Source organism: Paracoccus sp. S-4012, from assembly GCF_009674885.1.
Taxonomy (GTDB): Bacteria; Pseudomonadota; Alphaproteobacteria; order Rhodobacterales; family Rhodobacteraceae; genus Paracoccus.
Genome location: NZ_WKKA01000002.1, coordinates 1 through 215,725, shown reverse-complemented (window position 1 = coordinate 215,725; position 215,725 = coordinate 1). Strand labels below are relative to the sequence as shown.

General features: G+C 71.1%; 226 protein-coding genes, 3 tRNA genes and 4 pseudogenes (1 of these 233 cut by a window edge). 106 read left to right on the top strand and 127 right to left on the bottom strand.

The genetic code is table 11. The features are described 5' to 3' along the window. Together GI374_RS04460 and GI374_RS04455 are read right to left on the bottom strand one after the other, a co-directional pair. On the bottom strand, positions 1–364 hold the 5' portion of the coding sequence (locus GI374_RS04460; RefSeq protein WP_370515138.1) for an ornithine cyclodeaminase family protein. 545 nt of this gene lie to the left of the window's left edge; 364 of the gene's 909 nt are visible here — the first part of the coding sequence; its start codon is at positions 362–364; its stop codon lies off the left edge, out of view. After that, positions 361–945: a transglycosylase SLT domain-containing protein gene (locus GI374_RS04455; protein WP_154335809.1), complete on the bottom strand. Its 585-nt coding sequence runs from the start codon at positions 943–945 to the stop codon at positions 361–363. Before GI374_RS04455 ends, GI374_RS04460 begins: the two co-directional genes overlap by 4 nt. Positions 946–1,110: 165 nt before the next feature. Between GI374_RS04455 and GI374_RS04450 the strand changes: the two genes are divergently transcribed. Then, positions 1,111–2,295: an acetyl-CoA C-acyltransferase family protein gene (locus tag GI374_RS04450; RefSeq protein ID WP_154335808.1), complete on the top strand. Its 1,185-nt coding sequence runs from the start codon at positions 1,111–1,113 to the stop codon at positions 2,293–2,295. A 68-nt stretch (positions 2,296–2,363) separates the two neighbouring features. Here the strand turns inward: GI374_RS04450 and fliP are convergent, their stop codons facing one another. From fliP to fliF, 4 genes are read right to left on the bottom strand one after another with little or no spacing between them, the layout of a single operon-like run. Beyond that, positions 2,364–3,062 carry a flagellar type III secretion system pore protein FliP gene (gene fliP, locus GI374_RS04445; protein WP_370515162.1) on the bottom strand — a complete coding sequence of 233 codons (699 nt, stop codon included), beginning with the start codon at positions 3,060–3,062 and terminating at the stop codon, positions 2,364–2,366. Between the two features lie 59 nt (positions 3,063–3,121). Continuing rightward, a complete protein-coding gene (locus GI374_RS04440) occupies positions 3,122–3,379 on the bottom strand; it encodes a FliM/FliN family flagellar motor switch protein (protein ID WP_154335807.1) in 258 nt (85 codons plus the stop codon). Beyond that, positions 3,376–3,933 (bottom strand): hypothetical protein, encoded by a 558-nt coding sequence (locus GI374_RS04435; protein ID WP_154335806.1) that lies wholly within the window; start codon positions 3,931–3,933, stop codon positions 3,376–3,378. Before GI374_RS04435 ends, GI374_RS04440 begins: the two co-directional genes overlap by 4 nt. Next, a complete protein-coding gene (gene fliF / locus GI374_RS04430) occupies positions 3,930–5,534 on the bottom strand; it encodes a flagellar basal-body MS-ring/collar protein FliF (protein ID WP_154335805.1) in 1,605 nt (534 codons plus the stop codon). The genes GI374_RS04435 and fliF overlap by 4 nt, the downstream gene beginning before the upstream one ends. A 111-nt stretch (positions 5,535–5,645) precedes the next feature. Here fliF and GI374_RS04425 point away from each other — a divergent pair, with 111 nt between their 5' ends. The 9 genes from GI374_RS04425 to GI374_RS04385 are packed head-to-tail and all read left to right on the top strand — an operon-like array spanning position 5,646 to position 12,429. After that, positions 5,646–6,122 carry a flagellar basal body protein FliL gene (locus tag GI374_RS04425; protein ID WP_154335804.1) on the top strand — a complete coding sequence of 159 codons (477 nt, stop codon included), beginning with the start codon at positions 5,646–5,648 and terminating at the stop codon, positions 6,120–6,122. Beyond that, positions 6,119–6,475 (top strand): hypothetical protein, encoded by a 357-nt coding sequence (locus GI374_RS04420; RefSeq protein WP_154335803.1) that lies wholly within the window; start codon positions 6,119–6,121, stop codon positions 6,473–6,475. The genes GI374_RS04425 and GI374_RS04420 overlap by 4 nt, the downstream gene beginning before the upstream one ends. After that, positions 6,462–7,001 (top strand): MotE family protein, encoded by a 540-nt coding sequence (locus tag GI374_RS04415; RefSeq protein WP_154335802.1) that lies wholly within the window; start codon positions 6,462–6,464, stop codon positions 6,999–7,001. Before GI374_RS04420 ends, GI374_RS04415 begins: the two co-directional genes overlap by 14 nt. Before the next feature lie 12 nt (positions 7,002–7,013). Next, complete coding sequence (gene motA / locus GI374_RS04410) at positions 7,014–7,880, top strand: flagellar motor stator protein MotA (RefSeq protein WP_154335801.1); 867 nt, start codon at positions 7,014–7,016, stop codon at positions 7,878–7,880. Then, on the top strand, positions 7,880–8,155 hold the full coding sequence (locus tag GI374_RS04405) for a hypothetical protein (RefSeq protein ID WP_154335800.1): 276 nt from the start codon (positions 7,880–7,882) through the stop codon (positions 8,153–8,155). The genes motA and GI374_RS04405 overlap by 1 nt, the downstream gene beginning before the upstream one ends. Then, a complete protein-coding gene (locus GI374_RS04400) occupies positions 8,152–10,239 on the top strand; it encodes an FHIPEP family type III secretion protein (RefSeq protein ID WP_154335799.1) in 2,088 nt (695 codons plus the stop codon). Before GI374_RS04405 ends, GI374_RS04400 begins: the two co-directional genes overlap by 4 nt. Beyond that, the gene (locus GI374_RS04395) at positions 10,239–10,988 is read left to right on the top strand and encodes a flagellar biosynthetic protein FliR (RefSeq protein WP_154335798.1); all 750 of its coding nucleotides are present in this window, start codon (positions 10,239–10,241) and stop codon (positions 10,986–10,988) included. The genes GI374_RS04400 and GI374_RS04395 overlap by 1 nt, the downstream gene beginning before the upstream one ends. Further along, positions 10,985–12,049, top strand: coding sequence for an EscU/YscU/HrcU family type III secretion system export apparatus switch protein (locus GI374_RS04390; protein WP_154335797.1), 1,065 nt, complete (start codon positions 10,985–10,987; stop codon positions 12,047–12,049). The genes GI374_RS04395 and GI374_RS04390 overlap by 4 nt, the downstream gene beginning before the upstream one ends. Continuing rightward, positions 12,043–12,429 carry a hypothetical protein gene (locus tag GI374_RS04385; RefSeq protein WP_154335796.1) on the top strand — a complete coding sequence of 129 codons (387 nt, stop codon included), beginning with the start codon at positions 12,043–12,045 and terminating at the stop codon, positions 12,427–12,429. Before GI374_RS04390 ends, GI374_RS04385 begins: the two co-directional genes overlap by 7 nt. Before the next feature lie 30 nt (positions 12,430–12,459). Here GI374_RS04385 and GI374_RS04380 read toward each other — a convergent pair whose 3' ends face one another. Further along, on the bottom strand, positions 12,460–13,905 hold the full coding sequence (locus GI374_RS04380) for a Glu/Leu/Phe/Val dehydrogenase (RefSeq protein ID WP_154335795.1): 1,446 nt from the start codon (positions 13,903–13,905) through the stop codon (positions 12,460–12,462). Between the two features lie 187 nt (positions 13,906–14,092). On the opposite strand from GI374_RS04380, the gene GI374_RS04375 reads away from it, so the two are divergent. From GI374_RS04375 to GI374_RS04360, 4 genes are read left to right on the top strand one after another with little or no spacing between them, the layout of a single operon-like run. Next, entirely contained in the window at positions 14,093–14,428 is a 336-nt protein-coding gene (locus GI374_RS04375; RefSeq protein ID WP_154335794.1) for an I78 family peptidase inhibitor, read from the top strand. A 10-nt stretch (positions 14,429–14,438) separates the two neighbouring features. Next, a complete protein-coding gene (locus GI374_RS04370; RefSeq protein WP_154335793.1) occupies positions 14,439–14,720 on the top strand; it encodes an I78 family peptidase inhibitor in 282 nt (93 codons plus the stop codon). A 10-nt stretch (positions 14,721–14,730) separates the two neighbouring features. Next, complete coding sequence (locus GI374_RS04365) at positions 14,731–15,006, top strand: I78 family peptidase inhibitor (protein WP_229582597.1); 276 nt, start codon at positions 14,731–14,733, stop codon at positions 15,004–15,006. A gap of 15 nt (positions 15,007–15,021) precedes the next feature. Next, positions 15,022–15,816, top strand: coding sequence for a hypothetical protein (locus GI374_RS04360; protein ID WP_229582596.1), 795 nt, complete (start codon positions 15,022–15,024; stop codon positions 15,814–15,816). Here GI374_RS04360 and GI374_RS04355 read toward each other — a convergent pair. The 9 genes from GI374_RS04355 to GI374_RS04315 form a co-directional block, all read right to left on the bottom strand. Continuing rightward, the gene (locus tag GI374_RS04355) at positions 15,813–16,586 is read right to left on the bottom strand and encodes a LamB/YcsF family protein (protein ID WP_154335791.1); all 774 of its coding nucleotides are present in this window, start codon (positions 16,584–16,586) and stop codon (positions 15,813–15,815) included. The genes GI374_RS04360 and GI374_RS04355 overlap by 4 nt on opposite strands. Beyond that, entirely contained in the window at positions 16,583–17,641 is a 1,059-nt protein-coding gene (locus tag GI374_RS04350) for a biotin-dependent carboxyltransferase family protein (protein ID WP_154335790.1), read from the bottom strand. The genes GI374_RS04355 and GI374_RS04350 overlap by 4 nt, the downstream gene beginning before the upstream one ends. Beyond that, complete coding sequence (locus tag GI374_RS04345) at positions 17,638–18,375, bottom strand: allophanate hydrolase subunit 1 (protein ID WP_154335789.1); 738 nt, start codon at positions 18,373–18,375, stop codon at positions 17,638–17,640. Before GI374_RS04345 ends, GI374_RS04350 begins: the two co-directional genes overlap by 4 nt. A gap of 10 nt (positions 18,376–18,385) precedes the next feature. Next, entirely contained in the window at positions 18,386–19,054 is a 669-nt protein-coding gene (locus GI374_RS04340; protein WP_154335788.1) for a DUF2848 domain-containing protein, read from the bottom strand. Between the two features lie 9 nt (positions 19,055–19,063). Then, entirely contained in the window at positions 19,064–20,344 is a 1,281-nt protein-coding gene (locus GI374_RS04335; protein WP_370515137.1) for a TRAP transporter large permease, read from the bottom strand. Further along, entirely contained in the window at positions 20,341–20,949 is a 609-nt protein-coding gene (locus tag GI374_RS04330; protein WP_154335787.1) for a TRAP transporter small permease subunit, read from the bottom strand. Before GI374_RS04330 ends, GI374_RS04335 begins: the two co-directional genes overlap by 4 nt. After that, entirely contained in the window at positions 20,946–21,986 is a 1,041-nt protein-coding gene (locus GI374_RS04325; protein WP_154335786.1) for a TRAP transporter substrate-binding protein, read from the bottom strand. Before GI374_RS04325 ends, GI374_RS04330 begins: the two co-directional genes overlap by 4 nt. Before the next feature lie 54 nt (positions 21,987–22,040). After that, positions 22,041–22,826, bottom strand: coding sequence for a putative hydro-lyase (locus GI374_RS04320; protein WP_154335785.1), 786 nt, complete (start codon positions 22,824–22,826; stop codon positions 22,041–22,043). A 72-nt stretch (positions 22,827–22,898) separates the two neighbouring features. Next, positions 22,899–23,777, bottom strand: a complete 879-nt coding sequence (locus tag GI374_RS04315; RefSeq protein WP_195759830.1) for a LysR family transcriptional regulator — start codon at positions 23,775–23,777, stop codon at positions 22,899–22,901. A 94-nt stretch (positions 23,778–23,871) separates the two neighbouring features. On the opposite strand from GI374_RS04315, the gene GI374_RS04310 reads away from it, so the two are divergent. Then, on the top strand, positions 23,872–24,207 hold the full coding sequence (locus tag GI374_RS04310) for a DUF2794 domain-containing protein (RefSeq protein ID WP_154335783.1): 336 nt from the start codon (positions 23,872–23,874) through the stop codon (positions 24,205–24,207). Positions 24,208–24,273: 66 nt separating this feature from the next. On the opposite strand, the gene GI374_RS04305 is transcribed toward GI374_RS04310, so the two are convergent. From GI374_RS04305 to mbfA, 4 genes are all read right to left on the bottom strand, one after another. Further along, positions 24,274–24,732: a YbjN domain-containing protein gene (locus GI374_RS04305; protein WP_154335782.1), complete on the bottom strand. Its 459-nt coding sequence runs from the start codon at positions 24,730–24,732 to the stop codon at positions 24,274–24,276. Positions 24,733–24,844: 112 nt separating this feature from the next. Further along, complete coding sequence (locus GI374_RS04300; protein WP_154335781.1) at positions 24,845–25,642, bottom strand: crotonase/enoyl-CoA hydratase family protein; 798 nt, start codon at positions 25,640–25,642, stop codon at positions 24,845–24,847. A gap of 66 nt (positions 25,643–25,708) precedes the next feature. Beyond that, on the bottom strand, positions 25,709–26,635 hold the full coding sequence (locus tag GI374_RS04295; RefSeq protein ID WP_154335780.1) for an AEC family transporter: 927 nt from the start codon (positions 26,633–26,635) through the stop codon (positions 25,709–25,711). Between the two features lie 144 nt (positions 26,636–26,779). Beyond that, positions 26,780–27,754 carry an iron exporter MbfA gene (mbfA, locus tag GI374_RS04290; protein ID WP_154335779.1) on the bottom strand — a complete coding sequence of 325 codons (975 nt, stop codon included), beginning with the start codon at positions 27,752–27,754 and terminating at the stop codon, positions 26,780–26,782. A 122-nt stretch (positions 27,755–27,876) separates the two neighbouring features. On the opposite strand from mbfA, the gene pncA reads away from it, so the two are divergent. Then, the gene (gene pncA, locus GI374_RS04285; protein ID WP_154335778.1) at positions 27,877–28,479 is read left to right on the top strand and encodes a bifunctional nicotinamidase/pyrazinamidase; all 603 of its coding nucleotides are present in this window, start codon (positions 27,877–27,879) and stop codon (positions 28,477–28,479) included. Next, positions 28,476–29,795 carry a nicotinate phosphoribosyltransferase gene (gene pncB / locus GI374_RS04280; protein ID WP_154335777.1) on the top strand — a complete coding sequence of 440 codons (1,320 nt, stop codon included), beginning with the start codon at positions 28,476–28,478 and terminating at the stop codon, positions 29,793–29,795. The genes pncA and pncB overlap by 4 nt, the downstream gene beginning before the upstream one ends. Here the strand turns inward: pncB and GI374_RS04275 are convergent. The 3 genes from GI374_RS04275 to GI374_RS04265 all read right to left on the bottom strand — a co-directional run bounded on the left by GI374_RS04275 (position 29,792) and on the right by GI374_RS04265 (position 31,881). Continuing rightward, positions 29,792–30,265 (bottom strand): NUDIX hydrolase, encoded by a 474-nt coding sequence (locus GI374_RS04275; RefSeq protein ID WP_154335776.1) that lies wholly within the window; start codon positions 30,263–30,265, stop codon positions 29,792–29,794. The two genes, pncB and GI374_RS04275, sit on opposite strands and share 4 nt — an antisense overlap. Further along, positions 30,262–30,687 (bottom strand): alternative ribosome rescue aminoacyl-tRNA hydrolase ArfB, encoded by a 426-nt coding sequence (gene arfB, locus GI374_RS04270; protein WP_154335775.1) that lies wholly within the window; start codon positions 30,685–30,687, stop codon positions 30,262–30,264. The genes GI374_RS04275 and arfB overlap by 4 nt, the downstream gene beginning before the upstream one ends. A gap of 99 nt (positions 30,688–30,786) precedes the next feature. Next, positions 30,787–31,881: a TRAP transporter substrate-binding protein gene (locus tag GI374_RS04265; RefSeq protein ID WP_154335774.1), complete on the bottom strand. Its 1,095-nt coding sequence runs from the start codon at positions 31,879–31,881 to the stop codon at positions 30,787–30,789. A 149-nt stretch (positions 31,882–32,030) separates the two neighbouring features. On the opposite strand from GI374_RS04265, the gene GI374_RS04260 reads away from it, so the two are divergent. After that, positions 32,031–33,428, top strand: coding sequence for a phosphomannomutase (locus GI374_RS04260; RefSeq protein ID WP_154335773.1), 1,398 nt, complete (start codon positions 32,031–32,033; stop codon positions 33,426–33,428). 3 nt (positions 33,429–33,431) lie between these two features. On the opposite strand, the gene GI374_RS04255 is transcribed toward GI374_RS04260, so the two are convergent. The 3 genes from GI374_RS04255 to GI374_RS04245 are packed head-to-tail and all read right to left on the bottom strand — an operon-like array spanning position 33,432 to position 36,396. Beyond that, positions 33,432–34,391, bottom strand: coding sequence for a nitronate monooxygenase family protein (locus GI374_RS04255; protein WP_154335772.1), 960 nt, complete (start codon positions 34,389–34,391; stop codon positions 33,432–33,434). 13 nt (positions 34,392–34,404) lie between these two features. After that, a complete protein-coding gene (locus GI374_RS04250; protein WP_154335771.1) occupies positions 34,405–35,154 on the bottom strand; it encodes an ABC transporter ATP-binding protein in 750 nt (249 codons plus the stop codon). Positions 35,155–35,157: 3 nt separating this feature from the next. Further along, positions 35,158–36,396: a capsule biosynthesis protein gene (locus tag GI374_RS04245; RefSeq protein ID WP_154335770.1), complete on the bottom strand. Its 1,239-nt coding sequence runs from the start codon at positions 36,394–36,396 to the stop codon at positions 35,158–35,160. Between the two features lie 553 nt (positions 36,397–36,949). Between GI374_RS04245 and GI374_RS04240 the strand changes: the two genes are divergently transcribed. Beyond that, on the top strand, positions 36,950–37,702 hold the full coding sequence (locus GI374_RS04240) for an ABC transporter permease (RefSeq protein WP_154335769.1): 753 nt from the start codon (positions 36,950–36,952) through the stop codon (positions 37,700–37,702). Between the two features lie 8 nt (positions 37,703–37,710). Here the strand turns inward: GI374_RS04240 and GI374_RS04235 are convergent, their stop codons facing one another. After that, positions 37,711–41,163, bottom strand: coding sequence for a calcium-binding protein (locus tag GI374_RS04235; RefSeq protein ID WP_154335768.1), 3,453 nt, complete (start codon positions 41,161–41,163; stop codon positions 37,711–37,713). Positions 41,164–41,536: 373 nt separating this feature from the next. On the opposite strand from GI374_RS04235, the gene rfbB reads away from it, so the two are divergent. Genes rfbB through rfbA form a run of 3 tightly spaced genes read left to right on the top strand, consistent with a single transcriptional unit; the run spans position 41,537 to position 44,300 of the window. Then, on the top strand, positions 41,537–42,577 hold the full coding sequence (gene rfbB, locus GI374_RS04230; protein WP_154335767.1) for a dTDP-glucose 4,6-dehydratase: 1,041 nt from the start codon (positions 41,537–41,539) through the stop codon (positions 42,575–42,577). After that, a complete protein-coding gene (gene rfbD / locus GI374_RS04225) occupies positions 42,574–43,428 on the top strand; it encodes a dTDP-4-dehydrorhamnose reductase (RefSeq protein WP_154335766.1) in 855 nt (284 codons plus the stop codon). The genes rfbB and rfbD overlap by 4 nt, the downstream gene beginning before the upstream one ends. Beyond that, entirely contained in the window at positions 43,425–44,300 is an 876-nt protein-coding gene (gene rfbA, locus GI374_RS04220; protein WP_154335765.1) for a glucose-1-phosphate thymidylyltransferase RfbA, read from the top strand. The genes rfbD and rfbA overlap by 4 nt, the downstream gene beginning before the upstream one ends. A 37-nt stretch (positions 44,301–44,337) precedes the next feature. On the opposite strand, the gene GI374_RS19620 is transcribed toward rfbA, so the two are convergent. Beyond that, positions 44,338–45,117: a hypothetical protein gene (locus GI374_RS19620; RefSeq protein ID WP_154335764.1), complete on the bottom strand. Its 780-nt coding sequence runs from the start codon at positions 45,115–45,117 to the stop codon at positions 44,338–44,340. Positions 45,118–45,227: 110 nt separating this feature from the next. Then, positions 45,228–45,854, bottom strand: coding sequence for a ribonuclease T2 (locus GI374_RS04210; protein WP_154335763.1), 627 nt, complete (start codon positions 45,852–45,854; stop codon positions 45,228–45,230). Between the two features lie 172 nt (positions 45,855–46,026). On the opposite strand from GI374_RS04210, the gene GI374_RS04205 reads away from it, so the two are divergent. From GI374_RS04205 to GI374_RS04190, 4 genes are read left to right on the top strand one after another with little or no spacing between them, the layout of a single operon-like run. Then, positions 46,027–46,791 (top strand): DUF1013 domain-containing protein, encoded by a 765-nt coding sequence (locus tag GI374_RS04205; protein ID WP_154335762.1) that lies wholly within the window; start codon positions 46,027–46,029, stop codon positions 46,789–46,791. Positions 46,792–46,796: 5 nt separating this feature from the next. Continuing rightward, positions 46,797–47,804, top strand: a complete 1,008-nt coding sequence (gene lpxK, locus GI374_RS04200; protein ID WP_154335761.1) for a tetraacyldisaccharide 4'-kinase — start codon at positions 46,797–46,799, stop codon at positions 47,802–47,804. A 13-nt stretch (positions 47,805–47,817) separates the two neighbouring features. Continuing rightward, positions 47,818–48,558 (top strand): glucose 1-dehydrogenase, encoded by a 741-nt coding sequence (locus tag GI374_RS04195; protein WP_154335760.1) that lies wholly within the window; start codon positions 47,818–47,820, stop codon positions 48,556–48,558. Further along, on the top strand, positions 48,555–49,529 hold the full coding sequence (locus GI374_RS04190; RefSeq protein WP_154335759.1) for a P1 family peptidase: 975 nt from the start codon (positions 48,555–48,557) through the stop codon (positions 49,527–49,529). Before GI374_RS04195 ends, GI374_RS04190 begins: the two co-directional genes overlap by 4 nt. A 51-nt stretch (positions 49,530–49,580) precedes the next feature. Here the strand turns inward: GI374_RS04190 and GI374_RS04185 are convergent, their stop codons facing one another. After that, the gene (locus GI374_RS04185; RefSeq protein ID WP_154335758.1) at positions 49,581–50,252 is read right to left on the bottom strand and encodes a DUF1236 domain-containing protein; all 672 of its coding nucleotides are present in this window, start codon (positions 50,250–50,252) and stop codon (positions 49,581–49,583) included. Between the two features lie 203 nt (positions 50,253–50,455). Here GI374_RS04185 and GI374_RS04180 point away from each other — a divergent pair, with 203 nt between their 5' ends. Further along, positions 50,456–51,928, top strand: a complete 1,473-nt coding sequence (locus GI374_RS04180) for an NAD-dependent succinate-semialdehyde dehydrogenase (RefSeq protein WP_154335757.1) — start codon at positions 50,456–50,458, stop codon at positions 51,926–51,928. Positions 51,929–51,949: 21 nt separating this feature from the next. Here GI374_RS04180 and GI374_RS04175 read toward each other — a convergent pair whose 3' ends face one another. The 7 genes from GI374_RS04175 to tsaD form a co-directional block, all read right to left on the bottom strand. Beyond that, complete coding sequence (locus GI374_RS04175) at positions 51,950–53,092, bottom strand: glycosyltransferase N-terminal domain-containing protein (RefSeq protein WP_154335756.1); 1,143 nt, start codon at positions 53,090–53,092, stop codon at positions 51,950–51,952. Beyond that, positions 53,089–53,340: a DUF4170 domain-containing protein gene (locus GI374_RS04170; RefSeq protein ID WP_154335755.1), complete on the bottom strand. Its 252-nt coding sequence runs from the start codon at positions 53,338–53,340 to the stop codon at positions 53,089–53,091. Before GI374_RS04170 ends, GI374_RS04175 begins: the two co-directional genes overlap by 4 nt. Positions 53,341–53,527: 187 nt before the next feature. Then, a complete protein-coding gene (locus GI374_RS04165) occupies positions 53,528–53,920 on the bottom strand; it encodes a DUF1761 domain-containing protein (RefSeq protein ID WP_154335754.1) in 393 nt (130 codons plus the stop codon). A 31-nt stretch (positions 53,921–53,951) separates the two neighbouring features. Continuing rightward, on the bottom strand, positions 53,952–54,365 hold the full coding sequence (locus GI374_RS04160; RefSeq protein WP_154336005.1) for an EVE domain-containing protein: 414 nt from the start codon (positions 54,363–54,365) through the stop codon (positions 53,952–53,954). Then, a complete protein-coding gene (locus GI374_RS04155; RefSeq protein WP_154335753.1) occupies positions 54,365–54,637 on the bottom strand; it encodes a YciI family protein in 273 nt (90 codons plus the stop codon). The genes GI374_RS04160 and GI374_RS04155 overlap by 1 nt, the downstream gene beginning before the upstream one ends. A gap of 13 nt (positions 54,638–54,650) precedes the next feature. Next, a complete protein-coding gene (locus GI374_RS04150; protein ID WP_370515136.1) occupies positions 54,651–55,583 on the bottom strand; it encodes an NAD(P)H-dependent glycerol-3-phosphate dehydrogenase in 933 nt (310 codons plus the stop codon). After that, the gene (gene tsaD / locus GI374_RS04145; RefSeq protein WP_154335752.1) at positions 55,580–56,644 is read right to left on the bottom strand and encodes a tRNA (adenosine(37)-N6)-threonylcarbamoyltransferase complex transferase subunit TsaD; all 1,065 of its coding nucleotides are present in this window, start codon (positions 56,642–56,644) and stop codon (positions 55,580–55,582) included. Before tsaD ends, GI374_RS04150 begins: the two co-directional genes overlap by 4 nt. A gap of 76 nt (positions 56,645–56,720) precedes the next feature. Here tsaD and GI374_RS04140 point away from each other — a divergent pair, with 76 nt between their 5' ends. The 4 genes from GI374_RS04140 to GI374_RS04125 all read left to right on the top strand — a co-directional run bounded on the left by GI374_RS04140 (position 56,721) and on the right by GI374_RS04125 (position 60,816). Continuing rightward, on the top strand, positions 56,721–57,389 hold the full coding sequence (locus tag GI374_RS04140) for a uroporphyrinogen-III synthase (RefSeq protein ID WP_229582595.1): 669 nt from the start codon (positions 56,721–56,723) through the stop codon (positions 57,387–57,389). A gap of 69 nt (positions 57,390–57,458) precedes the next feature. After that, entirely contained in the window at positions 57,459–58,940 is a 1,482-nt protein-coding gene (locus GI374_RS04135; protein WP_154335750.1) for a hypothetical protein, read from the top strand. A gap of 10 nt (positions 58,941–58,950) precedes the next feature. After that, positions 58,951–60,633 (top strand): heme biosynthesis protein HemY, encoded by a 1,683-nt coding sequence (locus GI374_RS04130; protein ID WP_154335749.1) that lies wholly within the window; start codon positions 58,951–58,953, stop codon positions 60,631–60,633. 107 nt (positions 60,634–60,740) lie between these two features. Continuing rightward, a tRNA-Thr gene (locus tag GI374_RS04125) sits at positions 60,741–60,816 on the top strand. Positions 60,817–60,842: 26 nt separating this feature from the next. Here GI374_RS04125 and GI374_RS04120 read toward each other — a convergent pair. Next, entirely contained in the window at positions 60,843–61,055 is a 213-nt protein-coding gene (locus tag GI374_RS04120) for a DUF1674 domain-containing protein (RefSeq protein WP_154335748.1), read from the bottom strand. Between GI374_RS04120 and GI374_RS04115 the strand changes: the two genes are divergently transcribed. The 6 genes from GI374_RS04115 to GI374_RS04090 all read left to right on the top strand — a co-directional run bounded on the left by GI374_RS04115 (position 61,054) and on the right by GI374_RS04090 (position 67,683). Further along, complete coding sequence (locus tag GI374_RS04115) at positions 61,054–62,523, top strand: RsmB/NOP family class I SAM-dependent RNA methyltransferase (protein WP_229582594.1); 1,470 nt, start codon at positions 61,054–61,056, stop codon at positions 62,521–62,523. The two genes, GI374_RS04120 and GI374_RS04115, sit on opposite strands and share 2 nt — an antisense overlap. Positions 62,524–62,559: 36 nt before the next feature. Then, positions 62,560–64,092: a heparinase II/III family protein gene (locus tag GI374_RS04110; RefSeq protein WP_370515134.1), complete on the top strand. Its 1,533-nt coding sequence runs from the start codon at positions 62,560–62,562 to the stop codon at positions 64,090–64,092. Between the two features lie 68 nt (positions 64,093–64,160). Then, positions 64,161–65,741: a bifunctional phosphoribosylaminoimidazolecarboxamide formyltransferase/IMP cyclohydrolase gene (purH, locus tag GI374_RS04105; RefSeq protein WP_154335746.1), complete on the top strand. Its 1,581-nt coding sequence runs from the start codon at positions 64,161–64,163 to the stop codon at positions 65,739–65,741. Then, positions 65,741–66,400, top strand: a complete 660-nt coding sequence (lspA, locus tag GI374_RS04100; protein ID WP_154335745.1) for a signal peptidase II — start codon at positions 65,741–65,743, stop codon at positions 66,398–66,400. The genes purH and lspA overlap by 1 nt, the downstream gene beginning before the upstream one ends. Before the next feature lie 32 nt (positions 66,401–66,432). Then, entirely contained in the window at positions 66,433–66,954 is a 522-nt protein-coding gene (locus tag GI374_RS04095) for a DUF3035 domain-containing protein (protein ID WP_154335744.1), read from the top strand. Between the two features lie 30 nt (positions 66,955–66,984). After that, complete coding sequence (locus GI374_RS04090) at positions 66,985–67,683, top strand: rhomboid family intramembrane serine protease (protein WP_154335743.1); 699 nt, start codon at positions 66,985–66,987, stop codon at positions 67,681–67,683. Here GI374_RS04090 and murJ read toward each other — a convergent pair. Next, a complete protein-coding gene (murJ, locus tag GI374_RS04085; protein ID WP_154335742.1) occupies positions 67,674–69,218 on the bottom strand; it encodes a murein biosynthesis integral membrane protein MurJ in 1,545 nt (514 codons plus the stop codon). The genes GI374_RS04090 and murJ overlap by 10 nt on opposite strands. A 131-nt stretch (positions 69,219–69,349) precedes the next feature. Between murJ and ispH the strand changes: the two genes are divergently transcribed. From ispH to GI374_RS04050, 7 genes are all read left to right on the top strand, one after another. Then, positions 69,350–70,303: a 4-hydroxy-3-methylbut-2-enyl diphosphate reductase gene (ispH, locus tag GI374_RS04080; protein ID WP_154335741.1), complete on the top strand. Its 954-nt coding sequence runs from the start codon at positions 69,350–69,352 to the stop codon at positions 70,301–70,303. 87 nt (positions 70,304–70,390) lie between these two features. Continuing rightward, the gene (rnhA, locus tag GI374_RS04075; protein ID WP_370515133.1) at positions 70,391–70,888 is read left to right on the top strand and encodes a ribonuclease HI; all 498 of its coding nucleotides are present in this window, start codon (positions 70,391–70,393) and stop codon (positions 70,886–70,888) included. A gap of 141 nt (positions 70,889–71,029) precedes the next feature. Beyond that, positions 71,030–71,707 carry an NnrU family protein gene (locus GI374_RS04070; protein ID WP_154335740.1) on the top strand — a complete coding sequence of 226 codons (678 nt, stop codon included), beginning with the start codon at positions 71,030–71,032 and terminating at the stop codon, positions 71,705–71,707. Then, a complete protein-coding gene (gene prmC, locus GI374_RS04065) occupies positions 71,704–72,546 on the top strand; it encodes a peptide chain release factor N(5)-glutamine methyltransferase (protein WP_154335739.1) in 843 nt (280 codons plus the stop codon). Before GI374_RS04070 ends, prmC begins: the two co-directional genes overlap by 4 nt. Before the next feature lie 108 nt (positions 72,547–72,654). Continuing rightward, positions 72,655–73,311 (top strand): protein-L-isoaspartate O-methyltransferase, encoded by a 657-nt coding sequence (locus tag GI374_RS04060; protein WP_154335738.1) that lies wholly within the window; start codon positions 72,655–72,657, stop codon positions 73,309–73,311. 48 nt (positions 73,312–73,359) lie between these two features. Continuing rightward, the gene (locus GI374_RS04055) at positions 73,360–74,766 is read left to right on the top strand and encodes a TolC family outer membrane protein (RefSeq protein WP_154335737.1); all 1,407 of its coding nucleotides are present in this window, start codon (positions 73,360–73,362) and stop codon (positions 74,764–74,766) included. Positions 74,767–74,793: 27 nt separating this feature from the next. Beyond that, on the top strand, positions 74,794–75,471 hold the full coding sequence (locus GI374_RS04050; RefSeq protein WP_154335736.1) for a hypothetical protein: 678 nt from the start codon (positions 74,794–74,796) through the stop codon (positions 75,469–75,471). Positions 75,472–75,511: 40 nt separating this feature from the next. Here the strand turns inward: GI374_RS04050 and GI374_RS04045 are convergent, their stop codons facing one another. From GI374_RS04045 to GI374_RS03985, 14 genes are all read right to left on the bottom strand, one after another. After that, positions 75,512–76,543, bottom strand: coding sequence for a M23 family metallopeptidase (locus GI374_RS04045; protein WP_154335735.1), 1,032 nt, complete (start codon positions 76,541–76,543; stop codon positions 75,512–75,514). A gap of 45 nt (positions 76,544–76,588) precedes the next feature. Continuing rightward, positions 76,589–77,233, bottom strand: coding sequence for a protein-L-isoaspartate(D-aspartate) O-methyltransferase (locus GI374_RS04040; protein WP_154335734.1), 645 nt, complete (start codon positions 77,231–77,233; stop codon positions 76,589–76,591). Beyond that, a complete protein-coding gene (gene surE / locus GI374_RS04035) occupies positions 77,230–78,027 on the bottom strand; it encodes a 5'/3'-nucleotidase SurE (RefSeq protein WP_154335733.1) in 798 nt (265 codons plus the stop codon). Before surE ends, GI374_RS04040 begins: the two co-directional genes overlap by 4 nt. Positions 78,028–78,094: 67 nt before the next feature. Continuing rightward, positions 78,095–79,267 (bottom strand): alanine--glyoxylate aminotransferase family protein, encoded by a 1,173-nt coding sequence (locus GI374_RS04030; protein ID WP_154336002.1) that lies wholly within the window; start codon positions 79,265–79,267, stop codon positions 78,095–78,097. A gap of 56 nt (positions 79,268–79,323) precedes the next feature. Continuing rightward, positions 79,324–80,679 (bottom strand): cytochrome P450, encoded by a 1,356-nt coding sequence (locus tag GI374_RS04025; protein WP_154335732.1) that lies wholly within the window; start codon positions 80,677–80,679, stop codon positions 79,324–79,326. Beyond that, positions 80,676–81,914 (bottom strand): hypothetical protein, encoded by a 1,239-nt coding sequence (locus tag GI374_RS04020; protein WP_370515132.1) that lies wholly within the window; start codon positions 81,912–81,914, stop codon positions 80,676–80,678. Before GI374_RS04020 ends, GI374_RS04025 begins: the two co-directional genes overlap by 4 nt. Positions 81,915–81,978: 64 nt before the next feature. Next, the gene (locus tag GI374_RS04015) at positions 81,979–82,659 is read right to left on the bottom strand and encodes a M48 family metalloprotease (RefSeq protein WP_154335730.1); all 681 of its coding nucleotides are present in this window, start codon (positions 82,657–82,659) and stop codon (positions 81,979–81,981) included. A 31-nt stretch (positions 82,660–82,690) separates the two neighbouring features. Beyond that, a complete protein-coding gene (locus GI374_RS04010) occupies positions 82,691–83,521 on the bottom strand; it encodes a sulfotransferase family 2 domain-containing protein (RefSeq protein ID WP_195759829.1) in 831 nt (276 codons plus the stop codon). A 93-nt stretch (positions 83,522–83,614) separates the two neighbouring features. Beyond that, complete coding sequence (locus GI374_RS04005) at positions 83,615–84,796, bottom strand: VWA domain-containing protein (RefSeq protein ID WP_154335728.1); 1,182 nt, start codon at positions 84,794–84,796, stop codon at positions 83,615–83,617. Beyond that, a complete protein-coding gene (locus GI374_RS18810) occupies positions 84,796–84,963 on the bottom strand; it encodes a hypothetical protein (protein ID WP_195759828.1) in 168 nt (55 codons plus the stop codon). The genes GI374_RS04005 and GI374_RS18810 overlap by 1 nt, the downstream gene beginning before the upstream one ends. A 113-nt stretch (positions 84,964–85,076) precedes the next feature. Further along, positions 85,077–85,298, bottom strand: coding sequence for an N-(5'-phosphoribosyl)anthranilate isomerase (locus GI374_RS04000; RefSeq protein ID WP_370515130.1), 222 nt, complete (start codon positions 85,296–85,298; stop codon positions 85,077–85,079). Between the two features lie 55 nt (positions 85,299–85,353). Beyond that, the gene (locus GI374_RS03995) at positions 85,354–86,316 is read right to left on the bottom strand and encodes a methyltetrahydrofolate cobalamin methyltransferase (protein WP_154335727.1); all 963 of its coding nucleotides are present in this window, start codon (positions 86,314–86,316) and stop codon (positions 85,354–85,356) included. Between the two features lie 8 nt (positions 86,317–86,324). Continuing rightward, positions 86,325–87,197 (bottom strand): methylenetetrahydrofolate reductase, encoded by an 873-nt coding sequence (locus GI374_RS03990; RefSeq protein WP_154335726.1) that lies wholly within the window; start codon positions 87,195–87,197, stop codon positions 86,325–86,327. A gap of 8 nt (positions 87,198–87,205) precedes the next feature. Next, positions 87,206–87,505, bottom strand: coding sequence for a virulence factor (locus tag GI374_RS03985; RefSeq protein ID WP_154335725.1), 300 nt, complete (start codon positions 87,503–87,505; stop codon positions 87,206–87,208). 235 nt (positions 87,506–87,740) lie between these two features. Between GI374_RS03985 and GI374_RS03980 the strand changes: the two genes are divergently transcribed. Together GI374_RS03980 and GI374_RS03975 are read left to right on the top strand one after the other, a co-directional pair. After that, on the top strand, positions 87,741–88,862 hold the full coding sequence (locus GI374_RS03980; protein ID WP_154335724.1) for a Ppx/GppA phosphatase family protein: 1,122 nt from the start codon (positions 87,741–87,743) through the stop codon (positions 88,860–88,862). A gap of 8 nt (positions 88,863–88,870) precedes the next feature. Continuing rightward, entirely contained in the window at positions 88,871–89,620 is a 750-nt protein-coding gene (locus GI374_RS03975; RefSeq protein ID WP_154336000.1) for an RlmE family RNA methyltransferase, read from the top strand. Here GI374_RS03975 and GI374_RS03970 read toward each other — a convergent pair. Both GI374_RS03970 and miaA read right to left on the bottom strand, forming a co-directional pair. After that, the gene (locus GI374_RS03970) at positions 89,617–90,561 is read right to left on the bottom strand and encodes a helix-turn-helix domain-containing protein (RefSeq protein ID WP_154335723.1); all 945 of its coding nucleotides are present in this window, start codon (positions 90,559–90,561) and stop codon (positions 89,617–89,619) included. The two genes, GI374_RS03975 and GI374_RS03970, sit on opposite strands and share 4 nt — an antisense overlap. Positions 90,562–90,647: 86 nt before the next feature. Beyond that, positions 90,648–91,544 (bottom strand): tRNA (adenosine(37)-N6)-dimethylallyltransferase MiaA, encoded by an 897-nt coding sequence (gene miaA, locus GI374_RS03965; protein WP_229582593.1) that lies wholly within the window; start codon positions 91,542–91,544, stop codon positions 90,648–90,650. 158 nt (positions 91,545–91,702) lie between these two features. On the opposite strand from miaA, the gene pyrH reads away from it, so the two are divergent. The 9 genes from pyrH (at position 91,703) to GI374_RS03920 (ending at position 101,113) form a co-directional block, all read left to right on the top strand. Further along, positions 91,703–92,392, top strand: a complete 690-nt coding sequence (gene pyrH / locus GI374_RS03960; RefSeq protein ID WP_229582638.1) for a UMP kinase — start codon at positions 91,703–91,705, stop codon at positions 92,390–92,392. A gap of 51 nt (positions 92,393–92,443) precedes the next feature. Then, the gene (locus tag GI374_RS03955) at positions 92,444–93,343 is read left to right on the top strand and encodes an MBL fold metallo-hydrolase (RefSeq protein WP_154335720.1); all 900 of its coding nucleotides are present in this window, start codon (positions 92,444–92,446) and stop codon (positions 93,341–93,343) included. A gap of 111 nt (positions 93,344–93,454) precedes the next feature. Next, positions 93,455–94,018: a ribosome recycling factor gene (gene frr, locus GI374_RS03950; RefSeq protein ID WP_154335719.1), complete on the top strand. Its 564-nt coding sequence runs from the start codon at positions 93,455–93,457 to the stop codon at positions 94,016–94,018. 88 nt (positions 94,019–94,106) lie between these two features. Continuing rightward, complete coding sequence (uppS, locus tag GI374_RS03945; protein ID WP_229582636.1) at positions 94,107–94,769, top strand: polyprenyl diphosphate synthase; 663 nt, start codon at positions 94,107–94,109, stop codon at positions 94,767–94,769. Next, entirely contained in the window at positions 94,766–95,614 is an 849-nt protein-coding gene (locus tag GI374_RS03940) for a phosphatidate cytidylyltransferase (protein WP_154335717.1), read from the top strand. The genes uppS and GI374_RS03940 overlap by 4 nt, the downstream gene beginning before the upstream one ends. 1 nt (position 95,615) lies before the next feature. Then, positions 95,616–96,779, top strand: a complete 1,164-nt coding sequence (dxr, locus tag GI374_RS03935; RefSeq protein WP_154335716.1) for a 1-deoxy-D-xylulose-5-phosphate reductoisomerase — start codon at positions 95,616–95,618, stop codon at positions 96,777–96,779. Then, entirely contained in the window at positions 96,776–98,107 is a 1,332-nt protein-coding gene (rseP, locus tag GI374_RS03930; RefSeq protein ID WP_154335715.1) for an RIP metalloprotease RseP, read from the top strand. Before dxr ends, rseP begins: the two co-directional genes overlap by 4 nt. A 91-nt stretch (positions 98,108–98,198) precedes the next feature. After that, a complete protein-coding gene (bamA, locus tag GI374_RS03925; protein WP_154335714.1) occupies positions 98,199–100,370 on the top strand; it encodes an outer membrane protein assembly factor BamA in 2,172 nt (723 codons plus the stop codon). Then, positions 100,370–101,113, top strand: a complete 744-nt coding sequence (locus GI374_RS03920; protein ID WP_154335713.1) for an OmpH family outer membrane protein — start codon at positions 100,370–100,372, stop codon at positions 101,111–101,113. Before bamA ends, GI374_RS03920 begins: the two co-directional genes overlap by 1 nt. A 27-nt stretch (positions 101,114–101,140) precedes the next feature. Here the strand turns inward: GI374_RS03920 and GI374_RS03915 are convergent, their stop codons facing one another. Next, a complete protein-coding gene (locus GI374_RS03915) occupies positions 101,141–102,094 on the bottom strand; it encodes a nucleoside hydrolase (RefSeq protein ID WP_154335712.1) in 954 nt (317 codons plus the stop codon). Between the two features lie 114 nt (positions 102,095–102,208). On the opposite strand from GI374_RS03915, the gene GI374_RS03910 reads away from it, so the two are divergent. The 5 genes and pseudogenes from GI374_RS03910 to GI374_RS03890 all read left to right on the top strand — a co-directional run bounded on the left by GI374_RS03910 (position 102,209) and on the right by GI374_RS03890 (position 106,737). Then, complete coding sequence (locus tag GI374_RS03910; protein ID WP_154335711.1) at positions 102,209–104,017, top strand: ABC-F family ATP-binding cassette domain-containing protein; 1,809 nt, start codon at positions 102,209–102,211, stop codon at positions 104,015–104,017. Then, positions 104,014–105,087 (top strand): CaiB/BaiF CoA-transferase family protein, encoded by a 1,074-nt coding sequence (locus tag GI374_RS03905; RefSeq protein ID WP_154335999.1) that lies wholly within the window; start codon positions 104,014–104,016, stop codon positions 105,085–105,087. The genes GI374_RS03910 and GI374_RS03905 overlap by 4 nt, the downstream gene beginning before the upstream one ends. Positions 105,088–105,256: 169 nt before the next feature. Next, positions 105,257–105,616: pseudogene (rplU, locus tag GI374_RS03900) on the top strand (50S ribosomal protein L21); the annotation flags it as partial. A 178-nt stretch (positions 105,617–105,794) separates the two neighbouring features. Further along, complete coding sequence (rpmA, locus tag GI374_RS03895; protein ID WP_154335709.1) at positions 105,795–106,064, top strand: 50S ribosomal protein L27; 270 nt, start codon at positions 105,795–105,797, stop codon at positions 106,062–106,064. Positions 106,065–106,149: 85 nt separating this feature from the next. After that, complete coding sequence (locus GI374_RS03890; protein ID WP_229582591.1) at positions 106,150–106,737, top strand: GNAT family N-acetyltransferase; 588 nt, start codon at positions 106,150–106,152, stop codon at positions 106,735–106,737. 2 nt (positions 106,738–106,739) lie between these two features. On the opposite strand, the gene GI374_RS03885 is transcribed toward GI374_RS03890, so the two are convergent. The 7 genes from GI374_RS03885 to GI374_RS03855 form a co-directional block, all read right to left on the bottom strand. Further along, on the bottom strand, positions 106,740–107,231 hold the full coding sequence (locus GI374_RS03885; RefSeq protein WP_154335707.1) for a hypothetical protein: 492 nt from the start codon (positions 107,229–107,231) through the stop codon (positions 106,740–106,742). A gap of 67 nt (positions 107,232–107,298) precedes the next feature. Beyond that, on the bottom strand, positions 107,299–108,219 hold the full coding sequence (locus GI374_RS03880; protein WP_154335706.1) for a glyoxylate/hydroxypyruvate reductase A: 921 nt from the start codon (positions 108,217–108,219) through the stop codon (positions 107,299–107,301). A gap of 10 nt (positions 108,220–108,229) precedes the next feature. After that, positions 108,230–109,369 (bottom strand): rod shape-determining protein RodA, encoded by a 1,140-nt coding sequence (gene rodA, locus GI374_RS03875; RefSeq protein ID WP_154335705.1) that lies wholly within the window; start codon positions 109,367–109,369, stop codon positions 108,230–108,232. A gap of 3 nt (positions 109,370–109,372) precedes the next feature. Beyond that, positions 109,373–111,322 carry a penicillin-binding protein 2 gene (gene mrdA / locus GI374_RS03870; protein ID WP_154335704.1) on the bottom strand — a complete coding sequence of 650 codons (1,950 nt, stop codon included), beginning with the start codon at positions 111,320–111,322 and terminating at the stop codon, positions 109,373–109,375. Then, positions 111,322–111,852 (bottom strand): rod shape-determining protein MreD, encoded by a 531-nt coding sequence (locus GI374_RS03865; protein WP_154335703.1) that lies wholly within the window; start codon positions 111,850–111,852, stop codon positions 111,322–111,324. The genes mrdA and GI374_RS03865 overlap by 1 nt, the downstream gene beginning before the upstream one ends. Continuing rightward, positions 111,849–112,751 (bottom strand): rod shape-determining protein MreC, encoded by a 903-nt coding sequence (gene mreC / locus GI374_RS03860; RefSeq protein ID WP_370515129.1) that lies wholly within the window; start codon positions 112,749–112,751, stop codon positions 111,849–111,851. Before mreC ends, GI374_RS03865 begins: the two co-directional genes overlap by 4 nt. A 4-nt stretch (positions 112,752–112,755) precedes the next feature. After that, on the bottom strand, positions 112,756–113,790 hold the full coding sequence (locus GI374_RS03855; RefSeq protein ID WP_154335702.1) for a rod shape-determining protein: 1,035 nt from the start codon (positions 113,788–113,790) through the stop codon (positions 112,756–112,758). 196 nt (positions 113,791–113,986) lie between these two features. Here GI374_RS03855 and GI374_RS03850 point away from each other — a divergent pair, with 196 nt between their 5' ends. Continuing rightward, positions 113,987–114,367 (top strand): rhodanese-like domain-containing protein, encoded by a 381-nt coding sequence (locus GI374_RS03850; protein ID WP_154335701.1) that lies wholly within the window; start codon positions 113,987–113,989, stop codon positions 114,365–114,367. 34 nt (positions 114,368–114,401) lie between these two features. On the opposite strand, the gene GI374_RS03845 is transcribed toward GI374_RS03850, so the two are convergent. From GI374_RS03845 to folK, 5 genes are all read right to left on the bottom strand, one after another. Further along, entirely contained in the window at positions 114,402–115,973 is a 1,572-nt protein-coding gene (locus tag GI374_RS03845) for a 2-isopropylmalate synthase (protein ID WP_154335700.1), read from the bottom strand. A 223-nt stretch (positions 115,974–116,196) separates the two neighbouring features. Next, positions 116,197–116,850 (bottom strand): DUF2062 domain-containing protein, encoded by a 654-nt coding sequence (locus GI374_RS03840; protein ID WP_370515128.1) that lies wholly within the window; start codon positions 116,848–116,850, stop codon positions 116,197–116,199. A 48-nt stretch (positions 116,851–116,898) separates the two neighbouring features. Beyond that, entirely contained in the window at positions 116,899–119,034 is a 2,136-nt protein-coding gene (locus tag GI374_RS03835) for a bifunctional (p)ppGpp synthetase/guanosine-3',5'-bis(diphosphate) 3'-pyrophosphohydrolase (RefSeq protein WP_154335698.1), read from the bottom strand. A gap of 10 nt (positions 119,035–119,044) precedes the next feature. Then, positions 119,045–119,401 carry a DNA-directed RNA polymerase subunit omega gene (rpoZ, locus tag GI374_RS03830; protein WP_154335697.1) on the bottom strand — a complete coding sequence of 119 codons (357 nt, stop codon included), beginning with the start codon at positions 119,399–119,401 and terminating at the stop codon, positions 119,045–119,047. A 71-nt stretch (positions 119,402–119,472) separates the two neighbouring features. Beyond that, positions 119,473–120,042 (bottom strand): 2-amino-4-hydroxy-6-hydroxymethyldihydropteridine diphosphokinase, encoded by a 570-nt coding sequence (folK, locus tag GI374_RS03825; protein WP_370515160.1) that lies wholly within the window; start codon positions 120,040–120,042, stop codon positions 119,473–119,475. Positions 120,043–120,141: 99 nt separating this feature from the next. On the opposite strand from folK, the gene GI374_RS03820 reads away from it, so the two are divergent. Beyond that, positions 120,142–120,714: an NYN domain-containing protein gene (locus GI374_RS03820; RefSeq protein WP_154335695.1), complete on the top strand. Its 573-nt coding sequence runs from the start codon at positions 120,142–120,144 to the stop codon at positions 120,712–120,714. Positions 120,715–120,787: 73 nt separating this feature from the next. On the opposite strand, the gene GI374_RS03815 is transcribed toward GI374_RS03820, so the two are convergent. After that, positions 120,788–123,484 (bottom strand): [protein-PII] uridylyltransferase, encoded by a 2,697-nt coding sequence (locus GI374_RS03815; RefSeq protein WP_154335997.1) that lies wholly within the window; start codon positions 123,482–123,484, stop codon positions 120,788–120,790. Positions 123,485–123,591: 107 nt separating this feature from the next. After that, complete coding sequence (locus GI374_RS03810) at positions 123,592–124,797, bottom strand: penicillin-binding protein activator (protein WP_154335694.1); 1,206 nt, start codon at positions 124,795–124,797, stop codon at positions 123,592–123,594. Positions 124,798–124,895: 98 nt separating this feature from the next. On the opposite strand from GI374_RS03810, the gene rsmI reads away from it, so the two are divergent. The 3 genes from rsmI (at position 124,896) to gshB (ending at position 127,230) form a co-directional block, all read left to right on the top strand. Further along, complete coding sequence (gene rsmI / locus GI374_RS03805) at positions 124,896–125,840, top strand: 16S rRNA (cytidine(1402)-2'-O)-methyltransferase (RefSeq protein WP_154335693.1); 945 nt, start codon at positions 124,896–124,898, stop codon at positions 125,838–125,840. After that, positions 125,827–126,201 carry a YraN family protein gene (locus GI374_RS03800; protein ID WP_154335996.1) on the top strand — a complete coding sequence of 125 codons (375 nt, stop codon included), beginning with the start codon at positions 125,827–125,829 and terminating at the stop codon, positions 126,199–126,201. The genes rsmI and GI374_RS03800 overlap by 14 nt, the downstream gene beginning before the upstream one ends. Positions 126,202–126,264: 63 nt before the next feature. Continuing rightward, positions 126,265–127,230: a glutathione synthase gene (gshB, locus tag GI374_RS03795; protein WP_154335692.1), complete on the top strand. Its 966-nt coding sequence runs from the start codon at positions 126,265–126,267 to the stop codon at positions 127,228–127,230. Positions 127,231–127,320: 90 nt separating this feature from the next. Here gshB and GI374_RS03790 read toward each other — a convergent pair whose 3' ends face one another. After that, positions 127,321–128,838, bottom strand: a complete 1,518-nt coding sequence (locus GI374_RS03790) for a YifB family Mg chelatase-like AAA ATPase (protein ID WP_154335691.1) — start codon at positions 128,836–128,838, stop codon at positions 127,321–127,323. A gap of 174 nt (positions 128,839–129,012) precedes the next feature. Here GI374_RS03790 and coaBC point away from each other — a divergent pair, with 174 nt between their 5' ends. From coaBC to GI374_RS03735, 11 genes are all read left to right on the top strand, one after another. After that, on the top strand, positions 129,013–130,251 hold the full coding sequence (gene coaBC, locus GI374_RS03785) for a bifunctional phosphopantothenoylcysteine decarboxylase/phosphopantothenate--cysteine ligase CoaBC (RefSeq protein WP_154335690.1): 1,239 nt from the start codon (positions 129,013–129,015) through the stop codon (positions 130,249–130,251). Continuing rightward, the gene (locus GI374_RS03780) at positions 130,248–131,315 is read left to right on the top strand and encodes a cysteine desulfurase family protein (protein ID WP_154335689.1); all 1,068 of its coding nucleotides are present in this window, start codon (positions 130,248–130,250) and stop codon (positions 131,313–131,315) included. The genes coaBC and GI374_RS03780 overlap by 4 nt, the downstream gene beginning before the upstream one ends. A gap of 2 nt (positions 131,316–131,317) precedes the next feature. Further along, positions 131,318–132,856: a Fe-S cluster assembly protein SufB gene (sufB, locus tag GI374_RS03775; RefSeq protein WP_370515126.1), complete on the top strand. Its 1,539-nt coding sequence runs from the start codon at positions 131,318–131,320 to the stop codon at positions 132,854–132,856. Further along, positions 132,853–133,179: a hypothetical protein gene (locus GI374_RS03770; RefSeq protein WP_154335688.1), complete on the top strand. Its 327-nt coding sequence runs from the start codon at positions 132,853–132,855 to the stop codon at positions 133,177–133,179. Before sufB ends, GI374_RS03770 begins: the two co-directional genes overlap by 4 nt. Positions 133,180–133,274: 95 nt before the next feature. Further along, complete coding sequence (locus GI374_RS03765; protein WP_229582589.1) at positions 133,275–134,117, top strand: FkbM family methyltransferase; 843 nt, start codon at positions 133,275–133,277, stop codon at positions 134,115–134,117. Between the two features lie 11 nt (positions 134,118–134,128). Next, complete coding sequence (sufC, locus tag GI374_RS03760; RefSeq protein WP_370515125.1) at positions 134,129–134,881, top strand: Fe-S cluster assembly ATPase SufC; 753 nt, start codon at positions 134,129–134,131, stop codon at positions 134,879–134,881. Beyond that, a complete protein-coding gene (locus GI374_RS03755; RefSeq protein WP_154335687.1) occupies positions 134,882–136,162 on the top strand; it encodes a SufD family Fe-S cluster assembly protein in 1,281 nt (426 codons plus the stop codon). It abuts the gene before it with no gap. Further along, positions 136,159–136,659 (top strand): hypothetical protein, encoded by a 501-nt coding sequence (locus GI374_RS03750; protein ID WP_370515124.1) that lies wholly within the window; start codon positions 136,159–136,161, stop codon positions 136,657–136,659. Before GI374_RS03755 ends, GI374_RS03750 begins: the two co-directional genes overlap by 4 nt. Continuing rightward, positions 136,656–137,249 (top strand): YIP1 family protein, encoded by a 594-nt coding sequence (locus GI374_RS03745; RefSeq protein ID WP_154335686.1) that lies wholly within the window; start codon positions 136,656–136,658, stop codon positions 137,247–137,249. Before GI374_RS03750 ends, GI374_RS03745 begins: the two co-directional genes overlap by 4 nt. Beyond that, the gene (locus GI374_RS03740; protein ID WP_154335685.1) at positions 137,246–138,457 is read left to right on the top strand and encodes a cysteine desulfurase; all 1,212 of its coding nucleotides are present in this window, start codon (positions 137,246–137,248) and stop codon (positions 138,455–138,457) included. Before GI374_RS03745 ends, GI374_RS03740 begins: the two co-directional genes overlap by 4 nt. Before the next feature lie 41 nt (positions 138,458–138,498). Then, positions 138,499–138,575: transfer RNA gene (locus GI374_RS03735), tRNA-Arg, on the top strand. Between the two features lie 8 nt (positions 138,576–138,583). Here the strand turns inward: GI374_RS03735 and GI374_RS03730 are convergent. Beyond that, complete coding sequence (locus GI374_RS03730; protein ID WP_154335684.1) at positions 138,584–139,015, bottom strand: DUF1810 domain-containing protein; 432 nt, start codon at positions 139,013–139,015, stop codon at positions 138,584–138,586. A gap of 164 nt (positions 139,016–139,179) precedes the next feature. Between GI374_RS03730 and GI374_RS03725 the strand changes: the two genes are divergently transcribed. The 4 genes from GI374_RS03725 to GI374_RS03710 all read left to right on the top strand — a co-directional run bounded on the left by GI374_RS03725 (position 139,180) and on the right by GI374_RS03710 (position 142,619). Further along, positions 139,180–139,551: a nuclear transport factor 2 family protein gene (locus tag GI374_RS03725; RefSeq protein WP_154335683.1), complete on the top strand. Its 372-nt coding sequence runs from the start codon at positions 139,180–139,182 to the stop codon at positions 139,549–139,551. Positions 139,552–139,872: 321 nt separating this feature from the next. Beyond that, positions 139,873–140,835, top strand: a complete 963-nt coding sequence (locus GI374_RS19005) for a BON domain-containing protein (RefSeq protein ID WP_229582586.1) — start codon at positions 139,873–139,875, stop codon at positions 140,833–140,835. Positions 140,836–140,953: 118 nt separating this feature from the next. Then, positions 140,954–141,811: a hypothetical protein gene (locus GI374_RS03715; RefSeq protein WP_154335682.1), complete on the top strand. Its 858-nt coding sequence runs from the start codon at positions 140,954–140,956 to the stop codon at positions 141,809–141,811. 349 nt (positions 141,812–142,160) lie between these two features. Then, positions 142,161–142,619: an HIT family protein gene (locus tag GI374_RS03710; RefSeq protein WP_154335681.1), complete on the top strand. Its 459-nt coding sequence runs from the start codon at positions 142,161–142,163 to the stop codon at positions 142,617–142,619. Here GI374_RS03710 and GI374_RS03705 read toward each other — a convergent pair. From GI374_RS03705 to GI374_RS03695, 3 genes are all read right to left on the bottom strand, one after another. Continuing rightward, positions 142,585–143,142, bottom strand: a complete 558-nt coding sequence (locus GI374_RS03705) for a DNA-3-methyladenine glycosylase (RefSeq protein WP_154335680.1) — start codon at positions 143,140–143,142, stop codon at positions 142,585–142,587. The genes GI374_RS03710 and GI374_RS03705 overlap by 35 nt on opposite strands. 102 nt (positions 143,143–143,244) lie before the next feature. Beyond that, entirely contained in the window at positions 143,245–144,060 is an 816-nt protein-coding gene (locus GI374_RS03700; RefSeq protein WP_154335679.1) for an HpcH/HpaI aldolase/citrate lyase family protein, read from the bottom strand. Beyond that, positions 144,060–144,761, bottom strand: a complete 702-nt coding sequence (locus tag GI374_RS03695; protein ID WP_154335678.1) for a GntR family transcriptional regulator — start codon at positions 144,759–144,761, stop codon at positions 144,060–144,062. The genes GI374_RS03700 and GI374_RS03695 overlap by 1 nt, the downstream gene beginning before the upstream one ends. A gap of 230 nt (positions 144,762–144,991) precedes the next feature. On the opposite strand from GI374_RS03695, the gene GI374_RS03690 reads away from it, so the two are divergent. Next, the gene (locus GI374_RS03690; RefSeq protein ID WP_229582584.1) at positions 144,992–146,374 is read left to right on the top strand and encodes an FAD-binding oxidoreductase; all 1,383 of its coding nucleotides are present in this window, start codon (positions 144,992–144,994) and stop codon (positions 146,372–146,374) included. Positions 146,375–146,377: 3 nt separating this feature from the next. On the opposite strand, the gene GI374_RS03685 is transcribed toward GI374_RS03690, so the two are convergent. Next, positions 146,378–147,694, bottom strand: a complete 1,317-nt coding sequence (locus GI374_RS03685) for an LLM class flavin-dependent oxidoreductase (RefSeq protein WP_154335676.1) — start codon at positions 147,692–147,694, stop codon at positions 146,378–146,380. Between the two features lie 96 nt (positions 147,695–147,790). Between GI374_RS03685 and GI374_RS03680 the strand changes: the two genes are divergently transcribed. After that, complete coding sequence (locus GI374_RS03680) at positions 147,791–148,510, top strand: GntR family transcriptional regulator (RefSeq protein WP_229582582.1); 720 nt, start codon at positions 147,791–147,793, stop codon at positions 148,508–148,510. On the opposite strand, the gene GI374_RS03675 is transcribed toward GI374_RS03680, so the two are convergent. After that, on the bottom strand, positions 148,494–149,699 hold the full coding sequence (locus GI374_RS03675; RefSeq protein WP_370515123.1) for an alpha-hydroxy acid oxidase: 1,206 nt from the start codon (positions 149,697–149,699) through the stop codon (positions 148,494–148,496). The two genes, GI374_RS03680 and GI374_RS03675, sit on opposite strands and share 17 nt — an antisense overlap. An 89-nt stretch (positions 149,700–149,788) precedes the next feature. Here GI374_RS03675 and GI374_RS03670 point away from each other — a divergent pair, with 89 nt between their 5' ends. From GI374_RS03670 to GI374_RS03655, 4 genes are all read left to right on the top strand, one after another. Next, positions 149,789–150,901: an LLM class flavin-dependent oxidoreductase gene (locus GI374_RS03670; RefSeq protein ID WP_370515122.1), complete on the top strand. Its 1,113-nt coding sequence runs from the start codon at positions 149,789–149,791 to the stop codon at positions 150,899–150,901. Positions 150,902–151,023: 122 nt separating this feature from the next. Further along, complete coding sequence (locus GI374_RS03665; protein WP_154335674.1) at positions 151,024–151,449, top strand: organic hydroperoxide resistance protein; 426 nt, start codon at positions 151,024–151,026, stop codon at positions 151,447–151,449. Between the two features lie 19 nt (positions 151,450–151,468). Next, positions 151,469–152,278 (top strand): aspartate/glutamate racemase family protein, encoded by an 810-nt coding sequence (locus GI374_RS03660; protein ID WP_154335673.1) that lies wholly within the window; start codon positions 151,469–151,471, stop codon positions 152,276–152,278. Further along, positions 152,275–152,973, top strand: coding sequence for a hypothetical protein (locus tag GI374_RS03655; RefSeq protein WP_154335672.1), 699 nt, complete (start codon positions 152,275–152,277; stop codon positions 152,971–152,973). Before GI374_RS03660 ends, GI374_RS03655 begins: the two co-directional genes overlap by 4 nt. Here the strand turns inward: GI374_RS03655 and GI374_RS03650 are convergent. The 9 genes from GI374_RS03650 to GI374_RS03610 form a co-directional block, all read right to left on the bottom strand. Further along, positions 152,964–153,932: an NADP-dependent oxidoreductase gene (locus GI374_RS03650; protein WP_154335671.1), complete on the bottom strand. Its 969-nt coding sequence runs from the start codon at positions 153,930–153,932 to the stop codon at positions 152,964–152,966. The two genes, GI374_RS03655 and GI374_RS03650, sit on opposite strands and share 10 nt — an antisense overlap. Continuing rightward, on the bottom strand, positions 153,929–155,785 hold the full coding sequence (locus tag GI374_RS03645; RefSeq protein ID WP_154335670.1) for an ABC transporter ATP-binding protein: 1,857 nt from the start codon (positions 155,783–155,785) through the stop codon (positions 153,929–153,931). Before GI374_RS03645 ends, GI374_RS03650 begins: the two co-directional genes overlap by 4 nt. A 1-nt stretch (position 155,786) precedes the next feature. Continuing rightward, entirely contained in the window at positions 155,787–156,644 is an 858-nt protein-coding gene (locus tag GI374_RS03640) for an ABC transporter permease (RefSeq protein ID WP_154335669.1), read from the bottom strand. Between the two features lie 3 nt (positions 156,645–156,647). Next, positions 156,648–157,664 carry an ABC transporter permease gene (locus tag GI374_RS03635; RefSeq protein WP_154335668.1) on the bottom strand — a complete coding sequence of 339 codons (1,017 nt, stop codon included), beginning with the start codon at positions 157,662–157,664 and terminating at the stop codon, positions 156,648–156,650. A 98-nt stretch (positions 157,665–157,762) separates the two neighbouring features. Further along, positions 157,763–159,313 carry an ABC transporter substrate-binding protein gene (locus GI374_RS03630; protein WP_154335667.1) on the bottom strand — a complete coding sequence of 517 codons (1,551 nt, stop codon included), beginning with the start codon at positions 159,311–159,313 and terminating at the stop codon, positions 157,763–157,765. 433 nt (positions 159,314–159,746) lie between these two features. After that, positions 159,747–159,959: a hypothetical protein gene (locus GI374_RS03625; RefSeq protein WP_154335666.1), complete on the bottom strand. Its 213-nt coding sequence runs from the start codon at positions 159,957–159,959 to the stop codon at positions 159,747–159,749. A gap of 390 nt (positions 159,960–160,349) precedes the next feature. Then, complete coding sequence (locus tag GI374_RS03620) at positions 160,350–160,778, bottom strand: DUF6481 family protein (RefSeq protein WP_229582580.1); 429 nt, start codon at positions 160,776–160,778, stop codon at positions 160,350–160,352. After that, positions 160,778–161,002 carry a hypothetical protein gene (locus GI374_RS03615; protein ID WP_154335665.1) on the bottom strand — a complete coding sequence of 75 codons (225 nt, stop codon included), beginning with the start codon at positions 161,000–161,002 and terminating at the stop codon, positions 160,778–160,780. Before GI374_RS03615 ends, GI374_RS03620 begins: the two co-directional genes overlap by 1 nt. Positions 161,003–161,124: 122 nt before the next feature. Continuing rightward, positions 161,125–161,334: a cold-shock protein gene (locus tag GI374_RS03610; RefSeq protein ID WP_154335664.1), complete on the bottom strand. Its 210-nt coding sequence runs from the start codon at positions 161,332–161,334 to the stop codon at positions 161,125–161,127. 527 nt (positions 161,335–161,861) lie between these two features. Here GI374_RS03610 and GI374_RS03605 point away from each other — a divergent pair. Next, the gene (locus GI374_RS03605) at positions 161,862–162,899 is read left to right on the top strand and encodes a fatty acid desaturase (protein ID WP_154335663.1); all 1,038 of its coding nucleotides are present in this window, start codon (positions 161,862–161,864) and stop codon (positions 162,897–162,899) included. A gap of 391 nt (positions 162,900–163,290) precedes the next feature. On the opposite strand, the gene dtd is transcribed toward GI374_RS03605, so the two are convergent. The 11 genes from dtd to GI374_RS03550 all read right to left on the bottom strand — a co-directional run bounded on the left by dtd (position 163,291) and on the right by GI374_RS03550 (position 175,667). Further along, positions 163,291–163,731, bottom strand: coding sequence for a D-aminoacyl-tRNA deacylase (dtd, locus tag GI374_RS03600; protein ID WP_154335662.1), 441 nt, complete (start codon positions 163,729–163,731; stop codon positions 163,291–163,293). Positions 163,732–163,744: 13 nt separating this feature from the next. Next, positions 163,745–164,236, bottom strand: coding sequence for a hypothetical protein (locus GI374_RS03595; RefSeq protein WP_154335661.1), 492 nt, complete (start codon positions 164,234–164,236; stop codon positions 163,745–163,747). Between the two features lie 7 nt (positions 164,237–164,243). Beyond that, positions 164,244–165,521 carry a zinc ribbon domain-containing protein gene (locus GI374_RS03590; RefSeq protein WP_229582577.1) on the bottom strand — a complete coding sequence of 426 codons (1,278 nt, stop codon included), beginning with the start codon at positions 165,519–165,521 and terminating at the stop codon, positions 164,244–164,246. A gap of 29 nt (positions 165,522–165,550) precedes the next feature. Further along, positions 165,551–166,732: an SPFH domain-containing protein gene (locus tag GI374_RS03585; RefSeq protein WP_154335660.1), complete on the bottom strand. Its 1,182-nt coding sequence runs from the start codon at positions 166,730–166,732 to the stop codon at positions 165,551–165,553. 24 nt (positions 166,733–166,756) lie between these two features. Then, positions 166,757–167,767, bottom strand: a complete 1,011-nt coding sequence (locus GI374_RS03580; RefSeq protein WP_154335659.1) for a DUF2927 domain-containing protein — start codon at positions 167,765–167,767, stop codon at positions 166,757–166,759. Further along, a complete protein-coding gene (locus GI374_RS03575; protein WP_154335658.1) occupies positions 167,764–168,960 on the bottom strand; it encodes a toxic anion resistance protein in 1,197 nt (398 codons plus the stop codon). The genes GI374_RS03580 and GI374_RS03575 overlap by 4 nt, the downstream gene beginning before the upstream one ends. Before the next feature lie 117 nt (positions 168,961–169,077). Further along, complete coding sequence (locus GI374_RS03570) at positions 169,078–171,258, bottom strand: 3-hydroxyacyl-CoA dehydrogenase NAD-binding domain-containing protein (RefSeq protein WP_154335657.1); 2,181 nt, start codon at positions 171,256–171,258, stop codon at positions 169,078–169,080. After that, positions 171,258–172,469 (bottom strand): acetyl-CoA C-acetyltransferase, encoded by a 1,212-nt coding sequence (locus GI374_RS03565; protein WP_154335656.1) that lies wholly within the window; start codon positions 172,467–172,469, stop codon positions 171,258–171,260. Before GI374_RS03565 ends, GI374_RS03570 begins: the two co-directional genes overlap by 1 nt. Positions 172,470–172,740: 271 nt before the next feature. Continuing rightward, the gene (locus GI374_RS03560) at positions 172,741–173,370 is read right to left on the bottom strand and encodes a glutathione S-transferase family protein (RefSeq protein ID WP_154335655.1); all 630 of its coding nucleotides are present in this window, start codon (positions 173,368–173,370) and stop codon (positions 172,741–172,743) included. Between the two features lie 9 nt (positions 173,371–173,379). After that, positions 173,380–175,152: an acyl-CoA dehydrogenase C-terminal domain-containing protein gene (locus GI374_RS03555; RefSeq protein ID WP_154335654.1), complete on the bottom strand. Its 1,773-nt coding sequence runs from the start codon at positions 175,150–175,152 to the stop codon at positions 173,380–173,382. Between the two features lie 113 nt (positions 175,153–175,265). Continuing rightward, a complete protein-coding gene (locus GI374_RS03550) occupies positions 175,266–175,667 on the bottom strand; it encodes a MerR family DNA-binding transcriptional regulator (RefSeq protein WP_154335653.1) in 402 nt (133 codons plus the stop codon). 136 nt (positions 175,668–175,803) lie between these two features. Here GI374_RS03550 and GI374_RS03545 point away from each other — a divergent pair, with 136 nt between their 5' ends. From GI374_RS03545 to GI374_RS03535, 3 genes are read left to right on the top strand one after another with little or no spacing between them, the layout of a single operon-like run. After that, a complete protein-coding gene (locus tag GI374_RS03545) occupies positions 175,804–176,226 on the top strand; it encodes a PaaI family thioesterase (protein WP_370515121.1) in 423 nt (140 codons plus the stop codon). Between the two features lie 4 nt (positions 176,227–176,230). After that, entirely contained in the window at positions 176,231–176,734 is a 504-nt protein-coding gene (locus tag GI374_RS03540; protein ID WP_154335652.1) for a PaaI family thioesterase, read from the top strand. After that, the gene (locus GI374_RS03535) at positions 176,727–178,061 is read left to right on the top strand and encodes an MATE family efflux transporter (RefSeq protein ID WP_370515120.1); all 1,335 of its coding nucleotides are present in this window, start codon (positions 176,727–176,729) and stop codon (positions 178,059–178,061) included. The genes GI374_RS03540 and GI374_RS03535 overlap by 8 nt, the downstream gene beginning before the upstream one ends. A 4-nt stretch (positions 178,062–178,065) precedes the next feature. On the opposite strand, the gene GI374_RS03530 is transcribed toward GI374_RS03535, so the two are convergent. Then, positions 178,066–178,416, bottom strand: coding sequence for a DUF4177 domain-containing protein (locus GI374_RS03530; protein WP_154335651.1), 351 nt, complete (start codon positions 178,414–178,416; stop codon positions 178,066–178,068). A gap of 146 nt (positions 178,417–178,562) precedes the next feature. Between GI374_RS03530 and GI374_RS03525 the strand changes: the two genes are divergently transcribed. Beyond that, positions 178,563–178,934, top strand: a complete 372-nt coding sequence (locus GI374_RS03525; RefSeq protein WP_370515119.1) for an NADH:ubiquinone oxidoreductase subunit NDUFA12 — start codon at positions 178,563–178,565, stop codon at positions 178,932–178,934. Then, on the top strand, positions 178,912–179,403 hold the full coding sequence (locus GI374_RS03520; RefSeq protein WP_154335650.1) for a DUF2155 domain-containing protein: 492 nt from the start codon (positions 178,912–178,914) through the stop codon (positions 179,401–179,403). Before GI374_RS03525 ends, GI374_RS03520 begins: the two co-directional genes overlap by 23 nt. On the opposite strand, the gene aat is transcribed toward GI374_RS03520, so the two are convergent. From aat to GI374_RS03490, 6 genes are all read right to left on the bottom strand, one after another. Continuing rightward, on the bottom strand, positions 179,301–179,933 hold the full coding sequence (gene aat / locus GI374_RS03515; RefSeq protein WP_370515118.1) for a leucyl/phenylalanyl-tRNA--protein transferase: 633 nt from the start codon (positions 179,931–179,933) through the stop codon (positions 179,301–179,303). The two genes, GI374_RS03520 and aat, sit on opposite strands and share 103 nt — an antisense overlap. 16 nt (positions 179,934–179,949) lie before the next feature. After that, positions 179,950–181,302 (bottom strand): acetyl-CoA carboxylase biotin carboxylase subunit, encoded by a 1,353-nt coding sequence (gene accC, locus GI374_RS03510; RefSeq protein ID WP_154335649.1) that lies wholly within the window; start codon positions 181,300–181,302, stop codon positions 179,950–179,952. Positions 181,303–181,312: 10 nt separating this feature from the next. Then, positions 181,313–181,819: an acetyl-CoA carboxylase biotin carboxyl carrier protein subunit gene (locus GI374_RS03505; protein WP_154335648.1), complete on the bottom strand. Its 507-nt coding sequence runs from the start codon at positions 181,817–181,819 to the stop codon at positions 181,313–181,315. Positions 181,820–181,904: 85 nt separating this feature from the next. Beyond that, a complete protein-coding gene (locus tag GI374_RS03500; RefSeq protein ID WP_370515117.1) occupies positions 181,905–182,219 on the bottom strand; it encodes a phosphoribosyl-ATP diphosphatase in 315 nt (104 codons plus the stop codon). Then, positions 182,216–182,977 carry an imidazole glycerol phosphate synthase subunit HisF gene (gene hisF / locus GI374_RS03495; RefSeq protein WP_154335647.1) on the bottom strand — a complete coding sequence of 254 codons (762 nt, stop codon included), beginning with the start codon at positions 182,975–182,977 and terminating at the stop codon, positions 182,216–182,218. The genes GI374_RS03500 and hisF overlap by 4 nt, the downstream gene beginning before the upstream one ends. 62 nt (positions 182,978–183,039) lie before the next feature. After that, a complete protein-coding gene (locus GI374_RS03490) occupies positions 183,040–184,707 on the bottom strand; it encodes a thiamine pyrophosphate-binding protein (protein ID WP_154335646.1) in 1,668 nt (555 codons plus the stop codon). Positions 184,708–184,769: 62 nt separating this feature from the next. Here GI374_RS03490 and GI374_RS03485 point away from each other — a divergent pair, with 62 nt between their 5' ends. The 3 genes from GI374_RS03485 to GI374_RS03475 all read left to right on the top strand — a co-directional run bounded on the left by GI374_RS03485 (position 184,770) and on the right by GI374_RS03475 (position 186,777). Further along, a complete protein-coding gene (locus GI374_RS03485) occupies positions 184,770–185,534 on the top strand; it encodes a MaoC family dehydratase N-terminal domain-containing protein (RefSeq protein ID WP_154335645.1) in 765 nt (254 codons plus the stop codon). Between the two features lie 44 nt (positions 185,535–185,578). Further along, positions 185,579–186,052, top strand: a complete 474-nt coding sequence (gene smpB, locus GI374_RS03480; protein ID WP_154335644.1) for an SsrA-binding protein SmpB — start codon at positions 185,579–185,581, stop codon at positions 186,050–186,052. A gap of 113 nt (positions 186,053–186,165) precedes the next feature. Beyond that, positions 186,166–186,777, top strand: a complete 612-nt coding sequence (locus tag GI374_RS03475) for a glutathione S-transferase family protein (protein WP_154335643.1) — start codon at positions 186,166–186,168, stop codon at positions 186,775–186,777. Positions 186,778–186,851: 74 nt separating this feature from the next. On the opposite strand, the gene rlmN is transcribed toward GI374_RS03475, so the two are convergent. Next, on the bottom strand, positions 186,852–188,033 hold the full coding sequence (gene rlmN, locus GI374_RS03470) for a 23S rRNA (adenine(2503)-C(2))-methyltransferase RlmN (protein ID WP_154335642.1): 1,182 nt from the start codon (positions 188,031–188,033) through the stop codon (positions 186,852–186,854). Between the two features lie 64 nt (positions 188,034–188,097). Beyond that, complete coding sequence (locus GI374_RS03465) at positions 188,098–188,622, bottom strand: invasion associated locus B family protein (RefSeq protein ID WP_154335641.1); 525 nt, start codon at positions 188,620–188,622, stop codon at positions 188,098–188,100. A gap of 129 nt (positions 188,623–188,751) precedes the next feature. On the opposite strand from GI374_RS03465, the gene GI374_RS03460 reads away from it, so the two are divergent. Beyond that, the gene (locus tag GI374_RS03460; protein ID WP_154335640.1) at positions 188,752–189,738 is read left to right on the top strand and encodes an asparaginase; all 987 of its coding nucleotides are present in this window, start codon (positions 188,752–188,754) and stop codon (positions 189,736–189,738) included. On the opposite strand, the gene GI374_RS03455 is transcribed toward GI374_RS03460, so the two are convergent. The 13 genes from GI374_RS03455 to leuB form a co-directional block, all read right to left on the bottom strand. Beyond that, a complete protein-coding gene (locus tag GI374_RS03455; protein ID WP_154335639.1) occupies positions 189,735–190,490 on the bottom strand; it encodes a TSUP family transporter in 756 nt (251 codons plus the stop codon). The genes GI374_RS03460 and GI374_RS03455 overlap by 4 nt on opposite strands. 1 nt (position 190,491) lies before the next feature. Next, complete coding sequence (serB, locus tag GI374_RS03450; RefSeq protein ID WP_154335638.1) at positions 190,492–191,370, bottom strand: phosphoserine phosphatase SerB; 879 nt, start codon at positions 191,368–191,370, stop codon at positions 190,492–190,494. 64 nt (positions 191,371–191,434) lie between these two features. Beyond that, positions 191,435–192,283, bottom strand: a complete 849-nt coding sequence (locus GI374_RS03445; protein ID WP_154335637.1) for a VOC family protein — start codon at positions 192,281–192,283, stop codon at positions 191,435–191,437. Positions 192,284–192,334: 51 nt separating this feature from the next. Beyond that, positions 192,335–192,775, bottom strand: a complete 441-nt coding sequence (locus GI374_RS03440) for a DoxX family protein (protein ID WP_154335636.1) — start codon at positions 192,773–192,775, stop codon at positions 192,335–192,337. A 118-nt stretch (positions 192,776–192,893) separates the two neighbouring features. Next, positions 192,894–193,850 carry a LysR family transcriptional regulator gene (locus tag GI374_RS03435; RefSeq protein ID WP_229582575.1) on the bottom strand — a complete coding sequence of 319 codons (957 nt, stop codon included), beginning with the start codon at positions 193,848–193,850 and terminating at the stop codon, positions 192,894–192,896. A gap of 27 nt (positions 193,851–193,877) precedes the next feature. Next, positions 193,878–194,483 carry an alpha/beta hydrolase gene (locus tag GI374_RS03430; RefSeq protein ID WP_154335635.1) on the bottom strand — a complete coding sequence of 202 codons (606 nt, stop codon included), beginning with the start codon at positions 194,481–194,483 and terminating at the stop codon, positions 193,878–193,880. Between the two features lie 10 nt (positions 194,484–194,493). After that, positions 194,494–195,411, bottom strand: a complete 918-nt coding sequence (locus GI374_RS03425; RefSeq protein ID WP_154335634.1) for a ring-cleaving dioxygenase — start codon at positions 195,409–195,411, stop codon at positions 194,494–194,496. 103 nt (positions 195,412–195,514) lie between these two features. Beyond that, positions 195,515–195,808, bottom strand: coding sequence for a DUF6522 family protein (locus GI374_RS03420; RefSeq protein WP_154335633.1), 294 nt, complete (start codon positions 195,806–195,808; stop codon positions 195,515–195,517). Beyond that, on the bottom strand, positions 195,805–196,029 hold the full coding sequence (locus GI374_RS03415) for a hexameric tyrosine-coordinated heme protein (RefSeq protein WP_154335632.1): 225 nt from the start codon (positions 196,027–196,029) through the stop codon (positions 195,805–195,807). The genes GI374_RS03420 and GI374_RS03415 overlap by 4 nt, the downstream gene beginning before the upstream one ends. A 92-nt stretch (positions 196,030–196,121) precedes the next feature. After that, on the bottom strand, positions 196,122–196,964 hold the full coding sequence (locus GI374_RS03410; RefSeq protein ID WP_370515116.1) for an oxaloacetate decarboxylase: 843 nt from the start codon (positions 196,962–196,964) through the stop codon (positions 196,122–196,124). 66 nt (positions 196,965–197,030) lie between these two features. Beyond that, positions 197,031–197,107 (bottom strand) — tRNA-Pro (locus GI374_RS03405). Between the two features lie 79 nt (positions 197,108–197,186). After that, on the bottom strand, positions 197,187–197,795 hold the full coding sequence (gene gstA / locus GI374_RS03400; RefSeq protein ID WP_154335630.1) for a glutathione transferase GstA: 609 nt from the start codon (positions 197,793–197,795) through the stop codon (positions 197,187–197,189). Positions 197,796–197,807: 12 nt separating this feature from the next. Next, positions 197,808–198,929, bottom strand: a complete 1,122-nt coding sequence (gene leuB, locus GI374_RS03395) for a 3-isopropylmalate dehydrogenase (protein ID WP_154335981.1) — start codon at positions 198,927–198,929, stop codon at positions 197,808–197,810. Between the two features lie 187 nt (positions 198,930–199,116). Here leuB and GI374_RS03390 point away from each other — a divergent pair, with 187 nt between their 5' ends. Then, positions 199,117–199,452 carry a hypothetical protein gene (locus tag GI374_RS03390; protein ID WP_370515115.1) on the top strand — a complete coding sequence of 112 codons (336 nt, stop codon included), beginning with the start codon at positions 199,117–199,119 and terminating at the stop codon, positions 199,450–199,452. Between the two features lie 226 nt (positions 199,453–199,678). On the opposite strand, the gene GI374_RS03385 is transcribed toward GI374_RS03390, so the two are convergent. Then, positions 199,679–200,143 (bottom strand): YbaK/EbsC family protein, encoded by a 465-nt coding sequence (locus tag GI374_RS03385; protein WP_154335628.1) that lies wholly within the window; start codon positions 200,141–200,143, stop codon positions 199,679–199,681. Beyond that, positions 200,143–201,318, bottom strand: coding sequence for an acetyl-CoA C-acyltransferase (locus GI374_RS03380; protein WP_154335627.1), 1,176 nt, complete (start codon positions 201,316–201,318; stop codon positions 200,143–200,145). Before GI374_RS03380 ends, GI374_RS03385 begins: the two co-directional genes overlap by 1 nt. Positions 201,319–201,399: 81 nt before the next feature. Between GI374_RS03380 and GI374_RS03375 the strand changes: the two genes are divergently transcribed. Further along, complete coding sequence (locus tag GI374_RS03375) at positions 201,400–201,732, top strand: STAS domain-containing protein (RefSeq protein ID WP_154335626.1); 333 nt, start codon at positions 201,400–201,402, stop codon at positions 201,730–201,732. Between the two features lies 1 nt (position 201,733). Then, positions 201,734–202,231 carry an ATP-binding protein gene (locus tag GI374_RS03370; protein ID WP_154335625.1) on the top strand — a complete coding sequence of 166 codons (498 nt, stop codon included), beginning with the start codon at positions 201,734–201,736 and terminating at the stop codon, positions 202,229–202,231. A 14-nt stretch (positions 202,232–202,245) separates the two neighbouring features. Here GI374_RS03370 and hspQ read toward each other — a convergent pair whose 3' ends face one another. From hspQ to GI374_RS03350, 4 genes are all read right to left on the bottom strand, one after another. Beyond that, complete coding sequence (gene hspQ / locus GI374_RS03365; RefSeq protein ID WP_195759825.1) at positions 202,246–202,572, bottom strand: heat shock protein HspQ; 327 nt, start codon at positions 202,570–202,572, stop codon at positions 202,246–202,248. A gap of 74 nt (positions 202,573–202,646) precedes the next feature. Then, positions 202,647–203,381, bottom strand: a complete 735-nt coding sequence (locus tag GI374_RS03360) for a metallophosphoesterase (RefSeq protein ID WP_154335623.1) — start codon at positions 203,379–203,381, stop codon at positions 202,647–202,649. A 56-nt stretch (positions 203,382–203,437) separates the two neighbouring features. Continuing rightward, a complete protein-coding gene (serA, locus tag GI374_RS03355) occupies positions 203,438–205,027 on the bottom strand; it encodes a phosphoglycerate dehydrogenase (protein ID WP_154335622.1) in 1,590 nt (529 codons plus the stop codon). 100 nt (positions 205,028–205,127) lie between these two features. Beyond that, on the bottom strand, positions 205,128–206,279 hold the full coding sequence (locus tag GI374_RS03350; RefSeq protein WP_154335621.1) for a phosphoserine transaminase: 1,152 nt from the start codon (positions 206,277–206,279) through the stop codon (positions 205,128–205,130). Positions 206,280–206,387: 108 nt separating this feature from the next. Here GI374_RS03350 and GI374_RS03345 point away from each other — a divergent pair, with 108 nt between their 5' ends. Further along, on the top strand, positions 206,388–206,765 hold the full coding sequence (locus GI374_RS03345; protein WP_154335620.1) for a hypothetical protein: 378 nt from the start codon (positions 206,388–206,390) through the stop codon (positions 206,763–206,765). A 43-nt stretch (positions 206,766–206,808) separates the two neighbouring features. Here the strand turns inward: GI374_RS03345 and ccrA are convergent, their stop codons facing one another. Continuing rightward, positions 206,809–208,098 (bottom strand): crotonyl-CoA carboxylase/reductase, encoded by a 1,290-nt coding sequence (gene ccrA, locus GI374_RS03340; RefSeq protein ID WP_154335619.1) that lies wholly within the window; start codon positions 208,096–208,098, stop codon positions 206,809–206,811. Positions 208,099–208,227: 129 nt separating this feature from the next. On the opposite strand from ccrA, the gene GI374_RS03335 reads away from it, so the two are divergent. The 3 genes from GI374_RS03335 (at position 208,228) to GI374_RS03325 (ending at position 212,058) form a co-directional block, all read left to right on the top strand. Beyond that, on the top strand, positions 208,228–209,013 hold the full coding sequence (locus tag GI374_RS03335) for a DUF72 domain-containing protein (RefSeq protein ID WP_154335618.1): 786 nt from the start codon (positions 208,228–208,230) through the stop codon (positions 209,011–209,013). 81 nt (positions 209,014–209,094) lie between these two features. After that, a complete protein-coding gene (locus GI374_RS03330; protein ID WP_370515114.1) occupies positions 209,095–211,062 on the top strand; it encodes a methylmalonyl-CoA mutase family protein in 1,968 nt (655 codons plus the stop codon). Positions 211,063–211,137: 75 nt separating this feature from the next. Then, positions 211,138–212,058: a cation diffusion facilitator family transporter gene (locus GI374_RS03325; RefSeq protein ID WP_154335617.1), complete on the top strand. Its 921-nt coding sequence runs from the start codon at positions 211,138–211,140 to the stop codon at positions 212,056–212,058. A 3-nt stretch (positions 212,059–212,061) separates the two neighbouring features. Here the strand turns inward: GI374_RS03325 and GI374_RS03320 are convergent, their stop codons facing one another. Then, entirely contained in the window at positions 212,062–212,358 is a 297-nt protein-coding gene (locus GI374_RS03320; protein WP_154335616.1) for an antibiotic biosynthesis monooxygenase, read from the bottom strand. A gap of 682 nt (positions 212,359–213,040) precedes the next feature. On the opposite strand from GI374_RS03320, the pseudogene istA reads away from it, so the two are divergent. From istA to GI374_RS03300, 3 pseudogenes are all read left to right on the top strand, one after another. Then, positions 213,041–213,652, top strand: a pseudogene (gene istA, locus GI374_RS03310) (IS21 family transposase); the annotation flags it as partial. A gap of 123 nt (positions 213,653–213,775) precedes the next feature. Beyond that, positions 213,776–214,099: pseudogene (locus GI374_RS03305) on the top strand (ATP-binding protein); the annotation flags it as partial. 1,432 nt (positions 214,100–215,531) lie between these two features. Continuing rightward, positions 215,532–215,725: pseudogene (locus GI374_RS03300) on the top strand (transposase); the annotation flags it as partial.

Here is a 215,725-nt window from a genome sequence, read left to right as displayed (position 1 = left end):
CATCCTTCCGCGCCAGCAGCCGCGCCGAGAGCAGGCTGTCGCCGGCCGTCTTCCACCGCGTCACCAGATGGAAATCGACGATCGCCAGCAACCGCCCGGTCGCGTCGTCCAGCAGGTTCACCGCGCCGTTGACCATCGGCAGACCCTGCGCCGGGTTGCCGGGGAACACGCTCGCCGGCTTCACGGCGAGGCCCAGCCCGTCGATCCAGGCGCTGCGCGTCAGCAGCGTGTCCTCGCCGCGATAGAGGAAGCTGTCGGCCACCTCGGCCCGCGGCAGGCGGTGCCCGGCGATCAGCGCATCGGTCAGCGCCAGCCAGTCGAGCCGCGGCTCGACCTCCGGCCCGATGATCCGCGGCCCGCTCACAGCCGCCGGCATCCGGCGAGCTGCGCCGAATAGGTGCCGGCGCGGTCCCCGACCCGCGAGGCGACCGTCATCAGCCACGGCTTGCTGCGGTGCGACCCGCGCGAGAAGCCGCCGCGCCCCTCGTGATAGGCGAGATACTGCCCGGCGGCGTCGTTCTTGGGGATGCCCAGCTGCCGGGTCGTGCCGTTCATGTACCAGCCCATGAAATCCGTGGCGTCGCGGATGTCGTCGCGCCGGGCGCGGCGGTTGCCGGTCTCGCGGAGGTAATCCTCCCAGGTGCCGTCGAGGGCCTGGCTGTAGCCATAGGCCGAACTCTGCCGTCCGATCGGGATGATGCCAAGCGCATACTGGTGCGGCGTCCGGGCGTTGCCGATGAACTTCGATTCCTGGTGGATCGTGGCCATCATGACCGGGACCGGCACCCCCCAGCGGCGTTCGGCCTGCTGCATGGCGCGCATGTAGGCGGGCCGCTCGGCCGCGATCGCGCAGGCGTTGTCGAGGTCGCGCGGCGCGCTGTAGTTGCGATTGCCCCCGCACGAGGCGACCAGCCCGATCAGGGCGAGCTTGAGATAGCGGTTCATCCTGCCCCCACGCCTTGCTGGCGTCCTTTTGACCGGCAGTGTAGGACAGGCGGCCGCGGGGGAAAACTCACAATGCCGCAGGCGGCCGCGCGGGCAGCAAACCGCTTTCCCATGCTGCCGTGCAGCGATAAGGTCGCGCCCGAGCCATATTCTGGAGAGTCCACCATGTCCGATACTGGAGTCGTCATTCTCTCGGGTGCCCGCACGGCGATCGGCGCCTTCGGCGGCAGCCTCGCCTCGGTGCCGCCGATCGATCTCGCCGCGACGGTGACCAAGGCCGCGATGGAGCGCGCGGGCGTCAGCCCCGAACAGATCGGCACCGTGATGTTCGGCCACGTCATCAACACCGAGCCGCGCGACATGTATCTCGCCCGCGTGGCGATGCTGGACGCAGGCATCCCGATCGAGACCTCGGCCATGAACGTGAACCGCCTCTGCGGCTCGGGCGCGCAGGCGATCGTCTCGGCGGCGCAGTCGCTGATGGTGGGCGATGCCGATTTCGCCGTCGCCGGCGGCGCCGAGTCGATGAGCCGCTCGCCCTACATCATGCCGGCGCTGCGGCACGGCGCGCGCATGGGCGACGTGAAGGCGCTCGACATGATGGTGGGCGCGCTCACCGACCCGATGGGCACCGGCCACATGGGCGTCACGGCCGAGAACGTCGCCGCCGAAAGCCAGATCACCCGCGAGCAGCAGGACGCCTTTGCGCTCGAAAGCCAGAACCGCGCCGCCCGCGCGATCGAGGAGGGCCGCTTCAAGGAGCAGATCGTCCCGGTCGAGGTGAAGGGCCGGAAGGGCACCGTGACCTTCGACACCGACGAGCATCCCAAGTCGACGAGCGCCGAGGCGCTGGCAGGCCTGCGTCCCGCCTTCAAGAAGGACGGCGGCACGGTCACGGCGGGCAACGCCAGCGGCATCAACGACGGCGCCGCGGCGATCGTGCTGGCGCGGGCCGAGGCGGCCGAGGCGGCCGGGCTGAAGCCGAAGGCGCGGGTGCTGGGCTTCGCCACCGCCGGGGTGCGGCCCGAGGTCATGGGCTATGGTCCGATTCCCGCGGTGCAGAAGCTGCTGGAAAAGACCGGCCTCACCGTCGCCGATTTTGACGTGATCGAGTCCAACGAGGCTTTCGCCGCGCAGGCGCTGGCGGTCAACAAGGACCTCGGCCTCGACGCCGAGAAGGTGAACCCCAACGGCGGCGCGATCGCGCTCGGCCATCCGGTCGGCGCCACCGGCGCAATCCTCACTGTGAAGGCCCTCTACGAGCTGGAGCGGACCGGCGGCAGCAAGGCGCTGATCACCATGTGCATCGGCGGCGGCCAGGGCATCGCGCTGGCGATCGAGCGGGTCTGATCCTTCTGCAAGGCGAATGACGAGGCCCGGTTCCGCAAGGACCGGGCCTTTCGCATGGCCCGCGCGCCTCACTGATAGCTCCGCACCAGGGCGCCCGCGACCATGCCCCAGCCGTCCACGACCACGAAGAACGCGAGCTTGAAGGGCAGCGAGACGAGGGCCGGCGGCACCATCATCATCCCCATCGACATCAGCACCGCCGAGACCACGAGATCGATGATGAGGAAGGGCAGCGCGACGAGGAAGCCGACCTCGAAGGCGCGCTGGATTTCGGTGAGCATGAAGGCGGGGACCAGGACAGAAAGCGCGGGTTCCGGCAGGGGTGCATCGGCCGCGGCGACGGGAGGGCCGCCCGGCGCGACCTCCTCGAGGGCGGCCAGCGTGTCGGGATCGACGCGCGCCGACATGAAGCCGCGGAACGGCACGACGCCGCGCTCGAAGGCTTCCGAGAGGGTGATCTCGCCCTCGCTCAGCGGCCGCCCGGCGGTGGTCCAGGCCTCGCGCAGGACCGGGTCCATGACGAACCAGGTCAGGAACATCGATAGCGCCACGATCAGCAGGTTCGGCGGCGACTGCGGCAACCCGATCGACTGGCGCAGGATCGAGAGCACCGTGACGATGAAGGGAAAGCAGGTGACGGCGATGGCGATGCCGGGGACGAGCGAGATGACCGTTAGCGCAAGGACGATCAGCGCCGCGTTGCGCCCGAGGCCGCCGGTCAGCGCGGCGAGGGGGTCCGGGGCGGCGAGGTCCTGCGCGAGCGCCATGCCCGGCAGGAGCATCGCCAGCGCCAGCCCCGCCGCGGCCGCGAGGATTGCCGCGAGTCTCACGCGGCGTCGGCCGGATCGGTGATGCGGACCGAGAGCCGGTCGTCGGGCCCGTCGCCGACCAGCACCCCTTGCGCCACGACCCGGTCGCCGACGCAGATCTCGACCCCGTCGCCGATCTCGCGGTCGAGCGTCAGCACGTCGTCGGGCCCGAGCGCCGAGAGCTCGGCCACTGTCAGCGTCGCGCGGCCGAGGCGGATCGTGAGTTCGACCTTGATGTGGTCGGTCGGAACCAGGCGGTCGATGCGGTCGCTCATGCGGGGGTCTCCTTCATGTCGGCAATGATCTGCTCGAGGCCGCGCTGCACGCGGCCGGGGTCGATTCGGATGAGGCCGCCCGCGCTCTCGAAGCTGGCGCCGCTGGGGCTGTCGGTGATCTCGACCCGCTGCAGGCCAGCCGCGTCCAGCGCGGCGCGGAGCGCCCCGCGGGCGGCAGGCTCGCAGCCGATGCGCGCGGGGGCCGGGGCGACCCCGGCCCCCGCAGCCAGCAGCCGCACGACCGATTCGGCCAGCAAGGCGGCCCGAAACGGCGGGGCGAGCGCGCCCGCGACCGCCTCCGTCACCGCGACCAGCTCCGCCTTCCAGCCCGCCGCGAGTTCCCGGCGGCGGGCGTCATCGTCGGCGAGCGCCGCCGTCAGCCGGCTGACGGCGACCGCGAGACCCGCGCGTGCCTCGGCCGCGGCCGCGGCGCGGCCCTCCGCAAAGCCCTCGGCACGGGCCGCGGCGAGGTCCTCGGCCGCATAGACCGGCAGCTTCGGCAGCGGCGGGCCCAGGTCGCGGGCGAAGGATTCGAGGCGCAGGGCGAGGCTCATCGCGCCGCCCTCCCGCCCTCGTCGATCCAGTCGGAGAGGATGCGCACGCTCTCCTCGCGCCGCTCGCGCATCAGCTCGCGCAGGCGCGCCACGGCGCCGTCCTGCGGGGAAGGCGGCGTGAAGGAGATCTCCGGCGTCGCCATCGGCAGCGCGAAGCTTGCTGCGGCCGGGCTGGCCATCGCGAGGGCGGGCAGGCCGGCGTCGTCCATGCGCGGCGCCGCGCCGCCGGCCGGCGCCGGCAGCGCCGCCGAGGTGTCGAGCACCGCCTGCGGCGCCCGCTGCCGCAGCAGGGGCCGCATCAGCACCGCCGCCAGCACCACGGCAAAGAGGCCGATGACCGCCAGCCGCGCCAGCGAATCGAGCGCGAGCCGGTCGAGCCAGCCCGGCCGCTCGGCCAGGGTCCCGTTCTGCGCCATGTCCGCGAAGGGCATCGACTTCACCGTCAGCTGGTCGCCCCGCGCCTCGTCGAAGCCGACCGCCGCCGCCACCAGCTCACGCAGCACCGCCAATTCCGCCTCGCTGCGCGGCGCCACGCTGGTCTCGCCCGCGGCATTCGTCACCGGCGCGCCGTTCACCAGCACCGCAACCGTCAGCCGCCGGACCTCGCCCGGGCCGCGCTGCACCTCGCGCGTGACCTGGCTCACCTCGTAATTCGCCCGCTGCCGCGATTCCTGCCGGTTCGCGCGGCTCTGGCCCTCGCCCCCCGCTTGCGCGTTGTCGGGCAGGTTCGAGGCCGCCGTCACCGGCGCCGGCCCGGCGTCGGTGCTCTGGTCGCTGGTCTCCTGCACCTCCTCCGAGATCAGCGCCCGTTCCTTCGGGTCGAAGCGCTGCTCGATCAGGTTCTCGCGGTCGGTGTTGAGCGACAGCGACAGCTCGACGATGGCGTTGCCGCTGCCCACATGCGCCTCGAGGATGCGCTCGACGTTGCGCTTCATCTCGGCCTCGCGGTCGCGCCCGGCGAGGTCGTCGCCCGGCGAGACGACGCCCTGCCGGCTGTCGATGACCGTCACGGCCGCGGGCGCCATGCCGGGCACGCCCGAGGACACCAGGAACTGCAGCGACTGCGCCTGCTCGCGCGAGACCTCGACCCCGGTCGTGGTGATCGTAACAGAGGCCGTGCCCGCGACCTCGCGCCGGAAGCCGCGGCTCGCCGGGACCGCGAGATGCACCCGCGCCGCCTTGACGTTCGGCAGCGCGAGGATGGTGCGCGCAAGCTCGCCCTCCTTGGCGCGCCAATAGGCGGCGTCAAACATCTGCGAGGTGGTGCCGAAGCCCGACATGCCGTCGAGCAGCTCGTAGCCGGCCTCGCCCGCGGCCGGCAGGCCCTGCGCGGCGAGGTCGAGGCGCAGCCGGTCGCGGTCGGCCGCCGCCACCCAGATCGATTCGCCGCGCACCTCATGGGTGACGCCGCGGCGGTCGATCTCGGCAATCACCGAGCCCGCCTGCGCCGGATCGAGCCCGGAATAGAGCAGCGCCATCGGCGCGCGTGCCGCAGCCCATGCAAACAGCGCCACCGCCAGCAGCGCGCCCGCAAAGCTTGCGGCCATCGCCACCCGCTGCCCGCGGCTGCGCGCCGCCCAGTATTCCTGCAGCTTCTGCATCCCCGCCCCTCGAATCGACAACGCGACATTGCAGAGAGGTTTAGGGGAGCCTCATTAATTATCGGTTAGCCCGCGGCTGTTAGACCGGCGTCATCGAGACGGAGAATCACGATGACGGATCTGGCCCTGACCGACGCGGCCGCCGCCGCAGCCCCAGCCCCGCGCCGCCGCAGGCGGCTGGCGATCCTCACGCTCCCGGTCCTTGCCGCCGGGCTTGGCTTCGGGTCGAGTTACCTCGGCTACTGGTCGCCGGGCGCGCTCCTCCAAGGCGGCGGGTCCGAGGCGGCGCCGCAGGTGGTTTTCGTCGATGTCGCGCCGATCAACGTCACCCTGCCGGATGCCCGCCCGCGGACGCTGCATCTAGTGGTGAAGCTCGAGACCACCGAGGCGGCGAAGAGCCGCATCGAGGCGCTGTCGCCGCGTGTGATCGACAGCTTCAACACCTTCGTCACCGGCATCGCGCCCGCGGCGTTCGAGCGGCGCGGCATCCTCGACGTGGTGCGCGAGGAACTGGGCAGCCGCGCCCGCCTCGCGCTGGGCGAGGATCTGCCGGTCGAGGTCCTCATCATCGAGTTCGGCCTGAAATGAGCGCGTCCTGGTTTTCCGATCTGCCGCAACTGGCGCTTGCCGGCGCGGCGCTGCTGCTTGCCGTCTGGTGCGCGGTGCTGGCCCGCCGGCTGCGGCGGCTGAACGACCTCGAGACCGGCCTCGGCGGCGCCATCGCGGTGATGGCGGCGGAGGTCGCGCGGCTCGAATCGGCGCTGGCGCGGGCGCGTGAGGAGGCCTCGGCCTCCGGCGCGGCGCTGGGCGATGCCGTCGAGCGGGCGCGGGCCGAGCGGCTGCGCTGGGCGGCACAGGGAGGCTTCGCCCCCGACGAGGCCCCGCGGCGGCGCATCCGGCGGCGGCGCGAGCATGCGGAGGCCGGGCATGAGACGGCGTAGGCGGCTCCTGCCGGCCCTTGCGGGCTGCTTCATGGCCCTCGGCGCCATGCAGGGGGTGAGCGCGCTTGGTTCCGGCGATGCGGCGGCGTCGCGGGCCGACCTGCTCGCCGGCTGCCGTGACATCCCCGAGGCGGTCGATCTGGCCGCGCTGCTGGAGCTTCGCTCGCAGCGGATGGAGGCCTACCAGGCCGCGCTCGACCGCAGCCGGGCCGAAATCGCCACGGCGCAGTCCACGCTGACGGCGAAGCTGCGCGAGCTGAAGGCGGTGCGCGACGGCATGGGCGCGACCGGCCAGGCGCAGCGGACCGCCGTGACGGACGACATCGACCGCCTGGTCGGCGTCTATGACGCGATGAAGCCGCGCGACGCCGCCGCGGTCCTGAACGCGCTGCCGCCGGATTTCGCGGCCGAGATCCTGATGCGCATCGACCCCGCCGCCGGGGCGCAGATCCTCGCCGCGGTCGACCCCGTGCAGGCGGCCGTGCTGACCACCCATATGGGCGCGCGCAGCGTCCGCCGGAACTGAAGGAGGCCGCTGATGTTCGGAATGCTTGGCATTGTGCTGACGGTGGCGATGGTGTTCGGCGGCTTCCTGCTGGCCGGCGGCCATCTCGACGTGATCCTGCACGCGCTGCCCTACGAGATGATGATCATCGGCGGCGCCGCGGTCGGCGCCTATGCGCTGTCGAACGACACGGCGACCCTGAAGCACACGCTTCCCGGCCTCATGCGCGCCTTCAAGGGGCCGCGCTGGAGCGATGCCGACCACCAGGACGTGCTGTGCCTCCTCTACCAGCTGCTGCGGCTGGCGCGCTCGAGCCCGGTCGACCTCGAGGAGCATATCGAGCGGCCGGAGGAATCGGCCATTTTCCGCGCCTATCCGCGCATCCTCGCCGACGACGAGGCGGTGACGCTGATCACCGACACGCTGCGCTCGGCCAGCCTCAACTACGACGACCCCTATCAGGTCGAGGAGATGCTCTCGCGCCGCCTCGCCCTTATCCGGCAGGAAGCGATGCATGTGCCCCATGCACTGCAGAGCACGGCTGACGCCCTGCCGGCACTGGGCATCGTCGCCGCCGTGCTGGGGGTCATCAAGACCATGAGCTCGATCGACCAGCCGCCCGAGGTGCTGGGCAAGATGATCGGCGGCGCGCTGGTCGGGACCTTCCTGGGCGTGTTCCTCGCCTATGGCTTCGTGGCGCCGCTGGCGCAGCGGCTGACGGCGGTGCTGAAGCAGGACGAGAGCTTCTACGAGGTCATCAAGTCGGTCCTCGTCGCGGGCCTGCACCAGCACGCCACCAACCTCTGCGTCGAGGTCGGGCGGCAGGCCGCACCCGAGAGCCTGCGGCCGAGCTTCGTGAGCCTCGAGAGCGCGCTGCGCGAGATCAAGCGGGCGTCATGATGGCTGGACGGCTTTTCTCGGTGGCGGCCCTCGCGCTTCTGGCCGTGGCTTCGCCCGCCGGCGCGGACGAAGCCGCCCTCGCCGCCTTCATCGCCGAGGCGGACCGCTGGCTCTACGCCGGCGAGCGCGCGCCCGCCGACCTGCCGATCCGGTTGCGCCGGCTCCCGCCGGCCGAGCGATTGCTGGCCATCGCCTATCTGCGGCGCACCGGCCTCTTCGACGGTCCCGCCTTCGATCCCGCGCTCACCCTCGCACCCGCCGAGGCGCCCCGATGAGCAGCGTCGCGCCGGTCGCCGGTCCTGCCTCCACCGCCGTCCACGCCCGCTCGGTCGTGGTCACCGGCATCCTCGTGCTGGTCGTCATGTCGATGGTCCTGCCGATGCCGCCGGTGCTGCTCGACATCGGCATCGCGGTCTCCATCGCGTGCGCGATCCTGATCCTCGTCATGGCGGCGCTGGTCACGCGGCCGACCGACTTCCAAGCGTTTCCGGTGCTGCTGCTGGTCTCGCTGGTGCTGCGGCTGTCGCTCAACGTGTCCTCGACCCGGCTGATCCTGACCGAGGGCCATACGGGCCCCGAGGCCGCGGGCCATGTCATCAGCGGCTTTTCCAGCTTCGTGGCGGGCGGCTCGCTGCTGATCGGCCTCACGGTCTTTGCGGTGATCTCGGCCGTGAACTTCATGGTCATCACCAAGGGCTCGGGCCGCATGGCCGAGGTCGCCGCGCGCTTGGCCCTCGATTCGCTGCCGGGCAAGCAGCTGGCCATCGACGCCGACCTCAGCTCCGGCGCCATCGACCACGAGGAGGCGAAGCTCCGCCGCGCCCGTGAGGCGGCCGAGATCAGCTTCTTCGGCTCGCTCGACGGCGCGTCGAAATTCGTCAAGGGCGACGCCGTCGCGGGGATCGTCATCATCTTCATCAACCTGCTGGTCGGCCTCGCCGTGGGCGTGTTGTCGCACGGGCTGGCCGTGGGCGAGGCGCTGCGGACCTATGCGTTCCTGACCATCGGCGACGGGCTGGTGACGCAGATCCCGGCGCTCATCACCTCGATGGCAGCGGCGCTGCTGCTCTCGCGCGGAGGCGCGACCGAGCCGACGGCGGAACTCCTCTCCGGCCAGATGCTCGGCAACTGGCGCGCGCCCGCGATCGTGGCCGCGGGCATGGTCGTCATGGCGATGGTGCCGGGGATGCCGAAGCCGGTGTTCCTCGTCCTCGCCGCGATCTTCGCCGGCCTCGCCTGGCGCACGGCTACGGCACCCGCCCCGGCGCCGACCGACGCCCCGGCGGAAGTCACCCCGGCGCCGCAGGCGCGCATCGGCGACGCCCTCGACCTCGACGAGATCGCGGTCGAGATCGGCCCCGACCTCGTCGCCCCGGCGCTGGACGAGGGCCGCGGGCTCGGCCCGCGGATCGCCAACCTGCGGCTGCACCTCGCGCGCAGCTACGGCGTCATCCTGCCCGACATCCGCATCACCGACGCGCCGGAACTGGCCGCGGGCGAATACCTCATCCGCGTGCACAACGTCATCCGCGGCCGCGGCAGCCTGCGTCCGCACGAGGTGCTGGTCCTGGGCGAGCCTGCCACGCTTGACGCCATCGGCGGCACGCCCGTGCGCGAGCCGGTCTATGACGCCCCCGCTCGCTGGATCGCGCGCGAGGCCCAAGCCGAGGCAACGCTGCAGGGCGGCACCGTCGTCGCGCCGATGGAGGTGCTGTCCACGCATCTGCTGGAGGTCGCCCGCCGCTCGCTGCCGCAGCTGATGTCGCTCGGCGCGTTGCAGCGCATGATCGCCGAGCTGAAGGAGCTCTCCGACCCGCGCCGGGCCGAGATCCACCGGCGCTTCTTCGACGGCATGATCCCCGACAAGGTGCCGCCCGAGTTACTGCTCGCGGTCCTGCGGCTGCTGCTGCGCGAGGGCATCTCGGTTCGCAACCTGGCGCAGATCACCGACTGCGTGGCCGAGTGGCGGGGGCTGGAAAACCCCGAGGCGATTGCCGAGCGCGTGCGCCACCGCCTGCGGGGCCAGATCACCGAAGCGCTGCTGACGCCCGGCGGCCGCCTCGAGATGGTGCAGCTGCACCCGCTCTGGGAGGCCGAGTTCACCCGCGCCGAGACCGCCGCCCCGCGCGGCGCCGCGCCGCTGCCCTCGGCGCGTCTGGCGGCACGGCTGGCCGAGGCGGTGAAGGCGGCCCTCGCCGCGGCGGCGACCGGGCGCCCGGTCCTCGCCGTGCCGGATCACCGCCGCCGCGCGGTGAAGGCAATGCTCGACGCGGCCGGGATCGACGTGACGGTGATCGGCCTCGACGAGATCGAGCCGGCCACGCCGCTGGCGGTGCTGGCGACGGCCGAGGCCGGCTGATGGGCGAGTTCGCGGCGCTGGTGGAGGGGCTTCCCCCGGCGCTGCTGGTCTATCTGCGGGTTCAGGCCTGCCTGCTGGCGATGCCGGGCTACGGCGAGCGCGGGTTGCCGGCGCGGGTCAAGGTCGGGCTGGCGCTGGTCCTGACGCCGCTCTTCCTGCCCGGGAGCGTCGGTTTGGGCCTTGCCACCGGACCGGCGCTCGTCTTCGCCGCCATGCTGGAACTCGCGCTGGGGCTGGTGATGGGGCTGCAGCTGCGGCTCATGGCCGTCACCCTCTCGATCGCCGCCTCGACCATCGCGGCCACGGCGTCCCTCTCGCAGCTTTTCGGGGGCGAGACCGAGATGACGCCGCACCCGATCGGCAACCTCCTCCACCTCGCGGGCCTCGCGCTGCTGATGGCGCTGGGCCTGCCGGCACTGCTGGCGGCCTATCTCGCGGCCAGCTTCGAGGTCTGGCCCGCCGCCGGGCTGCCGCCGCCCGGTCGTCTGGTGCCCGCGCTGGTGGAACTGGTCGCGCGGGGCTTCGGGCTGGCGATGGTGCTGGCCTCGCCCTTCATCCTCGGCGGGCTGCTCTATCAGGGGATCACCGCGGTGGTGGGCAAGGTCATGCCGACGCTGCCGGTGGTCTTCGTCGGCGCCCCCGCCGCGATCCTGCTGGCGCTGGCGGGGCTGGCGCTGTTTGCGCCCGCGATCCTCGGGGTCTGGGCCGATGCGGTCCTCGGCATCGACCTGGAGCCGCTGCGGCCATGAGCGAAGAGAATAACGACAAGCCCTTCGACCCGTCCGAGCAGAAGCTGCGCAAGGCGCGCGAGAAGGGCGACGTGCCGCGCTCGCTCGAGGTCAATGCGCTACTGGCCTATGCCGGGCTGGCGCTGGTCCTGCTGGTGCTGGGGCCCCATGCGGCGAGCCGCTGGCTGGCGCTGGCGGCCTCGGCCGACGGGCTGGCCGCGGCGGCGCCGGGCGATGCCTTCGCGGCCGCGCAGCGCCTCGCGGGCGAGGCGGCCTGGCTCACGCTTGCGCTGCTGGTGGTGCCGGGACTGTTGGTGCTGCTCGGCCTCGTCGTGCAGGGGACACTGATCTTCAGCCCGCAGAAGCTCGCTTTCGACCTGAAGCGGCTGAACCCTGTCGGGAACGCGAAGCAGAAGTTTGGACTCAAGGGCCTCGTGACCTTCGGCCTCTCGCTCGTGAAGGTCGCCCTCGCGATGACCGGGGGGTGGCTGCTCTTCGGCGGGCTGATCGACCGCCTCGGCGCTTCGGGGGCGATGCGCGAGACGCAGTGGGTCGGCGGTCTCGTCGTCATGCTGGCGCGGCTGGCGGGGCTGGCGCTGGCCATTACGGCGGCGCTGACGCTGGCCGATGTGTTCTGGAAGCGGCACGAGTTCCGCAAGCGTATGGGCATGACCCGCAAGGAGATGGAGGACGAGCACAAGGACTCCGAGGGCGATCCGCATCTGAAGCAGCGCCGGCGGCAGCGGGCGGTGGACATCGCCATGAGCTCGATGCTGGCGGATGTGGAGCGCGCGGATGTGGTGATCGTGAACCCCACGCATTACGCCGTGGCGCTGCAATGGAAGCGCGGCAGCGGGCGGGCGCCCGTGTGTCTCGCCAAGGGCGTGGACGAGGTCGCGGCGCGGATCCGCGCGCGGGCCGAGGAGCACAGGGTGCCGATCTGGTCCGACCCGCCCTGCGCGCGGGCGCTGCATGCGGGCCTCGACATCGGCGACGAGATCCCGGCCGAGCAGTTCGCCGCCGTCGCCGCCGCGATCCGCTTTGCCGAGGCGATGCGGCTGAAGGTGCGGGCCGGATGGTGACGCGGGCCGGGCTGAAGCCCCTGGAAGCGGTGGCGCGGCTCAAGGCCGAGGCTGAGCTGCGCCGTTTCGCGGCCTTGCGGCGGCAGATGGCGGGGATGGATGCGCGCCTCGATGCGATCGAGGCGGAGCTGGCCGGGACCGCCTCGGGCTGGCAAGCCGCGACGACGCCCGCCGACCTGCGGCTGGTGAACGCGCTGACCCGCGCCGCGGTGCTGGACCGCGAGGAGACCGCTGCCGCCCGCGCGGCCATTCTTCCGGCGCATGAGGCGGCGCGGCAGGCCGCCGCGCGGGCGTTCGGACGGGCCGAGGTGCTGGCGATGCTCGACCGCCGCATGGAGGCCGAGGCCCGCCGGGCGCGGGAAGCACGGGCCAGCCGATGACCCCGCCGCCCCGCCCGTGCCCGCCGCAGCCTACAGCCCAAGTGCCTCGTAGGTCCGCGCGATCCGCCGCACCGCGACCATGTAGCCCGCGGTCCGCAGGTCCGGCACCCGGCTGTCGTCCGCCATCACCGTCATCATCTGCTGGAACGCGCCGCGCATGATGTCGTCGAGGCCCGACCGGACCAGCGTCAGCTCGTCGGCGCCCATCAGATATTGCTGCTTGAACCCCGCCGAAAGGCTCCAGCCGAGGTTCTGGTCGGCCGAGAGGCGCTCCAGCTCCTCGATCAGCAGGCGGTGGCGGGCCTCCTCGCGGCGGCGCTCCATCCGGCCGAAATCCATATGGCCGAGGTTCTTGACCCATTCGAAATAGCTGACCGTGACCCCGCCCGCGTTGGCGTAGAGATCGGGGATGACGAACTTCCCCTGCTCGCGCAGAATCTTGTCGCCGGCGGCGGTGGTGGGTCCGTTTGCGGCCTCGACGATCATCGGGGCCTTGATGCGCGCGGCGTTGCCCTCGTGAATCACGGCCTCCATCGCCGCCGGGATCAGGATGTCGCAGTCCAGTTCCAGCGCCGCGTCCGCGTCCGCGAGGAACTGCGCGCCGGGAAAGTCGCGCACCCCGCCGCTCGCCGACAGATGCGCCTTCAGCGCCGCGATATCGAGGCCGGCCTCGTCCACCACGGCGCCGTCGCGCTCGGCCACCGCCACGATCTTCGCCCCGTCCTCGGTCGAGAGGAACAGCGCCGCGTGGTAGCCCACGTTGCCGAGGCCCTGCACGACGATCCGCTTGCCCTCGAGCCCGCCGGAGAGGCCCGCCCTCGCCACCGCCTCGGGGTGGCGGAAGGCTTCGTGCAGCGCGTACTGCACGCCGCGGCCGGTGGCCTCGGTCCGGCCGTGGATGCCGCCGAAGCCGATCGGCTTGCCGGTCACGCAGGCGCGGCTGTCGATGTCGGCGGGGTGCAGGCGCTTGTAGGCGTCCGCCATCCAGGCCATCTCGCGCTCGCCGGTGCCCATGTCGGGCGCGGGGACGTTCTGGCTGGGCGAGATCAGGTGACGCCGGCTCAACTCGTAGGTGAAGCGGCGGGTGATGCGCTCCAGCTCGTCCTCGTTCCATGCGCGCGGATCGATCCGAAGGCCGCCCTTGGAGCCGCCGAAGGGCAGTTCGACGAGGGCGCATTTGTAGGTCATCAGCGCGGCCAGCGCCTCGACCTCGTCCTGGTTGACCGACATCGCGTAACGGATGCCGCCCTTGACCGGCTCGTGATGCTCGGAATGGACGCTGCGATAGCCGACGAAGGTCTGGATCCGGCCGCGCAGCCGGACGCCGAAGCGCACCGTGTAGGTGGAGTTGCAGACGCGGATCTTCTCCTCCAGCCCCGGCGGCAGGTCGAGAAGCGTGGCGGCATGACCGAACATCTCCTCGACCGACTGCCGGAAGGAGCCATGTGCGGGCGGCGGGGCGGGGATGCTGTCCATCGGTTCACCTGCGAGGTATGGGGCCTGCGCCACCGTCACGTGAAACGCGCCGCGCCGCAAGCGGCCGCCTGCGAACATGTGAACGATGTCGGCGCGGCCGACCCCGCGCCCGGCCTTTGCGCAACCCGCCGTTGCGGTTATGGTCGCAGGCATCGAGCATTCAACGACATAGAAACGACAGGGCCCCATGACCCGCATCTTCCTGACCCTCGCCGCCGTGCCGCTGCTGGCCGCCTGCGCGCCCGCCCCCGCCCCTCAGCCGGCTCCGCCGCCGGTCGCCTTGCCGGCCGTCGCGCCGGTCGCCGGGATCTCCGGCCTCGAGGAGCGTCAGCCTGACCTCTGCCAGGCCGGCCGCTACACCGCCGCCCTCGGCCAGCCGGGGACGGTGATCGCCACGCTGGGCGTGAACCGCGCCTATCGCGTGGTCGAATACCGCGGCATCGAGCCGCAGGAATACGATCCCAACCGGATCGTCTTCCGCCTCGACCAGGCGGGGCGGATCTACAACATCGACTGCGGCTGAGGAGGCCATGATGCGCAGACTGCTGCTTGCCGCCCCGCTCCTTGCCCTCGCCGCCTGCGTCGAGGTTGTGGAGCCGCCTCCGGCCGAGCCGCTGCCCGATATCGATGCCTGCCGGGCGACGCAGTATCAGGGGCTGATCGGCCAGCCGCGCTCGATTCTCGCCGCGATGACCTTCCCGGCCGGCACCCGGATCATCGGTCCCGGCGATGCCGTGACGATGGATTTTCGCGTCGACCGGCTGAACATCGAGGTCGGCACCAATGGCCGCATCGACAAGATCGCCTGCTACTGAGGGGATGACGATGCGCAAGCTTGCCTCCGCCGCCGTCCTGCTGCTGCTCGCTGCTTGCGGCGGAGGCGGCGACGGCATCTCGATCGACTCGGCCTCCGGCTCCTGCGGGGCCGCGCGGTTCGAGCGGCTGCTGGGCCGTCCCGACAGCGCGCTGCGCGGGGTCTCGCTGCCGCAGGGGGCGCGGGTGAACCGGGCCGGGCAGGAGATCCGCGCCGACTACGTGGCCGGGCGACTGAATATCGACGTGGGCAGCGACGGGGTCATCGAGGCGCTGCGCTGCGGCTGACGATGGCCGCGCGCCGTGGATAGCCTCATCGGCGACATCGCGGCGGGGCAGCTGCTGATCCGCATGCTGGCGACGGCGGTGGTGGTGATCGGCGTGGCGGCTGCGGTCGAGCGGCTGGGCCCCGCCGTGGGCGGCGCGCTCGCCGGGTTGCCGATCGTCCTCGGGCCTGGGTTCTTCTTCCTCATGCGCGAGGCCGAGGCGGGCTTCGTGGCGCAGGCGGCGGGTTATTCGATCCTGTCGCTGGCGGCGACGCAGCTGTTCCTGCTGGCCTATATCGTGATGGCCCGGAGAGTCCCACCGCTGATCTGCATGCTGGCCTCGGGCGGCGCATGGGCCGGCGCCGCGCTTGTGCTCAAGGCCCTTCCACCGCTGCCCGCCGTGGGAATGGCCGTGTTTGCCGCCGTGACCTTCGCCGCCTGGCGGACGGGGCGGGGCTTCCTGCGTCCCTCGACCGCCGCACGGCGGTCCGAGAACCGCGCGATGCTGGTTGCGCGTGGATTGCTGGCGGGGGTGCTGGTCGCGGCGGTCACCGCCATGTCCGGGCGTCTCGGGCCGACCGGGTCGGGGCTGCTGATGGCCTTTCCGGTCGGCTACACGGTGCTCTCGATCACCATCCACGAGCGGATGGGGGCCGATACCGCCGCGGCGACGCTGCATTCGGCCATTCTCGGCACGATCAGCCTCGCGGGCTTCTGCGGGGCGCTCGCGCTGACCGCGACAGCACTGCCCGCTCCGGCCGCCTTCCTCGCGGCGCTGCTGGTGTCGCTGGCGATCACGACAACCCTCGCCCGCCGCTCGCGCGGGCGCTAGCGCGCGCCGTCGAAGGCGCGAACCTCGATCCCCGCCGCGTCGAGGGCGGCGCGCACCGCCTGCGCCAGCCGCACCGCACCGGGGTTGTCGCCGTGCAGGCAGATCGTGTCGATCCGGGTCGGGATGCGGCGGCCGGAGGCGGCGATGATCGCGCCGCTCCGCACCATCTCCACGATGCGGGGCGCGGCCTCGTCGGGGTCGTGGACCATTGCGCCGGGCTGACCGCGGGTGATCAGCGTGGCGTCCTCGTTGTAGCCGCGATCCGCAAAGATTTCGCAGGCGATCCGCGCGCTAAGGGCCCGCGCCGCGCGCTCCTGCGCGGTCCCGGCCAGCACCATGAGGATGAGCTCCGGGTCCACCGACAGCGCCCCTTCATAGCAGGCCCGCGCGAGCGCCTCGTCGCGCGAGGCCATGTTGGCGATCGCCCCGTGCAGCTTCAGGTGCCGCACCGCGCCGCCCGCCGCCTTCGCCATCGCCCGCGCCGCGCCCAGCTGGTAGCGCACCAAGTTGGCGGCGCTCTCGAGGCCGATCTGCATCTCGCGCCGCCCGAAGCCTTGCAGGTCAGGCAGACCCGGATGCGCGCCGATGCCAACGCCGCGCTCGACCGCGAGGCGCATGGTCGAGGCCATCACGTCCCAGTCCCCGGCATGGAAGCCGCAGGCGATATTGGCCGATGAGATGATCCCCAGCAGCGCCGCGTCGTCGCCCATCGGCCAGGGCCCGAAGCTCTCGCCCATGTCGGCGTTGAGGTCGATGCGGGCCTGGGTCATGGCGGGTCCTCGTGCAAGGGATGCTCGATGTGGTCGGGGCGCGCCGCGTCCACGACGCCGCCGACGAGATTGTAGGCCAGCAGGTCGGCGATCTGGCCCGCGTCGCGCACGCGCGGGCGGAGGCGGCGGGGCAGGTCAGCGAGTGCGCGGGCGGCGTCGCGCAAGGCTTGCAGAGCCGTCTCACGATCGACCAGGCGGATCGTGAGTTCGGCTCCCGGCGCGGCCTGCGCCACGATCGGCAGGTCGCAGGGCAGGATGGTGGCGATGCGGGGGTAGCCGCCGGTGGTCTGGCATTCGGACATCAGGACGAAGGGCGTCCCGTCGCCGGTGACCTGAATGTCGCCCGGCTGGACGATCTCGGAGACGATGGAGAGGCCGCCCTCGGCCGCGAAGGGCTCGGCGCCGCCGAGGTCGAGGCGGACGCCCATGCGGTTGCCGTGGCTGTCGCGGCGGAAGGGCGTGCGTTGCAGCCGCTCGATCTGCTCGGCGCCGTAGAGGCGGGTCTGCAGGCTCTCGACCGCGCGCAGCCGCCCGCCGCCGAAGCGGGGCAGGGGATCGAGGAGCAGGTCCACCTCGCCGCCCTTGTCCACGCCCAGCGGAAGCCGGTCGCCTGCGCGCAGCGGTCCGCCGACGCCGCCGGCGAGATGGGCCGAGCGCGAGCCCATGACGGGCGGTGTGGCGATGCCGCCGCCGAGGTGGAGGTAGCCGAAGCCGCCCTCCGGGCCGGGCTTCAGCGAAAGCTCCGCGCCGGCGGGCAGGAGGTGGCTGGCATGCCATGCGAGGGGGCGGGTCTCGCCGCCCTCGGTCAGCGTGGCGCGCATCGGGGCGCCGGTCAGCGCGATGCGGGTCGGCTGGCCCACGCCGGCCGTGAGCGCGCCGGACATCAACTCGATCGCCGCGCTGCCGGCCGGCTGGCGCAGCAGCGCCGCTCCCTCGGCAAGCGCGACCGGATCGGCCGCGCCGCCGCGCGAGAGGCCCTGCGCGAGGAAGCCGGGGCGGCCGGCGTCCTGCACGGTGACGGTGCCCGCAACCGAACGGATTTCCAGCACCCTCATGCCGCGCCGATCCCGGCGCCGCCCATCGGATCGTCGGTCAGCGCGGCGAGCCGCGCGGCGCTGACCGGCTCGAACCTGAGCGCATCGCCGGGGCGCAGGACGAAGGGGTCGGGGGCTTCGGGCTGGAACAGGCGGATCGCGGTTTGGCCGACATGGCGCCAGCCGGTCTGGGTCTCGACGGCGAAGAGGACCATCTGCCGGATCGCGAGGCCGAGCGCGCCGACCGGCACCCGCGGCGTCAGACTGCGCTGCCGCGGCAGGTCCCAGGCCTCGGGAAGCTGGCCGATATAGGGCTGGCCGGGGGCGAAGCCGATAGTCAGGACGCGCAACTCGGCGGTGCAGATGCTGTCGATGGCGGCCTGGCGGTCGGGCAGGCCCGCGGCCTCGGCCGCCTCGTCGATCTGAGGCGCGACGTCGGGGTCGAATCCGGCGGGGATCGTCAGCAGCCGCCGCCCCTCGGGCAGCGCGGCGTCGCTCCAGTCGCGGCCCTCGAGGTGGCGGGCCAGACGCTCCTCCACCGCCTCGAGATGCGTCCCCAGCGGATCGAAGCGCAGCACGGTCGAGACGAGCGAGGAGGCCGTCTCGACCAGCTCCGGCCAGCCCTCGGCGTCGATCTCGGCCCGGAGCGCGAGGGCGGCCCGGTTCGCGGCGTCGTCGAAGCGGTCGGCGAAGCTGACCACCAGCCCGTCAACGCCGCTTGGCGCGATGCGGGGGAAGGCGGCCGGATCGGACATTTCTAGCGCCTCACGCGACGACCTCGAGGGCCTCGGCTTCGTATTCGAGGCTGATGCTACGGTCGCGCACCGGATCGCGCATCACCATGCGGATGCGCGCCGCGGGCCGGACGCCGCCCTGCGCCGCGAAGGTGCCGCAGAGCATCGCCGCGCCCCCGTCGCGGGCCAGCGCCTCCAGCCCGACGCCCGCGATCAGCCCTTCCAGCGGGCGGATCGCGCCGATGGTGCCGGACTGGTAGGGGACCCATGCGCCGCCCTCGAAGATCTCGGAGGTGATCTCGATGCGGTCGATGTGCTCCGCCACCTCCTCCCAGTGCCACAGCTGCGCCGCCACGGGCTTGGGGCAGATCTGCTTCGAGGCCGCGACCGACACCGCCTCGAGCTTGCGGTCGGTGTGGTCCGACCCCAGCCCCAGATAGCGCCGCCCGTTCGCGATCAGGACCAGCGGCTCGGCCTCGCCGGAGCTGTCGGTGCCGAGCACCGCCACCCGCGGGCCTTGGGTCAGCAGCCACGGCGCGCAGCGGTAGTAGAGAGGCACGGTTGAGGGCGGGGCCACGCCCAGCTCGGCCAACTCGTCGATATGGTGCCGGACCGCGGCCTCGTCGCGGCCGGTCCAGCCGGCGACGACCAGATGCGCGGGGTCGCAATCGACCGCGGCGCCGTTGCAGGTGAAGCGCATGGGTCCTCCTTACGCCTGACGCGGCAGCCACAGGGCGAGGCCGGGGAAGGCGACCAGCACCGCCACCATCAGCAGCATTACGATGACATAGGGGATCACGCCCACCATCACGTCCGTCAGGCTGCCGCTCTTCCGGGCGCCCTGCACGACGTAGAGGTTAAGGCCCACGGGCGGCGTGATGAGCGCCATCTCGATCAGCACGATCAGCAGGATGCCGAACCAGACCTTGTCGAAGCCCGCGGCGGCGACGATCGGCACCACGATCGGGATCGTCGCGACCATCAGCGACAGCGTCTCGATGAAGAAGCCGAGCACGATATACATGGCGATGATGAGCAGCAGCAGCCCCATCGGCGACAGCCCGGCGCCCTGCAGGAAATTGGTCAGCACCCGCCCGAGGCCGGCCGAGGTCATGGCAAAGTTGAGGAAATAGGCGCCCGCGATGACCAGCATGATCATCGCAGTGATCTTGATCGTGCCGTGCAGCGCCTCGGCCATCGCCCGCCACGAGAGGCCGTCGCCGAAGGCTGCGATCACCATCGCCATGGCCACGCCGATGGCCGCGGATTCGGTCGGCGTCGCCCAGCCGCGATAGATCGAGCCGATGATGACCAGGAAGAGGATCACGATCGGAACCAGTTGCCACAGGCTCGCGAAGCGCTCGCCCCAGCCGTAATGGCGCGAGGGGCCGCCGAGGGCGGGGCGGACGATGCAGATCAGCGCCGAGATGACCATGAAGCCGAACGCCATGACGAGGCCGGGGATCAGCCCGGCGGCGAAGAGCTGCGGGATCGAGGTCTCGGTCAGGAAGCCGTAGACGATCAGGTTGATCGAGGGCGGGATCAGGATGCCGAGGGTGCCCCCGGCCGCGATCGCGCCCGAGAAGAGGCGCGGGTCATAGTTCAGCCGCTCGGCCTGCGGCATGGCGACGGTCGCGACGGTCGCGGCAGTCGCGACGGACGAGCCGGAAGTGGCCGAGAACATGGTCGCGGTGGCGATGTTGGCGTGGATCAGCCCACCCGGCAGCCATGAGAACCACTTGTCGAGCGCGCCATAGGTCCGCGCCGCGACGCCGCCCTTGACCAGCACCTCGCCCAGCAGGACGAACATCGGGATGGCGATGAGCGTGGAGGAGGCCGACGAGGACCACACGATCTGCCCGAGACCGCGCAGCAGCGGGAAGGGCGAGTGGATGGTCGAGACGCCGACGCCCAGCAGGAACAGGACGGCGCCGACCGGGATGGACAGCGCCATCAGCAGAAGAAGCGCGACGAAGACCTGGACGATCACTTGCGGCTCTCCTCCAGCGTCCGCGCCTCGGCGAGCGCGTCCTCGGCCTCGTTGCCCATGCCGATCGCGTCGTCGAGCCGGGCCCAGTCGCGCTGCACGGCGATCAGCACCGCTGCGATCAGCATCAGCACCGCGCAGATCGCGAACCAGACCCAGCCGGTGAACCACAGCCCCTGCGGAATCCACAGCGGCGTTGCGAGGGGCGTGTTGGCGCGCGAGCCGCGCTGCAGCGTCTTGTCGAGGACCGGCCAGGCCTGCCAGGCGACCAGCACCGCGACATAGGTCAGCGCCGTCAGCGCGGTCAGATCGAAGGCCGCCCGGCCGCGCGTCGCAAGCCCCTGCCGCAGCAGGTCGATGCGGACATGCGCGCCCTCCATCAGCGCGACGGCGAGGCCCCAGCTGGCCAGCACCGCCATCGAATAGCCGGAAATCTCGTCCGACCCGCCGAGCGAGTTGCCCATCTGCCGCAGGACCACATCGGCGATGACGAAGATGATCGTCGCCGCCAGCACGAGGCCGAGGATCACCCCCACGCCCCGGTTCGCGGCCCGCAGGCCGGAGAGGATGCGGCCCGCGAGGTCGTCTGTTGCGGCGGTCCCGGTCATTGCGCCACGGTCACGCCCATCTCGGCGCCGACCGTCTCGTTCCAGCGGGTGGCCCATTCGGCACCGGCGCGGCTGGCCCAGTCGGGCAGAACCTCGGTCTGCAGGATCTCCATCGCCCGCGCGGTGTCCTCGGCGCTCGGCTCGACCAGGGTCATCGAGGCGGCCGGCCCCGCCGCGCATTCGCCGTTGCCGGTCAGGCAGGCGATGTCGCTCTCGAGCCCGCCCTGCGCGGCCTCCCAGGCGGGGTTCTCCAGCCCCTCGGTCACGGCGGTCTGCAGCGTCTGCTGCTGCTCGGGGCTGAGGCCGTTCCAGCGGTCGAGGTTGATCGCCGTCACCACCGGGTCCCAGCCGCCCAGCGGCATGGCCAGCAGGCTGTCCGACACCTCCCACCAGCCGGCCGAGTAGCCCGAGCCGGCGCCGGTCACCGCGCAGTCGATCACGCTGCGCTCGAGCGCGCCGGGCACCTCGGAGAAGGCGACGTTGATCCCCTCGGCGCCGAGCGCCTCGAGGAACAGGGTCGTCATCCGGCCCGAGCCGCGGACCTTCTTGCCCTGAAGATCGGCGAGGCTGCCGATGTCGCCCCGGCAGAAGACGATCTGCGGCGGATAGGGCGCGATCGCCAGCACATGGGCGTCGAAGCGGTTCTCCATGATGTCCTGCACCATCGGCCGGGCGGCGTTGACCATGCGGCGCGCGTCCTCGGCCGTGGTCGCCAGCAGCGGCACGTCGAGCCCCTCCAGTTCCGGCGCGTCGGCCACCGTGTAGTCGGCCACGGTCGCGCCGATGTCGAAGACCCCGTCGCCGAGCAACCGGTAGACGTCCGCGCCCGCGATGCCCATCTGGTCGAAGCTGGTCAGGTTGGCGGTGAACGCGCCCCCCGTCGCCTCGGGCAGGACTTCGGTCCAGAACGGCGTCTCGAAGTTCTGGTAGAGGGGCAGGTTCGACCATGAGCCGACGACGCTCAGGCTCTCCTGCGCGGCGGCGGGAAGGGTGAGGGCGGCGGTGGCCAGAAGCGTCGCGGTGAGCGTGCGGGTCATGATCTTCCTCTCTGTTCCGGGGGCGGCAGGTGCATGGCCTGCCTTATAATGCGTTCAGGCGGCCGGAAGGTCCGTCACCAGCATGTGTCCGGGGCTGTGGGTGATGGCGAAGGGCAGCCGCGCATGGCGCAGCGCCTGCTGGCCGGTGACGCCGCAGGCCCAGAAGACCGGCACGTCGCCCGGCTCGAGGATCGGCGGATCGCCCCAGTCGGGCCGGGAGAGGTCGGCGATGCCGATCGCCGCCGGGTCGCCGGCATGGACCGGGGCGCCGTGGGCGAGCGGGAAGCGGGCGCAGATGGCATGCGCGTCGGCCACCCGGTCGGCCGGGATGCCGCGCAGGCTGACGACCAGCGGGCCGCCGAAGGGGCCGGCGGGCCGTGTCTCGATATTGGTGCGATACATGGCGACGTTGCGGCCCGCATGCTGGTGGCGGATCGGGATGCCCGCCTCGGCCAGTGCCGATTCGAACGAGAACGAGCAGCCGAGGACGAAGGTCACGAGATCGTCGCGCCAGACCTCCATCAGGTCGGGCACCGTCGCCACCACATCGCCGTCGCGCAGCACCGCATAGGCTGGCACGTCGCGGCGGATGTCGATCTCCGCGCCGAGCGTGGGCAGCGACGGATCGCCCGGCGACCCTTGCGCCAGCACCGGCAGCGGCTGCGGGTTGAGCGCGCAGAAGCGGGCGAAGTCGTCGGCGTATTCCGCGGGCAGGATCGCGAGATTGCCCTGCAGGGCGTTGTCGCAGAAGCCGGAGGTCGGGCCGCGGTGGCGACCCTCGCGGATCGCGAGGCGCAGCGCGGCGGGGGAATCGGGGGCCAGGGCCGTGGCTGTCGTCATGGCGAGATCGTCCCACCGCCTTGACGCCGGGTCAATATATCGGTCGCCAGCAAAATTGATGCCCAGGCGCGATCAGTCCTGCGCCGCGCGGGCGACGAGCTGCCCGATCCTGCGGTTGCGCGCCGGCATGTAGGCGACCACGAACTCCAGATCCGGCAGCGCCAGCTCGGGCGCCACGTCGAGCGGGTGGATCGCCGCGCCCTCGGGGTCGAGTACCTGCGCCAGCGGTGTCGGGATGGTGCCGACGCCGAAGCCCTGCGTCGTCAGGTGATAGGTCATCGACAGCGAGGCCGAGCAGTGGATCACCGGGATCGGCCCGGAGCGCGAGATCAGCCGCTCGGACACGTCCTGGAAGGGGCGCGTCCCGCGCGAGAAGGTCACGATCGGCAGCGCCGCGAGCCGCGCCGCGTCGACCTCCGCGCCGGGCGCGATCAGCGCGGGCGCCGCATACCAGCGCAGCGGCACCGGCGGCAGCGGATGGGCGAGCGCGCCCAGGGGCAGGCTGTCGCGCATCAGGATCGCAACGTCGAGATGGTCTGCCCTGAGCGCCTCGGCCAGCTGGCGCGAGATGTCCACGGTCATCTCGAAGCGAAGCTGCGGCCAGTCGGCATGCAGCCGGGTCAGCATCGCGGGCAGGGTGGTGTGGATGATCGTCTCGGCTACCCCCAGCCGGACGGTGCCCGCCAGGCCGGCGGCGCCGGTCATCTGCGCCGCGATCCGATCGCGCTGCACCAGCAGCCGCTCGGCCTCGTCGAGGAACAGCCGCCCCGCGGCGGTCAGCCGAACACCGCGCCCCTCACGCGCGAAGAGCGTCTGGCCGAGCCGCCGCTCCAACTCGCGGATGCGGCGCGAGATCGCGGATTGCGCGAGGCCAAGCTCGTCAGCGGCGGCGCGGAAGCCGCCGGCGCGGACCACGCCGCGGATGATGTCGATGTCGCGGAAGCCGAACATGGGCGCAGGATCATCGGGGGGCCGCGCAAGCGCAACCGGCCTCACCGAAATGTCCGTTGCCCGCGGCGCGCCGGGCTGGCAGGCTGACGGGGCCATGCTGACCACCCCTCCGCCGCTGCGCCCCGCGCCCGATGTCGTGGCTTTCGACCGTGCCGAGCTGGGCGTGATCCTGTCGCTCTACGGGCGCATGGTCGCTGCGGGCGAGTGGCGCGACTACGCCATGTCGTTCCTCTCAGAGGTGGCCGTGTTCTCGATCTTCCGCCGCGCCGCCGAGACGCCGCTCTACCGCATCGAGAAGCGCCCGCGCCTGCGGTCCGCGCAGGGCCAGTATTCGGTCATCGCGATGGACGGCCGCATCCTGCGCCGCGGCCACGACCTCGCCACGGTCGTGCGCGTGCTGGAGAAGCGGCTGATCCGCAGCGTGGACTGACGCTGCCGGGCACGAGGACGAGGGTGGAGCCCTCGTGCAGGTAGCCTCAGCCCCCGAAAGGTGCCGCTACTGCGCCACGACCTCGTCAATGAAGCCGTCCACCACCACCTTCCACCAGTCGAAGGTATCGTCCAGGTTCTGCCGCGTAACGCCGAAGGCGAGGTTCACGTCCATCTCGAGCCAAGGATCGCCGTCCTCATCGAGATAGGCCTTGCCGAAGCGCTTGGCCTCGTTCCACGCGTCGACCGCCTCGGCGGTGACGGCGCCATCCACGACCCAGACTGCCGCGAACTGCAGATTGGTGCAGTCCTTGCCGCCCTCGCAGCCATAGAACGACACTGCATATTGCTGGCCATCCATGCGGCCGATGATCTGCGGATCGCCCGCGTCGTCGGTCTGCAAATCGGCCGAGCCATAGCCCTTGGCAATGGCGAGGATCGCCTCCGGGTCCGAACCGTCCACGAGGTCCTGGGAGAAGGCGGGCACGACCATGAGTGCCAGTGCCAGAGCCGACCGTACGAGCATTCCGTCCTCCGACGAAGGGGTTGCGCCGCATTCCAAGCGAACACGACCGCGTGAGTAGAGCAGGGAAATCGCCCCCACGGCAAGGGGTTGTCTCAACTTCGACGCAGATCGCCTATTCGGGCTTGATCCGCGGGCCGGTTCCCTTGGCGAAGGCGTCCAGCCGCTCGCGCGCGGCGGGCTGGGTGTTCACGATCCCGGCCAGCACCGCCTCGGCATAGGCGGCGTCGAGCGCGGACATGTTCTGGAAATGCGAGATCCCCGAGCAAATGGCGAAATTCGTCAGCGGCAGGTTCGCCGCCGCCCGCTCGGCCAGTTCGCGCGCGGTGGCCTCGCTGTCCTCGACCAGATACTGCGCCAGCCCGACTTCGACGGCCTCCTGCCCGCGATAGAGGCGGCCGGTCAGCATCATGTCGATCATCCGCGCCTTGCCGATCAGGCCGGCCACCCGGATCGTCGCCCCGCCGCCGGTGAAGAGGCCGCGCTGGCCCTCGGGCAGGCCGAAATAGGTCTCCGCGTCCATCACCCGGACATGCGCGGCCGAAGCCAGTTCCAGCCCGCCCCCGACCACGGCGCCCTTCAGCGCCGCGATGACCGGGACGCCGCCATATTCCATCTTGTTGAAGGCCTCGTGCCAGCGGTGGCAGAGATGCATGAAATCGGCCGGGCTGCGGTCGGCCTCGTAATGCTCGACGAGATCGAGCCCGGCGCAGAAATGCGGCCCCTCGGCGCGCAGGATCGCGGCGCGGACGCCGGCGCGGGGCAGGGTCGAGAAGACGTCGACCAGTTCCTCGACGGTGACGGAGTCGAGGGCGTTTCGCTTGGCCGGGCGGTTCAGCGACACGGTGGCGATGCCCGCATCGTCCACCTCGAGGGTCAGGTTCTTCAGGTCCAGATCGTCGATGCCGCGCATGTTCCGTCCTCCGTCCAGTGCCCGGCTGCCATATCCGCTGCTGCGGGCCGGGCCAACCGGGATGCGTCAGCTGCCGAACAGCAGGATCACGACCGGTACCGTCACGATGCTTCCTGCGGTCGAGAGCAGGATCGCGGTCGAAACGCGCTGCTGCGCCACGCCAAAATACTGCGCCAGCATGTAGACGTTGCCCGCCACCGGCAGCGCGGCGGCAGCCACCATCACGCCCGCCGGGAAGGGCGCCACGTCGAAGACCGCGAGCGCCGCAATCCCGACCGCCGCCGGATGCAGCGCAAGTTTCGCCGTCGCGAGCCACAGGGCGGGGCCGAGTCGCTGTGCCGCGCGGCCGGCGAGGCTGGCGCCGATGGCGAAGAGCGCGCCGGGCGTGGCGGCTGAGCCGAGCAGCGCGAGGAACTCGTCCAAGGGCCGCGGCACCGGCAGGCGCAGGGCGCTGATGGCGAGGCCCGCGAGGATCGAGACGATCATCGGATTCGCCGCGATGCCGCGCGCCATCGGCCTGAGCGTGGCGAGGCCCACCCGCCCCTGCCGCGCCGCCGTCACCACCAGCGTAATGAGGGTCGAGAACACCACCATGTCGATCGTCAGGACCAGCAGCACCGGCCCAACCGCCTGCGGCCCGAGCAGCAGGACCAGCATCGGCACGCCCAGAAAGCCGGTGTTGCCGGTCATGCAGCACTGCGCCTCCATGGCCGCCTCGGCCAGCGGCAGGCCCCGCGCGCGGGCGACGGCGAGACCGATCAGCCAGACGGCGAGGCTGCCGGTCAGATAGGCGGCGGCGAAACCCGGGTCCCAGAGGTCCCCGAGGTCGAGCCCGATCGAGAATTGCAGCAGCATCGCCGGCAGCGCGAACCAGAAGACGAAGCTGGTGAGCCAGGCGGTCGCCTCGGCCGGAAAGGCGCCGCTGCGGCCGGCGAGCCAGCCGGTGCCGAGCAGCGCGAAGAAGGGCAGGGTCTGGAGGAAGATCGCGAGCATTCTGGCGGCTTCGCGGGGCGGCTGCGGCGGCCGGGGCATAGGCGGCGCGGGGGGTGGGCGCAAGCTTGGAGCAGCGGCGTAGGGTGCGTGGTTTCCACGCACCGGCGTCCGGGCGCAGCGGATGGTGCGCGCAGAGCGCGCACCCTACCCCGCGCCGATCAGCACCCCTGCCGCGAACACGAGCGCGCCCCCCACCACCACCTGCAGCGTTGCGCGCCAGAAGGGCGTCTCCATCCAGCGGTTCTGGATCCAGGCGATGGCCCAGAGCTCGATGAATACGACAACGATGGCAATGGTCGTGGCGGTCCAGAAGTCGGTGATGAGATAGGGCAGCGCGTGGCCGAGGCCGCCGATCGCCGTCATCACGCCGGAGGCGACGCCGCGCTTGAGCGGCGAGCCACGGCCCGAGACCACGCCGTCGTCCGAGGCGGCTTCCGTGAAGCCCATCGAGATGCCCGCGCCGATCGAGGCTGCGAGGCCGACGAGGAAGGTCGTGTGCGTGTCCTGCGTGGCGAAGGCGGTGGCGAAGATCGGCGCCAGCGTCGAGACCGAGCCGTCCATCAGCCCGGCGAGGCCCGGCTGCACCCAGGTCAGCACGAACTGGCGATGTTGCGCCTTGCCCTCGGCCGCCGCCGCGTCCTCGGTCAGGTGGACCTCGGCCAGCGTCCCGGCATGGACCACATGCCCGCTCTCCTCCGCCGCGAGCCGCCCCAGCAACTTGCGCGTCTCGGCATCGGTCGAGCGTTGCGCCGCGCGGGTGTAGAAATTCGCCGCCTGCCGCTCCATCGCCTCGGCCTCGGCGCGGATGCGGTCGATTGACAGGTTCTGCGTCAGCCAGATCGGCGACCGGCCATAGTAGCCCGCGACATGCTCGCGCCGGATCAGCGGGATGGTGTCGCCGAAGCGGCGCTGATGGGCGTCGATCAGCTGCTCGCGATGCCGGTCCTCCTCCTTCGCCATGCCGTCGAAGATCGCCGCCGTGGCCGGGAAATCGGCGGCAAGCTGGTCGGCGAAGGTGCGGTAGATGCGGGCGTCATCCTCCTCGGACGAGATCGCAAGGGCGAGGATCTCGCGCTCGCTGAGGTCGTCGAAATGGCGGCGGCTGGAGAACATTCGCATGCGCGCGACGTTAGGCAGCGCCCTGCGATGCCGCAAGCGGGCGTCTTGCGGCGCTTGCGCGCAGCGGGGTTGCGGGCGGGGCCGGATGGCGCGACTGTCCGGGTCGGAAAGGGGAAGCTCACATGGCTGCCACCGCGCTGATCGTGACCGACGTGCAGAACGACTTCTGTCCGGGCGGTGCCCTCGCCGTCGCCGGCGGGGACGAGATCGTGGGGGCGATCAACGCCCGCATGGCCACCGCCGACGCGGTCGTGCTGACGCAGGACTGGCACCCGGCCGACCATGCGAGCTTCGCGGACAACCATGCCGAGGCCGCGACCCCCTTTTCGGTCGTGGCGATGGATTACGGCCCGCAGGTCCTCTGGCCCGCGCATTGCGTGATCGGGTCGCACGGGGCGGCGTTCCACCCCGGCCTCCACGTGAACCGGGCCGATCTGGTGATCCGAAAGGGCTTTCGCGCCGCGATCGACAGCTACTCGGCCTTCTTCGAGAACGACAAGGTGACGCCCACCGGCCTCGCCGGCTACCTGCGCGAGCGCGGCATCACCCGGCTGCAGTTCGTCGGCCTCGCGCATGATTTCTGCGTGGCCTGGAGCGCCATCGACGCCGCCCGCCTCGGCTTCGAGGCCGAGGTGATCGAGGCCGAGACCCGCGCCATCGACCTCGACGGCTCGCGCGAGCGGGCGCGGGCCGAGATGCGGGCGGCGGGGGTGCGGCTGACATGATCACGCCGACCGTCGATATCGCCACGCGGGTCTACAACCACAACTGGAAGATCGACCCGATCGTCCGCAGCCTGATCGACAACGACTTCTACAAGCTGCTGATGTGCCAGTCGGTGTTCCGCAACCGCCCGGACGTGACCGTCACCTTCAGCCTCATCAACCGCAGCGAATCGGTGCGGCTGGCCGAGCTGATCGACGAGGGGGAGCTTCGCGAGCAACTCGACCATGTCCGCAGCCTGCGCCTGACGCGGGGCGAGTCCACTTGGCTGCGCGGGAATACCTTCTACGGCAAACGGCAGATGTTCACCCCTGAGTTCATGGCCTTCCTCGAGGGCCTGCAACTCCCGGCCTACCAGCTCGAAAAGCGCGACGGGCAGTACGAGCTGCGCTTCGAGGGTCGCTGGCCGGAGGTCATGCTGTGGGAGATTCCGGCGCTTGCGGTGCTGATGGAACTGCGCTCGCGCGCGGTGCTGAAGCATATGGGCCGATTCGAGCTCCAGGTCCTCTACGCCCGCGCCATGACCCGGCTCTGGGAGAAGGTCGAGCGACTGCGGCGGCTCGACGGGCTGAAGATCGCCGATTTCGGCACCCGGCGGCGGCACAGCTTCCTGTGGCAGGACTGGTGCGTGCAGGCGATGCAGGAGGGGCTGGGCGATGCGGGCCTCGGCGGCGCCTTCACCGGCACCTCGAACTGCCTCATCGCCATGCGCCGCGACATCGAGGCGATCGGCACCAATGCCCACGAACTGCCGATGGTCTATGCGGCCCTGGCCGAGGACGACGCCGAACTGGCGCGCGCGCCCTACAAGGTGCTGGCCGACTGGCACGAGGAGCATGACGGCAACCTGCGCATCATGCTGCCCGACACCTACGGTACGCCGGGCTTCCTCACCCGCGCGCCCGACTGGCTGGCCGGCTGGACCGGCATCCGCATCGACTCGGGCGATCCGGTGGCGATCACCGACTACGCGATCCGCTGGTGGGAGGAGCGCGGCGAGGACCCGCGCGAGAAGCTGGTGATCTTCTCGGACGGGCTCGACGTGGCCGAGATCGAGCGGCTGCACGGCCTCTATCACGGCCGGGTCAAGGTCAGCTTCGGCTGGGGCACGCTGCTGACCAACGACTTCCGCGGGCTGGTCCCCGGCGATGCCCTCGCCCCCTTCAGCCTCGTCTGCAAGGCGGTCGAGGCGAACGGGCGGCCCACGGTGAAGCTGTCGGACAACCCCGCGAAATCCACCGGCCCGGCTGACGAGATCGCGCGCTACAAGCGTGTCTTCGGCGTGGGCGAGCAGCAGCGCCGCGCGGTCGCGGTCTAGGATTTCTTCGCCTTGACGAACGGGATCAGTCCCTTCGCGTGGAACCGGGGGAGGGCGAGGATCAGCTCGCTCAACCCGTCCTCGTTCACCGCCGCAGCCGCGTCGAGCGCCGAGAACCACTCGCGCCGTCGCTGATCGGCCTCGGGGAAGCGGCTGGCGAGGCCCGTGACCGTCAGCGGGAAGACGCGTACCTCCACCGGAAGCGACAGCCCGTTGTCGTGCAGCTTGTCGTAGTGGAAGCGTCCAAGCTCCGCCTTGCCGACGACGCCCTCGACCCCGGCCTCCTCCCAGGCCTCCTGCATCGCGGTCCGGGGCAGGGACTTGCCGCGCATCGGCCAGCCCTTGGGCACGACCCAGCGGCCGGTGCCGCGGCTGGTGATGAGCAACACCCGCCGGCGCTGGGGATCGACGCAGAGCGCCGCCACCTGGGTTGCGGGCCGCCGCCGGCCGCCGGTCGATCGCCGGCTCATTCGCCCTCGGCCTCGACCGGGCCGCGCAGCGACTTGACCGCGCCGCGCACGGCCTTGGCCTTCAGCCGCCGGCGGACGCTGCCGGCCGTGGGCCGCGTGCGGATGCGCGGCGTGGGCGGGATCGCGGCGGCCCGGATCAGCTCGGCCAGCCGCTCGCGCGCGAGGGCGCGGTTGCGGGTCTGACTGCGGGTCTCCTCGGCGCGGATGACGATCGCGCCGCTGTCAGTCCAGCGCCGCCCGGCGAGGCGGCGCAGCCGGCGCTTGACCGGCTCGGGCAGGTTCGGCGAACGCTCGGCCTCGAAGCGCAGCTCCACCGCGGTCGAGACCTTGTTCACGTTCTGCCCGCCCGGCCCCTGGGCGCGGGTGAAGCTTTCGAGGAGTTCCCACTCGTCGATGGAGATGTCCTCGGTGACGCGGAGCATAAAGGGAAGATAGCCCGCAGGAGGCGCGGGAGAAGGGCAAAACGCCCAACAATCCGAACCGTGGCAGCGGGGCCGCAGGCGCGGCCCGCCCTGCCGGGGTCACTCGCTCGGCTGGCCGCTCTGCATGGCGAGGAAATAGTCGAACGGCAGTTCCGCGACGCGGGTCCAGACGCGCGACTGCTGCGCGAACTCGCGCCACGGATCGTAGATCGCCTTGAAGGCCGCGTTGCTGGCGGCGAACTCGTCATAGACCTTCCCGGCCTCGGCATAGGCCGCGGCCAGCACTTCGTCGGGAAAGGTCCGCAGCTGCGCCCCCGCCGCGGCCAGCCGGTAGAGTGCCGGGGGGTTGTTCGCGTCGTATTTGGCGAGGCAATGGCTCATCGCCTCGGAACAGGCCACTTCGAGCGCGGCCTGGTAGGCGGGCGGCAGCGCGTTCCAGCGGTCGAGGTTGACGAACATGCTGACATTCGCCGTCCCCTCCCACCAGCCGGGCGCGTAGTAGTATTGCGCGACCTTCTGGAACCCCAGCTTCTCGTCGTCATAGGGGCCCGAGAACTCGGCCGCGTCGATCGTCCCGCGCTCGAGCGCGGCATAGATGTCGCCGCCCGCGAGCTGCTGCGGCACCACGCCGAGGCGGCTGAGGATCGTCCCGCCAAGCCCCGCGATCCGCATCTTCAGCCCATTCAGATCGGCGACCGAGTTGATCTCCTTGCGATACCAGCCGCCCATCTGCGCGCCGGTGTTGCCGCAGGGGATGGCGTGGACGTTGTAGCCCTGCAGGAAGCCGTTCACCGCCTCACGCCCGCCGCCGTAGTAGAGCCAGGCGATGTGCTGGCGGGTGTTCAGCCCGAACGGCAGCGAGGTGTCGAAGGCGAAGGTCGGGTCCTTGCCGATGTGGAAGCTGGAGAGCGAGCACGCGAGTTCGACCGTGCCCTCGGAGGCGGCCTCGAAGGCCTGCAGGCCGGGGACGATCTCGCCCGCGGCGAAGGTCTGGATGGCGAAGGCGCCATCGGTCAGTTGGCCGACGCGCTCGGCCACCATCGGCGCGATGCCCCAGAGGGTGTCGAGGCTCTTGGGATAGCTCGACGTCATGCGCCAGTTGAGGGTGGGCGCGGTCTGCGCGAGGGCCGGGGCGGCAAGTCCGGTGGCCGCGGCGCCGAGCCCGGCGCGGGCGATGAAGTCACGACGTTTCATGGGGCACTCCCGTTGTGATGGCGGGATGATAGCGACGCGGGCGCGGCGCTCAACGCCTGCGTGAAGGGAGCGGCACTGCGCCGCCGGTTGCAAATCGCCCGCGGCTGTGGTGCAGGGTGCGGCGGTTTTCCCAAGCCCCAGAGGCCATCATGACCGACCCCGCCCCGCTCGACCTCGGCCCGCGCGAGATCACCTGCTTCAAGGCCTATGACGTGCGGGGGCGGCTTGGCGAGAACCTCGACGAGGACGTGGCCTACCGCATCGGCCGGGCCTTCGCCGAGGCGCGGCAGGCCCGCCTGGTCGTCGTCGGCCGCGACAGCCGCGAGAGCTCGCCGGCGTTGCAGGCGGCGCTGATGCGGGGGCTGACCGAAGGCGGCGCGGATGTGCTGGACCTCGGGCTTGCGGGCACCGAGGAGGTCTATTTCGCCACGCCCCATTTCGACGCCGACGGCGGCATCGAGGTGACGGCGAGCCACAACCCCATAGATTACAACGGCATGAAGATGGTCGGCCGCGGCTCGGCCCCCCTGGACCCGGCGACCGACCTGCCGCCACTGGTCGCCCTCGCCGCCTCCGGCCGCTTCGCCGCACCTGGGCGCGTGGGCACCATCCGCCCGGCGGAGGGCGCGCGCGAGGCCTATGCGAAGGCCGTGGTCGATTTCATCGACGTGTCGGTCCTCAAGCCGATGCGGATCGTGGTCAACGCCGGGAACGGCACCGCCGGGCCGACCTTTGACGCCGTGGCCGCCGAGCTTGAGCGCCGCGGTGCGCCGCTCAAATTCATTCGCGTCAACCACGAGGTCGATTCCTCCTTCCCCAACGGCATCCCGAACCCGCTGCTGGAGGAAAACCGCCACATGACCGCCGACCCGGTGCGCGCGCACGGGGCCGATCTCGGCGTCGCCTGGGACGGGGATTTCGACCGCTGCTTCTTCTTCGACGGCGATGGGCGGTTCATTCCGGGCGAGTATATCGTGGGCCTCCTCGCCGCCGCCTTCCTCGAGAAATCGCCCGGCGAGAAGATCGTCCACGACCCGCGCGTGGTGATGAACACCGTCGCCATGATCCGCGAAGCCGGGGGCGAGCCGGTGGTCAGCCAGACCGGCCACGCCTTCCTCAAGCGCAAGATGCGCGAGACCGGCGCCATCTACGGCGGCGAGATGAGCGCGCATCACTATTTCCGCGACTTCCACTACGCCGATTCGGGGATGATCCCCTGGCTGCTGGTGGTCGAACTGCTCTCGCGCAAGGGCAGGACCCTGTCGGAGATGCTCAGCGAGCGGATGCGCCTCTACCCGTCCTCGGGCGAGGTCAACTTCCGCCTCGACGACCCCGAGGCCGCGATCGCGCGGGTGATCGCCCGTTACGAGGGCGAGGGCTCGGCGAGGGACGATCTGGACGGCATCAGCCTCGACTTCGGCAACTGGCGCTTCAACCTGCGGAGATCGAACACCGAGCCGGTGGTGCGGCTGAACGTGGAGGGCGAGGGCAACGCCGATGAGGTCGCGCGCCGCCGGGACGAGATCACGGCGCTATTGCAAGGGTGAGGGTCAGGTCCGGCCGAGCAGCCGGGCCGCCTCGGCCGCCATCGCCTCGACGATCTCCCCGGCGGGCCTGATCTCGCGGATCAGCCCCGCGGCCTCGCCAAACCAGACGGCGGTCCCCTCCGGGTCGCCCGCGGCGGCGGCCTCGCGGTAGCGCGGGCCTTCCTCGGCCACGGCCCGGCGCAGCTCGTCCTCGCGCCCGTGCCAGCGACGGGTGAAGGTGTTCTGCAGGACGCGGGCCGAGAATCCCGTCGGCCACGGAAGCTGCCGGGCGATGTCCGGCGTGGAGGTGCGGATCGTCTCGTCGCCTCCGGCCGCAAGGATCGCGTCGTGGTGGCGGGGGTGGACGAGCGCCTCGGCCGACGCCCAGAGGCGCGTGCCGACCAGCACCCCCTCGGCTCCCAGCATCAACGCCGCCGCAAGGCCGCGGCCATCGGCGATGCCGCCCGCGGCGACGAGGCAGGCGCAGGCGCTCTGCTCGCGGATCAGGTCGGCGGCCTCGGGGATGAAGGACAATGCCCCGCGTAGCGCGCCATGCCCGCCCGCTTCCGCCGCCTGCGCCACGACGACCTCGGCGCCGAGGTCGAGGGCGTCCCGGACATGGTCGATGGTCTGGCACTGGCAGATCAGCACCGCTCGGGCTGCGCGGATCTCGTCCACGAAGGGGCGCGGATCACCGAAGGACAGCATGACCGCGGCCGGGCGGTGTTTCAGCACACCGGTCAGCAGCGCGGGCGATTTCTGCAGCGACCAGGTGATGAAGCCGACGCCGACGCGTTCGCCCTCGGCGAGGCGGAACTGCTCCTCCAGCCAGTCCTCGTCGCCATAGCCGCCGCCGATCAGGCCGAGACCGCCCGCCCGGCTGACCGCCGCGGCGAGCGCGCCCCCGGCGGCGAAGGCCATCGGCGCCGAGATGACCGGGTGGCAGAGGCCGAGTGTCTGCGTCAGGCGGGTGGTCAGCTCCATGATCGCGCCTCCATCAGCGCGCGCCGCCCGGCGGGGCCGCCGCAGGAACCGGCGGCATCGCGCCCGGCTGCGGCGGGGCCGCGCCGGGCAGGATGCGGCGCGAGCGCGGGATGCCCAGCAGGTCCTCATGCATGGCAATCGCCTCGTCGATGTCGTCGAAGAAAGTCAGCCGCGCGTCATGCAGCACCGCGCCCATGGTGCAGAGGTTGCGCATCATCGGCATCGAGTGGCTGACCACCACCGCCCCCGCCCCGCGCATCCGGTCGAGGAACACCTGCTCGGAGCGCAGCCGGAAGTCGCCGTCGCCGACGCTCGTGACCTCGTCCACGAGGTAGGTGTCGAAGTCGATCCCCATGGAGGTGCCGAAGGCGAGTCGCGAGCGCATGCCCGAGGAATAGGTGAAGAACGGCCGGTCGAAATGCGGCCCGATATTGGCGAAGGCGCGGACATAGGCCTCCAGCTCGTCGGTATCGACGCCGTAGATCCGGGCGACGAAGCGGACGTTCTGCGCCCCGGTCAGGTCGCCGTGGAACGAGCCCGCGAAGCCCACCGGCCAGGAGAGCGTGCCGTCCGACCAGATCCGTCCCGAGGTCGGCCGCATGGTCCCTGCGATCATCCGCAGCAGCGACGACTTGCCCGCGCCGTTGCGCCCCAGCAGCCCGACCGAGACTCCGGTCGGGAAGGTCGCACTGATGTCGTCGGCCACGATCGTGGTCACGCCGCGGGCGCGGTAGCGTTTGGTCACATGCTCGAGCCGGATCATGGCTCAGCCGCGGTCTCGCACGCTGTAGTAGACGAGCGCCAGGATCGACCAGGCCAGCAGCGCGAAGCCCGCGAAGATCGCCAGCACCAGCGGCCGGTCGGGGCGCAGCGACTGCTGCGGCAGGTTCGGGGCAATATGCGCGGCGAGATAGCGGGTCTGGCGCCGCGCCTCGGCCAGCGCCAGATCGTAGGCGGCGCGCGTCGCTACCAGGGCCTCCTCGGCGAAGGTGCGGTCGGCGGCCAGGCGCTCGAACTCGGCCACCATGGTGGCGTAGCTCGCGCCGCCGGGTGCGTCGGCGGTGCTGATCCGGTTGCGCTCGGCCTCGATGCGGTTCTCGATCGCGCCGATCCGCATCTCGCCCTGCACCACGCGCGGGTCCTGCGGCCGGGCGCCGTTCTCGAGCAGCAGGTCCTGCGCCACCAGGGCCTCGGCCAGCTGCCCCTGCAACGCCGCCACGACCTCGAGCCGCGACGCGAACTCGGCCTGCGGATCGACGATCTGGGTGCGGGTGCGGAATGCCGTCATCTGGTCCTGAAGCTCGCGCACGCGGGCCTCGGCCTTGTCCAACTCCTCGCGCGCGTAGCGTGTCGCGTCCTCGCGCGCCTGGTCAGAGAGGCGGTTCACCGTCGCGCTGCTGGCGTCGAAGACGGTCTGCGCGATCAGCTGCGCATCCTCGGGCGAGAAGGCGGCGACGCGGACGGTCATGATGCCGGTCTTGTCGTCGTTGATGACCGTGACCTGCCGGTTCCAGTAGTCCACCAGATCCTCGATCGTGCCGTCCGGGTCGTAGGCATAGATGAAGTCGCGGGGCCAGTGCCGGGCCATCTCGGCGGGCAGGTCGACGCGCTCCATCACCGCCTGCACCATGTCGGGGCTGCCGATGTAGTCCTCGAGGATGTTGACGTCAGAGGCCGCGGTCGAGGTCGCGAAGGCGGTGATGCCGCCGAGCAGGTCCACGCCCGAACGCTGGTCCTCGCGCCGGACCGAGAAGGCCATGCTGGAGACATACTGGTCCGCGGCGCGGGTCCAGAGATACCAGGCCGCGGTGGCGACCGGCAGCAGCACGAGGACGATGAAACTCGCCAGCAGCATCCAGTGGCGGCGCCGGGGCCGGGCGGCCGAGGCCGGCGGCGGCAGCGGAGGCGCCTGCGGCGGGCCGCCATGGGCGCCGCCGGGCTGCGGCAGCGGCGTCACGGGCCGGGGCTGCAGCGCGGGCACGGCAGCCGGGGCGGGCGCCGGCACCGCGACCGCCGTGGCAGCGGGGGGACGGTGCGGCTGAGGCTGGGCGGGCTGGGGTTGCGCGAATTGCGGGCGCGCCGCCGCATGGGGTTGCGCCGAGGCGGCATGCGCTTGCTGTTGCGCTTGCGGCTGAGGAGGGGGCGCAGGGATCGCCTGCGGCTGCGCCGCGGGCGAAGCCACCGGCTGGGCGCCGGTCTGCGCGCCGGCTGCTGGCTGCGGCTGCGGCTGCGCCGGGGCGGGGCCCGGCCGCGCGCCCTGCGGCTGCGCCGAAGCCGGCTGCACGGCCTGCAGCGGCGGCTGTAGCGGCGGAGTTGGCGTCGTGGGTGTCGCGCCGCCGGGCGCGGCGGGCGAGGCCGGGCGCTCGGGGACCGGAGAACTGCTCAACACCGCGTTCCTTGTTCACCTCATCGGGCGCTTGTTACATAAGGCGTCAGCGCAAGGCCAGAGACCAGAACCCGTGACCGCCCCTGCCTCCCCTCACGAAAACGCGCGCGCCGGCGCCGGCCTGCCGCCGCCGCAGCGCCCCGCGGCGCGCGCCCGGCGGCCGGGGATGCGCATGGGCCGGACCATCGTGGCGCTGATCCTGCGCGAGATCGCGACCCGCTATGGGCGCTCGCCCGGCGGCTACCTGTGGGAGATCGCCGAGCCGGTCGCCGCCATCGCGCTGCTGTCGATGGTGTTCAGCGCCACCGGCATGCACCCCACCGTGGGCACCAGCTTCGCGCTGTTCTATGCCACGGGCTTCCTGCCGTTCTCGCTCTATCTCGACCTCAGCAACACCGTCGCGCGCTCGGTCCAGTTCTCGCGCCCGTTCCTGCAATACCCTTCCGTGACCTACATGGACGCGATCCTGGCGCGGGCGATCCTCAACCTGCTGACGCAGACGACGGTCTTCGTGATCGTGCTGGGCGGGATCGACCTGCTGTTCGGGCTCGACACGCTCTGGAACATCCCGGCGTTGGCCATGGCCATTGCCATGATGGCCGCCATCGGCATCGCCGTGGGGGTGCTGAACTGCTACCTGTTCATGGAGTTTCCGGTCTGGGAGCGGGCCTGGTCGATCCTCAACCGGCCGATGTTTCTGATCTCGGGCATCTTCTTCACCTATGGGATGATGCCGGCGAGTGCCCAGAAGGTGCTGTGGTACAACCCCATCATCCACGGCGTCGCCATGACGCGGGCCGGGGTCTATCCGGCCTATGACGCGAGCTATGCCACCCCCCTCTATGTGTTCGGGGTGGCGATCGTGGTGGCGTTCTTCGGCCTGCTGCTCCTCTGGCGCCACCACAGCCGTCTGCTGGAGAGCTGAGGCCCGGCTCAGAGCAGGAAGTCACCCGCATCCGCCACATGGCCGCTGATGCGGATCGCCATGTCGGCGCGGCGGTCGCCGTCGAAGTCGATCTCGGCCCATTGCAGCCCCGCAGCCCGGTGCAGGATCAGCTGGCCGGCCTGGCCCGTGAAGGCGGAGCCCGCGAAGCCGAGGCCCATGCCGCGCAGGTCGATCGTGTCGAGCGGGTCGAGATCGCGGATCCAGTCGCTCTGGCTGCCGGTGCCGCTGTCGCCGCGGGCGAAGACGAAGCGGTCGGCCCCGGCGCCGCCGACGAGGTAGTCGACGCCGGTGCCGCCATGGAGCACGTCGTTGCCGGGATCGCCCCAGAGGGTGTCGTTCCCGGCGCCGCCGTAGAGGATGTCGTCGTCCAGCCCGGCGATCATGAAGTCCGCCCCGTCCTCGCCCCAGAGGCTGTCGCGGCCCGCCCCGCCATAGAGCGTGTCATTGCCCGAGCCGCCCTGGATGATGTCGGCCCCGCCATTGCCGGCGATGAGATCGGCGTCCTCGCCGCCGAGCAGCGTGTCGGCCTCGTCGCCGCCCGCCAGCGTGTCCCGGCCCGCGCCGCCGTAGAGCGCGTTCCGGCCGCCATCCCCCTGCAGGAAGTCGTTGCCGGCGCCGCCATGGGCGATGTCGTCGCCGGGTCCGCCGAAGACACGGTCGTCGCCATCCCCGGCAAAGAACTGGTCGTTGCCGTTGCCGCCATGCATCACGTCGTTGCCCGCCCCGCCCGAAAGGGTGTCATTCCCGTCGCCGCCTGACATCTCGTCGTTCCCGCCCTCGCCCGCGAGGACGTCGTCGCCGGCATCCCCCGAGATGCGGTCATTGCCAGTTCCGCCGGTGATGGTGTCATTGCCACCGCCGCCGCCGATGGCGTTGTTCCCGGCATGGTCGAAGATCCAGTCGTCGCCGCCGCCGCCGAGGATCAGGTCGTCGCCCTCGTCGCCGCGGATGCGGTCGGCGTCGTCGCCGCCGACGATGGTGTCGCGCCCGGCCCCGCCCCAGAGCACGTTCCTGCCCGGCCCGCCGTCGATGTAGTCGTCGCCGCCCTCGCCATAGAGGATGTCGTTGCTAGGGCCGCCCCAGACCACGTCGTTGCCCTCGCCGCCGAAGGCCGCATCGTCTCCGTCGCCGGCATAGATCGTGTCATTTCCGGTGCCGCCGGAGAACTGGTCATTGCCCCCCGCGCCCATGAGGATGTCATTGCCCGCCTCGCCCACCAGCACGTCGTCGCCGGCGTGGCCGATGAGATGGTCGTCGCCGAGGCCGCCGAACAGACGGTCGTCGCCGGCCTCGCCCATCAGGGTGTCGTTGCCGGCCGTCCCGAACAGCGTGTCGTTGCCGTCGCCGCCCCAGAGTTCGTCGTCGCCATCGCCGCCATGAAGGAAATCATCGCCCTGATCGCCGCGCAGCTCGTCCCGTCCGGCGTCGCCGTAGAGGGTGTCCCCTCCCCAACCGCCCAGGAGCGAGTCGTCTCCTGCCCCCCCGGACATGAGATCGTCACCGTCCTGACCCCAGAGGGTGTCGTTGCCCGCATCGCCCATCAGCGTGTCATGGCCGTCGCCGCCCCAGAGGCGGTCGCTGCCCTCACCGCCCGAGAGCCAGTCCTCGCCGGCATGGCCCGAGATGTGGTCGTTGCCCGCCTCGCCCGCGAGGTGGTCGTCGCCCGCGCCGCCGCCCAGCGTGTCGTTGCCGTCGCCGCCATGGAGCGCGTCGTTTCCCGCGCCGCCGTCGAGATCGTCGTGGTCCGCCCCGCCGTAGAGGCTGTCGTCGCCGTCGTTGCCGATCAGCAGGTCGCGGCCCTCGTTGCCGTAGAGGCGGTCGGCGAGGTAGCTGCCGACCAGGGTGTCGTTGCCGCCGAGGCCATAGGCGGTCAGCGCCTCGGCCAGCGCCTCCAGCCGCTCGGCCCCGGAGGTGCCGATGCGGGTGATCTGCCCGCCCGGCGCGGCGTAATGCGCGACCGGGAACAACTGGTCGGTGATCAGCCCCTGCGAGAGCGGGTTGCCGTCATGGCTGCGGATGTCCACGGTCGTGGCGCCATAGCGCAGGATCAGCCCGGAGCCGGTTCCCTGCACCGAGATCTGCCTCGCCGACCGGATCATCCCCAGCGAGGACAGGTCGAGCCGGTCATGGCGCGGGTCGAAATCCGTGATGACGATGGTCCCGGCCACCGCGCCCGGCACGAACACATCCGCCCCGGCGCCGCCGGTCAGCGTCACCCCTTGATCGCCGGCCGAGAGGATGTCGTCGCCCGCGCCGCCGTCGATCGACAGCGTGCCCTCGCGCGCGACCAGCTGGTCGTCGCCGCCGGTGCCGGTCGCAGCACCCATGCTCGCCCAGCCGGTCGCGCCGATGATGCCGAGGTCGATCCTCAGCTGCGTCAGCCCCGCCTCGGTCCCGGACGCCGCGAAGAGGGCGAGGCTGCCGCCGATCTGCGCCGCCGCGAGCGCGCTGACGCGGGCCAGCGTCATGCCTGCGGTGTCCTCGATGCTGTGCAGATGCAGCAGCCGCCCGTCCGGCATCAGCGTGAACATCGAGATGCCGTCGTCGCGCCCGGCGGCGAAGACATAGGCGCGGCCGTTGACGGAGATCGTCTCGAGTTCGGTCACGCCCGCAAAGCGGGTGGTGCGCTCGTCGAGGATATGGTCGGTCATCACCAGCCCGCCATCGGCGCCGATGCGGAACACCGTCAAAGACGAGCTGCCCGCGGCGGCGACGATGGCAAAGGCCTGCCCCGCCACCGTGACGCCCTCGACATCGCTCGGGGCCGAGAACGGCGCATCGGCGCCCATGCCGATGGCGCTCACCGCGCCGAGGGGGCCGTCCGCGCCGATCTCCTGGCTGGTCACGAAATTGCCGTTGGTCGAGACCGCAAGCGCGAACCTCCGGCCGGCCGCTTCGAGGATCTCGATATCGGCGATGCGCGCGCCGTCCGCGGCGCCGGGCGGCATCACGCCGGCCGAGATCTGCTTCGCCACGCCGTTCGCCTCGATCCGCCAGCTCTGCAGCGCCGCGCCATCGGCCCGCGCCGTCAGCAGGACCGATGCCTCGCCGATCCGCGCAGAGGCGGCCGCGACGATGTCGCCGGGCAGGCCGGTGAGCGTCGCGCTGCCGACGCCCTGGCCGCGGTCGTCGAATCCCATGCCGCGCGTCGCGGCGTGTCGCATGCCGAAGCCGAAGGCCGCGAGGCCGTTGCCGATCTGCACGATGGTTGCGCCGGGCTCGACCATGTGGCCGAGGCTGGCGGGATGGGGCGCGTAGCCGGCACCGCTGGCGAGCGTCCCGGCATCCGCCGTGCGCCAGGTCGCGATGCCGCCGTCGATGCCGCTGACACCGACCGCCACGAGGCCGGCGCCGGTGCGCGCCACCTCGATATCGGTGATGTTCCTCGTCGCCCCGCTGCCGTCACCCGGCAGCGTGCCCACATGGCGCATGATGGCCATGACACGTCCTCTTCGTGATGCTGTCGCGGCCTCCCGGTGAGGGCGTGCCGCGGTCCGATGCCCTCACGAGGCCATGTTCCGCCGCGTTTGTCGGCCCGGCTTTGCCGACAATCCTACCGGTCCGGGGGCGGGCGCCGGGGGTGACAACCGAGAGGTGATCGATTAACCGCCCCGTAAGCCGGCGATGCTAGAACCGGCGCCGCGTTGATCGACTTGTCCTGTCCGAGCACCTGTTCATGAACAAATCATTTGAAATCAGTATGTTGACGATGTCGGGCGCGCGGGACGAAGGGGGGGCGCGGCACCCCGGCCGGATGTCCGTGGACCGCGGGCCGGGGCAGGATGAGGGACGGGCAGGGGACGGGAACCAAAGATGAAGAAAATCCTCATCACCGGCGGCGCCGGGTTCATCGGCTCGGCCGTGGTGCGGCTCGCGGTCGCGCGGGGGCATGCGGTGGTGAACCTAGATTCACTGACCTATGCCGCGAATCTGGAGAATGTGGCGCCGGTCGCGGCCTCGCCCCTCTACGCCTTCGAGCATGCCGATATCCGCGACCGCGCCGCGCTCGACCGCATCCTCGCCACGCACCGGCCCGACGCGATCATGCATCTCGCGGCCGAGAGCCATGTGGACCGCTCGATCGACGGCCCCGGCGCCTTCATCGACACCAACATCCGCGGCACCTACGCGCTGCTGGAGGCTGCCCGCGCCTGGTGGACGCAGCAAGGCCGCCCCGAAGGCTTCCGTTTCCACCACGTCTCGACCGACGAGGTCTTCGGCAGCCTCGGGCCCGAGGGCAAGTTCACCGAAGAGACGCCCTACGACCCGCGCTCCCCCTATTCCGCCAGCAAGGCCGCGTCGGATCATCTGGTCCGCGCCTGGCACGAGACCTACGGCCTGCCGGTGGTCCTGTCGAACTGCTCCAACAACTACGGCCCCTATCATTTCCCCGAAAAGCTGGTGCCGGTGGTGATCCTGAAGGCGCTCGCGGGCGAGGCGATCCCGGTCTATGGCGATGGCGGCAACGTGCGCGACTGGCTCTATGTCGAGGACCACGCCGACGCCCTGCTGACGGTGCTGGAGCGCGGGGAACTGGGCCGCAGCTACAACATCGGCGGCGAGAACGAGGCCACGAACCTCGATCTGGTGCGGGTGATCTGCGCGCTGATGGACGAACGCCGCCCCGAAGCCGCCCCGCACGACCGCCTCATCACCCTCGTCCCGGACCGCCCCGGCCACGACCGCCGTTACGCCATCGACCCGGCGCGCATCCGCGGCGAACTGGGTTGGCGGCCCTCGGTCACGGTCGAGGAGGGGCTGGCGCGGACGGTGGACTGGTATCTTGGCAACGAGGACTGGTGGCGGCCGCTGCTGGCGCGCGAGGGCGTCGGCCGCAGGCTGGGGACGGCATGATCGAAGAACTGCTCGTCTTCGGCCGCACCGGACAGGTGGCCCGCGAACTCGCGCGCCGCGGCGGCCACGCGCGCTTTCTCGGCCGCGAGGACGCCAACCTGACGGACCCCGCGGCCTGTGCCGCGGTGATCCGGGAAGCACGGCCTGCCGCCGTCATCAACGCCGCCGCATGGACCGCCGTGGACAAGGCCGAGGCCGAACCGGGCGCCGCGCGGTCGGTCAACGCGCAGGCCCCGGCCGCGATGGCCGGGGCCTGCGCCGCGCTTGGCGTCCCGTTCCTGACGGTCTCGACCGACTACGTCTTCGACGGCTCCGGCGTCCAGCCCCGGCGCGAGGGCGACGCCACCGGCCCGCTCGGCACCTACGGTGCGACCAAGCTCGAGGGCGAGCGCGCGGTCGCCGCCGAGGGAGGGCAGTGGGCCGTGATTCGGACCTCCTGGGTCTTCAGCGCGCATGGGGCCAATTTCGTCAGGACCATGCTGCGTCTCGGGGCCGAGCGCGAGCGGCTGACGATCGTGGCCGACCAGATCGGCGGCCCGACCCCGGCCGCCGACATCGCCGCGGCGCTCCTGGAGATGGCGGCGCAGATGCGGGCCGATCCGGGCAGGGGCGGCCTCTACCATTTCGCCGGCACGCCCGACGTGAGCTGGGCCGATTTCGCCCGCGCCATCTTCGCCCGAAGCGGCCTCACCCCCGAGGTCGTGGACATCCCGACCGCCGACTACCCGACCCCGGCCCGGCGGCCGCTCAACTCGCGGCTCGACTGTTCGGCGATCGAACGCGATTTCGGCATTTCCCGTCCCGACTGGCGGGCGGGCCTCGATGCCGTGCTGAAGGAACTGAACGCATGACGACGCAGCGCAAGGGCATCATTCTCGCCGGGGGCTCGGGAACGCGGCTCTATCCGATCACCATGGGCCTCTCGAAACAGCTTCTGCCGATCTACGACAAGCCCATGATCTACTACCCGATCTCGGTCCTGATGCTGACCGGCATCCGCGAGATCGCGATCATCACCACGCCCGAGGACCAGGACCAGTTCCGCCGCCTGCTGGGCGACGGCAGCCAGTGGGGGCTGACGTTCGAGTGGATCGTCCAGCCCTCGCCGGACGGCCTCGCGCAGGCCTATCTGCTGGCTGGCGAATTCCTCGCCGGCGCGCCCTCGGCGATGGTGCTGGGCGACAACCTGTTCTTCGGCCACGGGCTCGCGGAGCTGCTGGCCTCGGCCGATGCACGGGCCGAGGGCGGGACCGTCTTCGGCTACCGCGTCGCCGACCCCGAGCGTTACGGGGTGGTCGGCTTCGACGCCGGCGGCCGCGTGCGCCAGATCATCGAGAAGCCTGCGAAGCCGCCCTCGCCCTATGCCGTCACCGGCCTCTACTTCCTCGACGGCACCGCGCCCGAGCGTGCCGCGCGGGTGAAGCCCTCCGACCGGGGCGAGCTGGAGATCACGTCGCTGCTCGAGGACTACCTGGCCGACGAGCGGCTGACGGTGGAGCTGATGGGCCGCGGCTATGCCTGGCTCGACACCGGCACCCATGCGAGCCTGCTGGATGCCGGGAACTTCGTGCGCACGCTGGAGAACCGGCAGGGCATGCAGACCGGCTGCCCGGAGGAGGTCGCCTACAGCAAGGGCTGGATCGACGCCGCGGCGCTCGAGGCCCGGGCGGCGAAATTCGCGAAGAACGAGTATGGACGGTATTTGAGGCACCTGCTGGACTGAACCGCGGGAACGGCTGCACCGCCCCCGCGGCTGCGCCTCAGCGGTCGCCGCCTGCCGAGACGTCGAGGCCGCCGGAGTCGAGCGAGACGCCAAGTCCCCCCGACCCGCCGATCCCGACATTGACGCCGCCGTCATTGCCGCTGCCCCGGCCGGGTCCGCCGAGATCGGCGTTGATGCCGCCGGTATTGCCGGTCGCCGCGTCCTGGCCGACGCCGATATTGACGCCGCCGCTGCCGCCGGAGGCCGCGCCGTCACCCACGCCGACATTGACGCCGCCGCTGTTGCCGACCCCGGCGCCGGACCCTGCACCGGCGCTGATGCCGCCGCTGTTGCCCGCCCCCGCATCGGCGCCGATCCCGGCACTGACGCCGCCGCTGTTGCCGGCTCCCGCGCCCGGCCCGGCGCCGATGCTGACGCCGCCGCTATTGCCGGACCCCGCGCCCGGCCCGGCGCCAAGGCGGACGCCGCCGGTGTTGCCGCCGCCCGCACCGGGGCCGACGCCCACGGTGGCGCCGCCTCCGGGTGTGGTTCCCGTGCCGCTGCCCGGCGTGGTGGGGGTCGTGGGCGCCGGCGTCGTCGCGGGCGGCGCGCCGGGCGTCCCAGGCGCGGGCACCGCGCTGCGGGCGGGCTGGCCTGCGATCTGCGTCGGATTGCAGGCGCCCTCGGCGACGGCGCGCATCTGCGCGGGGGTCAGCAGGTTCGCGGGCCGCTGGCAAACCTCCGCCGTGATGAGCGATTGGGCGGCCGCCGCGCCGGTCGTCAACGCGGCGGCGCCCGCGACCGAGACAAGGGTCAGGCGTAGTCGGTGGAAATGCATGGTGAGCCTCGCACTGGTTAACGGCGTCCGCCGAACAACCTTGAGCGGAAGCCTCCAGCGGAAGGCACATGCAATGGTGATTGTTCCACAACCGGGAGATTAAATCTCGCTCAGCGCACCCGCTCCATCATCAGCGCGTCCGCGCGACAATCGCGGCGGGCGTCAGGCGCGCAGTCGCGCAGGGAGAGGCCGGGCGTGAGGCAGATGCGAACCTCGTCGAGGCGGCCGCCGTCGCAGGTCACGGTGATGCCGTTGCGGGCGAGGCCGGGATTTGCTGCGATGAAGGCGTCCTCAACCACGGCGACGGGCAGGCGTATGTCGCGGGCGAGGTCCTCGAACTCGGGCGGGATCGTCACCGCCGCCGCGGCGTCGCGCAGGGTGGCGAAGTAGTCCTCCGGCTTCATCCCGGCGCAGCGGCCATGCTTCTTCCACTGATGCCAGGCGAGGCTGTCCGACCCCATCAGGTCCGCCATCGCTGCCGTCTCCTGCCGCGAGGGGTCGCGGGCGCGGGTGGCGCAATATTCCGGCCAGCCGTCCTCGCGGTTCGGCCAGAGCCCGTGGACGATGAAATCCCGGTGCTCGCGGCATTGCGCGTCATCCGCCTCGCCCTCGGTCGCGCACCAACTGGGCGACCAGCTCAGCGCCAGCACATAATAGTCGAACGCGCCTGCGACATCATCCCGCGCCGCCGCCGGGGAGGCGGCGAACAGGGCGAGCGCGAGGGCGATCACTCTCATCCCCAAGCCCTAGCGCGGTCCTGTCGGGCGGTCGAGACTTGCGCCGAAAGGACTTCCCTCGCCGGGGCCGAGCGCCTATATCGGCCGGCAATTCCCCGAAAGCGAGGATCGGCTGCGCGCCGCCCCGGTTTCACCCGGCGGATGCCGCGCGCGCCCCTGAAAGGAGATGATGATGACCCAAGCGAAGCCGCTGATGGCCAAGGCGACCGCAGTCTGGCTGGTCGAGAACACCACCCTCAGCTTCAAGCAGATCGCCGATTTCTGCGGCCTGCACGAGCTCGAGGTGCAGGGCATCGCGGATGGCGATGTGGCCATCGGCGTGAAGGGCTTCGACCCGGTCGCCACGAACCAGCTCGAGCCCGGCGAGATCGAGAAGGGCCAGAAGGACCCGGCCTACCGGCTGAAGATCAAGCACAACCCCGCCGCCGAGGGCGAGGAGAAGCGCCGCGGGCCGCGCTACACGCCGCTCAGCAAGCGCCAGGACCGGCCGGCGGCGATCCTGTGGCTGGTGAAGTTCCACCCGGAGCTGGCCGACGCCCAGATCGCGCGGCTGGTCGGCACGACCAAGCCCACGATCACCTCGATCCGCGAGCGGACCCACTGGAACATGCAGAACATCCAGCCGATCGACCCGGTGGCCCTCGGGCTCTGCCGCCAGTCGGAGCTGGATGCCGAGGTGCAGAAGGCGGCCAAGAAGAAATCGGTCGAGGTGATGTCGGACGACGAGCGGCGCAAGCTGGTCTCGACCGAGACCTCGCTGGCGATGTCGGACGAGCCGCGCCTGCCGTCCTCGATCGCCGGGCTGGAGAACTTCTCGCTTACCCGCCGCGACGAGGAGGAGCGCAAGCCGGACGGCGACTACGCCGATGCCGACAGCTTCTTCAACCTGCCCGAGGGCGACGAGGACGACGAGGACGACGACACCGGCCGCCGCTGACGGTCATGCCGCGCCCGCCCGCCTTCTGGTTCCGGCCGCACGGGCTTGCGGCGGCGGTGCTGGCGCCGCTGGGCGGGCTCTACGCCCGCGCCACCGCGCGGCGGCTGGGCCGGGGGCCGCGCGACCGGGCCGGGGTGCCGGTCATCTGCGTCGGCAACCTGAATGCCGGGGGGACCGGCAAGACGCCGACCGTCATCGCCCTGGCGCAGCGGCTGGCCGGGCACGGCGTCGCGGTGCAGGTGGTCAGCCGCGGCCATGGCGGCAGCCTCGAGGGGCCGGTGCGGGTGGACGAACGCCGCCACACTGCCGCGCAGACCGGCGACGAGCCGCTGCTGGTTTCCGCCTTTGCGCCCGTGTGGGTCGCGCGGGACCGCGTGGCGGGGGCGAAGGCCGCGGTGGCGGACGGGGCGCAGGTGATCCTGCTCGACGACGGTTTCCAGGACCCCGCCCTCGCGCATGATCTCTCGATCATCGTGGTGGATGCTGCCAAGGGTTTCGGGAACGGCCGCTGCCTCCCGGCCGGGCCGCTCCGTGAGCCGGTGGATGCCGGGCTGGCCCGCGCCGACCTGCTGCTCTCGATCGGCCCGCCCGAGGCGCAGCGCGCTTTTGACGCGGCATGGAGCAAGTGTGTCTCCCTGCCGCGGCTGAGGGGTGCGCTCGAACCCCTGGCGATGGGCTTCGACTGGGAGGGCCATCGCGTCCTCGCCTTCGCAGGCATCGGCCATCCCGAAAAATTCTTCGCCACGCTCGCCCGCCTCGGCGCCGATCTGGTGCGGGCCGAGGCGCTCGACGACCATCAGCCCTTCACCGGCCCGCTCCTCACGCGGCTCGAGGCCGAGGCGCGGGCGCTCGGCGCGCAGCTGGTCACGACCGAGAAGGACGCCATGCGGCTGCCGCCTGCCTTCCGGCGCAAGGTGATGGTGCTGCCGGTGCGGCTGGAACTGGAGGACTGGGCGCCGCTTGATGCGCGGCTGGCGGAGGTCGTGGGCTTGGGTCTATCTGGACCGGAATGAGCGGAGGGGCAGCATGCGACTGGACGGCAAGACGGCGATCGTGACCGGCGGCGGCTCGGGGTTCGGCGCGGGCATCGCGCACCGCTTCGCGGCCGAGGGCGCGCGGGTGATGGTCGTGGACATCAACGCCGATGCCGCGAAGGCTGTCGCTGAGGAGGTCGGCGGCATCGCCCAGCCGACCGACGTGGCCGACGGCACCTCGGTCGCCGCGATGGCGCAGGCCGCGAGCCATGCCTGGGGCCGCGTCGACATCCTCGTCAACAACGCCGGCGTCACGCATCTGCCGGCGCTGATGGAGGAAGTTACGGAGGCCGATTTCGACCGCGTCTTCAACGTCAACTGCAAGTCGATCTACCTGACCGCGCGCGAGATCGTGCCGCTGATGAAGCAGTCGGGCGGCGGCGCCATCGTCAACATGGCCTCGACGGCGGGCGTCTCGCCGCGGCCACGGCTGAACTGGTACAACGCCTCGAAAGGCTGGGTCATCACCGCGACGCGGGCCATGGCGATCGAGCTCGCCCCGTTCGGCATCCGGGTGAACGCGCTCAACCCGGTGGCCGGCGAGACGCCGCTGCTCAAGAGCTTCATGGGCGAGGACACGCCCGAGACCCGCACGCGGTTTCTCTCGACCATCCCGATGGGCCGTTTCTCGACGCCGGAGGACCTCGCCAATGCGGCGCTGTTCCTCGCCTCGGACGAGGCGTCGCTGATCACCGGCGTCGCGATGGAGGTCGATGGCGGCCGCTGCATATGAGGCCGGGACCGCGCAACCTCATCACCGACGTGGCCGGGCTGCGGGTCGGGAACGCCGATGATCCCTGGCTGAAATCGGGTGTCACGGTGCTGACCGCCGATGCGCCGTTCACCGCCGCGGTGCATGTGATGGGCGGCGCGCCGGGCACGCGCGAGACCGATCTGCTGGCGCCCGACCGGCTGGTCGGCGGCGTGGACGCGATCTTCCTCGCCGGCGGCAGCGCCTTCGGGCTGGATGCCGGGGGCGGCGTGATGACCGGCCTGCGCGCCGCCGGGCGCGGCTTCGCGGTGGGCGCGGTGCGAGTGCCGATCGTGCCGGGGGCGATCCTGTTCGATCTGCTGAACGGCGGCGACAAGGACTGGACCGAGAGCCCCTATCCGGCGCTTGGCCGCCTGGCCTTCGAGGCCGCGGGGCCGGATTTCGCCCTAGGCTCGGCCGGGGCCGGGGCGGGGGCCATGACGGCCCGGTGGAAGGGCGGGCTCGGCTCGGCCTCGGCGGTGCTGGAGAACGGGGCCACGGTGGCCGCCCTCGTGGCGGTCAACGCGCTCGGCTCGGTGACGGCCCCCTCGGGGCAGTTCTGGGCCGCGCCCTGGGAGCTTGGAGACGAGTTCGGCGGTCTGGGCCTCGGCGCGCCCTTCGCGCCCGACAACGAGCCCGCGCCGCAGAAGCGCATGGGCGAGGCCACCACGCTCGCGGTGGTGGCGACCGACGTGGCGCTCGACAAGGCCGCGCTGACGCGGATGGCCACGGCGGCGCATGACGGCCTCGCCCGCGCGATCGTGCCTTCGCATACGCCGTTCGACGGCGATCTGGTCTTCGCCGTCTCGACCGCCGCGCGCCCGGCCTCCGAGGGCGACCTCTGGCGCCTCGGCCACGCCGCCGCCTGCTGTCTCGCCCGCGCGACCGCCCGTGCGGTCTGGGAGGCGCGGCCCGCGTCCGGCGACCTGCAGCCCTGCCGCCGCGACGCATGACAAAGGGCGGCCCTGAAGCCGCCCCTCCCCCGTTCCGCCGTCCGTTGCGGGTCAGCGGAAGATATAGACGATCTCGCGCTCGGCGTTCACCAGCACCGGCAGGCCGTTGATAGTGACGTACTGGTAATCGGGCGCGTCCGGGATGTCGTAGAGGGTCACGCCCTCCGGCACGCCCGCGCCGATCACGACCTCACCATCGAGCAGCACCGCATCCTGCGGATGCGCCTCGACATAGGTGCGGACCTCCGGTGCCGGGTCGGGCAGGCGCGAACTGGCGGCGCCCGCGGCTGCCCCGATCACGGCACCCAGCGGACCGCCCACGAGGGCCCCGGCCGTCGCTCCCGCGGCGGCGCCCATGCCCGCGTCGGCGGCCTGGCGCGTCCCGCTCGGCTCGACCGCTTCCTCATGGACGACGACCGGCACATGCAGCGTCTGACGGTTCGGATAGATCGGCTGGAATTCCTCCCCGACCTTGGAGGCCAGATAGTCGCCATAGGCCCAGCCGCTGGCGTCGCCATGGGTGACTTCGCACCAGTTGGCGGCTTCGAGGCATCCCGCGACCGAGACCTCGTCGCCGCCGGGGATCACGCCCGTGACCTCGTAATTGACGCCGGGGCCCGAGCGCATGTTCAGGTCGGTGCCCGCGGTCGCGGTCACGGCCTGGGCGGAGGCGGTGCCGGCCATGAGGAGGGCGGCGGCGGTGGTGGCAAACAACTGTTTCATGGGTAACTCTCACTCCGAAGGCCGCACGGTCGCGGCATCGGGGCAGGAACACCGCCGCCCGCGGGAGGTTCATTCACGTTTTCTTAAGGCGCTGTGCCGTAGGACCGGCGGGCACCGGACCGGCTCAGGCGTGGCTGGACATCGGCGGGGCTGCGCGTGATGATCTGGCCTTCCCGCTCGCCCGGCCCCGGAGGAGACTGCCGATGACCGCCCATTCGACTGATCTGCGAACCCTCCTGCGCGATCCCTCGCTGCTCGAGACCCGCGCCTATGTCGCCGGCGAATGGATCGACGCGCCCGACGGCGCCACCTTCCCGGTCAGGAACCCGGCCCGCGGCGACGTGATCTGCGAGGTGGCCGATCTCGGCCGCTCGGACGCGAAGCGCGCGATCGAGGCTGCCCATGCCGCAATGAAGGACTGGGCCGCGCGCACCGCCAAGGAGCGGGCGCAGGTCATGCGGAAATGGTTCGACCTGATGATGGAGAACCAGGACGACCTCGGGAAGATCCTCACCGCCGAGCAGGGCAAGCCGCTGCCCGAGGCCAAGGGCGAGATCGCCTACGGCGCCGCCTTCATCGAGTTCTTCGGCGAAGAGGCCAAGCGCATTCATGGCGAGACCATCCCCGGCCATCAGCGCGACAAGCGCATCACCGTGCTGAAGCAGCCGATCGGGGTCGCGGCCTCGATCACGCCGTGGAACTTCCCGAATGCCATGATCACGCGCAAATGCGGCCCGGCGCTCGCCGTGGGTTGCGGCTTCGTCGCCCGCCCCGCGGCCGAGACGCCGCTTTCGGCCCTCGCGCTCGCGGTCTTGGGGGAGCGGGCGGGGCTGCCGAAGGGGATCTTCAGCGTCATCACCTCATCGCGCTCCTCCGACATCGGCAAGGAGTTCTGCGAGAACCCGCTGGTGCGAAAGCTGACCTTCACCGGCTCGACCGAGGTCGGCCGCATCCTGCTGCGGCAGGCGGCGGACCAGGTGCTGAAATGCTCCATGGAGCTTGGCGGCAACGCGCCCTTCATCGTCTTCGACGACGCCGACCTCGACGCGGCGGTGGAAGGCGCGATGGCGTCCAAGTTCCGCAACAACGGCCAGACCTGCGTCTGCGCCAACCGCATCTATGTGCAGGCGGGCGTCTATGACGAGTTCGCGAAGCGTCTCGCCGTCGCGGTGGACAAGCTGCGCGTGGGCGACGGGCTGACGGAGGGCGTGACCACGGGTCCGCTCATCAACCAGGATGCGGTCGAGAAGGTCGAGGAGCATATCCGGGACGTGCTCGACGGCGGCGGCGCGATCCTCACCGGCGGCAAGCGCAAGGAGGGGCTGTTCTTCCAGCCCACGGTCGTCACCGGCGTCACCGACGCCATGAAGGTTGCGACCGAGGAGACCTTCGGCCCGCTCGCGCCTCTGTTCCGCTTCGAGACCGAGGACGAGGTGATCGAGAAGGCCAACGCCACGATCTTCGGCCTCGCCAGCTACTTCTACGCCCGCGACGTGGGCCGCATCACGCGGGTGCAGGAGGCGCTGGAATACGGCATCGTCGGCGTGAACACCGGCATCATCTCGACCGAGGTCGCGCCCTTCGGCGGCGTGAAGCAGTCGGGCCTCGGCCGCGAGGGAAGCCACCACGGGGTCGATGACTACCTCGAGATGAAATACGTCTGCCTGTCCATCTGACGGTTCAGGCCGGCTGAGGGCTCAGGCGGGAGGCGGCAGCACTGCCGCCACCGCCGCCGCGATCCGCTGTGCCACCGCCGCCCCGGCGGTCGAGACGGCCCAGGCGCGCGCGGCCAGTTCCGCCGCGCGCTCGGGCGCGAGCAGTTCCTCCACGCCGGGGCCGAGGTCGGCCTCGTCGCGCACCGGCCGCAACGCGCGCCCGGCCTCGAGCGCGGCCCAGGCCGCCGGCGCAGCGCCGGTCTGCGGCCCGCGCAGGATCGCCGAGCCGAGGGCGGCGGGCGCGAACGGGTCCGGCGCCGTGGCCCCCCCGGCCAGCGTGCCCCCTGCATAGGTCACGGGGGCGAGGCGATACCACAGCCCCGCCTCGCCCGGATCGTCCGCGACCAGCACCTGAATGTCGGGACCCGGCTCGTCCGTCTGGCTGCGCAGCGCGGCGCCAAGGCCCTGCGCCTCGGCCCGGAGCATCAGGGCCTGCGCGCGCTCGGGATCGGCGGGCGCGACGACGAGCAGCGCGCGGTGCGAATGCTGCAGCGCCGTCTCATGCGCGGCCAGCACCGCCGCCTCCTCCGCCTCCGGCACAGCGGCGGCGAACCAGACCTGGCGGCCCCGCAGCGCGGCGGCGAGGGCCGCGCGCTCGGCCTCCGAGCAGCCGGGCGGGGCGGGCGTGGCCATCAGCGGGCCGGTCCGCTCGACCCGCCCCTCCGGCACCCCGGCGCGAATCGCGGCCGACTGGGCGGCGGCGTCGGCGACCAGCACGCGTGTCAGCGCCTCGACGGCGGCCCGGCGGCGGCTGCGCTGCCACAGTTGCGGCGGGCGCAGGCCGTGCAGCCGCGCATCGGCGAGGATCACCGGCAACCGGGCGCGGCCCGCGGCAAGCAGAAGCTCCTCGGGCAGATCATCCCCGACCAGCAGGATGGCGGCGGGACGCAACTCGCGCAGCATCGTCGCGGCGTCGCCCGGATCGGGCGCCACGCCGGTCTCGCCGACCGGCGCCGGATGGGTCGCGAGGAGGCGCAAGTCGCGCCGCATGGCGCGCAGCTGGGGCCTCAGCGCCGCGCCCGCGCCGCTGCCATCGGCCGGCTGCCCGGCCGCGAGCCGCAGCCAGAGCAGCGGCCCCTCGCCCGGCGGCGCAGGCGGCAGCGCGCGGCCGCGGCCGTTGCTCATCGGCTGCCGAGTTCCTCGGTCGGGCTGGCCTCGCGGGTTTCCTCGCGCAGGCGGTGGATATGGGCGATGAAGTAGCGCATCTGCGCGTCGTCCACGGTCCGCTGGGCATGGGCCTTCCAGGCCGCGAAGGCCGAGGCGTAGTCGGGGAAGACGCCGACCATGTGGATCGCCGCGGGATCGCGGAGCTCGGTCGAATCGGTGGCGACGAGCTCGCCGCCGAAGACGAAATGCAGGCGCTGCATGGACATCCGGACCTCCTGTCGCGTTCCGCGACCGCTGTCTTCGGGCAGGAACGGCCTGCGCGAAGGATTTATTGCAAACCCGAAGCAGTTTCGGGGCACCGGATGCCCCGCACGGGTGTTCAATGGCGTCGTCGGTGGTTGCTCCTGCCGGTGGGGGCGGGGCGCGGTTCTGGCAGATCGCGCCCCGGCTGCCTCAGATCGCTCCGAGGATCGCGCCGAGCGTCGCGAGGACGAGGATCGAATGCGCGCCGTCGATCAGGGTGAGCGAGGCCGGTCGATGTGGCGGGATGTTGTGCAGGAGCACCAGCGGCAGCCCGATCAGCGTGCCGAGGCCGATGCCGATGCCCAGCCCCTCCCAGAAGCCGTGGATGCCGTAGCGCAGGAACATGCCCCGCAGCATCACCGCGATGACCAGAAAGCAGGTCCCGGCGAGCAGGTAGGGCATGGGTGAATAATCGAACGGGTAGCCGCGGTTGCGCACCGTGGAGCCGATCGCCCGCTCGTAGGGGGACCTCACGGCCACATACCAGACCATGCCGACGACCCAGGCGGCGGTCGCCGCGGCGATGCAGATCAGCAGTTCCATCCGTCCTCCCCTGCGCCCCGGCCGCGCAGACCTATTCGCCGCTCATTTCCAGCACAACCGTCCATTCCGCGTCCGTCACCGGCTGGACCGAGAGGCGCGAGTTCTTCACCAGTACCATCTCCGCCAGCCGCGGCTCGGCCTTGCACTCAGCCAGCGTCACCGGGCGTTTCAGCGGCCGCACCGCGCGGATGTCCACGCATTGCCATTTCGGATCGTCGGCGGTGCTGTCGGGATGCGCCTCGGCGCTGACCTCGGCGATGCCGACGATCTCCTTGCCGATGTTGGAGTGGTAGAAGAACACCTCGTCGCCGAGTGCCATCTTCTTCATGTTGCCCGTCGCCTGCGCGCTGCGGACGCCGTCCCACTCCTCGCCGGCCGCGCCCTTGGCCACCAGGTCGTCCCAGCCGAAGACGTCGGGCTCGGATTTCATCAGCCAGCGCGCCATCAGCCGATGGTCCTGCGCCACTCGATCACCTCGACGCTGTCGAAGACCCCGGCGGCGAGGTAGGGATCGCCCGCCGACCAGGCCTTGGCCGAGGCGAGGTCCGCGGCCTCGATGATGACCAGCGAGCCGCTGGGCTCGCCGCCCGCGATGAACGGACCGGCAGTCTGCACCACGCCGCTCTCGTTGAGATAGGCGAGGTGCTCGTCGCGGGTGTCGCGTCGCGTCTGCAGCGCGCCGTCGCGGTCCTTGCAGATCACGGCATAGAGGGGCATCGGCGGTTTCCTTTCATTCCTCGCGCAACGGTCGGGCGAGCAGGGTGATCAGGGCGTCAGCGACGGTGCCGCGGCCTTCGGCAAGCGCGGCGACCTGGGCTGCGACCGGCATCTCGACACCCTCGCGGGGGCCGAGGCGGGCGACAGCGCGGGCGGTGGCGGCGCCCTCGACGGTAACGCCGGGGTCGAAGGTCTCGCAGCGGCCGAGGGCGAGGCCGTAGCGGTAGTTGCGCGAATGCTCGGAGGTCGCGGTCAGGATCAGGTCGCCGAGGCCCGAAAGCCCGGCGAGGGTCTCGGGCTCGGCCCCGAGGCGGGTGGCGAGGCGGGTCATCTCGGCGAAGCCGCGGGTGACGATGGCGGCGCGGGCGCTGTCGCCGAGGCCTGCGCCGATGGCCGCGCCCGCCGCGATGGCGATGACGTTCTTCAGCGCGCCGCCGAGCTCCGCGCCGGTCACGTCGGTGGTGCGGTAGAGGCGCAGCGCGGGCGTGGCGAGCGCGTGCTGCAACGCCTTGCCCGCATCGGTGGAGGCGCAAGCGAGGGTCAGCGCGGTCGGCAACCCGCGGGCGATGTCGGCGGCGAAACTGGGGCCGGTCAGGACGGCCACGGTCGCGGCCGGGCAGGCGCGGCGGATCAGGTGCGAGGGGCCTTCCAGCGTCGCGAGGTCGATGCCCTTGGCGCAGGAGACGAGGGCGCGGCCATCGAGGCGGGGACCGTGTTCGGCAAGGAAACCGCTGAGCGTCTGTGCGGGGAGGGCGAGCAGGGTTGCGGGCGCGCTCGCCTCCGCGAGGTTGGTGGTGACCGTGACGCCGTCGGGCAGGCGTACATCCGCGGGAAGGCGTGGGGCGCTGCGGCCCCAAAGGGTGACGCGGTGCTGCGCGCCCAAGGCAACGGCGAGCGCGGTGCCGAAGGCCCCGGCTCCGAGGATCGCGACCTCCGCCTCGCTCACGCCTTGGCCCCGCGCTTGCCCGCGCCCAGCATCGGCGCGGCGGCGATGTCGAGGGGCCAGCGCGGCCGCGCGACGATCTCCGTGTCCGGCCCGCCGCCTGCCTGCAAGCGCTCGATCCCGGCCCAGGCGATCATCGCGGCGTTGTCGGTGCAAAGCGCCAGCGGCGGCGCGACGAAACGCGCCCCCGCCGCCTCGGCCACCCCGGCGAGCGCCTCGCGGATCGGCCCGTTGGCCGCGACCCCGCCTGCCACCGCGAAAACCGGCACCGGCTCGGCCGCGAGCGCGCGGCGCGACTTCTCGGCCAGAACCTCCACCACCGCCTCCTGGAACCCGGCGCAGAGGTCCGCGCGGTCGCTCTCCGTCAGTCCGCCAAGCTGCGCCACCAGCTCGTCGCGCAGGCGGATCACGGCGGTCTTGAGGCCCGAAAAACTCATGTCGCAGCCCGGCCGATCCAGCAGCGGGCGCGGCAGCGTGAAGCGCCCCGGATCGCCCCGCGCGGCCTCGGCCTCGACCGAGGGGCCGCCGGGTTGCGGCAAGCCCAACAGTTTCGCCACCTTGTCGAAGGCCTCGCCCGGCGCGTCGTCGATAGTGCCGCCGAGGCGGCGGAAGGCCTCCGGCCCCTCGACGCGCAGGAACTGGCAGTGGCCGCCCGAGACGAGCAGCATCAGGTAGGGGAAATCCACGCCATCCGTCAGCCGCGGCGTCAGCGCGTGCCCGGCGAGGTGGTTGACCCCCAGCAGCGGCAGCCCGGTCCCGGCGGCAAGGCCGCGGGCCAGCATCACCCCCGCCAGCACGCCGCCGATCAGCCCCGGCCCGGCGGTCACGGCGATGGCGTCGAGGTCCGAGAAGCTCGTGCCCGCCAGTTCCATCGCGCGCTCGACGCAGTGGTCCAGCCGCTCGGCATGGGCGCGAGCGGCGATCTCCGGCACCACGCCGCCGAAGGCCTCGTGCAGGCCGGTCTGACCTTCGACCACCGAGGCCAGCACCCGGCCCTCGCCCGTGACCACGGCGGCGGCGCTGTCGTCGCAGCTGCTCTCGATGCCGAGGACGGTCAGGGTCATGCGGGGTCCGTGGGCTTGCCGGGGGCGGGCGGGGGGCTTAGGCCACCCGCGTAGCACCGCACCGGGGTTGTCGTCCATGCCGCCGCCCGTCCTCCTGCTGACCCGCCCCGAGCCGGCCTCGCGCCGCTTTGCGGAGGAGGTGGCGGATCTTGGCCTCAGGACGGTGATCGCGCCGCTGATGCGGATCGAGCCGGTGGCGCATGACGCGCAGCGCGCGCAGGCGGCGCCGGTGGTGGTCCTCACCTCGGTCGCCGCGGTCCCCGCGGCCGGAACGGGCGCCGGGCGGCGGGCGATCTGTGTCGGCGATGCCACGGCCGCGGCGGCCCGCGAGGCCGGGTTTGTGGTTGAAACCGGCGCGACCGGCGAGGCCTCGGGCCTCCTGCCGCTCATCGCCGCTTGCGACACGGTGCCGCTGCACCTGCGCGGGCGGCATGTCGCCGCCGAACTGCCGGGGCCGTCGCTCATCGTCTATGATCAGGTCGCCCTTCCGCTCCCTGAGGCGGGCCGGGCGGTCCTCGATGGCGAGGGGCCGGTGCTGCTGCCGCTGTTCTCGCCGCGCTCGGCTGCGCTGGCCGCGGAGGCTGCGGCGGGCGCGCGGGCGCAACTCGTGCCGCTGGCGATCAGCGCCGCGGCGGCGCGGGCCTGGGGCGGGGCGATGCCGGTCGCGGCGCGGCCGGACGGGGCGTCGATGCGCGCCCTCGTCGCAGCGGCTGTGGCGGAACAAAGCCGGCGCGAGCCGGGTTGAGGACCAGCACCGCCGCCCCTAGAGTGCCGCACTATTCGAGGCGCGCAGGATCACGGGGACGGACGGGAAATGGCGGAGAACGGCACCACGCGCGACGACGACCGCCTGACAGGGGCCGCCGCACGGCCCGAGCCCGCGCAAGGCCCGGTCATCGAGAGCCGCCTGCTGGACCCCGACGCGAAGCCAAATGCCGTCGAGGAGCCGCTGCCGCCGATCGAATCAGCCTTGCTGGGTGTGGGCGACGGACAGGCGGCGCGACGGCGCGACGGAGCCGCGGTGGAGGACGCCGTCCTCGCGGATTCGCCGTCCCTCACCCCTGCCGCGCACGGCGGATCGGCCTATGAGCCGCCCCACAGCCCCCCCGCGCCGGTGATGGTCGAGCAGCAGCGCGGCGGCTTCTGGCCGATGGTCCTGGGCGGCGTGGTGGCCGCGGGCCTCGGCGCCGGCGCCCTATGGTGGGCCGCACCGCGGTTGTCGGACCCCGGCGATGCCGCCGCGGTCGGCAGGGCCGCCGTCACTGAGACCGCGGCCGCCGCTGCGAGGGCCGAGATCGAGGCCGCCCGCCCGGCGCTGATCGAGGCGGCGCGCGAGGAGGCCCTCGCGGCCCGGCCGGAGGTCGCCGCTTCGCCCGCGGACCTGGCGCCCCGCCTCGACGCGCTCGAGGCGCGGCTTGCGGCCCCCGGCGAGGGCGTCGCCCCGGTGACGGACGGCGCGGCGCAGACCCGCCTCTCCGATCTCGAGGCCGAGGTCGCGCGCATCGGCAGCGCCCTTGCCACCCCGGCCCGGATCGCGCCGCCCGGCGCGCCGCCGCTCCCGGTCGTCGATCCGGCCGAAGTCGCCGCCCTGCGCGCCGGGCTGGACGCGCAGGCCGCGCAGATCGAGGCTCTCGCCGCCCGTCCGGTGATCGACCCGGCGGCGGCCGAGGAACTCCGCGCGATGGCCGCGTCGGCGTCCGAGACTGCCGCCCGCATCGAGGCCCTTGCCGCGCAGGTCGGGACGCAGCTGGCCGAGGCTCAGGCGCAAGGCGCCGAACTCGCCGCGCAGCAGGGCCGGATTGCCGCCGAGGTCGCGGCAACGGCGCAGCGGGCCGAGACCGCCGCCGCCGTGGCGCGGCTGGAAACGGCGCTGGCCGAGGGCGGAAGCACGGCCGAGGCCGCCGCAGCCCTCGACGCCGCGGGCGTCGAGACCCCGGCGCTGCCCGCCGAGATCCCCTCGCTCGCCGCCCTGCGCGCCGGCTGGGACGACGCGGCCCGCGCGGGTCTCGCCGCCGCCCGCGAGGCCGGGGCCGAGACCAGCTCCGGCGGCGGCTTCGCCGGTTTCCTGCGCGCCCAGACCGGCGCCCGCTCGGTCGCGCCGCGCGAAGGCGGGGATGCTGACGCAATCCTGTCGCGGGCCGGTGCCGCCGTGACGCAGGGCGACATCCCGGCCGCGCTGGCCGAACTCCAGGCTCTGCCCGAGCCTGCCCAGGCCGCGATGGCGGACTGGATCGCCCAGGCGCAGGCCCGCGCCGCGGCCGAGGCCGCCGCCGGCAGCCTGCAGAACCAGCCCTGAGGACGCACGCATGATCCAGTCGCTGCTCAAGATCCTGTTCTTCTTCGCGGTGGTCCTCGCCCTCGCCCTCGGGGCCGAGCGCATCGCCGCGACCGGCGAGCCCGTTCGCATCGTCTTCGAGGGCGTCGAATACACCCTCGGCCCGCTGCAGGCGGTGGTCGTGGCGATCCTGCTGCTGATCGTGGCCTGGCTGCTGATGAAGCTCGTGGGTTTCGTGCTGTCGCTGCTGGGCTTTGCCTTGGGCGAGCGCAACGACGTGGACCGCTGGTTCGACCGCAGGCGGCAGCAGAAGGGCTATGCCGCGCTGAGCGAAGGGATGCTGGCGGTGGCCTCGGGCGAGGGCAGGCTGGCGCAGGACCAGGCCGCCAAGGCGGCGCGCTACCTCGACCAGCCGCATCTGACGAACCTGCTGGCGGCGCAGGCGGCCGAGGTCGCGGGCGATGCGACCGCCGCCGATTCCGCCTACCGCCGGATGCTGGAGGACGACCGCACCCGCTTCGTCGGCATCCGCGGGCTGATGCAGCAGCGGCTGCGGCAGGGTGACACGCAGACGGCGCTGAAGCTGGCCGAGAAGGCCTATGCGATCCGCCCGCGCAACATCGCGCTGCAGGACCAGTTGCTCAGCCTGCAGGCGCAGGCGCATGACTGGAAAGGCGCGCGCGGTGTCCTCAAGGACAAGCGCCGTCGTGGCGACCTGCCCAAGGACGTGCACATCCGCCGCGACGCGGTGCTCGCGTTGCAGGAGGCGCGCGAGGTGCTGGCGCATGGCAACTCGATCTCGGCCCGCGAGGCGGCGATCAGCGCTAACCGCGCCTCGCCCGACCTGATCCCGGCCGCGGTGCTGGCGGCGCGCAGCTACATCGCCCGCAAGGACCCGAAGAACGCCGCCCGCGTGCTGGAGAAGACCTGGGGCATCCGCCCGCACCCGTCGCTCGCCGCGGCCTATGCCGAAATCGCGCCGGAGGAGAGCCCGTCGCAGCGCCTGCGCCGGTTCCAGCCGCTCTTGAAGCAGCAGGCGGACGACCCGGAGACGCGGATGCTGCATGCCGAGCTGCTGCTCGCCGCCGAGGATTTTCCCGGCGCGCGCCGGGCCCTGGGGGATCTGGCCGAGAAGCACCCGACGGTCCGCTCGCTCGCCATCATGGCCGCCATCGCGCGCGGCGAGGGCGCCGACGAGAGCCTCGTGCGCGGCTGGCTTGCGCGCGCCATGACGGCGAGCCGCGGCCCGCAATGGGTCTGCGACAACTGCCACAACGTAATGGAGGACTGGGCGCCCACCTGCGACTCCTGCAACGCCTTCGACACGCTGACCTGGCGCGAGCCGGACCGCCACCTCGAGGCCGCCTCGCCCTACGGGGTCGAGATGCTGCCTCTGATCGTCGGCCGTCCCGCCGGCTCCGAGGCGCATGTCGCCGCGGCCTTCCACGAGGCCGACGCCTATGCCGAGGGCAGCGACCACCACCCGTCCGCGACCCCCGATCCGGGCCTTCGCCCCGCCCCCGCCGCGCCCCGCAGCAGCGGCCCGGTGCGCGAGACGCCAGTGGTCCCGCCGGGGATCGTGCCGCGCGAATCCGACTACGTGGCCTCCGAGCCGTCGCGCACCGTGACCGACCTCGAGGAGGAGCCGCTGCTGGTCCGCCCCGATGTCGAGCCGCCGGACGAGGGGCCGGAAAACACGCAGCGGCGTGCCTGACGCCCGCGCCGGACGCACCGAAAACCGCGGCGCGATTGGCCCTTCCCCCGTGCCGCGGAAGCTGCTATCCGGCACGCCACCCGCGGGGCCGAGGCCCTGTGAGGCACGCCGGTGTAGCTCAGCTGGTAGAGCACGTCATTCGTAATGATGGGGTCGGGGGTTCGAGTCCCTTCACCGGCACCACCCCTCCTTTCCGGGCGGGACCGCGGTCAGAAATCGACCGCGATGCCTTTGCGCTCGTAGTCGCCAAAGCGCACCGGCTCCGGCCCGTCGCGGCCGCCGAGTTCCTCGGGCATCTCTGGGGCCGGGTTGGCGGCGCGGCGGGCCTCGGCCTCGGCGAGCGCGCGCTGCGCCTCGGGCGGCAGGCTGCTGCGGCGGGCGGCCTCGGCGGGCGTGAGTTCTGGTGCGGTGGGATCGGGCATGGCAGCCTCGCGGGACGATGAGGGGAATGGGCGGATGGTAGGCGCGGGCGACGGGTCGGACAAGGGCGGGCAGGGCGGCGAGGCGCGGCCGCGGCGGGCTGCGCCGCCGAAGCCTGCGGTCGCGGCTGTCGAAGCCCCGGCCCGGAAGGAGCGCCGCAAGCCTCGCTCGGCGAAGCCGCCGGTTCAGGCCCCGGTCCAGAAGCCCCGCAACGACTCTGCCCGCGCCGGTGCGCTGCGCCTGCTGGGTGCGGTGCGCGACGGGGCGAGCCTCGACGCCGCCGCCGAGGCGCTGACCGCGCGGCTTCCCCCGCCCGACCGCGCCCGCGCCCGGCGCCTCGCGGCCACCGCCCTGCGTCATCGCGGGCGGGCCGAGGCGGTGCTGGCGCCGCTTCTGCCCCGCCGCCCGAAACCGGCCATCGCCGACGTGCTGCTGCTCGGCGTGACCGAGATGCACGCATTCGGCGAGGCCCCCCATGGAGTCGTCAACGAGGCCGTCGCGCTGGCCCGCAAGCAGGGGCAGAAGGGCGCGGCGGCGGCGGGGATGGTCAACGCAGTGCTGCGGCGGGCGGCCGAGGCGGGAGCGGTCTGGGCAGGGGCTGCCCCGGTACCGCTGCCGGATTGGATTCGCGATCCCGTTGCCGAGGCTTGGGGCGAGGACGCCGCCAGCGCCATCGAGGCCGCGCATGAGCGGGGAGCGCCGCTGGACCTGACCGCGAAACCGGGCCGTGAGGTCGCGGGCGCGACCCGCCTGCCGACCGGCAGCTTCCGCCTGCCGGCGGGCGGGCAGGTCTCGGCGCTGCCGGGTTTCGCCGAGGGCGACTGGTGGGTGCAGGACGCCGCCGCCGCCCTTCCCGCGCGGCTCCTCGACCCGCGGCCGGGCGAGCGCATCGCCGATCTCTGCGCCGCGCCGGGTGGCAAGACGCTGCAACTCGCCGCCGCCGGGGCGCTCGTGACGGCGGTGGACCTCTCGCCGCAGCGGCTGGAGCGGGTGGCGGAGAACCTCGCGCGCTGCGGCCTTCAGGCTGAACTGGTTGCGGCCGATGCGCGCGAATGGCGCCCGGAGGCACCGCTCGACGCGATCCTCCTCGATGCGCCCTGCTCGGCCACCGGCACCATCCGCCGCCACCCCGAACTGCCGCTGATCCGCGACGGCAGCGGCATCGCGGCGCTGGCGGCGCTGCAGGACGAGTTGATCGACCACGCCCTCGCCCTGCTGCCGCCGGGCGCGCGGCTGGTCTTCGCCACCTGCTCGCTGCTGCCCGAGGAGGGCGAGGCGCGCCTCGCCGCCGCGCTCGCCCGGCATCCGGGGCTTTCGGTGGAGGCACCGGACGCGGCGGCGCTGGGGATCGAGCCCGGCTGGATCACGCCCGACGGCGCCATCCGGCTGCGGCCCGACCTGTGGCCCGAGCGCGGCGGTCTGGACGGCTTCTTCATGGTCCGCTTGCGGAAATCCGCCGAGGCGACCTAACCTTCCTGCGGCACACGGCAGGGGCGAGACGGGCGGGTGACAGCGACGCGAGACGAGACCGCCCCGCACGGCTTCCTGCGCCGGCCGGAGCCGCGGGCGATCGGCTGGGCCAGCCGCGGGGCCGAGATCGTGGCCGGGCGGCTGCGGCTCGACGGCGCCGTGGTCGATGCCGCGGGCTTTCCCGACGGCCTGCCCGAACGCGCGACGGCCGAGCTGCACGGCTTCGGCTGGCTCGACGACCTCGCGGCGCTGGGCACGCCCGCGGCGCGGGACGTGGCGCAGGCAGCGGTGCTGGCGTGGGTTCGGCAGCGCCCCGAACCGGGGACCGGGCCGGTCTGGCGCGCGGATGTCACGGGGCGACGCGTCATGCGCTGGGTGTTCCACGCGGGCACCCTGTTGCCGGGCCTCGACCGCGCGGCCTCCACGCCGATCTTCGCCTCGCTCCACGCGCAGCTGGGGCATCTGCGACGGCACCTGTCCGAGACGTCGCTCGAGGCGGCCGCGGGCCTCGCCATCGCCGCCATGAGCCTGCGCGGGGCGGAGGCGCATCTGCCCCCGGCGCTCGAGGCGCTTGCGGCGGCGGCGGACCGGCTGCCGGCGGATGATCCGCGGCGCAACCCCGAGGCGCAGCTGGAGACAGCGGCGCTGCTGGCCTGGGTGATCGACACCGCAGCCGAGGCGCGGGTCAAGCTGCCGCCGCCGCTGCGGGCCGCGCTGGCGCGGATCGCGCCGGTGCTGCGGGGGCTGCGCCATGCCGATGGCGGGCTGCCGCGGATGCATGGCGGCGGCGCGGGGGCGCCCGGGCGTCTCGACCAGGTGCTGCGCGCGGCGGGGCCGGCGCCGCCGATCGAGGGCGCGGCGATGGGGTTCCGGCGGCTCTCGCGCGGGCGCAGCACGGTCGTCCTCGACGCGGCGCCGCCGCCAGCGGGCGAGCACGGCCAAGCCTCGACGCTGGGGTTCGAGTTCACCGTCGCCCGGCATCCGCTGATCGTCGGCTGCGGCTCCGGGCGGCGCTTCGGGGCCGACTGGGCGATGGCCGGCCGGGCGAGCCCGGCCTGTTCGACGCTGGTGCTGGACGGCCTCAGTTCGGCGCAGCTGGATGCTGTGGGCGGGCTCGATCCTGCGCCGGGGCGGGTGAGGGTGCAAGGCGATGCGGGGGAGGGCGACGGCCTCGCGGCGAATGTCCGCGCCGCGCATGACGGCTGGCGGGAGAGTCACGGGCTCGACCATCTCCGCGCGCTGCGCCTCGCGCCTGACGGGCTGGCGCTCCAGGGGGAGGATGCGCTGGAGCCGGTCGGCGCCGCGGGGGGCACAGCGCGCGAGGCGGCGCTGCATTTCCATCTGCACCCGGAGGTTGCCTCCGGCCTCTCGCAGGACGGCGTGGCGCTGCGCCTGCCTTCGGGCGAGGGCTGGCGCTTCGGCCATGAGGGCGGCGCGCTGACGCTGGAGCCTTCGGCCTGGCTCGACCCCGCGCAGCCTCGCCCCCGGCCCTCGCGGCAGATCGTGCTGCGCGCGCCGCTGGTCTCCGGCACGCCATGGAAGATTGCCTGGCAGCTCACGCGGGTCTGACGGCCGCGCGGCTGGACCTCGGCCCGGCGGCGCGGTAGCTGGCGCCAACCCGTCTCCCCGAGGCCATGATGACCGACCGCATCCCCGTCCGCCGCGCCCTGATCTCCGTCTCGGACAAGTCCGGGCTTGTCGAACTGGCGCAGGCGCTGGCCGGGCAGGGGGTGGAGCTGGTTTCGACCGGCGGCACGGCGATGCAGCTGCGCGATGCGGGGCTCGCGGTGCGGGACGTGGCCGACCTTACCGGCTTTCCCGAGATGATGGACGGGCGCGTCAAGACGCTGCATCCGGCGGTGCATGGAGGCTTGCTGGCGCTGCGCGACGAGCCCTCGCATCGCGAGGCGATGGCGGCGCACGGGATCGGGGCGATCGATCTGCTGGTGGTGAACCTCTATCCCTTCGAGGCGACGGTGGCGGCGGGCGCGGCCTACGACGACTGCATCGAAAACATCGACATCGGCGGCCCGGCGATGATCCGGGCGGCGGCGAAGAACCACGCGCATGTGGCGGTCGTGACCGACCCCGAGGACTACCCGCCGCTGCTTGAGGCGCTCGCGGCTGGCGGCACCGACCTCGCCTTCCGCAAGCGGCTGGCGCAGATCGCCTATGAGCGGACGGCAGCCTATGACGCGGCGGTGTCGGGCTGGATGGCGGGCGCCATTGGCGAGGCGACGCCTCGGCGGCGGGCCTTGGCGGGCAGGCTCGCGCAGCCGCTCCGCTACGGCGAGAACCCGCATCAGGCGGCCGCCTTCTACACCGACGGCTCGGCCCGGCCCGGCGTCGCGACCGCGCGCCAGTGGCAGGGCAAGGAGCTCTCCTACAACAACATCAACGACACCGACGCCGCCTATGAGCTGGTGGCGGAGTTCGGCCCGGATACTCCCGCCTGCGCGATCATCAAGCACGCCAACCCCTGCGGCGTGGCGCGTGGCGCGACGCTGGCCGAGGCTTACGCCCGCGCCTACGACTGCGACCGGACCTCGGCCTTCGGCGGGATCGTGGCGCTGAACCGGACGCTCGACGGCGAGACGGCGCGCGCCATCAGCGAAATCTTCACCGAGGTCGTGATCGCGCCGGACGCGGATGACGACGCCAAGGCGGTGTTCGCGGGCAAGAAGAACCTGCGGCTGCTGATGGCGGGCGGGTTGCCCGACCCCGCCGCGCAAGGCGAGGTGTTCCGGCAGGTCGCGGGCGGGTTCCTCGTCCAGTCCCGCGATGCGGGGCGGATCGCGCGCGCCGACCTGCGGGTTGTCACGGCGAAGCAGCCGACCGAGGCGCAACTCGACGACCTGCTCTTCGCCTGGACCGTCGCCAAGCACGTCAAGTCGAACGCCATCGTCTATGCCCGCGACGTCGCCACCGTGGGCATCGGCGCCGGGCAGATGAGCCGCATCGACTCGACCCGCATCGGCCGCCGCAAGGCCGAGGACATGGCCGAGGCGCTGGGTCTCGCCCGCCCGCCGACCGAGGGCGCGGTGGTCGCCTCGGATGCGTTCTTCCCCTTCGCGGACGGGATCGAAGCGCTGGCCGAGGCCGGCGCGGTCGCGGTGATCCAGCCCGGCGGCTCGATGCGCGACGAGGAGGTGATCGCGGCGGCCGACCGGCTCGGCCTCGCGATGGTCTTCACCGGCCAGCGGCATTTCCGTCACTGATGGCGCGCGAACCCGACCCCCCGCGGCCCGAGCCCGCGCCGCCCGAGAAGGCGCCGAAGCTCCGCAAGCCGCGCGCGAAGAAACCCGCCGGCACAGCCAGCCGCGGCAAGGCGCCCGCGACCCGCAAGGTCGCCGCGCCGCCGCCGGTGTCGCTGCGCGACCAGCCGTGGCGGCTGACCGGCCTCGTCGCGGGCGGAATCATCCTCTTCGACCAGCTCACGAAATGGTTCGTGGTCCACTGGCTCGACCTCGCCACGCGGCGCGAGATCGACGTGATCGACCCCTTCCTGAACTTCCGCATGGCCTGGAATCAGGGCGTCAACTTCGGCCTGCTCTCTTCCTCCGCCGACATCATGCGCTGGGTGCTGGTCGCGGTCGCGCTGGCGGTCTGCGTCTGGGTCGGCGTCTGGGTGCATCGCGCGCGACCGGGGCGGATGGCGCAGGTGGCGGCGGGGCTGCTGATCGGCGGCGCCATCGGGAACGTGATCGACCGGGTGGCCTATGGCGCGGTGGCGGATTTCCTCAACATGTCGCTGCCGGGCTGGCGCAACCCCTACAGCTTCAACGTGGCGGATATCGCGATCTTCGCCGGTGCCTTGGGGCTCGTGTTCCAGCCGCAACCGGCGAAGCCCCGTGACGGCGCGAAGAAGACGCGCTAGAGAGGGCCGCAAAGCCGGATGAGGGGCAGTCCATGCGGGTGATCGGGGTCTCTATCGGACTGCTGACGGCAGCCATGCTGGCCGGCTGCGGCGGCGACACCGGGCTGATGAACATCGAGGGCGGCAGCGACGGCCCGGACGAGTTCGCGATCCTGCCGACGAAGCCGCTGCAGATGCCGCCGGACCTCAACCAGCTTCCGGTGCCGACGCCAGGCGGGGCCAGCATCACCGACCCGACGCCCGAGGCGGATGCGGTCGCGGCGCTCGGCGGCGATCCGGGGCGGCTTGCGCCGACCGGGATCGGGGCGGCGGATGGCGCGCTGGTCAGCTATGCCTCGCGCGCGGGCGCGGCTCCCGGCATCCGGCAGGTGCTCGCCGCCGAGGACGAGCAGTTCCGCGCCGGGCGCGGCCGGCGGCTGCTGGAAGTGCTGGCGCGCACCAACGTCTATTACCGTGCCTATGAGCCGCAGTCGCTGGACCCCTGGGTCGAGCAGGACCGCTGGCGCCGGTCCGGGGCGCAGGTGCCCTCGGCCCCGCCGCCGCCGCTCGACTGACCGGCGCATCGTCGGAAAGGAGCCCGGCCCATGCATCACGGCTATGACGAATCCCCCTTCAACCCGCTGCCGCTGGTGGTCTGGGCCCTGGTGCTGCCCGCCGTGGCCTCCGAGGCGGTGTTTGCGCTCAACAGCGCGGGCTTCACCGGAGGCGGGATCGGGCTGCGCGGGCGCGCGCTCGAACTTGCGGCCTATCCGCCCGAGATGGCGCTCAGGATGTGGCAATGGGGCGTGATGGTCTGGGACCAGTCCTACCGGATCCTGTCCTATCCCTTCATCCACTACGGCTTCACCCATGCGGCCTTCGTGGTGGTCTTCACGCTGGCGCTCGGCAAGGTGCTGTCCGAGACCTTCCGCCCGGTGGGGGTACTGGGTCTCTGGTTCGGCTGCACCATCGGCGCGGCGCTGATCTACACCACCATCGCGGCGCTGCTGCCGGGCATACGCTTCGCGCCGCTGGTGGGAGGCTTTCCGCCGGTCTACGGCTTCGTGGGCGCGTTCACCTTCCTGCTCTGGGCGCGGCTGGGGCAGATCGGCGGCAACCGGATGCGGGCGTTTTCGCTGATCGGGATGCTGCTGCTCTTCCAGCTGACCTTCGGGCTGATCTTCGGCGGCGCGGGCACCTCCTGGATCGCCGAGATCGCGGGCTTCTGCCTCGGCTTCGGCCTCAGCTTCGTGCTGGTCCCGGGCGGTCCGGCGCGGGTGCGCCGGGCGCTGCGTCAGCGCTGACGGCGCAGGCTCGCGCGCAGGTCCGAGCGGCTGATCGCACCGAAGGCGAGGGCGGCGACGGCGTAGCTCGCCACGCCCGCCCCGACCAGCAGCGCCAGGGCGAGGATGCGCTCGCCCGGTGCGGCCAGCATGGGCGTCAGGGCGCGCTCGGCGAACCACAGGACCACGCCCATCACCAGCGAGGCGGCGACGATCCGCGGCACGCGAGCGCGCAGGCGGGCGTCGGCGGCTCCGGCATCGCCGAAGGCGCGGCTGCCGCGCCACAGCTGCCATGACATGATCCAACCCGCGACCGTGGTGCCGAGCGCCGCCGCCGAGAAACCGATCAGCGGCGCGAGGCCGAGGGCCACGCCCGCGTTCACCACCATCGACACGACCGCATAGCGGAAGGGCGAGCGGGTATCCTCGCGCGCGAAGAACAGCGGCTGCTGGACCTTCTGCAGCACGAAGGCGGGCAGGCCGACGCCGTAGATGGCGAGGGCGAGGGCGGTCGGGCCAACGTCGCTTTGCTCGAAGGCGCCGCGGCCGAAGAGGACCGAGATCAGCGGGCCAGAGATGACCACGAGGGCGACGGCCGAGGGGACGGTGAGGAACAGCGCGAACTCGGCCGCGCGGTTCCACGCTGCGCGCCCGCCCGCGTGGTCCTCGGCCTTCAGGCGGCGCGAGATGTCGGGCAGCAGGACGATGCCGATGGCGATGCCGACGACGCCCAGGGGGAGTTGGTAGAGGCGGTCGGCATAGGTCAGCCAGGCGATCGCGCCCTCGAAGAACGACCCGACCTGACGGCCGACGAGCAGGTTGATCTGCACCACGCCCCCCGCCAGCACGGCGGGCGCAGCGATGGCGAGCAGGCGGCGCATGTCGGGCGTCAGGCGCGGGCGGCGCAGGCGCAGCGGGAAGCCCATGCGCTTCGCGGCCCACCAGACGGCGGCAAGCTGCGCCATCCCCGAGACCGGCGTGGACCAGGCCATCGCGAGGCCCATGTCCCAGCCGAAGCGGTCGGCCATGAGCATCGCGGCGATCAGGATGAAGTTCATCAGCACCGGGGCCGCGGCCGCCGCGACGAAGCGGCCCCCCGCGTTCAGCAGGCCCGAGAGCAGCGCCGTCAGCGAGATGAAGAAGATGTAGGGAAAGCAGATGCGCCCGTAGAGGACGGCGAGATCGAACCGCTCGTCGCCGACGAAGCCCGCGGCCATGGCGAGGACCAGCCAGGGCATGGCAATCGTGGCAATGACCGAGACGACGATCACCACCGTGGCGAGGCCCGAGAAGGCGTCCTCGGCGAAGGCGCGGGGGCCCTCGCTGGCCTCGAGCTTCTTGGAGAACATCGGCACGAAGGCGGTGTTGAACGCGCCCTCGGCGAAGAAGCGGCGGAACATGTTGGGCAGCGTGAAGGCGACGAGATAGGCCTCGGCCACCGGCCCGGTGCCGAGGAAGGCCGCGATCAGCACGTCGCGCACGAAGCCGACGACGCGGCTGGCGAGCGTCCAGGCGCCGACGGTCAGGAAGCCGCGAAAGAGGCGGATCGGTTTCATGGGCCTCGCCCTCAGGTGTCGCGCCGGGATGGGGCAGGAGGGGGCCGGAAGGCAAGGGGTGCGCGCGGCCTTCATGGGCAGCCACCGCCCCCGCCATTGCACGCGGGCCGCCGGATCGCTACCTCCCCCGCATGAACAGCCGCCCGCCCCTGACCGTCTACCTCGCCGCCCCGCGCGGCTTCTGCGCCGGCGTGGACCGCGCCATCCGCATCGTGGAACTCGCGCTGCAGAAATGGGGCGCGCCGGTCTATGTCCGCCACGAGATCGTTCACAACCGCTTCGTCGTGGACCGCCTGCGCGACCTCGGCGCGGTGTTCGTGGAGGAACTGGACGAGGCCCCTGACGACCGGCCCGTGATCTTCTCGGCCCACGGCGTGCCGAGATCGGTCCCGGCCGAGGCGGCGCGGCGCAACATGATCCAGGTCGACGCGACCTGCCCGCTGGTGACCAAGGTCCATATGGAGGCCGCCCGTCACGCGCAGGAAGGGCTGCAGCTCGTGATGGTGGGTCATGCCGGGCACCCGGAGGTGATCGGCACGATGGGCCAGCTGCCGCCGGGCGAGGTGCTGCTGGTCGAATCGGTCGCGGACGTGGCGACCCTCGCCCCGCGCGACCCGGCGCGGCTGGCCTGGGTGACGCAGACGACGCTCAGCGTGGACGACACGGCCGAGATCGTGGCGGCGCTGCAGGCGCGCTTCCCCGGCATCACCGGCCCGGCCAAGGACGACATCTGCTACGCCACCACCAACCGGCAGGCGGCGGTGAAGGCGATTGCCGGCAAGATCGACGCGCTGCTGGTCATCGGCGCGCCGAACAGCTCGAACTCGCGCCGGCTGGTCGAGGTCGGGCGCACGGCGGGCTGCGGCTATGCCCAGCTCGTCGGCCGCGCGGACGAGATCGACTGGCGCGCGCTCGAAGGCATCCGCACCATCGGCGTGACCGCCGGGGCGAGCGCGCCGGAGGTGCTGGTCGAGGAGGTCGTGGACGCGCTCCGCTCGCGCTTCGACGTGACGGTCGAGATGGTCGAGACCGCCCGCGAGGACATCGAGTTCAAGGTGCCGAGGGTGTTGCGGCAACCGGCGTGAGCCGGGGGTTTTCCACCCCCGGACCCCAGGAGGATATTTGGATCAAGGCGAAGACATGCGGCTTTTCTCCATGACGGGGCGGAGGTGGTGAGCGCGGATCCCGCGGCCTCGGCGGACCCTTCCGCGGCGCGTGGTGCGACCGAGCTCCACGCCTGGACCGACGGCGCCTGCAGCGGCAATCCCGGCCCCGGCGGCTGGGGTGTGGTGATGCGGGCCATGCGGGACGGGGAGGTTCTGCGCGAGCGCGAGCTTTCGGGCGGCGAGGCGGCGACCACCAACAACCGCATGGAGCTGATGGCGTCGATCGCGGCGCTCGAGGCGCTGAACCGCGCCTCGACGATCACCGTCACCACCGACAGCGCCTATGTGAAGAACGGCGTCACCGCTTGGATTCACGGCTGGAAGCGGAACGGCTGGAAGACCTCGGACCGCAAGCCGGTGAAGAACGAGGACCTGTGGCGGCGGCTCGACGCCGCGGCCGCGCGGCATCGCGTCACCTGGGCCTGGATCAAGGGCCATGCCGGGCATGCCGAGAACGAGCGCGCGGACGAGCTGGCGCGCGCGGGGATGGCGCCGTTCAAGTGACCGCCACGGCGCCGCTGACCCGCGGGGTGGTGGCGTTCGTCTGAGGCCGGGCCGCCGCGCGCCTGCTGAGCGGCCTTCGCCCGCCGCAGGCGGCGCGCCGCCGCATTGCCACCACCGGCGTCGCGGCCTATCGCTCGCGGCATGTCTGGATGGCTCCCGCTTCTCGCCGCCTTCGCGCTGTTTCTCGCCGCCCATGCGATCCCGATGCGGCCCGACATCCGCGGGCCGCTGGTCGGGGCGCTCGGGCGACGGGGCTATCTGGTCCTCTACAGCCTGCTGTCGATCGGACTGCTCTACCTGCTGATCCTCGCCGTGAACGCCGCGCCGCGCGTGACGTTGTGGGCGCCGGCGCTGTGGCAGCGGTGGCTCGTGAACCTCGCGATGCCGGCCGCGATCCTGCTTGCCGCCTTCGGCATCGGCGCGCCCAATCCCTTCGGCGTCACCGGCAAGGCCGAGGGCTTCGACCCGGCGCGGCCGGGCATCGCAGGGATCACGCGGCATCCGCTGATGTGGGCCTTCGCGCTCTGGGCCGGGGCGCATCTGGTCGCGAATGGCGAGCTTGCGCATGTGCTGTTCTTCGGCGCGATGCTGGTCTTCGCGCTCATGGGCCTTGCCGCGGGCGAGGCGCGGGCGCGGCGGCTGCCTGATTTCAGGCGGCTGGCCGTGCGGACCTCCCTCCTCCCCGGAGCGGCGCTGCTGACCGGGCGGTGGCAGCCGCGGGGCTGGCCCTCGCCGCTGCGGCTCGGCATCGCCGTCGTGGTCTGGCTCGGCCTCCTCTATCTGCATCCGCCGCTGATCGGCGCGGTGGCGCTGCCATGACGGCGCGCTTCACGCTTGCCGACGCGCTGCGGGCCGGGGCGCGCGACCTCGCCTCGGGCGGCGTGCCCGATCCCTCGCGCGACGCGCGGCGGCTGCTCGCCCATGTCCTCGGCATGCCGCCCGAGCGGCTGACGACGAAGCTGCGCGAGCCGTTTCCGCTCGCGGCAGGCGCGGCCTTCGACGCCGCCCTCTGCCGGCGCCTCTCGCGCGAGCCGGTCTCGCAGATCACCGGGCGACGGCTCTTCTGGGGCCGCCCGTTCCGCGTCACCCGCGACACGCTCGATCCCCGCCCCGAGACCGAGACCCTGATCGCCGCGGCCCTCGAGGCGCCCTTCGCGGAGGTGCTGGACCTCGGCACCGGCACCGGCGCGATCCTGCTGACGCTGCTGCTGGAGCGGCCCGGCGCGACGGGCCTCGGGACCGACCTGTCCGAGGCCGCCCTCGCCGTCGCCCGCGGGAACGCGGCCCGCCTCGGCGCGCGCGACGCGACGTTCCTGCGCGCCGACTGGTTTGACGGCATCGACGGGCGCTTCGACCTGATCGCTTCGAACCCGCCTTATATCGCCGCAGGCGAGATGGCCGGGCTGGAGCCCGAGGTCCGCCTCTGGGAGCCGGCCATGGCGCTCACCGACGGCGGCGACGGCCTTGCCGCCTACCGCGCGATCGCGGCCGGAGCGCCCGCGCATCTGGCGCCGGGCGGGCGGCTCATGGTCGAAATCGGCCCGACCCAGGCGGCGGCGGTCGCCGGGCTGTTCCGGGAGGCAGGCCTTGCCGGGGTGGAGGTCCGCGCGGACCTCGACGGCCGCGACCGCGTGGTGATCGCCCGCGCCCCCGACTGACGCGCGCCTGCACCACCGCGTCACCGCGACGAGTGCTGCTTGAAGCTCGCGTTGCTCCATCCTGGAAGCTGTGGCAGAACAAACCCCACGGCCCTCGCGGAGGCAGGAATGATCGACTTCACCCATGCGCGCACGACCATGGTGGACACCCAGGTCAGGCCCAGCGACGTGACCCGCTACCAGGTGATCGAGGCGATGCTCGCCGTCCCGCGCGAGCTGTTCGTGCCCCATCCGCTCGAGGGCGTGGCCTATGCCGGCCAGCACATCGTCCTCGAGGGCGGCCGGATCGTCATGGAGCCGCGGACGCTGGCCAAGATGATCGACGCACTCGACCCTTCGCCGGGCGAGCTGATCCTCGACGTTGCCTGCGGCACCGGCTACGCCGCCGCGCTCGTCGGCCGGACCGCGGGGGGCGTCGTCGCGCTCGAGAGCCTGCCCGACCTTGCGACGGCGGCCGAGGCCGCGCTCGCCGCGGCGGGGGCCGAGACGGTGGCCGTGGTCCGCGGCCCGCTCGATGCCGGCTGGCCGGGGCAGGCGCCTTATGACGCCATCCTCGTCAGCGGCGGCGCGGTGGAGGAGGTCCCCGACAGCCTCGCCTCGCAACTGCGCGAGGGCGGACGCATCGTCGCCCTGTTCGTGGAGGGCGCGCTCGGCACCGCGCGGCTCGGCCTCGCGACGCCGACCGGCATCTCCTGGCGCGACCTGTTCAACGCCCACGCCCCGCGCCTGCCCGATTTCACCCGCGCGCGCGCCTTCGCCCTCTAGCCTTCCGCGCGGGCGATCCGCGCGGGCCATGTGTCACGGGAGCCGAACATGACCCACCGCGAGCCCACGGCCGTCCGGCGACTCTGCACGGCCGCGCGCCGCACGGTCGCCGGCGCCGCCCTCGCCGTCGCGCTCGGGCCGCTGCCCGCGGCGGCCGAAAGCCTCGCCGACGCGATGGTCGCCGCCTACCGCCACGCTGCCCTGCTGGAGCAGAACCGCGCCGTCCTGCGCGCCGCCGACGAGGATGTCGCGGGCGCCATGGCGCGGCTGCGGCCGGTGATCGATTGGACGCTCAGCCACAGCTTCCGCGACCTTGACGGCACCGAGACGACCTCGCAGACCGCCTCGCTGAGCGCGCAGATGACGCTCTATGACTGGGGCCGGCGGCAGCTCGGGATCGACGCCGCGAAGGAGATCGTGCTCGCGACCCGCGCGCAGCTGATCGCGGTCGAGCAGGACGTGCTGCTCGACGCCGTCAACGCCTATCTCACGGTCCGCAGCGCCCGCCAGCAGGTCGAGCTGCAACAGAACTCGGTCCGGGTGCTGGGCGAGGAGCTGAGCGCGGCCAACGATCGCTTTTCCGTGGGCGAGATCACCGTGACCGACGTGTCGCTGGCCGAGGCGCAGCTGGCGCAGACCCGCGCGCAGCTTGCGACCGCCCAGGGCGACCTGCAGATCGCGATCGAACGCTACCGCGCCGCCACCGGGCGCGATCCCGGCGACCTCTTGGCGCCGCCGGAGCTGCCGCGCCTGCCCGAATCGGTCAGCGCCGCGCAGGCGATCGCGGTGCGCAGCCATCCGGCGATCGAGGGCGCGCAGCGCAACGTCGCCGCCGCCGAGATCCAGGTCGCGGGCGCGGCGGCCGAGCGGCGGCCGGAAATCTCGGGCAACGCCTCGGTCTTCGCGCAGCATTCCTCGATCGGCGGCAGCGACGTCGAGCCGGGCGCCAGCCTCGGAATCGAGATGCGGCAGCGGATCTATGCCGGCGGCGCGCTCAGCGCCTCGCACCGGCAGGCGATGGCGAATCGGGACCGGATCCGGGCGCAACTGCTGCAGACGACGCGCGACGTCTCGGAGCAGGTCGGCGTCTCCTGGGCCAATATCGACGTGGCCGGCGCGCAGATCCGCGCCATCGACGAGCAGATCTCGGCCGCGCAGCAGGCGTATGAGGGCGTGCGCGAGGAGGCCACGCTGGGCGCGCGCACCACGCTCGACGTGCTCGACGCCGAGCAGGACCTGCTCGAGGCGCGGGCCAACCGGATCACCGCACAAGCCAATCTCCAGTTAGCTCATTATCAACTTCTCTCGTCTATGGGTCTGCTGACGGTAGAAAACCTGCAGCTGGGGATCCCGACCTATGACCCATCGGCCTATTACAACGCGGTGCGCGACGCCCCTTCGACGAGCGTCCAGGGCCAGAACCTCGACCGCGTGCTGCGCGCCCTCGGCCGCTGACGGCCGCTTGGGCCGGGAGGCGCGCTGATGTCCGCCCCCGCCGCCTCCGGCCTGCCCCAACCGCCGCAATACGCCGCCACCCCCCAGGGGGGCAGCGGCGACGTCCTCGCCTCGATCCGGCGCATGATCGCGGAGGATGAGCAGGGCGGCGCCCCGCCCGCCTCGCCTTTGCCGCTGCGCCTCGAGGGGCCGGTGCTGCGACTCGATTCGCCGGTGGGCGGCCAGGCACTGCCGCCGCTGCGCCTCGGCCGCGGTGATTCGCCCGAGGCCACGCGCCTGCGGGCCACGGCGATGCGCGAGGCGATCCGCGCCCGTGTGCCGGGACCGGGGAGCGTGCCGCCCGAACCGGCGCCGATTGTGGCCGAGGCGGTGGCCGAAGTGGCCGAGCGGGTGGCCGAAGCGCCCGGGCCCGCGATCGAAGCCGCTGCGCCGCAAGCGCCTCAGCCGGTCGCCGCGGTGCCGGAGGTTGCCGCTCCGGTCGCCCCCGCGACCGTGGCCACGGCGGCTCAACCCCCCGCCGAAGCTGCGTCGCCGGAACCCGCACACCCGGCCGCGGGCTTTTTCGGCGACATGATTCGCGAGGTCCTGCGCCAGGAGCTGCGCGGCGAGAGCCTCGACCGCATGTCGGGCGACCTCCGCAGCATGGTCCTGCGCGAGGTGGCGCGCGCCATCACCGGCGGCACGGCCGACTGCGCGGGGTGGTGATGTAGGCACGGCGCGCGCGGCCCCGCCCGGATCCGCCCGGTCAGCCGAGGTAATCCGCCGGATCGACGCTGTCGAAGCCGTCGCGCACCTCGAAATGAACGCTTCCGTCGTTCGCGGCGGTGCCGAGCGTCTGCCCGGCGCTGACGCTGTCGCCCTTGGACACGCTCAGGCCGGAGAGGCCGGTATAGACCGTCATCAGGGTGCCGTCATGGCGGACCACCACGATCGGCGTGCCCTGCGTGTCGCGCGTGACCGCCGCCACCGTACCGCTGCCCGCCGCCTTGACGGCGGTTCCGGGCGCTGCGGCGATGTCGATGCCCTCGTTGCGGCCCTTGGCATAGGCGCGCACGATCGAGCCCGCGACCGGCATCTGAAAGCGGCCGCTGCCCGAGGCGGCGGTCCGGGTCGCGCCGAGATCGGGGCCGGAGGGGCGGTTGACCGGGGCCGAGGCCGGCCGCGTGCTCTCGGAGGGCAGCGGCTGCGCGGCCGAGGGCGGCAGCGGCGTCGGCGTGCCGCTGCCGGGGGCGGTCAGCGGCTCGGCCAGGCGGGTGCCGCCCGCGGGGATAGTCAGCCGCTGGCCCGCGCGCACGGTCATCGCCTCGCCGAGGTTGTTGGCCTGCGTGAGCGCCGCGAGGCTCACCCCGTAGCGGCGCGCGATCGACCAGGCCGTCTCGCCCGCCGCGACGGTGTGGGTCGTTGCTGCTGCCGCGGGCGCAGCGGTGCCGGAGGTTGCGGGTGCCGAGGGCGCTGCGGCTGCTGTCTGGCCGCCGCCGCCCGGCACTGCGGGCTGGGCCACGCCCTGCCCCGCAAACGGGTCGACGACCCGGCCGCCGCCGCCGGCCCCTCCGCCCGCGCCGCCCCGCGCCCCGGCGGTGTTGAGCGGCCCACCCATGGCGCCGCGCAGGTCGGGGTCGATCGCCCCCACCCCGAACGGGTTCCTGAATCCCGCCAAGGGATTCTGCATCCCGCCCATCGGGTTCTGGAAAGTGCCGTCCGCCCCGCAGGCCGCCAGCGTTCCCGCCAGCCCCGCGGCGAGCGCGGCCCGTGCCACCCTGCCTCGCACCGTCATCATCTGCCCTCGCCGCGGGTCATGCCCGCATCGCCTCGTTTGCGGGGGTCATGTCTGTCCCAACCCCTCGACCAGCGGCACGAAACGCACCTGCCGGAGTTCGTCATAGTCGTAGCCGGCCTCGTGGCGGCGCACGCGGATCAGGGTCTGGACCGCGTCCGTCTGCCCGACCGGCAGGACCATGATACCGCCGATCTTCAATTGCGACAACAACGGCCCCGGCGGGTCCTCGGCCGCGGCAGTCACCAGTATGCGATCGAAGGGCGCCGTCTCCGGCAAGCCGCGCGAGCCGTCGGCCACCCGCGCGGTGATGTTCGTGAGGCCCAGCTCGCGAAACAGCGCCTCGGCCTCGGTCACGAGGCGGCGATGGCGGTCCACGGTATAGACGCGCCGGCAGAGCAGCGACAGGATCGCCGCCTGGTAGCCCGAGCCGGTGCCGACCTCGAGGACCGTGTCGCGCGGCCCCACCTCGAGCGCCTGGCTCATCAGCCCCACGATGGAGGGCTGGCTGATCGTCTGGCCGCAGGGGATCGGCAGCGGCGTGTCCTCATAGGCGCGGTCCTCGAAATGGCCGCGCACGAAATGGCCGCGGTCGATCCGCTCCATCGCCTGCAGGACCCTCGGATCCGTGACCCCGCGCGAACGGAGCGTCAGCAGAAAGCGCATCCGGTCCTCGGCGGGATCCTCGCTCATGAGGGGGCGCCGAGCGCCTCGGCCAGCGGCCCGAGGCTCGCATGGCAGGTGAAGTCCGCGCGCATCGGCGTGACCGAGATCCAGCCCTCCATGTTCAGCGTCACGTCCGAACCCGGATCGGCCGGCGCGTCCTGCGCGCCGCCGCGGACCCAGAGGAAGCGGCGGCCAGTGGGCGAGACGAAGGGCTCGACCGTGAAGCCGCGGCTGCGGCGGCGGCCCTGCGGCGCGACGCGCAGGCCGCGGACCTCGTCGGTCGGCACGGGGGGGAAGTTCACGTTGTAGAAGAGCTGGTAGTCGGCATCCGGCTCGGTCCGGTGCGCGGCCAGCAGCCGGCGCACGACCTCCGCTCCCCAGCGGCGGGCGGGGTCGAACGGGTCCTCCATCCCGGCCATGCGCGGGCCGAGATATTGCGACAGCGCGATCGCGGGCAGGCCCTGCAGCGCCGCCTCCATCGCGGCGCCCAGGGTGCCCGAATAGGCCGCGTTCTCGCCCGAGTTGTTGCCGCGGTTCACGCCCGACAGGACGAAGTCGGGCCTGAGTCCACCCATCGCGTCCGACACCGCCGCCAGCACGCAGTCGGCCGGGCTACCCTCGGCCGCGAAGCGGCGCGGGCCGAGTTGCGCGATCATCGTCGGGCCGGTGTAGCTGATGGCGTGGGCGACGCCGGATTGCTCGAAGGCCGGGGCCACGACCCAGACCTCGCCGTCAGGCCCGGCGAGTTCGGCGGCGATCGCCTCGGCGGCGGCGAGGCCGGGGGCGTTGATGCCGTCGTCGTTGGTCAGCAGGATGCGCATTGGCCGGGCCCCTCGTCGTCGCAACCGGTGATAGCCGAGGCCGCGGGGCCGCGGCAACCGCCGCGGCTCATGCGCGGGCCGCGATCACGGCCGCCGCGGCGTCGAGCGCGCCGGGACCATGCGCAATCCCGAGCGCCCGCATCCCGGCCTCCATCGCGCCGAGCGTGCCGAGGATCATATGCGCCGAGGCGTGGCCCATATGGGCGACCCTGAGCGCATCCTCCGGCGTGGCGGCGCCGAGGCCGACGCCCAGCGTCACCCCCGCCTTCGCCGCGGTCCATTCTCGCAGCCGCGCCGCGCCCGGCAGATGCGCGGCCGTGACCGAGCGGGCGCGGGCGGCCGGATCGGTGATGTTGAGACCGATGCCGCCGTCCTCGCCCCAGGCGTCGAAGGCGGCCCAGACGGCAGCGGCCAGCCCTTCGTGGCGGGCGAAGGCGGCGTCCAGCCCCTCCTCGTCCAGCAGCAGCCGCAGCGCCTCGTCCTGCGCATAGAGGAGCTGCACCGGCGGCGTGCCGCCCCACATGTGCCAGAGTTCGCCCTCGTCCAGACGCCGGCGCCAGTCCCAGTAGGGCGTGGCCAGATCGCCCGCGGGCATCGCGCACGCCCGGTCGGAGAGCCAGAGATAGCCCAGCCCCGGCGGCGCCATGAGGCCCTTCTGGCTCGCGGCGACCAGCACGTCGATGCCGCCCGCGTCCATGCCCAGCGGCTCGCAGCCGAGCGAGGCGATCGCGTCGACGGCAAAGAGGGCCGGGTGCGCGCCCATGGCCGTCCGCAGCGCCGCGAGGTCGTTGCGGACCGAACTCGCGGTGTCCACCTGCGTCACCAGCACGGCGCGGATCAGACCGCCTCGGTCCTCGCGCAGCCGGTCGGCGAGGCGTTGCGGGTCGGCGGGGGCGCGGTTGCCGAAGTCCATGACCTCGACCTCGACGCCCATGGCGGTCGCCGCCGCCGCCCAGCCGCGGCCGAAATGGCCGGTGGCGAGGACGAGCGCGCGGTCGCCGCGGCTGAACATGCTGGCGATCGCCGCCTCCCAGGCGGCATGGCCGTTGCCGATATAGGTGGCGAGGCCGGCCGCGCCCGGGGCCAGCCGCATGAGCCGCGCGCGCAGCCCGAGGTTCAACGCGGCCAGCGGCGCCCCGTAGATGTCGGGCGAGGCGCGGTGCAGCGCGGCCAACACCGCATCCGGCGTCCGCGACGGTCCCGGAATCGCCACCACCTCATGCCCCGCCGCAAAGCTCATCCCCGTCCCCCGATTGGCGTTTGCGCCTTGGTAGACGGGGGCAAGCGCTGCGTCCATCACTCGCGCCGCGCGATCCTCAGGCGGATGCCGTCGCGGCCGCGCACCGTCAGCCGCGCGGCGGGGACCGGGTCCACCGCGCCCCGCTCGAACCGCAGCGCGCGGCAGGCGAGGGACAGCAGCAGCGGCCCCTCGAGCATTGCGAAACCGGCGCCCGGGCAGACCCGCTGCCCGGCGCTGAAGGGGATGTAGGCGCGCCGGGCGCAGTCGCGGCCGTTCTCGGTTTCCCAGCGTCCGGGGTCGAAGTCGTCGGGCGCCTCCCACAGCCGCTCGTGGCGGTGGAGGTGCCAGGGCGAGAGGACGATCTGCGCGCCTTTCGGCACGCGGCGGTCGCGGAAACGCTCCGCCCTCGCCGCCTCGCGGACATACATCGGCACCGGCGGATAGAGGCGCATGGCCTCGCGGAAGACGGCGCGCGAGAGCTTCAGGCGGCCGGCTGCGGTGAAATCGGGGGCGGCCGGGTCGAGGGCTTCGCGCGCCTCGGCCGCTACCCGCTCCTGCCAGTCGGGGAAGGCGGCGAGCAGCCAGACGGCCCAGGCGAGCGCCGAGGCCGAGGTCTCGTGCCCGGCCAGAAAGAAGGTCGCGACCTGATCCACCATCTCGCGGTGGGTGAAGCGGTGGCCGGTCTCGGGGTCGGCGGTGGTCATGATCTTGGTCGCGAGGTCGTCGGGCGCAGTGCCCATCTCGATCGCGGCGCGGCGGTCGGCGACCAGCGTCTCGATCAGCCCGCGGATGCGCGCGGCGGTGGCGCGGGTGCGACGCGAATGCGGACGCAGCCAGGCGGGCAGGGGCAGGATCGCGCCGAGATTGACCAGCGGCTGCGCGTCCTGATGGGCGCGGAAGGCGTCGAAGACCTGCGTGGCGGTCCGGTGCTCGATCGGCAGCGAGAAGAGGGTGCGGAAGATCACGTCGGCGGTGGCGTGGCTGGTCTCGGGCTCGAGGTCGATCTCGCGGCCGGCCTGCGCCTCCATCCGGGCGACGGCGGCCATGCCTGCGTCCCACATCGCGGGAAAGGCGTGGCGCAGGCGGCCGCCCTCGAAGGCCGGGTCGATGATCCGCCGGGCGCGGGCCCAGTCCTCGCCATTGGCCACGAAGACCGAGTTGCCCAGCAGCGGCGCGAGGCCCGCCTGCAGGCGGCGCGACTTCGGGAAGTCGGCCGGGCGGGTCTTGAGGACGAGTTCGACGAGAGCGGGATCGTTGCAGATGAAGCTGTGGATCACCGGGCTGCGGAACTCGGCCATCCAGGCGCGGTAGAGGCGGCTCGGCAGCGCCGAGAGTAGGTCGCGGCGGAAGGCGCGGGCAAGGCCGAGGACGGTGCCGCGGCCGTCGCCGCTGACGGGCTTGGGCGGGATCATGGCGCGGCCGCGAGGGAGGTGTGGCGGTTCACCGGACGCGCGATGCGTCCGGGGGAATGCGCGCGCCCGGCGAAGCGCTCGGCCAGCGTCAGCGGCCCGGCGGTGATGGCGAAATAGTCGTAGTCGCCGGGGCGGTCGAAGGCGCAGAGATACTGGAAATGCAGCCGGAACCAGCGGTTCTTCAACGCGGCCTGCTTCTCGGGCGAGAGCGTGCGGGTGAAGGCCGCCGACAGGACCAGCGGCCAGCGGGCATCCGGCGGCGCCACCCCGCTCACCGCCACCGGGTCGCAGAGGCCGAAGCTGCAGGCATCGCCCGGCGCGCTCACATCCACCCAGGTCAGCCGCGGGTCGGCGGCGAGGAAGGCGAGATCGCCCCGGAGCCGGTCGGCTTTCGGCAGGAAGGACGCCATCGGGATCACATGTCCCAGGGTCAGGAGCGCAAGGGCGGGGCCGCGCGGCTCCCGCCCCCCGCGGAGCAGGTCGGCCAGCACCGACACCGCGAGATAGGCGCCGGAGGAATGGCCGACCAGCAGCACCTCGTCCCAGTCCTCCGCAAGGGCGGTCGCCACCCGATCGGTGAACTGCGCCAGCCGCGCCTCGAGCGGCGGCGGATAGGCCCCGCCCGCCTGCGCCGTGAAGGCGAAGTCGTGCATCAGGTAATAGGCGAAGAGCCTGCCATCGAGCCGCCGGAAGCCGCGCAGCACCGCCCGGGCCAGCGCCAGCCCGAGGGCTGCGCCGGTGAGCCACCCTGCGGCACCGCCGATCAGCGCCACGGCGAGCCAGAGCGCGATGCCGCCCGCGGCCACCGCCACGAGAAGCTGCCCCAACAGCATGGCGATCGGATAAAGCGCCGCAAGCACCGGCCCGCGCCTGAGCCGCATCAGCCGCCCGAGCGCGCCGGAGCCGGCATAGGCCCAGGCGGTGCGGACCAGTTGCAGGTAGGTCGCCGGAATCGAGCGGCCCATCGAGGCCGCCACGACGTCGCTCCACCCCAGCACCTCGATCTCGGCCCCGATGGCCGCGCCGTCGAACGCCCCGGTGACGCCCCAGCCGAAGCCGGTTCGGTCGCCGCGCGGACCGAAGGCCAGCCGGTAGCCCGAGATTTCCGCCTGCGCCGCGCCTTCGCGGCGGTAAAGCTCGCGGTAGCGGCGCGGCGGGATCGGGTCGTAACCGGGCAGGTAGAACACCTTGCGACGGCGGACGGGCCGATGATCGGGGGGGCTTGGATGGGTCACGGCACTCGCGTCGGAGCCCTCGGGCAGTTCGCCTATAGCGCGAGCGGCCGTGGAGGGCGAGGCGTCAGCCCTGCTGGCCGGCCTCGAACCGTTCGATGGCGGCGATGCGCTGCGGCACCGGCGGGTGCGACATCAGCCAAGCCGGCGTGCCGCGCGCGGCACCGGCGAGCGTCTCGAGCTTCGCCAGCAGCGACTTCTGCGGCCCCGTCCCATAGCCCGCGCGAATCATCAGCGCCGCGGCGAAGGCATCGGCCTCGAACTCGTCCTGCCGCGACAGCCGGGCGGCGAAGGCCGAGGCGGCGAGGCCCGCGAGCCAGCCGCCGACGCCCGGCACGACGCGGCTGAGCATTCCGCCCAGCACGCTGCGGATCGCGTTCTGCCCGGCGAAATCCAGCAGCCGCCGCCGCGTGTGGCCGTGGACCACATGCCCCAGCTCATGCGCCATGACCGAGGCGAGCTCGGCCTCGGTCACCTCGTCGCGGTCGAGGCGGTCGAGGAAGCCGCGGGTCAGGAACACCCGCCCGTCGGGCGCCGCGAGGCCGTTGATGACCGGCACCTCATGCACCCGGACCCGGATCTCGGGCAGGCCGAGCGTCTCGGCGAGGCGCCGCAGCGTGGGCCGCAGGCGCGGGTGATCGAGCGGGGTCGAGGTCCGATCCAGCTCGCGCTTGAGCCGCCAGGCCGAGAACAGCCAGACCGCGGCCGTCCAGCCAAGCAGCAGCAGGAGCGGGATGAGCTTCGTCATGGGTCGGATGTGGGGCCGCGGGCGCGCAGGGTCAATCCGCCCGTGCCGCCTGCCAGGCCTCGGCATGCGGCATCAGGATCTCGCGCGTCCGCGCCACGAGGTCGCTGTCGAGGCTGTTCACCTCCGCGATTCGCCGCCGCAGCCGGGGCGTCAGCTCGACCGCGGTCTCGGGCGTGTCGGGGGTGGCCCGCACCCGCTCGCGCGGGGTGTGGCCGGGATGGCCCATCAGCGCGAACAGTGTGCTGAAGGAGAACGGATACATCTCGACCAGGCCGACGAAGGCGAAGTCCCGCTCCAGCCGGGCCATCAGCTCGGCATGGTCGGCCCGCACGTCGCCGATGAAATGGGCGATCCGGTTCTGCGAGGCGGGGTCCTCGACAAAGCTCTCCAACGTCGGGAAGCGTTGCCGGAACGCCTCGTGGCCGGGATGCATGGGGGTCCGCTGGTAGCGGTAGTCCGACACCACCCGCGCCTCCGGGTCGCGCAGGAAGGTCACCATCTCCATCCCCGGCACATGCTCCCACATCTTGCGCGTCATCGGGTGCAGCAGATGGCCGGAGGCCGAGCGGAAGCCCTGCAGGTCAGGCCGGGCGAGGAACTCGTCGAGGGCCAGGTTGACGGCCGCGTCATAGCCGATGCCGCGCTGCGCCGCGTCGGCGTGGATGTTGTGGTAAGGCTTCACGACCCGCGACAGCTCGGTCGAGAAGGACGAGCCTGCCGTCTTGGGGATGTGCAGGAAGAACCAGAAGGCGTCGCGCGGGGCCGAGGCGACGTAGTCGTCCAGCGACATGCGCCGCAGGTCGCCGAACCGCATGCCCCGGCCCTTGGTCGCCGGGTTCCAGACCCTGCGCGCCTCGCTCATCATTCCGCCCAAGCCCCGCTTCCCATCGCTCACCAGATTACCGATGGATGTGCGCCTGCCAAGGGCCCGCCCGCACTCGAGAACTTTGCATTCTCATCCAAGTTGACGCATCGCGGCCGTCAGACCTTCGAGGGTCAGCGGATGCATCCGCCCCGGGAAGACCTCGCCGATCATGCCGATCGAGGGGGTGTGGCGCCAATGCGCCTCGGGCACGGGATTGAGCCAGACGTGGTCGGGCCAGGTCTCGGCGGCGCGGCGCAGCCAGGTCTCGCCGCTCTCGGGGTTCCAATGCTCGTTGGCGCCGCCGGGGACCGCGATCTCGTAGGGCGACATCGAGGCGTCGCCCACGAACACCACCTTCCAGTCGCGGCCAAAGCGGTGCAGCAGATCCCAGGTGGGCGTCTGTTCGGCCCACCGCCGGCGGTTGTCGCGCCAGACCGCCTCGTAGAGGCAGTTGTGGAAGTAGTAATGCTCGAGATGCTTGAACTCGGCCTTGGCAGCCGAGAACAGCTCGTCCACGCGCAGGCTGTGGTCGTCCATGCTGCCGCCGACGTCGAGGAGGAGCAGGACCTTGACCGCATTGCGGCGCTCGGGCCGGGTCACGACGTCGATATAGCCGTGCTCGGCCGTGGCGCGGATGGTGCCGGGCAGGTCCAGCTCCTCCGCCGCGCCGTGCCGCGCCCATTGCCGCAGACGCTTCAGCGCCACCTTGATGTTGCGGGTGCCAAGCTCGATCCGGTCGTCGAAGTCGCGGAACTCGCGTCGGTCCCAGACCTTGACGGCGCGGCGGTGGCCGCTCTCGTGCTGGCCGATGCGGACGCCCTCGGGGTTGTAGCCATAGGCGCCGAAGGGCGAGGTGCCGGCGGTGCCGATCCACTTGCTGCCGCCCTGATGGCGGGTCTGCTGCTCGGCCAGCCGCTGGCGCAGCTTCTCCATCAGCGCCTCGAAGGAGCCGGCGCCCTGCACGGCGGCCATTTCCTCGGGCGTCAGGAGCTTCTCGGCCAGCTTCTCCAGCCATTCGCGCGGGAGTTCGCGGGCGTCCAGCAGCGCTTCGACCGGTACCGCCTCCAGCCCGGCGAAGGCGGCGGCGAAGGCGCGGTCGTAGCGGTCGATGTGGCGCTCGTCCTTCACGAGGCTGGCGCGGCCGAACTGGTAGACGCCCTCGACCGACCAGCCGGCAACGCCGGCGCCGAGGCCTTCGAGGAAGTTGAGATATTCGCGCAGGGAGACCGGGACCCCTTCGCGGCGCAGCGCGTCGAGAAAGGGGCGGAACATCAGCGGAGCGCCCGGTCCACGAGGATCGTGGCGAACATGCCGAGCAGCGCGAAGAGGATCGCGTGGACGGCGGCATACTGGACCCGGTCCTTGGTGTTGCCGCCGATGGCAGCGGCGCGGCGCCAGCCGAGGACGGCGCCGAGGATGAGGGCGGCGAGGACGATCATGGGCGGCGGTGTAGCGGCGGGTGCGTGCGATGTCGAGCGAGGGCGGTTCTTCTGCGAAGAACCGGGACGATCCTTCGCCAGAAGGATCGACTGATCGTTCGCAGAACGATCGTTCAGCATACGATCTCGATGCCGCCGCTGTTGCACAGCACCACGAGCTGACCGCCGCTCTCGATCATGTGCCAGCCCCGCGAGCTGACCTCGGCGATGAAGCGCTCGCGGCCGATCTCGCGCTCGACCCATCGGGTGTTTCGCCGGATCACCGCACCGCGGCTGGCAGCGCGGGCGGAGAAAATCTGGTCAATCCAGCCATCGGGATCGCTGAGTCGGGTCAAGGGGCGCATCTGGTTCATGCGCCCGACGTTGCACCGATTCGGGTTAAGACGCGGTTTACGCCCGCGCCCGCCCGCCCCGCCGCCCGCGGCCCGTCCCGGCAGCCATCGCCGCCTGGCTCGCCTCGGCGAAATCCGCCCCGGCCTCGACCTGCTCGAGCACCTTGGCGAAGCGGATCCAGTCGGCACCGTTTGCGTCGTGGTTCATCAGCAGGTTGGCGGCGCGGATGGCCTCCATCTCGGCGATGCGGGTGGGGTTCATGATCGCGCTGGTCATGCCGGCGCCGATCGCCATGGGCAGGAAGGCCGCGTTGATGCCGTGGCGCGAGGGCAGGCCGAAGCTGACATTGCTGGCGCCGCAGGTGGTGTTCACGCCAAGCTCGTCGCGCAGCCGCCGCACGAGGGCGAAGACCTGCTGCCCGGCCGTCGCCATGGCGCCGATGGGCATCACCAGCGGATCGACCACGATGTCATGCGCGGGGATGCCGTAATCGGCCGCGCGCTCGACGATCTTCTTCGCCACCGCGAAGCGCACCTCGGGGTCCTCGGAGATGCCGGTGTCGTCGTTGCTGATCGCCACCACCGGGACGTTGTATTTCGCCACGAGCGGCAGCACCCGCTCCATGCGCTCCTCCTCGCCGGTGACACTGTTGACCAGCGGGCGGCCGTTGGCCACCGCCAGCCCGGCCTCCAGGGCGCCGGGGACCGAGCTGTCGATGCAGAGCGGCACCTCGACCAGCCCCTGCACCAGTTCGATCATCTTCCGCATCAGCGGCGGCTCGGTGATGTTGGGATCGGGGTTCGAGTTGTAGACCACGCCCGCGTTCACATCGAGGACCGCCGCCCCGCAGGCCACCTGCGTCAGCGCGTCCCTTTCGACCGTCGAGAAATCTCCCGCCTCCAGCTGGGCCGCCAGCTTCTTGCGCCCCGTCGGGTTGATGCGCTCGCCGATCACGCAGAAGGGCTCGTCGAAGCCGAGGGTGACGGTCCTTGTCGCGGATTCGAGCACGGTGCGGGTCATGAGGCCTCTCAGCGGTTGTGGGTGAGCCACTCGGCCGCGGGCGCGATGCCGCCGAGGGGGAAGAGATGCGCGGCTTCGACCCGCCAGCCGGGATTGGCGGCCTTGTGGCGGGCGAAGGCGAGGGCGAGGTCGTCGGGCGTGACCGGGACCAGCAGCTTCGTCAGGTCGCGCGAGCGGCGCTGCAGCACGCGCAGCGAGGGGCCGACGCCGCAGGCGATGGCGTATTTGATGAGGGTCTGCAGCTTCGTCGGACCCGCGAGGCCGAGCCGGATCGGCAGGTCGATCCCGGCGGACGCGAGGCGTTCGGTCCAGGCGATCGCCGGATCGGCCTCGAACAGGAACTGGGTCACGACGGTCAGCGGCACGCCCTTGCGGCGCGACCACTCTTGCTTGGCGTGCAGCGCGGCCATCACGTTGCGCTCGGAGCCGTCGGGGTCGATGTCGCGGTTGCCCTCGGGGTGGCCGGCGACGAAGAGGCCGTCGAAGCCGTCGAAGAGGCCGGTCTCCAGCAACTGCAGGCTGTCGGCATAGGGACCGGCGGGACGGGGCAGGCCGCCACCCAGCAGCAGCGCATGGCGGGCACCGGCGGCGCGGTAGGCGCCGACCCAGGCCGCGAGCGCCTCCCGCGAGGGCACCACGCGGGCCGGGATATGCGGCACCGGGGTCAGGCCGGCGGCCGCGATGCGCGACACGGTCGCCTGCATCGCCTGGGGCGCAGTGCCGTCGATATGCGCCACGAACACCTGCCCGCCCGCGGGCAGCAACCCGCGCAGATCGGTGATCTTCTCGGCAGTGCGCGGCATCACCTCGAGCGAGGCGCCTTCGAGGAAGGCGGCGAGCGGGGCAGGGTCGTCCACGGAACGGAGGCGGGGCAGGGCCATGACTGTCCTCAAGCTGCGGGGGACGGGGGGTCGGACCAGCCGAGATTGGCGATCAGCGTCTTGAGCCGCTCGCGGTCATAGTCGGCGTCGAGCTGCGCGGCAAATGCCGCCGCGTCCTCGACCTCGACCTCCTGCCGCCGCCACTCGCCCAGATAGGCGTCGGTGCCCGAGAGCCCCGCCTTCATCGCCGCCCGGTCGATCGCCTGCTCGAAACGCTCGGGCAGCATGTGACGCTCGGCCGAGCGGCCCTTGCCCAGGATCACCTGGGCCGGGATGTCGCGCCATGTCACCAGCACCGCCTGCGCCATGTCGTTCCGGTCCTTTCCCCTTGATCGCCCCGCGATACGCCACGCCCAGAAGGGCGGCGGCGTCGCTTGCGACACGCGGAGTGGAAATGCGACCTCCGGCGCTGAAAGGGAAGCCGCGCGCGCATGAAATCGCCACATGATCGAGTTGAGCCGGCCGCGCCCGGACCTCACGCCGCTTGATCGGGCGGCCCCGGCGCATTAGCTTGGGGACAACTTGAAATCGGAGGGCGTTCGAATGGCGCCCAGGCGTCCCGCGGGTGCGGACGCGCTCCCGGCGGTGCCGGTGCAGGAACCCGTCGCCCGCCAGCCCGGGAAGGGGGAGCTCTATGCCGCCCTCGATCTCGGGACCAACAGTTGCCGGATGCTGATCGCCCGACCGCAGGGCAGTCAGTTCCAGGTCGTGGACAGCTTTTCCAAGCCGGTGCAACTCGGCCTTGGACTGGAGGCGTCTGGCCGGTTGTCGCGGTCCAGCATGGCGCGGACCGTCCACGCTCTGCAGGTCTGCCGCCGCAAGCTGGAAAGCCACGGCGTCACCCGGATGCGCCTCGTCGCAACCGAGGCCTGCCGCCGCGCCCGCAACAGCCGCGACTTCCTGCGCGTGATCCGCCGCGAGACCGGCCTGCCGCTCGAGGTCATCGCCCCCGAGGAGGAGGCGCGCCTCGCCGTCATCTCCTGCGCGCCGCTGGTGAACCTCGGCACCGAGCATCTGCTGGTCGTGGACATCGGCGGCGGTTCGACCGAGCTCGTCTGGATCGACATCACCGGGGTCGAGCCGCGCGAGCGGCCGCGGGCGATCATGAAGCTCTCGGGCGGCTTCGGCGACCGCGGCACGGGCGCGGCGAAGGTGGTGGACTGGATCAGCGTGCCGCTGGGCGTGGCCACGCTGCGCGACCAGTTCGCCGATGTCGAGGACGACGCCGGCCGCTTCGCGCTGATGAGCTGGTATTTCGAGGAGAAGCTGGCCGGGTTCTCGCCCTATGCCCACGGCGCCCCGCCCGCGAATTTCCAGATCATCGGCACCTCGGGCACCGTGACCACGGTCGCGGCCAGCTTCCTCGGCCTGCGCCGCTATGACCGCACCAAGGTGGACGGCCTCGTGATGACGACCGAGCAGATCGACCGCGTGATCCGCGAATACCTGACCCTCGGCCCTGAGGGGCGGCGCAACGATCCCCGCATCGGGCGCGAGCGGCACGCCCTCATCATGTCGGGCGCGGCGATCCTGCAGACGCTGATGCGGGTCTGGCCGACGACGCGCCTCTCGGTCGCGGACCGGGGCTTGCGCGAGGGGTTGCTCTATTCGCAGATGGTGAAGGATGGGGTCGTGACGCCGGAAGGGCTGGAGGGGGTGGCCTGATGGCGGAGATGGGCAAGGGCCGCGGCGGCGCGGCGAAGGGAAAGACCACGTCCGGCCGGGGCGAGCGCGACCTGCGGGTGCGGGTCAAGACGGCCAAGGGGCGCAAGCTCAGCTCGACCCTGTGGCTCGAGCGGCAGCTGAACGATCCCTATGTGCAGCGTGCGAAACGCGAGGGTTATCGTGGGCGCGCGGCCTACAAGATTCTCGAACTCGACGACAGATACCGCTTCCTCGTGCCCGGCGCGCGGGTGGTCGATCTCGGCTGCGCGCCCGGCGGCTGGTGCCAGGTGGCCGTGGCGCGGGTGAATGCGCTGGGCGAGAAGGCGGGCAAGGCCCGGGGCCGGGTGATCGGCGTGGACTTGCAGGAGGTGGAGCCGATCGCGGGGGCCGAGATCCACCAACTCGACTTTCTCGCCGACGATGCCGATGAGACGGTGAAGGGCTGGCTCGGCGGCAGGGCGGATGTGGTCATGTCCGACATGGCCGCCTCGGCCTCCGGCCACAAGGGCACCGACCACCTGCGCATCGTGGCGCTGCTGGAGGCGGCGGCGGCGTTCGCCTTCGACGTGCTGGAGGAGGGCGGCACCTTCGTCGCCAAGGTGCTGGCGGGCGGGGCCGAGCAGAACCTCCAGGCGGTGCTGAAGCGCAATTTCGAGAAGGTGGCGAATGTGAAGCCGCCTGCGAGCCGGTCGGATTCGTCGGAGAAGTTCGTCGTGGCGAGGGGCTTCCGCGGCCGGCGGGACGGGGCCGAGGTTTAGCGGGTCTGAAACGCCTGCGGCAGCCGCCCGGTCGCGGCGGTGATGGCGCGGGCCAGATGCGCGGCGCCCGAGAAACCGGCATCCGCGGCGATGCGGTCAAGCGACCGTCGCCCGGTCCTGAGCGCCGTGAGGGCCTTCTCGCGCCGAACCTCCTGCATCAGTTCGAGCGCGCTCTGCCCGCGGATCTCGCGGCAGGCGCGATCGAGACGCGCGAGGTCGGTGCCGAGCGCCGCCGCGTGGTCGGCGAGGCTGATGGGGCCGCCAGGGTTCTCGCGCAGGCGTTCCAGCAGCGCCTCGACCAGCGGACGCGCGGGCTGGGCTTGCGCCGGGGCGGGGACGGCGCGGGCCAGCCGCACGGCGATCAGGCCGAGGTGGCAGGCGACGGCGCGGGCCTGCGCGGCGTCATCGCGCCGTGCCTCGGCGGCCAAGCCCGCGAGGGTCGCCGCGAGGATTCCGCTGTCGACCTCATCCACGGTCGCGGCTGCGGGTGTGTCGGGGAGTTCCCGCGCGAGATCGGGCGATAGGAGCAGCACCCGCCCGTCGGCCCCGGCCGCCGGACGCCACGCGAAGGCTGTCCCGGCGGGAAGCCAGCGAAGCGCGCCGGGACCCAGCCGCTCGGCGTTGCGGCCAAGATGCAGGTCGCCCGCGCCCGAATGGCACCAGACCAGCACATGATCCTCACGGGCCCGCGCCTCGCCGCCCGGCCCGCCCCAGAGGAAGGCACCGAGCGGCATGACCCGCAGGCCCCGGCGCCGCTCCACCGGGCGCTGCGCGACCGGCGCCATGGGTGAGGCGAGGGGAAGCGAATCGCCGCCTTCGGCCGAGGGGTCGAACCGCGCGGCGATGCCGCGATTCGGGACGGGCCAGACCTCGGTGGTCGCAGGCGCGCCCTTGATCGCAGGCAGCGACGGAGGCGGCGCGGGTGAATTCATGCGCGACATTGGTGATGTTCCTCGGGGCTGTGGCCCAATCCTACACCAAAGGCGGAAAACCGCCTATAGTTCCGCGTGCCGCTTGACTGCCGGCGTCATTTATTTGTGAGAGCCTCAGCGGGAACCTGCTGCCAGTCCCGCATGCGGTTGCGGAACCAGATGCGCTGTGACTTGGCGTATTGCCGGGTGGCGATGATCGCCGCCTCCGCGGCCGCTTCCAGGGTCATGCGCCCTTCCAGATGCGCCATCAGCTCCGCCGCCCCGATTGCCCGCGTCCATTGCGCGCCGGGAACCCACTGCGGCCGCATCGCCGCGACCTCATCGAGCGCGCCCTGGGCAAGCATCGCCCCGAAGCGCCGCGCGATCCGCGCCGCCAGCCAGTCGCGGTCCGAGACCAGCACGAGCCGCGTCGCCGCGCCCCCGCCGATCAGCGGCGGCCCGGTCTCGGCCTGCCAGTCGGCCAGCCCGCGCCCGGTGGCACGCAGCACCTCCCAGGCGCGCTGCACACGGGCCGGGTTGCGCAGGTCCAGCCCCGCCGCGGTGCGGGGGTCGAGTCCGGCCGCCATCGCGTCGAGGCCGTCCGCCGCCAGCCGGGCATCCGCCTCGGCCCGCACCTCGGGCGGAACCGGCGGGATCACCGCCAGCCCTCGCGTCAGCGCGGTCAGGTAAAGCCCGGTCCCGCCCGCCACGATCAGCCGCCGCCCCGCCGCCTTCAGCCGCGCGACCTCGGCCAGCCAGTCGCCGACGGAATAGCTGCGCCCCGGCGCGACATGGCCGTAGAGCGCGTGCGGCGCCTGCGCCTCCTCCGCCGCCGATGGCCGCGCCGTCAGCACCCGCCAGCAGGACCAGACCTGCAGCGCGTCGGCGTTGACGACGACGCCCCCCTGCTTGCGCGCGAGGCCAAGCGCGAGGGCCGATTTGCCCGAAGCGGTCGGCCCGGCGATCAGCACATGCCGCTGCGGGTCCACCGCCATCAGATCGTCGCGTGACATCACCCGTCCTCGGTTGTCTCGGAGGTCGTTTTGCGACATCTCTGCGCCCGACGTAACCGCCGGGGGATCCGATGACCGACACCACCACAACCCCCGCCGACCTCCAGCCGCAGCCCGCCGCACCGTCCCGCGGGCCGGCCACAGCCTACAACCGCGTCATGCTGAAGATCTCCGGCGAGGCGCTGATGGGCGACCAGGGCTTCGGCCTGCACCCGCCCACCGTCGCCCGCATCGCCGACGAGATCGAATCGGTCCACCAGCTGGGCGTCGAGATCTGCGTGGTGATCGGCGGCGGCAACATCTTCCGTGGATTGCAGGGCAGCGCGCAGGGGATGGAGCGGACCACCGCCGACTACATGGGCATGCTGGCGACGGTGATGAACGCGCTGGCGATGCAGTCCTCGCTGGAGGCCAAGGGCATCCACACCCGCGTCATCAGCGCCATCCGCATGGACGAGGTCTGCGAGCCCTACATCCGCCGCCGCGCCGTCCGCCACCTCGAAAAGAAGCGCGTCATCATCTTCGCCGCCGGCACCGGCAACCCCTATTTCACCACCGACACGGCGGCGACGCTGCGCGCCTCCGAAATGGCCTGCGAGGCGATCTTCAAGGGCACCAAGGTTGACGGCGTCTATGACAAGGATCCGACCAAGCACGCCGATGCGAAGCGCTACGAGACCGTGACCTATGACGAGGTGCTGCAGAAGCATCTGGGCGTGATGGACGCCTCGGCCATCGCGCTCGCGCGTGACAACGACCTGCCGATCATCGTCTTCTCGCTCGACGAGCCGGGCGGCTTCCGCGGCGTGCTGGCCGGCCACGGCACCTACACGCGCGTCCACGGCTGAGGAACCGCACGCCCGCGCCGCTGTTGGAAACCGGCGGCGATGGAGGCGGAGATGGCCCAGCAGATACCCCTGCCGGAGGAGGCGAGCGCGCTCGATCCGGAACTCGACGCGGCGCGGGGCGACAAGACGCATGAGCTCGCGCCCGACATCGCCTACCGGCGGCTCGGCATCGTCAATGTGGTGTTCCTCGGCCATCCCGACGCGGGCGATCGCGGCTGGGTGCTGCTCGACGCCGGGCTGACCGGCACCGCCGGCCTGATCCGCGCCGCCGCCACGGCCCGCTTCGGCGCGGACGCCCGCCCCGCCGCGATCGTCATGACACATGGCCATTTCGACCATGTCGGCGCGCTCGAGACCCTGGTGGAGGAGTGGGACGTCCCGGTCGTCGCGCATCCGCTGGAGCATCCCTACCTGAACGGCACCGCCGCCTATCCGCCCGGCGATCCTTCGGTCGGCGGGGGCATGATGGCGCGGCTGGCGCGGTTCTATCCGACGAAGCCGGTGGACGTTGGCGCCCGCCTGGATGCGCTGCCCGAGGACGGCAGCATCCCGCACCTGCCGGGCTGGCGCTGGCTGCACACGCCCGGCCACTCGGTCGGCCATGTCGCGCTGTGGCGCGAGGCCGATCGGGCGCTGATCGCGGGGGACGCCTTCTGCACCACGGCGCAGGAATCTGCCTATGACGTGGCGGTGCAGGAGCCGGAGATGCACGGCCCGCCGATGTATTTCACCATCGACTGGGCTGCGGCGGAGGCCTCGGTCAAGCGGCTCGCGGCGCTGGAGCCGGAGCTTGCGCTCAGCTTCCACGGTCGGCCGATGCAGGGCCCGGCGATGCGCGCCGCGCTGCACCGGCTGGCGGCGGAGTTCCGTGAGGTCGCGGTCCCGAAGCAGGGCCGCTACGTTGACGAGCCCCGCGGGGCCGGGGACGGCAGCGCCTATGAAAAGCCCTGACGCGGGCCTACGACGCAGGAGATGCCTTCAATCTTGCGTAAACGCGGCTTTGCTTGACGCGCCGGTGGCGCTACAACCGAAAAAAACAAGATGCGGGCGGGCAGAGGCAGCATGGCGGACGAGATCGAAATCGACACCGACGACCTCGAGCGGCGGATGAAGGGCGCGATGGAATCGCTGCGCGGGGAACTCGCCTCGCTCAGGACCGGCCGCGCCTCGGCCAGCATGGTCGAGCCGGTCATGGTCGATGCCTACGGCTCGATGACGCCGATCAACCAGGTCGGGACCGTGAACGTCCCGGAGCCGCGAATGGTTACGATCAACGTCTGGGACAAGGCGCTGGTCTCCAAGGTCGAGAAGGCGATCCGCGACAGCGGCCTCGGCATCAACCCGCAGCTCAACGGCACCATCATCATGCTGCCGATACCGGAACTGAACGAGGAGCGGCGGCGCGACCTGGCCAAGGTGGCCGCGCAATATGCCGAGCACGCGCGCGTCGCGATCCGCAACGTGCGCCGTGACGGCATGGACCAGGTCAAGAAGGCCAAGGCCCAGGGCATGGCCGAGGACGACCAGAAGTTCTGGGAGCAGGCGGTGCAGGAGCTGACCGACCGCTTCATCGGCGACGTGGACAAGACGCTCGAGGCCAAGCAGGCCGAAATCATGCAGGTCTGAGGCAATGGGCGAAACCGCGCTCGACCTTGCCGCCTGCCCCGCCGCCACCGGCGGCTCGGGCGCGACCTCTCGCCGCGTGGCGATCATCATGGACGGCAACGGCCGCTGGGCCGCGCAGAAGGGCTGGCCGCGCCTCGTCGGCCACCGCCGCGGAGCCGAGCGGGTGAAGCAGATCGTCAACGCCGCGCCCGACCTCGGCATCGACTGGCTGACCCTCTACGCCTTCTCGACCGAGAACTGGAAGCGCTCGACCGAGGAAGTCCTCGGCCTCATGGGCATTTTCGCCCGCTATATCGAGCGTGAGGCGGTCACGATGGCCCGTGAGGGCGTGCGTATGCGCTTCATCGGCGCGCGCGAGCGGCTGAACCCGCGGCTGCGCGGGCTGATGGACAAGATCGAGGACCGGACCGCGGGCAACACCCGGCTCAACCTGACGGTGGCGATCAATTACGGCGGCCGCGACGAGCTGGCGCGGGCCGCCGCGAGGCTCGCGGGCCGCATCGCGGCAGGCGAGGTCGCGGAAGCGGACGAGGATGTCCTCGCCGCCTGCCTCGACACCGCCGGCCACCCCGATCCGGACCTCGTGATCCGCACCTCGGGCGAGATGCGGACCTCGAACTTCCTGCCGTTCCAGGCGGCCTATGCGGAATACGAGTTCACGCCGGTTCTCTGGCCCGACTTCACGCCCGAACATCTCGCGTCGATTCTCGAGCGGACCGCCACCCGCGCCCGACGCTTCGGCACCGCATGACGGGCCGCGCGGGGGCGGCGGTACCGCAGCCCGCGCCCGGCGGCGGCAGATGGGCCGACCTCACGCGCCGCCTCGCCTCGACCGCGGTGCTGCTGGCCATCGCGGTGCTGCTGGCGCTCTCCACCGGCATCTGGCTGCGGCTGCTGATCTCGCTCATCGTCGCCGTGACCTTCTGGGAACTGGCGCGCATGACCGGCTGGCGGCACCCGGCGATGCATGTGACGCCCTTCGGGAGGGGCCGGCCGCTGGTCCTGTCCGCGCTCGCGGGCGTGTCGCTGTTCATCACACTGCTCTCCGGCGGCGCACCCTGGCTGCTGCTGCTGCCGCTCCTCGCCGGGATGCCCGGCGCCATCGCGCGGGACCGGCTGACCTATGCCGTCTTCGGCGCCGCGATCCTGCTGGTGGGCTACGGCCTCGTGCATCTGCGCGAGGCGTTGGGCCTCGGGGCGGTGCTGTGGGTGATGGGCGTGGTGGTGATCTCCGATTCCCTCGGTTATTTCGCCGGGCGCATGCTCGGCGGTCCGAAGTTCTGGCCGCGTCTCAGCCCCAACAAGACCTGGTCGGGCACCGTCGCGGGCTGGGTCGGCGCGGCGCTTTTCGGGGCGCTGCTCGCCTGGCTCGCGCGCGGCGGCGAGTCGCTGATCCTGCTCTCGCCGCTGGTCGCCTTCGCCGGGCAGATGGGCGACATCGCCGAAAGCTGGCTCAAGCGCCGGGCGGGGGTCAAGGACAGCTCGAACCTGATCCCCGGCCATGGCGGCTTCATGGACCGCTTCGACGCCGTGTCGGGCGCGGTGCTGATGGTCGGCGCGCTTGACCTCGCGGGCTGGCTGCCCATTTCCGCCTGACATGCGAACCCTGACCATCCTCGGGGCCACCGGCTCCATCGGCGAGAGCGCCTTCGACCTCGTCATGCGCGCGGGGGGGCCCCAGGCCTATCGCGTGGTCGCGCTGACCGGCGGCCGGAACGTGGCGCGACTGGCGGAGATGGCGCGGGCGCTTCAGGCCGAAGTGGCGGTGACGGCGCATGCGGAGGAGCTGCCCGCCCTGCGCCTCGCGCTCGCGGGCTCGGGGATCGAGGCCGCCGCTGGCCCGCAGGCGCTGGTGGAGGCCGCCGCGCGGCCCGCCGACTGGACGCTCTCGGCCATCGTCGGTGCCGCCGGCCTCGCGCCCGGTCTTGCGGTGCTTGAGCGTGGTGGCACGCTGGCGCTTGCCAACAAGGAGACGCTGGTCGCCGCCGGGCGCCTCGTCATGGCCACGGCGGCGCGCACCGGCGCCCGCATCCTTCCGGTGGACAGCGAGCATTCGGCCGTGTTTCAGGCGCTCGGCGGTGAGGACGCGGCGGCAGTGGCGCGCGTGACTATCACCGCCTCGGGGGGCGCGTTCCGCGACTGGCCGGTGGAGCGGCTGGCGCGGGCGACGGTGGCCGAGGCCTCGAGGCATCCCAACTGGGCGATGGGGCAGCGCATCACCATCGACAGCGCCTCGATGTTCAACAAGGCACTGGAAGTGATCGAGGCGCGCGAATTCTTCGGCCTCGCCCCCGAGCGGATCGGGGTGCTGGTCCACCCAGAATCCATCGTGCATGCGCTGGTCGAGCATGTGGACGGCGGCGTGCTGGCCCATCTCGGCGCGCCTGACATGCGCCACGCGATCGGCTATGCGCTGAACTGGCCAGACCGGCGGCCGCTGCCGGTGGCGCCGCTCGACCTCGCCGCGCAGGGCAGCCTGACCTTCCGCGCCCCCGACGAGGTCCGCTGGCCGGCGCTGCGGCTGGCCCGCGAGGCGATGGCGGCGGGCGGGGCGGCGGGCGCGGTCCTCAACGCCGCAAAGGAGCAGGCCCTGGACGACTTCCTCGCCGGACGCATCGGATTTTCCGACATGGCCGCGCGGGTCGAGGGGGCGCTCGACCGTGCCGCGGGCGAGCCGGGCTTCTGCGACAGCCCCGCCGATCTCGACTCGGTTCTCGCCTGGGACGCCTTCGCCCGCCGCACCGCACGGATCGCGGCATGATGGAGCTTCTGCCCGCCTTCGGCGGCGGCCTGCGCAGCATCGCGGCCTTCATCGTCGCGCTCGGCGTCATCGTCGCGGTGCACGAGTTCGGCCATTACATCATCGGCCGCTGGTCCGGCATCCGGGCGGAGGTGTTCTCGATCGGCTTCGGCCCCCGCCTCGCCGCCCGCCGCGACCGGCGCGGCACGCTGTGGCAGGTCGCCGCCGTGCCGCTGGGCGGCTATGTCCGCTTCCTCGGCGATGCCGATGTGGCGAGCGCGGGGAAGGCCCGCATGGTCGATCCCGCCTTGCGCCGCCAGACGCTCGACGGCGCCCCCCTCTGGGCGCGGGTGGCGACGGTGGCGGCGGGGCCGGCCTTCAGCTTCCTCCTCGCCCTCGTCATCTTCGCGGGCTTCGCGCTGGTCCGCGGGCTGCCCGCGGAGACCCCCACCATCGGCGGCCTTTCCGCCATGCCGCCGGGTGTGGAGAGCGCGCTCGAACCCGGCGACCGCATCCTCGGCGTGGGCGGGCAGCCGGTCGAGGAATGGGCCGACCTGCCTCGCCTTTCGGAGAGCCTCGCCCCTGCGCTAGTCCAGACATGGGCAGTGGAGCGCGGCGGCACCGCCATCGAGGTGCCCGGCCCGGACCCGTTCCCGGCGCTCATCGGCGGCGTCGCCCCCCGCGGAGCCGCTGCCGATGCCGGCCTGCGCCCCGGCGACGTGATCCTCGGCATCGACGGTAAGCCGGTCCTGCGCTTCGACGAGCTTCGCACCCGCGTGGAGGCGGCCGAGGGCGCGCCGCTGACGCTGACCATTTGGCGCGAGGGCCGCGGCAACTTCGAGGCCGAACTGACCCCGCGCGAGCAGGACGTCCCTCGCGAGGGCGGCGGGTTCGAGCGGCGCTGGCTGATCGGCGTCACCGGCGGCAGCGGCTATATCGAGCCCGCGCTGCGCCGTGCCGGGCCCATCGAGGCCCTGCGGCTGGGCGCGGTGACCACCTGGGGCGTCGTCGCCTCGTCGGTGCAGGGGATCGCGGCCATGGTCACGGGCCAGATCTCGACCTGCAACATCGGCGGCGCCATCACCATCGCCGAGAGCACCGGGCAGGCGGCCGCCGTGGGCTTCGCCGATTTCGTCTGGTGGATCGGCATCCTCTCGGCCGCGATCGGGTTCCTGAACCTGCTGCCGATCCCGGTTCTCGACGGCGGCCACCTGGCCTTCTACCTCTGGGAAGCCGTCACCGGCCGCCCGCCGGCGGAGCGGGTGGCGGGTTGGCTGACCACCGCCGGGCTGATGATCGTCCTCGGACTGATGATTTTCGGCCTCTCCAACGACCTTTTCTGTCCCTGACCTTTTGACAGCAGGGGCCTGCCAAGGGTATCGCTGGGAACAAAATAATGGCCCGCCCAAGGCGCCGGCCGCATATCACGAGGGATCGGCGATGAGGGACGGCAGGCTCGGCAGGGGGGCGGCGGCGTTTGCAGCGGCGCTGATGCTCGGATCACCCGGAATGGTCGCGGCGCAGACGCCCGAATATCCGGTCATCGACGTCATCAACATCGAGGGCAACCGCCGTCTGAACGACGAGCGCCTGATGGAGGTCGTGCGCTCGCAGTCGCGGCGCATCTACTCGCCCGCACAGGCCGAGGCCGACGCCGCCGCAATGGCGCAGCTCTACGCCGCCGAGGGGCGGCTGGCGGCGCGGATCGAGCCGCGCATCATCCAGCGGTCCGCCGACCGCGTCGATCTGGTCTTCGAAGTGACCGAGGGCGACCTGACCGAGATCGAGCGCGTCGGCTTCTCGGGCAACCGCTCGTTCTCGGACTACCGGCTGCGGCAGGTGCTGGCGACCAAGCAGGCCGGGCTGCTGCGCGCCTTCATCCGGCGCGACACCTTCTCGCCCGACCGCATCGCGCTCGACGAGCAGCTGCTGACCGACTTCTACCGCTCGCGCGGCTTTGCCGATTTCCGCGTGCAGGGCGTCTCGCCCGTGGTCGCGCGCGAACGCGACGCCTTTTACGTCACCTACCAGATCCAGGAAGGCCCGCAGTTCCGCTTCGGCAACGTCACCGTCGCGAGCGAGATCCCCGGCGTCGATGCCGCGGCCTTCCGGGCCCAGAACCGCGTCCGGTCCGGCAGCGTCTACAACCCGCAGGTGATCGACACCACCATCGCGCGGATGGAGAACCTGGCCACCCGGCAGGGCCTCGACTTCGTCTCGGTCCAGCCTCGCGTGACGCGGAACATGGCGAACCAGACGCTCGACCTCGCCTTCGTGCTGACCCGCGGCCCGCGCATCTTCGTCGAGCGCATCGACATCGAGGGCAACACCACCACGCTCGATCAGGTCATCCGCCGCCAGTTCCGCACCGTCGAGGGCGACCCCTTCAACCCGCGCGAGATCAGGAACGCGGCCGAGCGGGTCCGCGCGCTCGGCTACTTCTCCAACGCCGAGGTCGCCAGCCGTCAGGGCACCGCGCCCGAGAACGTCATCGTGGACGTCAACGTCGAGGAGCAGCCGACCGGCTCGCTGACCTTCGGCGGCAGCTACGGGGCCGATGCCGGCCTCGGGCTGAACATTTCGCTGACCGAGGACAACTTCCTCGGCCGCGGGCAGCAGGTCGCGCTGGCCTTCTCGGGCGCCGAGGGCTCGCGCCTCTTCAACTTCAACTTCGCCGAGCCGTTCTTCCTCGGGCGTGACCTGCGCTGGCGGCTCTCGGCCAGCTACCGCGAGACCGAGGGCCTGCAGGACCAGACCTTCGACACCACCACCGCCTCGATCGGCACCGGGGTGGAGTTCCCGGTCTCGCCCAATGGCCGGATGGAGTTGCGCTACCGGCTGACGCATCAGGACCTGACCGGGATCACGCCGCTGACCGTGACCGAGATCCCCGGCACGGATGAGTTCGAGATCACCGGCACGTCGTCGCTGATCGTCGCCGACGAGGGCGAGCGGCTGACCTCGGCGCTGGGCTATGTCTATTCCTATGACAGCCGGCGCGAGCGGATCGACCCGAACACCGCCTGGCGGCTGAACTTCAGCCAGGACGTCGCCGGCTTCGGCGGCGACACCCGGTCGATCACGAGCGTCCTCTATGCCGGGGTCGAGAGCCGCGCTTGGCGCGAGAGCGTGACGCTGCGGGCCGAGATGGAGGCGGGCGCGGTCCACATGCTGGACGACCAGATCAGCCGCATCGGCGACCGCTTCAACGGATCCGCCATCCGCGGCTTCAAGGCGAACGGCTACGGGCCGCGCGACTCGGTGGTGCTGCCGAATGGCGAGCGCGAGTATATCGACGCGCTCGGCGGCAACTATTTCTGGGTGGCGCGGGCCGAGGCGCAGTTCCCGCTGGGCCTGCCTGAGGAATACGGCGTCACCGGCGGCGTGTTCGCGGATGTCGGCTCGGTCTGGGGCCTCGACAACAACGTGAGCGTCTTCGAGGGTGAGCCCAACGTGGTGGACGATTCGATGAATGTCCGCGCCTCGGTCGGGGTGTCGATGTTCTGGACCACGCCCATCGGTCCGCTGCGGCTGAACTTCGCCAAGCCGGTCAAGAAGGAGGATTACGACCGGACGCAGACCTTCGACCTGACGATCTCGACCCGGTTCTGATGCGCCGCGCCGCCGCAGCCCTGGCCGTGGGGCTGGCGCTGCCGGCCGCCGCCGCGGCGCAGGCGCCGGTCGCGCCGCCGCCGCCGGTCGCGGCCCCGGCCTCGCCGATCCTGACCATTGACCAGGACGCGCTCTACCGCGATTCCGCCTGGGGCCGCCGCGCGCAGGCGGAACTCGAGGCGCGCGGCAATGCGCTCGCGGCCGAGAACGACCGCATCGTGGCCGATCTGGAAGCGCAGGACGACGCCCTGACCGCATTGCGCGAAAGCCTGCCGCCCGAGGAGTTCCGGGCTCGCGCCGAGGCCTTCGACGCCCATGTGCAGGAGACCCGCCGCGAGCGCGACCTGGCCGCCCGCGCGCTGCTGGCCGAGGCCGACGCCGACCGCACCGCGTTTCTGCGGGCGGTGCTGCCGGTCTTCGGCGCGGTGATGGCCGAGCGCGGGGCCCTGGTGGTCCTCGACCGCCGCACGGTGTTCCTCTCGGCCGATGCGATCGACATCACCGGCGCGATGATCGCCCGGATCGACGCGACCATCGGCGACCGGCCGCGGCCTCCGGCGCCGGGCGAGGCGGGCGAGCCCGATGCGGCGCCGGAAGGGCCGGAGAGTGATGGCGGCAACGGCTCGCCGGGCTTCGTGCCCGAGGCTCCCGGCGGCGCGCCGCCCGAAGGCAACCCCGCTTCGGAAGGGTCGGGCGATACGGGTGGCCTGCCGAGCCTCGCGCCGGGAGCTCCCGCGCAGTAGCGGCGCAGGACCTTCCGCGCTGCGCCCCTATCCCGGCTTCTGCCCGAGCCGCGCCAGCCGTTCGGTCAGCATCGCGAACAGCCCGTCTCGGTCCACCTCGTTCACGAAGAGGCAATTCGCCGCCTTGCCGGTGACGCCCCACCAGTCGGCGACCGTCATGCCGGCGGTGAACTCCCCCGCTGTCTCGATCTCGACATTGACTCGCTTGCCCGAGAACAGCTCCGGCCGGATCAGCCAGGCGACCGCGCAGGGGTCGTGCAGGGGCGCGCCGAGGTTGCCGTATTTCGCCTTGTCGTAGCGCTCGAAGAAATCGGTCCAGCTCGCCACCGCCTCGCCGACGCGGGTGCCGAGGGCGCGCATCCCCTCGACCCAGTCGCGGCTGGTCAGCGCCTTGTGCGTCACGTCGAGCGGCATCACCGTCAGGGCCGCGCCGGAGTCGAAGACCAGCTTGGCGGCCTCGGGGTCCACGTAGATGTTGAACTCGGCCGCCGGGGTGACGTTGCCGACCTCGAAATAGGCGCCGCCCATGATGACGATCTCCTGCACGCGCGGCACGGTGTCGGGGGCGCGGTCGAAGGCGGTGGCGATGTTGGTCAGCGGGCCGACGGCCACGAGGGTGACGCTGCCCGAAGGCTCCCCGCGCAGAGTCTCGATGATGAAATCGACCGCATGCGTCTCCGCCAGCGGCATCGCGGGCGGGCGCAGGTCGATGCCGTCGAGGCCGGTCGCGCCATGCACGTTCTCGGCCGTGACGAGCCTGCGCGCGAGCGGCGCGTCGCAGCCCGCATGGACGGGCAGGTCAGGCCGTCCCGCCAGTTCGCAGACGATGCGCGCGTTCTTCGCCGTCAGGTCCAGCGGCACGTTTCCGGCCACGGCGGTGACGCCCAGCACCTCGACCTCCTCGGGCGAAGCGAGCGCCAGCAGCAGCGCCACGGCGTCGTCCTGGCCGGGGTCGGTGTCGAAGATGATCTTGCGCGGCATGGGCGGCTCCCGGCTCCGAAAGACCTTCTATGGCACAGACCTTTCGGAAGGGTGAAGGCGCGGCGACCGCGGCGCGATTGACGCGCTGCCGGGGCCGGGTTAGCCGCTGCCGCCATGGCCCGCGCCCCCCTCCTGCAGCTCTCCGACGTCGCCCTCCGCTTCGGCGGGCATACCGTGTTCGAGAACCTGTCGCTGACGATCCAGCCGGGCGACCGGATCGCGCTCGTCGGCCGCAACGGCTCGGGCAAATCCACGCTGATGAAGCTGCTGGCCGGGCTGGTCCTGCCCGATTCCGGCAACCGCGTGCTGGGGGCGGGCACCACGGTCGCCTATATGGAGCAGGACCCCGACCTCTCCGGCCACGAGACGCTCGGCGATTTCGCCGCGGCCCGCCTGCATCCGGGCGAGGAATGGCGCGTGGCCGCGGCCGCCGAGGGGCTGAAGTTCGACCCGCTGACCCCGGTCGCCTCCGCCTCGGGCGGCGAGCGGCGGCGGGCCGCGCTCGCCCGGCTGCTGGCCGAAGGGGCCGAGCTGATGCTGCTCGACGAGCCCACGAACCACCTCGACATCGAGGCGATCACCTGGCTCGACGCGCAGCTCGAGGGCACAGCCTCAGCCTTCGTCCTCATCAGCCACGACCGCGCCTTCCTGCGCGACCTGACCCGCGCGACGCTCTGGCTCGACCGCGGCGAGGTGAGGCGGCAGGAGCGCGGCTTCGCCGGCTTCGAGGAGTGGCGCGAGGCGGTCTGGGCGGCCGAGGACGAGGCCCGCCACAAGCTCGACCGCAAGATCAAGGCGGAAGGTCGTTGGGCGGTCGAAGGGATCAGCGCGCGGCGCAAGCGCAACCAGGGGCGGCTGCGCGCGCTGCAGGCGATGCGGGCCGAGCGGGCGGCGCAGATCCGGCGGCAGGGGACGGCGGCGATGGCGCTGGACGCCGGGCCGCAGTCGGGGCGCAAGGTGATCGAGGCGCGCGGCATCTCCAAGCGCTTCGGCGAGCGGGTGGTGCTCAGGCCGTTCGACCTGCGCGTGATGCGCGGCGACCGGATCGCCTTCGTGGGGCCGAACGGCGCGGGCAAGACGACGCTGATCCGCATGCTGACGGGCGACCTCGCGCCGGATACCGGGACGGTAACGCATGGCACGAGTCTGGAGATCGCCGTATTCGACCAGACCCGCTCCGCGCTGGACGAGGCGGCGACGCCTTGGGCCACGCTGACCGGGGACGCGGCGCTCGCCGTCTCGGGCAGCGCCGATCAGGTGATGGTGCGCGGCCAGCCGCGGCATGTGGTGGGCTACCTCAAGGATTTCCTCTTCGACGAGTCGCAGGCCCGCGCGCCCATCGCCAGCCTCTCGGGCGGCGAGAAGGCGCGGCTGCTGCTGGCGCAGATCATGGCGCGGCCCTCGAACCTGCTGGTGCTGGACGAGCCGACCAACGACCTCGACATCGAGACGCTGGACCTGCTGCAGGACCTCTTGGGCGAGTATGACGGCACCGTGCTGCTGGTCAGCCACGACCGCGACTTCATCGACCGGGTGGCGGATACGACCGTGGCGATGGAGGGCGACGGCCGCGCGGTGGTCTATGCCGGCGGGTGGAGCGACTATCGCGCGCAGCGGGGCGAGGATGCGCCGGTTGAGGCGGCCCCGGTGCGAACGACTGCGGCGTCCCCCGCCGCACCGGCGAAAGCGCCGGGCGCCGGGCTGACCTTCACCGAAAAGCATCGCCTCGGGGCCCTGCCTGACGAGATCGCGCGGCTCGAAGCCGAGATCGCGAAGCTCACCGACTACCTCGCCGCCCCGGACCTCTACACCACCGCGCCGGCGAAATTCGCCAAGGCCACCGAAGCGTTGGCCGAGCGGCAGGCGGCGCTGATGGCGGCCGAGGACGAGTGGCTGCGGCTGGCCGAGAAGGCGGAGGCCTGATGGGTGCGTTGGATGGCGTCCGCGTGGTCGAGATCGCGGGCCTCGGACCGACGCCCTTCGCCGCCATGTGGCTCGCCGACCACGGCGCCGAGGTCATCCGCATCACCCGCCCCGGCAGCCGTCGCATCCTCGGCATGGCGCGCGACCCGCTCGACCGCGGGCGCGACTGGGTGGAACTGGACCTCAAGAGCGAGGCGGGCCGCGAGGCGGCGCGGGCGCTGATCCTGCGGGCCGACGCGCTGATCGAGGGGATGCGGCCGGGCGCGATGGAGCGGCTGGGCCTCGGGCCCGGGGATTTCGCGGAGCATCCGCGGCTGGTCTATGGGCGCATGACCGGATGGGGCCAGACCGGGCCGCTGGCGCAGAGCGCTGGGCACGATATCAGCTATCTCGCGGCTACGGGGGCGCTTGCGGCCGTCGGCCCCGCTGAGCGGCCGGTGCCGCCGATGAACCTGCTCGGCGATTTTGCGGGCGGGTCGATGTATCTGGTCGCGGGGATGCTGGCGGCGCTGATCCATGCGCGGGCGACGGGGCAGGGGCAGGTGGTGGACGCGGCGATCACCGACGGGGTCGCGCATCTCTCGGCCATGATCGCGGGGATGCGGCGCGAGGAGTTGTGGGCCGACGCGCGCGAGGCGAACATGCTGGACGGCGGGGCGCCGTGGTATGGGTGTTACGCTTGCGCCGATGGCGGATTCGTCGCGATCGGCGCGCTCGAGCCGCAGTTCTGGGCGGCGCTGCTGGAGCGGTTGGGGATAGACCCGGCCGAACTGCCCGACCGCGCGGACCGCAGCGGCTGGCCCGCGATCCGGGCGCGGCTGGCGGCGGTTTTCGCCACGCGAACGCGGGACGACTGGGCGGCGGTGCTGGAGGGGACCGACGCCTGCGCGGGCGCCGTCCTCGACTATGGCGAGGCGGCGGTGCATCCCCACAACGTCGCGCGCGGTGTCTGGCAGGACGGCGAGCCTGCCCCGGCTCCGCGGCTCTCGGCCACGCCGGGCAGTCTGCGCGCGGGCGCGGCGGTCGGCGCGGAGGCTGTCCTCGCCCGCTGGGATGCGCGAAACGGTTGACTTGGGGCGCCGGATCGTCCATTCAGGGGCATCCGGCCGGGGCTTCGCCCGTGGCCGGCATTTGTTTTAAACACCACCGTCAAGGTGCGCTGTCCGAAGGCGGGTGATCCCCGAACGCCTGCAATTGCAGGGGCCACAGGACGCGGCAGAGAAGAAAGATCGAGGCGAGATGTTCGCGATTCTCAAGACCGGCGGCAAGCAGTACCGCGTCCAGCCCGGCGACGTGCTGCGCGTCGAGAAGCTGAATGCCGCGGCTGGCGACACGGTCCAGTTCAACGATATCCTGATGGTCGGCTCGACCATCGGCAGCCCGCTGGTGTCGGGCGCCTGCGTGCAGGCCGAGGTCCTCGACCAGATCAAGGCCGACAAGGTCATCACCTTCCACAAGCGCCGCCGCAAGCACAGCTCGCAGCGGACCCGCGGCCACCGCCAGCAGTTGACGCTGCTGCGCGTGACGGACGTGCTTGAATCCGGCGCCGAGCGCACCGATGTCGCGGTGGCGACCGGCACCCGCGCCGCGCGCCGCGCCGGCGAGGCCGACGTGACCCGCACCGCGCCGGGCACCGACCGCTTCGCCCTCAACCGCACGGAACAGCCCGAAATGTCGCGCCGCGTCGCCTCGGGCGCGGCGGGCGAGAAGCCGGCCGAAACCGAAACCACCGCCGCGACCGCGGCACCGCAGAACACCGCCTCGGAGGTCTGATCCCATGGCACACAAGAAAGCAGGCGGCTCGTCCCGCAACGGCCGCGATTCGGCCGGCCGCCGCCTCGGCGTCAAGCTGTTCGGCGGCCAGGAGGCCATCGCCGGCAACATCATCGTCCGTCAGCGCGGCACCAAGTGGTGGCCGGGCGAGAATGTCGGCATGGGCAAGGACCACACGCTGTTTGCGCTGACCGATGGCCAGATCAGCTTCCGCAAGGGCCTCAAGGGCCGCACCTTCATTTCCGTGACTGCGCCCGCAATCGCGGCTGAGTAAGCACGGCGCACGACCCAGTTTTACGAGGGCCGGCGCCGAGCCGGCCCTTTCCGTATCCGGCGCTCATTTCATTAAGGAAATGTCAATGCCTGCATTGCGGCCCGCCACCTCCCGGAACGACAATGACGACCGGCTGCCCCCGGCGGAGGGCGACGAGCTGATCCGCACCGAGCGTCTCGTGCTGCGGCCGCTGCGCCGCTCGGACGCGGGGCTGATAGCGCTCTATACCGGCGACAAGCGGCTGGCCGACGGCACCCGAAGCATCCCCCATCCGCTGCCCCCCGGCGCCGCCGAGGCCTATGTCGCCCGGCTTCAGGCCGAGGGCCGCGAGGGCAGGACCGTCGCCTGGGCCATCGACGGCAGCGAGGCGCAGCTGGCGGAGCTGCTGGGCGTCGTCACGCTGAGCCGGGTGGCGCCGGGCCAGTGCGAGCTGGAGTTCTGGATCGGCCCCGGCTTCTGGAACACCGGCTTTGCCACCGAGGCGGTCGAGGGGCTGATCCGCGCCAACCCGCGCGGCTGCGTCTCGTTCGTGGCCGAGGCGTTCCAGGACAACCCCGGCTCGGCCCGCGTGCTGACGAATTGCGGCTTTGAATATCTTGGCGACGCCGAGAGCTGGTCGGTCGCCCGCAACGCGCGCGTGCCGACCTGGACCTATGCCCGCCCGACCGGCTGACCTCAGGGGCGGAGCGTCAGGCTCTGCCCCGCGCCGCTGACGACGACCTGGCTGATCCCGGCAAGCTCGGTGTTGGTGAAACTGCGCGCGACGGTGATCGTGTCGGCGCGCGGATCGGCGGCCATCGCAGTCTCGGGGCTGCCCGGCAAAGGCGGCGAGGCCACAAAGACCAGGCGCAGGCTGCCGTCCGCGTCGGGCGCCACCCGGCGCCCCGGCGCCTCGCCGATGAGCGCCGGGTCCCACCAGCCCTTGGTCGGCGGAACGCCGGTCACGACCAGCATCCGGCCATTGGCCGTCGGCTCCCAGCTGGCGCCGGTCACGCGCGGGAAGGGCTGGCGCGGGTCCGCGCTGACGTAGCCGCCCTCGGGCGTCAGCGTCGTCGGCCCCGCCGACTGCCCGCCGCCGAACCAGCGCAAGGGGTTCAGCCCCGAGTCGCCGCAACCCGCGAGGACGAGCACCGACAGGAGGCCGAGCGCGAGCGTTGGTCTGGTCATGGCCGTCCCCCGGGGCGTGTTTGCCCGGTGATAGGCGATCCCCCTGCGCCGGGAAAGCCCCGCCGCCTCAATAGCCCCGCGTCCGGTCCACCAGATGCAGGAACGGCCGCCCATCGCGCAGGCGCCGCAGGTTCTCGGCCACGACCGCCGCGGCGCTCGAGGGCCGCGTCTCGGCCGCGATATGGGGCGTGACGAAGACGCGGGGGTGGGACCAGAAGGCATGGCCGGGCGGCAGCGGCTCGGTGCGGAACACGTCCAGCACGGCATGGCCGACCTGCCCCGAGTCGAGCGCCGCGATCAGCGCCGCATCCTCGATCAGCGTGCCGCGGCCGGGGTTCACGATGGCGGCGCCCGCGGGCAGCATCGCCAGCCGGTGGGAGTCGAGCAGGTCGCGCGTCTCGGGCGTGTCGGGCAGCAGCGTCACCAGGATTTCGGCCCGGCCGAGCGCCTCCGGCAGGCCCTTCTCGCCGCCGATCACCGTCAGCCCCTCGACCTCGCGCCCGGAGGCGGACCAGACCGCGGTGTCGAAGCCCACCTGCGCCAGCCGCCGCGCCACCGGAGCGCCGAGAGCGCCGGCGCCGAGAACCGTCACCCGCCGCTCGCGCGCGAGAGGCGGGATCAGCGCGTTGCGCCATGCGCCATCCTGCGCGTAGCGGTCCATGCCGAGGTGGAAGCGCATCGCCCAGCCGAGGCAGTATTCCACCATCCCATCCGTCAGCCCCGGATCGACCATCCGCGCGAGCGGCTGAGTCAGGGTCCCGTTGCCGACGATCCGCTCCACCCCCGCCCAGAGAGACTGGACCAGCCCGGCGCGGGTGTAGGGGCTGAAGTCCGAGAAGCGCGCATTCGGGGCGTAGATGATGGCGTCGATCGCCTCCGGCTCCGGTGCCTCGTGGACGATCCGCGCCAGTCCGGCGAGTTCGCGCTCCAGGGGGGCCTCCCACGCGGGCCAGCGGTCGGGGCGCGCGGCCCAGAGGACGGTCAGCATGGAAAACTCCTCAGCGGGGACGGTGGACATGGGCGGACTGGACCATGCCGAAGGCCATCAGCAGGATCATCAGCTGGGTGCCACCGTAGCTGACCATCGGCAAGGGCACCCCCACCACCGGCAGCAGCCCCATCACCATGCCCATGTTGACGGCGAAGTAGAGGAAGAAGGTCGAGGCGATGCCGATCGTCAGCAGCGAGGCGAAGCGGTCGCGGTTGGTCAGCGCCGAATGCAGGCAGAAGCCGAGGATCAGCACGTAAAGCGTCAGCAGCGAGAAGGCCCCGATGAAGCCGAACTCCTCGGCCAGCGTGGTGAAGATGAAGTCGGTGTGCTTCTCGGGCAGGAAGTTGAGGCGGCTCTGCGTCCCCTGCATGAAGCCGCGCCCCGACCAGCCGCCGGAGCCGAGGGCGATCTGCGCCTGGGTGATGTTGTAGCCCGCGCCGAGCGGATCGGTGGTCGGGTCGAGGAAGGTGTCGATGCGGCGGAACTGGTAGTCGTGGAGGAGTTGCCAAGGCGTGCCGCGGCTCGCCAGCACGGCATAGACCACGCCGCCGCCTGCCGCGAAGATCACGATGAAATACCAGACGCTCACCCCCGCGGCGAAGGCGGTGAAGGCGCCGCCCAGCGTCAGCATGATCGCGGTCCCAAGGTCGGGCTGGATCACCACGAGGCCGGTCGGGATCAGGATCAGCAGGATCGGGATCAGCACCCAGAACGGCCGCGAGACCTTGCCGATGTCGAGCCAGTCGTAATAGGCCGCGAGCATCAGCACGAGCGAGACCTTCATCATCTCGGACGGTTGCAGCCGAATCGGCCCGAGGTCGAGCCAGCGCTGCGCGCCCATGGTCGTGTGGCCGATGGCGTCCACGGCGACCAGCAGAGCCAGGCTGATGACGTAGGCCGGGATGGCGATGCTGCGCCAGAACCAGATCGGCACGAAGGCGAGCGCGAACATCGCCACCATGCCGATGGCGAACCGCTCCATCTGCGGCTGCGCCCAGCGGGAGACGTCGCCGCCGCCGACCGAGTAGAGCATCAGGAACCCGGTCGCGGACACCGCGATGATGAGAAAGACCAGCGGCCAGTTCAGATACAGGATCTTGCGGATCCCGGTCGGTGTCGTCGTGACCTGATAGTTGAGATAGCTCATGGCTCAGGCGCGCGAGACGCCGCGCGGCTCGGCGGCGAGGGTGGTGGGGGCGAGGCGGAGCTTCTTGCGCTCCTCCTCGATGCGGCCGCGCTGTCCCTCGGGGTAGGCGTCGAGCGGCGGCATGCCGCCAGCGAGCGCAAACAGCAGGATGTCGCGGGCGACGGGGGCCGCCACGGCCGAGCCGCCGCCGCCATGCTCGACCACCACGGCGACGGCGATACGCGGCGCGTCGAAGGGCGCGTAGCAGACGAAAAGCGCGTGGTCGCGGCGGTTCCAGGGAAGCTGGTCGTTGCGGATGACGCCGCGGGCGCGCTCGGCCGCGGTGATGTTGCGGACCTGGCTGGTGCCGGTCTTGCCCGCCATGCGCCACTCCGCGCGCACGATGCGCGAGCTTCCGGCGGTGCCCGCGCCGCCGTTCATCACCGCGTCCATGCCGTCACGGGCGAGCTTGAGGTTCGCCGGGTCGATCCCGAGGTCGGGAAACTCCGGCACCGGCACCGGCACCCCGTCCACGGCGCGGACCAGCCGCGGCTCGACCGCGCGGCCCGAGGCGATGCGCGCGGCCATCACCGCCAGTTGCAGCGGCGAGGCCAGCACATAGCCCTGCCCGATCGAGGCGTTGATCGAATCGCCCACCTGCCAGTCCTCGCCATAGCGGGCCTGCTTCCAGGCGCGGTCCGGCGCGATACCCTCGGCCACCGCCGACATCGGCAGCTCGTGCCGGACGCCGATGCCGAAGCGGCGCGCCATCTCGGCGATGCGGTCGATGCCGACCTTCTGCGCCAGCTCGTAGTAGAACACGTCGCAGGACTGCTCGAGGCTGGCCTTGACGCCGACGCTGCCATGCCCGCCGCGGCGCCAGCAGTGAAAGCGCCGCCCGCCGGCGGTGAGGTGGCCGGGGCAGTAGAAATGGTCGCCGGGCTTGATGATCCCGGATTCGAGGCCCGCCAGCAGCGGCACCATCTTGAAGGTCGAGCCAGGCGGATAGACGCCCTGCACGGTCTTGTCGGCCAGCGGGCGGTGGTCGTGTTCGGTCAGCGCCTTGTAGTCGGCCGAGGAAATCCCGCGCACGAAGAGGTTCGGGTCGAAGCCCGGCGAGGAGGCGATGGCCAGCAGGTCGCCGGTCTGCACGTCGATGGCGATGGCCGCGGCGCTCTCGGTGCCCAGCCGCTGGGCGGTGTAGTTCTGCAGCGCCGCGTCCACGGTCATCTGCACGGTGCCGCCCTGCTGGCCCTCGACCCGGCCCAGTTCGCGCATCTCGCGCCCGGCGCTGTTGACCTCGACCCGGCGCGACCCGGCGCGGCCGCGCAGGACGTCTTCCCACTTGTTCTCGAAGCCGACCTTGCCGAACTGGAACTCGGGCAGCAGCAGGACCGGGTCCGGCTCGTCCATCTTCGACAGGTCGTAATCGGAGACCGGGCCGACATAGCCCATCATGTGGGCGAAATCGGCGCCGAAGGGATAGACCCGGCTCAGCCCCGCCTCGGGCGTCACGCCGGGCAGCGAGGGGGCGTTGACGGCGATGGCGGCGAACTCCTCCCAGCTGAGGCGGTCGCGCACGGCGACGGGGGTCGAGGGCGTGCGTCTGGCGATCTCGTCCAGCAGCGCCTGCTTCTCGGTCGCGGAAATCGGGACCAGGTTCGAGAGGCGGTCGATCACCTGCTCGACGTCGCCCGCCTCCTCGCGGGTGATCGTGACGCGGTAGTTGGCCTCGTTGCCGGCGATCACGACGCCCGCGCGGTCCAGGATCAGCCCGCGCGCGGGCGGCAGCAGGCGGATCTTGATCGAGTTGCCGTCCGAGAGCAGCCGGTATTCCTCCGCCCGGTCGAGCTGCATCGTGCGCATCCGCAGCCCGAGCGCGGCGGCCACCGACAGCTGGATGCCGCCCAGCATCAGCCCGCGCCGGGTGATGATCCGGGTGCTGTCGACGATGTCCTTCGGCGACTTCCGCATCAGTAACCCACCGCCTCCCCCTCGCCCGGCGCCGGACGCCGCAGCCCCAGCAGATGCGCGGCCAGCACCACCGGCGGATAGGCCGCGACCGTCGCCAGCAGATGCAGCGCGACCTGGCCCAAGGGCGGCTGCGGCACCAGGAACAGCGCCATCGCCAGCCGGCAGCCCAGCATCATCGCCGCCAGCAGCAGCGCCACGCGCAGCCATTCAACCATGAAGGGCTGCTCGCGCCAACGGGCCTCGCGCGCGCGGGCGGCCTCGGAGCCCATGACGACGACCGCGGCCCAGAGGCCGACCGGGCGCATCAGCAGCACGTCCTCCAGCAGGATCGTCGCGGCGATCAGCAGCACCGGCACCTGATCGGGGCGGCGCAGCACCCAGGCGAGGGTGAGGCAGAGGAGCAGGTCGGGGCCGGGCGTAGCGACATGGCCGGGGCTGATCGGCAGAAGCCGCGCGAAGAGGAGCAGCAGCGCCAGACCGATGAAGACCGAGCGGCCGATGAGGCGGCGGCGGTGGGCCGGGCCGATCATGGCGCGCCCGGCGCGAGCGCCGGCTGCACCGGGCCGATGAAGCCGCCGCCCTCGGGCACGATGATGTTGCCGCTGTCGGCGATGGCTTCGGCCGGGTGCGAGCGCAGGACGCGCAGGAATTCGAGCCGGCCGTAGTCCGCAGCCATCCGCACCCGGAGCCGACCGTCCGTCGCCTGCGCCACCTGCCCGACCGGGAGACCTGCCGGGAACACGCCGCCGTCGCCGGAGCTGACCACGCGGTCGCCGGGGCGCACGTCCTCGGGCCGCTCGATGAAGTCGAGGGCGGGGTAGGGCGTGTTGTCGCCGGTCAGCAGCGCGTGCTGGCCCGAGGGCTGGATCGTTACCGGCAGCCGCGAGGAGGGGTCGGTCAGCAGCATCACCCGGCTCGTGCGCTCGCCCACGCCGGCGATGCGGCCGACGAGGCCGAGGCCGTCCATCGTCGCCCAGCCGTCCAGCACCCCGTCCCGCGCGCCCACGTTCAGCAGCACCGACTGCCGGAAGGCGGAGCCCGAGTCGGCCAGCACCACGCCCGAGAGCGCCGTCAGCGCCGGATCGAGGCGGACGCTGTTCTGCGCCAGCAGCTTGGCGTTCTCCTGCTCGAGCTGGATGGCCGCCTCGCGCCAGGCGGCCATCTTCTGCAGCTCGCGCCTGAGTTCCTGGTTCTGCTCGTAGAGGCGGGCATAGGACTGGAAGCCCGCGACCATGTCGGTGGCACGGGCGACCGGCAGCAGCGCCCATTGGAACGAGGGCACGAAGCGGTCGATGAAGGCGGTCCGCATCGCCTCGGCGCGCGGGCTGTCGATGCGCCAGACGAGGAACAGTCCCAGCAGCACGAGGACCAGCAGCGCCACGAGGACGCGGCGCACCGGCGTCGCGAAGTCATACCGCCTGCGCGCCACGGGTTCAGCTGTCGTAGTCGATGACGTGTCGCAGCTGCTTTTCGTATTCCAGCGCCTTGCCGGTGCCGAGGGCCACGCAGCTCATCGGCTGGTCGGCCAGCGAGATCATCAGCCCGGTCTGCTCGCGCAGCGCGAGGTCGAGCTCGCCCAGCATCGCGCCGCCGCCGGTCAGCATCACGCCGCGGTCCACGATGTCGGCCCCGAGGTCGGGAGGTGTCGATTCGAGGGCGATCATCACCGCCTCGCAGATCGCCTGCACCGGCTCGGCCAGCGCGTCGGCTATCATGCCCTGCGTGATCTCCAGCTCCTTCGGCACGCCGTTCAGCAGGTCGCGGCCGCGCACCATCATGGTGGCCCCGCGGGCGTCGTCGGGCATCCGGGCGGTGCCGATCGAGGTCTTGATCCGCTCGGCCGTCTGCTCGCCCACGAGCAGGTTATGGTTGCGGCGCAGGTAGTTGATGATCGCCTCGTCCATGCGGTCGCCGCCGATGCGGACCGAGCGGGCATAGACGATGTCGCCGAGCGACAGCACTGCCACCTCGGTGGTGCCGCCACCGATGTCGACGACCATGCTGCCGGTCGGCTCGGTGATCGGCATGCCCGCGCCGATGGCGGCCGCGATCGGCTCCGCGATCAGTCCCGCCTTGCGGGCGCCGGCCGAGAGGACCGACTGGCGGATGGCCCGCTTCTCGACCGGGGTGGCGCCGTGGGGGACGCAGACGATGATCTTCGGCTTCGAGAAGGTGGTGCGGCGGAACACCTTGCGGATGAAGTGCTTGATCATCTCCTCGGCGCTGTCGAAGTCGGCGATGACGCCGTCGCGCATCGGCCGGATCGCCTCGATGCTGCCGGGCGTGCGGCCCAGCATCAGCTTGGCGTCCTCGCCGACGGCCAGCACCTGCTTCTTGCCGTCCTTGACGTGATAGGCCACGACCGAGGGCTCGTTGAGGATGATGCCCTTGCCCTTGACGTAGATCAGCGTGTTCGCCGTCCCGAGGTCGATTGCGATATCCGTCGAAAAGAGGCCGCCGAACGCCATGCCGTGAGTGTCCCTTCGCTGCCGGTATGTCCGGGCTGATGGCTTGGGCGGCTGAGTCGCCTCTCGCGCGCCGTTGACGGGGTATAGTTGCGCGCCGCTTGCCGGGGAACCCCTGACGCGGGGCATGGGCGCGAAGCGGCCGCGGTTGTGATATGCTCGGGCGGCCGGGCATCCGGCGACGAGGGAGGGCGGAGAGATGGCCAAAACGGTTCAGCAGATGCTGGATGCCGCGAACGCGGTCGTGCCGAAGATCGGACCCGACAAGGCGCGGGCCCTGATGCGCGAGGAGAGCGCGCTCGTCGTGGACCTGCGCGGCAGCGAGGAGATCGCGCAGACGGGCAAGGTCAAGGGCGCAGTCGCGGTGCCGCGCGGGATGCTGGAGTTCCGCGCCGACCGCGAAAGCAAGTATCACAACGCGGAGTTCGACAGCGCCCGCCCTGTGATCCTTTACTGCGGCTCGGGCGGGCGCGCGGCGCTGGCGGGCAAGACGTTGTCCGAGATGGGCTACGGGCGCGTCTACAATCTGGGCGGCTTCAAGGATCTGGTCGACGCCGGAATGGAGACCGAAAAGGTGTAACTGCCGCCCCGCCTCGGATGGGCGGGGCGGTGAGTCAGTGCGAATACATGCTGATCGCGCGCGTGTCGGCGTCGGGGGCGGTCTTCTCGCGCCGCACCCGCAGGCGGTTCAGCGCGCCGACATAGGCCTTGACGCTGGCGAGGATCGTGTCGGTGTCGGCCGCCTGCCCGGTGGCGATGCGGCCCTCCTCCTCCAGCCGGACGCTGACCGTCGCCTGCGCGTCGGTGCCCTCGGTCACGGCATGGACCTGGTAGAGTTGCAGCGTGGCGTCATGCTCGAAGAGCGCGTTCACGCAGGCGAAGGCCGCGTCGACCGGGCCGTCGCCCTGCTTCTCGACGGTCTTTTCCTCGTCGCCCACGACCATCGTCAGCGTCGCGGTCGCCGGCTCGCCCCCGCCGCAGACGACGCGCAGCTTTCTGACCTGCAGATAGTCGCTGTCGGTGTTGGCCGTGCTGTCCTGCATCAGCGCCACGAGGTCGTCGTCATAGACCTCCTTCTTGCGGTCGGCCAAGGCCTTGAACCGCACGAACACATCCTTGAGCTGGTTGTCCCCCAGCTCGTAGCCGAGATCCTTCAGCTTTGCCCTGAGAGCCGCCCGGCCCGAGTGCTTGCCCATGGCGATGTTGGCCTCGTTGAGGCCGATGTCGGCGGGGCGCATGATCTCGAAGGTCTCGACGTTCTTCAGCACCCCGTCCTGATGGATGCCGCTCTCGTGCAGGAAGGCGTTCTTGCCGACGATGGCCTTGTTGAACTGCACCGCGAAGCCCGAGACCTGCGCCACGCGGCGCGACAGGCCCATGATTTTCGTCGTGTCGATGCCGGTGCTGAACGGCATGATGTCGTGGCGCACCTTCAGCGCCATCACGACTTCCTCGAGTGCGGTGTTGCCGGCGCGCTCGCCGAGGCCGTTGATCGTGCATTCGATCTGCCGGGCGCCGGCCTCGACCGCGGCGAGGCTGTTGGCCGTGGCCATGCCGAGGTCGTTATGGCAGTGCGTGGCAAAGACCACCGTGTCGGCGCCGGGCACGCGTTCCAGCAGCATGCGGATCAGCTCGGCCGATTCGCGCGGCGCGGTGTAGCCGACGGTGTCGGGGATGTTGATCGTCGTGGCGCCCGCGCGGATCGCGATCTCGACCACGCGGCAGAGGTAGTCATGCTCGGTCCGGGTGGCGTCCATCGGCGACCACTGCACGTCCTCGCACAGGTTGCGGGCATGGGTCACGGTCTGCTCGATCCGCTCGGCCATCTGGTCCATGTCGAGGTTCGGGATCGCGCGGTGCAGCGGCGAGGTGCCGATGAAGGTGTGGATGCGCGGGCGCTTGGCGTGGCGGATCGCCTCCCAGGCGCGGTCGATGTCGGGCAGCTGCGCGCGGGCGAGGCCGCAGACCGCCGAGTTCTTCGCGGCCTTCGCGATGTCGGAGACGGCGGCGAAATCGCCCTCGGAGGCGATCGGGAAGCCCGCCTCGATGATGTCCACGCCCATCTCGTCGAGCAACTGGGCGATTTCCAGCTTCTCGTCATGGGACATGGTGGCGCCGGGCGACTGCTCGCCGTCGCGCAGCGTGGTGTCGAAGATCAGGACGCGGTTCGGGTCTCGGGTGGTCATCGGTCGGTTCTCACAGGCTCGGATGCGGGGCGGTCGGTCCGGGCGCGGCCTCGGCTGAGCGGCGGCCCGGAGACCCGCTCAGCGGAGCGTGAGAAGCAGGAGACCGCGAGGATCGGCGCGCAGCCGCAGGCAGCCGCAGGGCGCGGCGGCGGGCGACAGCGGGGCGGGGCGCGTCCGGGTCATGGCCGCGACTATGCCAAAGGCGCCGGGCGGAGGGCAAGGGTCAATGTCGCTCGTTGCCGCGCGCTGCGGCGGCGGCTTCCCGTGCCGCCGCCTCCCGCCTGGCGCGGGCCACGGCGCGGGTCAGGCGGCGGCGCTGATAGGCGCGGACCACCGGCACTGTCAGGTAATACCCGACCGCCGCCGCGGGCAGCCCGATCAGGGCGCCGCCGAGGAAGTAGGGCAGGAAGATCGTGCCCCAGAACTCCCCCAGCCCCGCCCATTCGGCCGGTCCGGGGCCGACAAGGCTGGCGAAGCTGCGCCACAGTTCGACCGTCGCATGGGTGATCTCGCCGATCACCGCCTGCGGGCTGACCTCGCCCGGCACGCCCATGAGCCAGCGGCCGAGCCCGACCGAGATCACCGCGATGAAGGGGAAGGTCAGCGGGTTGCCGAGCGAGGTGCCCAGCAGCGCCGCGAGGATATTGCCGCCAACCGCCCAGCCGAGGGCCGCGGCGGCGAGGAAATGGGCGCCGAAGAGCGGCGTGAAGGAGGCGTAGATTCCCGCCGCCACGCCGCGGCCGATGCGCTCGGGCGGGTCGGGCAGGCGCCGCAGCCGGTGCAGCAGGTAGCGCCCGGCACGCGCCCAGCCGCCGCGCGGATAGACGAAGTCCTGCGCGATCTGCTGATAGCTCTTGGGCTTGCGGCGGCGGAACACGGGGGAAGGGCTAGCCGAGCGCCGCCGGCCTGGCAACGCCGCGCGCGCTCACGGCTTCAGCGAGGGGTCGCGGATGCGGGCCACCTGGGCGACGTCGCTCTCGGCCTCGAGGGCGGTCATCAGCGCGTGCAGATGCTCGTGGTCGCGCAACTCCACCTCCACCCGCAGCTTGTAGAAGTCGGGCTTGCGGTCCACGAATTCGAGGTCCGAGATGTTCGCGCCCTGGCTGCCGATCAGCGTGCAGATGCGCCCCAGCACGCCTGCGTCGTGACGGATGGTCAGCAGCAGCCGCACGCCATAGCTCGGCGGATGCCGCCCAACCCGCCAGCGGAGATCCACCCAGCGGTCGGGCTGATCCTCGAAATCGGCCATGACGGGGCAGTCGATGGCGTGGATGACGACGCCCTTGCCGCGATAGGTGATGCCGACGATGCGCTCGCCCGGCAGGGGGGCGCAGCAGGGGGCGCGGGTGAAGCTCTGGTCGGCCTCGAGGCCCGCCACGGCGCGGTCGGCGGAGATCTCGGCCGGGGCGTGGGCGAGCTCGGGGTAGAGCGCACCCAGCACCTCCTGCGCGCTGATCTCGGCCGAGCCGATCCGCGCCAGCAACTCGTCGGTGTCGGGCATCGCCAGGGTCCGCGCCGCGGTCCTCAGCGCCTTGTCGGTCAGCTTGCGCCCGACATGCTCGAACGCCACGCGCGCCAGCTCGTGCCCGAGGCGGATGAAGCGCGAGCGGTCCTCCTCGCGCAGGCTGCGGCGGATCGCGGCCTTGGCGCGGCCGGTCTCGACGATGTCGAGCCAGGCCGCCTGCGGCCGCTGGCCGGCGGCGGTGATGACCTCGACCGACTGGCCGTTCTTGAGCCGGGTCCAGAGAGGCACGCGGATGCCGTCCACCTTGGCGCCGACCGAGGAATTGCCGATCCGCGTGTGGATTGCATAGGCGAAGTCGATCGGCGTCGCCCCTTTCGGCAGCTGGATCACGTCGCCCTTCGGCGTGAAGCAGAACACCTGGTCGGAATACATCTCGAGCTTCACGTTCTCGAGGAAGGCGTCATGGTCCTCCTCGCCCAGCCGGTCGTTCAACTGCTCGACCCAGGTGCCAGGATCGACGGCAAAGGGGTTCTGCGTCGGCACGCCGTCGCGATAGGCCCAGTGCGCGGCCACGCCCGCCTCGGCCACCTCGTGCATCTGCCGTGTGCGGATCTGCACCTCGATCCGCGTCCCGTCGCGCCCCGAGACGGTGGTGTGGATCGAGCGGTAGCCGTTCGCCTTGGGCTGGCTGATGTAGTCCTTGAACCGCCCCGGCACCATGCGCCACCGCTGATGGATGATGCCCAGCGTCTTGTAGCAGTCGGCCTCGGACCGGGTGATGATGCGGAAACCGTAGATGTCCGAAAGGCGCGAGAAGGAAAGCTGCTTTTCCTGCATCTTGCGCCAGATCGAGAAGGGCTTCTTGGCGCGGCCGAAGACGTCGGCCTCGATCCCATCGCGCTCCAGCACCGCGCGCAGGTCGGCGGTGATCGTCGGGATCACGTCGCCGGTCGCCTTCTGCAGGGTCAAGAACCGGCGGATGATGGAGTTGCGAGCCTCGGGGTTGATGACCTTGAAGGCCAGGTCCTCCAGCTCCTCGCGCATCCACTGCATCCCCATGCGGCCGGCGAGGGGGGCGAAGATGTCCATGGTCTCGCGCGCCTTCTGGACCTGCTTCTCCGACCGCATCGAGCGGATGGTGCGCATGTTGTGCAGACGGTCGGCGAGCTTCACGAGGATCACCCGCAGGTCGCGGCTCATCGCCATGAAGAGCTTGCGGAAGTTCTCGGCCTGCTTCGACTGCGCGCCGGAGAGTTGCAGGTTCGTCAGCTTGGTGACGCCGTCCACGAGGTCGGCGATCTCGCGGCCGAAGAGGCGCGAGACCTCCTCCCAGGTGGAGCGCGTGTCCTCGATCACGTCGTGCAGCAGCGCCGTGACGATCGTCGCGTCGTCGAGCCGCATCTCGGTCAGGATGGCGGCGACGGCGACCGGATGGGTGAAATAGGGCTCGCCCGAGTAGCGAAGCTGGCCCTCGTGCATCCGCGCGCCGTATGCCCAGGCCTCGCGGATCAGGGCGGCATTGCAGCGCGGGTTGTAGTTGCGGACGAGGGCGAGAAGGTCCTCGACGTCGAACTGGTGAGGCCCGGACCCGTCCATCGCTGCGGCGTCAGCCGCGCTCCTGCGCCTCGAGCATCATGCGCAGCATCCGCTCCTCGTTCTCGTCGTCGGCGGGCTTCGGACGGTCCATCTCGGCGCCGATGACGAGGGCCATGGTGTCGTCCTCGGGCTCGTCCACCTCGACCTGAGTCTGGGTGGCGACGATCATGCGCTCGCGCAGGTCGTCAACCGGCTGGGTCTCCTCGGCGATCTCGCGCAGGGCGACGACGGCGTTCTTGTCGTCGTCGCGGTCCACGGTGAGGGGGGCGCCGGCCGCAATCTCACGCGCGCGATGGGCGGCGATCATGACGAGATCGAAGCGGTTGGGAACCTTGTCGACGCAGTCTTCGACCGTAACGCGGGCCATGAAACACCTCGGGATCGGGAACGGGGCGGGGCAAAGACGGGTGCATGCTGGAACTCGGCGGTGTTGTCAAGCTATTTGCACGTCAGCGGTTGCACCGCCGCGCGCGCCTCCGACGGCAGTCGCGCCAGCATCGAAGTCACGTCGAGGCCAAGCCGGGGATGCACCCAGAGGGGGGCGATTTCGGCCAGCGGCACAAGGGCGAAGGCGCGATCCTGGAGCCGCGGATGGGGGAGGATCAATTCCTCCGGGGTGAGTCGCTGCTGATCCGATTCGCTGAGCGCCCGCCAGCGATCCTGACCTGCGGCATTTGGTCGCACATCGTCCCCGAGGGCAAGCAGGTCGATGTCGATGACTCTGGCTCCCCAGCGGCCAGTATCGCGGCGCCGGCCGAGGGCCTCCTCGATCCGGTGCAGCCGCGCCAGAACCGCCGGCGCCGCTTCCGCGGTGTCGAAGGCTGCGGCGGCGTTGACGAAATCGGGACCGGCGCCGGGCGGATGCGCGGGGCTGCGATAGAAGCGGCTGACCGCCACCAGGCGCCCCGGCGGGTCCGAAAGGAGCCGAAGCGCCTGGCGCAAGGTTTCGGTGGGAACCCTCCGACGCAGCGGAAGATTCCCGCCTAGAAGGAGGAGCGCTGTTCGCAGCTTGACCTCTCTGTCGTATGCTGGTTTCGGGACAGCTTGCTTTTGCATGGAGGTGTTCCCCAAGGCACCGTCAAGGCTTGCGCCCAGGAAAGGATCATAATGTTCTATAAGGACGACCGCCTGGCACTGTTCATCGACGGTGCCAACCTGCATTCCGCGGCAAAGGCGCTCGGCTTCGAGATTGATTTCAAGCTTGTGCGCCAGGAATTCGAGCGCCGGGGCCGGCTCGTGAGGGCCGCCTACTACACCGCGCTGCTGGAATCCGAGGAGTATTCGCCGATCCGACCGCTCGTCGACTGGCTGGCCTATAACGGCTACACGGTCGTGACCAAGCCCGCCAAGGAGTTCACCGACCAGACCGGCCGGCGGCGGGTGAAGGGCAACATGGACGTCGAGCTTGCGGTCGACGCCCTGGAGCTGGCGCCCCGGATCGACCATGCGGTGCTGTTCTCCGGTGACGGTGACTTCAAGCCGCTGATCGACGCCCTGCAGCGCCGGGGCGTCCGCGTCTCGGTGGTGTCGAGCACCCGCACCCAGCCCTCGATGGTGGCCGACGAGGTCCGCCGGCAGGTCGACAACTTCATCGAGCTGGACGCGCTCCGCGAAGTGATCGGCCGGCCGCCGAGGGAGCCGAGGCCGCTGCCGACGGAGCCAATGACAGTCGAGACCTGAGGGTCTCGGCGTTCCCCCGCGATTTGGCCCTCCCCCGTCGAAGGGGGAGGGGCCTCGCCCCACCGACCCGCGGCTACGGCGCGTCGGCCCGCTCCGCCCCCTCGGCAATCGCCGCCCGCAGCTTGCGCTCCAGCGTCTCGCGCTTGCCCGGCTGGGTGAGCTTCAGTCCGAACATGTCCTTGACATAGAACGTGTCGATCACCTGCGCCCCGAAGGTCGCGATCACCGCGCTGGCGATCTGGATGTGGTTCGCGGCCAGCGTCCGGGTCAGGTCGTAGAGCAGCCCCGGCCGGTCGCGGGTGTCCACCTCGATGATGGTGTAGATGTCGCTGCCCTCGTTGTCGAAGGTGACGTGGGTGGGGAAGCGGAAGGCGCGCTCGCGCTTCTTGACCTTGTCGCGGGTGGCCAGAGCGTCGCGGGGCACGACCGCGCCGGAGAGCGTGCGCTCGATCGTCTGGCGCAGGCGCGGCAGGCGGTCCTCGGCATAGGGGTGGCCCTCGGCGTCCTGCACCCAGAAGGCCGCCGTGGCGTAGCCGTCGCGCGAGGTATAGGTGCGCGCGTCGACCACGTTGGCGCCTGAGAGCGCGAGCGCCCCGGCCAGCCGCGAGAAGATGCCCGGATGATCCGCCAGGGCGAAGGCCACGCGGGTCGCGTCTCGGTCGGGGTCGGCGCGCAGGTCGATGCGGATTTCGTCATCGCGGATGCCGGCCAGGAGACCCGCGAAGACTGCCTGCGTCTCGGTCGGCAGGCCGGTCCAGTAGCTGTCGTAATGGCGCCCGATCTCGGCCCGGATCGCCTTCGGCTCCCAGCCCTCGGCGGTCAGGCGGTGACGCAGCGCGCGCCGCGCCTCGCCCCGCAGCCGCTCGCGGTTCAGCTCCTCGAAACCGCCTTCGAGGACCGCCGCCGTCTCGGCATGTAGGCGGCGCAGCAGCATCGCCTTCCAGTTGTTCCAGGTCCCCGGCCCGACCCCGCGGATGTCGCAGACCGTCAGCACCGTCAGCAGGTCCAGCCGCTTGCGGGTCCGCACCGCCTTGGCGAAGTCGCGAATGGTGCGCGGGTCCGAGATGTCGCGCTTCTGCGCCACGTCCGACATCAGCAGATGCTGGCGCACCAGCCATTCGACCGTCTCGACCTGCCCAGACTCCAGCCCGAGCCGCGTGACCACCTTGCGCGCGATCTGCGCGCCGATGATCGAATGATCCTCGGGGCGCCCCTTGCCGATGTCGTGCAGCAGCACCGCGAGGTAGAGCACCGCCCGGTCGAGGTGGCCCTCGCGGATGATCTCGGTCGTCAGTGGCAGGTCGTCCTCGTCCTCGCCGCGCTCGATCCGGGCGAGGGCGGCGACGCATTGGATCAGGTGCTCATCGACCGTGTAGTGGTGGTAGACGTTGAACTGCATCATCGCCATCACCGGCTTGAACTCCGAAATGAAGGCGGCGAGGGCGCCCAGCTCGGCCATCCGGCGCAGGGCGCGCTCGGGGTTGCCGTGCTTCAGCAGCAGGTCGAGGAAGATGCGATGCGCCTCGGGGTCATGGCGCAGGCGGTCGTCGATCAGGTCCAGGTTGGCGGCAACCCGGCGCATGGCCTGCGGGTGGATCATCAGGCCGGTGCGCAGGCCCTCCTCGAACAGCCGCAGCATGTTCAGCGGCTCGGCCCTGAGGTCCTCCTCGGAGATGTCGATGCGCCCGCCCTCGTCGAGGAACGGTTTGCGCAGCCGCCGGCGGCGGCCGAAAAGCCGCGTCAGGATCGGCGGCCGCCTGAGGTGGCGCGCCTCGAGGCCGGTCAGGAACACCCGCGTCAGGTCGCCGACACGGGTCGCGTGCAGGAAATAGTCCTGCATGAAATGCTCGACCGCACGCCTGCCGCCGCCGTCGTGATAACCCATGCGCCGGGCGACTTCGGGCTGCAGGTCGAAGGTCAGCTGGTCCACCAGGCGGCCGGTGACGAGGTGCATGTGGCAGCGCACCGCCCAGAGGAAATCCTCGGCCTGCCAGAAGGCCAGGTGCTCGTCGCGCGAAAGCATCCCGTAATCGACCAGGTTCTGCGCCCGCTCGACCTGGTGGATGTATTTGCCGATCCAGTAGAGCGCATGCAGGTCGCGCAACCCGCCCTTGCCCTCCTTGACGTTCGGCTCCAGCAGGAACCGGGCGCGGCCCTGGCGGGCATGGCGCTCCTCGCGCTCGGCCAGCTTGGCTTCGATGAACTCGGGGATGGTGCCCTCGAACAGCTCGGGCCAGAGACGAACGCGCAAAGCCTCGGTGACAGCCGCGTGGCCGCAGACATGGCGATGCTCGAGCAGGCTCGTGCGGATCGTCATGTTGCCTTCCGCGAGGCGCAGCGAGTCGTCGACCGAGCGGGTCGCCTGCCCGATCTTCAGCTTCAGATCCCAGAGCATGTAGAGCATCGATTCGATCACGCTCTCGGCCCAGCCGGTGGTCTTCCAAGGCGTCAGGAACAGCAGGTCGACGTCGGAATGGGGCGCCATCTCGGCCCGGCCGTAGCCGCCGACCCCGAGGACGGCGAGGCGCTCGCCCTCGGTCGGGTTGGGACGCGGATGCAGATGGGTCGTGGCGACGTGGTGGACGGCGGTGACGAGGCCGTCGGTGAGCGCCGCGATCTCGCGGACGGTCTCGCGGGCGGCGCGGGGATGGGTCTCGAAACGGGCGGTGATATCCGCCATCGCCTCGGCGCGGGCTTCCGTGAGGCAGGCGACGGTGGCGGCGCGCAGCGCCTGCGGGTCGGCCGCGCCCTCGAGCCGCCGGTCGAGCATGGGAAGGAAGCGCGCAGGGTCGAACAGCGGATGCGCGCCGGGAAGGCCCGGCGCGCCGGGGAGGCCCTCGGCCTCGCCCTCGGTTGCGGTGTCGGGCTCGGCCAAGATCAGGAGCCGAAGCCCCGGAAGCTGCGCGGCGCCGGGTCGAGGATCACGACCTGCTGGTTGCGCACCGTGGCGACCGCAAGGCCGCGGGTCGTGGTGCCATTGCGGTCGAGGCGGAAGACACCGTTCACGCCCGCAAACCCGGCCGGGCGGGTCAGGGCGCCGGTGGTCAGCGCGTCGGCGCGGCCGGCCCGGACGAGCGCCGCGACGGCCGAGATGCCGTCATAGGCGAGCCCCGCGAGGGCATGCGGCCGCTCGCCATAGGCCGACTGGTAGCGGGCGTCGAACTGCTGGCGCAGCGCGAGGTCCGGCAGCGCGAACCAGCCGCCCTGGACGCCCGGAATGGTCAGCCGCACCGCCGGCTCGTCGAAGCGGGTCAGGCCCATCAGCTGCGTCCCCGGCGTGACCCCGGCGGCGAGAAGCCCGTTGCTGAGATAGGGCAGGACAGCCGCCTGGTTCGCGGTCATGAACACCGCGTCGATCTGGTTCGCCTGCGCCGCGGCGGCGATCGCCGGGATCGCGGCGTCGATGCCGGTGGTCGAGATCTGGTGGTTGACGCGGCCGACGAACACCGCCCCGTTGCGCGAGATCGCCGCCTGGATCGCATTGGCGCCGAGTTGACCCGCCACGTCATCCTCGGCCACCACCATGAACCGCCGCTTGCCCTGGCCGAGGCCGTAGCCGACGAGCCGGTCGGCGACGTTCCCGAAGCTGGTCCCCAGCGTGTAGACGTTGCCCCCCGCGATCTCGGTGTTGTTGGAGAAACTCAGCACGTTGATCCCGGCGCCGCGGGCGACGGAGCCGACCGCGTTCGCCGCATCGGCATGGAGCGGCCCGACGATGATCTGCGCGCCGGCGCCGATCGCCTCGCTGGCCCGCGCCGCGGCCGAGGCGGCATCGGCCCCGGTCGGATAGACCCGCAGGTCGATCCGCGCCCCCTGGGCATCGGCCGCCGCCATCCGGCCCGCGTTGCCGAGCGAGCGGCCGAGCCATTCGAGATCGGCATCGCCGGAGCCGGTCGGAACCAGCAGCGCGACCGTGACCGGCTGCGAGGGGTCGATCGACGGCCCGATGCCTGGCCCCGAGGCTGCGGTGCCGAAAGCGCCCGGCTCGCAGGCGGCGAGGAGCGCGGCCGCGGTCGCGGCGGCGGCGATCCGGGCGAGGCGGGGCAGCGTGGCGGCGCGCAGGCGCGGCAGGATGGCGAACATGGCGATCTTTCCTGTGGCTCGGGGGCGTCGTACAGGGCAACGCTATGTGATCGACCCAGGCACCGCAATCACGCGCCGCGCGCCAAGGGAGGCCGCCGATGACCGTCCCGCGACCCGCCGAAGACGCGGCCGCCGTGACCCTCACGCTGAAGCGCGAGGCGCCCGAACCCGGCCTCTACCTCCTCGCCATGCCGATCGGCGCCGCGCGGGACATCACGCTGCGCGCGCTCGACCTGCTCAACACCGCCGATGTGCTGGCCGCCGAGGACACCCGCACCCTGCGCCACCTGATGACGATCCACGGCATCCCGCTCCGCGGCCGAAGGATCTTGGCGTGTCACGACCACAACGAAGCGGCAGCGGCGGCGGGGCTGCTGGCGGCGCTGGCCGAGGGCCGCACCGTGGCCTACGCCTCCGAGGCAGGAACGCCCTCGGTCTCCGACCCCGGCTTCCGCCTCGCCCGCGACGCGGCGGGGGCGGGATACAGGGTCAATGCGGTGCCCGGACCCTCCGCCGTGCTGGCGGCACTGGTCGCCTCGGGGATGCCGAGCGACCGCTTCCTCTTTGCCGGCTTTGCTCCGGCCGCCAGGGCGGCGCGGCGGCGCTGGCTGGAGGAACTGCTGGCGGTCGAGGCGACTGTGATAATCTTTGAAAATCCTAGGCGTGTTAAAGACCTGTTTGCGGATTTGTGCGATATTGATTCGGAGCGGGAGAGCGCGATCTGCCGCGAACTGACGAAAAAGTTCGAGGAGGTGCGGCGCGGGACGGTGCGTGATCTCGCCGGGCCCGAGCTCGACGGACTGAGGGGCGAGGTGGTCGTTCTCGTGGATCGCAGCCGTTCCGGTGCGGGCGGCGGGGATGCGGAGGCGATGATCTCGGCGGCGTTGGAGGAGGGGCTGTCGGTGCGCGACGCCGCGGCGCGCGTGGCTGCGGCGCTGGGACGCCCGCGGCGGGAACTGTATCAACTGGCGCTCGCGATGGCGGGCGGGGCGGCTGCGAAGGATGAGGGGGAAGACAGTGGCGATGCAGATGGAACCGGGTGAAGCCTCGGCTGCGCGGTCGCGGCGCGGTGCGGTCGCATGGGCTTCGGGCCATGCCGCCGAAGAGAGTGTCGCCCGTCGCTACGAGATGGCGGGCTGCGCTATCCTCGAGCGGCGCTGGCGCGGTGCCTCGGGCGAAATCGACCTGATCGTGCGCGAGGGCGAGACCATCGTCTTTGTCGAGGTCAAGCAGTCCAGCAGCTTCGCCTCGGCCGCCGAACGGCTCTGCCGCCGGCAGATGGACCGCATCTGCCTCGCGGCCTGCGAATTTTGCGGCACCGATTGCGACATGCGTTTCGACGCGGCACTGGTTGACGCGCAGGGCCGGGTCGAACTGGTCCAGAACGCCTTCGGCTGGCACTGACCTGCGGCTTGCGGTTGGTTCCGATCCGCTTCAAACCGGGGCCGAGCCGCGCAAGGAGCCGAAATGGGACTGAATGTTGCCCTGCAGATGGACCCGATCGAGGCCGTCGACATCGATGGCGACAGCACCTTCCGCATCGGGCTGGAGGCGCAGGCGCGTGGTCACAAGCTGTTTCAGTACACCGTGGACCGGCTGGTTTTCGATGAAGGCCGGCTGAGCGTCTACGGGCGCGCGGTCGAATTGAACCGCAAGCTGGGCGCGCATGTCGCGTTCGGCCCCTGGGAGGAGCGGGCGCTGGATTCCTTTGACGTCGTCTGGCTGCGTCAGGATCCGCCTTTCGACATGGCCTACATCACCTCGACCCATCTGCTGGAGCGGGCGGGAGGCTCGACCCTGGTGGTCAACGATCCCTTCTGGGTTCGCAACAGCCCCGAGAAGCTGATGGTCCTCGATTTCCCCGACCTGACGCCTCCGACGATGATCGCCCGCGATCCCGAGGCGGTGCGCGCGTTCCGGGCGCGGCATGGCGACATCATCCTCAAGCCGCTTTACGGCAACGGCGGTGCCGGGGTGTTCCACCTGCCGACCGAGGACCGCAACCTGGCCTCGCTGATGGAGATGTTCGCGGGCATGAGCCGCGAGCCGATGATCGCGCAGAAATACATCGCCGCCGTGACCCGGGGCGACAAGCGGATCATCCTCGTGGACGGGGAGATCGCCGGGGCGATCAACCGGGTGCCGGCCGAGGGCGAGGCGCGCTCCAACATGCATGTGGGCGGGCGGGCCGAGAAGTCGTCGCTGACCGAACGCGAGCGGGAGATCTGCGCCCGGATCGCGCCCGCGCTGCGCGAGAAGGGGCTGCTTTTCACCGGAATCGATGTGATCGACGGCTGGCTGACGGAGATCAACGTCACCTCGCCGACCGGCCTGCAGGAACTTGAGCGGTTCGATGGCACGAACGCCTCGGCAATGATATGGGAGGCGGTGGAGCGGCGTCTGGCGGCGCGCCGGCGTGCTGCCGGGGGCTGAAACCACCTTCGCTGCATTGCGCGAGCCTGCGCCCGTCTACCGGTGTGCCCGGCTCGTGACGCTCGTTTGCCAGTGGCAGTCCACTGAACATCATCCCCCGGGCACGAAGGGCAGCCGGTAGCTGATCGCCTCCGCCAGGTGCTGCTTGCTGATGTTCGTCGCGCCGTCGAGGTCGGCGATGGTGCGGGCGGTGCGCAGCACGCGGTGGTAGCCGCGGGCGGTGAGGCCGAGGCGGTCGGCCGCCCGGCGGACGAGGTCGCGGCATTCGGCATCGAGCGGCGCGATCTGCTCGAGCAGCGCGCCGGACGCGTCGGCGTTGACGCGCACGCCGCCGTGGCTCGCGAATCGGTGGGTCTGCACCTCGCGCGCCGCGGTGACGCGGGCGGCCACCGTGGCGCTGGGCTCGGCCGCCGAGGCCGGCAGCGCGAGGTCGTCGAGCGTCACGGCAGGCACCTCGATGCGCAGGTCGAAGCGGTCCATCAGCGGGCCGGAGATGCGCGCGAGGTAGTCGGCGCCACACAGGGGCGCCTTGCTGCAGGCGCGGGCCGGGTCGGCGAGGTGGCCGCAGCGGCAGGGGTTTGCGGCGGCGATCAGCAGGAAGCGGCAGGGATAGCGGATATGGGCGTTGGCGCGCGCCACGACCACTTCGCCCGATTCAATGGGCTGCCGGAGGGTCTCCAGCACCGGGCGCGCAAACTCCGGCAGTTCGTCGAGGAAGAGGACGCCGTTGTGGGCGAGGCTGATCTCGCCCGGCTTGGCGCCCCGGCCGCCGCCGACGATGGCGGCCATCGAGGCGGTGTGGTGCGGCTCGCGGAAGGGTGCGGTGCGTGAGATGCCGCCCTCCTCCAGCGTGCCGGCGAGCGAATGGATCATCGAGGTTTCGAGCGCTTCGGCCGGGGAAAGGACCGGCATCAGGCCGGGCAGACAGGCGGCGAGCATGGACTTGCCGGCGCCGGGAGGGCCCACCATCAGCAGGTGATGGCGGCCGGCGGCGGCGATCTCGATCGCGCGCCGGGCACGTTCCTGGCCGCGGACCTCGGCGAGGTCGCGCGTGGCGGCGGGGGCAGGGACTTCGCCGGGTGCGGCGGTGGCCAGGGGCGCCCGGCCGGTCAGGTGGTCGATCGCCTCGCGCAGATGCGCGGGTGCGAAGACCGGGACCGACGCGACCCAGGCGGCTTCCGGGCCGCAGGTCCGGGGGCAGAGGAGCGCGCGCTCGTCCTCGGCCGCGGCCATCGCGGCAGGCAGGGCGCCGTTCACCGCCACCAGCCGGCCGTCGAGCGCCAGTTCGCCCAGCGAAACCACGCGCTCCAGCTCCTCGGCCGGGATGATCTCGAGCGCGGCGAGGACCGCGAGCGCGATCGGCAGGTCGAAATGCGAGCCTTCCTTCGGCAGGTCGGCCGGCGAGAGGTTCACCGTCACGCGCTTCGAGGGCAGCGCCACGGCGAGGGCGCCGAAGGCCGCGCGCACCCGCTCGCGCGCCTCGCTGACGGCCTTGTCGGGCAGGCCCACAACCGCAAAGCTCGGCAGGCCCGGCGCCACCGAGCATTGCACCTCCACCAGGCGCGCCTCGACGCCCTCGAAGGCGACGGAATAGGCGATGGCCACCATGTTCTTGTCCCCCGCGGCGACGCTCGCAGGAACGGGTTAAGAACGCGTTAACGCGGCCGCGGCTACGATCCTTCGTACGAAGGATCGTTTCCGAATTTTCGTACGAAAATTCGGCTTGCTTGCCCGCGCGGCCGTCGCGGCTTAGGGTCCGCGCGAGCACCAACGCGCGAGACCATGCAGGGCAGACGCATCCTTCTGATCGTCGGCGGCGGGATTGCCGCCTTCAAGATCCCGGAACTGATCCGGCTGATCCGCGGCGCGGGGGCCGAGGTCAGCCCGGTGCTGACCGCCGCGGGGGCGGAATTCGTGACGCCGCTGACGCTCTCGGCGCTGGCCGGGGCGCCGGTCAACGAGGCGCTGTTCGACGTCGGCCGCGAGGCGGAGATCGGGCATATCCAGCTGTCGCGGAACGCCGATCTGGTCGTGGTCGCACCCGCGACGGCGGACCTGCTGGCGAAGATGGCGGCCGGGCTGGCGGATGATCTCGCCTCGACGCTGCTGCTGGCCACCGACAAGCGGGTGCTGGTCGCCCCGGCGATGAACGTGCGGATGTGGCATCATCCTGCGACGCAGCGGAACCTTGCGACCCTGGCGCAGGACGGCGTGCTGTTCGTCGGGCCGGACGAGGGCGACATGGCCTGCGGCGAGTTCGGGTCGGGGCGGATGTCGGAACCCCCGGCGATCCTTGGCGCGATCCGCGAGGCGCTGGGAGGGCAGCCGCGGATCGCGGGCACGGCCTCGCTGCCGGGGCCGGGGCGGCTTACGGGGCGGCGCGTCGTCGTCACCTCCGGGCCGACGCATGAGCCGATCGACCCGGTGCGCTACATCGCCAATCGCAGCTCGGGCGCGCAGGGCGCGGCGATTGCCGCGGCGCTGCGCGATCAGGGGGCGCGGGTGGTGTTCGTCACCGGCCCTGCGACGGTGCCGCCGCCCAAGGGCGTCGAGGTGGTGCCGGTCGAGACGGCCGACGAGATGCGCGCCGCGGTCGAGGCGGCGCTGCCGGCCGATGTCGCGGTGATGGCGGCGGCGGTGGCGGACTGGAAGGTGCTGAACCGTGCCGGGGGCAAGGTGAAGAAGGACGGCTCGGGTCGGCCTCCGACGCTCGAACTGGGCGAGAACCCTGATATTCTCCGCTGGGTGAGCGGGCTGGGGTCGGACCGCCCGCGGCTGGTCGTGGGTTTCGCGGCCGAGACGGATGATGTCGTCGCCCATGCCACCGCCAAGCGGGCGCGCAAGGGGTGCGACTGGATCTTGGCGAATGACGTCTCGCCCGGCACCGGGATCATGGGCGGGGCCGAGAACGCGGTCACGCTGATCACCGACAGCGGGGCTGAGGAATGGCCGCGGATGGGCAAGGACGCGGTCGCGCGGCGGCTGGCGGAGCGGATCGCGGCCGCGCTGGAGGCGACATGAGCCGGGTCTATCTCGACTGGAACGCCACCGCGCCGCTCAGGCCCGAGGCACGGGCGGCGATGGCGGAGGCGGGCGAGCTGCCGGGCAACCCGTCCTCGGTTCATGCCGAGGGGCGGGCGGCGAAGATGGCGCTCGAGCGGGCGCGCGAGGCGATCCTGAGCGCGCTCGGCGCGGATTCGGCGGAGCTGGTCTTCACCTCCGGCGCGACCGAGGCGGCGGCGCTTGCGATGCAGGGCCGCGGGCTGGCCTGCGCCGCGGTGGAGCATGACGCGGTGCTGGCCTGGTGCGAGCCCTCGCTGCCCGTGGCCGCGGATGGGCGCGTCACGGTCGCGGACCCGCACCGCGCCACGCTGCAACTGGCGAATGGCGAGACGGGTGTGCTGCAGGACCTCCCCGCGGGGCTGGCGGTTGCCGATCTCACGCAGGGGTTCGGCAAGATCCCCTTCGCCTTCGACTGGTCGGGGATCGAGGCGGGGTTCGTCTCGGCCCACAAGCTCGGCGGGCCGAAGGGGGTCGGCGCGCTGATCCTGCGCCCCGGCACCGAGGTCGAGGCGCGAATCAGGGGTGGCGGGCAGGAGCGCGGGCGGCGCGCCGGGACCGAGAACCTGATCGGCATCGCGGGCTTTGCCGCCGCGGCCGAGGCCGCGCAGCGCGAGATTGCGGCAGGAATCCCAGAAAAATTGTCGGAAATGCGCGATCGCCTGCAAAGGGCTCTGGAAGCCGGGGCCGGAACCACTACATATCCCGGCAGCGAGACACGGCGGCTGCCCGGAACGCTCTCTGTCGTGACGCCGGGCTGGCCGGGCGAGACGCAGGTGATGCAGATGGACCTTGCCGGTTTCGCGGTTTCGGCGGGCTCGGCCTGCTCGTCCGGGAAGGCCCGGCCGAGCGGTGTTCTGCGTGCCATGGGCGTGAGTGATGCCGATGCGACATGCGCGATCCGCGTGTCCTTCGGTGCCGGCACGACCGCCGAGGAGCTTGACCGCTTCGCCGCCGCGTGGCTTGCCGCGCATGACAGGTGGCGAGCACGACGCGATGGCCGGGACCGCCCGGCAGGAGGGTGAGAATGGCCGAGGCAGCGATGGCGCTTGACGATACGGATCTGGAAGTGCGGGAGGGCGTGGACGCCCAGACCGTCGCGACCGTGCAGAACATGGGCGCCTATAAATACGGCTGGGACACCGACATCGAGATGGAGTTCGCGCCCAAGGGCGTGAACGAGGACATCGTGCGCCTGATCTCGGAGCGCAACGACGAGCCGGAATGGATGACCGAGTGGCGGCTGACCGCGCTGCGCCGCTGGCAGGACATGGCAGAGCCGAAATGGGCGCTGCTGAACTATCCGGCGATCGACTATCAGGACCAGTATTACTACGCCCGGCCCAAGAGCATGGCGGAGAGGCCGAAGTCGCTGGACGACGTCGATCCGAAGCTGCTGGCGACCTATGAGAAGCTGGGTATCCCGCTGAAAGAGCAGGAAATCCTCGCCGGCGTCGAGGGCGCGGGCGCGGTCCCGGCCGAGGGGCGCAAGGTCGCGGTGGACGCGGTCTTCGACAGTGTCAGCCTCGGCACCACCTTCAAGGACGAGCTGGCCAAGGCAGGGGTGATCTTCTGCTCGATCAGCGAGGCGATCCGCGAGCATCCCGAGCTGGTGAAGAAGTATCTCGGCTCGGTCGTGCCGCAGTCCGACAACTACTTCGCCACGCTGAACAGCGCCGTCTTCTCGGACGGGTCGTTCGTCTACATCCCGCCGAACACCCGCTGCCCGATGGAGCTTTCGACCTATTTCCGCATCAATGCCGAGAATACCGGCCAGTTCGAGCGCACGCTGATCATTGCCGACAAGGGCTCGTATGTGAGCTACCTCGAGGGCTGCACCGCGCCCAAGCGCGACACCGCGCAGCTGCACGCGGCGGTGGTCGAGATCGTGATCCTAGAGGACGCCGAGGTCAAATACTCGACTGTCCAGAACTGGTTCCCCGGCGACGAGGAAGGCCGCGGCGGCATCTACAACTTCGTCACCAAGCGCGCCGACTGCCGCGAGGCGCGGGCCAAGGTGATGTGGACGCAGGTCGAGACCGGCTCGGCGATCACTTGGAAATATCCGTCCTGCATCCTGCGGGGCGATGAATCGCAGGGCGAGTTCTACTCGATCGCCATCACCAACAACCGCCAGCAGGCCGACACCGGCACCAAGATGATCCATCTGGGCAAGAACACCCGCTCGCGGATCGTCTCGAAGGGGATTAGCGCGGGCCAGGCGCAGAACACCTATCGGGGCCTCGTCACGATGCACCCGAAGGCGACGGACAGCCGCAACTACACCCAGTGCGACAGCCTGCTGATCGGCGACCAGTGCGGCGCGCATACGGTGCCCTATATCGAGGTCAAGAACATGTCCTCGCGGGTCGAGCATGAGGCCACGACCTCCAAGGTCGACGAGGACCAGCTGTTCTACTGCCGCGCCCGCGGCGTCGGCGAGGAGGAGGCGGTGGCGCTGGTCGTCAACGGCTTCTGCCGCGAGGTCCTGCAGGCGCTGCCGATGGAGTTCGCGATGGAGGCGCAGAGCCTCGTCGCCATCAGCCTCGAGGGGAGCGTCGGATGACCAGCCCCGGCAAGCCCGTCGTGCTGCTGGTCGGCAAGCTTCCGGGCGTCGTCGGTGACATCGCCCGGCAGTTGAGCGACATGCAGGTCGAGTGGCTGGGCGCGCATGACCGGGCCGAGGTGATCCGCCAGCTCGAGGCCGAGCCGCGGATCGCCTGCGTCGTTATGGGCGCGGGCCTCGACGACACGGCGCGCGGCGAGCTGGTCGGCGTCATCGCCGCGCGGCGGCCGGATCTGACGATCCACCTAAAGGATCGCACCTCCGGCCCGGACGGCATGGCGCCCTTCGTGCGCAAGGTGGTGGACGCGCTCGTCCTCGCGTGAGCGGGCGCTGATGCGCCCTCGAGGGTTGCGGTGGATTGGGAACGACCAATGGGGTTCGGAATGGAGGCGCAGAGGCTGATGCCCGCGGTGGCGGCATGACGGCGGCGGTTCTTCGCGACACCGCGGCGGTGGCGCTGCCCGCGCCCGAGGCGGTCGGCCCCGGTTATTTCGACACCGCGGCCGCCCTTGCGGCGCTGGCCGACGGCAGGCCCGTAGCCTTCCCGCCCTTCGAGCTGGTGCATTGGGGCGGGCTGACCTTCGCGCTGAACTACCGCCGCGACCCGATCCAGAACGCGTTGCGTCGGGGCCGCTTCTACGAGGCCGAGGAACTGGCCGAACTCGGCCGTCGCCTGCCCTCCGGCGCGCATGTCATCGACATCGGCGCCAATATCGGCAACCACGCGGTCTGGTTCGCCGCCCGCATGAACGCCGCCCGCGTGGTGGTCATCGAGCCGAACCCCCTCGCCACCGCGCCGCTGCTGGCCAATGTGGTGATGAACGGGCTCACGGGGCGCATCTGCACCGATCTGCTGGGTGTCGGCCTCGCCGACCGCAGCGACAGCGGCTTCGCCATCCGCCGCCACGACCGCAATCTCGGCGCGAGCAAGATGCGCAGGCGCGAGGATGGGGCGGGGCGCTTCTCGGTCCATGCGGGCGACGACCTGCTGGCCGGCGAGCGCGCCGACCTGGTCAAGATCGACGTCGAGGGGATGGAACTGCAGGTGCTGCTGGGCCTCCGCGACACCATCGCCCGCTGCCGGCCGCTGATGCTGGTCGAGGTCACGGACCAGAACCTGCCCGGCTTCGAGGCGTGGCGCACTGCTGCCGGATATGTCACTGCCCGCACCTGGAAGGTCGGGCCGAAGAACGCCAACCACCTGATCGAACCCGCCGAAGGCCGGCGCGCGACCGTAAGCGCGCCCGCGGCGGACAACTGAAAGGACGAGACGTGCTGAAGGTCGAAAACCTCCATGTGAAGCTTGAGGACGAGGACAAGGAGATCCTCAAGGGCCTGACCCTCGAGGTGCCCGCCGGCGAGGTCCATGCCATCATGGGGCCGAACGGCTCGGGCAAGTCGACGCTCTCCTACGTCCTCGCCGGCCGCGACGGCTACGAGGTCACGCAAGGGTCCGCCACGCTCGACGGCCGCGACATCCTCGAGATGGACCCGGAGGTGCGCGCAGCCGAGGGGCTGTTCCTCGCGTTCCAGTATCCGGTCGAGATCCCCGGCGTCGGCAACATGACCTTCCTGCGCACGGCCTTGAACGCGCAGCTGAAGGCGCGGGGGCAGGCGGAGCTCAGCTCGGGCGATTTCCTCAAGCTGGTGCGCGAGAAGGCGAAGGCGCTGGCGATCGACGCCGACATGCTGCGCCGAGGGGTCAATGTGGGCTTTTCGGGCGGCGAGAAGAAGCGCAACGAGATCCTGCAGATGGCGGTTCTGGAGCCGCGCATGTGCATCCTCGACGAGACCGACTCCGGCCTCGACGTGGACGCGATGCGGCTGGTGGCCGACGGCGTCAACGCGCTGCGCTCGCCCGACCGGGCGTTCCTCGTCATCACCCACTACCAGCGGCTGCTGGACCATATCGTGCCGGACGTGGTGCATATCCTCTCGAACGGCCGCATCGTGCGATCCGGCGGGCCGGAGCTGGCCCTCGAGGTCGAGGAGTCGGGCTACGGCGAGATGGTGGAGGGCAGCTGAATGGCGGATCAGGCTCTCCTTTCCAATGACGCGGTGCTGGTCGGCGCGGCCGACCCGCTGCCGCAGGACGCTCTGACCCCCGCCCGCGAGGCGGCGCGCGAGCGGGTCGAGACGCTGGGCCTCCCGGGCCGGCGCGACGAATACTGGCGCTTCACGCGGCCCGACGCGTTCCTCGCCCCCGATGCTCCGGCCGTCCCGCTGCCCGAGGGCGACGGCATCCTGTTTGCCGAGGTGGATCGGCTGAAGCTGGTCTTCGTGGACGGCCGTTTCGACGCTTCCGCCTCGGATGCGCTCGAACTCGACGGCGTCGAGATCGCGCCGCTGTCCGAGGCACCTTGGGCCGCCTCGCTCTACGGCAGCCTCGAAGGCCGCGCCCATATCCCGGTGCCGCGCCCCTTCGCGGCGCTGAACACCGCGGCGGCGGTCGAGGGGCTGGCGATCCACGTCACCGGCAAGGTCTCGCGCCCGATCCACATCCTGCACCGCAGCAGCGACGGGACGGCGGATGCCCTCTGGCACCACGTCATCCGCGTCGAGCCGGGCGCCGAGGCGACGATCCTCGAGACCGGCATCGCCGGCGCACGGCAGAACGCGGTGATCGAGGCCGACATCGCCGAGGGCGGCCGCCTGCACATGATCGCCGCCAAGCGGGCGGGCGTGCCGGAGCTGTCGCTCGGCCACCTCTTCGCCCGCGTGGCCGAGGGCGGCACGCTGAAAAGCTTCGAGCTGGCGCTCGACGGCCGCGTGATGCGGCGCGAGACCGTCGTGGAGATGGCCGGCGACGACGCGGTGGTCCATGTGGCGGGCGCGAGCTACGGCCGCGACAAGGGCTTCCATCACGACGACACGATCTTCATCAGCCATGCGGGGCTGCGCGGCGAGAGCCGGCAGGTCTTCAAGAAGGTCCTGCAGGGCGGCGCCACCGGCGTCTTCCAGGGCAAGATCCTGGTCAAGCCCGGCGCGCAGAAGACCGACGGCTACCAGATCAGCCAGGCGCTGCTGCTGGACGACGGCAGCCAGTTCCTCGCCAAGCCCGAGCTGGAGATCCACGCCGATGACGTGAAATGCAGCCACGGCTCGACCACCGGCGCGCTGGACGAGACGGCGCTGTTCTATCTGCGCTCGCGGGGCGTGCCGCGGCCTCGGGCGGTGGTGCTGATGGTGCTCTCGTTCCTCGCCGCCGCGCTCGAGGAGATCGAGGACGAGGCGCTGCGGACGCAGGTCGCCGACCGGCTGGACGAGGCCCTGACCGAGGGCCTGAACGACGGGGGCGCGGCGTGACGACGCTCCCCGCCCGGCGCGGCATCGTCCCGCGGGTGCTGGAAAGCTGGGTGGCCCCGCGCCGGGTGGTGCGGGGCCTCTCCGACTTTACCGAGCCAGCGCTGCTGGCGCTGCTGATGGCGGCGATGATGGTCTTTCTGCTGGCGCAGGCGCCCGGTCACGCGCGGGCGGCGACGCTGGACCCCACGGTGCCGCTCGACGTGCGGATCGCCGGGGCGATGATGGGCGTGATATTCATCCTGCCGCTCCTGGCCTACACGGTCGCGCTGATCGTTTCGCTTGCCGCCCGGCTGACGCCGTGGCGGATCGAGCCGCGCCATTCGCGCCTGGCGCTGTTCTGGGCGCTGCTGGCCGTGGCGCCGGCAATGCTGCTCACGGGGCTCACAGCGGGGCTGATCGGCCCTGGCCCGGCCCTGGTGCTGACCAATGTGATCGCGGGCCTGGGCTTCCTCGTCATCTGGGGTGCCGGCCTCTCGACGCTCGCGGTCCGCGCATGAGCTTCGCGCAGGGCTGGCAACTGCTGCAACTGTCGCTGAAGGCGCCCGACGCGGCGCTCGCCGCTCTGCGTGGCCTCGGGCTGACGATGGGCGAGCGGTGGATGGCGCTTGCCCTCATGGCGGCCCTCTCGACCCTGCTTGCCTGGGCGGCGGAGGCGATGTTCCCCATCGAGGTGGCGGGACCCATGTCGATCCTGTCGCAGGCGCCGCTGATGCTGGCGGCCATGCAGTTCGCCGCCGCCGCTTTCGGCGCCGCGCTCGTGACGATGGTCGGCCGCGCCTTCGGCGGCACCGGCAGCTTCGCCGACGCGGTCCTCGTCATCGCTTGGATCGAGGCCGTGATCGTCGCGCTGCAAGCGGCGCAGCTCGTCCTGACGCTGCTGTTCCCGTTCGTGGCCGCGGTGCTGACCCTCGTGGCCTTCGCCGTCTACGTCATGCTGCTGGTGCGCCTCGTCACCGCGCTGCATGGTTTCCAGAACCCCTTTTTCGTGGGCCTTGCGATGCTGGGCACGCTGCTGCTGGCCGGAACGGTCCTCGGCGCGCTGCTGGGCGGCCTCGGCCTCGCGCCGGTGCCGGAGGTTGCGCCATGAGCTACGATGTCGAGGCGGTGCGCCGCGATTTCCCGATCCTCTCGCGGCAGGTGAACGGCCGCCCGCTGGTCTATCTCGACAACGGCGCCTCGGCGCAGAAGCCGCAGGCGGTGATCGACGCCGTGACCCGCGGCTATGCCGAGGAATACGCCAACGTCCATCGGGGCCTGCATTACCTGTCGAATCTCGCGACTGAGCGCTACGAGGCTGTGCGCACCACCATCGGCCGCTTCCTGAACGCGAGCGACCCCGAGGAGATCATCTTCACCGCCGGCTCCACCGAGGGCATCAACCTCGTCTCCTACGGCTGGGCCGCGCCGCGGCTGCGCGCGGGCGACGAGATCGTGCTCTCGGTCCTCGAGCACCACGCCAACATCGTGCCCTGGCACTTCCTGCGCGAGCGGCAGGGCGTGGTCCTCCGCTGGGTCGAGCCCGAGCCCGACGGCAGCCTGCCGCCCGAGAAGGTGCTGGCCGCCGTCACCCCCCGCACCCGCCTGATCGCCGTCACGCATATGTCGAACGTGACCGGCACCGTGGTCGATGTCGGCGCCGTCTGCCGCGGGACCGACGTGCCGGTGCTGGTGGACGGCAGCCAGGCCGCGGTCCACATGGCCGTCGATGTGCCGGCGATCGGCTGCGCCTTCTACTGCATCACCGGCCACAAGCTCTACGGCCCCTCCGGCTCCGGCGCGATCTGGATCGACCGCGCCCGGCAGGACGAGATGCGTCCCTTCATGGGCGGCGGCGACATGATCCGCGAGGTCACGCGCGACGCCGTCAGCTACGCCGACCCGCCGCTGCGGTTCGAGGCCGGGACGCCCGGCATCGTGAACCAGATCGGCCTCGGCGCGGCCCTCGAATACATGATGTCCCTCGGCATGGAGAACATCGCCGCGCATGAGCGCCGCCTGCGCGACCACGCCCGCGCCCGGCTGCGCTCGCTCAACTGGCTTCAAATGCAGGGCGATGCCCCCGGCAAGGGTGCCATTTTCTCGATGACCATGCAGGGCGCCCACGCCCACGACATCTCCACCATCCTCGACAAGCGCGGCATCGCCGTGCGCGCCGGCAGCCACTGCGCCATGCCGCTGATGGAGTTCTTCGGCCAGACCGCGACCGCCCGCGCGAGCTTCGGCCTCTACAACACCGAGGCCGAAATCGAGGCCCTGATCGACGCCCTGACCTTCTGCCACGAGCTCTTCGCCTGAGCCTTGCGGCATCCCCCACGCGCGTGTAGGAAGGCCCGCACGCACCCGTAGCTCAGCTGGATAGAGTGCTGCCCTCCGAAGGCAGAGGTCACAGGTTCGAATCCTGTCGGGTGCGCCAGTCCCTCCTTACCCCTCCAGCAGCCGCGTCGTTCGCGGGTCCGGCTCGCCGCCGTAGAACCGGTCCAGCCCGTCCTGGAACAGCCGCGCGTCCTCCGGCCCTGACGCCGCCGCCTTGAACAGCGTCAGGCATGAGCGCAGCTTGGCGTCGTCGGGGGTGCCGAGGATCTCGCGCGCGGTCCGGCCTTGGTGCCGCAGCACCAGCCTCACATGCCGCCGCAGCCGGTCGCCGAGGATCGGGTCGGCGAGGTAGCGGCGCGCTTCGGCGAGGTCGGCGACGCCGAAATATCTGGCCGTCGGCGAATGGCCGAGCTGGACCAGTTGCGGAAAGATGAACCACATCCAGTGGCTCCGCTTCTTCCCCGCCTCAAGCTCCGCCTCGACCTCCTCGAGGACGCCCTCCTGCGCGATGGTGAAACGCGTAACGTCGTTGTCGGGCATGGCGCTCTCCCCGTTTCGATCCGCTCTTCTGCGATGCGGCAAGCGGCCCGGCGGGTAAAGGGCAAGCTGCTGTGCATTTCGCTCGAATGCAGGAGGATCTTGGCTGTTCGGCCGGGGGGGCGTAACCTTCGCGCGAAAGCTTGCGTCCTGTAGGTGGCCCGCAGATGGACATCCGAGCAGCACTTGTCGAACTCTGCGACGCCTTCAACGCGCATGACCTCGACCGCATCATGTCGCATTTCGCCGAGGGTTGCGTCCTGCAGATGCCGCGCGGCGCGATGCCTTGGGGCGCCCGCTTCGAGGGGCGGGATAGCGTGCGGCAGGCGCTCGCCGGGCGGTTCGAGGGGCTGCCCGATGTCCATTACGGCGACGCCGAGCATTTCGTGGACGAGGCGGCGCAGACCGGGATCTCGAAGTGGACGCTCACCGGGACCAGGGGCGACGGCACCCGGATTGAGGTCAACGGCTGCGACTTCTATCGCTTCCGACAGGGAAAGGTGGTCCTGAAGGACTCGTTCTGGAAGCTCGTGGAATAGCCGCCGGCTTCCTTCGCGCAGCCCTGAGGTGATCGCCGCCGAGCAGTTCCCGCTGCTGCTAAGAATGTAAGCCTCGCCGAACCGGGAACGTGCTTGAGCCGTTGCTTGATGTGTCACTGCCGCCTGCGGGCAGGCAGCGCATCCGGCAATGGAAGGAGACTTCACATGCAAGGCGATGATTGGGACGACGACAATCGCGGCCGCGGGGGTATGCGTGGCGGCGGTGGGTCCCGTGAGGCGGGACGCAGCGGCTGGCAGGATGACAGCTGGCGCAGCGGCGCGCGGCGCGGCTCACACAGCGACTGGGACGATAACCGCGGGATGAGCGACTATGCCCAGAGGGGTTACGGCGGCCAGAGCGGCGGCGAGCGGCGCGAGGATCGCGGACGCGGCGGCTATGGCTCGCAGGGCCGCGGCGGCGGCTCGGACTGGCGCATGGAGGAGGGTTACGGCCGCAGCTATGCCGGCGGCTCGATGGGTGCCGGCGGCTATCGCGGGTCCGACGACTGGGGCCGTTCCGGCATGGGCGGCGGTCAGGGTCAGGGCCGTCGCGGCTACGGTGGCGAAGGCGGCGAGGCGTTCGGTGCCGGCTACGGCGCGGACTACGGTGGCCAAGGCTATGGCGGTCAGGGCTATGGCGGCAGCAGTTCCGGCGGCGGCATGGGCTTCGGCGGCGGACGCTCCGGCCAGGGCCAGAGCTCCCGCGCCGGCCAGGGATATGGCGGCCAAGGATCTGGCGGGCAAGGCTACGGCGGGCAAGGCTTTGGCGGCAGCCGGAGCTACGGCGATCGCGAGGGCTATGGGGCGCAGGGCTATGGTGGCCAGGACTACGGCGGCCGGAGTGCCAGCGAGTCCTACATCGTCGGCGGCCCCTATGGCAGCGAGGGCGGCGGCCGTGGCATGTCCTCCCATCGGGGTCGCGGTCCCAAGGGCTACAGCCGCTCGGACGAGCGCATCCGCGAGGACGTCTCGGACCGGCTGAGCGACGACCATTCGCTCGATGCCTCCGACATCGAGGTCTCGGTCTCCGGCGGCGAGGTCACGCTGTCGGGCAACGTGGACAGCCGCCAGGACAAGCGCCGGGCCGAGGACATCGCGGATGATGTTCCGGGCGTGAACCATGTCCAGAACAACCTGCGCGTGAAGACCGGCTCGACCCAGGGCGGCAGCAGCGGCCAGAGCGCCTCGTCCTCCGGCTCGCTGGGTTCGACCGGCGGCTCCGGCTCGGTCTCGACCGGCAGTGCGGGCGCAACCAGCGGCAAGACGTCCGGCTCCGGCAGCTGAGCCACGGCGTTGAGGCAAGGGGGCGGGCCGCGGGTCCGCCCCCTTCGCTTGTCCGCTTGCATCCGCCCCGCAGGCACGGCACATCCAGAACAGGCCGTGAACGACTCGGGCGGACGGGATGATCTTTCAGCCAGCAGCGGAAACCGCGCCGCAGGGCGCCGAGCAGACGCCCCTCCTCGCCGGCTTTGAATGCGCGCGCCTGCACTGGAACGGGCATGACCTGCTGCACTCCACCGGGCACCTGCCGACCGGCGCCATGGCGCATCACTACGCGGTGGCGGCGGCGGAGGGCGCGGCGGGCGCGCGGGACGGGCTGTCATGGCGGCACGACATCGTCGAGCGGGTCCGCGCCGCGCCCGAGCGCTTTCCGGTCATGTGGGACTTCGTCCATTTCGACGCGCCGCCACGTCCGGCGCAGCACGCGATCGCCTGCTGCCTCGCGCTGCCGGAGGGGGCCTGGGCCATCGCGGTGAACGAGCCTTCGGTCGGCCGCCGGGTCTCGGGGCTGACGCCGAAGCGCGCGACCGACATGGCGCTGAAGATGATGACCACCGCCGCCTGCCTGCCGCTGCGGCCGCGTTTCGCGACATGCGATCCGTTCCACCACCTCCACCCCTCGGTCTTCACGGCCACCGACCGGCTGGTCGCGAGCGGCCATGTCGAGATGGTCGGCGTGAACTACTACCCCCACCACGCGCATGAGCCGCTGCACCGCGTCCTGCGCGCGGTGGCCGACCGCTACCGCCTGCCGGTGATGATCACCGAGACCGGCTGGCATGACGGCCTGCCCGCCGCCCATCGCCGCTTCCCGCATGTGCGCGACCGCTGGGACTGGCTCGCGCATGTGCGGGCCGAGATCGCCCGGTCCGAGGTGCCGGTGGCGGGGCTCTGCTGGTATCCGTGGCTCGACATGCCGGCCTGGGACAACCCGGCGCATGGCCGCTGGCCCTGCGGCTGGCCGGGGCGGCAGGGCTGAGCGGCCAGGGGCCGGCGGCGGCGCTCTCGTCGTCGGAGAGGCCGGGTTCGCGCAGCACCGCGTCGGTGGCGCCGCCGAGCAGCGGCACCGGCCGCCGCACAGGGCGGGCATCCAGCTTCATCGCGAAGCGAAGCGAGCGCGCAATGCGGCCATCCGCGGCCGTCAGCAGCCTGCGGGCTGGCCCGCGCACGCCTGCCCAGCTCGACGCGTATCTGGCCGGTCCGCCGGTGGCTTGTGACGAACCGACGAGGCCGCGATCGGGCAGTATGCATGCCGACTCCGCCGCCCGCGGCCCATTGCCTTCCCGCCGTCCGACCGCATCATGCCGTGGCCAAGCCGGGGGATCGCCATGACCGACACCTGCCTCTTCTGCCGCATCGCCCGGGGCGAGCTGCCCGCCCACAGGGTCTACGAGGACGACCGAATCATGGCCTTCCTCGACCTGCACCCGATCCGCCCCGGCCACACGCTGGTGATCCCAAAGGCGCATCACGTCTGGTTCGAGGACCTGCCCGAGGATCTCGCCACGGCCGTCACGACCTGCGCTCAGGCGCTCGCGCGGCGGATGAAGGCGCTCTACGGGGTGGAGCGGGTGGCGATGGTCTATACCGGCATCCATGTGCCGCACGCCCATGCCCATGTGGTGCCGATGCAGCATGTCCACGACATCTCGTCACAGGCCTATCTTCAGGCCGGGACGGAGGGCTGGTCGGCGCCGCCGCAACTGCCGCCCGCTGAGGGCGCGGGGATCGCCCGCGACCTCGCGGCGGCGTTCAGCGGCCCTGCCGCGGCGGAAACGGCCGGCTGAGGCCTTCCGCCCCCGCAAGCCCGAAGCGCCAGGGCAGGTCCTGCGCCCGGCTGATGCCGATGCGGGGGCCGACGAGCAGGTCGGGCGCCTCGGGCGCGAGGGTGATCGCGAGTTCGCCGCCGTCGAAGAGGGCGCCGTCATCCTCGAGGCTGAGACCGAGCGCCTCGGCCAGCCGACCGGGACCGCTGCAGAGCGCGCCGCCCCGGCGCCGGGCGCGCATGAGCTCCACCCCCGCCGTCGGCGCAAGCGCCCGGATGAGCACCGCCTCGCCCGGCGCGGCGACCACGTTGAGGCACAGGTGGACGCCGTAGGAGCGGTAGACATAGGCGTGTCCCGCCGGCCCGAACATCGAGGCGTTGCGCCGCGTTGGCCCGCGGAAGCTGTGCGAGGCAGGGTCGTCCGCGGTGTAGGCCTCGGTCTCGATGATGATGCCGCCGGTGCCGCGCACGAGAAGCTGCGCCCCGATCAGCCGCCGTGCGAGGGCAAGGGCGCCGAGGCCGGCGATCTCATCGGGGAAGGTCATGGCGAGGGGCCCTCGAATGTGGAAACGGACCGGCTTGCGCCCCCTCATTACCGATCGCGCTTGGCCATGCCACGTCGATCACGCCGGCCTGCATCTGCTCGATCAGCTGCGCGATGATGTCCTTCTGCGCGCAGCCGGCCTCGACGAGGCTGTCCTGCTCCCAGTCGCGCCGTCCCGCTGCGCCGGTCCGGCGGCGGCGAAGCCCGCAGCCAGCACCCCGAGATCGCTGGCCGAAACGGTCACGGCCCAGCCCTCGGCGCGGCGGCGGCGGGCCTCGGCCAGGGTGCCGGTGTAGAGGCCGCAGGCGAGGCCGGCCCGCGCAGCGGCGGCGCGGAGGGTTGCGAGGGCGGCGGCGTATTCGGGGCGCTCGTGCGGGAAGGTGCCGAGCGAAAGGGCAAGGTCGCCGGTGCCGACGAAGAGCAGGTCGATGCCCGGCACCGCGAGGATGGCGTCGATGTTCTCCACCGCCTTCGCCGTCTCGGCCATGACGCCGACCACAGTGCCTGCGCGCGCGGCGTCGAGATAAGCGGCGAAATCGCCCTTCAGCGGCCGCACGCCGCCACCGGAGCGGCGGCCCTCGGGCGGGAAGCGGGCGGCGGCGACAACGGCGCGCGCCTCATCGGCGGTCTCGACCATCGGCGCGATGACGCCAACGGCGCCCGCGTCGAGCGCGCGGGTCACGGCCGCGGCAGAGGTGTCTGCGGTTCGCACCAGGAGGGGCACGCGCCCGGCCAGGATCGCCGCCGCCTCGGCGATGGAGCGGTCGTCCCAGCTGCCATGCTGCGCGTCGAGGATCACCGCCTCGGGCCCCGCCTCGGCCGCGATCTCGACGAGGGCAGGGGAGCCGATCATGAACCAGAAGGCCTCGACCGCCTCGCCCGCGGCGAGCCGCGCCCGCAGGCTCATACCGTCCGCCATCACGTGTCCTCCTCGCCCGCGCCGGAACTGTCGCCGCGCAGCCGGTCGAAATAGCTGTGCTCGGCCTCGGCCATGAAGGCGGCCATGCGGTCGTGCGCGTCCAGCGAATCGCGGCGGCGGAAGGCGTCGTGGAGGCCCTCCAGCCCGTCCAGCACGACGAACTGCACCGACCGGATCGACAGCGTGCCCTGTCTCACGATCTGCGCCTGGTCGGAGAAGCGGGTGATGACCTCGGCCAGCCGACGGTTCCGCAGCGCCGCAAGCCAGGTCTCGCGGAAGCGGATATTGGCCTCGGAGAGCAGGTCGAAGGAGTTGGCGCCCACCGCGCGCCGGGCCGTCTGGAGGCAGCGGGCGAGCGTCGCCAGCCCCTCGTCGTCGAGGTCGCGCGCTGCCGCAGCCGCCGCGCGCGGCTCGGTCAGGCGGCGGATCTCGAAGATGTCCGCGATGTCCTGCGCGGAGAGCTGCGGCACCGCGAAGCCGCGGGTGGTGCCGACCAGATGCCCCTCGATCGTCAGTTGCAGCAGCGCCTCGCGCACCGGCATCCGCGAGATCCCGGCGGCGCGGGCCAGGTCGACATCCACGAGGCGCGCGTCGCGGTCGAACTCGCCCTGCCGCAGCCGCTGCCTGAGATCCTCGTAGATCCGGCGGCGCAGGTTCGGCGCCCTCTGCCCCGGCGCGTCGCTGTCGAGAGTGGAATACATGGCATGTCCAAGTTGAATCAGTATACTGATCTAGCGCCGATCCGACCCTCGGCCCGTCGCGCCATCTGGTCGCCCTCGCCGGTGAAAGTCAAGCAATCCTCGGTGATCTTGCCGATCTGCCTCGCCGGCTTGCCTCGGGCTTGTTCCTTGAACACCGGCTGCAGGCCCTCTAGCCTCGACAAACAGTATTTTTCTGACGCAGCGGCGATATGCCGTTTGGTGGAGGCAGCATGGCCGGCAGCATCCTCGAACAGTTGCAGCGTGAGCTCGGCGATGAGGTCGTGATTCCGGGACCGCAGGTGCCCGAGGCCATGCTGCAGGACTGGGCCGGGCTGCCACCGACGCGGCCGCTCGCGCTGTTGCGGCCGCGGGATACCGAGGGCGTGGCCCGCGCGCTCGCCCTCTGCCACGCGGCGCGGGTGGGCGTCGTGCCGCAGGGCGGTCTGACCGGCATCTCGGGCGGCGCGCATCCGCAGGCCGGCTGCGTCTCGCTGAGCCTGCAGCGCCTCGACCGCATCGAGGCGGTGGACCCCGAGGCGGCGACCCTGACCGCGGGCGCAGGCGTGATCCTCGCCACGGCGCAGGAGGCGGCGGCCGCGGCAGGGATGGCGGTCGGCGTCGATATCGGGGCGCGGGCATCCTGCACGCTGGGCGGCGTCATCGCCACCAATGCCGGCGGCAACACCGTGATCCGCTACGGCATGGCGCGCGAGCAGGTGCTGGGGCTCGAGGCGGTGCTGGCTGACGGCACGGTGATCGACGCCATGCGGCCGCTGACCAAGGACAACGCCGGGCTGGACCTCAAGCACCTGTTCATTGGCTCCGAGGGCCTGCTGGGCGTCGTCACCCGCTGCATCCTGCGCTTGCATCCGGCGCCCGGCGACAGCGCCACGGCGCTTTGCGCCTGTCCCGATTTCGCGGCGGTGGCAGGGCTGCTGCGGCTCGCCCGCGGCGCGCTCGGGCCGGCGCTGACCTCGTTCGAGGCGATGTGGCCCGGCTTCCAGCGGATCATGGGACCGGCCGCCGCCGCGCCGCCGTTCTTCCCGCCCGACGGCATCGCCGTGATCGTCGAAAGCTCGGGCTTTGGCACCCGCGACGCCTTCGAGGGCCTCGTCATACGCGCGCATGAGGCGGGCCTCGTGACCGACGCGGTGATCGCCGCCTCGGTCCGCGACCAGCGCCGCATCTGGGCGCTGCGCGAGAGCGTGTCGGAGTTCTCGCGCGTCCTCGGCCCCATCGTGCCCTTCGACGTCAGCCTGCCGCTGCGGCGGATGGACGCGACCCTCGCCACGATCGAGGCGGCCGCCGCGCGCGATTTTCCCGGTGCCCGCGCCCTCGTCTACGGCCATATCGGCGACGGCAACCTGCATGTCGTCGTCGCGCTGCCCGACCCCGGCGACCACAAGGCCGAGACCCGGCTGAAGGACCTCGTCTATGGCCTCGTGCGGGATGCGGGCGGCAGCATCTCGGCCGAGCATGGCATCGGCGCGATCAAGCGCCCGTATCTCGGCCATTCGCGCAGCCCGCAGGAGATCGCGCTGATGCGGGGGATCAAGGCGCTGCTCGATCCCCACGGCATCATGAACCCGGGCCGCAGCTTCGCCGAGGGCTGACCGTCAGGCCGCCACCGCCGCCCGCGGAGCAAGGCCGAGGTTCTCGCGCAGTGTGCGTCCCTCGTATTCCTGACGGAAGAGCCCCCGGCGCCGCAACTCGGGCAGCAGCAGGCCCGCCATGTCCTCGAGCGCGCCCGGCAGATGCGTCGGGATCAGGTTGAAGCCGTCCGCCGCGCCGCCCTCCATCCACGCCTGCATCTCGTCGGCGATGTCGGCCGCGGTGCCGATCACCGTCCGGTGCCCGCGTCCCGCGGCCACGGCCAGGTAGAGCTGGCGGATGCTGTAGCCTTCGCGTTGCGCGAGGCGATACATGACCTCGGCGCGGCTGCGGAAGGCGGGGTCCTTGGGCTCCGGCACCGGGCCGTCGATGTCGTAACCGGAGAGGTCGCCCAGCCGGTCGTAGAGCGAGGCGAGGCCGACGACCGGGTCGATCAACTCCTGAAGGCGGTCGTAGGCGGCGCGCGCGGCATCGCGGGTCTCGCCAAGGATCGGCATCAGGCCTGGCATGACGATCACCTCCTCCGCCGCGCGGCCATGGGCGGGCAGGCGGCGCTTGATGTCGGCAAGGAAGGCGCGGGCGTCCTCGAACTCCTGCTTGGCGGTGAAGACCACGTCGGCCGAGCGGGCCGCAACCTCGCGCCCGGCCTCGGAGTCGCCGGCCGAGAAGATCACCGGTTCGCCCTGCGGGCTGCGGGCCATGTGCAGCGGCCCCTTGACGCGGAACCAGCGGCCCTCGTGGTTCAGTTGGTGCATCTTGGCCGGGTCGAAATACTGCCCCGAGGCTTGGTCGCGGATGAAGGCGTCGGCGTCGAAGCTGTTCCAGAGGCCGCGCACGACCTCGACGAACTCGGCCGCGCGGTCGTAGCGCGTGTCGTAGTCCGGCAGCGCCAAATGGCCGAAATTGGCCGCGTCCTCCTTGCCCCAGGAGGTCACGACGTTCCACCCCGCGCGCCCGCCGCTAAGATGGTCGAGCGACAGGAACTGCCGGGCGAGGTTGAAGGGCTCGGAATAGGTCGTGGAGGCGGTCGAGACGAGGCCGATGCGGCTGGTCAGCGGCGCGAGCGCCGAGAGCAGCGTGACCGGCTCCAGCTCGGCCACGTAGCTCGACCGCTGCCGCGCGCCCGGCGGGTTGTCCTGCCCGCGGATCGCCAGCTCGTCGGCCATGAACAGCAGGTCGAGCTTGGCGTCCTCGGCAATCTTTGCGATGCGCCGGTAATAGCCCAGGTCCATCGCTCCGTCGGGCTGGTTCGAGGGGTGCCGCCAGGCGGCGATGTGATAGCCCATGCGGAACATCGACAGGCCGAGTTTCAGTTGCTTCATGCGTCCCCTCCCACGTGTTTACGTTATACTATATAGTAATCGGTGAAAAGGGGAATAGCCATGCCACCCGAACCGCCTTCCACCACCGACGGCGCCTTGCGGTCCCCGCCTCTCTACGAGGCGGTCAAGGCGCGGATCAGCGACGCCATCTTCACCGGCCAGTGGCCGCCCGGCACCGTGCTGCCGAACGAGGTGGACCTGGCTGACCGCTTCGGCGTCGCGGTGGGCACGCTTCGCCGCGCGATGCTGGACCTCACGCATGAGGGGCTGCTCACGCGGCGGCGCAAGACCGGCACGGTCGTCACCGACCGCTCGCCGCAGATCAGCCTGCGGTTGCTGCTGCGCTATTTCCGCCTCCACGGTCTAGACGGCGGGCTGCAGACGGCCGGTTCCGAGCCGCTGTCGGCCGAGGCGGCACCCGCCACCCCGGAGGAGGCCGCGGCGCTGAACCTCGCGCCCGGAGACGAAGTGATCCGCATCCGGCGGGTCCGCACGGTCGCGGGCCGGCCGGTGATGCTCGACCGCTTCTCGTTGCCGCGGGCGCGCTTTGCCGATCTTCCGGCCGAGACCCACCGGCTGCCGGACCTGCTCTATTCGCACCTGGTCGAGCAATCGGGCCTGCGGATCTCTCGGGTGCGCGAGGCGCTGTCGGCGCAGGCGGCCGCGCCGGAGGTTGCCGCCGCCCTCGGCCTGCCGCCGGGGGCGCCGGTGCTGGTGATCGACGAGGTGGTCCATGACCATGCCGACGCGCCGGTGATCTGTGCCCGGCACTGGGCCGACACCGCGCGGCACCGCTATATCAACGAATTGCGCTGACCCCCGCCGCCCAATCGGGCGGCTCGTGCAGGCAGGCGGCGGAGATATCGTCGCGGCGCGGAGCGCCGAGCAACGCGGCGCAGCGCTCGGCCTCCTCGCGCAGGATGGCGAGCGCGCGCGCCGCCCCCTCGGTCCCGCCCGCCGCCAGCCCCCAGACCGGCGCCCGCCCCGCCAGCACCCCGTGCGCGCCCAGGGCGAGCGCCTTCGCGATGTCCGACCCGCGCCGAATGCCGCCGTCGATCAGCACCGGAGCGCGGCCGTCAAGCGCCGCCACGACCCCGGCCAGCATCTCGACCGGCGCCGGCGCGCCGTCGAGCTGGCGGCCGCCGTGATTGCTCAGGCTCACCGCATCGGCGCCGCGCGCCGCCGCCTCCACCGCGTCCTCGGGATGCAGCAGGCCCTTCACGATCAGCCGCCGCGGCCAGACGCGGCGCAGCCAGGACACCCGGTCCCAGTCGAGGTCGGGGTCGATCTGCTCGCGCAGCCAGGTGGCCGCACCGACGATGTCGGTCTGCCCCTCCGGCACCAGCCCGTCGAGATTGCCGAAGCGCGGCAACCCGTGGCGCAGCAGGTCGCGGGTCCAGCGCAGGTGCCTCAGCGCCTCGATCTTGTTGGCGCGCGTCGGATTGGTGCCGGCGCGGTAGTTGCGCCGGTCCCAGGGGCGGCTGGAATAGACGTTGGAATCGACCGTCAGGACCAGCGCCTCGCTGCCCGCCGCCTCCGCGCGCGCCACCATGCGCTCCACCGCCGCGGGGTCGCGGAAGACGTAGACCTGCTGCCAGTGGCGCAGGCCGGGGATGCGGGCGACGGCCTCCAGCGGCTCGTTCGACACCGCGCTCTGCACGAAGGGCAGGCCGGCGGCCGCCGCAGCGCGGGCGAGGGCGAGGTCGCCCTGCGGCCACATCAGCCCGTTGAAGCCGGTGGGCGCCACGGCCAGCGGCAGCGACGCGGGCGCACCGAGGAAATCGCCCGAGAGATCGGGCCGCCCCACCGGCCGCAGCACCCGGGGCATCCACCGCAACTCGTCGAAGGCCGCGCGGTTGCGCGCCAGCGTCAGCTCGGCATCGGCGCCGCCCTCGATATATTCGAAGAGAAACTGCGGCAGCCGCGCCCTCGCCATCGCCCGAAGATCGTCGATCGCGACCGCTCGCGCCGGATTCCGTCCCGCATAGAGCCGCCGATCCCGCACCCCCGTCCCTCCCGTTTGCCGTGGCGCGGACTCGGCTAAAGGATATAGTCGATCGCGAAAACCCGATTCCGCCGAGGTGAGGACCAGCCGTGGACGCCAACCCGCACCCCATGCGCCGCCCGCACCGCCTGAAGCTCGGCCTCTTTTCCATGAACGCCGATGGCGGGCTGACGCTGACGCGGGTGCCGGAACGCTGGGCCGCGACCTGGGACGACATCGCCGCCGTGGCGCGCATGGCCGACGAGGCGGGCCTCGATTTCCTGCTGCCGATCGCCCGCTGGAAGGGCTTCGGCGGCGAGATGAACAGCCGCGAATGGTCCTTCGAGACGCTGACCTTCGCCGCCGCCCTCGCCGGCATCACCCGCCGCATCGCCGTTTTCTCGACCGTCCATGTGCCGATGCTGCACCCGGTCTTCGCCGCCAAGGCGCTCGCGACCGTGGATCACGCCTCCCACGGGCGCGCCGGGCTCAACATCGTCTGCGGCTGGAACCCGGAGGAGTTCGAGCTTTTCGGGCTCGAGATGATCAAGGACCGCTACGCGCAGGGCCTGGAGTGGTTCGAGATCATGAGCCGAATCTACACCGAGGACGCGCCCTTCGACTACGAGGGCCGGTTCTATTCGCTCAAGAACGTCTCCGGCAAACCGCGCCCGGTGCAGCAACCGCGCCCGGTCACGCTGAACGCGGCCTTCTCGCCCGAGGGCCGCGATTTCGCGGCGAAGGCGGCCGACTACCTGTTCACCACCTTCACGGAAGTCGAGAAGGGCCGCGAGACCATCGCCGACATGCGCGCGCGCGCCGCGGGCGAGGGGCGCGAGGTCGGCGTCTATACCACCTGCCACGTCGTCTGCCGCCCGACCCGCGCCGAGGCCGAGGACTATTACGACCACTACTCGCGCGCGATGGCGGACGAGGCCAGTCTCGACATCTACACGGCGGGCAAGCAGAAGCATTCCGGCTCGCATGAGGCCGACGCCTACCGCCTCTACCGGCAACGCTTCGCGGCCGGCGGCGGCACCTACCCGCTGGTCGGCACGCCGGAGGACATCGCGGCCGAGCTGGAGCGGATCGCGGCCGCGGGTTTCGAGGGGACCACGCTCTCCTTCGTGAACTTCCGCGACGAGCTGCCCTTCTTTCTTGAGCGGGTCATGCCGCTCCTCACCGATGCAGGGCTTCGGCAGGGCAATCTTTCGGATGCCTGAGTGAGACGCACCGATCCGCGCCTGCTATGGATCGCCGCCAGGTTTTGGATTGGAACTCGCCGCGACGGCTTCCCTATCCTGCGCTCGAGATTGCCGCGGCGTTGCGGCGTGAGGAGGACGGTATGACCCCCGAGAAGATCCTGTACCAGACCAGCGTCACCGCCACCGGCGGCCGCGACGGGACCGTGGCGTCGGAGGACGGCAGGCTGTCGCACGCGCTCTCGGTTCCGAAGGAACTGGGCGGCCCCGGCGGTGACGGCACCAACCCCGAGCAGCTTTTCGCGGCGGGCTACGCCGCCTGCTTCACCGGCGCGGTGAAGCTGGTCGCGCGGCAGGGCAAGATCAAGCTGCCCGACGACATGACGGTCACCGCGCGGGTGGGCATGGGGCCGGTCGAGCCGGGCTACGCGCTCGCGGTCGAACTGGTCGTGGCGCTGCCGGGGATCGATCGGGCGCAGGCGGAGGAGATCGTCGCGGGGGCACATCAGCGCTGCCCCTATTCGCATGCGACGCGCGGCAATATCGACGTCACGCTGACCGTCGCCTGAGCGGCCGGGGGGAGCGAGCATGCGCATCTGGTGGCAGAGCTTCATCGACGGGTCGGCGAGCGCGCCCTACATGGCCCGGCTGCAATCGTGGCTGAACGAGGTCGCCTCGCCCGGCACCGAGGTCGTCGTCCACGGCATCTCGCCCCCCGACCGCGGTTTCGGGCGGCTCAGCGAGTTCCGCTGCGCCATCCAGTGCGTGGACAACGGCCTCGAGGCCGAGGCGCAGGGCTATGACGGCTTCGTCATCGGCCATTTCCAGGAGCCGGGCCTTGCGGAGCTGAAGTCCGCTGTCCGCATCCCCGTCACCGGAGTCGGCGAGGCGACGCTGCATTTCGCGGCGCAGATGGGGCGCAGCATCGGCCTCATCAGCCTCGACGACTGCTTCAAGGGGCTGCATCTGGAGCAGGCGGACCGCGCCGGCCTCGGCGCACGCGTGACGCATGTGGCGGGCATGAACTGCGAGCCGGGGCATTTCTCGGCCTGCTTCGCAGGCGATGCCGCGGCGAAGGCGGCGATGATCGAGGCGTTTGTGGAGACCGCCACGAAGATGGTCGAAGCGGGCGCCGATGTGATCGTGCCCGCGGGCGTGCTGCCGGGGCTGTTGCTCGGGTCCGAGAAGGGGCTGACGGTCGGCCACGCGCCGGTCGTGAACTGTGCCGCCGTCGGGCTGATGCAGGCCGAGATGCAGGTGCGGCTGCATCGCCTGAACGGCCTCGAAGTGGCGCGGGGGCCGCATTGCGGGCTGGCCCCGGAAGTGGCGGTGGAGGATTTCCGCCGGCTCGTGCGCGAGGGCCGTGGTGCAGCCCCTTCGGCGGGGGCGGTGTCATGAGCGTCCTGCTGACGCTGTTCTGGTACTGGACCGAGGCCACGCCCGAGGGTGGGCTTTCCGATGCCACGCTGGCCAAGGTCCGCGAGGTTCTGGCTGAGACGCCCGGTCTGACCGAGGCGCAGATCTTCACCCCGGCCTCGGCCGAGGACATCTATACCGACGACGGCCGCAGCCCGCCGCTCGGGCTGCAACACCATTTCGACAGCATCGCCAGCCTCGAGGCGGCGGCGGGTAGGGGCGGCGCGTTGCAGGCGCTCGGCCAACTGGACGGCCTCGACCCGGCGAGGGCGGAAGCGCAGGCGTTCCTCAGGCGCGATTATCCGGTGGACGACCCGGCCCATCCGCCGGGGGCGTCCCCTTGCTCCTTCGTCGTCCATTATCCCGGCCCGGCCGAGGACGTGAACACCTGGCTGGGCTATTACATCGACGGCCACCCGCCGCTGATGCGGCGCATGCCCGGCATCCGCGCGATCGAGATCCTGACTCCGGTGGACTGGGTGAACCGACTGCCGATCCCCTCGGTCCGGCACATGCAGAGGAACCGCGTTCTCTTCGACAGCCCCGAGGCGCTGACCGCGGCGTTGCAGAGCCCGATCCGGCACGAGTTGCGCGCGGATTTCGACACCCTGCCGAAGTTCGAGGGCGGCAATCGCCATTACGCCATGCTGACGGAGACCTGGACGCCTCAGGCCTGAAAATCGAGGACCAGCTTGCCGCTCAGGCGGCCGGTGTCGGACCGGCGCTGCGCTTCGGCGAAGTCGCGGGCGGGCAGCACATGGGCGGGACCGGGGTCGAGCTTGCCCGCGGCGACGAGGTCCAGCAGCTGCGCCAGCACCGCGGGGTCTGGCGCGACCTCGGCGACGGAAACGCGGACGCCGAACTCGGCCGAGCGGTCGGTGAAGGGCGCGGCGCGCAGGCAGGCGAGGATGCCGCCGGGGCGCAGGGTCTGGTAGCTGCGGGCATGGACCTCGCCGCCCAGAAGGTCGATCACCAGATCGACCTCGCGCAGCGCGGCGAAATCCTCCGCGTCCCGCGCCCAGACTCGGGCGGCGCCCAGGTCCTGCAGGACCTCGCGATTGGCGGCGGAGGCGGTGGCATGGACTTCCGCCCCCGCGAGCCGGGCAAGCTGCACCGCAATGCGCCCGACGCCGCCCGCCGCGGCGTGGACCAGCACGCGCCTGCCTTCAGCCGACTGCCCAAGGGCGATGGCACCGCTGGCCAGCACCGCCGCCGCCGACAGCCCGGCGAGCGGCAGGGCGGCGGCGGCCAGATCGCCCACCGTTTCGGGCACTTCCGCTAACACGGCAACCGGCATGTTCACCGCCTCGGCCCAGGTCCCCGCGCCACCGCGCGGGGCGAGGAAGGCGACCCGGCGGCCGAGCCACTCGCCGCCTACGCCCTCGCCCAGAGCCACGACGCGGCCCATGCCGTCCCGCCCGGTGCCCGCCGGAAAGCCGAGCGGCAGCGGCGGCAGCAGGCCTGCGCGGGTCTTGCCGTCGATCGGGTTCACCGAAGCCGCGCGCATGGCGATGCGGACCTCGCCGGGATGGGGCGACGGGATCGGCGCCGCGCGCCATGCCAGCACCTCCGGCCCGCCGATGCGGTCGTATTCGACCCGGTTGACCGTGGCCGCCCCGGCCAGCCGCTCGGTCACGCGAACGCTTCCTCGGCCGCGAACTTCTCCGCCGCGGGAGCCCCTTCGCCCGGCATCGCCGCGAGAAGCTTGCGGGTATAGTCGGCCTGCGGATTGGCGAACACCGCGTCCACCTCGCCCTGCTCCACCACCTCGCCGCGATACATGACCAGCACCCGGTCGCAGAGGTAGCGGACCACCGACAGGTCGTGCGAGATCAGGATGATCGACATGGCCCGCTCGCGCCGCAGATGCAGCAGCAGTTCCAGCAGCTGCGCCTGCACCGAGACGTCGAGGCCGGAGACGATCTCGTCCGCGATCAGCAGCCGCGGCACGGTGCAGAGCGCGCGGGCGATATTCACCCGCTGCTTCTGGCCGCCCGACATCTGCGAGGGATAGCGCTGCGCCATCTCGGGCGAGAGGCCGATCTCCTGCAGCAGTTCCGCGGCGCGGGTCGCGCGGTCGGCGCGGCTGCCGTTCATGACCTCCATCGCCTGCGTCACGATCTCGCCCACGCGGCGGCGCGGGTTGAGCGCCGATTGCGGGTCCTGGAACACCATCTGCACGTTCTCGCGCCGGAAAGCCGCCGTTCCGCGGTCCATGCCGCTCACGTCGCGGCCCAGCAGCTCCATCGTGCCGCCGCTGGTCCCCTCGAGGCCGACCAGCAGGCGGGCGAGGGTGCTCTTGCCGCTGCCGCTCTCGCCCACGATGCCGAGGAACTCGCCCTCGGCCAGGTCGAGGCTGGCGGAGCGGACAGCGGGGAAGGTGTCGGGCTTGCGGAACAGCCGCGCTCTCGTGATGTAGTGGCGCGAGACGTCGCGGGCGCGGAACAGAAGCTGGGCATCGGGGTCGCGGTGGCGATGCTCGAGCGCGGGCGGGGGCGCGATGCCGGGCGTGGCCTCGGGTTTGTGGCAGAGGGCGCGGTGGCCCGGCCCCACCGTGACGTCGGGCGGCGGGACCTCATGGCAACGCGCCTCGGCCAGCGGGCAGCGCGGCGCGAAGCGGCAGCCGCCCATCTGCTTCAGCGACATCAGCCCCGGCATCCGGTCAGGCAGCGTGAAGAGGCCGCGATGCTCGCCCGCCGCGGGCGGGATCGCCAGCTGCAGGGCGCGCGTGTAGGGGTGGCCGGGACGCTCGAAAACCTCCGACGCCGGCCCGAACTCGACCTGCTTGCCGGCGTAGAGGACCAGCACGTCGTCGCAGATCTCGCGCGCGAGGCGCAGGTCGTGAGTGATGAAGATCACCGCGGTGCCATGGCGGCGCTGCATGTCGCCGATCAGGCCGACGATGCGCGCCTGCACCGACACGTCGAGTGCGGTCGTCGGCTCGTCCGCGATCAGCAGCTTCGGCTGGCTGAGGAAGGCCATCGCGATCAGGATGCGCTGGCACATGCCTCCCGAGAGCTGGTGGGGATACTTGTCAAGCACCCCCGCCGGGTCGTGCAGGTGCACCGCGTCGAGCGCCTCGATCGCGACCTTGCGCCAGTCTCTCTCCGGGCGGCGGCCGGCGCCGCGGCCGATGTGGTCGAGATGCTCGCGGATCTGCTGGCCGATGGTCAGCACCGGGTCCAGCGCCGCCAGCGGCTCCTGCGGGATGAAGGCGATGTCGCGGCCCAGCAGGGCGCGCTGCTCGGCCGCGCCGGTCTTGAGCATGTCGCGGCCGTCGAAGCGCAGGTCCCCCTCGGTGACATGGAAGCGGTTCGGCAGCAGCTGCGCGATGGTTCGGCCGATCATCGACTTGCCCGCGCCGGATTCGCCGACGAGGCCCAGCACCTTGCCGGGCTGAAGCTCGAAGGTCAGCTTGTCGAGCACCGTGAAGGTGCCGAGGGCGTTGGCGAAGGCCACCGAAACGCCGTTCACGGAAAGGAGGCTCATCTCAGGCACGCTCCGTCTGGGTGAGGCGGGTGTCGAGGCTGCGCCGCAGCCCGTCGCCGAGGATGTTGAAGGCGAAGACCGTGACGAAGACCGCGAAGGAGGGCAGAATCAGCGTCGAGGGCGCGTTGTAGACGTCCTGCCGCGCATCGGCGATCATTTGGCCCCAGGCGGGAACTTCGTTGCCGACGCTCATGCCGGCGAAGGAGAGGATCGCCTCGACCACCACGGCGATGCCCATCTCGAGCGCCATCAGCGTGATGAGGAGGGGCAGCGTCGCGGGCAGGATCTCGCGCGTGATGGTGCGGACATGGCTGAAGCCCAGCAGCCGCGCGGCCGAGACATAGTCGCGGCGGCGCACGACCATCACCTCCGAGCGCAGCACCCGGCAGAAGCGGGTCCAGTCGACGAGGACGATGGCGAGGATCACGTTCCACAGGCCCGCGCCGAGCCCGACCATCAGGATCAGCGACAGCACCACCGGCGGGAACGACAGCCAGACGTCGATGATGCGCCCGATCAGCCAGTCCACCCAGCCGCCGAAATAGCCCGCGAGATGCGCCAGGAACGCACCCAGCAGCGTCGCGCCCAGCGTCGCGAAGATCGCCACCGTCATCGCCACCCGCGCCCCGTAGAGAAGCCGCGAGAGGATGTCCCGGCCGAGCGAGTCGGTTCCGAGCGGGAAGGCCGCGTCGGACCCCTCCACCCAGAACGGCGGCAGCAGCATGTTGATCAGATCCTGCTCGTTCGGGTCATGCGGCGCGAGGACCGGGGCCAGCAGCGCCGCGCCGACGATGAAGATCAGCAGCGTGAAGCCGATCAGGCTGCGGGTGTTGCTTAGCCAGAGGGGGAGGGACGGCATGGCTCAGCGCACCCGCAGCTTGGGATTGAGGACGAGGTAGAGCATGTCCACCACGGTCGAGATCACGAGGACCATGATGCAATAGGCGAGGCCGACGATCTGGATCACCGGCAGGTCCACGTTGCGGATCGCGTCGATCATGAGGTTGCCGAGGCCCGGATAGGAGAAGATCACCTCGACCAGCAGCGTGCCGCCAAAGAGGAAGCCGAACTGCACGCCCATCAGGCTCAGCGTCGGCAGGAAGGCGTTCTTCAGCCCGTGACGCAGCAGCACCCGCCGTTCGTCGAGGCCCCGCAGCCGGGCCTGGTGGATGTAGTCCTCCTGGTAGGTGTCGAGCAGGCTGGAGCGCAGCACCCGCATGATCGCGGGCGAGGCCGAGATGCCGAGCGCCATCACCGGCAGGATCATGTGCCTCAGCGCGCTCATGAAGGCGTCCGGGCGCCCGGCCAGCAGCGTGTCGAGGAGCAGAAAGCCGGTGATGACCGGGCGCTCGAACTGCGGGTCGAGGCGCAGCATGAAGGGCAGCCATTGCAGCCAGACGCCGAAGATCAGCATCAGCATCAGTGCCCAGAGGAACTCGGGCAGCGACAGCACGACGATGGAGGAGAAGTCGATCGCCGCCTCGGCCGTGCGGTCGCGGAAGTAGAAGGCCAGCAGGCCCCCGGCGACGCCGACGACGGTGGCGACGATCATCGACAGGAAGGCGAGTTCGATGGTGGCCGGCAGTGCCTCCGAGACGAGGTCCCAGACCGGGCGACGGAAGGCGATGGACATCCCGAAATCGCCCGAGAGGAGCTGGCCCAGCCAGATCAGGAACTGCACCGGCAGGGGACGGTTCAGGCCCATCGCCTCGCGCATGGCGGCGACCTCGTCATTGGTCGCGTTCGGCGGCAGCGACATGGCCGCCGGGTCCACGGGCAGCAACCGGAGCACGACGAACAGCAGCGCCGCCACCACCAGCAGCGTCGGGATGGCGACCAACAGCCGCCGCAGCAGCATCTTCATGATCGTGGCGAACATTCAGGCCCCGCGCGTCGAGGATCGGAAGGCTGCGAAAAGGTCGGGACCGCGCGGACGCCTGCCGCGCGGTCCGAAGGGCAGGGGCGAGCCCCGGTGCCTCAGCTCCAGCTCATGGTCTGGGCGAGGATCCAGCCGTTCTTGTATTTCGTGTAGTTGAGGTCTTCCTTGCGGACCAGCGTCTGCACGCTCTGCAGCAGCGGGATCGAGGCGCCCATCTCCAGCACCGTCTTGTTCAGGTCCTGGTAGCCCTTGATCCGCTCCTCATAGTTCGCGGTCTGGAACAGCTCGCGGATGCGGTTGCCCGGCTCCTCGCCGCGCCAGGCGGCGAAGGGCATGTCGGGGTTGAGCATGTAGCCGATGAAGATCTCCGGGTCGGCGGTCGCGTTCTCCCAGGAGTAGAGGGTCAGGTCAGGCAGCTGGTTGCCGCGGTTCAGCTCGAAATACTTGGCGTATTCGATGGTCTCGAGCTCGGTCTCGATGCCGACTTCCTTCCACATGCCGACCAGCGCGCGGGCGATGTCGAAGTCCGACGGGAAATGGCCGTTGGTGGTCGCCATGCGGACCCGCGCCGGCTTGTCCGGGCCATAGCCCGAGGCCGCGAGCAGCTGCCTGGACATCTCCGGGTCATAGGCGAAGGTCAGCCCCTCCACGTCGCCGGGCGAGCCGGGCGTGACCGGCAGCGTCAGCGGCACCGCGGCGCCGCCATAGAAGGCCTTCGACAGCGCCTCCTTGTCGATGGCGTGGTGCAGCGCCAGGCGCAGGTTCTGGTCGGCCGTGGCGGTGTCGTGGCGCACCTGCACGAGGATCACGCGCTGCACCGGGTTCAGCTCGGCCGCGAGGCCCGGCGTCTGGTCCAGCCGCTGCGTCTCGCGCACCGGAATGTTGATCGTGAGGTCGGCCTGCCCCGACTGCACCGCGGCGGCGCGGGCCGAGGGGTCCTTGATGACGTTGATGACGACGTTGCGGATCGCCGGCTTCTCGCCCCAGTAATCCTCGTTGCGCTCGAACACCATGCGGCTGTTCACCTGGTATTCGGTCAGCTTGTAGGGCCCGGTGCCGACCGGCTTCTCGCGGAAGCCCTCGATCCCGACCTGCTCGATATAGGCCTTCGGCACCACGAAGTTCGCCATGAAGCTCAGCCATTGCACCGCGGTCGGCATCGGCTGCGAGAAGTGGAAGGTGCCGGCATGATCGCCGTCCAGCGTGACGTCGGTCACGTTCTTCCAGGTGTTGGCGATGTCGAGCTTGTTGCCGCCGCCGAGGCTCTCCTGCACCCGCTCGTACCAGTTAAAGCGGATGTCCTCGGCCGTGAGCGGGCTGCCGTCGTGGAAGGTGACGCCCTCGCGCAGCTTGAACGTGAGCGACAGGCCGTCCTCGGCGAGGCTCCATTCGGTGAACAGGCCGGGGATGAAGTTCAGGTCCGGATCCTGCATGACCGGCTGCTCGAAGATCAGCTTGTAGATCGGCTGCGCGTCGGGCTGGGTCCGCTGGCTGGGGTCCCAGGACGGCACGTCCGAGGGCCAGGCGATGACGACGCTGTCCTTGTCCTGGGCGCGCGCGGGGGCGGCGGCGCCGAGGTTCAGCGTCGCCGCGCCAAAGCCGATGCCCATGATCTGCAACAGGTGGCGGCGCGAAAGCTCGGAGGTCATGGCTGTTCCTTGTTGGAGAGGCGGTGAGGGTGCATTCCGCGCCCGCACTCGCGGCGGGCTTCGGGGAACTGGATTCCGTTACGCTCGCAGGACGATAATTCCGCGCGGGGGTGAGTCAAGTAAATTGTTTCAAGCCCGAAGAGTATACGGAAGCAGGCGCGAGAACGGGGCTGGCAGATCACCGAGTCCGGGGTTCGCTGACGTCGCCCGACCTCCCGCGCCCGCTCGGCTGAAGCCGGCAAGCGAGGCCCGAAGGATACGGTATTCGGTTTCGGTCGGGGTGGTCGGGCTGCTTGCTGGCAGCTGGTGTCGCCTACAGCGCCGCTGGGGAAGGCTCCCCCGGCCCTCGGGCCGTGCGTCGGCCTGTGCCTGCCAGCTTCGTCGCGCTGTCGCGCTCAGGGTCGCAAGGGGTTCCGCCGCGGCGGAGCTGACCTCAACCCGCCGCTTTGTTGCGCTTGGGGAGGGGCGCCGCACGCTTGACGGTCCGTTCGGCTGCCTCTTTCCTCAGACGGGCTGACCTGAGACGTGCAATCAGCTGACGGCGCGCGGCCGTCTCGGCCTCGATGATCTCGCGCGCGGCGCGGTCCGTGATGTCCGCGCGGGTCTCCGGCCTGCTGGTGGTGAAAAGCGCTCGTGTGGAACTCATGGAGAAAATCCTTCCATAACATTCTGGCGTGCCGGAAACCGGCGGCGCCTTTCAGTGCCCCTCGACGCTATGCGGAAACAGAGTGGAGCCGTCGCCGCCAAGCTGCGTGCGCGACGGCTCGATATGGTCCTGAATCGCCACCCGCTCATGGCGTTAGCCGTCATTGCGGATCCGATATTGCGTCACTGGTATCGCAGTTCAGCGGGTGCTGATCCGGTCAGCGATAGGGGCTGGTGACTGCTAATGTAGGTATTTCAATGCCATAATTCAAGTTGTCCGATGCCGAGGACGTTTTCGGCCGGTCTTTCCCTTTGCAGGGCTCGGCCCGCAGCCCGCGTCATCTGCTGGCTGCGGGGCCCGTTTGAGCCCCGCGCATTCTTGGCCGCAGGCCTACCGCTGTCTCGCCTTGCGAGAGGCATAACGCCGATCGCGTTCGGCCTTCCGCGCGGCCTCATCCTTGACCACTCGGGCGACCATGTTGTCGGACCTGGCGCGCGCTTCGGCCTTCGCGCGGGCTGCGACATTCGCCGCCGTCTGAAGCTGCGCCGCCTCGGCGTCGAGCCGCTTCTGCTCCTGCGCCAGCTGCCGCGCCTCGAGCTTTATCCTGTCGCGCTCTGCATGCCGCTCGGCCCGTGCCGCGGCGATCGCCAGACGCTCTTCGTGACGCGGCCCCCCCGTCCGCTCCGCGGCTTCCCTCGTGGCCCGAAACGCCTCTAGGAGGGCAGCCCTGGCGCCGGAGGCAGTACTGCGGCGATCGGCCAAATCGTTGTCTTTGCTGTTTCTCAAATCTGCATCCTGTCTGAAGTGGCGGCCCGTCATCAGGCCTTCCTGGTTGGCTTCGCGCGAGGCGCGCCGGGTGCCGCTGCAGCGGCTTCCAACTCCCTTGCCAGTCGCGCCTCCTTGAGCCGCGCGGTCTTGTCCCGGGTGGCCTGGAGCGCAGCGTCGAGTTCTTCGACCACCGTCTCTCGCGCCCGGAACTGTGATTGCGCCCTGGCGAAAGCGTTCTCGGCGACCTGGCGGGACTTGCTGTGCGTCTGTGTCATCGCGGTCCAACTCCGGATGTGGCGCTTGCCGGATGGCAAGAAAAAAGGTCAGGCGGAGTGCCTGACCTCGTTGTCATCTCGCTCTCGGCGAGGCGTCGAGCTGGTTGACGAACAGCAACCCGTCAGGCCGCCTGAAGATTGCAGGCCGACATCTTGCCCGACTTGCTGTCGCGCTCCATGTCATAGCCGATCTTCTGGCCTTCGACGATTTCGCGCATCCCCGAGCGCTCGACGGCCGAAATATGCACGAATGCATCCGGGCCGCCATTGTCAGGCTGGATGAAACCGAATCCTTTGGTGGCGTTGAACCATTTGACTGTGCCGGTGGTCATGAGAAGTCCTCTCTTGGCAAACGAATTGGACCGCCCCGCGCAAGACGAGGCGGAGGTCATAGCGATGTTTGAAGGAGAGGTCTGTTCACGGCGCGGTGCCAGTCGCGCAACAATCAAAGCTCGGCAAGCAAATATCGACTGCTGGCTTCTATCCTCCGCATCTTCTCGTGTCAACCACTTTCGCAGGATCATATTGGCTGCCCGGTGCTCAGGTCTATCAATCCGTGACCTCCAGGCGGTCGAAATCCGAAGCACGCCCGCACCTGCATCAGGAAAATGTGAAGCGAATCGCGATAAAGAACAAACGGCCGCTTCAGTACGAGGATGCGCCAGCCGGCACCGGCATGAAAAACCTGCCGAATCGGCCATCCTTCCGGCCCCGCCGCGCGCCGCCTCGGCCGCACGAGTATCCGCCTGCCTCGCACTCCTTCCTTGCCGGGACCAGCGCCTCGCCCTAGATGATGCAGCACTTGAAAACGCCGTGCGGGCCGATGGTCATACGTGGCTCGAGCCGGAGGGCGTTGATGATGACATCTTCCGACGACTTGCCCACGGGGCAGGGGCGCTCGGCCCAGGACTGGGTCCGGGTCCTCGCGAAGTATCGCGAGCCCTCCACCCGCCGCAGCATCCTTGAACTCCTCGTCACGCTGGTGCCCTTCACGCTGCTCTGGGCTCTGGCCTGGGCGTCGATGGCGATCAGCCCCTGGCTGACGCTCGGGCTGTCGATCCTGAACGGCCTGTTCCTGGTGCGGTTGTTCTGCATCCAGCATGACTGCGGCCATGCCTCGTTCTTCCACAGCCGCAAGGTTCAGGACTGGGTCGGCCGGTGCCTGGGGGTGCTGACGCTGACGCCCTATGACGTCTGGCGCCGGACCCATTCCATCCACCACGCGCAGCACGGCAACCTCGACCAGCGCGGCATCGGCGACGTGCTGACGCTGACGGTCGCGGAATACCGGGCCCGGAGCCGCTTCGGCAGGCTGATGTACCGCCTCTACCGCCACCCGCTCGTCCTCTTCGGGCTGGGGCCGAGCTACCTGTTCCTGCTGCAGAACCGCCTGCCGCTCGGCCTGATGACGGCCGGCCGGCGCTACTGGATCTCGGCGATGGGCACGAATGCCGCAGTCGCCCTCGGGCTGGGGGTCGTGATCTGGCTGGGGGGAGCGGCGCCCGTTCTGCTGATCTACATCCCCACGGTCGTGGTAGCCGCCACGATCGGGGTCTGGCTGTTCTACGTCCAGCATCAGTTCGAGGAGACCTACTGGACCGGCAACGACGGCTGGCAACTGCACGAGGCCGCGCTGGCCGGGTCCTCGCATTACGTTCTGCCCGCGCCGTTGCGCTGGGTTTCCGCCAATATCGGCATCCACCATGTCCACCATCTCTACAGCCGCATCCCCTTCTACCGGCTGCCGGAGATCCTGCAGGACCACGCCGAACTCGCGGCCGCCCAGCGGCTGACCCCGTGGGAGAGCCTGCGCTCGGTGAACCTGCATCTCTGGGACGAGAAGCTGAAACGCCTGACATCGTTCCGCGAAGCACGGCGGCGCTATGGCGTCGCCTAGGGCTGCGCGAGAGTGGTTGACGTTGGGGTTTGGCGGAGACCCGGCGCGCTGGACTGTCCTATTTGATGGCCAACGGGCTCTATGTCAGCTACGCGACCTCGTTCGAGTCGCTGCCTGGTAGCGACATCGCCGGCAATCCGCTTGAGCCGACCGAGCGGGGCCATGCTCACTTTATCAAGGGTGGGACGTCGGCCACGCTTCGCACTTGGTGAAACCAGCTTGTGGCTCTTACACGTTCTTCAGTCTGCATCCAGGCTGGGGCAGCACCATGGGCGGAGAGTGTCTTGGCGGCTGAGTATCCAGTCGTTCGTCGGACGATTTGGGCAGTGTAGCTGACGCTTCCGTCGCTCAAGGTCCTTCCCCTTATCCTGTCCATCTGTTTCTCACTATCCTACGACGAGTCCATCCAGATCGTGACGGGGCCGTCGTTGACCAGCGCGACCTGCATCTCGGCCGCGAACTCGCCGGTCGCCACGGTGATGCCGAGGTCGCGCAGCGCCGCGCAGAAGTCCTCGTAACGCGCCTCGGCCTCCTCCGGCGGGGCGGCGCGGGAGAAGCCGGGGCGGTTGCCGGTCCTGAGGTCCGCGGCGAGCGTGAACTGGCTGACGGCGAGGATGGCGTTCCCGGCCTCGGTCACCGGCAGGTTCATCCGGCCCGCCTCGTCGCGGAAGATCCGCAGCTTCGCCACGCGTGCGGCCATCTTCGCCGCGTCCTCCGGCCTGTCGCCCGGCATGGCGCAGACGAGCGCCAGCAGCCCCGGCCCGATCTTGCCGGTCACGCGGCCCTCCACCGTGACGCGCGCCTCGCTTACCCGCTGCAACAGCACCCGCATCAGATGTCCTCCCTCATGTCCCCGTAGGCCCGGGCGGCTGCTCGGCCCGCGCCTCCTCCTCCGCCGCGATCCGGCGGATGAAGCGGGCGAAGTCGGGATCCTCGATCGGCAGCAGCGCGGCTAGCCGGGCGCGGTAGTCGTCGCGTCGGCACCACTGGCGCATATAGGCCTCCCAGGCGCGCCACCGCTTGCCGCGCTTGCCGGTCAGGTTGCGGCCGAAGCCCAGCAGATAGGCCCGCTGAAAGATCGAGGTCAGGATCTCGAAAATGGCATTCATCCGCTCGCGCTGTTCCTCGTTCAGGCCGGGCGTCGAGCGGTCGGAGCTCAGGCTCAGGTCGGGGTTCTGGATCACCAGCTTGAGGAAGTCGGTGTAGGCGGCGGAAAGCGCCTCGTTGACCTCCACCGCGTCGGCCTCGCGCTCCTTCCGACGCTCGTAGAGGAAGACGAAGATCGAGAAGGGCAGGCCCAGCGAGATGACGATGCGGCTGGCGAGATCCCAGTCCATGCTGCCCTCAGATGGGTGGGGGCGGCGTCGTCGCAGCGGCCGCCACCACCGCTGCGCCCGGCAACAGCCCGCCGAGCCGGATGTTCCCGCCCTCCGACAGCAGCAGCATCGCGGCCAGCAGGATCAGCGCGAGGATCACCGCCACCGCAATCTTCCAGGCCGACCACGGCCGCTCGCCCTGCACCCGGCCGGTCTGGCCGTTCACCACGAAGCGGTAGCTCTTGCCGCCATAGCGGTAGGCGGCGGACCAGAGCGGCAGCAGGATGTGCTTGAAGGTTTCGGAGGAGTGCTCGGTGTCCATCGCGTCGATGCGCTGATGGTCGCCGCCGATGTCGCGGCGGATGTCCATCGCGATCACCTCGGCCATCTGCGCGCGGGCGACCTCGTGGCCGGTCTCCAGCGGCACGGTGTAGCCCTCGGCGGCGAAGCCGGCGAGGTATTCGGGCCGGTAAGGGGTCAGGTGCGACAGGTCCCACGGCGTCAGCCCGTCGGTGAAGCGCCGCGGCAGCGAGGTGGAGGCGAGGACCAGCACGTCGTTGAAGGCCCGCGCCACCCGCCCCGAGGCTGGCCGCCAGCGGGTCTTGACCACCGTCTGCGGCACCCGCTGCATGCGGCCGTCGACCTCGCGGGTGACATAGACGGTCTCGGTGTAGTTGTCGCCGCGCTGACCCCGATAGTCGGTGCGGGTGTCGCCGTCGAAGGTCCAGAAGGGCGAGTAGATGCCGCTCATGCGCCGGTTCCTGCGGGCGTATTGCCGGAGGCCCCCCGGCGCGAACCAGAGGCCCTTGAGCCAGGCCTCGAGCGCCCGGCGCGCCTCCTCCTCGGACAGCACGAAGGGCAGCACGCCCTGCGGCTTAATGAGACGCGAGGCCCCGGTGTCGGTGACGACCGGCGTGGCGCAGAAGGGGCACTGACCGGCATGGCGGTCGCCCTCGACCTCGATCCGGGCGCCGCAATTGGGGCAGGAGACGGTGCGGACCGTCATCGCGAGGTCGGAGCCGGCGTCCAGCCGCAGCCCCTCGGCCAGCGGGATCTCGCGCAGCTCCGGCGCCTTGTGGCCCGCATCCCATTGCAGCGCCCGGCCGGTGCCGGGCTGCTCGAGCAGCACGTCCTCGCCCGCGATGCCGCCCTCGGGCTGGCGACCCGGCGCGCGGGCCGCGCCCGGACCGATGGTCTGGCGGTGCCCGCAGTAGTCGCAGGTCAGCAGGTTCTGCCCCGGCGTGAAGCGCAGCGCGGCGCCGCAGTTCTCGCAGGGGTAGCGGTGTTCGACGGGGGCCGAGGGCATGGGAGGCTACCGGACGCGGGGCGGCGCCGTCACGACGACGGCAGGCCCGGCGGGACCGGAGGCGGCGGCGGCATGACGGTGAAGAGCTGCGCCAGCTCGTCCACCTCGCCTGCCTTCTGCCAGCCCTCGGTTCCCGGCGTCCAGACCAGCGTGTCGCGGGTGAAGCTGCCGTCGCGGACCATTCGCCCCAGGTTCGCGCGCCCGTAGGGCCCGTCCGCCTCTCCGTTCACCGCGATATGCCAGACGCGTTCGCTTGGCAGCGGCGGCGGCACCGCCGGATAGGCCCCTGCCCCGGCCGCCGTTGCTGGGATCTGCCCCCACGGTCCCATCGCGCCGCCGACCCGCTGCGCCATGCCGGCGCCGACCCGCTGCGCCATGCCGGCGCCGAGCGCGGCACCCATGCCGGCGCCGATGCCCGCGCCGATACCGCCGCCCGGCGCTTCGGCCCCGCGCAGCATCGCCTCGCTCATCGCATACTGGCTGAAGCGGCCCAGATCGCCCACGATCCCCATCGAGGTGCGCTTGTCGAGCATCCGCTCGACCTCGTCGGGCAGCGAGATGTTCTCGATGTAGAACTCGGGCAGCGTGAGGCCGTATTGCGCCACCGTGGGCGCGATGGCGGTGCTGACGAGCTTCGCCAGGTCGCCGGTATTGGCCGCCATGTCGAGGACCGGGATGCCCGACGACGCGATGGCGCGGCTGAACTCCTGCACGATCACGTTGCGGATCTGGTAGCTGATTTCGTCGGCGGTGAACTCGCCGTCGGTGCCGACGATCTCGGCCATGAAGCGCGCCGGGTCGCTGGCGCGCATGGAATAGGTGCCGAAGGCGCGGACGCGCACCGCGCCGAACTCGGGATCGCGGACGATGATCGGGTTCTTGGTGCCCCATTTGTTGTTGTTGAAGCGGGTGGTGTTGACGAAATAGATCTCGGACTTGAAGGGCGACTGGAAGCCGTGGTGCCAGTGCTGGAGCCGGGTCAGGACCGGCATGTTGTTGGTCTCGAGCATCCAGAGGCCGGGGCCGAACACGTCGGCCAGCTGCCCCTCATGGACGAAGACCGCCGCCTGTCCTTCGCGCACGGTCAGCTTGGCGCCGTATTTGATCGCGTTGCCATGCGTCTCGAAGCGCCAGACCATCGTGTCGCGGGTGTCGTCGGTCCAGGCGATGACCTCGATGAACTCGCTGCCGAGGAAGTCGAAGAGGGCCATGTGGGCTGCTCCCGAGTGAGGGTTTCAGGTGCCCGCGCCGACCAGCCGCTGCGCGATCTGCTCGACGATGGGGCGCACCTCGGCCGCTGTCATGCCGGGGCGCAAGGCGGGATCGTAGAGGATTTGCAGCAGAAGCTCGTCATGGCGGGTGAGATAGGCAAACTCGTCGTCGTCGTTGAAGATCGAGGGGCGTGAGGTGCCGCTGTCGTTGGGCAGGCCGAGGCCCTGCGCGATCTCCTCGTGCAGGCAGGCGGTGCGCGAGAGATCCGGCAGTTCGGCCCGGATCACCGCGACGGCGGTGGTGTAGCCCGCCTCGGGGGCACGGCCATAGGCGAAGACGGTGCAGGCGGTCTGCGGTGACATGCGGGTCAGCGCGGCGATGTCGGCGGCCGGCACGCCCGGCGCCTCGGCGGCGAGGCGGGGGCTGAGGGCGCGGCGCTCATCCTCGGTCACGACATGGAGGAGGAAGTTGCCGCCCTCGGTGGCCAGTGCAATGTCGTGCCCGGTCACGCGGGCGAGGCGGGCGGCATAGTTCGCCACCACGTCGCGGTCACGGACCCGCTGGTCGGGCGGCACGGCAGCGCCGAACTCCAGCCGGATGCGGACCGGCACCTCCCAGCGCCGCAGGGGGACATCGCCATCGCTGCGCGTGAGGCCGGTGGCCACGCGGGTATATTCGCTGCGCAGCGCGACCTCGGCGAAGGTCGCGGCGAGGGCGGCGGCGGTGGGCAGCCCCTCGGACGTGCCGCTGTCGGTCCTGAGCCGACCGCGGGCGAGGAGCTGCTCCTCGACGCCGCGGAAATAGCCGGCGATGGTCTGGCTGTCCTCGCTGCGACCGGCAGCGGCAGCGGCTCGTGCCGCCTCGACCCGCGCGCGGCGCAGTTCGGCGGTGTTCGGCTGCGGCTCGCGAACGGCCGGCTTCGGCCGCGGGGCGACCGGCGCCGGGGCGGAATCGGGCGCAGGCGGCTCCGGCGCGCAGGCCACGAGGGCGAGCGCCAGCAGCGCCGCCCCGGTGCTGCTGGCGCGCCGGATCATGCCGTCGCGCGCCTGCTCGCCACGGGCGCGCTCGGACCCTGCGACCGCGACTGCGAGGCGGCGAGCGTCTGGCGCAGCTCGGCCTCCATCTGCACCAGTTCCGCCTCGGCCGCCGCGCGGCGGGCCTTGCCCTCGTCGGCAATCCTGAGCGAATCCTCGATGGTGGCGATCAGCTCGGCATTCGCCGTCCGCACCGCCTCGATGTCGAACAACCCCCGCTCCATCTCGGTGCGGATCGTGGCATTCGCCTGGCGCAGGTTCTTGGCGTTGGCGGTCAGCAGGTCGTTGGTCAGGTCGCTCGCCTGCCGGACCGAGGCCGCGGCCTCGGCCGACCGCTGGATCGTCACCGCCTGCGCCAGCTGCGTCTCCCACAGCGGCACGGTGTTGACCAAGGTGCTGTTGATCTTCGTGACCAGCGACTTGTCGTTCTCCTGCACCAGCCGGATCGAGGGCAGCGACTGCATCGTCACCTGCCGCGTCAACTTCAGGTCATGCACCCGCCGCTCGAGGTCGTCGCGCATCGCGCGCAGGTCGCGCAGCTCCTGCGCCTCCATGATCGCCCCGTCAGGCGCGGCGGCATCCGCCTCGCGCTGCTTGGCCGGGATGGTCTCGCCGTCCAGCTCCTTCAGCTTGGCCTCGCCCGCGGCAATGTAGAGCGCCAGTTCGTCGTAGAAGTTCAGAGTCCGGTCATAGAGGAGGTCGAGCGACTTGATGTCCTTGAGCAACCTGTGCTCGTGCCCCAGAAGCTCGTCCGTGACCTTGTCGATCTGGCCCTGCACCTGCTCGTAATTGGCGACGAACTTGGCGAAGGGCGCACTGCGGCCCAGCAGCCGCTCCCACCAGCTGCGCTCGCGGCGCACGTCGAGTTCCGAGACCGAGAAGCCGCGAATGGTCGAGACGATCTCGCGCAGGCTCTCGCCCGCCGGTCCCACGTCCTTGTTCTTGACGTCGGCCAGCATCGCCTGGCTGATCTCCTGCAGCTCGGTCTGCGCGCGGCTGCCGAAGCGGACGATGGAGCCGGTGTCCTTGAGGTCGATCTCGTCCATGCGCTGCCGGATTTCGGCCGCGATCGGCGCGGGAGCGCGTTCCAGCGGCACCACCTCCGTTTGCGCCGGTTCGGGCAGGACCACCGATGTGACCTTTTCGATTTCGGCCAGCTTTGCCTGGGCTTCGGCCTGGGTCTCGGCGGTCATGGGCGGTCCTCTCATCGCATGTCCCGGTCACGCGCGAGAGAACGCCTCCGCACGCGCCGGGTCAACAGATTGTCGCGGCGAAGGGTTCCGGCCCGCCACCGCGACATCGCGCGAGTCTTACGCAGCGGCGCGCGAGGCGGCCTCGCCGTAGAAGCTGCCGCCCCGCTCGGCCATGTCGCGCAGCAGCTTGGGCGGCGCGAAACGCTCGCCATGCCGCGCCGCGAGAGCCTCGGCGATCCCCACCGCGCGGGCGGCGCCCATCATGTCGAGCCAGCTGAACGGCCCGCCGGTCCAAGGCGCGAAGCCCCAGCCGAGGATGGCGCCCACGTCACCCTCGCGGATGTCGGTCAGCACCCCTTCCTCGAGCGCGCGCACGGCTTCCAGCGTCTGCGCGAACATCAGCCGCTGCTGCACCTCGGTCAGATCCGGTTGCTCCTCGGCGCGGGGCCAGTTCGCGCCGAGGCCCTCCCAAAGGCCCTGCCGCTTGCCCGCCTCGTCATAGGCATAGAAGCCCGCCTTCGACTTGCGCCCCAGCCGCCCCTCGTCTGCGAGGCGGAAGATGACCGGGTCCACGTCGTTGCCCGCATAGGCGTCCCCCATCGCCGCCTTCGTCGCCTTGGCGATCTTCACCGCGAGGTCCACCGAGGTCTCGTCCACCAGCTGCAATGGCCCGAGCGGCATGCCCATCATCCGCGCCGCATTCTCGATCAGCGCCGGGCTGACGCCCTCGCCGACCATGCGGATGCCCTCGTTGAGATAGGGGATGATGCAGCGGTTGGCGTAGAAGAAGCGGGCGTCGTTGACGACGATCGGGGTCTTGCGGATCTGGCGCACGAAATCGAGCGCCTTGGCGACGGCGCGCTCGCCGGTCTCCCGGCCCTTGATGATCTCCACCAGCAGCATCTTGTCCACGGGCGAGAAGAAGTGGATGCCGATGAACTGCTCCGGCCGGGTGGAGGCGCGGGCGAGGTCGCTGATCGGCAGGGTCGAGGTGTTGGTGGCGAAGATCGCGTCCTGCGGGATCACGGCCTCGGCCTTCTTCGTGACCTCGGCCTTGACGCCGGGGTCCTCGAACACCGCCTCGACGATCAGGTCGCAGCCTTCGAGCGCGGCGTAATCCGTCGTCGCGGTGATGCGGCCCAGCACCTCCGCCTTCTTGGCCTCCGTCACCTTCTTGCGGCTGATGCCCTTGTCGAGCAGCCCGGTTGAATACGCCTTCCCGCGCTCCGCCGCCTCCTGCGCGCTGTCGATCAGCACCACCTCGATCCCGGCGTTGGCCGAGACATAGGCGATCCCCGCGCCCATCATCCCCGCGCCGAGAATGCCGAGCTTGCGCACCTTCTGGTCCGGCACGTCAGGCCGGTTCGCGCCCTTCTCGAGCGCCTCCTTGTTGATGAACAGCGAGCGGATCATTGCGCCCGAGGACGGGTTCATCAGCACCCAGGTGAACCACCGCGCCTCGATCTTCAGCGCCGTGTCGAAGTCCACGAGCGCACCCTCATAGACGGCGCTCAGCAGCGCCTTGGCGGCCGGATAGACCCCCATCGTCCGCCCGCTGACCATCGCCGAGGCGCCGACGAAGGTCATGAACCCCGCCGGGTGATAGGGCGCGCCGCCAGGCATCTTCCAGCCTTTGGCGTCCCACGGCTTCACCAGATCGGCGTCCTTGGCCTGCAGCACCCAGGCCTTCGCCGCCGCCACCGGGTCCTCGGCCACCTCGTCCACGACGCCCGCGGCCCTGGCCTTCTGCGGGTCGTTGAGCTTGCCCTCCAGCAGCAGGGGCGCCGCCATCATCGCGCCCAGCTTGCGGCTGAGGCGGGTGGTGCCGCCCGCGCCGGGGAAGATGCCGACCTGGATCTCCGGAAGCCCGATCTTTGCCTTCGGGTTGTCGGCCGCGAAGATGCGATGGCAGGCCAGCGGCAGTTCCAGCCCGATCCCGAGCGCCGTGCCCGGCAGCGCCGCGGCAATCGGCTTGCCGCCCTTCAGCGTCTTCGGGTCCATGCCCGCCCGCTCGATCTTCCGCAGCAGGTGATGCAGGCTCATGACGCCATCAAACACCGCCCGCGCACCGCCCTGCTTCAACCCGGCAAGAACGTTGAGGTCCATGCCGGCGGCGAAATCGGGCTTGCCCGAGGTGATGACGATGCCCTTCACCGCCTCGTCGCCGAGCGCCTGATCGACCAGCCGGTTCAGCTCCGCCGCCGCCTCGAGCGTCAGCACGTTCATCGAGCGCCCGGCGGCGTCCCAGGTGATGGTGGCGACGCCCTCGGCGTCGGTCTGCATGGCGAAGTCGGTCATCACACCCTCTCGATGATCGTGGCGGCGCCCATCCCGCTCGCCACGCAGAGCGTCGCGAGCCCGGTCTCCTTGTCCTGCCGCTCCAACTCGTCGAGCAGCGTGCCGATCAGGATCGCCCCCGTGGCGCCCAGCGGATGCCCCATGGCAATCGCGCCGCCGTTCACGTTCACCACCGACGGGTCGACCTGGAACGCCTGCATGAAGCGCAGCACGACCGAGGCGAAAGCCTCGTTCACCTCGAACAGGTCGATGTCGCGGATGCCCATGCCCGCGGCTTCGAGCACGCGGTCCGTGACCGGCACCGGGCCGGTCAACATCATCGTCGGGTCGGTCCCGATCTTCGCCGTCGCCACGATCCGCGCCCGTGGCGTCAGGCCCCGCGCCTCGCCCCATTCCTTCGTTCCGACCAGCACCGCCGCGGCCCCGTCCACGATCCCGGACGAGTTCCCGGCGTGGTGGATATGCTCGACCCGCTCCAGATGGGGGTATTTCAGCAGCGCCACCTTGTCGAAGCCGGGCATCACCTCGCCCATCTCCTTGAAGGCGGGCTTGAGGCCCGCAAGGCTCTCCACAGTCGTGTCGGGCCGCATGTGCTCGTCGCGTTCGAGGATCGTCAGCCCGTTCTGGTCCAGCACCGGCACGATCGAGCGGTCGAACCGCCCCTCGTCCCAGGCGAGCTTCGCGCGGCGCTGCGATTCCACGGCGAGCGCGTCGGCCTCCTCGCGGGTGAAGCCGTATTCGGTGGCGATCAGGTCGGCGCTGATCCCCTGCGGCACGAAATAGGCCTTCATGGCCAGGGCGGGATCCACCGCGATCGCGGCCCCGTCGCTGCCCATTGCCACGCGGCCCATCATCTCCACCCCGCCGGCGAGATAGGCCTCGCCCGCGCCCGCCTTCACCTGGTTTGCGGCCAGGTTCACCGCCTCCATGCCCGAGGCGCAGAAGCGGTTGATCGAGACCCCCGGGATGCGCTCGTCGAGGTCCGACATCAGGACGGCCGAGCGCGCGAGACAGCCGCCCTGCTCCATAACCTGAGTGACGTTGCCCCAGATCAGGTCCTCGACCGCATGGCCCTCGAGCCCGTTGCGCTCGGCCATCGCGTTCAGCAGCCGGGCCGAGAGGGCGAGCGAGGTGACCTCGTGCAGGCTGCCGTCGCGGCGGCCCTTGCCACGCGGGGTGCGGGCGGCGTCGAAGATATAGGCGTCGGTCATCGGCGAACCTCGTTCACGTGGCGGGCGCAGCGGCGGGGGCTTAGCGCCCCCGCACCCCCGCGGGGTATTTCCGGACAGAAGAAAGATGGGGCCGGTTCATGGGAAAATAACCCGCGCATGCGACAACCGACGCCGCGGTACAGGCTGGGGAGCCGATGACCGCGACAGGAGAAGGCCGCGGCGGAACGACGCCGCCGCGGCTGATCTTCTTCTGTCGTCAAATACCCCCGCCGGAGGCGTCTTGACGGTGCGACCCTCGCCGCGACTGGCATCACAGCCCCCGGTCCGACGGACGGCCCGGCATCAGGTCATAGGGATGTTTCCAGCCCGGCAGCGCGGCGAGGCGGTCGAGCCAAGCATTGATCGCGGGCCACTCGGCGCGGTCGAAGCCGAAAGGCTCGGGGTAGTAGAGATAGCCGCAGCAGGCGAAATCCGCGATCGTGGGCGCGGCATCCGCGACCCAGTCGCGGGTCTGAAGATGCTGGTCGAGCACCTTGTAAGTGGCCTTCAGGCGGCCCTTGTTGAACTCGATCACCTCCGCCGGACGCTTCTCCTCCGACAGGAAGTTGGCCAGAAACCGCGTCATCCCGGCCACGCCCGAGAGCTTGTGGTTGTCCCAGAAGAGCCAGCGCAGCACCTCGTTGCGGTCGCTGCCGCCGAAGCGGCCGGTCCGATCCGCCACATGCAGCTGGATCACCGCCGACTGCGTCAGCGTCAGGGCGCCCTCGCGGAAGACCGGCGCCTCGCCCATCGCGTTCAGCACGCGGTAGTCCGGCGTCCGGGTCTCGCCGCCGAAGAAATCGACCTTCACCGGCTCCCAGTCGTAGCCGGACAGTTCCAGCGTCAGCGCCGCCTTGTAGGCGTTGCCGCTCTCGCCGAAGCACCAGAGTTGCGCGGTCATGGTCCCCCCTCAGAACGCCTCGGCCGGCAGCGCCATCACCACCTCCCCGCCCGAGCGGATGCGCGCCAGGTGGATCGCCGTCGCGGGCAGTTGCCGCGCCATGTAGTAGCGCGCGGTGGCGAGTTTGGCCTCATGGAACGCGCGGTCCTCGCCGCGGTTCAGCCCCGCCTGCGCCGCTACCGCCATGCGCGCCCACATGAAGCCGAGCGCGACATGGCCGAAAAGGTGCAGGAAATCCGTGGCCCCGGCCAGCGCGTCGTTCGGGCTCTTCATGCCGCGTTCCATGAAGAACATCATCGCTGCCTGCAGGTCCTTCGACCCGGCCCTGAGCGGGTCGAGCACGCTCTCCTTCAGCGCGGCGTCGCCCTCGTGCTCCCGGATGAAGCCCTTCACCATCTCGAAGAACGCCATCGCAGGCTTGCCGCCCTCGGCCGCCAGCTTGCGGCCGACGAGGTCGAGGGCCTGGATGCCGTTCGCGCCCTCGTAGATCATGGCGATGCGGGCGTCTCGGACGAACTGCGACATGCCCCATTCCTCGATATAGCCGTGGCCGCCGAAGACCTGCTGGGCCTGCACCGTCGCCTCGAAGCCCTTGTCGGTCAGGAAACCCTTGGCCACCGGCGTCAGCAGCGAGACGAGGCCCTCGGCCTCCGTATCGCCGTGCCGGGCGCGGTCGATCAGCTGCGCGCCCCAGGCGGCGAAGGCGCGGGCGCCCTCGACGAAGGCCTTCTGGTCCATCAGCATGCGCCGCACATCGGGGTGGACGATGATGGGATCGGCCGGGCCGTCGGGGTTCTCCGCCCCGGTCACGGCGCGTCCCTGCAGCCGGTCCTTGGCGTAGCTCACCGCATTCTGGTAGGCGGCCTCGGCCACCGCATAGCCCTGCAGCGCGACGCCGACGCGGGCTTCGTTCATCATGGTGAACATGGCGCGCATGCCCTTGTGCAGGTCGCCCAGCAGCCAGCCGCGCGCGCCGTCGTAGTTCATGACGCAGGTGGCGTTGCCGTGGATGCCCATCTTCTCCTCGAGCTTGCCGACGCTGACCGCGTTGCGCGCGCCAAGCGAGCCGTCCCCGTTCACCAGGACCTTCGGCACGATGAAAAGGCTGATCCCGCGCGTTCCCTCGCCGCCACCCGGCGCCTTCGCCAGCACCAGGTGGACCACGTTCTCGGCCAGGTCATGGTCGCCGGCCGAGATGAAGATCTTCTGCCCGGTGATGAGGTAGCTGCCGTCTGGCTGCGGCTCGGCCTTCGTCCTCAACATCCCGAGGTCGGTGCCGCAATGCGGCTCGGTCAGGTTCATGGTGCCGGTCCACTCGCAGCTCACGAGCTTCGGCAGCCATGCCTGCTTCTGCGCCTCGGTGCCATGCGCGTGGATGGCCGAATAGGCGCCGTGGGTCAGGCCCTGATACATGTTGAAGGCCATGTTCGCGCTGACGAAGATCTCGCCGGTGGCGAGGCCGAGGACGTAGGGCATCCCCTGGCCGCCGTATTCGGGATCGCAGTCGAGCGCGGTCCAGCCGGCCTCGCGCACCTGATCGAAGGCCGCCTTGAAGCCCTCGGGCGTGCGGACAACGCCGTTCTCCAGCCGGCAGCCCTCGCGGTCGCCGACCCGGTTCAGCGGCGCCAGCATCCCGGAGGCGAGCTGGCCCGCGGCCTCGAGGATCGCCGCGGTGAAGTCGCGGTCCAGTTCCTCATGGCCGGGCAGCCCGCTCTCGGCAATTCCCAGCACATCGTGGAGGACGAACTGCAGGTCACGGACGGGGGCGGTGTAGCTCGGCATCACTCAGGCTCCTGCGGTGCTATCGGACGGCGGGGCGGCGTGGCGGGCGCCGTTTCCGGTCACTTCACTCCAAGCCTAGGCCAGCGCCGCGCCTGCGTCATCGGGACGCTGCGTCAGTGCCTTGCGGGACGTTCCGGCATTTGCTCGCGCAGCCGCGCCGCCTCGTCGCGCAGCGCCGCGAGGTCGTCGCGCGCCGCCGCGAGTTCGGCGATCTGGCCCTCGATGGCCTGCAGCTGCTTCTCGGCCTGCTCGATGAAGGTCGCGAACTGCTCGCGGGTGCCGTGGCTCTCGTACATTTCCAGCCACTGGCGGATCTGCTCGAGGCTGAATCCGAAGCGGCGGCCGCGCAGGATCAGCGTCATCCGCGCCACCTCGCGCCCGCCGTAGAAGCGCGCGCGGCCGTCCTTGCGGGGGCTCAGAAGCTCGATGTATTCGTAATAGCGCAGGGTCCGGGGCGTGACGTCGAACCGGCTGCACATCTCCTTGAAGCTGAGCTCGCCTCCGGTCTCCGGCATCTTCGATCCGCCCTCTTGCCTCTGCACCGGCAACGTAAGGTGCCGTGGCGTCGATCACAACCGCAGGTCGCGCCTGCTTGCGCCGGGCCGGGCCCCGCGCCACTGTCGCGCGCGAGGACCGCAAGGGAACGGCAGCGTGGACGACGAGACCAGAAACCGCATCGCGCGCCAGTTCATCGAGGCGATCCCCTTCGCCCATGCCCTCGACCTCCGTCTCGAGCGGGCGGGCGAGGGCGAGGCCGAGATCGTGATGCCCTGGTCGGAGGCGCTGGTGGGCGATCCGCACAGCGGCGTGATCCATGGCGGCGCGGTTTCGTCGCTGCTCGACACCGCCTGCGGCGCGGCGGTGCTGAGCCATCCGAGCCAGCCGCCGACCACCGCGACGCTCGACCTCAGGATCGACTACATGCGCGGTGCGACGCCGGGGCAGGGGTTGCGGGCGAAGGCCGTCTGTTATCACGCGACCCGCAGCGTGGTCTTCGTCCGCGCGACCGCCTGGGACGAGGATCCCGACCGACCGGTGGCCTCTGCCGCCGGCGCCTTCACCAACACAGGCTGACCCCATGTCCGACCGCAACGAGCCGCTGGAACGGATCAAGTCGCGCCGCGACGGGATGCTGGCCGCGATCACCGGCTCGATCCCCTATCTGCGCTTCCTCGGCATCCAGTTCGATCGCCGCGGCGACGAGTTGACCGCGGTGCTGCCGTTCCAGCAGAAGCTGATCGGCAATCCGCTGCTGCCGGCGCTGCATGGGGGCGCGACGGCCAGCTTTCTCGAGACCGCGGCCATCGTCGAGCTGACCTTCGCCTCGCTCTGGGAAGAGATGGAATCGGGCGCCGTCGCGGCCGATGCGGCGCTTCCCGCGGCGCTGCCGCGGCTGCCGAAGACCATCGACATCACGGTGGACTACCTGCGCTCCGGCCTGCCGCGGGACACCTATGCGCGGGCGCGGGTGGTGCGCTCGGGGCGGCGCTATGCCTCGGTCCATGTCGAGGCCTGGCAGGACAACCGCGCCCGGTTGATCGCCCAGGCGACCGGGCATTTCCTGATGCCGAGCCGTGGCTGAGGCCTCCGCCGCGCCGCCGTTGCGGCCGCTGACGCATCGCCGCATCCTCGCCATCTCGGTTCCGATCGTGCTGTCGAACGCGGCGATTCCGCTGCTGGGCGCGGTCGATACCGGCGTCGTGGGCCAGCTCGGCACGCCGCAGCCGATCGGCGGCGTGGGGCTCGGGGCCACGATCCTCGGGATGCTCTACTTCATCTTCAACTTCCTGCGGATGGGCACCACCGGCCTCGTGGCGCAGTCCCACGGCGCCGGGCGCGAGGTCGAATCGGGGCGCCACCTCGCCCGCGCGCTGGCCATCGGCATCGGCATCGGGCTCGCGCTGATCCTGCTGCACCGGCCGCTCTTCGGACTCGCCCTCGGCATCGCGCCGGGCAGCCCGGCCGTCGAGGGGCTGGCGCGCGAGTATCTCGAGATCCGCATCTGGGGCGCGCCGGCGATGATCGGCCTTTTCGCGATCAACGGCTGGCTGATCGGGGTCGAGCGGACCGGCGCGGTGCTGGCGCTGCAACTGGTGCTGACGGCGGTCAACATCGTGCTCGACCTGTGGTTCGTCCTCGGCATCGGCTGGGGCGTGCCGGGGGTGGCGGCGGCGACGCTGGTGGCGGAATACAGCGGCTTCGCGGTCGGGCTGTGGCTGGCGCGGCGCCCGCTTGCCGCGGCGCTGCGGACCACCGGCCTGTTCGAGCGTCCGGCGATGACGCGGCTGCTCAGGGTCAACGCCGACCTGATGGTGCGGTCGCTGCTGCTGCAACTGACCTTCAGCAGCTTCACCTTCCTCGGCGCGGGGCAGGGCGACGTGGTGCTGGCGGCCAACCAGGTGCTGATGCAGTTCCTGATGCTGACCGCCTACGCGCTCGACGGCTTCTGCTTCTCGGCCGAGACGCTGGTCGGGCAATCCATCGGCGCGCGGCGCCCCGCGCGGGTGCGGCAGGCGGCGCTGATGACATCGCTCTGGGCGGTTGGCGGCGCGGTGCTGCTGGGCGTGTTCTACATCACCGCGGGGGCTGCGCTGATCGACCTTCTGGCGGTCTCGCCCACCGTGCGGCAGGCGGCGCGCGAGTATCTGGTCTGGGCGGCCCTCGCGCCGGTCCTCGGGGTCGCGAGCTGGGTCTTCGACGGCATCTTCACCGGCGCCACGCTCACGCGCGAGATGCGGCTGTCGATGACGGCCTCGGTGATGGTCTATGTGCCGGCGCTCGCCGTGCTGCCGCAGACCTGGGGCAACCACGGGCTTTGGGCGGCGCTGATGGTCATGTTCGTCGCCCGCGGGGTGACGATGGCGCTCTACTATCCGCGGGTGGAGCGCGCGGCCGGCGCGTTCGCGTAGGGTCTCAGCGTTCGCCCGGCGCCGCCGGCGAGGCGGCGGCGCCTGCTGCGGGCTGAACCGGCTCGGACGGCGGGGCCAGCGGGGCGGGCTGCGGCGCTTCCTGGTGCCTCGCCCCGATACCGCTGGCCGCCCGCCGGAAGACCAGCACGTTGTGCCAGACCGTCGCGCGCCCCGTGAGGCCGCTGCGCTCCTCCGAGGGGAGGGTCTCGGCCCGCACATACTCCCACCCCTCCGCGGCGAGGTCGTTCAGCACACCGGCCAGCGCCGCCGCGAAACGGTCGGCAGGGGTGCGCGAGCCCTTCGTCTTGTCGGCCCGCAGGGGCGAGGGGATGACGGTGTATTCGTAATCGGCCATGTATCGCGGTCCTGCCTGCCGGTCGTCCCGAAGCGCGCGTCCTTACGACGAGATAACGCGGCGCGTCCCGCCGCGCCAGAGCGGGCTGGACCTCGGCCGGGGCTTGCGCCATACCCGGCGCGAGTGCTTGCAGCCGGAGGACGCGCGTGAGCTTCTGGAGCAGAGTTTTCGGCTGGTGGGACCGCCAGACGCTGAACACCCGTTTCCACACCTGGCGCCACGGCAACAGGGTGGGCGAGGACTCGCTGGGCAACGCCTATTACCAGTCCGCAAACGGCCGCCGCTGGGTGATCTATGCCGCCGAGGCCGAGGCCTCGACCGTGCCGCCGGAATGGCACGGCTGGCTGCACCACACCTTCGAGCTGCCGCCGACCGAGGCGCCGCTGCCGCGCCAGCGGTGGGAGCTTCCGGCGCAGCCGAACCTCACCGGAACGCCCGGCGCCTACCATCCCGACGGCTCGCTGGTGAACGCGGTGCCGCTGCGCCGGCGCGACTATGACGCCTGGCAGCCGGAATAGCCTCGCAGCGGTCTGCCTGCTGCTACTCGCCACGCCCGCCCTCGCGCAGCCGCAGCCGCGGCCTGACCGTCACGGCGGCGGCTCGGCCGAGGCCGCCGCCGCTGCCGCGGCCCGCGGGACGGTGGCGGTGCTGCGCGGCCTCGACAAGATCAAGGGCACCACCACCGACCTGACCCTCGAAACCGGCGAGGCGGTGCGCTTCGGCCGGCTCGAGGTCCGTTTGGGTGAGTGCCGTTATCCGGTGGACGACCCCGGGTCCGACGCCTTCGCCGCGCTGACCATCACCGACACCGTCGCCCGGCATACCGTGTTCAGCGGCTGGATGATCGCCTCATCGCCCGCGATCTCGGCCCTCGATGACGCCCGCTACGACATCTGGGTCGTTTCCTGCAGCAACGCGGCGGCCTCCGGCAGCGGGCCGGAGAGCGAGGCCGGCACCGACAATGCCGAGGACAGCGCCGCGCGGTAGGCCCGGCGCGAGATCTCGCGCCCGCCGAGGCTTTCGAGATGCGGCGTCGAAAACTGCGTGTCGAAGAGGCGGAAGCCGCAGCGGCCCAGCTGATGCGACAGCCACAGCAGCGCCAGCTTCGAGCCGTCGGTCCGGGCCGAGAACATGCTCTCGCCGAACCACGCGCCGCCGAGCGCGATGCCGAAGGTGCCCCCGGCAAGCTCGCCCTCGCGCCAGACCTCCAGCGAATGGGCGAAGCCCATCGCGTGAAGCTCGCGGTAGAGGCCGCGCAGCGGTGCGTTGATCCAGGTCTCGGGCCGGTCGGCGCAGGCGTCCACCACCGCCTCGAAGCGCGCGTTCAGGGTTGCCGACCAGCCGCCGCGGCGCAGGCTGCGGCGCAGCGAGCGCGAGGCGTGGATGCCGCCGACCGGCAGGACGCCGCGGAAGGGCGGGTCGATCCAGTGCAGGCCCGGGTCGTCGGCGGCATCGGCCATGGGGAAGATGCCGGCGGCATAGGCGCGCAGCATCAACTGCGGCGTTAGGCCCTCCACCGCGCGCGGCCCTCGGTCAGCCTTCGGCCAGGTTGGCGGCGAGCCACCGCTCGAGCCAGTGGATCGAATAGTCGCCCCGCTGGATGTCGGGCTCGGCCAGCAGCGCCTGGAACAAGGGCACGGTGGTATCGACGCCGTCCACGATCAGCTCGCCCAGCGCGCGCTTCAGCCGCGCCAGAGCCTCGGGCCGGTCGCGCCCGTGGACGATCAGCTTGCCGATCAGGCTGTCGTAATAGGGCGGGATGCGGTAGCCGTCGTAGAGCGCGCTGTCCATGCGGACGCCGAGGCCGCCCGGCGCGTGATACTGGCTGATCCGCCCCGGCGAGGGGGCAAAGTTCGGCAGCTTCTCGGCGTTGATGCGGACCTCGATGGCGTGGCCGCGGGGGATCAGGGCCTCCTGCCGGAACTCCATCGGCCCGCCCGCCGCGACCCGGATCTGCTCGCGCACCAGGTCGACGCCGTAGACGGCCTCGGTCACCGGATGCTCGACCTGCAGGCGGGTGTTCATCTCGATGAAGTAGAACTCGCCGTCCTCGAACAGGAACTCGATGGTGCCGGCGCCGATGTAGTTGATGCGCGCGACGGCATCGGCGCAGATGCGGCCGATCTCGTCGCGCTGCTCATCCGTGATGGCCGGGCCGGGCGCTTCCTCCAGCACCTTCTGGTGGCGGCGCTGCAGGGAGCAGTCGCGCTCGCCCAGATGGACGGCATTGCCGCGGCCGTCGCCGAAGACCTGGATCTCGATATGCCGCGGGCGCTGCAGGTATTTCTCGATATAGACCTCGTCATTGCCGAAGGCCGCCTTGGCCTCGGCCCGCGCGGTGCGGAAGGCGACCTCGAGCGCGCCTGCATCGGCCGCGACCTTCATGCCCCGCCCGCCGCCGCCCGCCGTGGCCTTGATGATGACCGGATAGCCGATCTCCTCGGCCACCCGCCGCGCGGTCTCGAAGTCGGGCACGCCGCCCTCCGAGCCGGGGACCACCGGGATGCCGAGGGCCTTCGCCGTCTCCTTGGCGGTGATCTTGTCGCCCATGATGCGGATATGCTCGGCCGTGGGGCCGATGAAGGTGATGCCGTGATCCTCCAGCACCTGCACGAAACTCGCGTTCTCGGACAGGAACCCGTAGCCGGGATGGATCGCCTGCGCGCCGGTGATCTCGCAGGCGGCGACGATGGCCGGGATCGAGAGGTAGCTGGCCGAGGACGGGGGCGGGCCGATGCAGACCGACTCGTCGGCCATGCGGACATGCATGGCATCGTTGTCGGCGGTCGAATGCACGGCGACCGAGCGGATGCCCATCTCGCGGCAGGCGCGCACCACGCGCAGCGCGATCTCGCCGCGGTTGGCGATCAGGATCTTGTCGAACATGGACCCTGCCTCACTCGAGGACCATCAGGGGCGTTCCGAACTCCACCGGGCTGCCGTCATCGACGAGGATGCGCCGCACGATTCCGGCGCGCGGGGCGGGGATGTGGTTCATGGTCTTCATCGCCTCGACGATCAGCAGCGTGTCGCCCTCGGCGACCTGCTGGCCGAGGGTGACGAAGGCCGCCGCGCCCGGCTCGGCCGAGAGATAGGCGGTGCCGACCATGGGCGAGGTGATGGCGCCGGGGAGGCTCGCCGGATCGTCGCTGCGCGGCTCGGGCGCCTGAGGGGCGGCGGCCTGCGGCGCGGCGGCGGGCTGCGGCGCGTGGATCATCTGTGGGACGGCGACGGGACGGGCCTGCTTCACGACCTTGACCGTCAGGCGGTCGTTCTCGCCATATTCGCGCTTGACCTCCAGCTCGGCCAGCTCGTTGCGATTGAGAAGTTCGGCAAGCGCCGAGATGAAGGCGACATCGCCTCCGTGCCGGCCGGTGGAATCGGTCTGCGGGTCGTCGGTCATGCCGTCCTCGTCATGGAAAGCCGCGTTCTGCCGCGCGGCGCTTCACGGGTATATAGACCCGTTGTCGCGGCCGCGAAAGCGCCGCTCAGCGCCCGGCCTTCTCGTCAAGCCCGGACCGCCCCTCGCGGCGGTCGAGTTCGTCCAGCACCGCCGGGAAGGCGACATCCCGCGCCGCCAGCATCACGAGCAGGTGATAGAGGACGTCCGCTGCCTCGGCTGTCAGCCGGGCGCGGTCGCCCTTCACCGCTTCGATGACGGCTTCGATCGCCTCCTCGCCGAACTTCTCGGCGCATTTCTCCGGCCCTTTCGCCAGCAGCTGCGCGGTCCAGGACGACGCCGGGTCGGCGCCCCTCCGCGAGGCGATGGTCGCCGCCAGCCGGTCGAGCGTATGCCCACTCACGTCCGCCGCACCGGGATGCCGGCGGCGGCCATATGCGCCTTGGCCTCGGCAATGGTGTAGAGGCCGAAGTGGAAGATCGAGGCGGCGAGGACGGCCGAGGCGTGGCCCTCGATCACGCCCTCGACCAGATGATCGAGGTTCCCGACCCCGCCCGAGGCGATCACCGGGATGTCCACCGCATCCGCGATGGCGCGGGTCAGCGGGATGTTGAACCCCTCGCGCGTGCCGTCGCGGTCCATCGAGGTAAGCAGGATCTCCCCCGCCCCCCGCGCCGCCACCGTCCGCGCGAAGGTCAGCGCGTCCACCCCGGTCGCGCGGCGGCCGCCATGGGTGAAGATTTCCCACTTGCCCGGCGCCACGGTCTTGGCGTCCACCGCGACCACGATGCACTGGCTGCCGAAGCGGTCCGCGGCCTCGGCGACCACGTCCGGGTTCGCCACTGCGGCCGAGTTGAAGCTGACCTTGTCGGCCCCGGCGAGCAGCAGCGCCCGCACGTCCTCGGGCGTCCGGACGCCCCCGCCCACCGTCAGTGGCACGAAGCAATGCTCGGCCGTGCGGGTCACGAGGTCATACATCGTGCCGCGGTTCTCATGCGTGGCGTGGATGTCGAGAAAGCAGATCTCGTCGGCGCCCGCGGCGTCATAGGCGCGCGCGGCCTCGACCGGGTCGCCCGCGTCCACGAGATCGACGAAGTTGACGCCCTTGACGACGCGGCCGTCGGCCACGTCGAGGCAGGGGATGATGCGGGTCTTGAGCATGTTTGCGGATTAGCGCGCAAGCCGGGGGTTTTCCACCCCCGGACCCCCGGAGGATATTTGGATCAAGGCGAAGCGGAGGCCTTCAGGCCGGCGGCGCGGGTTTCGGTTAGGGTCAGGTTCGTGGTCAGCGCCTCGGGGTCCAGCTTCAGCTCGATGATGGCGAGCGTCCCCGCCGCCTCGGCCTGACGGAAAGCCTCGGGGAAGTCGTCGCCGTTCTCGACCACCGCGCCGAAGCCGCCATAGGCGCGGGCGAGCGCGGCGAAATCCGGGTTGGCGAGGTCGGTGCCAGAGACGCGGCCCGGATAGTGCTTCTCCTGATGCATGCGGATCGTGCCGTAACGGCCGTTGTTCGCCACGATCACGATCACCGCGACACCGTATTGCTGCGCGGTCGAGAGCTCGTTCAGCGTCATCTGCAGGTCGCCGTCGCCCGCGAAGCAGACGACCGTCTGCGATGGTCGCGCGATCTTGGCCGAGACCGCCGCCGGCAACCCGTAGCCCATCGAGCCGGAGGTGGGCGCGAGCTGCGTGCCGCAGCGGCGGAAACTGTGGTACCGGTGGACGAAGGCGGCGAAGTTGCCGGCGCCGTTGGTGATGATCGCGTCAGGGGCCAGATGGTCGCGCAGCCAGCACACGGCGCGCTCCAGCTTCACCATGCCGGGGGTCTCCGTCGGCATGCGCCAGGCCTCGTAATCGGCCCTGAGAGCGCGGGTCTGCGCCGCCCAGGGGCGCGTGGCGGGCGGCGGGGCCTCGGCGAGCGCGGCGACCATGTCGCGCGGATCGGCGACGATGCCGGGCTGCGGCACCCAGACATGGCCGAGCTCGTCCGGATCGGGATGGACATGGACGATGCGCGGGCGGGGTTTCGCCGGGTCGATCAGCGTGTAGCCATGCGTCAGCGTGTCGCCGAGCCGCGAGCCGAGGGAGACGACCAGATCGGCCGCGCGCAGGGCCTCGCCGAGCTTCGGGCTCATGCCGACGCCGAGATCGCCCGCGTAGGAGGGTGATTCGTTGTCCATGTGGCTCTGGCGGCGGAAGGGGGCCGTCACCGGCAGTTCCCAGCCTTCGGCGAAGCGGCGCAGCGCCTCGCCGTCCTCCTGCGCCCAGAGGCTGCCGCCGGGCACGATCAGCGGCCGCTGCGCGGAGGCGATCGCCTCGGTCACGGCCTCGACCGCCGCCGGCGCGACGCCCCGGATGCGGGGCGCCGGCGGCGGCAGGTCGGGCACGTCGCAGGTCTCGGACAGCATGTCCTCGGGCAGCGCCAGCACCACCGGGCCGGGGCGGCCGGACATGGCGAGGTGGAAGGCGCGGCTGACATATTCGGGGATGCGGGCGGTGTCGTCGATCTCGGCCGCCCATTTGGCGAGGCCGCCGAACATCTGGCGGTAGTCCACCTCCTGGAACGCCCCGCGGTCGCGGTCGCCGCGCGCGATCTGGCCGACGAAGAGGATCATCGGCGTGCTGTCCTGCCTCGCCACATGCACCCCGGCCGAGGCGTTCGTCGCCCCCGGCCCGCGGGTCACGAGGCAGATGCCGGGCCGACCGGTCAGCTTGCCCGCCGCCTCGGCCATCATCGCGGCCCCGCCCTCCTGCCGGCAGACGACGTTCTGGATGCCCGAGTCGAGGAGCCCGTCGAGGGCGGCGAGGAAGCTCTCGCCCGGCACCGAGAACACGCGCTCGACGCCGTTCGCCTTCAGCGCATCCACCAGAATCTGCCCGCCGTGCCGCATGACCGCCTCCCGTTTGCCCGGCGAGCTTGCCCCCGCCGCCGTGCGCCTGCAACCTCGCGGCCATGGAGTTCACCCGCACCGACATGATGGACCCGGCGCGCATGACGGCGCTGGCCGCCGTGCTGGACCTCGACTGGCGCGAGGGCGAGCCGCTGCCGCCCTTCGCGCATCAGGTGTATTTCTGGGACGCCCGCCCCGCTGCCGCACTCGGCCGCGACGGGCATGCGGCGGTGGGCGACGGGCTGATCCCGGACCTCGGCCTGCCGCGGCGAATGTGGGCGGGCGGACGGCTGGAGTTCGCCGCGCCGCTTCATGCCGGGCGGGAGGCGGTGAAGCGGTCCGTGCGGGAATCAGTCGAGCGGAAGGAGGGGCGCAGCGGGCCGCTGGGTTTCGTGACGCTGCGCCACGAGATTTCGCAGGACGGGCGGCTCTGCGTCACCGAGTGGCAGGATCTGGTGTATCGCGCCGAAGGCGGCACCGCCCCGCAGCCTGCGCCTGCGCCCGATCCGACAGGGGCGGAGACGGCGTCGCTGACTTTCGACGAGGTGCTACTCTTCCGCTACTCGGCCCTCACGCTCAACGGTCATCGCATCCACTACGACGCCCCTTATGCTCGGGCGGTCGAGGGCTACGGCGGCCTCGTCGTCCACGGCCCCCTGCTGGCGCAACGGCTGATGCTCGCCGCGCCGCAGCCGCTCCGCCGCTTCGCCTTCCGCGGTCGCTCGGCGCTGATCTGCGGCGAGGCGGCGACCCTTGTGCGGCGGGGCAGCCGCCTCTGGATTGCGGCGGGGGACGGGCGGCTGATGATGGAGGCCGAGGCCGGGTGAGGGCGGCTTTACAGCCCCGGCCCGCGCCCGTATCGCTTGCCGTCATGGCCGAAAAATCCGACCCCAACAGCAAGCTGATCGCCGAGAACCGGCGCGCCCGCTACGACTATGCGATCGAGGACACGATCGAATGCGGGATCGTGCTGGCCGGCTCGGAGGTGAAGAGCCTCCGCACCGGGCAGAGCGCGATCACCGAAAGCTACGCCTCGGTCGAGGGGGGCGAGCTGTGGCTCATTAACAGCTACATCGCCACCTACATGCAGGCCGGCGTCTTCGGCCACGAGGAGCGGCGGCGGCGCAAGCTGCTGGTCTCGCGCCGTGAACTGGCGCGGCTGCACCAGGCGGTCGGGCGCGAGGGCATGACGCTGATCCCGCTGGCCATGTATTTCAACGAGCGCGGCCGGGTGAAGGTCAGGATCGGCATCGCCAAGGGCAAGAAGCTCGCCGACAAGCGCGAGACCGAGGCCAAGCGCGACTGGAACCGGCAGAAGCAGCGGCTGATGAAGCAGAACGGCTGATCGGCGGCATCTTGCGCGCTAATCCGACGGCTGGCTAGCCGCAGGACGTGGCTTGTTGCACGCTTCCGCCGTGGAGCGCCTGAGCGCCTCCGGGACCAGCCAATGAGGCAGCCATGCTGACCCTCTACCACGCGCCGCAATCCCGCTCGACCACGATCCTCGCCCTCGTCGAGGAGATGGGGATCGCCGACCGGCTCAAGATCGAGGTCGTGACCATTCCGCGGCAGGACGGCTCCGGCGCGCCGGACCCGCGGAACCCGCATCCCGAGAAAAAGGTGCCCTACCTGGTGGACGGCGAGGATCATGTCCGCGAGCGCGGCGCGATCATCACCTACCTGACGGACCGCTTCCCGGAGGCGGGCCTCGGCCGGCCGCCGGGCGATCCGCAGCGCGGGCGGTTCCTGAGCTGGCTGTTCTATTATCAGGGCGTGGTCGAGCCGGTGATGATCCTCGATTGGGCCGGGATCAGCCATCCGGCGATCACTGCCGGGCTGCGCGGGATGGACGAGGTGACGGCCTCGCTGCGCGCGGCACTTGCGGAAGGGCCGTGGCTGCTGGGGAAGGATTACTCGGCGGCGGACCTGCTGATGGCGAGTCCGTTCGTGTGGTTCCCGGACGTGACGCCCGACGACGCCGCGATCCGGGACTGGGTGGCGCGGTGCAAGGAGCGGCCGGGGCTCAGGGCCGCGATGGCGAGGGATGAGGCGTGGAAGGTTGGAGCGTGATCGAGGCGTAGGGTGCGTGCTCTGCACGCACCTGTCCGTGGCTCACGCGACATGGTGCGTGGGAACCACGCACCCTACGCCGTCGCCGCCTCGGCCGCGATCTCGGCGCGGGACTTCCGCCCGCGCTCCGTCGCGCTCTTGAGCTGGCCGCAGGCCGCCATGATGTCCTCGCCGCGCGGGGTGCGGATCGGGGAGGCGTAGCCGGCCTTGTAGACGATGTCGGCGAAGGCCTCGATCCGCTCCCAGCTCGACCGCTTGTAGGGCGCGCCCGGCCATTCGTTGAAGGGGATCAGGTTGATCTTGGCCGGGATGCCGCGGATCAGCTTGACCAGCCGCCGGGCGTCCTCGTCGCTGTCGTTCACGCCGTCGAGCATCACATATTCGAAGGTAATCCGCTCGGAGTTCGAGAGCCGTGGATAGTCGCGCAGCGCGCCCAGCAGCGCCTCGAGGTTCCACTTTCGGTTGATCGGGACCAGCTTGTCGCGCACCGCATCCGTCGTCGCGTGGAACGACACCGCCAGCTGGCAGCCGATCTCCTCGGCCGTGCGCGCGATCTCCGGCACCACCCCCGAGGTCGAGAGCGTGATGCGGCGGCGCGAGAGGGTCAGCCCCTCGCCGTCCATCACCACCTGCATCGCGTCGCGGACCGCCTCGAAATTGTAGAGCGGCTCGCCCATGCCCATGAGCACGAGGTTGCTGACCAGCCGCGTCTCGTCCTTCGGCGCGCCCGGCTCGGGCCATTCGCCCAGGTCGTCGCGGGCCACCATCAGCTGGCCCACGATCTCGCCCGCGGTCAGGTTGCGGACCAGCTTCTGCGTGCCGGTGTGGCAGAAAGTGCAGGTCAGCGTGCAGCCGACTTGCGAGGAGACGCAGAGCGTCCCGCGCCCTTCCTCGGGGATGTAGACCGTCTCGACCTCATGCCCGCCCGCGATCCGCAGCAGGTATTTTCGCGTTCCGTCCTCGCTCACCTGCCGCGTCACGACCTCGGGTAGCGCGATCTCGAACCGCTCCGCCAGCATGGCGCGGTAGTCCTTGGCAAGGTTGGTCATCGCGGCGAAGTCGCGGACCCCCCAGTGATAGACCCAGGCCCATACCTGGCCGACGCGCATCTTCGCCTGCCGTTCGGGCGTTCCCGCCTCGATCAGCGCGTCGCGCAGTTGCGCGCGGGTCAGGCCCACGATGTTGAGCCGCCCCGAAGCCGGGAGGCTGCGGGGCAGGGTCAGGACGTCCTGGGTGATCGGCGCGGTGGCGGTCATGGCGAATCCGGGGCAGGGGAGCGGTCTATATGGGTGCCCGCGCCGCGTTCCGCCAGTCCCGCCCTTACTTGCAGGCGTCGCGCGCGGCGTTGGTCATCGCGGTCGCGCCCGCGAGCGAGAAGGTGTCGGTCGTCGCCGTCCCGCGCGAGGAGCGCCCGGTCAGCACCGCGGTCGAGCCGCCGCGCAGCGCCGCGATCACCTTCGCGTCATCGTCGGGCGAGCCGGTCCAGGCGCTCTCGCCCTCGGTGAAGAGCTGGAAGGTCTGGCTGCCGACCTGGAGGCCGACATTCGAGCCCTCGGCGAAGGGATAGCCGCCGGTGAAGCTGACCTCGCCGTTCTGGCCGGGGCGGTAGGCGATGTAGAGGCGGATGTCGCCGCGCTGCACCTCGGCCGGCTTGCCGTCGCGGGTGTTCACGGTCTTCGTCGGCGGCGACACGGCCCAGCATTCCTTGGGGCTGTCGGCCCGGAAGGCGGTCCAGTCGCCCTGGTTGCCGATCACGTTCGAGCTTTGCTGCGCCGATGCAGCGTCGCCGAGGGCGGCAATGGCGAGGGCGGCGGCAGCGACGCCGCGGAGGAAAGGGGTGGTCATGGCTGCTCAGGCTCCTGTCCGACGTCATGCGCTGTGGCCTTTGCGGCCACTTGCGGGTCACGATAGCGAATGGCCGGGGCGACGGGAATGCCGCCGGCGGAAAATCGCGCGATTGTCAGGAGGGAAAACATGGCCGCAGCGGAGATGATCGAACTCTGGCGCGGAAACCTGCGCGAAGGGGTGCATCGCGGCCATGCCGTGGTGGCCGATGCGCGCGGCATCGTCGCTGCCTGGGGCGATCCGGGCGCGGTGATCTTCCCGCGCTCGTCCTGCAAGATGATCCAGGCGCTGCCGCTGATCGAGAGCGGCGCGGCGGATGCGGCGCGTCTCGGGACCGAGGAACTGGCGCTCGCCTGCGCGAGCCACAGCGGCGCGGTGATTCATACGGAGCGCGTGGGCCGGTGGCTCGCGGGCATCGGCCTGGGCGAGAAGGCGCTGCGCTGCGGCAGTCACATGCCGGGCGACAAGGCGGAGGCGAAGCGGATGACCTGTGCGGGCGAGGCGCCCTGCCAACTGCACAACAACTGCTCGGGCAAACACGCGGGATTTCTCACGCTGAACCAGAGGCTGGGCGGCGGGCCGGATTATGTGGAGCTTGACCATCCGGTGCAGCGCGCGGTCCGTCTGGCCTTCGAGGAGGTGACGGAGGAGACCGCCGCCGGTTGGGGCGTGGACGGCTGTTCGGCCCCGAACTTCGCCGGGACCATCGGCGCGCTTGCGCAGGGCATGGCGCGCTTCGCCCGCCCCGACGGCGGCAAGCGCGGCGAGGCGATGGCGCGCCTCGTCGCGGCGATGCTGAAGCACCCGGAACTGGTCGCGGGCGAGGGGCGGTCCTGCACCGCGATCATGCGCGCGACCGGCGGGCGCGTGGCGGTCAAGACCGGGGCCGAGGCGGTGTTCGTGGCGATCTGGCCCGAGCGGGGCCTGGGGATCGCGGTGAAGGTCGAGGACGGCGCTGCTCGCGCCTCCGAGGCGGCGATCGTGGCGCTGCTGGTCCATCTGGGCGCGCTGCCGCGCGAGCATCCGGTGGTCGGGACCTACCTCACCGGCGCGCATCGCAACTGGCGCGGGCTCGAGACCGGCGGCTTGCGCCTCGCACCGGGCTTCCCGCGCTAGAACGCGTCCCAGAGCAGCCGCATGGCCATCAGCGTGCAGGTCACGACCAGCAGCGGCTTGATGACCCGCGCGCCGCCCCGCATCGCCAGCCGCGCACCGAGGCTCGCGCCCAGCACCTGCCCTGCGGCCATCGCCAGCCCGATCAGCCACAGCGGCTGCCCGGCCAGCGCGAAGCCCGCGAGGCTGCCGAGGTTCGAGGCGAAGTTCAGCAGCTTCGTATGCGCCGTCGCCTTCAAGACGCCGTAGCCCGCCAGCGTGACGAAGCCGAGCATGTAGAACGACCCCGCCCCCGCGCCCAGCAACCCGTCGTAGAGGCCGACGACCGGCACCACGAGCGCGGTGAAACCCGCGGGCGAGAGGCGGCGGCGGCGGTCGGCGTCGGTGAGGCCGCGTTTCAACGCAAAATAGGCGGCGATGGCGATCAGCAGGACTGGCAGCACCGGGCGCAGCCAGCCGGTCGGCAGGGCCGAGATGGCGAGCGAGCCGATGAGCCCCGCCGCGAAGGCCAGCACCGCCGCCCCCGCCTGCCGCCGCAGGTCCACATGCCCGGCGCGGGCATAGGCGATGGCGGCGGTCGCGGCGCCGAACACCGCCTGCACCTTGTTGGTGGCGAGCGCGCCCGCAGGCGGCACCCCGGCCAGCATCAGCGCCGGGATGGTTATGAGCCCGCCGCCTCCCGCGATCGCGTCCACGAAGCCCGCGGCCATGGCGGCGCCGATCAGCGCCAGCACGATCTCGGCGCCGAGGTCCATGTCAGACCCGCACGATCTCGTCGGCGTGATAGCCTTGCAGGTAGAGCAGCCCCGTCAGGTCCGCGTGATGCAGCCGCACCTGCGCCTGCGCCGCGACCGAGGGCTTGGCGTGCAGCGCCACGCCGAGACCGGCGGCCATCAGCATCGGCAGGTCATTGGCCCCGTCCCCCACCGCGATCGCATCGGCGGGCGTCAGGCCATGGCGCGCCGCGATCTCGTGCAGCGCCACCAGCTTCGCCTCGCGGCCGAGGATCGGCATCCCCACGGTGCCGTGCAGCTTGCCGTCGGTCTCGGTGAGGGTGTTGGCGCGGTGCTCGTCGAAACCCAGCATCTCCGCCACCGGCCCGGTGAAGCTGGAAAAGCCGCCGGAGACGAGGGCGGTCCAGGCGCCGCCCGCGCGCATGGTCGCGACCAGTTCGCGCCCGCCGGACGCCAGGGTGATGCGGCCCGCAAGAACATCCGCGACGACGCTGCCGGGCAGCCCGGCAAGGAGGCCGACGCGCTCGATCAGCGCGCCCTCGAAATCCAGCTCGCCGTTCATCGCCCGCGCCGTGATCTCCGCCACGCGCGGGCCGACGCCCGCCAGATCGGCCAGCTCGTCGATGCATTCCTGCTCGATCATGGTGGAGTCCATGTCCGCGAGCAGCAGGCGCTTGCGGCGGCCCGCGTCAGGCAGGAGGGCGAGGTCGAAGCCCTCGGCCTGCTGGCCCATGCGGGTGGCCTCGAAATCCGCGGGCGCCCCCGCCACCGCGAACTCCGCCGCGATGCCGGCGGCGAGCCACCGCGCCTCCGCCCCGCCCAGAGCCGCCCGCAGCCGGTCGAGGCGCGCGGCGTCGAGGTCGGCGCGGGCGGGGGCGGCGAGGACGGTGACGATGGGCATGGGGCCTCCCGCGGCTCGGTATGGGCGCTGCCTAGCGCGCGCCGCGGGCGGATGCCAGACGCCCTCAGGCGAGGGCGATGGCCGTGCCCCAGGGGTCGCGCAGGGCCGTTGCGTCCGGCGCGATCCCCGCCGCCTCCGCCCGCGCGAGGATCGCGTCGCGGTCGGCCTTGTCGCGCAGGATCAGTTCGACCCCGGCGAGACCCGCCATCCCTTTCGGCCGCGGCCCGGCATTGCGGCTGTGCCAGACGTTCCCGGCAAGCTGGTGGTGATAGCCGCCGCTGCCGTAGAAGCTCGCGCCCGGATAGCGCGTGGCGATGTCGAAGCCGAGGATGTCGCGGTAAAAGCCGTCCGCCGCCCGCGTATCGCCCACCTGCAGGTGGACATGGCCAATGCTGCCGTCCTCGGGGTAGGCGGACCATTCGGTCTCGCCCCCGGCAGCCAGCAGGTCCTGAAGGTCCAGCGGGTCGGTGGCCATGCGGATCTCGCCGTCGCCGCCATGCCAGGCCTGCACCGGGCGATCGGTATAGACCTCGATACCGTTGCCCTCGGGATCGGCGAGGTAGAGGGCCTCGCTGACGAGGTGGTCCGAGGCGCCCTGCAGTTGCACGCCTGTCTTGGCCACATGGCCGAGCCAGCGGCCGAGATCGGCGCGGGAGGGCATCAGGAAGGCGGTATGGTAGAGGCCCGCCTGCCGCGGATCGACGGGGGCGAGGCCGGGATCGCCCTCGAGGCGCAGGAGCGGGGTCGAGCCGGTGCCGAGGGTGACGGCGCGCGCCTCCCGGTCGACCGGGGCGAGGCCGAGGGTGGACTGGTAGAAGTCCGACAGGCGAGGGAGGTCGCGTACCTTCAGCCGCACGGTGCCGATCCGCATCGGCGCGGCCATCATGTCGAAATATCCGTTCGTGCTGGTCATGGGGACACTCCTTGAAAGGGGCGGACGGGGGCTGGTCCCGTCCGATATGGGTCAGGCGCGGTTGCGGCGAAGGGCGAAGGCGCCGTCACCGAGGAGCGCCTGGACCACGAGGGTCACGGCCCAGAACGCCGGGTATTCCCAGCCGCCGCCCTCGTTCGAGAAGAAGAACCCGGCGGCGCCGTGGGGCGCGACGATCGAGCCGATCAGCACCGGGATCAGGGCGAGCGAGACCCAGCGGGTGGCCATGCCGAGGATCAGGGCGATGCCGCCCAGCAGTTCGACGGCGATCACCGGATAGGCGAGGAAGCCGGGGAAGCCGAGGCTTTCAAAGAACATGGCGGTCCCGGCCGGGGTGAAGATCGCGATCTTCAGCCAGGCATGGGCGACGAAAAGGATGCCGAGCGAGACCCGCAGGATCGTAGCGGCGAGGTCGGTGTCGGCCACACCGTCGAGCAGCGAGGCGCGGGCGGGGGTGTTGGGGATGGTGGTCATGGCGGTTCTCCTCAAGCGCGACGCGAGGGGCGCGCCGCTGATGGAGGGGATATGGCACCGGAACGCCTGGACAATAATCCGGCCGAATGGAAGATGATTGCGACCGATGTGGAAGCAATCACCAGCCCGCCTCCCACGACGGCGTCCCGCGATACCGTTCCGCTAGAAAATCGACCAGCGCGCGGACCTTCCCGGCGAGGTGGCGGCTGTGGGGGTAGAGGGCATGGACGCCGAATGGCTCGACCTCATGCGCCTGCAGCACCCTTTCGACGCGGGCGGAGCGGAGCGCCGCACCCGCGACGAAGCTCGGCACGCAGGCGATGCCGAGGCCGGCCTTGGCGGCCTGAAGGCAGGCCTCGGCGTTGGAATAGCGGATGCGGCCCGTGACCGGGACAGCGCGCGCCTCGGCGCCGCGGCCGAAGGGCCAGCGGCCGGGATCGCGGAAGTTGGTGTCGATGATGCAGTCATGCGCGGCGAGGTCGCCGGGCGTCCGCGGCGCGCCCCGTTCCGCCAGATAGGCGGGCGCGGCGACCACCACGAGGCGCGAACCGCAGAGGCGGCGGCTGACGAGGCTCGAATCCTCCGGCCGGCCGATCCGCACGGCGAGGTCGAAGCCCTCGTCCACCAGGTTCACGATGCGGTCGGAGAAGCTGACGTCCAGCTCGATCTCCTGGAAGCGCGCAGCGAAATCGTTGAGCGCAGGGGCGAGTTCCAGCCCGCCGAAGGTCAGCGGTGCGGTGAGCCGCAGGCGGCCGCGAGGCGCGCCCGAGTCGTTGCGGATCGCGAGGTCGAGGCTATCGAGTTCGTCCAGCAACACGCGGACGCGGTCGTAATAGGCCTGCCCGGCCTCGGTCGGCGAGAGCGCGCGGGTGGTGCGGTTCAGCAGCCGCACGCCCAAATGTGCCTCGAGGCGCGAAACGAGCTTCGAGGCCTGGCCGGAGCTGGTCCCGAGGCGCTCGGCTCCGCCGGTGAAGCTGCCGGCCTCCATGACCGCCACGAACATCCGGTCGCTGTCGAGCCGGTCCATGTCGCCCTCACGCCCGCGCCCGCCGGGAGGGGCGGGCGCGGGGATCATGCGGGATCGCGGGGCCTGCGAACAGGGTCAGCGGCGCAGGAAACCGGCGATGGCGTCGAGTTCCGACCGCGCGATCTCGTGGCCGCCGTCGTGCAGGTGCAGCTCGACCGGGCCGCCCTGGTCCTTCAGGTAGCGCACGAGGGCGTCCGTCTGCGGAAGCGGGCAGATCGGGTCGCGGCGGCCGGCCGTCACCAGCATCTCGACGGTAGCGAGGCCGGGTTTCGGCTGCGGCTCCCACGGGATCAGCGGATGCATCAGGACGGCCCGGTCGATCAGGTCCGGCGCGTCGAACAATACCGCGGCGAGGATGTTCGCGCCGTTGGAGTAGCCGAGGGCATAGGCCGGGACCCCGGGATTCGCCTCGCGGTGGGCGCGGATGAAGCCGGCCATCGCCGCCGCGCGCGTGGCGAGGTCGTCCATGTCGTAGACGCCCTCGGCCTTGCGGCGGAAGAAGCGGTTGGCGCCGTGCTCGGAGACATCGCCGCGCGGGGCGACGATGCCGGCGCCGGGCAGGATCTGGTCGATCAGCCGCGTGAACTGGTGCTCGTCGCCGCCGGTGCCGTGGAAGGAAAAGACCAGCGGGGCGCCCTCGGCGGGCGGCCTCGCGACGTGATGATAGCGGTCCAGAGACATTCCCACCTCCTCAGTCGGTGATCGGCTGCAGGGTCTGCTCCAGCCGGTCGCGCAGGTGGGCGTGCTGGGCGGGCAGCTTCAGCGCCTCGCCCAGATGGGCGCGGTCCTCGTCTCGGTCGAAGCCGGGCTCGTTGGTGGCGATCTCGAAGAGGACGCCGCCGGGGGTGCGGAAATAGATCGCCCAGAAATAGTCGCGGTCGATCTGCGGCGTCACATGCGCGCCCGCCTCAGTCAGCGCCCGACGCACCTCGGCCTGCGCTTCGCGGTTCTCCACCGCGAAGGCGACGTGGTGCACCGAACCCGCGCCTTCGCGCGCCCGATCGGCACCGGGCAGCACCTCGAGGTCGATCACATCGGCGCCGTTGCCGCCGGGCATCACCAGCCGGGTGAAAGCGCCTTCGCGCGCGGTTTCCTCGTAGCCCATGAACTTCAGCAGCTCCGCCGTGGCGGCGGCGTCATGCAGGCGCATGGTCACGCCGCGGAAGCCGTGGACGCCATGATCGGCCGGGACCGGGCCGCCGGCGAAGGGCGCGCGGCTGTCGCCCGGCGCCTCGACCAGCGCGAAGCCGTCGCCGTCCGGCCCCTCGAAACGCAGCCGCGTCTCGCCGAAGCGAGTCTCCTCCTCGACCCGGCCGAGGCGCTCGCCCCAGTAGCCGAGCGAGCCCTGCGGCACGGCGAAGGCGGTCTCGCCGACCTCTCCGGTGCCGCGCCGTCCCTTCACGATATGCGGGAAGGGGAAGTAGGTCATCACGGTGCCGGCCGAGCCGGTCTCGTCGCCGTAATAGAGGTGATAGACGTCCGGCGCGTCGAAGTTGACGGTCTTCTTGACCCGGCGCAGGCCGAGGGTCTTGGTGAAGAAGTCGTTGTTTTCCTGGGCGTCCGACGCCATCGAGGTGACGTGGTGCAGGCCCTTGATCTGGTTGAGCATGGTGGTTCCCCGTATTTGCTTGACCCTGAGATAGGGCCCTGGAATATTCACGGGAACGGCGAAAATCAGGCTTTCACTGTTGCGCCCGACGCAACAACACCCCTTACGCCCGACGCATCGAGGGAGGCAGCGGCCTGTCGCCGAAATCCGCGACTTCGCTCTGCAACACGTGGCCGCCCGCATCCACGACCAGCCGCAGCCGCTTGGCCGCGGTGAAGACCGTCAGCCGCGTGCGGCCCGCATCAGTGCCCTGGCCGCGCTCGACGCGGCTGGTGATGGTGCCGTCGCGCATCCCCTCGCGCAACGCGGCCTGGCTCAGCCCCAGACGCCCGGCAAGCGCCTCGGCGTCGATCTGCACGTCGCCGCCGGGGCCGAACTCGACCGTCGCGCCGCTCACGTCCAGTAGCCGTTGGCGGCGGCGACGGTGGCGAAATGGGTAGCGACGACCTGGCTCACCGCGATCAGGGCGTCGCTGTCCACGGCATACTCCGCACGCAGCCGGTCGCGCACCGCGGCGTCCTGTTGGGTGAGCTTCACCGACATGCGCGAGAGCTTGACGGCAAGCTCGTAGCCCGCCTGCGGGGTGTCGGTGATGAGGGTGGGAAGCCAGGTGTCCATCGGGTTCTCCTCCGCGTCCGGATGGGCGTCTGGCCAAGGCTAGGCCGGGGAGGGGGGCGCCGCAACGCGGTTGGGCGCCGCATGGCAGGCGCTCATTCCGTCGCGCCGCGCTTTTCTTGCGACATGACGCTTGCAATCACGCTTCCGGGGAGTGCATCGGCGGCAAAGGTGAAGCTGCCCTTGGCCTTCACCTCTTCGGCCGCCCGCATCAGCGCGCCGAGCGCAGCCCGCGCGAAGGAGCCGCCGACGCTGATCCGCCGAACGCCGGCGTCCGCCAGTTCGGCGACGGAATAACTCGGACCCTTCAGCCCCATGACCACATTGACGGGCTTGTCCACGGCGGCGCAGACCGTTCGGATCGCGTCGATGTCGGGCAATCCCGGCGCATAGAGTACATCTGCGCCCGCCGCGGAGAAGGCCTGCAAGCGCCTGATCGTGTCGTCCAAGTCGGGTCGGTCCCAGAGGAAGTTCTCGGCCCGCGCTGTCAGGAGGAAGGGCAGGCCTCGGGCAGCTTCCACTGCCGCGTGAACCCGCTCCACCGCGCGGGGCAGATCATGGATCGGGGCGTCCGCATCCCCGGTCGCATCTTCGATCGAGCCGCCGACAAGGCCGATGCCGCAGGCCAGACGGATGGTCTCCGCGCAGGTTTCCGGCGCCGCGCCGAAGCCGTTTCCGAGATCGGCCGAGACGGGCAGGCTGGTCGCGCCGGCGATCTCGGCGGCGTTGGCCAGGATCTCGTCGCGCTCCAGATCGGCGGGTGAATCGAGCTTGCCTTTCGAGAACGCATAGCCCGCGCTCGTGGTCGCGAGCGCCTCGAAGCCGAGGCTTGCCAGCAGCCGGGCGGACCCCGCGTCCCAGGGGTTGGGAATGACAAACGCCCCCGCTCTGGCGTGCAGCGCCTTGAACCGCTCGAACCTGCTCGTCTGATCTGACACGTCCGCCTCCCGGGGCTGGCCCCGTGCCAGGCTACCATGAAGGACGACGATGAGAACGGGAGATACTGGTCGGAGCGAGAGGATTCGAACCTCCGACCCCCTGCTCCCGAAGCAGGTGCGCTACCAGGCTGCGCTACGCTCCGACCGTGCGGGGGCAGGTAGCGCGGGGGAAAAGGGATTGCAAGGGGAATGCGGCGGGCGCGGGGCCCGCCGCAAACCGTGTCAGATCAGGCCTTCGGCCTTCAGCGCCTTGACCGTCGCCGGGCGTTCGGCGACGCGCGCGACGAAGGCCTGCATGTTCGGCCACTGGCCGAGGTCCACGCCCACACGGGGCGACCAGTTGGCGACCACGAAGGCATAGGCGTCGGCCACGGTGTAGGTCGCGCCGGTCAGATACGGCCGACCGTCGGACAGCAGTTGCTCGAGCCAGGCCATGTTGCGGCCGATGCTCTGCCGCGCGGCGGCTTTCGTCGCCTCGTCGCTGGCAGGCGAGAACATCGGCTTGAAGGCCGCGTGCAGCCCGGTGCCGGTGAAGTTCAGCACCTCCTGCACCCGCGCCCGCGCGAGCGTGCCGCATTTCGGCGCCAGCGACTCGTTCCCGGCGCTGTCGGCCAGGAATTGCAGGATCGCCGGACCTTCGGTCAGCACCTCGCCGCCGTCGAGCCGCAGGGCGGGAACCACGCCCTTGGGGTTGATGGCGAGGTAGTCCTCGCCGCTGGCGGTGCGCTTGGCCGCGGTGTCCACGACCTCGGTCTCATGCGGCAGGCCGAGTTCGTGCAGCACGATATGCGAGGCCAGCGAGCAGGCGCCCGGCTTAATGTAGAGTTTCATGATGTCCTCGGGTCAGGCCGACAGCGCCGCGATGATGCGGTCGCCCATCTCGGCGGTGGAAACCGGGGTGCCGCCCTTCGGCCCCAGCAGGTCGGCGGTGCGCACGCCCTCGGCCAGCACCTTCTCGACCGCGGCCTCCAGCATGTCGGCCTCGGCGCCCTTGTCGAAGGAGTAGCGCAGGCACATGGCGAAGCTGAGGATGCAGGCGATCGGGTTCGCCTTGCCCTGCCCGGCGATGTCGGGGGCCGAGCCGTGGACCGGCTCGTAGAGCGCTTTCGGGCGGCCGTTTGCCATCGGCGCGCCGAGCGAGGCGGAGGGCAACATGCCGAGCGAGCCGGTCAGCATCGCGGCGGCGTCCGAGAGGAGGTCGCCGAACAGATTGTCGGTCACGATCACGTCGAACTGGCGCGGGTTGCGGACCAGCTGCATGGCGCCGTTGTCGGCATACATGTGGGTCAACTCGACCTCGGGATATTCGTTGTCATGGACCCACTGGACCTCCTCGCGCCAGAGGACGCCCGATTCCATGACGTTGGCCTTCTCCATCGAGCAGAGGCGGCCCGAGCGCTTCTTGGCCAGGTCGAAGGCCGCGCGGGCCACCCGGCGGATCTCGCCCGAGGTGTAGCGCTGCGTGTTGACGCCGACGCGGCCGCCCTCGTTGTCGGGGTTGTTGTCGTCGGCATGGATGCCGCGGGGCTCGCCGAAATAGACGCCGGAGGTCAGCTCGCGCACGATCAGGATGTCGAGCCCGGCGACCACCTCGCGCTTGAGCGAGGAGAAATCGGCCAGCGCGTCGAAGCACTGCGCCGGGCGCAGGTTGGCGAAGAGGTCCATCTCCTTGCGCAGCCGCAGCAGCCCGCGCTCGGGCTTCACGCTGAAGTCGAGATCGTCATAGGCGGGGCCGCCGACCGCGCCCAGCAGCACCGCGTCCACCGCCTGCGCGCGGGCCATCGTCTCGTCGGTCAGGGGCGTTCCATGGGCGTCATAGGCGCAGCCGCCGACCAGCCCCTGCTCGACCGCGAAGCTGAGGCCGCGGTTGTCCTCGAACCAGCCGATGACCTTGCGGACCTCCGCCATCACCTCGGGGCCGATGCCGTCGCCGGGCAGGATCAGGAGGGAATGGCTGTCGGGCATGGCTGGCCTCACGGTTCTGGGGATGGGGGCGGCCTCCGGCTAGCGAGGCCCGCCCTCACCGTCAAGTCACGGCGTTTTGGCTTGCGATCCGGGGCGCGATGGGGCCGGATTGGCGGGTTCCAGACGGGGGTTCCAGATGCGAGCGCGCGGGATTGCAGTTCTCGCCGCGGCCGGGTTTTCGGCGGCGGTGGCTTCGGCACAGGGTTTGACGGTGCCGCTGCCGGATGTCTCGGGGTTGGACCACGCCGCGGCCGAGGCGCTGATCGAGGAGCTGGCGGCGGTCAACGTGATCACCTCGAACTGCCCCGGCTATACGATCTCGGACGGCGAGTGGATGCTCATCACCGGCACCGGCGACAAGCTGGCGGCGCAGCTGGGGATCGACCCCGCGACCTACGACCAGCGGTTCTACGGCCCGGCCTTCTCGCTGCTCGATGACCCGAGCGCCTGCGACCGGATCGGTCCCAGGGCGCGGCCGCTGATCGACCGGCTGGTCGCGATGGGGGGCAGCACGACGCGGTAGGGGCTGTCGCAAGCGCAACCTGCGGCGTTTCCGCGCAAGGGATCGGGGCGCGTGACCCGATCCCGCTCACGACAGTGATGAAGCGAGGCAGAGGGTCCGCGCCCGCACGAAGGTGGGCGCAGACGCGCCCGCACGAAGGTGGGCGCAGACGCGCCCGCCCTGGGGGCGGGCGGGCGCGGACCCGTCCGCTTTGGCGGACGGGCGGGAGGTAGCGGGGAGCTTGGCCTCAGGCCGTGAATGCCGCGGGTTTCGCGCCCGTCGCGCGCAGCAGCTCGCCCGGCGGCGCCGCAAACACATGCCGCGGGGTGCCGGCCGCAGCCCAGACCTCGTCGAACTTCGACAACCGCGGGTCCCACCAGGCGGGAACCGGCGTCAGATGGCCGAGCGGCGGCACGCCGCCAATGGCAAACCCCGTCGCCGCGCGGACCGCCCCCGCATCGGCCCGCCCGAGCGCCCGCCCCGCAAGCGCCGAGGCACGGTCTGGATCGACCCGGTTCCCGCCCGCGGTCAGGAACAGCGCCAACCCGCCCGCGTCATCCGCAAACAGGATCGACTTCACGATCTGGTCCAGCCCGCAGTCACAGGCCGCCGCCGCATCCTCCGCCGTGCGGCAGTCGCCCAGCTCCACGATCCGCACGCCGAGGCGCGCCTCACGCAGCGCCGCCTCGACCCGGCCGACGCTCTTCGACATCAGACCCGCTCGATCGCGATGGCCGTCCCCTCGCCGCCGCCGATGCAGATCGCCGCGACCCCGCGCCTGAGCCCCCGCGCCTCGAGCGCATGGAGCAGCGTCACGATGATCCGCGCCCCCGATGCCCCGATCGGATGCCCGAGCGCGCAGGCGCCGCCGTTCACGTTCACCCGGTCGTGGGGCAGGCCCATCTTCTGCATGAAGGCCATCGGCACGACCGCGAAGGCCTCGTTGACCTCCCACAGGTCCACGTCGTCCTTGCTCCAGCCAATCTTCGCCAGCAGCTTCTCGGCCGCCGGCACCGGCGCAGTCGGGAACTCGGACGGCGCCTGCGCGTGGGTGGCGTGGCCGACGATCCGCGCCCGCGCCACCTCCGCCCGGCCCGAGATCACGAGCGCCGCGGCCCCGTCCGAGATCGAGGAGCTGTTGGCCGCCGTCACCGTCCCGTCCTTGCGGAAGGCGGGCTTCAGCGTCGGGATCTTCTCGGGCCGCGCGCTGCCCGGCTGCTCGTCGGTGTCCACCACCGCCTCGCCCTTTCGCCCGGCGACCGTCACCGGCACCACCTCGGCCGCAAAACCGCCCGAGGCGATGGCGGCACTGGCGCGCTCCAGCGAGGCGAGCGCATAGGCGTCCTGCGCCTCGCGGGTGAACTGGAACGCCTGCGCGCAGTCCTCGGCGAAGGTGCCCATCAGCCGCCCTGACCCGTCCGGGCCGCGGTCATAAGCGTCCTCGAGCCCGTCGAGGAACATCGAATCCATCACCTGGCCATGCCCGAGCCGCGCGCCGCCGCGCATCTTCGGCAGCAGGTAGGGCGCGAGGGTCATGCTCTCCATCCCGCCCGCCACGACCGTCGTGGTCGAGCCCGCCCCGATCGCATCGGCGGCCATCATCACCGCCTGCATGCCGGAGCCGCACATCTTGTTCAGCGTGGTCGCCGGAACGCTCTCGGGCAACCCGGCCGCGAATCCCGCCTGCCGGGCCGGCGCCTGCCCCTGACCGGCCGGCAGCACGCAGCCCATGATGACCGAATCGACCTCGGCCGCGGCCACGCCCGCGCGGTCGAGGGCGGCGCTGATCGCCGCCCCGCCGAGCTGCGGCGCCGGCACGGCTCCGAGGCTACCCTGCAAGCCTCCCATCGGCGTGCGCGCGGCGCCGAGGATGTAGACATGGTTCATCTGTCGCCCCCTGACGGCTAACCGGATCGAAACCTTTCTGGCGTAGAGACGTCGGCGAGGGAACCGCAATCGGAGGCGGGCATGAAGCTGGAGACGAGGCTCGAGGGCGAGGTGCTGCATGTCCGCGTGGACGAGGCGCGCCTCGACGCGGCGGTGGCGACGGCCTTCAAGGACGAGATGCGGCGCGTGCTGGGCGCCAGCGGGCGAACGGTCGTGCTCGACCTCAGTCGGGTCGATTTCATGGACAGCTCCGGGCTCGGCGCGACCATCGCGGTGCTGAAGTCGATGCCGCGCGGGCGCAGCCTGGAACTCGACGGCTTGCGCCCGAATGTCGAGCGGGTGTTCCGTCTGACGCGCATGGACAGCGTGTTCCGCATCCGCGGGATGGCACCGGGCAGCGGCGAAGGGGCCTGAGATGGGGCTGCCGGTGCTGAAAAAGGACGCGACCAGCCCGCCCCCCGCCTTCGCGGCCTGCGCCGCGCCCGAACAGGGCTTCCAGCGGCAGCTGCATCCCGACCCGCTGGAAATCCGCGCCGCGCTCGTCGCGCTCAGGGCGCGCTTCGGCCCCCTCTGCGGCCCCGAGAACCTCGGCCGCCTGGAGCTGGCGATGGCGGAGGTCCTGAACAACATCGTCGAGCATGCGGCCCCCGATGGCGGCTGGCCGCGGCAGGGCGCGCGCATCCGGCTGTCGGTGGTGGTCCGCGGCGAGAGCCTCTGCTGCCTCGTCTGCGACGAAGGCGAGGCGGCGCCGGAAGGATGCTTCGAGCGCGCCGCGCTGCCCGCGGGCCTGCCGGAGGGCGGCTTCGGCCTCTACCTCCTCGGCACCCTGGCCGAGCGGGTGCGCTATCGCCGCGTGGAGCACCGCAACGTGCTGATGTTCTGCCTCGGCCGGGGGGAGGCGCGCGCCGCCTGACGGCGGGCGGGGCTTCAGTTCATGAAGCCCTGCACCGGGTAGCGGCCGTCCTCGAACTCGCCGAAGAGCTCGTCCACTTCGGGATGCTCGACCGGACCGCCGTCATCGTCGGCCAGCAGGTTCTGCTCGGAGACATAGGCCACGTAGAAGGTCGCCTCGTTCTCGGCCAGCAGGTGGTAATAGGGCTGGTCGCGCGCCGGGCGCGCCTCGGCCGGGATCGAATCGTACCATTCCTCGGTATTGGCAAATTCGGGATCGACATCGAAGACCACCCCGCGGAACGGGTGCTTGCGGTGCCGGACCACCTGTCCGAGTGAGAATTTCGCGGTCTTGGGGATCATCATGCGCCTCGTGATCCGTCGATATAGGTGTGGGCGGGGCGTGAGTCCACCGCGGCCCGAGGTGCGCGCTCCGGTCAGGGTCTCACCTCCTTCCTGCCATCCTCGGTCAGCAGAAACACCCCCTCGGCCTCGATCACCACGGCCGAGACGGGCCCGCCGCTGGCGGCATCGGTGTCGATGTTGAGCCGGTTGCCGTGATGACGGACCTGGCGGTGCGGTGTGTGGCCATGCACGACCAGAACGCCATGGTCGCGGGTGTCGGTCTGGAATGGCTTTCGGATCCACAGCAGGTCCGTCTCGTCCTGCGCCTGCAGGTCCACTCCCGGCCGGATGCCCGCATGCACGAACAGCGCAAGCGGCGTCAGATGCCAGCCCGGCAGCGCCGCGAGCCAGTCGCGCTGCGCCTGCGGCACGGCGGCAACCGCCTCGGCATGCACCTCGGCCAGCGGCCGCCCCGCCGGATCGCGCAACGCGTAGCTCTCCAGCACCACGTCGCCGCCATTCTCCGGGTCGATCCAGCGGCCCTCCGACTGCATCCCCGGATCGCGCGCCTCCGGGTCGTCGAGAAACAGCGAGAACATGCGGTCGTGATTGCCCTTCAGCACCAGCCAGGGCGCGCCCGCCGCCTGTCCCGCCATCAGCAGTTCGATCGTGCCGCGCGAATCGGGACCCTTGGCGACGAGATCGCCCAGATGCACGACCCGCGCGCCGGCGTCGCCGCAACGCCGACGATCGGCGGCGATCAGGGCATGGGCCACGCGCAGATGCGGGGTCTGTCCGTGGATGTCGCCGACCGCGTAGACGCGCATGACAGACCTCCCTCCACCCCGGCCAACCAAGCGGCCGGGGCGGCGGTTCCGGGGGCTTAGACCTCGAAGGTCAGCGGCCGCACCTGCTCGAACTTGCCGGTGGACAGCAGCGCCTGGCGCACATCCTCGCGCAGCGGCTCGTCCAGATAGGTGATCGCGATGGCGTCGCCCCCCTCCGCCGCGCGGCCGAGCGAGAAGTTTGCCATGTTCACGCCGAGACCGCCGAGCGTCATCCCCAGCGTCCCGATCACCCCCGGCACGTCGCGGTTGCGGGTGTAGAGCATGTGGCGCCCGATCTCGGCATCCATGTTGATGCCGCGGATCTGGATGAAGCGCGGCTTGCCGTCGCTGAACACGGTCCCGGCGATGGCGCGCTCGCGGTCCGAGACCATCGTGACCTTGATATAGCCGTCATAGACGCCCGACTTGTCCTGCGTCGTGGTGGCGATCTGGATGCCGCGCTCCTTCGCAACTACCGGGGCCGAGACCATGTTCACATCCGGGTTGGCGGGCTTCATCACGCCGGCAATGACGGCCGCGTTGAGCGCCTGCAGGTTCATCTCGGACGCGACGCCGTCATAGAGGATGTTGATGGCGCGGATCGGCTCGTCCGTCATCTGACCGATGAAGGCGCCGAGGTGTCCGGCCAGCCTGATCCACGGCCCCATGACCTTCGCCTCCTCGGCCGTGACCGAAGGCATGTTGAGCGCGTTCTGCACCGCGCCGGTCAGCAGATAGTCTGCCATCTGCTCGGCCACCTGCAGGGCCACATTCTCCTGTGCCTCGGTGGTCGAGGCGCCGAGATGCGGGGTCACCACCACGTTCGGCAGCCCGAAGAGCGGGCTTTCCGTCGCCGGTTCGGTTTCGAACACGTCGAAGGCGGCGCCCGCGACATGGCCCGACCTCAGCGCCTCGGCCAGTGCCGCCTCGTCCACCAGCCCGCCACGGGCGCAGTTGACGATCCGCACGCCCGGCTTGGCCTTCGCCAGCGCTTCGGCCGAGATAATGCCGCGGGTCCTGTCGGTCAGCGGCACATGCAGCGTGATGAAGTCGGCCTTCTCCAGCAGTTCGTCGAGTTCGACCTTGCGCGCGCCGATCTCGTCCGCGCGCTCCTCGGTGAGGAAGGGGTCGTAGGCCAGCACCTTCATGTGCAGCCCAAGCGCGCGGTTGATGACGATCGAGCCGATATTGCCCGCCCCGATCACGCCGAGGGTCTTGTTGAAGAGCTCGACCCCCATGAAGCGGTTCTTCTCCCACTTGCCGGCATGGGTCGAGGCCGAGGCCTCGGGCAGCTGGCGTGCGACGGCGAACATCATGGCGATGGCGTGCTCGGCGGTGGTCACGCTGTTGCCGAAGGGCGTGTTCATCACGATCACGCCGCGCTTGCTGGCGGCGGGGATGTCGACATTGTCGACGCCGATGCCGGCGCGGCCGATCACCTTGAGATTGGCCGCGCGCTCGAGCAGCTTTTCCGTCACCTTCGTGGCCGAGCGGATGGCGAGGCCGTCATACTGGCCGATCACCTCTGCCAGCTTCTCCTTGTCCTTGCCGAGGGCGGGGAGGTAGTCGACCTCCACCCCGCGGTCGCGGAAGATCTGCACGGCGGTCTCGCTCAGCGCGTCCGAAACCAGAACCTTCGGTGCCATCTGCGTTCTCCTGAACCGGCAGGGCGCAAACGGCGCTCGCCTGCCTTGTTTCTTCTGTCTGAAAATATCCCGAGGGTGCGGGGGCAGCGCCCCCGCGACGTCACGCCTGTGCGGCGAGTTCCGCCCTGTAACCCCACTCGATCCAAGGCAGCAGCGCCTCGACATCCGAGGCCTCCACCGTCGAGCCGCACCAGATCCGCAGGCCCGGCGGCGCATCGCGATATGCGCCGAGGTCGAGGCCCACGCCTTCCGTCTCCAGCCGCTTTGCGACCGCCTTGGCAAAGGCAGCGCCGTCGCGGATCGCCGGGTCGGTGAAGCGCAGGCAGACCGAGGTGGTCGACGCTGTGGCCGGGTCCTCGGCAAGGTTCGCGATCCAGTCGCGGGCGTCGCAGAAGTCGCGCACAGCCTTCGCATTCGCCTCGGCCCGCGCGATCAGCGCCGGCAACCCGCCGATCGACTGCGCCCATTGGAGGGCGACGATGTAGTCCTCTACGCAGAGCATCGAGGGGGTGTTGATCGTCTCGCCCTGGAAGATGCCCTCGATCAGCTTGCCGCCCTTGGTCATGCGGAAAATTTTTGGAAGCGGCCGGTCGGGGGTGAAGGTCTCGAGCCGCTCGACCGCGCGCGGCGAGAGGATCAGGACGCCATGCCCGCCCTCGCCGCCCAGCACCTTCTGCCAGGAGAAGGTGGTGACATCGAGCTTCGACCACGGCAGCTCCATCGCGAAGGCTGCCGAGGTCGCGTCGCAGATGGTCAGCCCGGCGCGGTCCGCCGGGATCACATCGCCGTTCGGCACGCGCACGCCTGAGGTGGTGCCGTTCCAGGTGAAGACCACGTCGCGGTCCCAGTCCACGACGGCGAGGTCGGGCAGGCGGCCATAGTCGGCGCGTGTCACCTTCGCGTCGGCCAGCTTCAGCTGCTTGACGGCGTCCGTGACCCAGCCCTCGCCGAAGCTCTCCCAGGCGAGCATCTCGACCGGGCGGGCACCGAGCATGGCCCACATCGCCATCTCGACCGCGCCCGTGTCGGAGGCCGGGACGATGCCGATGCGGTAGTCGGCGGGCACGCCCAGCACCTCGCGCGTGAGGTCGATGGCGCGCTTGAGCTTGCCCTTGCCGGGCGCGGCACGGTGCGAGCGCCCGAGGGGCGCACCTGCCAGCATGTCGAGGGTGAAGCCGGGGATCTTCGCGCAGGGGCCCGAAGAAAAGCGCGGATTGGCCGGCCGCGCGGCCGGGGTCATGTGGTCTTTCATGTCAGCCTTCCAGCCTGAATGCCCCTCGTTGGGAAGGGGTGTCCCGCTGTTGCGTCTATCGGAAACGGGGCGTTGCAGCAAGAAGGAAACCCTTGGCCGCGCAAGCCGTTGATGATGCGCCGCGGTGGTCTGCGCCGGGGCGTCCAGATCAAGGGAGCTGAGGCCGTGCCTAGACGTCGATCAATCTCGTTAACCACCCTGCTGGCGGTGGCCGGCGTTGCGGCGCTGATCGCGATGCTGACGAATCGGAATGCCCCGCGGCGGCACCGGGATCAGTCCCCGAGCGAGGGCGGGCGGGCGCAGGCCTCCAGCCTTGCGGCGATCCATCCCGACGTCGCCGCCGATGCTGGCGAAGCAGCCGATGCCTGTTTCGTCCGTCCCGCCGGGCCCGAAGCGATGCGCGACGCCCCGCGGCGCGGGTGGGACCGCACGGACGAGGCATCGGACGAATCGTTCCCGGCCAGCGATCCGCCGGGGAACTATTGAGGCGAGCGCAGCGGTGCGTGCGAAGCACGCACCCGACACCGTCCTAGCCGCGCCCGGCCTCGAGCGCGTCCTCGAAGGTCCGCAAGCCGGTCCGCGGCGCCTGCACCAGCACCGCCATGTTGCCCGGCTTGTGCTGGTTCTTCATCATCTTGACGTGGGCGGCCGGGATCTCCTCCCAGGGGAAAACCTCGGACATGCAGGGATCGAGGCGCCGCTCCAGCATCAGGCGGTTGGCGGAGGCGGCCTGCTTCAGATGCGCGAAATGGCTGCCCTGCAGGCGCTTCTGGTGCATCCACATGTAGCGCACGTCGAAGGTGCAGTTGAAGCCGCTGGTCCCGGCGCAGATCACCACCATGCCGCCCTTCTTGCAGACAAAGGTGCTGACCGGGAAGGTCGACTCGCCCGGATGCTCGAAGACGATGTCGACGTTGTTGCCCTTGCCGGTGATGTCCCAGATCGCCTTGCCGAAGCGCCGCGCCTCGTCGAACCAGGCCTTGTATTCCGGCGTGTTGACGGTCGGCAGCGCGCCCCAGCAGTTGAACTCCTTGCGGTTGATCACGCCCTTGGCGCCGAGCGCCATGACGAAGTCGCGCTTGTCCTCGTCCGAGATCACACCGATGGCGTTGCCGCCCGCCGCGTTCACCAGCTGGATCGCGTAGGAGCCGAGGCCCCCCGAGGCGCCCCAGACCAGCACGTTCTGCCCCGGCTTCAGCTCATGCGGGTGGTGGCCGAAGAGCATCCGGTAGGCGGTGGCGAGCGTCAGCGTGTAGCAGGCGCTCTCCTCCCAGGTCAGGTGGCGCGGGCGTGGCATCAGCTGCTGCGCCTGCACGCGGGTGAACTGGGCGAAGCTGCCGTCGGGCGTCTCGTAGCCCCAGATCCGCTGCGTGGGCGAGAACATTGGGTCGCCGCCGTTGCACTCCTCGTCGTTGCCGTCGTCCTGGTTGCAGTGGATGACGACCTGGTCGCCCACCTTCCAGTTCTTCACCTTGTCGCCCACGGCCCAGACGATCCCCGAGGCGTCCGATCCGGCGATGTGATAGGGCTGCCTGTGGCCGTCGAAGGGGCTGATCGGCACGCCGAGGCCCGCCCAGACGCCGTTGTAGTTGACGCCCGCCGCCATCACGAGGACCAGCACCTCGTTGCTGTCGATAGTGGGCGTGTCCACGACCTCGAGCTGCATGGCCTTGTCCGGCTCGCCGTGACGCTCGCGCCGGATCGCCCAGGCGTGCATCTGCTTCGGGACATGGCCGAGCGGCGGCATCTCGCCGATGGCGTAAAGGTCCTTCTCCGGCGCGTCGTAGGGCGCGATCGTGGTGGGCGCGTCGAGGGCCATGCCGTTCTCCTTCAGGCTCGTGCCGCGATGCAGAATCGGGCGTCTCGGCAGGGAGGGTTAGCGGCGGTGGCGCAACATTGCAATAGATGACGGCAGTTGGTTTGAAACAATCTTGCAGGAGGAACGGTTATGACCGGGCGGATTCGGGTGGGCGTTGGCGGCTGGAGCTACGAGCCATGGCGCGAGACCTTCTATCCCGCCGATGTGCCCAAGGCGCGCGAACTCGAATGGGCCAGCCGCCAGTTCACCACACTCGAGGTGAACGCGACCTTCTACCGCGGCCAGAGCCGCGAGACCTTCCAGCGGTGGCACGACGCCGTGCCGGAGGATTTCGTCTTCGCGCTGAAGGGGCCGCGCTATTCGACGAACCGCAAGGTTCTGGCCGAGGCGGGCGAGTCGGTGGACCGCTTCTGCGCGTCCGGCATCGCCGCGCTCGGGCCGAAGCTGGGGCCGATCAACTGGCAGTTGGCGCCGACGAAGCGGTTCGATGCGGAGGATTTCGCGGCGTTTCTGGCGCTGCTGCCGCCAGAGGCCGAGGGCCTTCCGCTGCGCCATGCTGTCGAGCTGCGCCACGAGAGCTTCGCCTGCGTCGAGGCGGTGGAGATCGCGCGCGCCGCGGGAGTAGCGATCGTGCTGGCGGGAGACAGCGAGTATCCGGTGATCGCGGATGCGACGGCGGGTTTCGTCTATGCGCGGATCATGGGGACGCAGGAGGGCGAGGCGGCGGGTTATTCCGACGCGGCACTCGACGCCTGGGCGGCGCGGGCGCGGGACTGGGCGGCCGGAAAGTCCGGTGCGGGGCTGGAACCCTTGACCGCGTGGCAGAGGAAACCGCGCGATGTGTTCCTCTACGTCATCAGCGGCTTCAAGGCGCTGAACCCGCTCGCCGCCCGCGGCCTGCTCTCGCGCCTCTGACGCCGCGCTGCGGCGAATTGACGGCGAACCATCCTTGCGCTAGGGCGTTCAGCGACGAAAGATTGTTGCGAGGAGGTCGCCGTGGCCGAGCAGACCCAACGAGACAAGCCCTGGCTCTTCCGCACCTATGCGGGCCATTCCACCGCCGCGAAGTCGAACGAACTCTACCGCACCAACCTGGCGCGCGGTCAGACCGGCCTCTCGGTCGCCTTCGACCTGCCGACCCAGACCGGCTATGACAGCGACCACGTGCTCGCGCGCGGCGAGGTCGGCAAGGTCGGCGTGCCGATCGGCCATCTGGGCGACATGCGGGCGCTGTTCGACCAGATCCCGCTCGAGCAGATGAACACCTCGATGACGATCAACGCGACCGCGCCCTGGCTGCTGGCGCTCTATGTCGCGGTGGCCGAGGAGCAGCGGGCGGACATCGCCGCGCTTCAGGGCACGGTGCAGAACGACATCATCAAGGAATACCTGAGCCGTGGCACCTATATCTGCCCGCCCAAACCCTCCTTACGGATGATCACCGACGTTGCTGCCTGGACCGCCGAGCACCTGCCCAAGTGGAACCCGATGAACGTGTGTTCCTACCACCTGCAGGAGGCCGGCGCGACGCCCGAGCAGGAGCTGGCCTATGCGCTCGCCACCGCCATCGCGGTGCTGGACGACCTCAAGGGCAAGGTCGCGCCCGAGGCCTTCCCGGCGATGGTCGGCCGCATCAGCTTCTTCGTGAACGCGGGCATCCGCTTCGTCACCGAACTCTGCAAGATGCGCGCCTTCACCGAGCTCTGGGACGAGATCTGCCGCGAGCGCTACGGCATCGAGGACGCGCGCTACCGCCGCTTCCGCTATGGCGTGCAGGTGAACTCCCTCGGCCTGACCGAGCCGCAGCCCGAGAACAACGTCTACCGCATCCTGCTGGAGATGCTGGCGGTGACGCTCAGCAAGAACGCCCGCGCCCGCGCCGTGCAGCTTCCGGCCTGGAACGAGGCCCTCGGCCTTCCGCGGCCCTGGGACCAGCAGTGGTCGCTGAGGATGCAGCAGATCCTTGCGTACGAGACCGACCTGCTGGAGTTCGACGACCTCTTCGACGGCAACCCGGCCGTGGAGGCGAAGGTGGCGGCGCTGAAAGTGGGCGCGAAGGACGAGCTTGCGACGCTCGATGCGATGGGCGGCGCGATCGCGGCCATCGACTACATGAAGTCGCGGCTGGTCGAGGCCAATGCCGAGCGGCTGGCCCGCGTCGAATCGGGCGAGACGGTGGTGGTCGGCGTGAACCGCTGGCAGCAGGGCGAGCCCTCGCCGCTGACCGCGGGCGACGGCGGTATCATGACCGTGGACCCGGCGGTGGAGGCGGATCAGGTCGCCCGCCTGAACGAATGGCGTGGGGCCCGCGACCCGGCGGCCGTGGCTGCGGCGCTCGACCGGCTGCGCGAGGATGCCGAGGCCGGGCGCAACATCATGCCCGCCTCGGTCGCCGCGGCCAAGGCGGGCGCCACCACCGGCGAATGGGCCGCGCAGATGCGCCGCGTTTACGGTGAATACCGCGGCCCGACCGGGGTCTCCGCCGCGCCCTCGAACCGCACCGAGGGGCTGGAACCGATCCGTGAGGCGGTGGACGCGGCTTCGGCCCGCCTTGGGCGGCGGCTGAAGTTCGTGGTCGGCAAGCCCGGCCTCGACGGCCACTCCAACGGCGCCGAGCAGATCGCCGCCCGCGCCCGCGACTGCGGCATGGACATCACCTACGAGGGCATCCGCCTGACGCCCGAGCAGATCGTGGCCCGCGCGATGGAGGACGAGGCGCATGTGGTCGGCCTCTCGATCCTCTCCGGCAGCCACCTGCCGCTGGTCGAGGAGGTGATGGAGCGGATGCGCGCGGCCGGCCTCGCCCATGTCCCGGTGCTCGTCGGCGGCATCATCCCCGAGGACGACGCCGCCCGCCTGCGCGCGCAGGGCGTCGCGCGGGTCTATACGCCGAAGGATTTCGAGCTGAACCGGATCATGATGGACATCGTAGCGCTGGTGCAGCCGCGCGAGGCGGCCGCCTAAGAGCCCAGGCGTCGGCGGCATTGACAGCAACATATGAATAGCTACTCATATGTGAGTCAACGCAGCAGGGCCGCCATGTCGCATTCGCACGACCATCACCACGATCACGACCACGCCCCCACGGTCAGCCGCGACAACGAACGCAAGGTCCTGATCTCCTTCATCCTGATCTTCGCCTTCATGATCGTGGAGGTGATTGGCGGCCTCCTCTCCGGCTCATTGGCGCTGCTTGCCGATTCGGGCCACATGCTGACCGACGCCGCGGCGCTTGCGCTCGCCTGGGGCGCCTTCCGCCTCGGCCGCCGCGAGGCCGACGACCGCCGCACCTTCGGCTACCTGCGGCTCGAGGTCGTGGCAGGCTTCGTGAACGCCCTGGCCCTCTTCGCCATCGTCGGCTGGATCGCCGTCGAGGCCTGGCGCCGGCTGCAGCAGCCGCACGAGGTGCTGGTCGGGCCCATGCTGGCGGTCGCTGTGGCGGGGCTGCTGGTCAATCTCGTTGTGCTGTGGCTGCTGACGCGCGGCGACAGTGAGCATGTCAACATCCAGGGCGCCGCGCTGCATGTGCTGGGCGACCTCTTCGGCTCGGTCGGCGCGATCACGGCCGCGGTCATCATCCAACTCACCGGCTGGACCGCGGCCGACCCGATCCTGTCGGTGCTGGTCTCGCTGCTGATCCTGCGCAGCGCCTGGGTGCTGGCGGCCCGGTCGCTGCATATCCTGCTGGAGGGCGCCCCGGAGGACGCCGACCCGCAGCTGATCGCCCGCCACCTGACCGCGGCGGTGCCGGGCCTGGCCGCGGTCCGCCACGTCCACGTCTGGTCGATCACCTCGGGCCGCGTCCTCGCGACCATGCATGTGCGCCCCGATGACGACGCCGAGGCCCGCGCCGTGGTCGCTGCGGTCGGGCGCGAGTTGCAGTCGCGCTTCGACATCGGCCACGCGACCATCGCCATCGACTGGAACGAGCGTGACGAGGCGTGCAGCCTGGCGCCCTAGCCGCTACTTCAGCGGCAGGACCACCGCGCCCGAGACGGGGTCCGTGACCCCCAGCCCGTCGCCGAGATCCTCGAGGGTGGCGCGGAAACCGTCGAGGGTCGCGATCATCTGCGGCCGCGCGGCAGACAGCGCCTCCATGCTCTCCCATTCGGCGATGATGCAGTAGCGCCGCTCTCCGGCCTTGATGATATTGGCATGGCGCAGCCCCGGCCAGTCGCCACCGACGCCGCGATGGGCGTCGAGGAAGGACTGCTCCATGCCGGGCCTGACCTTGAAGCGGACGACGTTGAACGCGGTCATGATGGCCTCCGAAGGACGGTGGCTAGCGTCAGTCGTGTCCCGAAAGCCGGTCGCAGCGACCCCGCCGTCCCCGATGCCGGCGGCCGGGCCTTCGGCGGCAGGATACTCCCGGCCGGGCAGCGTGAGAAGGCGGAGCGCCTACCGCCCCAACGCATGAAACTCCGCGTTCGGCGGGATGTCGAACGCGTTCACCAGCCGGTTCGACATGCCGAAGAACGCCGCGATCGCCGCGATGTCCCAGATCTCGTCGTCGGTGAAGCCCTGATCGCGCAGGCTCTGACGGTCGCCTTCGGTGATTTGAGCCTGTCACGCGCCATGGGTTGCACGTAACTCGTCGAACTATGTGCAAGCCGTGACAGTTAGCAGGCTGCTGAATTAGTGGAGGCGTGGAAACGATTTCCCGGCCTGCCGATTGGAAGGCTTGGGTATCCAGACAGGTCCTGACGAGGGGTGAACAGTTCTGCCCACCTCTTTCGACTTCACGGTGCCAGTAGCCGGGGGCAGCGGGGCGAGATTGTTGGCCGCCATTGTCAGGATGAAGCGGGAGCGCACCCGCTCGATGCCGCTAGTGTGTGTTTCGGCGTGCAATTTTGACCCCTCAGGCGGGGTAATCGGCGCCCAATTTTGACCCCCCTGAGGTTGGGGCAGCCCGTCCGTTGCGAGGCAGCGGACGGAGGGGGAGTTGAAGCGGGTGGATGCGATCGCGCTGGTGCGCCGGGCCTTTCACGTGCAGGGCTGGTCGATGAAGAGGATCGTCCGGGAACTGCACGTGTCGCGGAACACGGTGCGGAAGCTCCTACGCTCGGATGAGACGGACTTCAGCTACGAGCGCGAACGTCAGCCGCTCCCGCGGATCGGCCCGTGGCAGGAGCCGCTGGAGAAGATGCTGGCGGTCAAGGAGACGAAGCCGGCGCGGAAGCGGCTGACGCTGATCCGGGTGTTCGAGGAGCTGCGGACGCTCGGCCACGAGGGCGGCTATGATGCCGTGCGACGGTTTGCGCGGACCTGGTCAAAGACCCGCGGCGCGATGACCGCGGACGCCTATGTGCCGCTCTACTACGCCCCCGGCGAGGCCTGTCAGTTCGACTGGAGCCATGAGGTCGTGCTGATCTCCGGCGTGACAGTCACGGTGAAGGTCGCCCATGTCCGGCTCTGCCACAGCCGGATGATGTTCGTTCGAGCCTACATGCGCGAGAGCCAGGAGATGGTCTTCGACGCGCACGACCGGGCCTTCGCCTTCTTCCGCGGCACCTGCACGCGCGGCATCCACGACAACATGAAGACGGCGGTGGAGCCCTGCCGGCGCAAGCTGAAGGGATCCGACGACGGCGACCGGCAGATGGTGCAGATCCTGAGCTGTGTCGCCTCCGACGGATTGACCGCCGTGGAGGCCGCCTGCCGGGAAGCTCTCGACGAGGATGTGCACTCCGCGCTCGAGGCCGAGGCCCGGGCTGGAAAGCAGGGCAAACTGGCGGATTACCTCGGCCGGCTCGACTTCGTGATCCTCGACGAACTCGGCTATCTGCCCTTCGCCCAGAGCGGTGGCCAGCTCCTCTTCCACCTCGTCAGCCGCCTCTACGAGCGCACGTCGGTCCTCGTCACTACCAATCTTGCCTTCGGAGAATGGCCCACCGTCTTCGGCGACGCCAAGATGACAACCGCGCTCCTCGACCGCCTCACGCACCACTGCGAGATCATCGAGACCGGCAACGAGTCCTGGCGCTTCAAGAACCGGGCCTGACACCGATCAGGGCCCGAGCCGCCTCCACCACGTCATCAGTTCCGTCGGCTCGGGCCCCGATCTCCCGGGCACCAGTGGGGTCAAGATTGCACGCCGATCCGGGGTCAGATTTGCCCGCCGATTGACACTCGAACGGCCGGGTGCGACCGGCGCAGGGCGGCATTGTAGGAACGCGCCTCGATGATCTCGCAAGAAGGAAGAACTTCTCCTCGAGCTCCTGATGCCACTGCTTGCAAAGGTTCGACGGCGTGATGACGAGAATCCGTTACCTCCCCTCGGCCCAGCGCTGCGCGATGACGAGGCCGGCCTCGATCGTCTTGCCGAGGCCACCTCGTCGGTGAGCAGCGCGCCGCGGCTCAGAGGCGAGAGCACAGCGAAGAGGGCAGCGTCGACCTGATGAGGGTTGAGGTCCACTCGCGCCCCGGCCACGGCGCCCGCCCAGCCAAGCGCGCCTGGCGCTGCTGGAGAATCGGCCGATGCGGCCGTGGATCGCCTCCGGGCCCGTCTTCGCCGCGCCAGTGTGGCAGTGACCTCAGCAGCGCGGCCGCGCCGCCGCGAACGGGATGGCGGGGGTTCTGCGCGATCTCCACGACTTCCGCGAGGTCCTGAGGCGGTGAGATCACGGGCGCGCTCCAGCCCCTGCCTGCCCAGCCGATCCAGCCGCTCCCCGCGCGCGAAGCATGCCTGAGCCCATTCGGGGTCGCGCTTGCGCGGCCTCGCCTTCCGCGCAAACCCGGCCTCGGGCAAATACTGGCACAGGAAACGACGCAGGGTCGGCAACCATGGCCGGAGCTCCGGGGGAGCGCCCGTCAGCGCCTCCTCGATCATGGAGTGGAGTTCGGGTGTGTCGATCAGGTTCACCGTCATTCTTGTCCTTCGTCGATGCTGATGAGGTCACTGTAGCGACCGCATGCGTCAGTCCGGGACGTGTGGGATGCGCAGGCCGCTTTCACCGAGGCATGAGTTCGTTGATGCTGCGGCAATACCCGCAAGAGGCCAGCATGGCGCACTACTTCACCGCCGACACCCATTTCGGCGACGACCATATCCGGTAGTTCTTCGGGCGCCCCTTCCGGTCAGCGGCGGTTTTGCCGCAGTTGCTGGCCCCGCAGAGCGTCGAGACCTCCCCGAGCCGCAGCAAGCGGTCGACGACGCAATTCCACTAAAGGTCGGGAACGAAGTCCTGCGCTTTTTTGATAGAGCCTGACCTTCATCTCGGGGGTATTGTAGCTTCCGTCCATGTCGGGATCCTCCTGTCTTGATGTCAGCCTGTCAGCCTGTCAGCCTGTCAGCCTGTCAGCCTGTCAGCCTGTCAGCCTGTCGGCCTCGGTGAGGAGGTAGGGCCGCTACCGCGAACCGGAAAACATCGAGCTAAGAATTTTTTTTCGCGGGTCGTCGGGCGGAATGGCACCCTTCCTGACATGTTCCCCTTCGGAACGGCTACCGCGAGCGGGCTCTCGACACCCGTCTGGGCACGCTGAACCTGCGTGTGCCGAAGCCTTCGGCAGGGCAGCTACTTCCCCGGCTTCCTCGAGGCCCGGAAGACCTCGGAGCAGGCGCTCGTGGCGGTGATCCAGGAGGCCTGGATCGGCGGCGTCTCCACCCGGCGGGTCGATGACCTGGTTC

What these genes read in the sequence shown, in the direction of transcription:
- GI374_RS04440 (WP_154335807.1), bottom strand. Translation starts at nt 3,379, where the DNA reads ATGAGCGACCGCATCGACCGCCTGGTTCCGACCGACCACATCAAGGTC.
- GI374_RS03610 (WP_154335664.1), bottom strand. Translation starts at nt 161,334, where the DNA reads ATGACCACCGGCACAGTCAAATGGTTCAACGCCACCAAAGGATTCGGT.
- GI374_RS03615 (WP_154335665.1), bottom strand. Translation starts at nt 161,002, where the DNA reads ATGACACAGACGCACAGCAAGTCCCGCCAGGTCGCCGAGAACGCTTTC.
- GI374_RS04400 (WP_154335799.1), top strand. Translation starts at nt 8,152, where the DNA reads ATGAGCAGCGTCGCGCCGGTCGCCGGTCCTGCCTCCACCGCCGTCCAC.
- GI374_RS04195 (WP_154335760.1), top strand. Translation starts at nt 47,818, where the DNA reads ATGCGACTGGACGGCAAGACGGCGATCGTGACCGGCGGCGGCTCGGGG.
- GI374_RS03460 (WP_154335640.1), top strand. Translation starts at nt 188,752, where the DNA reads ATGGCCGCAGCGGAGATGATCGAACTCTGGCGCGGAAACCTGCGCGAA.
- GI374_RS04420 (WP_154335803.1), top strand. Translation starts at nt 6,119, where the DNA reads ATGAGCGCGTCCTGGTTTTCCGATCTGCCGCAACTGGCGCTTGCCGGC.
- GI374_RS03955 (WP_154335720.1), top strand. Translation starts at nt 92,444, where the DNA reads ATGGCCCAGCAGATACCCCTGCCGGAGGAGGCGAGCGCGCTCGATCCG.
- GI374_RS03850 (WP_154335701.1), top strand. Translation starts at nt 113,987, where the DNA reads ATGGCCAAAACGGTTCAGCAGATGCTGGATGCCGCGAACGCGGTCGTG.
- GI374_RS03970 (WP_154335723.1), bottom strand. Translation starts at nt 90,561, where the DNA reads ATGTCGCGCATGAATTCACCCGCGCCGCCTCCGTCGCTGCCTGCGATC.
- GI374_RS04310 (WP_154335783.1), top strand. Translation starts at nt 23,872, where the DNA reads ATGCTGACCACCCCTCCGCCGCTGCGCCCCGCGCCCGATGTCGTGGCT.
- GI374_RS03550 (WP_154335653.1), bottom strand. Translation starts at nt 175,667, where the DNA reads ATGCCGGAGACCGGAGGCGAGCTCAGCTTCAAGGAGATGTGCAGCCGG.
- GI374_RS03595 (WP_154335661.1), bottom strand. Translation starts at nt 164,236, where the DNA reads ATGGACTGGGATCTCGCCAGCCGCATCGTCATCTCGCTGGGCCTGCCC.
- dtd (WP_154335662.1), bottom strand. Translation starts at nt 163,731, where the DNA reads ATGCGGGTGCTGTTGCAGCGGGTAAGCGAGGCGCGCGTCACGGTGGAG.
- pncA (WP_154335778.1), top strand. Translation starts at nt 27,877, where the DNA reads ATGGCTGCCACCGCGCTGATCGTGACCGACGTGCAGAACGACTTCTGT.
- GI374_RS03910 (WP_154335711.1), top strand. Translation starts at nt 102,209, where the DNA reads ATGGCCCGCGCCCCCCTCCTGCAGCTCTCCGACGTCGCCCTCCGCTTC.
- coaBC (WP_154335690.1), top strand. Translation starts at nt 129,013, where the DNA reads ATGCAGGGCAGACGCATCCTTCTGATCGTCGGCGGCGGGATTGCCGCC.
- miaA (WP_229582593.1), bottom strand. Translation starts at nt 91,544, where the DNA reads ATGTCACGCGACGATCTGATGGCGGTGGACCCGCAGCGGCATGTGCTG.
- GI374_RS03575 (WP_154335658.1), bottom strand. Translation starts at nt 168,960, where the DNA reads ATGACCGCCGAGACCCAGGCCGAAGCCCAGGCAAAGCTGGCCGAAATC.
- GI374_RS03690 (WP_229582584.1), top strand. Translation starts at nt 144,992, where the DNA reads ATGGCCGGCAGCATCCTCGAACAGTTGCAGCGTGAGCTCGGCGATGAG.
- GI374_RS04450 (WP_154335808.1), top strand. Translation starts at nt 1,111, where the DNA reads ATGTCCGATACTGGAGTCGTCATTCTCTCGGGTGCCCGCACGGCGATC.
- frr (WP_154335719.1), top strand. Translation starts at nt 93,455, where the DNA reads ATGGCGGACGAGATCGAAATCGACACCGACGACCTCGAGCGGCGGATG.
- GI374_RS04050 (WP_154335736.1), top strand. Translation starts at nt 74,794, where the DNA reads ATGTCCGCCCCCGCCGCCTCCGGCCTGCCCCAACCGCCGCAATACGCC.
- GI374_RS03555 (WP_154335654.1), bottom strand. Translation starts at nt 175,152, where the DNA reads ATGCCGAGCTACACCGCCCCCGTCCGTGACCTGCAGTTCGTCCTCCAC.
- GI374_RS04390 (WP_154335797.1), top strand. Translation starts at nt 10,985, where the DNA reads ATGAGCGAAGAGAATAACGACAAGCCCTTCGACCCGTCCGAGCAGAAG.
- GI374_RS03835 (WP_154335698.1), bottom strand. Translation starts at nt 119,034, where the DNA reads ATGGACGGGTCCGGGCCTCACCAGTTCGACGTCGAGGACCTTCTCGCC.
- GI374_RS19005 (WP_229582586.1), top strand. Translation starts at nt 139,873, where the DNA reads ATGAGCGACTATGCCCAGAGGGGTTACGGCGGCCAGAGCGGCGGCGAG.
- GI374_RS04025 (WP_154335732.1), bottom strand. Translation starts at nt 80,679, where the DNA reads ATGATCCCGCCCAAGCCCGTCAGCGGCGACGGCCGCGGCACCGTCCTC.
- rfbD (WP_154335766.1), top strand. Translation starts at nt 42,574, where the DNA reads ATGATCGAAGAACTGCTCGTCTTCGGCCGCACCGGACAGGTGGCCCGC.
- GI374_RS04205 (WP_154335762.1), top strand. Translation starts at nt 46,027, where the DNA reads ATGACCCAAGCGAAGCCGCTGATGGCCAAGGCGACCGCAGTCTGGCTG.
- GI374_RS04385 (WP_154335796.1), top strand. Translation starts at nt 12,043, where the DNA reads ATGGTGACGCGGGCCGGGCTGAAGCCCCTGGAAGCGGTGGCGCGGCTC.
- tsaD (WP_154335752.1), bottom strand. Translation starts at nt 56,644, where the DNA reads ATGACCCTGACCGTCCTCGGCATCGAGAGCAGCTGCGACGACAGCGCC.
- GI374_RS03985 (WP_154335725.1), bottom strand. Translation starts at nt 87,505, where the DNA reads ATGGCGCAGGCGGTGCTGGTGACATGGCGCGACATCCCGGCCCAGGTG.
- GI374_RS03800 (WP_154335996.1), top strand. Translation starts at nt 125,827, where the DNA reads ATGGAACCGGGTGAAGCCTCGGCTGCGCGGTCGCGGCGCGGTGCGGTC.
- gshB (WP_154335692.1), top strand. Translation starts at nt 126,265, where the DNA reads ATGGGACTGAATGTTGCCCTGCAGATGGACCCGATCGAGGCCGTCGAC.
- GI374_RS04120 (WP_154335748.1), bottom strand. Translation starts at nt 61,055, where the DNA reads ATGCCCGATCCCACCGCACCAGAACTCACGCCCGCCGAGGCCGCCCGC.
- GI374_RS04005 (WP_154335728.1), bottom strand. Translation starts at nt 84,796, where the DNA reads ATGTTCCGCCCCTTTCTCGACGCGCTGCGCCGCGAAGGGGTCCCGGTC.
- GI374_RS04250 (WP_154335771.1), bottom strand. Translation starts at nt 35,154, where the DNA reads ATGATCCGGCTCGAGCATGTGACCAAACGCTACCGCGCCCGCGGCGTG.
- serB (WP_154335638.1), bottom strand. Translation starts at nt 191,370, where the DNA reads ATGCCCATCGTCACCGTCCTCGCCGCCCCCGCCCGCGCCGACCTCGAC.
- GI374_RS04415 (WP_154335802.1), top strand. Translation starts at nt 6,462, where the DNA reads ATGAGACGGCGTAGGCGGCTCCTGCCGGCCCTTGCGGGCTGCTTCATG.
- GI374_RS03620 (WP_229582580.1), bottom strand. Translation starts at nt 160,778, where the DNA reads ATGACGGGCCGCCACTTCAGACAGGATGCAGATTTGAGAAACAGCAAA.
- GI374_RS03320 (WP_154335616.1), bottom strand. Translation starts at nt 212,358, where the DNA reads ATGACCGCGTTCAACGTCGTCCGCTTCAAGGTCAGGCCCGGCATGGAG.
- GI374_RS04295 (WP_154335780.1), bottom strand. Translation starts at nt 26,635, where the DNA reads ATGCTCGCGATCTTCCTCCAGACCCTGCCCTTCTTCGCGCTGCTCGGC.
- GI374_RS03665 (WP_154335674.1), top strand. Translation starts at nt 151,024, where the DNA reads ATGACCCCCGAGAAGATCCTGTACCAGACCAGCGTCACCGCCACCGGC.
- GI374_RS03645 (WP_154335670.1), bottom strand. Translation starts at nt 155,785, where the DNA reads ATGAGCCTCCTTTCCGTGAACGGCGTTTCGGTGGCCTTCGCCAACGCC.
- GI374_RS03540 (WP_154335652.1), top strand. Translation starts at nt 176,231, where the DNA reads ATGTCCGACCGCAACGAGCCGCTGGAACGGATCAAGTCGCGCCGCGAC.
- GI374_RS04175 (WP_154335756.1), bottom strand. Translation starts at nt 53,092, where the DNA reads ATGAGCAACGGCCGCGGCCGCGCGCTGCCGCCTGCGCCGCCGGGCGAG.
- GI374_RS04160 (WP_154336005.1), bottom strand. Translation starts at nt 54,365, where the DNA reads ATGGCGCGCTGGCTGATGAAATCCGAGCCCGACGTCTTCGGCTGGGAC.
- gstA (WP_154335630.1), bottom strand. Translation starts at nt 197,795, where the DNA reads ATGAAACTCTACATTAAGCCGGGCGCCTGCTCGCTGGCCTCGCATATC.
- GI374_RS04370 (WP_154335793.1), top strand. Translation starts at nt 14,439, where the DNA reads ATGCGCAGACTGCTGCTTGCCGCCCCGCTCCTTGCCCTCGCCGCCTGC.
- GI374_RS03625 (WP_154335666.1), bottom strand. Translation starts at nt 159,959, where the DNA reads ATGAGTTCCACACGAGCGCTTTTCACCACCAGCAGGCCGGAGACCCGC.
- GI374_RS03335 (WP_154335618.1), top strand. Translation starts at nt 208,228, where the DNA reads ATGACCGGGCGGATTCGGGTGGGCGTTGGCGGCTGGAGCTACGAGCCA.
- GI374_RS03980 (WP_154335724.1), top strand. Translation starts at nt 87,741, where the DNA reads ATGGCGCCCAGGCGTCCCGCGGGTGCGGACGCGCTCCCGGCGGTGCCG.
- sufB (WP_370515126.1), top strand. Translation starts at nt 131,318, where the DNA reads ATGGCCGAGGCAGCGATGGCGCTTGACGATACGGATCTGGAAGTGCGG.
- GI374_RS03755 (WP_154335687.1), top strand. Translation starts at nt 134,882, where the DNA reads ATGGCGGATCAGGCTCTCCTTTCCAATGACGCGGTGCTGGTCGGCGCG.
- GI374_RS03815 (WP_154335997.1), bottom strand. Translation starts at nt 123,484, where the DNA reads ATGCTCGACCGGCGGCTCGAGGGCGCGGCCGACCCGCAGGCGCTGCGC.
- GI374_RS03350 (WP_154335621.1), bottom strand. Translation starts at nt 206,279, where the DNA reads ATGAAAGACCACATGACCCCGGCCGCGCGGCCGGCCAATCCGCGCTTT.
- GI374_RS04030 (WP_154336002.1), bottom strand. Translation starts at nt 79,267, where the DNA reads ATGAGCTTTGCGGCGGGGCATGAGGTGGTGGCGATTCCGGGACCGTCG.
- rfbB (WP_154335767.1), top strand. Translation starts at nt 41,537, where the DNA reads ATGAAGAAAATCCTCATCACCGGCGGCGCCGGGTTCATCGGCTCGGCC.
- ccrA (WP_154335619.1), bottom strand. Translation starts at nt 208,098, where the DNA reads ATGGCCCTCGACGCGCCCACCACGATCGCGCCCTACGACGCGCCGGAG.
- rlmN (WP_154335642.1), bottom strand. Translation starts at nt 188,033, where the DNA reads ATGACCGCCACCGCGCCGATCACCCAGGACGTCCTGACCCTGCCCCGC.
- GI374_RS04380 (WP_154335795.1), bottom strand. Translation starts at nt 13,905, where the DNA reads ATGGACAGCATCCCCGCCCCGCCGCCCGCACATGGCTCCTTCCGGCAG.
- GI374_RS03865 (WP_154335703.1), bottom strand. Translation starts at nt 111,852, where the DNA reads ATGATCGGCCCGGCCCACCGCCGCCGCCTCATCGGCCGCTCGGTCTTC.
- GI374_RS03425 (WP_154335634.1), bottom strand. Translation starts at nt 195,411, where the DNA reads ATGCTCAACCAGATCAAGGGCCTGCACCACGTCACCTCGATGGCGTCG.
- GI374_RS19620 (WP_154335764.1), bottom strand. Translation starts at nt 45,117, where the DNA reads ATGCATTTCCACCGACTACGCCTGACCCTTGTCTCGGTCGCGGGCGCC.
- rpoZ (WP_154335697.1), bottom strand. Translation starts at nt 119,401, where the DNA reads ATGGCCCGCGTTACGGTCGAAGACTGCGTCGACAAGGTTCCCAACCGC.
- GI374_RS04315 (WP_195759830.1), bottom strand. Translation starts at nt 23,777, where the DNA reads ATGTTCGGCTTCCGCGACATCGACATCATCCGCGGCGTGGTCCGCGCC.
- lpxK (WP_154335761.1), top strand. Translation starts at nt 46,797, where the DNA reads ATGCCGCGCCCGCCCGCCTTCTGGTTCCGGCCGCACGGGCTTGCGGCG.
- GI374_RS03435 (WP_229582575.1), bottom strand. Translation starts at nt 193,850, where the DNA reads ATGATCCCCGCGCCCGCCCCTCCCGGCGGGCGCGGGCGTGAGGGCGAC.
- GI374_RS03995 (WP_154335727.1), bottom strand. Translation starts at nt 86,316, where the DNA reads ATGACCCGCACCGTGCTCGAATCCGCGACAAGGACCGTCACCCTCGGC.
- GI374_RS04355 (WP_154335791.1), bottom strand. Translation starts at nt 16,586, where the DNA reads ATGACCCAGGCCCGCATCGACCTCAACGCCGACATGGGCGAGAGCTTC.
- murJ (WP_154335742.1), bottom strand. Translation starts at nt 69,218, where the DNA reads ATGAAACCGATCCGCCTCTTTCGCGGCTTCCTGACCGTCGGCGCCTGG.
- GI374_RS04210 (WP_154335763.1), bottom strand. Translation starts at nt 45,854, where the DNA reads ATGAGAGTGATCGCCCTCGCGCTCGCCCTGTTCGCCGCCTCCCCGGCG.
- hspQ (WP_195759825.1), bottom strand. Translation starts at nt 202,572, where the DNA reads ATGATCCCCAAGACCGCGAAATTCTCACTCGGACAGGTGGTCCGGCAC.
- GI374_RS03530 (WP_154335651.1), bottom strand. Translation starts at nt 178,416, where the DNA reads ATGGCCGATTACGAATACACCGTCATCCCCTCGCCCCTGCGGGCCGAC.
- GI374_RS03380 (WP_154335627.1), bottom strand. Translation starts at nt 201,318, where the DNA reads ATGAACCATGTCTACATCCTCGGCGCCGCGCGCACGCCGATGGGAGGC.
- GI374_RS03360 (WP_154335623.1), bottom strand. Translation starts at nt 203,381, where the DNA reads ATGCGCGTCTACGCGGTCGGCGACATCCACGGACAGACCCCGCATCTG.
- GI374_RS04300 (WP_154335781.1), bottom strand. Translation starts at nt 25,642, where the DNA reads ATGCGCGGCATCGACGATCTGGACCTGAAGAACCTGACCCTCGAGGTG.
- bamA (WP_154335714.1), top strand. Translation starts at nt 98,199, where the DNA reads ATGAGGGACGGCAGGCTCGGCAGGGGGGCGGCGGCGTTTGCAGCGGCG.
- GI374_RS03730 (WP_154335684.1), bottom strand. Translation starts at nt 139,015, where the DNA reads ATGCCCGACAACGACGTTACGCGTTTCACCATCGCGCAGGAGGGCGTC.
- GI374_RS03705 (WP_154335680.1), bottom strand. Translation starts at nt 143,142, where the DNA reads ATGACCTTCCCCGATGAGATCGCCGGCCTCGGCGCCCTTGCCCTCGCA.
- GI374_RS04115 (WP_229582594.1), top strand. Translation starts at nt 61,054, where the DNA reads ATGGCAGCCTCGCGGGACGATGAGGGGAATGGGCGGATGGTAGGCGCG.
- GI374_RS18810 (WP_195759828.1), bottom strand. Translation starts at nt 84,963, where the DNA reads ATGATCGTCCTCGCCGCCCTCATCCTCGGCGCCGTCCTCGGCTGGCGC.
- motA (WP_154335801.1), top strand. Translation starts at nt 7,014, where the DNA reads ATGTTCGGAATGCTTGGCATTGTGCTGACGGTGGCGATGGTGTTCGGC.
- GI374_RS03455 (WP_154335639.1), bottom strand. Translation starts at nt 190,490, where the DNA reads ATGGACCTCGGCGCCGAGATCGTGCTGGCGCTGATCGGCGCCGCCATG.
- GI374_RS04045 (WP_154335735.1), bottom strand. Translation starts at nt 76,543, where the DNA reads ATGATGACGGTGCGAGGCAGGGTGGCACGGGCCGCGCTCGCCGCGGGG.
- GI374_RS04265 (WP_154335774.1), bottom strand. Translation starts at nt 31,881, where the DNA reads ATGAAACGTCGTGACTTCATCGCCCGCGCCGGGCTCGGCGCCGCGGCC.
- GI374_RS04425 (WP_154335804.1), top strand. Translation starts at nt 5,646, where the DNA reads ATGACGGATCTGGCCCTGACCGACGCGGCCGCCGCCGCAGCCCCAGCC.
- GI374_RS03885 (WP_154335707.1), bottom strand. Translation starts at nt 107,231, where the DNA reads ATGACCAGACCAACGCTCGCGCTCGGCCTCCTGTCGGTGCTCGTCCTC.
- GI374_RS03630 (WP_154335667.1), bottom strand. Translation starts at nt 159,313, where the DNA reads ATGACCTCCGAGCTTTCGCGCCGCCACCTGTTGCAGATCATGGGCATC.
- GI374_RS03635 (WP_154335668.1), bottom strand. Translation starts at nt 157,664, where the DNA reads ATGTTCGCCACGATCATGAAGATGCTGCTGCGGCGGCTGTTGGTCGCC.
- accC (WP_154335649.1), bottom strand. Translation starts at nt 181,302, where the DNA reads ATGTTCGACAAGATCCTGATCGCCAACCGCGGCGAGATCGCGCTGCGC.
- GI374_RS04305 (WP_154335782.1), bottom strand. Translation starts at nt 24,732, where the DNA reads ATGCTCGTACGGTCGGCTCTGGCACTGGCACTCATGGTCGTGCCCGCC.
- ispH (WP_154335741.1), top strand. Translation starts at nt 69,350, where the DNA reads ATGAACAGCCGCCCGCCCCTGACCGTCTACCTCGCCGCCCCGCGCGGC.
- GI374_RS04345 (WP_154335789.1), bottom strand. Translation starts at nt 18,375, where the DNA reads ATGTCCGATCCGGCCGCCTTCCCCCGCATCGCGCCAAGCGGCGTTGAC.
- arfB (WP_154335775.1), bottom strand. Translation starts at nt 30,687, where the DNA reads ATGCTCCGCGTCACCGAGGACATCTCCATCGACGAGTGGGAACTCCTC.
- GI374_RS03585 (WP_154335660.1), bottom strand. Translation starts at nt 166,732, where the DNA reads ATGGCCCTCTTCGACTTCCTCGGCAGCGAGTTCATCGAGGTCATCGCC.
- lspA (WP_154335745.1), top strand. Translation starts at nt 65,741, where the DNA reads ATGGCGCGCGAACCCGACCCCCCGCGGCCCGAGCCCGCGCCGCCCGAG.
- GI374_RS04275 (WP_154335776.1), bottom strand. Translation starts at nt 30,265, where the DNA reads ATGAGCCGGCGATCGACCGGCGGCCGGCGGCGGCCCGCAACCCAGGTG.
- GI374_RS03880 (WP_154335706.1), bottom strand. Translation starts at nt 108,219, where the DNA reads ATGCTGACCGTCCTCTGGGCCGCGCGCCCCGACCGCTGGCCCGCGTGG.
- fliF (WP_154335805.1), bottom strand. Translation starts at nt 5,534, where the DNA reads ATGCAGAAGCTGCAGGAATACTGGGCGGCGCGCAGCCGCGGGCAGCGG.
- GI374_RS03695 (WP_154335678.1), bottom strand. Translation starts at nt 144,761, where the DNA reads ATGTATTCCACTCTCGACAGCGACGCGCCGGGGCAGAGGGCGCCGAAC.
- leuB (WP_154335981.1), bottom strand. Translation starts at nt 198,929, where the DNA reads ATGCCCGACAGCCATTCCCTCCTGATCCTGCCCGGCGACGGCATCGGC.
- dxr (WP_154335716.1), top strand. Translation starts at nt 95,616, where the DNA reads ATGCGAACCCTGACCATCCTCGGGGCCACCGGCTCCATCGGCGAGAGC.
- GI374_RS03940 (WP_154335717.1), top strand. Translation starts at nt 94,766, where the DNA reads ATGACGGGCCGCGCGGGGGCGGCGGTACCGCAGCCCGCGCCCGGCGGC.
- GI374_RS03430 (WP_154335635.1), bottom strand. Translation starts at nt 194,483, where the DNA reads ATGTCTCTGGACCGCTATCATCACGTCGCGAGGCCGCCCGCCGAGGGC.
- GI374_RS03740 (WP_154335685.1), top strand. Translation starts at nt 137,246, where the DNA reads ATGAGCTACGATGTCGAGGCGGTGCGCCGCGATTTCCCGATCCTCTCG.
- GI374_RS03810 (WP_154335694.1), bottom strand. Translation starts at nt 124,797, where the DNA reads ATGTTCGCCATCCTGCCGCGCCTGCGCGCCGCCACGCTGCCCCGCCTC.
- GI374_RS04395 (WP_154335798.1), top strand. Translation starts at nt 10,239, where the DNA reads ATGGGCGAGTTCGCGGCGCTGGTGGAGGGGCTTCCCCCGGCGCTGCTG.
- GI374_RS04155 (WP_154335753.1), bottom strand. Translation starts at nt 54,637, where the DNA reads ATGCCCCTCTATGCCGTGATCTGCAAGGACCGCGACGGCGCGCTGCAG.
- GI374_RS03485 (WP_154335645.1), top strand. Translation starts at nt 184,770, where the DNA reads ATGGAGTTCACCCGCACCGACATGATGGACCCGGCGCGCATGACGGCG.
- GI374_RS04015 (WP_154335730.1), bottom strand. Translation starts at nt 82,659, where the DNA reads ATGACGAAGCTCATCCCGCTCCTGCTGCTGCTTGGCTGGACGGCCGCG.
- hisF (WP_154335647.1), bottom strand. Translation starts at nt 182,977, where the DNA reads ATGCTCAAGACCCGCATCATCCCCTGCCTCGACGTGGCCGACGGCCGC.
- GI374_RS04455 (WP_154335809.1), bottom strand. Translation starts at nt 945, where the DNA reads ATGAACCGCTATCTCAAGCTCGCCCTGATCGGGCTGGTCGCCTCGTGC.
- GI374_RS04350 (WP_154335790.1), bottom strand. Translation starts at nt 17,641, where the DNA reads ATGAGGGTGCTGGAAATCCGTTCGGTTGCGGGCACCGTCACCGTGCAG.
- serA (WP_154335622.1), bottom strand. Translation starts at nt 205,027, where the DNA reads ATGGCACCGAAGGTTCTGGTTTCGGACGCGCTGAGCGAGACCGCCGTG.
- GI374_RS03570 (WP_154335657.1), bottom strand. Translation starts at nt 171,258, where the DNA reads ATGACCGACTTCGCCATGCAGACCGACGCCGAGGGCGTCGCCACCATC.
- mrdA (WP_154335704.1), bottom strand. Translation starts at nt 111,322, where the DNA reads ATGCGGAAGTCGCCGAAGGACATCGTCGACAGCACCCGGATCATCACC.
- pyrH (WP_229582638.1), top strand. Translation starts at nt 91,703, where the DNA reads ATGCTGAAGATCTCCGGCGAGGCGCTGATGGGCGACCAGGGCTTCGGC.
- GI374_RS03990 (WP_154335726.1), bottom strand. Translation starts at nt 87,197, where the DNA reads ATGGCCCTGCCCCGCCTCCGTTCCGTGGACGACCCTGCCCCGCTCGCC.
- GI374_RS03845 (WP_154335700.1), bottom strand. Translation starts at nt 115,973, where the DNA reads ATGACCACCCGAGACCCGAACCGCGTCCTGATCTTCGACACCACGCTG.
- GI374_RS03770 (WP_154335688.1), top strand. Translation starts at nt 132,853, where the DNA reads ATGACCAGCCCCGGCAAGCCCGTCGTGCTGCTGGTCGGCAAGCTTCCG.
- GI374_RS04235 (WP_154335768.1), bottom strand. Translation starts at nt 41,163, where the DNA reads ATGGCCATCATGCGCCATGTGGGCACGCTGCCGGGTGACGGCAGCGGG.
- GI374_RS04180 (WP_154335757.1), top strand. Translation starts at nt 50,456, where the DNA reads ATGACCGCCCATTCGACTGATCTGCGAACCCTCCTGCGCGATCCCTCG.
- GI374_RS04320 (WP_154335785.1), bottom strand. Translation starts at nt 22,826, where the DNA reads ATGACGACAGCCACGGCCCTGGCCCCCGATTCCCCCGCCGCGCTGCGC.
- GI374_RS04255 (WP_154335772.1), bottom strand. Translation starts at nt 34,391, where the DNA reads ATGGAGCTGACCACCCGCCTGACGCAGACACTCGGCCTCTGCCACCCG.
- GI374_RS03725 (WP_154335683.1), top strand. Translation starts at nt 139,180, where the DNA reads ATGGACATCCGAGCAGCACTTGTCGAACTCTGCGACGCCTTCAACGCG.
- GI374_RS04090 (WP_154335743.1), top strand. Translation starts at nt 66,985, where the DNA reads ATGCATCACGGCTATGACGAATCCCCCTTCAACCCGCTGCCGCTGGTG.
- GI374_RS03580 (WP_154335659.1), bottom strand. Translation starts at nt 167,767, where the DNA reads ATGATCCGGCGCGCCAGCAGCACCGGGGCGGCGCTGCTGGCGCTCGCC.
- GI374_RS03505 (WP_154335648.1), bottom strand. Translation starts at nt 181,819, where the DNA reads ATGACCGACGACCCGCAGACCGATTCCACCGGCCGGCACGGAGGCGAT.
- GI374_RS04010 (WP_195759829.1), bottom strand. Translation starts at nt 83,521, where the DNA reads ATGAGCGAGGCGCGCAGGGTCTGGAACCCGGCGACCAAGGGCCGGGGC.
- GI374_RS03655 (WP_154335672.1), top strand. Translation starts at nt 152,275, where the DNA reads ATGAGCGTCCTGCTGACGCTGTTCTGGTACTGGACCGAGGCCACGCCC.
- GI374_RS03745 (WP_154335686.1), top strand. Translation starts at nt 136,656, where the DNA reads ATGAGCTTCGCGCAGGGCTGGCAACTGCTGCAACTGTCGCTGAAGGCG.
- GI374_RS03640 (WP_154335669.1), bottom strand. Translation starts at nt 156,644, where the DNA reads ATGCCGTCCCTCCCCCTCTGGCTAAGCAACACCCGCAGCCTGATCGGC.
- GI374_RS03765 (WP_229582589.1), top strand. Translation starts at nt 133,275, where the DNA reads ATGACGGCGGCGGTTCTTCGCGACACCGCGGCGGTGGCGCTGCCCGCG.
- rpmA (WP_154335709.1), top strand. Translation starts at nt 105,795, where the DNA reads ATGGCACACAAGAAAGCAGGCGGCTCGTCCCGCAACGGCCGCGATTCG.
- GI374_RS03790 (WP_154335691.1), bottom strand. Translation starts at nt 128,838, where the DNA reads ATGGTGGCCATCGCCTATTCCGTCGCCTTCGAGGGCGTCGAGGCGCGC.
- GI374_RS04190 (WP_154335759.1), top strand. Translation starts at nt 48,555, where the DNA reads ATGAGGCCGGGACCGCGCAACCTCATCACCGACGTGGCCGGGCTGCGG.
- GI374_RS04240 (WP_154335769.1), top strand. Translation starts at nt 36,950, where the DNA reads ATGGGCCGGACCATCGTGGCGCTGATCCTGCGCGAGATCGCGACCCGC.
- GI374_RS03780 (WP_154335689.1), top strand. Translation starts at nt 130,248, where the DNA reads ATGAGCCGGGTCTATCTCGACTGGAACGCCACCGCGCCGCTCAGGCCC.
- GI374_RS03490 (WP_154335646.1), bottom strand. Translation starts at nt 184,707, where the DNA reads ATGCGGCACGGCGGGCAGATTCTGGTGGATGCGCTGAAGGCGAACGGC.
- GI374_RS03520 (WP_154335650.1), top strand. Translation starts at nt 178,912, where the DNA reads ATGACGCCTGGCAGCCGGAATAGCCTCGCAGCGGTCTGCCTGCTGCTA.
- uppS (WP_229582636.1), top strand. Translation starts at nt 94,107, where the DNA reads ATGGACGGCAACGGCCGCTGGGCCGCGCAGAAGGGCTGGCCGCGCCTC.
- GI374_RS04325 (WP_154335786.1), bottom strand. Translation starts at nt 21,986, where the DNA reads ATGACCCGCACGCTCACCGCGACGCTTCTGGCCACCGCCGCCCTCACC.
- GI374_RS04340 (WP_154335788.1), bottom strand. Translation starts at nt 19,054, where the DNA reads ATGCGCTTCACCTGCAACGGCGCCGCGGTCGATTGCGACCCCGCGCAT.
- GI374_RS04070 (WP_154335740.1), top strand. Translation starts at nt 71,030, where the DNA reads ATGTCTGGATGGCTCCCGCTTCTCGCCGCCTTCGCGCTGTTTCTCGCC.
- prmC (WP_154335739.1), top strand. Translation starts at nt 71,704, where the DNA reads ATGACGGCGCGCTTCACGCTTGCCGACGCGCTGCGGGCCGGGGCGCGC.
- GI374_RS03855 (WP_154335702.1), bottom strand. Translation starts at nt 113,790, where the DNA reads ATGGCGTTCGGCGGCCTCTTTTCGACGGATATCGCAATCGACCTCGGG.
- GI374_RS03820 (WP_154335695.1), top strand. Translation starts at nt 120,142, where the DNA reads ATGTTCTATAAGGACGACCGCCTGGCACTGTTCATCGACGGTGCCAAC.
- smpB (WP_154335644.1), top strand. Translation starts at nt 185,579, where the DNA reads ATGGCCGAAAAATCCGACCCCAACAGCAAGCTGATCGCCGAGAACCGG.
- GI374_RS03465 (WP_154335641.1), bottom strand. Translation starts at nt 188,622, where the DNA reads ATGACCACCCCTTTCCTCCGCGGCGTCGCTGCCGCCGCCCTCGCCATT.
- GI374_RS03660 (WP_154335673.1), top strand. Translation starts at nt 151,469, where the DNA reads ATGCGCATCTGGTGGCAGAGCTTCATCGACGGGTCGGCGAGCGCGCCC.
- GI374_RS04095 (WP_154335744.1), top strand. Translation starts at nt 66,433, where the DNA reads ATGCGGGTGATCGGGGTCTCTATCGGACTGCTGACGGCAGCCATGCTG.
- GI374_RS04130 (WP_154335749.1), top strand. Translation starts at nt 58,951, where the DNA reads ATGATCCAGTCGCTGCTCAAGATCCTGTTCTTCTTCGCGGTGGTCCTC.
- GI374_RS03710 (WP_154335681.1), top strand. Translation starts at nt 142,161, where the DNA reads ATGACCGACACCTGCCTCTTCTGCCGCATCGCCCGGGGCGAGCTGCCC.
- rsmI (WP_154335693.1), top strand. Translation starts at nt 124,896, where the DNA reads ATGACCGTCCCGCGACCCGCCGAAGACGCGGCCGCCGTGACCCTCACG.
- GI374_RS04060 (WP_154335738.1), top strand. Translation starts at nt 72,655, where the DNA reads ATGATCGACTTCACCCATGCGCGCACGACCATGGTGGACACCCAGGTC.
- rfbA (WP_154335765.1), top strand. Translation starts at nt 43,425, where the DNA reads ATGACGACGCAGCGCAAGGGCATCATTCTCGCCGGGGGCTCGGGAACG.
- GI374_RS03685 (WP_154335676.1), bottom strand. Translation starts at nt 147,694, where the DNA reads ATGAAGCAACTGAAACTCGGCCTGTCGATGTTCCGCATGGGCTATCAC.
- purH (WP_154335746.1), top strand. Translation starts at nt 64,161, where the DNA reads ATGACCGACCGCATCCCCGTCCGCCGCGCCCTGATCTCCGTCTCGGAC.
- mbfA (WP_154335779.1), bottom strand. Translation starts at nt 27,754, where the DNA reads ATGCGAATGTTCTCCAGCCGCCGCCATTTCGACGACCTCAGCGAGCGC.
- GI374_RS03385 (WP_154335628.1), bottom strand. Translation starts at nt 200,143, where the DNA reads ATGTCGAAGAGCGTCGGCCGGGTCGAGGCGGCGCTGCGTGAGGCGCGC.
- GI374_RS04055 (WP_154335737.1), top strand. Translation starts at nt 73,360, where the DNA reads ATGACCCACCGCGAGCCCACGGCCGTCCGGCGACTCTGCACGGCCGCG.
- GI374_RS04435 (WP_154335806.1), bottom strand. Translation starts at nt 3,933, where the DNA reads ATGAGCCTCGCCCTGCGCCTCGAATCCTTCGCCCGCGACCTGGGCCCG.
- GI374_RS04170 (WP_154335755.1), bottom strand. Translation starts at nt 53,340, where the DNA reads ATGTCCATGCAGCGCCTGCATTTCGTCTTCGGCGGCGAGCTCGTCGCC.
- rodA (WP_154335705.1), bottom strand. Translation starts at nt 109,369, where the DNA reads ATGAGCTATCTCAACTATCAGGTCACGACGACACCGACCGGGATCCGC.
- GI374_RS03715 (WP_154335682.1), top strand. Translation starts at nt 140,954, where the DNA reads ATGATCTTTCAGCCAGCAGCGGAAACCGCGCCGCAGGGCGCCGAGCAG.
- GI374_RS03370 (WP_154335625.1), top strand. Translation starts at nt 201,734, where the DNA reads ATGGGGCTGCCGGTGCTGAAAAAGGACGCGACCAGCCCGCCCCCCGCC.
- fliP (WP_370515162.1), bottom strand. Translation starts at nt 3,062, where the DNA reads ATGGCGCTCGCGCAGGACCTCGCCGCCCCGGACCCCCTCGCCGCGCTG.
- GI374_RS04365 (WP_229582597.1), top strand. Translation starts at nt 14,731, where the DNA reads ATGCGCAAGCTTGCCTCCGCCGCCGTCCTGCTGCTGCTCGCTGCTTGC.
- GI374_RS03445 (WP_154335637.1), bottom strand. Translation starts at nt 192,283, where the DNA reads ATGACCAGCACGAACGGATATTTCGACATGATGGCCGCGCCGATGCGG.
- GI374_RS04140 (WP_229582595.1), top strand. Translation starts at nt 56,721, where the DNA reads ATGCCGCCGCCCGTCCTCCTGCTGACCCGCCCCGAGCCGGCCTCGCGC.
- rseP (WP_154335715.1), top strand. Translation starts at nt 96,776, where the DNA reads ATGATGGAGCTTCTGCCCGCCTTCGGCGGCGGCCTGCGCAGCATCGCG.
- GI374_RS04185 (WP_154335758.1), bottom strand. Translation starts at nt 50,252, where the DNA reads ATGAAACAGTTGTTTGCCACCACCGCCGCCGCCCTCCTCATGGCCGGC.
- GI374_RS04165 (WP_154335754.1), bottom strand. Translation starts at nt 53,920, where the DNA reads ATGGAACTGCTGATCTGCATCGCCGCGGCGACCGCCGCCTGGGTCGTC.
- GI374_RS04330 (WP_154335787.1), bottom strand. Translation starts at nt 20,949, where the DNA reads ATGACCGGGACCGCCGCAACAGACGACCTCGCGGGCCGCATCCTCTCC.
- GI374_RS03415 (WP_154335632.1), bottom strand. Translation starts at nt 196,029, where the DNA reads ATGGACACCTGGCTTCCCACCCTCATCACCGACACCCCGCAGGCGGGC.
- pncB (WP_154335777.1), top strand. Translation starts at nt 28,476, where the DNA reads ATGATCACGCCGACCGTCGATATCGCCACGCGGGTCTACAACCACAAC.
- GI374_RS03890 (WP_229582591.1), top strand. Translation starts at nt 106,150, where the DNA reads ATGCCTGCATTGCGGCCCGCCACCTCCCGGAACGACAATGACGACCGG.
- GI374_RS03975 (WP_154336000.1), top strand. Translation starts at nt 88,871, where the DNA reads ATGGGCAAGGGCCGCGGCGGCGCGGCGAAGGGAAAGACCACGTCCGGC.
- GI374_RS04260 (WP_154335773.1), top strand. Translation starts at nt 32,031, where the DNA reads ATGACCGACCCCGCCCCGCTCGACCTCGGCCCGCGCGAGATCACCTGC.
- GI374_RS03440 (WP_154335636.1), bottom strand. Translation starts at nt 192,775, where the DNA reads ATGACCACCATCCCCAACACCCCCGCCCGCGCCTCGCTGCTCGACGGT.
- GI374_RS03920 (WP_154335713.1), top strand. Translation starts at nt 100,370, where the DNA reads ATGCGCCGCGCCGCCGCAGCCCTGGCCGTGGGGCTGGCGCTGCCGGCC.
- GI374_RS03475 (WP_154335643.1), top strand. Translation starts at nt 186,166, where the DNA reads ATGCTGACCCTCTACCACGCGCCGCAATCCCGCTCGACCACGATCCTC.
- GI374_RS03325 (WP_154335617.1), top strand. Translation starts at nt 211,138, where the DNA reads ATGTCGCATTCGCACGACCATCACCACGATCACGACCACGCCCCCACG.
- GI374_RS03375 (WP_154335626.1), top strand. Translation starts at nt 201,400, where the DNA reads ATGAAGCTGGAGACGAGGCTCGAGGGCGAGGTGCTGCATGTCCGCGTG.
- GI374_RS03590 (WP_229582577.1), bottom strand. Translation starts at nt 165,521, where the DNA reads ATGCCCTCGGCCCCCGTCGAACACCGCTACCCCTGCGAGAACTGCGGC.
- GI374_RS04135 (WP_154335750.1), top strand. Translation starts at nt 57,459, where the DNA reads ATGGCGGAGAACGGCACCACGCGCGACGACGACCGCCTGACAGGGGCC.
- GI374_RS03565 (WP_154335656.1), bottom strand. Translation starts at nt 172,469, where the DNA reads ATGACCGACGCCTATATCTTCGACGCCGCCCGCACCCCGCGTGGCAAG.
- GI374_RS03700 (WP_154335679.1), bottom strand. Translation starts at nt 144,060, where the DNA reads ATGGCGGACGGTATGAGCCTGCGGGCGCGGCTCGCCGCGGGCGAGGCG.
- GI374_RS04375 (WP_154335794.1), top strand. Translation starts at nt 14,093, where the DNA reads ATGACCCGCATCTTCCTGACCCTCGCCGCCGTGCCGCTGCTGGCCGCC.
- GI374_RS03560 (WP_154335655.1), bottom strand. Translation starts at nt 173,370, where the DNA reads ATGACCGCGCAACTCTGGTGCTTCGGCGAGAGCGGCAACGCCTACAAG.
- GI374_RS03915 (WP_154335712.1), bottom strand. Translation starts at nt 102,094, where the DNA reads ATGCCGCGCAAGATCATCTTCGACACCGACCCCGGCCAGGACGACGCC.
- surE (WP_154335733.1), bottom strand. Translation starts at nt 78,027, where the DNA reads ATGCGCATCCTGCTGACCAACGACGACGGCATCAACGCCCCCGGCCTC.
- GI374_RS04040 (WP_154335734.1), bottom strand. Translation starts at nt 77,233, where the DNA reads ATGAGCGAGGATCCCGCCGAGGACCGGATGCGCTTTCTGCTGACGCTC.
- GI374_RS03605 (WP_154335663.1), top strand. Translation starts at nt 161,862, where the DNA reads ATGACATCTTCCGACGACTTGCCCACGGGGCAGGGGCGCTCGGCCCAG.
- GI374_RS04405 (WP_154335800.1), top strand. Translation starts at nt 7,880, where the DNA reads ATGGCTGGACGGCTTTTCTCGGTGGCGGCCCTCGCGCTTCTGGCCGTG.